Origin of the sequence: Bradyrhizobium embrapense, assembly GCF_001189235.2 — a bacterium.
Classification (GTDB): Bacteria; Pseudomonadota; Alphaproteobacteria; order Rhizobiales; family Xanthobacteraceae; genus Bradyrhizobium; species Bradyrhizobium embrapense.
The window spans coordinates 230687-456155 of sequence record NZ_LFIP02000003.1; the positions used below are offsets into that span (position 1 = coordinate 230687).

Annotated in this window: 212 protein-coding genes, 2 other RNA genes, 2 pseudogenes and 1 riboswitch (2 of these 217 cut by a window edge); of the genes and pseudogenes, 118 read left to right on the forward strand and 98 right to left on the reverse strand. The window is 65.1% G+C overall.

Annotated features, from left to right (window positions below; translation table 11 throughout):
* The 3 genes in view from AKN83_RS15125 to AKN83_RS15135 are tightly spaced (at most 35 nt apart) and all read left to right on the forward strand, a layout consistent with a single transcriptional unit that may run on beyond the window.
* Positions 1–923, forward strand: partial view of a caspase family protein gene (locus AKN83_RS15125; protein ID WP_050402097.1) — the 3' end only. Its footprint begins 1381 nt before the window's first position; the window shows 923 of its 2304 coding nt (coding positions 1382–2304); its start codon lies beyond the left edge, outside the window; it ends in the stop codon at positions 921–923.
* A gap of 35 nt (positions 924–958) precedes the next feature.
* Positions 959–2503 (forward strand): DUF1800 domain-containing protein, encoded by a 1545-nt coding sequence (locus AKN83_RS15130; protein WP_430641550.1) that lies wholly within the window; start codon positions 959–961, stop codon positions 2501–2503.
* Between the two features lie 15 nt (positions 2504–2518).
* Positions 2519–3712, forward strand: coding sequence for a DUF1501 domain-containing protein (locus tag AKN83_RS15135; protein WP_050402099.1), 1194 nt, complete (start codon positions 2519–2521; stop codon positions 3710–3712).
* Between the two features lie 173 nt (positions 3713–3885).
* Here AKN83_RS15135 and AKN83_RS15140 read toward each other — a convergent pair whose 3' ends face one another.
* The 8 genes from AKN83_RS15140 to pqqA form a co-directional block, all read right to left on the reverse strand.
* Positions 3886–5970, reverse strand: coding sequence for a hybrid sensor histidine kinase/response regulator (locus tag AKN83_RS15140; RefSeq protein WP_050402100.1), 2085 nt, complete (start codon positions 5968–5970; stop codon positions 3886–3888).
* Positions 5963–7465 carry an ATPase domain-containing protein gene (locus AKN83_RS15145; RefSeq protein WP_050402101.1) on the reverse strand — a complete coding sequence of 501 codons (1503 nt, stop codon included), beginning with the start codon at positions 7463–7465 and terminating at the stop codon, positions 5963–5965. Before AKN83_RS15145 ends, AKN83_RS15140 begins: the two co-directional genes overlap by 8 nt.
* Before the next feature lie 519 nt (positions 7466–7984).
* Positions 7985–8959, reverse strand: a complete 975-nt coding sequence (pip, locus tag AKN83_RS15150) for a prolyl aminopeptidase (protein WP_050402102.1) — start codon at positions 8957–8959, stop codon at positions 7985–7987.
* Complete coding sequence (gene pqqE / locus AKN83_RS15155; RefSeq protein WP_050402103.1) at positions 8949–10181, reverse strand: pyrroloquinoline quinone biosynthesis protein PqqE; 1233 nt, start codon at positions 10179–10181, stop codon at positions 8949–8951. The genes pip and pqqE overlap by 11 nt, the downstream gene beginning before the upstream one ends.
* Entirely contained in the window at positions 10178–10486 is a 309-nt protein-coding gene (pqqD, locus tag AKN83_RS15160) for a pyrroloquinoline quinone biosynthesis peptide chaperone PqqD (RefSeq protein WP_050402104.1), read from the reverse strand. The genes pqqE and pqqD overlap by 4 nt, the downstream gene beginning before the upstream one ends.
* 10 nt (positions 10487–10496) lie before the next feature.
* A complete protein-coding gene (gene pqqC, locus AKN83_RS15165) occupies positions 10497–11252 on the reverse strand; it encodes a pyrroloquinoline-quinone synthase PqqC (RefSeq protein ID WP_430641564.1) in 756 nt (251 codons plus the stop codon).
* A gap of 20 nt (positions 11253–11272) precedes the next feature.
* Positions 11273–12202, reverse strand: coding sequence for a pyrroloquinoline quinone biosynthesis protein PqqB (gene pqqB, locus AKN83_RS15170; RefSeq protein WP_050402106.1), 930 nt, complete (start codon positions 12200–12202; stop codon positions 11273–11275).
* 149 nt (positions 12203–12351) lie between these two features.
* Positions 12352–12432 carry a pyrroloquinoline quinone precursor peptide PqqA gene (pqqA, locus tag AKN83_RS38295; RefSeq protein WP_035635412.1) on the reverse strand — a complete coding sequence of 27 codons (81 nt, stop codon included), beginning with the start codon at positions 12430–12432 and terminating at the stop codon, positions 12352–12354.
* Positions 12433–12757: 325 nt separating this feature from the next.
* Between pqqA and AKN83_RS15175 the strand changes: the two genes are divergently transcribed.
* The 8 genes from AKN83_RS15175 (at position 12758) to AKN83_RS15210 (ending at position 19853) form a co-directional block, all read left to right on the forward strand.
* On the forward strand, positions 12758–13015 hold the full coding sequence (locus AKN83_RS15175; protein WP_050402107.1) for a DUF6894 family protein: 258 nt from the start codon (positions 12758–12760) through the stop codon (positions 13013–13015).
* A gap of 167 nt (positions 13016–13182) precedes the next feature.
* Positions 13183–14439: a PQQ-dependent sugar dehydrogenase gene (locus AKN83_RS15180; protein ID WP_157113398.1), complete on the forward strand. Its 1257-nt coding sequence runs from the start codon at positions 13183–13185 to the stop codon at positions 14437–14439.
* A gap of 115 nt (positions 14440–14554) precedes the next feature.
* Positions 14555–15124, forward strand: a complete 570-nt coding sequence (locus AKN83_RS15185) for a c-type cytochrome (RefSeq protein WP_050403136.1) — start codon at positions 14555–14557, stop codon at positions 15122–15124.
* 72 nt (positions 15125–15196) lie between these two features.
* Positions 15197–16588, forward strand: coding sequence for an amidase family protein (locus AKN83_RS15190; protein ID WP_050403137.1), 1392 nt, complete (start codon positions 15197–15199; stop codon positions 16586–16588).
* Position 16589: 1 nt separating this feature from the next.
* Positions 16590–17066, forward strand: coding sequence for a glutathione peroxidase (locus AKN83_RS15195; RefSeq protein ID WP_050403138.1), 477 nt, complete (start codon positions 16590–16592; stop codon positions 17064–17066).
* Complete coding sequence (locus AKN83_RS15200; RefSeq protein ID WP_050403139.1) at positions 17063–17323, forward strand: DUF3297 family protein; 261 nt, start codon at positions 17063–17065, stop codon at positions 17321–17323. The genes AKN83_RS15195 and AKN83_RS15200 overlap by 4 nt, the downstream gene beginning before the upstream one ends.
* Positions 17324–17453: 130 nt before the next feature.
* Positions 17454–18623: a mandelate racemase/muconate lactonizing enzyme family protein gene (locus AKN83_RS15205; RefSeq protein WP_050403140.1), complete on the forward strand. Its 1170-nt coding sequence runs from the start codon at positions 17454–17456 to the stop codon at positions 18621–18623.
* 168 nt (positions 18624–18791) lie between these two features.
* Complete coding sequence (locus AKN83_RS15210; protein ID WP_050403240.1) at positions 18792–19853, forward strand: hypothetical protein; 1062 nt, start codon at positions 18792–18794, stop codon at positions 19851–19853.
* Positions 19854–19889: 36 nt separating this feature from the next.
* Here AKN83_RS15210 and AKN83_RS15215 read toward each other — a convergent pair whose 3' ends face one another.
* A complete protein-coding gene (locus AKN83_RS15215) occupies positions 19890–21242 on the reverse strand; it encodes a malonyl-CoA decarboxylase (RefSeq protein ID WP_050403141.1) in 1353 nt (450 codons plus the stop codon).
* Between the two features lie 158 nt (positions 21243–21400).
* Positions 21401–22201, reverse strand: a complete 801-nt coding sequence (locus tag AKN83_RS15220) for an AraC family transcriptional regulator (RefSeq protein ID WP_050403241.1) — start codon at positions 22199–22201, stop codon at positions 21401–21403.
* A gap of 75 nt (positions 22202–22276) precedes the next feature.
* On the opposite strand from AKN83_RS15220, the gene AKN83_RS15225 reads away from it, so the two are divergent.
* From AKN83_RS15225 to AKN83_RS15250, 6 genes are all read left to right on the forward strand, one after another.
* Entirely contained in the window at positions 22277–23467 is a 1191-nt protein-coding gene (locus tag AKN83_RS15225) for an MFS transporter (RefSeq protein ID WP_050403142.1), read from the forward strand.
* Positions 23468–23674: 207 nt separating this feature from the next.
* Positions 23675–25213 carry an SUMF1/EgtB/PvdO family nonheme iron enzyme gene (locus AKN83_RS15230; protein ID WP_050403143.1) on the forward strand — a complete coding sequence of 513 codons (1539 nt, stop codon included), beginning with the start codon at positions 23675–23677 and terminating at the stop codon, positions 25211–25213.
* Positions 25214–25249: 36 nt separating this feature from the next.
* Positions 25250–25675, forward strand: a complete 426-nt coding sequence (locus tag AKN83_RS15235; protein WP_050403144.1) for a DUF4399 domain-containing protein — start codon at positions 25250–25252, stop codon at positions 25673–25675.
* Positions 25676–25827: 152 nt separating this feature from the next.
* Positions 25828–26574 carry a transporter substrate-binding domain-containing protein gene (locus AKN83_RS15240; protein WP_083992076.1) on the forward strand — a complete coding sequence of 249 codons (747 nt, stop codon included), beginning with the start codon at positions 25828–25830 and terminating at the stop codon, positions 26572–26574.
* Between the two features lie 358 nt (positions 26575–26932).
* Positions 26933–27751: a formate/nitrite transporter family protein gene (locus AKN83_RS15245; RefSeq protein ID WP_050403146.1), complete on the forward strand. Its 819-nt coding sequence runs from the start codon at positions 26933–26935 to the stop codon at positions 27749–27751.
* A gap of 59 nt (positions 27752–27810) precedes the next feature.
* Positions 27811–29547, forward strand: coding sequence for a bifunctional protein-serine/threonine kinase/phosphatase (locus AKN83_RS15250; RefSeq protein WP_050403147.1), 1737 nt, complete (start codon positions 27811–27813; stop codon positions 29545–29547).
* A 28-nt stretch (positions 29548–29575) separates the two neighbouring features.
* On the opposite strand, the gene AKN83_RS15255 is transcribed toward AKN83_RS15250, so the two are convergent.
* Positions 29576–30364: a substrate-binding domain-containing protein gene (locus AKN83_RS15255; protein ID WP_050403148.1), complete on the reverse strand. Its 789-nt coding sequence runs from the start codon at positions 30362–30364 to the stop codon at positions 29576–29578.
* 142 nt (positions 30365–30506) lie between these two features.
* Complete coding sequence (locus AKN83_RS15260; RefSeq protein WP_157113400.1) at positions 30507–31730, reverse strand: polyhydroxyalkanoate depolymerase; 1224 nt, start codon at positions 31728–31730, stop codon at positions 30507–30509.
* A 174-nt stretch (positions 31731–31904) separates the two neighbouring features.
* Here AKN83_RS15260 and AKN83_RS15265 point away from each other — a divergent pair, with 174 nt between their 5' ends.
* Both AKN83_RS15265 and AKN83_RS15270 read left to right on the forward strand, forming a co-directional pair.
* A complete protein-coding gene (locus AKN83_RS15265) occupies positions 31905–32561 on the forward strand; it encodes a glutathione S-transferase (protein ID WP_050403149.1) in 657 nt (218 codons plus the stop codon).
* Between the two features lie 319 nt (positions 32562–32880).
* Complete coding sequence (locus AKN83_RS15270; protein WP_050403150.1) at positions 32881–33315, forward strand: cupin domain-containing protein; 435 nt, start codon at positions 32881–32883, stop codon at positions 33313–33315.
* A gap of 257 nt (positions 33316–33572) precedes the next feature.
* Here AKN83_RS15270 and AKN83_RS15275 read toward each other — a convergent pair whose 3' ends face one another.
* Positions 33573–33797 carry a hypothetical protein gene (locus tag AKN83_RS15275; RefSeq protein ID WP_050403151.1) on the reverse strand — a complete coding sequence of 75 codons (225 nt, stop codon included), beginning with the start codon at positions 33795–33797 and terminating at the stop codon, positions 33573–33575.
* Between the two features lie 192 nt (positions 33798–33989).
* Between AKN83_RS15275 and AKN83_RS15280 the strand changes: the two genes are divergently transcribed.
* Complete coding sequence (locus AKN83_RS15280) at positions 33990–34361, forward strand: hypothetical protein (protein WP_050403243.1); 372 nt, start codon at positions 33990–33992, stop codon at positions 34359–34361.
* Between the two features lie 114 nt (positions 34362–34475).
* On the opposite strand, the gene AKN83_RS15285 is transcribed toward AKN83_RS15280, so the two are convergent.
* On the reverse strand, positions 34476–35579 hold the full coding sequence (locus tag AKN83_RS15285; RefSeq protein ID WP_050403152.1) for a mandelate racemase/muconate lactonizing enzyme family protein: 1104 nt from the start codon (positions 35577–35579) through the stop codon (positions 34476–34478).
* A gap of 130 nt (positions 35580–35709) precedes the next feature.
* Positions 35710–36948 carry an ABC transporter substrate-binding protein gene (locus tag AKN83_RS15290; protein ID WP_050403153.1) on the reverse strand — a complete coding sequence of 413 codons (1239 nt, stop codon included), beginning with the start codon at positions 36946–36948 and terminating at the stop codon, positions 35710–35712.
* 240 nt (positions 36949–37188) lie between these two features.
* Here AKN83_RS15290 and AKN83_RS15295 point away from each other — a divergent pair, with 240 nt between their 5' ends.
* Entirely contained in the window at positions 37189–38028 is an 840-nt protein-coding gene (locus AKN83_RS15295) for an AraC family transcriptional regulator (protein ID WP_050403154.1), read from the forward strand.
* A gap of 154 nt (positions 38029–38182) precedes the next feature.
* Here AKN83_RS15295 and AKN83_RS15300 read toward each other — a convergent pair whose 3' ends face one another.
* A complete protein-coding gene (locus tag AKN83_RS15300) occupies positions 38183–39193 on the reverse strand; it encodes a polyprenyl synthetase family protein (protein ID WP_050403244.1) in 1011 nt (336 codons plus the stop codon).
* Positions 39194–39326: 133 nt separating this feature from the next.
* On the opposite strand from AKN83_RS15300, the gene AKN83_RS15305 reads away from it, so the two are divergent.
* From AKN83_RS15305 to AKN83_RS15340, 8 genes are all read left to right on the forward strand, one after another.
* A complete protein-coding gene (locus AKN83_RS15305; RefSeq protein WP_050403155.1) occupies positions 39327–39554 on the forward strand; it encodes a putative signal transducing protein in 228 nt (75 codons plus the stop codon).
* 61 nt (positions 39555–39615) lie between these two features.
* Entirely contained in the window at positions 39616–40374 is a 759-nt protein-coding gene (locus AKN83_RS15310; RefSeq protein WP_050403156.1) for a tRNA1(Val) (adenine(37)-N6)-methyltransferase, read from the forward strand.
* A 246-nt stretch (positions 40375–40620) separates the two neighbouring features.
* The gene (locus AKN83_RS15315) at positions 40621–41544 is read left to right on the forward strand and encodes a S49 family peptidase (RefSeq protein ID WP_050403157.1); all 924 of its coding nucleotides are present in this window, start codon (positions 40621–40623) and stop codon (positions 41542–41544) included.
* Positions 41545–41660: 116 nt separating this feature from the next.
* Positions 41661–41852: a hypothetical protein gene (locus tag AKN83_RS15320; protein WP_050403245.1), complete on the forward strand. Its 192-nt coding sequence runs from the start codon at positions 41661–41663 to the stop codon at positions 41850–41852.
* 119 nt (positions 41853–41971) lie between these two features.
* The gene (locus tag AKN83_RS15325; protein WP_050403158.1) at positions 41972–42907 is read left to right on the forward strand and encodes a glycine--tRNA ligase subunit alpha; all 936 of its coding nucleotides are present in this window, start codon (positions 41972–41974) and stop codon (positions 42905–42907) included.
* Positions 42907–45018, forward strand: a complete 2112-nt coding sequence (gene glyS / locus AKN83_RS15330; RefSeq protein ID WP_050403159.1) for a glycine--tRNA ligase subunit beta — start codon at positions 42907–42909, stop codon at positions 45016–45018. The genes AKN83_RS15325 and glyS overlap by 1 nt, the downstream gene beginning before the upstream one ends.
* Before the next feature lie 3 nt (positions 45019–45021).
* A complete protein-coding gene (locus AKN83_RS15335; RefSeq protein WP_050403160.1) occupies positions 45022–45615 on the forward strand; it encodes a class I SAM-dependent methyltransferase in 594 nt (197 codons plus the stop codon).
* A gap of 119 nt (positions 45616–45734) precedes the next feature.
* On the forward strand, positions 45735–46841 hold the full coding sequence (locus tag AKN83_RS15340) for a hypothetical protein (protein ID WP_050403161.1): 1107 nt from the start codon (positions 45735–45737) through the stop codon (positions 46839–46841).
* A gap of 137 nt (positions 46842–46978) precedes the next feature.
* On the opposite strand, the gene AKN83_RS15345 is transcribed toward AKN83_RS15340, so the two are convergent.
* The gene (locus tag AKN83_RS15345; RefSeq protein ID WP_050403162.1) at positions 46979–47338 is read right to left on the reverse strand and encodes a DUF1236 domain-containing protein; all 360 of its coding nucleotides are present in this window, start codon (positions 47336–47338) and stop codon (positions 46979–46981) included.
* 233 nt (positions 47339–47571) lie between these two features.
* Here AKN83_RS15345 and AKN83_RS38300 point away from each other — a divergent pair, with 233 nt between their 5' ends.
* The 8 genes from AKN83_RS38300 to AKN83_RS15375 all read left to right on the forward strand — a co-directional run bounded on the left by AKN83_RS38300 (position 47572) and on the right by AKN83_RS15375 (position 56343).
* Positions 47572–47727 (forward strand): DUF3096 domain-containing protein, encoded by a 156-nt coding sequence (locus AKN83_RS38300; RefSeq protein WP_083992077.1) that lies wholly within the window; start codon positions 47572–47574, stop codon positions 47725–47727.
* A 91-nt stretch (positions 47728–47818) separates the two neighbouring features.
* Positions 47819–50722: a pyruvate, phosphate dikinase gene (gene ppdK, locus AKN83_RS15350; RefSeq protein WP_050403163.1), complete on the forward strand. Its 2904-nt coding sequence runs from the start codon at positions 47819–47821 to the stop codon at positions 50720–50722.
* A 25-nt stretch (positions 50723–50747) separates the two neighbouring features.
* On the forward strand, positions 50748–51008 hold the full coding sequence (locus AKN83_RS39650) for a hypothetical protein (RefSeq protein WP_157113401.1): 261 nt from the start codon (positions 50748–50750) through the stop codon (positions 51006–51008).
* Positions 51009–51131: 123 nt separating this feature from the next.
* A complete protein-coding gene (locus tag AKN83_RS15355) occupies positions 51132–52610 on the forward strand; it encodes a cell wall hydrolase (protein WP_050403164.1) in 1479 nt (492 codons plus the stop codon).
* 319 nt (positions 52611–52929) lie between these two features.
* Entirely contained in the window at positions 52930–54174 is a 1245-nt protein-coding gene (locus AKN83_RS15360) for an MFS transporter (RefSeq protein ID WP_050403165.1), read from the forward strand.
* A 44-nt stretch (positions 54175–54218) separates the two neighbouring features.
* On the forward strand, positions 54219–55205 hold the full coding sequence (gene acuI / locus AKN83_RS15365) for an acrylyl-CoA reductase (NADPH) (RefSeq protein WP_050403246.1): 987 nt from the start codon (positions 54219–54221) through the stop codon (positions 55203–55205).
* Between the two features lie 188 nt (positions 55206–55393).
* On the forward strand, positions 55394–55972 hold the full coding sequence (locus AKN83_RS15370; protein ID WP_050403166.1) for a hypothetical protein: 579 nt from the start codon (positions 55394–55396) through the stop codon (positions 55970–55972).
* Positions 55973–56109: 137 nt separating this feature from the next.
* Entirely contained in the window at positions 56110–56343 is a 234-nt protein-coding gene (locus AKN83_RS15375) for a DUF6894 family protein (RefSeq protein ID WP_050403167.1), read from the forward strand.
* Between the two features lie 27 nt (positions 56344–56370).
* Here the strand turns inward: AKN83_RS15375 and AKN83_RS15380 are convergent, their stop codons facing one another.
* The 5 genes from AKN83_RS15380 to ygfZ all read right to left on the reverse strand — a co-directional run bounded on the left by AKN83_RS15380 (position 56371) and on the right by ygfZ (position 61928).
* Positions 56371–59076, reverse strand: coding sequence for a DUF2339 domain-containing protein (locus AKN83_RS15380; RefSeq protein WP_050403168.1), 2706 nt, complete (start codon positions 59074–59076; stop codon positions 56371–56373).
* 110 nt (positions 59077–59186) lie between these two features.
* Positions 59187–59693 (reverse strand): tyrosine phosphatase family protein, encoded by a 507-nt coding sequence (locus tag AKN83_RS15385; RefSeq protein WP_050403169.1) that lies wholly within the window; start codon positions 59691–59693, stop codon positions 59187–59189.
* Between the two features lie 122 nt (positions 59694–59815).
* Positions 59816–60427: a YfbR-like 5'-deoxynucleotidase gene (locus AKN83_RS15390; protein WP_050403170.1), complete on the reverse strand. Its 612-nt coding sequence runs from the start codon at positions 60425–60427 to the stop codon at positions 59816–59818.
* The gene (locus AKN83_RS15395; protein ID WP_050403171.1) at positions 60424–61050 is read right to left on the reverse strand and encodes a DNA-3-methyladenine glycosylase I; all 627 of its coding nucleotides are present in this window, start codon (positions 61048–61050) and stop codon (positions 60424–60426) included. Before AKN83_RS15395 ends, AKN83_RS15390 begins: the two co-directional genes overlap by 4 nt.
* Complete coding sequence (ygfZ, locus tag AKN83_RS15400; protein WP_050403172.1) at positions 61047–61928, reverse strand: CAF17-like 4Fe-4S cluster assembly/insertion protein YgfZ; 882 nt, start codon at positions 61926–61928, stop codon at positions 61047–61049. The genes AKN83_RS15395 and ygfZ overlap by 4 nt, the downstream gene beginning before the upstream one ends.
* A 128-nt stretch (positions 61929–62056) precedes the next feature.
* On the opposite strand from ygfZ, the gene AKN83_RS15405 reads away from it, so the two are divergent.
* On the forward strand, positions 62057–63391 hold the full coding sequence (locus tag AKN83_RS15405) for a dihydroorotase (RefSeq protein WP_050403173.1): 1335 nt from the start codon (positions 62057–62059) through the stop codon (positions 63389–63391).
* 9 nt (positions 63392–63400) lie between these two features.
* On the opposite strand, the gene AKN83_RS15410 is transcribed toward AKN83_RS15405, so the two are convergent.
* The 5 genes from AKN83_RS15410 to AKN83_RS15430 form a co-directional block, all read right to left on the reverse strand.
* Entirely contained in the window at positions 63401–63667 is a 267-nt protein-coding gene (locus AKN83_RS15410) for a hypothetical protein (protein ID WP_028332620.1), read from the reverse strand.
* A 155-nt stretch (positions 63668–63822) separates the two neighbouring features.
* Complete coding sequence (locus AKN83_RS15415; protein WP_050403174.1) at positions 63823–64479, reverse strand: HAD family hydrolase; 657 nt, start codon at positions 64477–64479, stop codon at positions 63823–63825.
* On the reverse strand, positions 64469–64846 hold the full coding sequence (locus tag AKN83_RS15420; protein WP_050403175.1) for a TIGR02301 family protein: 378 nt from the start codon (positions 64844–64846) through the stop codon (positions 64469–64471). Before AKN83_RS15420 ends, AKN83_RS15415 begins: the two co-directional genes overlap by 11 nt.
* An 85-nt stretch (positions 64847–64931) precedes the next feature.
* Positions 64932–65351: an NUDIX hydrolase gene (locus AKN83_RS15425; protein WP_050403176.1), complete on the reverse strand. Its 420-nt coding sequence runs from the start codon at positions 65349–65351 to the stop codon at positions 64932–64934.
* A 38-nt stretch (positions 65352–65389) separates the two neighbouring features.
* Entirely contained in the window at positions 65390–65890 is a 501-nt protein-coding gene (locus AKN83_RS15430; protein ID WP_050403177.1) for a hypothetical protein, read from the reverse strand.
* Between the two features lie 62 nt (positions 65891–65952).
* Between AKN83_RS15430 and AKN83_RS15435 the strand changes: the two genes are divergently transcribed.
* On the forward strand, positions 65953–66714 hold the full coding sequence (locus AKN83_RS15435) for an SOS response-associated peptidase (protein WP_050403178.1): 762 nt from the start codon (positions 65953–65955) through the stop codon (positions 66712–66714).
* 92 nt (positions 66715–66806) lie between these two features.
* Here the strand turns inward: AKN83_RS15435 and AKN83_RS15440 are convergent, their stop codons facing one another.
* The 3 genes from AKN83_RS15440 to AKN83_RS15450 are packed head-to-tail and all read right to left on the reverse strand — an operon-like array spanning position 66807 to position 68114.
* Positions 66807–67202, reverse strand: coding sequence for a RidA family protein (locus tag AKN83_RS15440; RefSeq protein WP_050403179.1), 396 nt, complete (start codon positions 67200–67202; stop codon positions 66807–66809).
* A gap of 4 nt (positions 67203–67206) precedes the next feature.
* Positions 67207–67686 carry a DUF6691 family protein gene (locus AKN83_RS15445; protein WP_050403180.1) on the reverse strand — a complete coding sequence of 160 codons (480 nt, stop codon included), beginning with the start codon at positions 67684–67686 and terminating at the stop codon, positions 67207–67209.
* Positions 67687–67688: 2 nt separating this feature from the next.
* Positions 67689–68114 carry a YeeE/YedE family protein gene (locus tag AKN83_RS15450; protein WP_050403181.1) on the reverse strand — a complete coding sequence of 142 codons (426 nt, stop codon included), beginning with the start codon at positions 68112–68114 and terminating at the stop codon, positions 67689–67691.
* A gap of 197 nt (positions 68115–68311) precedes the next feature.
* On the opposite strand from AKN83_RS15450, the gene AKN83_RS15455 reads away from it, so the two are divergent.
* Positions 68312–68746 (forward strand): hypothetical protein, encoded by a 435-nt coding sequence (locus tag AKN83_RS15455; RefSeq protein ID WP_050403182.1) that lies wholly within the window; start codon positions 68312–68314, stop codon positions 68744–68746.
* 74 nt (positions 68747–68820) lie between these two features.
* Here AKN83_RS15455 and AKN83_RS15460 read toward each other — a convergent pair whose 3' ends face one another.
* Both AKN83_RS15460 and AKN83_RS15465 read right to left on the reverse strand, forming a co-directional pair.
* Complete coding sequence (locus AKN83_RS15460; RefSeq protein ID WP_157113402.1) at positions 68821–69339, reverse strand: mismatch-specific DNA-glycosylase; 519 nt, start codon at positions 69337–69339, stop codon at positions 68821–68823.
* A 243-nt stretch (positions 69340–69582) separates the two neighbouring features.
* Complete coding sequence (locus tag AKN83_RS15465) at positions 69583–69978, reverse strand: hypothetical protein (protein ID WP_050403183.1); 396 nt, start codon at positions 69976–69978, stop codon at positions 69583–69585.
* 157 nt (positions 69979–70135) lie between these two features.
* Between AKN83_RS15465 and AKN83_RS15470 the strand changes: the two genes are divergently transcribed.
* Both AKN83_RS15470 and AKN83_RS15475 read left to right on the forward strand, forming a co-directional pair.
* The gene (locus AKN83_RS15470; protein WP_050403184.1) at positions 70136–71815 is read left to right on the forward strand and encodes a flavin-containing monooxygenase; all 1680 of its coding nucleotides are present in this window, start codon (positions 70136–70138) and stop codon (positions 71813–71815) included.
* A 36-nt stretch (positions 71816–71851) separates the two neighbouring features.
* Entirely contained in the window at positions 71852–72277 is a 426-nt protein-coding gene (locus tag AKN83_RS15475) for a VOC family protein (protein WP_050403185.1), read from the forward strand.
* 384 nt (positions 72278–72661) lie between these two features.
* Here AKN83_RS15475 and AKN83_RS15480 read toward each other — a convergent pair whose 3' ends face one another.
* From AKN83_RS15480 to AKN83_RS15510, 7 genes are all read right to left on the reverse strand, one after another.
* Positions 72662–73057, reverse strand: a complete 396-nt coding sequence (locus AKN83_RS15480) for a hypothetical protein (protein WP_050403186.1) — start codon at positions 73055–73057, stop codon at positions 72662–72664.
* 283 nt (positions 73058–73340) lie between these two features.
* Positions 73341–75239, reverse strand: a complete 1899-nt coding sequence (gene thiC / locus AKN83_RS15485; protein WP_050403187.1) for a phosphomethylpyrimidine synthase ThiC — start codon at positions 75237–75239, stop codon at positions 73341–73343.
* 140 nt (positions 75240–75379) lie between these two features.
* Positions 75380–75988, reverse strand: coding sequence for a thiamine phosphate synthase (locus AKN83_RS15490; RefSeq protein WP_050403188.1), 609 nt, complete (start codon positions 75986–75988; stop codon positions 75380–75382).
* Positions 75975–76757: a thiazole synthase gene (locus AKN83_RS15495; RefSeq protein ID WP_050403189.1), complete on the reverse strand. Its 783-nt coding sequence runs from the start codon at positions 76755–76757 to the stop codon at positions 75975–75977. Before AKN83_RS15495 ends, AKN83_RS15490 begins: the two co-directional genes overlap by 14 nt.
* A 169-nt stretch (positions 76758–76926) precedes the next feature.
* Positions 76927–77124: a sulfur carrier protein ThiS gene (thiS, locus tag AKN83_RS15500; protein WP_050403190.1), complete on the reverse strand. Its 198-nt coding sequence runs from the start codon at positions 77122–77124 to the stop codon at positions 76927–76929.
* Positions 77115–78128, reverse strand: a complete 1014-nt coding sequence (locus AKN83_RS15505) for an FAD-dependent oxidoreductase (RefSeq protein WP_050403191.1) — start codon at positions 78126–78128, stop codon at positions 77115–77117. Before AKN83_RS15505 ends, thiS begins: the two co-directional genes overlap by 10 nt.
* Positions 78116–78258: riboswitch (TPP riboswitch) on the reverse strand. (Overlaps the previous gene by 13 nt.)
* Before the next feature lie 166 nt (positions 78259–78424).
* Positions 78425–78952 (reverse strand): lytic transglycosylase domain-containing protein, encoded by a 528-nt coding sequence (locus AKN83_RS15510; protein WP_050403192.1) that lies wholly within the window; start codon positions 78950–78952, stop codon positions 78425–78427.
* A gap of 373 nt (positions 78953–79325) precedes the next feature.
* On the opposite strand from AKN83_RS15510, the gene AKN83_RS15515 reads away from it, so the two are divergent.
* Positions 79326–79520 (forward strand): hypothetical protein, encoded by a 195-nt coding sequence (locus AKN83_RS15515; protein WP_050403193.1) that lies wholly within the window; start codon positions 79326–79328, stop codon positions 79518–79520.
* Positions 79521–79564: 44 nt separating this feature from the next.
* Here AKN83_RS15515 and AKN83_RS15520 read toward each other — a convergent pair whose 3' ends face one another.
* Positions 79565–80923 carry an ATP-binding protein gene (locus AKN83_RS15520; protein ID WP_050403194.1) on the reverse strand — a complete coding sequence of 453 codons (1359 nt, stop codon included), beginning with the start codon at positions 80921–80923 and terminating at the stop codon, positions 79565–79567.
* 2 nt (positions 80924–80925) lie between these two features.
* Positions 80926–81663 carry a response regulator gene (locus AKN83_RS15525; RefSeq protein WP_021079973.1) on the reverse strand — a complete coding sequence of 246 codons (738 nt, stop codon included), beginning with the start codon at positions 81661–81663 and terminating at the stop codon, positions 80926–80928.
* Between the two features lie 288 nt (positions 81664–81951).
* Here AKN83_RS15525 and AKN83_RS15530 point away from each other — a divergent pair, with 288 nt between their 5' ends.
* The gene (locus tag AKN83_RS15530; RefSeq protein WP_050403195.1) at positions 81952–82329 is read left to right on the forward strand and encodes a PRC-barrel domain-containing protein; all 378 of its coding nucleotides are present in this window, start codon (positions 81952–81954) and stop codon (positions 82327–82329) included.
* 327 nt (positions 82330–82656) lie between these two features.
* Positions 82657–83172: a PRC-barrel domain-containing protein gene (locus AKN83_RS15535; protein ID WP_050403248.1), complete on the forward strand. Its 516-nt coding sequence runs from the start codon at positions 82657–82659 to the stop codon at positions 83170–83172.
* A gap of 87 nt (positions 83173–83259) precedes the next feature.
* Here AKN83_RS15535 and AKN83_RS15540 read toward each other — a convergent pair whose 3' ends face one another.
* From AKN83_RS15540 to AKN83_RS15555, 4 genes are all read right to left on the reverse strand, one after another.
* A complete protein-coding gene (locus tag AKN83_RS15540; RefSeq protein WP_244521991.1) occupies positions 83260–84657 on the reverse strand; it encodes a glycerophosphodiester phosphodiesterase family protein in 1398 nt (465 codons plus the stop codon).
* 172 nt (positions 84658–84829) lie between these two features.
* Positions 84830–85801 carry an HlyD family secretion protein gene (locus tag AKN83_RS15545; RefSeq protein WP_050403196.1) on the reverse strand — a complete coding sequence of 324 codons (972 nt, stop codon included), beginning with the start codon at positions 85799–85801 and terminating at the stop codon, positions 84830–84832.
* Positions 85788–88118: an ABC transporter permease gene (locus AKN83_RS15550; RefSeq protein WP_063695357.1), complete on the reverse strand. Its 2331-nt coding sequence runs from the start codon at positions 88116–88118 to the stop codon at positions 85788–85790. The genes AKN83_RS15545 and AKN83_RS15550 overlap by 14 nt, the downstream gene beginning before the upstream one ends.
* The gene (locus AKN83_RS15555; RefSeq protein WP_063695358.1) at positions 88115–89086 is read right to left on the reverse strand and encodes an HlyD family secretion protein; all 972 of its coding nucleotides are present in this window, start codon (positions 89084–89086) and stop codon (positions 88115–88117) included. Before AKN83_RS15555 ends, AKN83_RS15550 begins: the two co-directional genes overlap by 4 nt.
* Positions 89087–89683: 597 nt before the next feature.
* Here AKN83_RS15555 and AKN83_RS15560 point away from each other — a divergent pair.
* Positions 89684–89986: a hypothetical protein gene (locus AKN83_RS15560; RefSeq protein WP_050403198.1), complete on the forward strand. Its 303-nt coding sequence runs from the start codon at positions 89684–89686 to the stop codon at positions 89984–89986.
* Between the two features lie 113 nt (positions 89987–90099).
* Positions 90100–90252: a hypothetical protein gene (locus AKN83_RS40560; RefSeq protein WP_172803558.1), complete on the forward strand. Its 153-nt coding sequence runs from the start codon at positions 90100–90102 to the stop codon at positions 90250–90252.
* A gap of 248 nt (positions 90253–90500) precedes the next feature.
* Here the strand turns inward: AKN83_RS40560 and AKN83_RS15565 are convergent, their stop codons facing one another.
* The 3 genes from AKN83_RS15565 to AKN83_RS15575 all read right to left on the reverse strand — a co-directional run bounded on the left by AKN83_RS15565 (position 90501) and on the right by AKN83_RS15575 (position 94343).
* Positions 90501–91715, reverse strand: coding sequence for an ABC transporter substrate-binding protein (locus tag AKN83_RS15565; protein WP_050403199.1), 1215 nt, complete (start codon positions 91713–91715; stop codon positions 90501–90503).
* Positions 91716–91891: 176 nt separating this feature from the next.
* Positions 91892–93460 carry a DUF4403 family protein gene (locus AKN83_RS15570; protein ID WP_050403250.1) on the reverse strand — a complete coding sequence of 523 codons (1569 nt, stop codon included), beginning with the start codon at positions 93458–93460 and terminating at the stop codon, positions 91892–91894.
* A gap of 193 nt (positions 93461–93653) precedes the next feature.
* The gene (locus AKN83_RS15575; protein ID WP_050403200.1) at positions 93654–94343 is read right to left on the reverse strand and encodes a L,D-transpeptidase; all 690 of its coding nucleotides are present in this window, start codon (positions 94341–94343) and stop codon (positions 93654–93656) included.
* Positions 94344–94593: 250 nt separating this feature from the next.
* Between AKN83_RS15575 and AKN83_RS15580 the strand changes: the two genes are divergently transcribed.
* The gene (locus tag AKN83_RS15580) at positions 94594–95814 is read left to right on the forward strand and encodes an acyltransferase family protein (RefSeq protein WP_063695414.1); all 1221 of its coding nucleotides are present in this window, start codon (positions 94594–94596) and stop codon (positions 95812–95814) included.
* A 51-nt stretch (positions 95815–95865) separates the two neighbouring features.
* Here the strand turns inward: AKN83_RS15580 and AKN83_RS15585 are convergent, their stop codons facing one another.
* Together AKN83_RS15585 and AKN83_RS15590 are read right to left on the reverse strand one after the other, a co-directional pair.
* Positions 95866–96648, reverse strand: a complete 783-nt coding sequence (locus AKN83_RS15585) for a sulfite exporter TauE/SafE family protein (protein WP_050403201.1) — start codon at positions 96646–96648, stop codon at positions 95866–95868.
* Between the two features lie 110 nt (positions 96649–96758).
* Positions 96759–98144 carry a TAXI family TRAP transporter solute-binding subunit gene (locus AKN83_RS15590; RefSeq protein ID WP_050403202.1) on the reverse strand — a complete coding sequence of 462 codons (1386 nt, stop codon included), beginning with the start codon at positions 98142–98144 and terminating at the stop codon, positions 96759–96761.
* Between the two features lie 138 nt (positions 98145–98282).
* Between AKN83_RS15590 and AKN83_RS15595 the strand changes: the two genes are divergently transcribed.
* The 3 genes from AKN83_RS15595 to AKN83_RS15605 all read left to right on the forward strand — a co-directional run bounded on the left by AKN83_RS15595 (position 98283) and on the right by AKN83_RS15605 (position 100937).
* Positions 98283–99338 carry a glycosyltransferase family 4 protein gene (locus AKN83_RS15595; RefSeq protein ID WP_050403203.1) on the forward strand — a complete coding sequence of 352 codons (1056 nt, stop codon included), beginning with the start codon at positions 98283–98285 and terminating at the stop codon, positions 99336–99338.
* A gap of 35 nt (positions 99339–99373) precedes the next feature.
* A complete protein-coding gene (locus tag AKN83_RS15600; protein WP_050403204.1) occupies positions 99374–100063 on the forward strand; it encodes a class I SAM-dependent methyltransferase in 690 nt (229 codons plus the stop codon).
* 256 nt (positions 100064–100319) lie between these two features.
* Positions 100320–100937, forward strand: a complete 618-nt coding sequence (locus AKN83_RS15605; RefSeq protein ID WP_050403205.1) for a hypothetical protein — start codon at positions 100320–100322, stop codon at positions 100935–100937.
* 284 nt (positions 100938–101221) lie between these two features.
* On the opposite strand, the gene AKN83_RS15610 is transcribed toward AKN83_RS15605, so the two are convergent.
* A complete protein-coding gene (locus tag AKN83_RS15610; RefSeq protein ID WP_050403206.1) occupies positions 101222–102886 on the reverse strand; it encodes an aminotransferase class III-fold pyridoxal phosphate-dependent enzyme in 1665 nt (554 codons plus the stop codon).
* A gap of 34 nt (positions 102887–102920) precedes the next feature.
* Between AKN83_RS15610 and asd the strand changes: the two genes are divergently transcribed.
* Both asd and AKN83_RS15620 read left to right on the forward strand, forming a co-directional pair.
* Positions 102921–103790 (forward strand): archaetidylserine decarboxylase, encoded by an 870-nt coding sequence (asd, locus tag AKN83_RS15615; protein WP_050403207.1) that lies wholly within the window; start codon positions 102921–102923, stop codon positions 103788–103790.
* A 134-nt stretch (positions 103791–103924) separates the two neighbouring features.
* Positions 103925–104821, forward strand: coding sequence for an NUDIX hydrolase (locus tag AKN83_RS15620; protein WP_063695359.1), 897 nt, complete (start codon positions 103925–103927; stop codon positions 104819–104821).
* Positions 104822–104836: 15 nt separating this feature from the next.
* Here AKN83_RS15620 and AKN83_RS15625 read toward each other — a convergent pair whose 3' ends face one another.
* From AKN83_RS15625 to AKN83_RS15645, 5 genes are all read right to left on the reverse strand, one after another.
* Positions 104837–106381: a FecR domain-containing protein gene (locus AKN83_RS15625; RefSeq protein ID WP_347336827.1), complete on the reverse strand. Its 1545-nt coding sequence runs from the start codon at positions 106379–106381 to the stop codon at positions 104837–104839.
* 157 nt (positions 106382–106538) lie between these two features.
* Positions 106539–106865, reverse strand: coding sequence for a hypothetical protein (locus AKN83_RS15630; protein WP_063695360.1), 327 nt, complete (start codon positions 106863–106865; stop codon positions 106539–106541).
* A gap of 155 nt (positions 106866–107020) precedes the next feature.
* Entirely contained in the window at positions 107021–107635 is a 615-nt protein-coding gene (locus AKN83_RS15635; RefSeq protein WP_050403210.1) for an inner membrane-spanning protein YciB, read from the reverse strand.
* Between the two features lie 118 nt (positions 107636–107753).
* On the reverse strand, positions 107754–108866 hold the full coding sequence (locus AKN83_RS15640) for an AraC family transcriptional regulator (protein WP_050403211.1): 1113 nt from the start codon (positions 108864–108866) through the stop codon (positions 107754–107756).
* Between the two features lie 158 nt (positions 108867–109024).
* Positions 109025–109762: a DUF2147 domain-containing protein gene (locus AKN83_RS15645; RefSeq protein ID WP_050403212.1), complete on the reverse strand. Its 738-nt coding sequence runs from the start codon at positions 109760–109762 to the stop codon at positions 109025–109027.
* Between the two features lie 181 nt (positions 109763–109943).
* Between AKN83_RS15645 and AKN83_RS15650 the strand changes: the two genes are divergently transcribed.
* From AKN83_RS15650 to AKN83_RS15675, 6 genes are all read left to right on the forward strand, one after another.
* Positions 109944–110741 carry a DUF2147 domain-containing protein gene (locus tag AKN83_RS15650; RefSeq protein ID WP_063695361.1) on the forward strand — a complete coding sequence of 266 codons (798 nt, stop codon included), beginning with the start codon at positions 109944–109946 and terminating at the stop codon, positions 110739–110741.
* A 716-nt stretch (positions 110742–111457) separates the two neighbouring features.
* The gene (locus AKN83_RS15655; protein WP_050403214.1) at positions 111458–112675 is read left to right on the forward strand and encodes an extensin-like domain-containing protein; all 1218 of its coding nucleotides are present in this window, start codon (positions 111458–111460) and stop codon (positions 112673–112675) included.
* 110 nt (positions 112676–112785) lie between these two features.
* Entirely contained in the window at positions 112786–113169 is a 384-nt protein-coding gene (locus AKN83_RS15660) for a response regulator (protein ID WP_050403215.1), read from the forward strand.
* Between the two features lie 140 nt (positions 113170–113309).
* The gene (locus AKN83_RS15665) at positions 113310–113504 is read left to right on the forward strand and encodes a hypothetical protein (protein WP_050403216.1); all 195 of its coding nucleotides are present in this window, start codon (positions 113310–113312) and stop codon (positions 113502–113504) included.
* A 90-nt stretch (positions 113505–113594) separates the two neighbouring features.
* Positions 113595–114299, forward strand: a complete 705-nt coding sequence (locus tag AKN83_RS15670; RefSeq protein WP_050403217.1) for an SDR family oxidoreductase — start codon at positions 113595–113597, stop codon at positions 114297–114299.
* A 230-nt stretch (positions 114300–114529) separates the two neighbouring features.
* The gene (locus tag AKN83_RS15675; protein WP_050403218.1) at positions 114530–117202 is read left to right on the forward strand and encodes a flavin-containing monooxygenase; all 2673 of its coding nucleotides are present in this window, start codon (positions 114530–114532) and stop codon (positions 117200–117202) included.
* 81 nt (positions 117203–117283) lie between these two features.
* Here AKN83_RS15675 and AKN83_RS15680 read toward each other — a convergent pair whose 3' ends face one another.
* The 3 genes from AKN83_RS15680 to AKN83_RS15690 all read right to left on the reverse strand — a co-directional run bounded on the left by AKN83_RS15680 (position 117284) and on the right by AKN83_RS15690 (position 119382).
* The gene (locus AKN83_RS15680; RefSeq protein WP_050403219.1) at positions 117284–117577 is read right to left on the reverse strand and encodes a hypothetical protein; all 294 of its coding nucleotides are present in this window, start codon (positions 117575–117577) and stop codon (positions 117284–117286) included.
* Between the two features lie 155 nt (positions 117578–117732).
* Positions 117733–118575, reverse strand: coding sequence for a GNAT family N-acetyltransferase (locus AKN83_RS15685; RefSeq protein WP_050403220.1), 843 nt, complete (start codon positions 118573–118575; stop codon positions 117733–117735).
* A 159-nt stretch (positions 118576–118734) separates the two neighbouring features.
* A complete protein-coding gene (locus AKN83_RS15690; protein WP_050403221.1) occupies positions 118735–119382 on the reverse strand; it encodes a TetR/AcrR family transcriptional regulator in 648 nt (215 codons plus the stop codon).
* Positions 119383–119620: 238 nt separating this feature from the next.
* On the opposite strand from AKN83_RS15690, the gene AKN83_RS15695 reads away from it, so the two are divergent.
* The 3 genes from AKN83_RS15695 to AKN83_RS15705 all read left to right on the forward strand — a co-directional run bounded on the left by AKN83_RS15695 (position 119621) and on the right by AKN83_RS15705 (position 124688).
* Positions 119621–120898: an HlyD family secretion protein gene (locus tag AKN83_RS15695; protein WP_157113404.1), complete on the forward strand. Its 1278-nt coding sequence runs from the start codon at positions 119621–119623 to the stop codon at positions 120896–120898.
* Between the two features lie 48 nt (positions 120899–120946).
* Positions 120947–122539, forward strand: coding sequence for a DHA2 family efflux MFS transporter permease subunit (locus tag AKN83_RS15700; RefSeq protein WP_050403223.1), 1593 nt, complete (start codon positions 120947–120949; stop codon positions 122537–122539).
* A gap of 349 nt (positions 122540–122888) precedes the next feature.
* On the forward strand, positions 122889–124688 hold the full coding sequence (locus AKN83_RS15705; RefSeq protein WP_050403252.1) for an ABC transporter ATP-binding protein: 1800 nt from the start codon (positions 122889–122891) through the stop codon (positions 124686–124688).
* A gap of 56 nt (positions 124689–124744) precedes the next feature.
* Here AKN83_RS15705 and AKN83_RS15710 read toward each other — a convergent pair whose 3' ends face one another.
* On the reverse strand, positions 124745–125488 hold the full coding sequence (locus AKN83_RS15710) for a sulfite exporter TauE/SafE family protein (protein ID WP_050403224.1): 744 nt from the start codon (positions 125486–125488) through the stop codon (positions 124745–124747).
* Between the two features lie 106 nt (positions 125489–125594).
* Between AKN83_RS15710 and AKN83_RS15715 the strand changes: the two genes are divergently transcribed.
* Entirely contained in the window at positions 125595–126311 is a 717-nt protein-coding gene (locus AKN83_RS15715; RefSeq protein WP_050403225.1) for an alpha/beta fold hydrolase, read from the forward strand.
* Between the two features lie 66 nt (positions 126312–126377).
* Here AKN83_RS15715 and AKN83_RS15720 read toward each other — a convergent pair whose 3' ends face one another.
* From AKN83_RS15720 to rnpB, 5 genes are all read right to left on the reverse strand, one after another.
* The gene (locus tag AKN83_RS15720; protein WP_050403226.1) at positions 126378–126905 is read right to left on the reverse strand and encodes a hypothetical protein; all 528 of its coding nucleotides are present in this window, start codon (positions 126903–126905) and stop codon (positions 126378–126380) included.
* Between the two features lie 95 nt (positions 126906–127000).
* Positions 127001–127447 carry a DUF2721 domain-containing protein gene (locus tag AKN83_RS15725; protein ID WP_083992080.1) on the reverse strand — a complete coding sequence of 149 codons (447 nt, stop codon included), beginning with the start codon at positions 127445–127447 and terminating at the stop codon, positions 127001–127003.
* A gap of 144 nt (positions 127448–127591) precedes the next feature.
* Positions 127592–129031 carry a DUF1254 domain-containing protein gene (locus AKN83_RS15730; protein ID WP_050403227.1) on the reverse strand — a complete coding sequence of 480 codons (1440 nt, stop codon included), beginning with the start codon at positions 129029–129031 and terminating at the stop codon, positions 127592–127594.
* Positions 129032–129208: 177 nt separating this feature from the next.
* A complete protein-coding gene (locus AKN83_RS15735; RefSeq protein WP_050403228.1) occupies positions 129209–129388 on the reverse strand; it encodes a hypothetical protein in 180 nt (59 codons plus the stop codon).
* A 102-nt stretch (positions 129389–129490) separates the two neighbouring features.
* An RNA gene (rnpB, locus tag AKN83_RS15740) (RNase P RNA component class A) lies at positions 129491–129915 on the reverse strand.
* Positions 129916–130062: 147 nt separating this feature from the next.
* Here rnpB and AKN83_RS15745 point away from each other — a divergent pair.
* A complete protein-coding gene (locus tag AKN83_RS15745; protein WP_050403254.1) occupies positions 130063–130419 on the forward strand; it encodes a YciI family protein in 357 nt (118 codons plus the stop codon).
* 72 nt (positions 130420–130491) lie between these two features.
* Positions 130492–131748 carry an RNA polymerase sigma factor gene (locus AKN83_RS15750; protein WP_050403229.1) on the forward strand — a complete coding sequence of 419 codons (1257 nt, stop codon included), beginning with the start codon at positions 130492–130494 and terminating at the stop codon, positions 131746–131748.
* Positions 131749–131809: 61 nt separating this feature from the next.
* On the opposite strand, the gene AKN83_RS15755 is transcribed toward AKN83_RS15750, so the two are convergent.
* Positions 131810–132034: a hypothetical protein gene (locus AKN83_RS15755; protein WP_050403230.1), complete on the reverse strand. Its 225-nt coding sequence runs from the start codon at positions 132032–132034 to the stop codon at positions 131810–131812.
* Positions 132035–132141: 107 nt separating this feature from the next.
* Positions 132142–133014: an N-acetylmuramoyl-L-alanine amidase gene (locus AKN83_RS15760; protein ID WP_050403231.1), complete on the reverse strand. Its 873-nt coding sequence runs from the start codon at positions 133012–133014 to the stop codon at positions 132142–132144.
* A 473-nt stretch (positions 133015–133487) separates the two neighbouring features.
* Between AKN83_RS15760 and rsmH the strand changes: the two genes are divergently transcribed.
* From rsmH to recN, 19 genes and pseudogenes are all read left to right on the forward strand, one after another.
* Positions 133488–134483 carry a 16S rRNA (cytosine(1402)-N(4))-methyltransferase RsmH gene (gene rsmH, locus AKN83_RS15765; RefSeq protein WP_050403232.1) on the forward strand — a complete coding sequence of 332 codons (996 nt, stop codon included), beginning with the start codon at positions 133488–133490 and terminating at the stop codon, positions 134481–134483.
* Positions 134484–134485: 2 nt separating this feature from the next.
* Positions 134486–134935 carry a cell division protein FtsL gene (gene ftsL / locus AKN83_RS15770; protein ID WP_050403233.1) on the forward strand — a complete coding sequence of 150 codons (450 nt, stop codon included), beginning with the start codon at positions 134486–134488 and terminating at the stop codon, positions 134933–134935.
* Positions 134932–136704 carry a peptidoglycan D,D-transpeptidase FtsI family protein gene (locus AKN83_RS15775; protein ID WP_430641553.1) on the forward strand — a complete coding sequence of 591 codons (1773 nt, stop codon included), beginning with the start codon at positions 134932–134934 and terminating at the stop codon, positions 136702–136704. The genes ftsL and AKN83_RS15775 overlap by 4 nt, the downstream gene beginning before the upstream one ends.
* 124 nt (positions 136705–136828) lie before the next feature.
* Positions 136829–138310, forward strand: a complete 1482-nt coding sequence (locus tag AKN83_RS15780) for a UDP-N-acetylmuramoyl-L-alanyl-D-glutamate--2,6-diaminopimelate ligase (RefSeq protein ID WP_050403235.1) — start codon at positions 136829–136831, stop codon at positions 138308–138310.
* Entirely contained in the window at positions 138307–139740 is a 1434-nt protein-coding gene (locus AKN83_RS15785) for a UDP-N-acetylmuramoylalanyl-D-glutamyl-2,6-diaminopimelate--D-alanyl-D-alanine ligase (protein ID WP_050403236.1), read from the forward strand. The genes AKN83_RS15780 and AKN83_RS15785 overlap by 4 nt, the downstream gene beginning before the upstream one ends.
* Positions 139741–139750: 10 nt before the next feature.
* The gene (mraY, locus tag AKN83_RS15790) at positions 139751–140857 is read left to right on the forward strand and encodes a phospho-N-acetylmuramoyl-pentapeptide-transferase (RefSeq protein ID WP_050403237.1); all 1107 of its coding nucleotides are present in this window, start codon (positions 139751–139753) and stop codon (positions 140855–140857) included.
* Positions 140858–140865: 8 nt separating this feature from the next.
* Positions 140866–142266: a UDP-N-acetylmuramoyl-L-alanine--D-glutamate ligase gene (gene murD / locus AKN83_RS15795; RefSeq protein WP_050403238.1), complete on the forward strand. Its 1401-nt coding sequence runs from the start codon at positions 140866–140868 to the stop codon at positions 142264–142266.
* A 319-nt stretch (positions 142267–142585) separates the two neighbouring features.
* Entirely contained in the window at positions 142586–143737 is a 1152-nt protein-coding gene (gene ftsW / locus AKN83_RS15800) for a putative lipid II flippase FtsW (protein WP_063695362.1), read from the forward strand.
* A 35-nt stretch (positions 143738–143772) separates the two neighbouring features.
* Complete coding sequence (gene murG / locus AKN83_RS15805; protein WP_063695363.1) at positions 143773–144873, forward strand: undecaprenyldiphospho-muramoylpentapeptide beta-N-acetylglucosaminyltransferase; 1101 nt, start codon at positions 143773–143775, stop codon at positions 144871–144873.
* A 102-nt stretch (positions 144874–144975) separates the two neighbouring features.
* On the forward strand, positions 144976–146379 hold the full coding sequence (murC, locus tag AKN83_RS15810; protein ID WP_050401727.1) for a UDP-N-acetylmuramate--L-alanine ligase: 1404 nt from the start codon (positions 144976–144978) through the stop codon (positions 146377–146379).
* 2 nt (positions 146380–146381) lie between these two features.
* Complete coding sequence (murB, locus tag AKN83_RS15815; protein WP_063695415.1) at positions 146382–147299, forward strand: UDP-N-acetylmuramate dehydrogenase; 918 nt, start codon at positions 146382–146384, stop codon at positions 147297–147299.
* On the forward strand, positions 147299–148285 hold the full coding sequence (locus AKN83_RS15820; protein WP_050401728.1) for a D-alanine--D-alanine ligase family protein: 987 nt from the start codon (positions 147299–147301) through the stop codon (positions 148283–148285). Before murB ends, AKN83_RS15820 begins: the two co-directional genes overlap by 1 nt.
* A 125-nt stretch (positions 148286–148410) precedes the next feature.
* Positions 148411–148680, forward strand: a pseudogene (locus AKN83_RS41205) (hypothetical protein); the annotation flags it as partial.
* On the forward strand, positions 148620–149630 hold the full coding sequence (locus AKN83_RS15825; RefSeq protein WP_050401729.1) for a cell division protein FtsQ/DivIB: 1011 nt from the start codon (positions 148620–148622) through the stop codon (positions 149628–149630). The pseudogene AKN83_RS41205 and the gene AKN83_RS15825, both read left to right, overlap by 61 nt.
* Entirely contained in the window at positions 149627–150943 is a 1317-nt protein-coding gene (gene ftsA / locus AKN83_RS15830; protein ID WP_050401730.1) for a cell division protein FtsA, read from the forward strand. Before AKN83_RS15825 ends, ftsA begins: the two co-directional genes overlap by 4 nt.
* Positions 150944–151032: 89 nt before the next feature.
* A complete protein-coding gene (ftsZ, locus tag AKN83_RS15835; protein ID WP_063695364.1) occupies positions 151033–152817 on the forward strand; it encodes a cell division protein FtsZ in 1785 nt (594 codons plus the stop codon).
* Between the two features lie 348 nt (positions 152818–153165).
* Positions 153166–154128 (forward strand): UDP-3-O-acyl-N-acetylglucosamine deacetylase, encoded by a 963-nt coding sequence (gene lpxC / locus AKN83_RS15840; RefSeq protein ID WP_050401941.1) that lies wholly within the window; start codon positions 153166–153168, stop codon positions 154126–154128.
* 253 nt (positions 154129–154381) lie between these two features.
* Complete coding sequence (locus AKN83_RS15845; protein WP_050401940.1) at positions 154382–155290, forward strand: outer membrane protein assembly factor BamD; 909 nt, start codon at positions 154382–154384, stop codon at positions 155288–155290.
* Positions 155291–155303: 13 nt separating this feature from the next.
* Positions 155304–156974, forward strand: a complete 1671-nt coding sequence (gene recN, locus AKN83_RS15850) for a DNA repair protein RecN (RefSeq protein WP_050401939.1) — start codon at positions 155304–155306, stop codon at positions 156972–156974.
* A gap of 93 nt (positions 156975–157067) precedes the next feature.
* On the opposite strand, the gene AKN83_RS15855 is transcribed toward recN, so the two are convergent.
* Positions 157068–157355, reverse strand: a complete 288-nt coding sequence (locus AKN83_RS15855; RefSeq protein WP_050401954.1) for a GIY-YIG nuclease family protein — start codon at positions 157353–157355, stop codon at positions 157068–157070.
* Between the two features lie 84 nt (positions 157356–157439).
* On the opposite strand from AKN83_RS15855, the gene ligA reads away from it, so the two are divergent.
* On the forward strand, positions 157440–159590 hold the full coding sequence (ligA, locus tag AKN83_RS15860; protein ID WP_050401938.1) for an NAD-dependent DNA ligase LigA: 2151 nt from the start codon (positions 157440–157442) through the stop codon (positions 159588–159590).
* 164 nt (positions 159591–159754) lie between these two features.
* Here the strand turns inward: ligA and AKN83_RS15865 are convergent, their stop codons facing one another.
* Both AKN83_RS15865 and AKN83_RS15870 read right to left on the reverse strand, forming a co-directional pair.
* A complete protein-coding gene (locus AKN83_RS15865; RefSeq protein WP_050401937.1) occupies positions 159755–161032 on the reverse strand; it encodes a multidrug effflux MFS transporter in 1278 nt (425 codons plus the stop codon).
* A gap of 267 nt (positions 161033–161299) precedes the next feature.
* Complete coding sequence (locus AKN83_RS15870; RefSeq protein ID WP_050401936.1) at positions 161300–163129, reverse strand: aminopeptidase P family protein; 1830 nt, start codon at positions 163127–163129, stop codon at positions 161300–161302.
* Between the two features lie 188 nt (positions 163130–163317).
* Here AKN83_RS15870 and AKN83_RS15875 point away from each other — a divergent pair, with 188 nt between their 5' ends.
* A complete protein-coding gene (locus AKN83_RS15875; RefSeq protein ID WP_050401935.1) occupies positions 163318–163503 on the forward strand; it encodes a hypothetical protein in 186 nt (61 codons plus the stop codon).
* Positions 163504–163521: 18 nt separating this feature from the next.
* Here AKN83_RS15875 and AKN83_RS15880 read toward each other — a convergent pair whose 3' ends face one another.
* From AKN83_RS15880 to AKN83_RS15890, 3 genes are all read right to left on the reverse strand, one after another.
* Positions 163522–164028, reverse strand: a complete 507-nt coding sequence (locus AKN83_RS15880) for a hypothetical protein (RefSeq protein WP_050401934.1) — start codon at positions 164026–164028, stop codon at positions 163522–163524.
* A 6-nt stretch (positions 164029–164034) separates the two neighbouring features.
* Positions 164035–164922, reverse strand: coding sequence for a 50S ribosomal protein L11 methyltransferase (locus tag AKN83_RS15885; RefSeq protein WP_050401933.1), 888 nt, complete (start codon positions 164920–164922; stop codon positions 164035–164037).
* Between the two features lie 542 nt (positions 164923–165464).
* A complete protein-coding gene (locus tag AKN83_RS15890) occupies positions 165465–167066 on the reverse strand; it encodes a phytoene desaturase family protein (protein WP_050401932.1) in 1602 nt (533 codons plus the stop codon).
* A 180-nt stretch (positions 167067–167246) separates the two neighbouring features.
* On the opposite strand from AKN83_RS15890, the gene AKN83_RS15895 reads away from it, so the two are divergent.
* Positions 167247–169511 carry a spermidine synthase gene (locus AKN83_RS15895; RefSeq protein ID WP_050401931.1) on the forward strand — a complete coding sequence of 755 codons (2265 nt, stop codon included), beginning with the start codon at positions 167247–167249 and terminating at the stop codon, positions 169509–169511.
* A 25-nt stretch (positions 169512–169536) separates the two neighbouring features.
* Here AKN83_RS15895 and AKN83_RS15900 read toward each other — a convergent pair whose 3' ends face one another.
* The 3 genes from AKN83_RS15900 to AKN83_RS15910 form a co-directional block, all read right to left on the reverse strand.
* Complete coding sequence (locus AKN83_RS15900) at positions 169537–170334, reverse strand: M23 family metallopeptidase (protein ID WP_050401930.1); 798 nt, start codon at positions 170332–170334, stop codon at positions 169537–169539.
* A gap of 75 nt (positions 170335–170409) precedes the next feature.
* Positions 170410–171669, reverse strand: a complete 1260-nt coding sequence (locus AKN83_RS15905) for a hypothetical protein (protein ID WP_157113406.1) — start codon at positions 171667–171669, stop codon at positions 170410–170412.
* A 126-nt stretch (positions 171670–171795) separates the two neighbouring features.
* Positions 171796–172383: a TetR/AcrR family transcriptional regulator gene (locus tag AKN83_RS15910; protein WP_050401928.1), complete on the reverse strand. Its 588-nt coding sequence runs from the start codon at positions 172381–172383 to the stop codon at positions 171796–171798.
* Between the two features lie 141 nt (positions 172384–172524).
* On the opposite strand from AKN83_RS15910, the gene AKN83_RS15915 reads away from it, so the two are divergent.
* Positions 172525–173082 carry a DUF308 domain-containing protein gene (locus AKN83_RS15915; RefSeq protein WP_050401927.1) on the forward strand — a complete coding sequence of 186 codons (558 nt, stop codon included), beginning with the start codon at positions 172525–172527 and terminating at the stop codon, positions 173080–173082.
* A 48-nt stretch (positions 173083–173130) separates the two neighbouring features.
* Here the strand turns inward: AKN83_RS15915 and AKN83_RS15920 are convergent, their stop codons facing one another.
* Positions 173131–173979 carry an alpha/beta hydrolase gene (locus AKN83_RS15920; RefSeq protein ID WP_244521992.1) on the reverse strand — a complete coding sequence of 283 codons (849 nt, stop codon included), beginning with the start codon at positions 173977–173979 and terminating at the stop codon, positions 173131–173133.
* Between the two features lie 256 nt (positions 173980–174235).
* Positions 174236–175027 (reverse strand): L,D-transpeptidase, encoded by a 792-nt coding sequence (locus tag AKN83_RS15925; protein ID WP_050401926.1) that lies wholly within the window; start codon positions 175025–175027, stop codon positions 174236–174238.
* Between the two features lie 288 nt (positions 175028–175315).
* Here AKN83_RS15925 and AKN83_RS15930 point away from each other — a divergent pair, with 288 nt between their 5' ends.
* Positions 175316–175645 (forward strand): hypothetical protein, encoded by a 330-nt coding sequence (locus AKN83_RS15930; RefSeq protein WP_050401925.1) that lies wholly within the window; start codon positions 175316–175318, stop codon positions 175643–175645.
* A gap of 121 nt (positions 175646–175766) precedes the next feature.
* Here AKN83_RS15930 and AKN83_RS15935 read toward each other — a convergent pair whose 3' ends face one another.
* The 5 genes from AKN83_RS15935 to AKN83_RS15955 all read right to left on the reverse strand — a co-directional run bounded on the left by AKN83_RS15935 (position 175767) and on the right by AKN83_RS15955 (position 181447).
* Positions 175767–176528 carry an ABC transporter permease gene (locus tag AKN83_RS15935; RefSeq protein WP_050401924.1) on the reverse strand — a complete coding sequence of 254 codons (762 nt, stop codon included), beginning with the start codon at positions 176526–176528 and terminating at the stop codon, positions 175767–175769.
* Entirely contained in the window at positions 176525–177448 is a 924-nt protein-coding gene (locus AKN83_RS15940; RefSeq protein WP_050401923.1) for an ABC transporter ATP-binding protein, read from the reverse strand. Before AKN83_RS15940 ends, AKN83_RS15935 begins: the two co-directional genes overlap by 4 nt.
* A 316-nt stretch (positions 177449–177764) precedes the next feature.
* On the reverse strand, positions 177765–178457 hold the full coding sequence (locus tag AKN83_RS15945; protein ID WP_050401922.1) for an OmpA family protein: 693 nt from the start codon (positions 178455–178457) through the stop codon (positions 177765–177767).
* Positions 178454–178867, reverse strand: a complete 414-nt coding sequence (locus tag AKN83_RS15950; protein ID WP_050401921.1) for a hypothetical protein — start codon at positions 178865–178867, stop codon at positions 178454–178456. The genes AKN83_RS15945 and AKN83_RS15950 overlap by 4 nt, the downstream gene beginning before the upstream one ends.
* Before the next feature lie 63 nt (positions 178868–178930).
* Positions 178931–181447, reverse strand: coding sequence for an ATP-dependent helicase (locus tag AKN83_RS15955; RefSeq protein ID WP_050401920.1), 2517 nt, complete (start codon positions 181445–181447; stop codon positions 178931–178933).
* Positions 181448–181738: 291 nt separating this feature from the next.
* Between AKN83_RS15955 and AKN83_RS38310 the strand changes: the two genes are divergently transcribed.
* On the forward strand, positions 181739–181912 hold the full coding sequence (locus tag AKN83_RS38310) for a DUF1328 domain-containing protein (protein WP_021077209.1): 174 nt from the start codon (positions 181739–181741) through the stop codon (positions 181910–181912).
* A 27-nt stretch (positions 181913–181939) separates the two neighbouring features.
* On the opposite strand, the gene AKN83_RS15960 is transcribed toward AKN83_RS38310, so the two are convergent.
* Positions 181940–182428: a thioesterase family protein gene (locus tag AKN83_RS15960; RefSeq protein ID WP_050401952.1), complete on the reverse strand. Its 489-nt coding sequence runs from the start codon at positions 182426–182428 to the stop codon at positions 181940–181942.
* 161 nt (positions 182429–182589) lie between these two features.
* Between AKN83_RS15960 and AKN83_RS15965 the strand changes: the two genes are divergently transcribed.
* Together AKN83_RS15965 and AKN83_RS15970 are read left to right on the forward strand one after the other, a co-directional pair.
* Complete coding sequence (locus tag AKN83_RS15965; protein WP_050401919.1) at positions 182590–184014, forward strand: FAD-binding oxidoreductase; 1425 nt, start codon at positions 182590–182592, stop codon at positions 184012–184014.
* Positions 184015–184241: 227 nt separating this feature from the next.
* A complete protein-coding gene (locus AKN83_RS15970; protein ID WP_050401951.1) occupies positions 184242–184667 on the forward strand; it encodes a hypothetical protein in 426 nt (141 codons plus the stop codon).
* Between the two features lie 10 nt (positions 184668–184677).
* Here AKN83_RS15970 and AKN83_RS15975 read toward each other — a convergent pair whose 3' ends face one another.
* The 3 genes from AKN83_RS15975 to AKN83_RS15985 form a co-directional block, all read right to left on the reverse strand.
* A complete protein-coding gene (locus tag AKN83_RS15975) occupies positions 184678–185013 on the reverse strand; it encodes a hypothetical protein (RefSeq protein WP_050401918.1) in 336 nt (111 codons plus the stop codon).
* 71 nt (positions 185014–185084) lie between these two features.
* Positions 185085–186791 carry a SulP family inorganic anion transporter gene (locus AKN83_RS15980; RefSeq protein WP_050401917.1) on the reverse strand — a complete coding sequence of 569 codons (1707 nt, stop codon included), beginning with the start codon at positions 186789–186791 and terminating at the stop codon, positions 185085–185087.
* A gap of 112 nt (positions 186792–186903) precedes the next feature.
* Positions 186904–187635 carry a cytochrome c biogenesis CcdA family protein gene (locus AKN83_RS15985; RefSeq protein WP_157113407.1) on the reverse strand — a complete coding sequence of 244 codons (732 nt, stop codon included), beginning with the start codon at positions 187633–187635 and terminating at the stop codon, positions 186904–186906.
* 137 nt (positions 187636–187772) lie between these two features.
* Here AKN83_RS15985 and AKN83_RS15990 point away from each other — a divergent pair.
* The 5 genes and pseudogenes from AKN83_RS15990 to AKN83_RS16010 form a co-directional block, all read left to right on the forward strand.
* Positions 187773–187946 (forward strand): annotated as a pseudogene (locus AKN83_RS15990) (hydroxyacid dehydrogenase); the annotation flags it as partial.
* Positions 187947–188109: 163 nt separating this feature from the next.
* Entirely contained in the window at positions 188110–189306 is a 1197-nt protein-coding gene (locus AKN83_RS15995) for an ABC transporter substrate-binding protein (protein WP_244521993.1), read from the forward strand.
* Between the two features lie 19 nt (positions 189307–189325).
* A complete protein-coding gene (locus AKN83_RS16000) occupies positions 189326–190195 on the forward strand; it encodes a branched-chain amino acid ABC transporter permease (protein ID WP_050401914.1) in 870 nt (289 codons plus the stop codon).
* Complete coding sequence (locus tag AKN83_RS16005) at positions 190195–191997, forward strand: branched-chain amino acid ABC transporter ATP-binding protein/permease (protein WP_050401913.1); 1803 nt, start codon at positions 190195–190197, stop codon at positions 191995–191997. Before AKN83_RS16000 ends, AKN83_RS16005 begins: the two co-directional genes overlap by 1 nt.
* Complete coding sequence (locus tag AKN83_RS16010; RefSeq protein ID WP_050401912.1) at positions 191978–192721, forward strand: ABC transporter ATP-binding protein; 744 nt, start codon at positions 191978–191980, stop codon at positions 192719–192721. The genes AKN83_RS16005 and AKN83_RS16010 overlap by 20 nt, the downstream gene beginning before the upstream one ends.
* A 58-nt stretch (positions 192722–192779) precedes the next feature.
* Here AKN83_RS16010 and AKN83_RS16015 read toward each other — a convergent pair whose 3' ends face one another.
* From AKN83_RS16015 to AKN83_RS16025, 3 genes are all read right to left on the reverse strand, one after another.
* Positions 192780–193712, reverse strand: a complete 933-nt coding sequence (locus AKN83_RS16015) for an A4/G1 family peptidase (RefSeq protein ID WP_063695368.1) — start codon at positions 193710–193712, stop codon at positions 192780–192782.
* A gap of 101 nt (positions 193713–193813) precedes the next feature.
* Positions 193814–194704: a phosphatase PAP2 family protein gene (locus AKN83_RS16020; RefSeq protein ID WP_050401910.1), complete on the reverse strand. Its 891-nt coding sequence runs from the start codon at positions 194702–194704 to the stop codon at positions 193814–193816.
* Positions 194705–194747: 43 nt separating this feature from the next.
* Complete coding sequence (locus AKN83_RS16025; RefSeq protein ID WP_172803559.1) at positions 194748–196517, reverse strand: adenylate/guanylate cyclase domain-containing protein; 1770 nt, start codon at positions 196515–196517, stop codon at positions 194748–194750.
* Between the two features lie 641 nt (positions 196518–197158).
* Between AKN83_RS16025 and AKN83_RS16030 the strand changes: the two genes are divergently transcribed.
* Positions 197159–198451, forward strand: coding sequence for an MFS transporter (locus AKN83_RS16030; protein WP_157113408.1), 1293 nt, complete (start codon positions 197159–197161; stop codon positions 198449–198451).
* Positions 198452–198455: 4 nt separating this feature from the next.
* Here the strand turns inward: AKN83_RS16030 and AKN83_RS16035 are convergent, their stop codons facing one another.
* A complete protein-coding gene (locus tag AKN83_RS16035; RefSeq protein ID WP_050401907.1) occupies positions 198456–199067 on the reverse strand; it encodes a TetR/AcrR family transcriptional regulator in 612 nt (203 codons plus the stop codon).
* 156 nt (positions 199068–199223) lie between these two features.
* Here AKN83_RS16035 and AKN83_RS16040 point away from each other — a divergent pair, with 156 nt between their 5' ends.
* Both AKN83_RS16040 and AKN83_RS16045 read left to right on the forward strand, forming a co-directional pair.
* Positions 199224–200456, forward strand: coding sequence for a cytochrome P450 (locus tag AKN83_RS16040; RefSeq protein ID WP_050401906.1), 1233 nt, complete (start codon positions 199224–199226; stop codon positions 200454–200456).
* Positions 200457–200665: 209 nt separating this feature from the next.
* The gene (locus AKN83_RS16045; protein WP_050401905.1) at positions 200666–204388 is read left to right on the forward strand and encodes an AsmA family protein; all 3723 of its coding nucleotides are present in this window, start codon (positions 200666–200668) and stop codon (positions 204386–204388) included.
* 68 nt (positions 204389–204456) lie between these two features.
* Here AKN83_RS16045 and AKN83_RS16050 read toward each other — a convergent pair whose 3' ends face one another.
* The 6 genes from AKN83_RS16050 to ssrA all read right to left on the reverse strand — a co-directional run bounded on the left by AKN83_RS16050 (position 204457) and on the right by ssrA (position 208244).
* A complete protein-coding gene (locus AKN83_RS16050) occupies positions 204457–204810 on the reverse strand; it encodes a VOC family protein (protein WP_050401949.1) in 354 nt (117 codons plus the stop codon).
* Positions 204811–204865: 55 nt separating this feature from the next.
* Complete coding sequence (locus tag AKN83_RS16055; RefSeq protein WP_050401904.1) at positions 204866–205141, reverse strand: ribbon-helix-helix domain-containing protein; 276 nt, start codon at positions 205139–205141, stop codon at positions 204866–204868.
* Positions 205138–205341 (reverse strand): DUF4169 family protein, encoded by a 204-nt coding sequence (locus tag AKN83_RS38315; protein WP_083992083.1) that lies wholly within the window; start codon positions 205339–205341, stop codon positions 205138–205140. Before AKN83_RS38315 ends, AKN83_RS16055 begins: the two co-directional genes overlap by 4 nt.
* 276 nt (positions 205342–205617) lie before the next feature.
* A complete protein-coding gene (gene fumC / locus AKN83_RS16060; protein ID WP_050401903.1) occupies positions 205618–207033 on the reverse strand; it encodes a class II fumarate hydratase in 1416 nt (471 codons plus the stop codon).
* 177 nt (positions 207034–207210) lie between these two features.
* Entirely contained in the window at positions 207211–207732 is a 522-nt protein-coding gene (locus tag AKN83_RS16065) for an SspB family protein (protein ID WP_050401902.1), read from the reverse strand.
* Positions 207733–207877: 145 nt separating this feature from the next.
* Positions 207878–208244, reverse strand: a transfer-messenger RNA (tmRNA) gene (gene ssrA, locus AKN83_RS16070).
* A gap of 76 nt (positions 208245–208320) precedes the next feature.
* On the opposite strand from ssrA, the gene AKN83_RS16075 reads away from it, so the two are divergent.
* From AKN83_RS16075 to AKN83_RS16130, 12 genes are all read left to right on the forward strand, one after another.
* The gene (locus AKN83_RS16075) at positions 208321–208932 is read left to right on the forward strand and encodes a chromate transporter (protein WP_050401901.1); all 612 of its coding nucleotides are present in this window, start codon (positions 208321–208323) and stop codon (positions 208930–208932) included.
* Complete coding sequence (locus tag AKN83_RS16080) at positions 208929–209462, forward strand: chromate transporter (protein WP_050401900.1); 534 nt, start codon at positions 208929–208931, stop codon at positions 209460–209462. The genes AKN83_RS16075 and AKN83_RS16080 overlap by 4 nt, the downstream gene beginning before the upstream one ends.
* Before the next feature lie 93 nt (positions 209463–209555).
* Positions 209556–210056, forward strand: a complete 501-nt coding sequence (locus AKN83_RS16085) for a tripartite tricarboxylate transporter TctB family protein (protein ID WP_050401899.1) — start codon at positions 209556–209558, stop codon at positions 210054–210056.
* Between the two features lie 7 nt (positions 210057–210063).
* Complete coding sequence (locus tag AKN83_RS16090) at positions 210064–211578, forward strand: tripartite tricarboxylate transporter permease (RefSeq protein WP_063695371.1); 1515 nt, start codon at positions 210064–210066, stop codon at positions 211576–211578.
* A 133-nt stretch (positions 211579–211711) separates the two neighbouring features.
* Positions 211712–212692: a tripartite tricarboxylate transporter substrate binding protein BugD gene (locus tag AKN83_RS16095; RefSeq protein WP_050401898.1), complete on the forward strand. Its 981-nt coding sequence runs from the start codon at positions 211712–211714 to the stop codon at positions 212690–212692.
* A gap of 175 nt (positions 212693–212867) precedes the next feature.
* Positions 212868–213662 (forward strand): thymidylate synthase, encoded by a 795-nt coding sequence (locus tag AKN83_RS16100; RefSeq protein WP_050401897.1) that lies wholly within the window; start codon positions 212868–212870, stop codon positions 213660–213662.
* Positions 213662–214147, forward strand: coding sequence for a GNAT family N-acetyltransferase (locus AKN83_RS16105; RefSeq protein WP_050401896.1), 486 nt, complete (start codon positions 213662–213664; stop codon positions 214145–214147). Before AKN83_RS16100 ends, AKN83_RS16105 begins: the two co-directional genes overlap by 1 nt.
* On the forward strand, positions 214147–214659 hold the full coding sequence (locus tag AKN83_RS16110; protein ID WP_050401895.1) for a dihydrofolate reductase: 513 nt from the start codon (positions 214147–214149) through the stop codon (positions 214657–214659). The genes AKN83_RS16105 and AKN83_RS16110 overlap by 1 nt, the downstream gene beginning before the upstream one ends.
* Before the next feature lie 144 nt (positions 214660–214803).
* The gene (gene hflK / locus AKN83_RS16115; RefSeq protein WP_050401894.1) at positions 214804–215946 is read left to right on the forward strand and encodes an FtsH protease activity modulator HflK; all 1143 of its coding nucleotides are present in this window, start codon (positions 214804–214806) and stop codon (positions 215944–215946) included.
* Positions 215943–216842 (forward strand): protease modulator HflC, encoded by a 900-nt coding sequence (hflC, locus tag AKN83_RS16120; RefSeq protein ID WP_050401893.1) that lies wholly within the window; start codon positions 215943–215945, stop codon positions 216840–216842. The genes hflK and hflC overlap by 4 nt, the downstream gene beginning before the upstream one ends.
* A gap of 87 nt (positions 216843–216929) precedes the next feature.
* Complete coding sequence (locus AKN83_RS16125; RefSeq protein WP_016841063.1) at positions 216930–217130, forward strand: DUF2065 domain-containing protein; 201 nt, start codon at positions 216930–216932, stop codon at positions 217128–217130.
* Positions 217131–217316: 186 nt separating this feature from the next.
* Positions 217317–218813, forward strand: a complete 1497-nt coding sequence (locus tag AKN83_RS16130; protein ID WP_050401892.1) for a Do family serine endopeptidase — start codon at positions 217317–217319, stop codon at positions 218811–218813.
* Positions 218814–218936: 123 nt separating this feature from the next.
* Here the strand turns inward: AKN83_RS16130 and serB are convergent, their stop codons facing one another.
* Positions 218937–219839 carry a phosphoserine phosphatase SerB gene (gene serB / locus AKN83_RS16135; RefSeq protein WP_050401891.1) on the reverse strand — a complete coding sequence of 301 codons (903 nt, stop codon included), beginning with the start codon at positions 219837–219839 and terminating at the stop codon, positions 218937–218939.
* Here serB and miaA point away from each other — a divergent pair.
* From miaA to AKN83_RS16165, 6 genes are all read left to right on the forward strand, one after another.
* Positions 219838–220767 carry a tRNA (adenosine(37)-N6)-dimethylallyltransferase MiaA gene (gene miaA, locus AKN83_RS16140; protein ID WP_050401890.1) on the forward strand — a complete coding sequence of 310 codons (930 nt, stop codon included), beginning with the start codon at positions 219838–219840 and terminating at the stop codon, positions 220765–220767. The two genes, serB and miaA, sit on opposite strands and share 2 nt — an antisense overlap.
* Positions 220768–221120: 353 nt before the next feature.
* A complete protein-coding gene (locus tag AKN83_RS16145; protein WP_050401889.1) occupies positions 221121–222896 on the forward strand; it encodes an acetolactate synthase 3 large subunit in 1776 nt (591 codons plus the stop codon).
* A gap of 14 nt (positions 222897–222910) precedes the next feature.
* Complete coding sequence (locus AKN83_RS16150) at positions 222911–223897, forward strand: threonine dehydratase (protein ID WP_050401888.1); 987 nt, start codon at positions 222911–222913, stop codon at positions 223895–223897.
* Between the two features lie 22 nt (positions 223898–223919).
* Entirely contained in the window at positions 223920–224462 is a 543-nt protein-coding gene (gene ilvN, locus AKN83_RS16155) for an acetolactate synthase small subunit (RefSeq protein WP_016841057.1), read from the forward strand.
* Between the two features lie 3 nt (positions 224463–224465).
* Entirely contained in the window at positions 224466–225161 is a 696-nt protein-coding gene (locus AKN83_RS16160) for a class I SAM-dependent methyltransferase (protein WP_050401887.1), read from the forward strand.
* A gap of 43 nt (positions 225162–225204) precedes the next feature.
* A protein-coding gene (locus AKN83_RS16165; protein ID WP_050401886.1) for an EamA family transporter crosses the window boundary here: on the forward strand, positions 225205–225469 show its 5' end (the start). The gene runs 614 nt beyond the window's last position; only the first 265 of its 879 coding nucleotides appear in the window; it begins with the start codon at positions 225205–225207; its stop codon lies beyond the right edge, outside the window.

Genomic DNA, 225469 nt, shown 5'->3' on the forward strand with positions numbered 1-225469 from the left:
ACAATACGACGGTCATCAACACCGTGATCAACAATCCCAACCCCACGCCGGCGCAACTCCAGGCGGCCGGCGTGACGGCGGCCATGGGCGGCGCGCCGGTCAGGGCGGCGCCGCAACTGCCGGCCGCGGCGATGCAGCGGGCCAATCTGGCCCAGCCGGGCGGTCCGCAAGGCGCGACACCGGCGCAGGGGGCGGCGATGGGAGCACCCGGCGCTACGCCGAACGCAACCGTCGCGCCGAATGCGACGGGCGCGCACACTTTGCCTGGCGCAAAGAATGGACCGCCGCTGCCGCAATCGGCGACCGCGCCGGCCAACCCGACGCAGCAGCATGGCGCCGCGCAGCCGGGCACCGTGCAACCTGGTGCCGCGCAACCCGGTGCCGCGCAGTCCGGAGCAAAGCCGAACGCGGTGACGCCAGGCAAGCCGGCGACAGCCATGGCGCCTGCCAATGCGCAGCCGGCTCCGCCGTCCAAGCCCGGCGTTGCCCCTGCGACCAACGCGCCGGCCTCGCCCGCGACTGCCGGCAAGCCAAACGCGCAACCGCTCTCGCATGCCGCGACCGCACCGACCGCAAACGTGAAGCCCGCGACGGCGCCGTCGCCGGCGAGCCGCACACCGCCGGCACGGCAGACGCCGGCCGCGCGTTCGGCCCCCGCGCATGCCGCGGTGTCGCCGGCACCGGTCTCCCGGCCCGCGCCGGCGCGGGTCACAGCTCCGGCCCGCGCAGCTCCCCCACCGCCTCGTGCCGCAGCCGTTGCACCGCATCCGGCACCGGCTCCACGCGCCGCGCCGCCGCCACCACGACCGGCTGTGCAGGCGCAGCGTGCAGCGCCACCGCCGCGGATGGCCGCGCCGCCGCCGAGACCCGCAGCACCACGCCCCGCCGCGCCGGCATGTCCTCCCGGCAAATGCAAACACTGAGGGCATGACACCATGAGCCGAGCAGGTCAGCCTTCATGAGCATCACGGCCACACTCGGATTGCCGACATCAGCGAAACTGATGATCGGCACGATCGCGGGGCTGGTGATTCTCCACCAGCCGGTTCGGGCAGCCGAACTCGCGAGCCAGGACATCGCGCTGCTCGATCGATTGACCTGGGGCGTCAACGCCACGAGCGCGGCGCATCTGCGCGAGGTCGGCACCGAACGCTGGCTGCAGGAGCAGCTGCATCCGGCCAACGTCGCATTGCCGGCCGCCGCACAGAAGCAGATCGAGGCGATGCCGGACGTGCATCGCTTCCCGTTCGACATTGCGGCCTCGTTCGACCAGCAAGCGAAATCCGCCAACCAGGTCGCCGATCCCGAGCAGCGCAAGGCGGCGCAGCAGGTCTATCAGCAGGCCATGAACGATCGCGCCAGGCAGGCCGCGGCGCGCACCATCCTGCACGCGCTCTACGCGCCGGATCAATTGCGCGAACGGCTGACCTGGTTCTGGTTCAACCACTTCAATGTCCACCAGTACAAGTCCAACATCCGCGTGCTGGTCGGCGACTACGAGGATCGCGCGATCCGCGCCAATGCGCTCGGCAAGTTCCGTACCCTGTTGTCGGCGACGCTGCATCACCCCGTGATGCTGCGCTATCTCGACAATGCCGACAACGCAGCCGGCCACCTCAACGAGAACTACGCCCGCGAGATCATGGAGCTGCACACCATGGGCGTCGGCTCCGGCTATACCCAGGCCGACGTCGAGGCGCTGGCGCGAATCCTCACCGGCGTCGGCATCGACTTCAAGTCGGAGGATCCGAAGCTGAAGTCCGAGCAGCAATCCCAGCTGGTCCGCGAGGGCGCCTTCGAGTTCAACCCGGCGCGCCACGATTTCGGCGACAAGACCTTCCTCGGCCATCAGATCAAGGGCCGGGGCCTTGCCGAAGTCGACGAGGCGCTCGACATCCTCTGCCATCATCCCGCGACCGCGACGCACATCGCAAAGCAGCTTGCGACCTATTTCGTGTCGGACAATCCGCCGCCCGCGCTGGTGCAGCAGATGGCGCAGACCTTCCAGAAGACCGACGGCGATATCGCGGCCGTGATGTCGACGCTGGTTCATGCCCCCGAATTCGTCGCCAGCCTGAAGGGCGGCGCCAAGTTCAAGGACCCGATGCTGTACGTGATGTCGTCGGTGCGGCTCGCCTACGACACCAAGGTCATCCTCAACACGCTGCCGATCCAGGGCTGGCTCAACCGCCTGTCGGAGGGCCTGTTCAATCACGAGACGCCCGACGGCTATTCGATGCTGTCGGCGGCCTGGAACGGTCCCGGGCAGATGATGCTGCGGTTCGAGATCGCGCGTGCGATCGGCTCGGGATCGACCGGCCTGTTCAAGCCGAACGAGCCCAACGCGGTCGACCAGCCGGCGTTTCCGCTGGTCATGAACGGGCTCTACTTCAGCAATATCAGGCAGACGCTGAGCCCGACCACGCTCGCCGCGCTCGACCAGGCGGTGTCGCCGCAGGACTGGAACACGCTGTTTCTGTCGTCACCCGAGTTCATGCACTGAAAGGGAGGTTCGCCAATGGACCGCCGTGAACTGCTCAAGGCCTTCGCCGCTTCCGCTTCGCTCACCCTTGCCGGCCGGGTCTGGGCCGCGCCCGCGACCGACGCGCGCCTGCTCGTCGTATTCCTGCGCGGCGCCTATGACGCGGCCAATGTGGTGGTGCCGGTCGGCAGCGAGTTCTATTACGCCTCGCGCCCGACGCTTGCAGTTGCGCGGCCCGACGCCGGCAATCCGAATGCGGCGCTGGCGCTCGACGCCGGATGGGGGCTGCATCCGGCATTGCGCGATTCGATCTATCCGCTGTGGGCCAAGCGCGAGATCGCGTTTGTCCCGTTCGCCGGCACCAGCGACGACCTCTCGCGCAGCCATTTCGAGACCCAGGACACGATCGAGCTCGGGCAGGCGGTCGGCGGCAGCCGCGACTACCGCTCCGGCTTCATGAGCCGGCTCGCGACCGAACTGACGCGGGTGAAGCCGATCTCCTTCACCGACCAGCTGCCGCTGATCTTCCGCGGCCAGAACCAGATCCCGAACATCGGCATCGCCAGCGTCAGCAAGCCCGGTGTCGACGATCGCCAGGCGCGGCTGATCCGGGAGATGTATGCGAAGGGCGATCTCGCCAATTCGGTGTCGGAAGGCTTTCGCGTCCGCGACGACGTCTACAAATCGGTCTCCGAGGAGATGATGGCGGCCAACCGCGGCGCGGTGTCGCCGCGCGGCTTCGAATTGTCGGCGCGGCGGATCGGCCGCCTGATGCGCGAGCAGTTCAACCTCGGCTTCGTCGACGTCGGCGGCTGGGACACCCACGTCAACCAGGGCGCGGCGACCGGCTATCTCGCCGACCGGCTCGGCGAACTCGGCAGGGGCCTTGCCGGCTTCTCCGAGGAGATCGGCCCGGCGATGTGGCGCGACACCGTGGTGGTCGTCATCTCCGAGTTCGGCCGCACCTTCCGCGAGAACGGCGACCGCGGCACCGATCACGGCCATGGCAGCGTCTATTGGGTGATGGGCGGCGGCATCAACGGCGGACGCATGGCCGGCGAGCAGGTCCAGGTCACGCAGGCGACGCTGTTCCAGAACCGCGACTACCCGGTGCTGACCGACTACAAGGCGTTCTTCGCCGGCCTGATCCAGCACGTCTACGGCCTGCAGCAGGCGAGCCTCGAGCGCATCTTCACCGGCATCAAGCCGAAGGACCTGAACCTGGTTTGAAGGGGCGCGGCAAAAATATCGAAAACAACCCCATGCACAGTAGCCGGTTGCCGGGTGGTCGACCTGGCGACTTGACACGTCGGGCAACTCAGCGGTATTTTTCCATTATTCCGAAATCATGCCGATTGCCGACATGCGCGACCGGGTCGACATGCCGAAGTTAAATCCGGTTTCTAGGACAGCATCTCACCTATCTTTGCCGCCAGTTCTTCGACCTGAAAGGGCTTGCTTATCATCGCCATGTTCGTTCCGAGGAAACCAGCTCGAATGGCGGCGTTTGCGGCATAGCCGGTGACGAACAGAATCGGCACCTTCGGGTGATGCTTGCGAGCGACTTCGGCGAGTTGCCGGCCGTTCATGCCGGGCAGTCCAACATCGGAAATCATCATGTCTATCGGACGGCCGCTTTCCAGCAGCTTGATTGCGGTTTCAGAATCAGGTGCTTCGATCGTTCCGTACCCCAGCTCCGAGAGCAGTTCGCCGATCAGAAGACGAACCGAAGGGTCGTCTTCGACAAGCAGAACGGGCTGACCGGCTCCTTGCGGAGACGCTTCATGATGGACGGTGGTCTCGATCGCCCTTTGATCCGCGGCCGGCAGGTAGATCTTCGCGGAGGTGCCTTGGCCCGGCGTCGAATGGATCCGGACCTGGCCGTTTGACTGCCGTGCGAACCCGTAGACCATCGATAGACCGAGACCGGTACCTTGCCCCACAGGCTTTGTCGTGAAGAAAGGATCAAAGACCTTTTCGATCAGGTCCGGCGTCATTCCGACACCGGTGTCCGAAACCGCCAAGACCACGTAGCGGCCGGGCGAAATGCCTGGTCGAGACTTTGTATATGTCGCGTCGAGGTCAACTACGGACGTCTCGACGGTAAGCTTGCCTCCGTGAGGCATCGCGTCTCGCGCGTTGATGGCGAGGTTTAGGATGGCGTTCTCGAGTTGATTGGCATCCACGATGGCGGCGGGCACGTCCTCGTTGGTTTCGATGGCGATCGAGATGTTCTCGTCCACAGTGTGATGCAGCAGGTCCGAGAGCGACCGGACCAGAGCATTGATGTCGGTCGGTTTGCTGTCGAGAGATTGCCGGCGCGAGAAGGCGAGAAGCCGTGATGTCAGATTGGCGGCCCGGTGCGCCGACGTACTCGCCGCATCCATGAAGCGATTCAAGTCGTCAAGCCGATTGGATGCAATGCGCCGTTTCATCAAATCGATGGCGCCGATGACGCCCGTGAGCATGTTGTTGAAGTCGTGCGCAATGCCGCCGGTGAGCTGGCCGACAGCTTCCATTTTTTGAGCCTGGATCAGCGCGGATTCCGCCCGCGACCGCTCTGCCGTCTCCTTGCGGAGATCGGACAAGGCCTTCTCAAGCTCCGCGGTGCGTTCGGCTACCTGCAACTCGAGGGTCTCGGCAGCCTTTGCCAGCCTTTGCTGCGCAAGCTTTTGCTCGTTGATGTCGACGACGACACTTATCGCCCCCATGATCGTGCCGTCGTCTCTCAAGATTGGCACGCTGCTGATGCGGGTCCATACTGGTCCCTCTGCCAAGCCCGTGTAGAGAAATTCGACTCCGGTCACGTGTTCGCCCTGCAGTGCACGCGCGCTCGGGAACCGGTCTCGCGAGAGCGGAGAGCCGTCGCTGTCCTGCGCAAGCCATTCACGCTCCGCTGCAGAGTCGAAAGCGGGGCTTTTGCCGGACTTGGAAAAACGTTTGAATGCTGGATTCGAGACCAGACCGGTTCCGGTCTTGTCAAGGAACACGACCCCGACCGGGAGATTGTCGAGAAGTGTCCTCAAGCTGGCCCGCTGCGTCTCGAGCTCCGCGAGTTGATCGCGCATCAAGAATTGTCGCTGTCGCGCCCGCATAGCCGACGTGATCGTGCTCAGCAGGGATTCGGTGCTGAGTGGCCTCTCGAGCAAGACCACATTCGTTGCGCTTGGCGGCAGTTTGCGGCGGACAGCTTCATTCGGATGCTCGCGTCCTGCTCGTCGGCCGAACAGCAGAACGAACGGAATGTCCGACCACGCCGGTTGTGCCGTCAAGGCGGATTGCAGCGCGGACGTGTCTGCGCGGAGTGCTTCCTCGGTCATCAGAACGACGCCCGCATGAGCATCCACCAGTGGCGCGAGTTCGACGAAGCTTTCGCAGATCTTCGTATCGTAACCCTGGGACACCAATAGTCCCGATACGCTCTCGGCATCGCGGCCGTAAGGCGCGATGATCAGGACGCGATGGCCTTCGGCGGCTGTTCTATGCACCTGAACCGCGATCTTCCATGAGGGGATTGGCTGCGCCCATGTATTCCGGCGTTCCGGTCAAGACGCCCTTGAACCCCGACAGCGGCTCGCCGACCCTCACGCCTCGGTCGTCGATGCGCATCTCGCGTATCGTATCTTCGTGCCTTCCGGACCTGTTCTTGACGACGGAGATAGCCTTCCGGATCCGTCCTGCAGCCTCGAAGAACCGGAGAAGGATGACCGTGTCGGCCAAATACGAAATATCCAAACCATTCGTCTGCATGTTTCCGAAGAAGCCGGTTTGGGGATTGATCATCAGTGTCAGGACGCCGGACTGGCTGAGATAGGACAGGAGTTCGTGAAGTTGCAGAATGAGTTGCTGCTCCTGCGGCATCGCGGCGACGTAGCCGCTGAGGCTGTCGATCATGAGGATCTTGATGGAGCGTTGTTGAACTTCCTTGATAACGTTGGCGGCGAACTCGCCTGGCGATATCTCGGCAGGGTCGATCTGCCGAACGACAAGCTGCCCGCTGTCGATGCACGCTCGAAGGTTGAGGCCCAATGCTTCCGCGCGTGCGAGAAGGGTGTCGGTGCGCTCGTCGAATTGATAGACCGTTGCCTTCTCTCCTCTCTCGCAAGCGGCAGCAAGGTATTGCAGCCCGAGAGTCGTCTTTCCTGCGCCGGAAGGCCCGGTGATAAGCACTCCTGTGCCGCGCGCAGGGCCGCCATTCAGCAGCGCATCAAGTTCCGGTATGCCGCTACCAACGAGTTCATGCGAGTTTGCGATCTCATGCTCGGCTGCGACCAGTCGAGGAAAAATATCCAAGCCGCCACGACGAATGACGAAATCATGAAATCCCGCGATGAAATCGACGCCGCGAAGTTTTTGAACCTGAAGCCGTCGCCGTGCTGCGCCAAAGTCCAGCGTTAGCCGCGACAGGGTAACCACGCCGTGGCAAAGGCTGTGTAAGTGATTATCCAAATTGCCGCCTGACCCGGTCAAGTCGTCCACCAGCAAGACCGTTGTACTGAGACCGGAGAAAAATTGCTTCAGAACGAGAAGCTGCCGCCGATATCGAAGTGGATCCTGGGCGAGCAGCCGCATCTCGGAAAGACTGTCGAACACGACCCTTGTCGGCTTGATCTCCTCGACCCGCGCCTTGATGAGCTTGATCGTTTCTCCAAGCTCAATCTCCCAGCTATGGAGTATCGACTGATCTCTTCCTGGACCGAGGACTTCGTCGGCAGCGCTCAGTTCAAAAATATCAATTCCGCTCAGATTCCAACCGTGCGAGGCCGCGACGACCTCGAGTTCTTCCTTCGTTTCCGACAATGTGATGTAGAGCACCCGCTCATTCTCGGATTGACCGTCCTGGAGAAATTCGAGTGCGAGCGTAGTTTTGCCGGAACCAGGCGTTCCCTCGACAAGGTATAAGCGGTTACGGGGCAAGCCTCCGCGAAGGACATAGTCCAAGCCAGCGTTGCCGGTCGAAATTCGATTGAGTGTTTGTTTCATGGCGCGTCTGGTAACAGCTTAATGTTTATCGTTCTGCACGAGACGGCAGAGGCAAAAGGCTGCCTACGGGTACGTCGCCCGCTGCCGACTAGATTGTTCACTAGTGAACTTAACGATCGCCTTTGAGTGTGTGTCAGAGAAGACGATCCTCTCAAACCCGTGCTCCTGTCCTTCATTGTTCCCGGAACAGAACGCGCGCGACGGCGATTGGCTCCCTAGGGGAGGGAACTCTATTTCGACCATTCTTTCGGCTAGCGGCGGAACTTTTCTGGATCGTTGGGCCAGCCATTTGGCAGGCGGAAAGAAGGGGCGGCTGGAATTCGGAGGTGCTGATGAAATGGCACGGCCGGATCTTGTCGATGCGCAGGCTGGCCTGTCGCAATCCTGATGGGACATACAAAGCCGCAAACGACCTTGCACCGCAAACGAAATGACCGATCGGCCAAGTTGAACTCAGATCGCCATCGAGGTCCTGTTAATACGCCGTGCCGGCGCCTCAGTTTATGAGGCGCGTCGTCGTCAGCGTCTTACCGCCAGATCCGCGATCGCCTTCATCACGGCGTTGCGGATGCCGGGATCGTAGAGGATGTGGCCGGCGCCGTCGATGATGCGGACTTCGCTGCCGGGCCAGCGCGCGGCGAGCGCGTGCGAGGTGGCGGGCGGGCACAGCAGATCATAGCGGCCCTGCACCAGGATGCCGGGAATGCCGGCGAGTTTGCCGGCCTCCTCCATCAGTTGGTTCGGCCGCATGAAGCAATCGTTGGCGAAGTAGTGCGCCTCCATGAACGGCGTCGAGGGCAGGGCGCCCGTCGTGTTCGAGAGGTTGAGCCGCGTCTGCTTTGGCGTGTGCTCCGATAGCGTGCGCTCGGTGTCGTGCCAGGCGCGCGCGGCCGGTGCATGTACGGCGGCGTCGGGATCGAGGATGCGGCGGTAATAGGCGGCGAGCGGCGCCGCACGTTCGGCCTCGGGCAGGACGTTGAGGAAGTCGTCGTAGAGGCCGGGATAGAAGCGCGGCAAAGCGCGCAGGAACACGTCCTCCAACTCCTCGGCTGTGCCGAGAAACGTCGCGCGCAGCACCAGGGCGCTGACCTTGTCAGGGTGAGCCTGTGCATAGGCCAGCGCCAGCGTCGCGCCCCAGGAGCCGCCGACCACCATCCAGCGCGCGAAGCCGAAGCGCTCGCGGATCTTCTCCAGGTCGGCGATCAGATGCTGCGTCGTGTTGTGCTCGCGGCTGCCCTTCGGCCGGCTGCGGCCGCAGCCGCGCTGGTCGAACAGCACCGCGTGAAAGCGCTCGGGATCGAACAGCCGGCGATGATCCGGCTGGCAGCCGCTGCCGGGACCGCCATGCAGATAGACCGCGGGGATGCCGCCCTCGCGCCCGACGCTCTCGACGTGCAGGTTGTGGCCGTCGCCGACATCGAGCCATTCCGATGTCAGCGGCGCAAACGGATCGGCGCGCCTGGCAGCCTTGCCGGCATCGGCGTCAGGCGCCATTGGCGTCGTCCGGGCGTCTGGCCTGATGTTCGTCCGTCTCCAGCGTGCCGCCGGCGAAGTTGCGGTAGAGGAAACGGTTCTGCGTGCCGGCGGATTCCTGCTCGGCCTGCTTGAAGATCTCCTCGTGCCGCGGCGACAGCGCGCAGGCCGGGTCGGTGTTGCCGGCATCGCCGGTCAGCGCAAAGGCCTGGCAGCGGCAGCCGCCGTAGTCGACCTCGCGGAATTCGCAGGATTTGCACGGCTCCGGCATCCAGCCGGTGCCGCGATAGCGGTTGAAGGCCTCCGAGTTCTGCCAGATCCAGGCGATCGAATGGTTCGAGCGCACCGATTCGAATTCCAGCCCGGTGATGCTTTCGGCGGCGTGGCAGGGCAGCACCTTGCCGGCCGGCGAGATGTTGAAGAACTGGCGGCCCCAGCCGCCCATGCACTTCTTCGGCCGCAGCGCGTAGTAGTCCGGCACCACATAGTCGATCGCGAGCGTGCCCTTCAGGCGCACCTGTGCGTCCTCGACGATGCGGCTGGTTTCCTCGATCTGCGCGATGGTCGGCATCAGCGCGGCGCGGTTCTTCAGCGCCCACCCGTAATACTGCACGTTGGCGACTTCGAGCCGGTCGGCGTCGAGGTCGACCGCCATCTGGATGATGTCGGGCAGTTGATGCAGGTTCTGCCGGTGCATCACCGCATTGACCGTCAGCGGCATGTCGAGCTCGCGGGTCCATTTCGCGACCTCGAGCTTCTTCTTGTGCGCGTCCTTCAGCCCTGCGACGCGGTCGGCGACGTTGGGCTCGTTGCCTTGAAAACTGATCTGCACATGGCTGAGGCCGGCATCGGCCAGCGCCGACAGCTTGTCTTTGGTCAGCAGCACCGCCGAGGTGATCAGGTTGGAATAGAGCCCGACATCGGATGCGTGCTGCACCAGCTCGACGATGTCCTTGCGCGCGGTCGGCTCGCCGCCGGAGAAATGAACCTGGAGCACGCCGAGCTCGGCGAGTTCGCTCAGCACCTTCTTCCATTCCTCGGTCGTGAGCTCGGTCGAGCCGCGGTCGAGCTCGACCGGGTTCGAGCAATAAGGGCATTGCAGCGGGCAGCGATGGGTGACCTCGAGCAGCACCGCGAGCGGGATGCCGTAGGTCTCGGCCGCGGAGCGGGCGCCTTCCAGCACCGCAAGCCCGTCGCGCGGGCCTTGCGAGGTCGTCTTGTTGCCGGCGAGCGTGTCAGTCATGCCGTGCTCTCGCGCGCTTCGGTGAGAAAGCCCTTGTCGGCCAGATCCTGCAGCATCGCGACCACGTCGGTTAAGATCGCCTCGCGTGGGGCTGCGTATTTTTCCGCGAGCTGGTCCACCATCTGGGCGACGCTGCGCACGCCGTCGCAGAGGTGCAAGACCTCGACCGCGATTTCGTCCGGCGCCAGCACGCGCTCCGGCGCCAGGATCACCCAGACCTGCCGCGTTTCGTCGAATTTCAGCTTGGCATGGCGCGGCAGTTTCGGCCGGCTGGTCTCGCTGACGCTGATGTTGCGGCTGGCCATGACGGTGTCTCTAACTTGCCTGCGGCACGAAGGCGCCGGGCGGAATGTGGTCGTCGACATAGGCGTGATACAGCGCATCGAGCTGCACCCACAGCACGTTGGTCTTGAAGATCAGCGCGTTGCACACCGCCTCGCGCTCCGCAGGCGTCCTGGCGTGCTGCTTGACGTAGTCGAGCGCGAAGCCGGCATCGCGCGGCGCCTGGGTCAGGCGGCGGCTGAAATAGCTCATGATGTCGGGATTGACGAAGTCGTAGTGCTTCAGCATCCCCGAGATGCGCTCCTCGTGCAGGTTCGGCGCGAACAATTCGGTGAGCGAGGAGGCGATCGCTTCCAGCGGCGTGCGGTCGCGGCAGAAATGCACATAGGCTTCCACGGCAAAGCGCGTCGCCGGCAGGATGCCTTCGGTGGACTCGACATAGGCGGTGTCGAGGCCGAGCCCTTCGGTCAGCTTCAGCCAGCGCTCGATGCCGCCTTCGCTGCCGAGATCGCCGTCATGATCCTCAATGCGATGGCGCCACTCGACCCGCGTCATGCGGTCGCGAAAGCGTGTCATCACCATCGCGTCCTTCAGCGGGATCGTGCTCTGGTAATAATAGCGATTCAGCGCCCAGGCCTGGACCTGGCCCTTGTTGAGCTTGCCGCCATGCAGCAGGCGGTGGAACGGATGCAGGCTGTGATAGCGCGTCGCGCCGATCGTGCGCAGCGTCGCCTCCATCGCCTCGGCGCTGTCGAGCATGATGCCCTTGCCGATCGAGAGCGCGGTCATTCCAGAGGTGGGCACGGCGTTCACAGCACGATCTCCGTTCCGTCGGCGGGAATCTGCCAACCCGCCTGTTCGGCCGCCTTGCGTTCGGCCGACGTCCCAAGCAGTGCCGGGTTGGAGTTGTTGATATGCAAAAACACTTTTCGTCCGATGTCGAGCCCGGCGAGGCTCGCAATCGCGCCCTGATCGCCGGACATCGCGATATGTCCCATGCCCTGGCCGGTCTTGTTGCCAAGCCCTGCCGCGATCAGCTCGTCGTCGCGCCACACCGTGCCGTCGAAGAACACCAGCGGGGCGCCCTTGAGCCGCGATTTCAAATCGTCGGTCACCCGGGCGCAGGCGGCCAGGAAGTAGAAATATTTGCCGCTCTGCTTGTCCGCAATACGCAGGCCGAGCGTATCGCCGACGCCGTCGGCGCCTGCCGGGTGCGCCTTGCCCTCGAGATACCAGGCGCCCTTGCCGGGAACCTCGAACGGCAGCACCTCGAGCCCGGACGGCGATCCGTCGGGCAGTGCCGGCTCGAAGGCCTGGTCGACCGCGATCGGCCGGCGGGCGACGTTCTTCTCGCTCAGCACATTGAAGATGCTGTTGGAGCGCAGGATCGCCAGCACCCGTTCATGCGCGTAGATCGCAAACGGCGAGCCCTCGCGCATCGAGAGCAGCCCGGCGACGGCATCGATCTCGCCATTGGTGAGGATGACGCCCGCGATCGGGCTGTGGCGCAGCGCGCCGTGCTTCGGATGCAGCTGCGACGTCGCGATCAATTGCTGACGGAGATCCGGGGAGGCGTTGACCAGGAACCAGTGCGCGCCATCGCTGCTGATCGCGATCGAGGCTTGCGTGCTCTGCAGTTCGGGATGCTCACCTCGCGCCGCCCTGCAGACGGCACATCCGCAGTTCCACTGGGGAACGCCGCCACCCGCCGCGGCACCCAGGACGACGACACGAAGCATGATCCGTCCCCTGGAGACGTTTGATAGGCTGGGCCCAGAAACGTTACGAGGTGGACCCCGGCTTAGGCACACACCCCCATGCTCGGGAGCGCGTCACGCCCGGATGTCCACCTGCGCTAAAACGCTAAACGTGTATAAGGCGCTGCCGCTTACTTGCGGGTGGCGCACATATACATGTTGATTTCCATGCCGACCGATACTTCGACGATCTTCGGTGCTTTCCAGGCCATTTGGCTCTCCTTGTTGCAACCGGACGAACTTTCCGCCCTGCAGAGTAAACTACTGCGGTTCGAAAAGTTCGCCACTTAAATTTTTCGCAAGCTGCCCTGCTCGAGGGCATGCTGCACTGCGAAGGGTGAACTCCGGCCAGTCACAAATTTGTGCGCGCTTTTCCCGTCAAAACCCGGTGCCATCAGACCTTTTTCCTGTTGTTCGCCACACGGCGAATGGTGATCTTGGACTAAGAGACGGAGGCCGTTCGATCCTCCGAAGGTCCTGATGACGATCCTGTGCTTCCCGGTGACGGGAAGCGACTAACCGAGCCGAGTTCAGCCGATGCCACGCTATTTCTTCAATACCCGTATCGGCGACGAGCTGATCTCCGATCCCGACGGCGAGATCCTGCGCGACCCGGATCGTGCGTGGGAGATGGCCCGGGCGATGATTCGCGAACTGCTGAAGACCGAGGGCGCCGACGGCGCGTTGCTCGGCGCGGTCATCGAGGTCACCGACGACGAGGGCGAGATCGTGCTCGAATTTCCATTTACCGAGGCGATTCTCGATCGCCCGGACCGCTCGATGACAAGGCACTGAGACAGGCCGAAAGGGACGCGCGGCCACAACCATGCGTTGGCCGATCTCGGCATGTTTCCGATTGCAATTGTCCGGACAAATTCGCAAGACTATGAACGGAAAGCCGAACCGCGCCGCTCGACGTCAATGGCGCAATCAACAACGGCTTCCACCCAGGGGAGATCATCATGAAAAAACAATCGTTCGTACCGCGCAGCCTGCTGCTCGCGGGCGTCATGCTCGGGGCGTTCACGCTCTCTGCTGCGGCGCAACAACCGGCGGCCGCGCCGGCCGCCCAGCCGCTGCCGCCGGGCTCGCCCCTGATCGGGCGTCCGGACAATGAAGCCGCCGCCAAGCTGGCGCCGGTGGCTCCCCCGCCGCTGCCCTCCGCGCCGGACAAGCTACCGCTCGCCAAGCTCAAGGTGCCGGCCGGCTTCAATGTCGAGGTCTATGCCGCCGGCATGGCCAATGCACGCTCGCTGGCGCTCGGCGACAAGGGCACCGTGTTCGTCGGCAGCCGGCTCGTCGACAAGGTCTATGCGATCGTCAACAAGGACGGCAAACGTTCGGTCAAGGTGATCGCCTCCGGCCTCTACCGCCCGAACGGCGTCGCCTTCAAGGACGGCACGCTCTACATCGCCGAGCTGTCGAAGATCTCCAAGATCGACAAGATCGAGGACAATCTCGACAACCCGCCGAAGCCCACCGTGATCTACGACAAGTTGCCGAAGGACGAGGCGCATGGCTGGAAGTTCATCGCCATCGGCCCCGACAACAAGCTCTATGTCCCGGTCGGCCAGCCCGGCAACAACGTGCTGCATGATGCCGACCACGGCCAGATCCGCCGCATGAATCTCGACGGTTCCGGCGCCGAGGTCTACGCGCTCGGCGTCCGCAACTCGGTCGGCTTCGACTGGAATCCCGAGACCAAGCAGATGTACTTCACCGACAACGGCCGCGACTGGCTGTCGGAGACGGTGCCGGAAGACGAGCTCAACCGCGTCACCAAGGCGGGCGAGGATTTCGGCGCGCCGTACTGCTACCAGGGCAACATCATCGACCAGGAGCTCGGCTGGGGTAAGTCCTGCAAGGACTATACGCCGCCGGTCGGCCTGATGGGTCCGCATACCGCTTCGCTCGGCATGCGCTTCTACACCGGCAACATGTTCCCGAAGTCCTACAAGAACGCGATCTTCGTCGCGCGTCACGGCTCCTGGAACAAGTCGCAGAAGCAGGGCGGCGATGTCGTCGTCGTCAAGCTGAACAAGGACGGCACCGTGAAGTCGGTCGAGCCGTTCATGACCGGCTTCCTCGAGGACAACAAGTATGTCGGCCGTCCGGTCGACGTGATGCTGCTGAAGGACGGCTCGCTGCTGGTCTCCGACGACTGGAACGGCGCGGTCTATCGCGTCAGCTACGGCAAGCCGAAGGTCGCGAACCAGTAAGTACCTATCGTCGTCATTGCGAGCGAAGCGAAGCAATCCATACCGCCACTTGCGGAACTATGGATTGCTTCGTCGCTTCGCTCCTCGCAATGACGCAACATGCCGGGAGCCGCCAATGCACAAAACGATCGTCGCCACCCTGGCACTTGCCTTCATCGCATTCTCCGCAAATGCCGAGACCATCCAGGAGCGTGCGGTGGCGTGCTTTGCCTGCCATGGCGAGCATGGCACGTCCGAGACCGAGAACACGCCCTCGCTCGGCGGCCAGCAGGCGCCCTATGCGCTGATCCAGCTCTTCATGTTTCGCGAGAAGCTCAGGGTGTTTGAGCCGATGAACGAGATGGCCAAACCGATGACCGACGACGATCTGCGCGCCTTCTCCGATTTCATCGCCACCTTGCCGAAGCCTGCGCCGCCCGCGGATGCCGGCGATCCGGCACGGATGGCGCGCGGCCAGGCGCTGGCGCAGCAGAACCGCTGCAACAGCTGCCACAACACCGATTTCTCGGGCAAGGACAACGTCCCGCGCATCGCCAACCAGCGCGAGGACTACCTCGCCAAGACGCTCGCCGAATACAAGGACAACAGCCGCCACGGCTACGACGCCACCATGGCTGACGTGATGCAGACGGTCACCAAGGAGCAGATCGGCGACCTTGCCTATTACATCGCGCATGTCCGCTGAAACATCGGGCGGCGGACCGCTGGCCTTGCTGTTCGTGTGGGGCTAAAACGCCTGCGTCATACGGAGTGTCTCATGCAGGATCTTTGGCGTCTGTCGGCGGCCGAGCTCGCCTCTCTCATCAAATCGAAAAAGGTATCGGCGAAGGAGGCGGCCGAGGCCGGGCTCGCCCGGCTCGATGCGGTCAACCCGAAGATCAATGCGGTGGTCGATCACCGGCCGGACGACGTGCTGGCGCAGGCCGCGAAGGTCGATGCGGCCATTGCGCGCGGTGAGGCGGTCGGGCCGCTGGCCGGCGTACCTGTCACCATCAAGGTCAATGTCGACCAGGAGGGTTACGCCACCACCAACGGGCTGAAGGCGCAGCGCGACGTCATCGCCAAGATCGACAATCCGGTGGTCGCCAATCTGCGCAAGGCCGGCGCGGTGCTGCTCGGCCGCACCAATTGTCCGGCAGTGTCCTATCGCTGGTTCACCACCAATCTCATTCACGGCGACACCAAGAACCCGCGCGATCCCGGCATCACCCCGGGCGGTTCGTCGGGCGGCGCGGGCTCCGCGGTCGCAGCCGGCATCGGCCACATTGCGCATGGCACCGACATCGCCGGTTCGATCCGCTATCCGGCCTATGCCTGCGGCGTGCACGGCCTGCGGCCGAGCCTCGGCCGTATCCCGGCCTTCAATTCGGCGCTGCCGGAGCGTCCGATCGGCCCGCAGATCAGCGCGGTGTCGGGTCCGCTGGCGCGCACCATTGGCGACCTGCGCATCTCGCTCGCGGCGATGTCGGCGCCGGACTATCGCGATCCCTGGTACGCGCCGGTGCCGCTCGAGGGGCCGCCGCGCGAGAAGCGCGTGGCGATGTGCCTCAACCCGGATGGCCTCAACCCGGTGCCCGAGGTCGTCGCCGCGGTGGCCGATGCGGGCAAGCGCCTGCAAGACGCCGGCTGGATCGTCGAGGAAATCCCCGACACGCCGTCCTTGCGCGAGGCGGCCGAGATCCAGACCCGGCTCTGGCTCGGCGACGGCTTCGAGGCCCAGTTCGCCTTCGCCGAGCGCGAGGGCGATCCCGGCGCGCTGGCCTGCCTGCGCGGCGTTCGCGCGCGGGTGCATCCGTTCGACCTGTCGCAGGCGCTGACCCGCCGCGCCACGCTGACCCGCGACTGGTTTGCCTTCCTCGACAAATATCCGGTGCTGCTGATGCCGGTGTCCGGCGAGCTGCCGTTCCCGGATCATCTCGACCGCAAGGACGAGGCCTCGTTCGCGCGGGTATGGCACGCGCAGCTGCCGCAGATCGCGATCCCGTTCATGGGGCTTCCCGGGCTCGTCGTCTCCACCGGGCTGGTGGGACGGATTCCGGTCGGCGTGCAGCTGGTCGCGGCCCGCTACCGCGAGGACCTCTGCCTTGCCGCGGGTGAGGCGGTGGAAGCCGGCGGCGTGCCGTCGTCGCCGATCGATCCGGTGACTTGAGATGGCGACGGTCTACGATTTCACCGCCAAGTCGCTCGCCGGCGAGGACATGCCGTTGCGGCAGTTCGAGGGGCAGGTGCTGCTGATCGTGAACACGGCGAGCGCCTGCGGGTTCACGCCGCAATACAAGGGCCTGCAGGAGCTGCACTCCGGCCTGTCGCCGCGCGGCTTCGCGGTGCTCGGATTCCCCTGCAACCAGTTCGGCGCGCAGGAGCCGGGCGATGCCAAGCAGATCGCCGCGTTCTGCGAGATCAACTACGCCGTGACGTTCCCGATGTTCGCCAAGATCGACGTCAACGGCTCAGGCGCGCATCCATTGTACGAACACCTGAAACGTGAGAAGTCCGGCCTGCTCGGGCCTGCGATCAAATGGAACTTCACCAAGTTCCTGGTCGATCGCGCCGGCAAGGTCGTGGCGCGGCATGCGCCGACCGCCCGGCCCGAAGGATTGAAGAAGGAAATCGAGGCGCTGCTATGAGCGACGACACCAACGACCAGTTCCCCGACCGCCTCTCGGTCGATCCGAACAGCCCGTACTACAATGCGGAGATTCTCGCGCGTGATGTCGGCATCCGCTTCAAGGGTGCGGAGAAGACCAATGTCGAGGAGTACTGCATCAGCGAAGGCTGGGTGCGGGTCACGGCCGGCAATGCCAAGGACCGCTACGGCAATCCGCTGACCATCAAGGTGCACGGGCCGGTCGAGCCGTATTTCCGGGACAAGACGAAGTCCTGACGGACACCCCCGCCGTCATTGCGAGCGAAGCGAAGCAATCCATGCCTCCGCTCGTTGAGAAATGGATTGCTTCGTCGCTTCGCTCCTCGCAATGACGATGAGGATCAAGCCTAACTCAACGAGCTCCCCAATGTCCGTCCGCATCGTCGACGTCCGCGAGGTGACGAAGCCGATCTCCTCGCCGATCCGCAACGCCTATATCGACTTCAGCAAGATGACCTCGAGCCTGGTCGCCGTGGTCACCGACGTGGTGCGCGACGGCAGGCGGGTGATCGGCTACGGCTTCAATTCCAACGGCCGCTACGGGCAGGGCGGGCTGATTCGCGAGCGCTTCGCGCCGCGTTTGCTCGAGGCTGATCCGACATCGCTGCTCGATCCCTCCGGCGCCAACCTCGATCCGGACAAGGTCTGGTCGACGCTGATGTCGAACGAGAAGCCGGGCGGCCATGGCGAGCGCTCGGTTGCCGTTGGCACCATCGACATGGCGGTGTGGGACGCGGTGGCCAAGATCGCCGGGAAGCCGCTGTTCCGGCTGCTCGCCGAGCGCCACGGCCTGACCGCCAATCCGCGCGTCTTCGTCTATGCGGCCGGCGGCTATTACTATCCGGGCAAGGACCTCGGCGCGCTCCGCAAGGAAATGCGCGGCTATCTCGACCGCGGCTACAACGTCGTCAAGATGAAGATCGGCGGCGCGCCGCTTGCCGAGGACCGCGAGCGGATCGAGGCGGTGCTGAAGGAGATCGGCAGCGAGGCGCAGCTCGCAGTCGACGCCAACGGCCGCTTCGATCTGGAGACCGCAATCGCCTATGCCAAGATGCTGCGCGAGTATCCGCTGTTCTGGTACGAGGAGGCCGGCGACCCGCTCGACTATGCGTTGCAGGCCGCGCTGGCCGAATTCTATCCGGGGGCGATGGCGACCGGCGAGAACCTGTTCAGCCATCAGGATGCGCGCAACCTGATCCGCTACGGCGGCATGCGGCCGGACCGCGACTGGTTGCAGTTCGATTGCGCGCTGTCCTACGGGCTTTGCGAATATCAGCGCACGCTGGCCGTACTGAAGACCCATGGCTGGTCGCCGAGCCGCTGCATCCCGCATGGCGGCCACCAGATGTCGCTCAACATCGCGGCTGGGCTCGGCCTCGGCGGCAATGAGAGCTATCCCGACCTGTTCCAGCCCTATGGCGGGTTCCCGGATGGCCTGCGCGTCGAGGCTGGCCACATCGTGATGCCCGACCTCCCCGGCATCGGCTTCGAGGGCAAGTCGGATCTCTACAGGGAGATGAAGGCGCTGGCGGAGTAGGGAGCGCCTGTCCGGCCAGCCGGGAGGCCCGAGCCTGCTCGCAAAAATCTCTTGAGCGACGCTCAATAAATTATTGAACGTTGCTCACGTTTCGGTATACTCATGGAGCAGAGGCGCCTCTGCCAGGTCACCGGAGCAGGCGCCCGAACCGGCCACGAGGATAGCCGCATGCCATATTCAGCGAAGAATCTCCGGGACGCCGCCGATGCCGGGGTGATCAGCGCCGCTGATCTGGACCGGTTGCTCGCCTTCCTGGCAAGCCATGAAGGGCAGGGCCCGGCCGGCGAGGCAGCTCCGGCGGCCCGGTTCGATGCCGCCCACGTGCTCTGGTACGCTGGCGCACTGATCGTGATCGGCGCCATGGGACTGTTCTCGACCCTGGCGTTCACCCAGATGGGCGGCCGGGCGCTGACGGCCTGCGCGATCGCCTATGCCACTGCCTTCACTGTGGCCGGTCACCACCTCTGGTACGGCAAGAATCTGCGGGTTCCCGGCGGCTTGCTGATCGCGATCGCGGTTTCGATGGCGCCGCTCGCGGTCTACGGCATCCAGGACGAGCTCGGCTGGTGGGGCAAGTTCGGCAAGCCCGGAACCGTGCAGGACTTCTACATCTGGGTGAAGGGCAGCTGGATCTTCATGGAGATCGCAACCGTCGCCGCCGGCGTCGTTGCGCTGCGCTACTTCCGCTTCGCCTTCATCGTCGCCATCATCGCGTTCGCGCTGTGGTTCATGTCGATGGATCTGGCGCCGTGGTTCAGCGGCTCGAATTATGCCGACTTCGAGATGCGGCGCCGGGTGTCGGTGTGGTTCGGATTGGCCGTGCTCGCGGTGGCCTTGATCGTCGATTATCGCAGCCGCAATGGCGACTTTGCGTTCTGGCTGCATCTGTTCGGCCTGATGGCGTTCTGGGGCGGCATTACCGCGTCCTCGAGTTCAACCGAACTCTCGAAAGCGCTCTATTGCCTGCTCAATGTCGGTCTCATCGCGATCGCCGTGATCCTGATGCGGCGCGCGTATGCGGTGTTCGGCGCGTTCGGCATCTGCATCTATCTCGGACATCTCGCCGACGTCGTCTTCAAGGACTCGCTGTGGTTTCCGTTCTCGCTGTCGCTGATCGGAATTGCGGTGATCGCCGCGGGCCTGCTCTACCATCGCAACGAGCATGCGATCGCCGCCTGGCTCGCGGCGCATCTGCCGGCCGGGCTGCGGCCGCGCTCCGCGACCGCATGATCGCTGCGCGTTCATCATCGAGAACGCGGCTGTCGCCTACGACAGCCGCATGTCCAGCAGCCGCCGGCCTTCGCCCTTCAACAGCTTCTTCACCGCGCTGGAGGCGATCACCTCGCCGTTGTTGGCATAGGCCTCGTGGTTCTTCTCGATGTCGTCGAGGCGGTAGAGATAGTTGACCATGACGCCGGCGGATTCGCGCAGGCCCTTGGGCGAGAGGTCGCCGAGCCAGTTGATCCGCTCCAGCCGGGCGCCGTTGCCGAGATGGAAGCGCGCGACTGAATCGATCTGCCGTCCCTTCGGCGTACGCGCCTTGAGGAAGTAGTAGGCGGCGAGCGGCTCCAGCACGGCGCGCAGCTGCGTGGCGAGCTCGGCGTTCTCGAACCAGTCCGGCTTGCCGAGGCTTTCCAGCAGCTGACGGTCTTCATCCGTCAGCGGCACGTCGTCGGCCTGCTTCACCCACTGCATGAAGCCCGGCACCGGCGACAGCGTCACGAAATTGTCGAGCTTGGGCAATTCGCGGCGCAGTTCCTCGACCACCTGCTTGATCAGGAAGCTGCCGAACGAGATGCCGCCGAGCCCGCGCTGGGTGTTGGAGATCGAATAGAACACCGCGGTGCGGGCTCGCTCGACCGGCACCGGCTCGCGCTCTTCCGCCAGCAGCGGCGCGATCGCGCCTGGGATGGCTTCGGTCAGCGCGACCTCGACGAAGATCAGCGGCTCGTCGGCCAGCGCCGGGTGGAAGAACGCGTAGCAGCGGCGATCGACCGGATCGATGCGGCGGCGCAGATCGTCCCAGTCGCGGATCTCGTGCACGGCCTCATAGCGGATGATCTTCTCCAGAATATTGGCCGGCGACGACCAGTCTATCCTGCGCAGCACGAGGAATCCCCTGTTGAACCAGGATGAGAGCAGATGCACCACGTCGCGATCGAGCGCGGCAAGGTCCTTGTTGCCCTTCATCAGTGAAAGCAGATCCGAGCGGATCGACACCAGCTCGCCGGTGCCGCCCGGTGCGCGGTTGAGCCGCCGGATCAATTCCTGGCGACGCGGCTCGGACGCGAAATGCAGGTCGCTGGCGTCCTCGCCGTTGGCTTTGGCGCGCCAGCTCTCGATCGCTTGCGCCAGCCTGGCGTGATCGGGGCCGAAGTCGCGCGCCAGCGTCTGGAAGAACGACAGCCGCCCGGCGGCGTCGAGGTGGTGGTAGCGGTCGAGCACTTCGCGCGCCATCGCGGTGCCGGAGGCCTCGCCGCGGCCGGACAGCAGCGCCTCGCACAATTCCAGCAGTTCGGACGCATCCTGCTTGTCGTCGGCCGGGCTGGCGCGGCCGAGCAGGACGCGGCCGCGTTCGGAAATCGTCGAGAGCAGATCGGAGAAGAAGGCGTTGGCCATGGGCAGTTCGTATCCAGCGGGTCGTATCCAGTGAAGCCGGACCTTACACGGGATTTAAGGTCGGCAGGAATGCAATCAAGCGCTTGGATCGTACGGAAATATGTCGCAGCGCGACAGCGGTATAATTCGTCGTCGCTGCGTGCGGCGACAAATCCCGTTCACGTTTTCTCCGCGAACGCGGTCGGTGTCTTGCCGGTAACCTGGCGGAACGCGTGGGAGAACGCCGGCACGCTGGCATAACCGAGGTCGGAGGCGACCTGCTTGACCGAAACGTTTGCGTTGGTCGAGAGGCGTTCGATCGCGGCCGCGATACGGGCGCGCTGGCACCAGCTCTTGAAGGACAGTTGCGTCTCCGCAGCGAACAGGCGCGACAGCGTCCGTGCCGAGGTGCCGACCGTGCGCGCCAGCGCATCGATCTCGTGGTCCCTGGTCGGATCGGACAGCACGATGTCCGCGGCGCGGCGGCAGCGCGGCTCCTGCGGCAGCGGAATGAAGGTCGCGGAATCCTCGGCCTGGTGCAGTTCCAGCATCACCAGCCTGATCAGGAGGTCGGTGCGCTCGCGTCCGCATGCGGCGTCGAACAGCGCAAGGATCGCCTGGTGCACCAACGGCGACACCCGCACCACGAATTCATGGCCGAGGCTGTTGCTGCGCTTCTCGCGCGCGAGCCAGGCCTGGTCGAAATAAAGCGTGCGCATCTCGATGTCGGCGAGCACGTCGATCGCATGCGGAAGCAGCGCGGGGACCCACACCGCGCGGTCCGGCGGCACCAGCCAGCGGCCCTTCGGCGTCGTCACCTGCATGGTGCCGCTCGCGGCATAGACCAGCTGTGCCTCGCGGTGCATGTGGGCCTCGAGCCGGATGCCCTTCTCATAGGAGCGCGCCACCAGATGCACGCCGTCGCCGGTGACGCGTCGGTCCTTGTGGAGGGCTCTTATTGGCGGCTCAGCGATAGTCATTGGCGACATCCCGTCAGGGCAAGCACCTATAACCTATTTTCGAGCAATTGAAGAATCGCGTGAAAAGACGTGCCTATGAACAGTCCAAGCAATAATCCGAGCCGGGTGATCAGCTTCGTCAACGCCGGCCATTTCATCGACCATTATGCGATGCTGATCTTCGCGGCCGCCGTCATCATCATGGGCCCGGCGCTCGGCATGGCCTATTCGGAACTCTTGCCCTATGCGACGCCGGGCTTCATCGCGTTCGGCGCCGGCTCGCTGGTCACGGGCTGGCTCGGCGATCGCTGGAGCCGCCGCCACATGATGGTGATCTTCTTCGTCGGCATCGGCCTGTCGATGATCTCGGTCGGCTTCGTGCAGACGCCGCTGCAACTCGGCGCGGCACTGCTTTCGATCGGCATCTTCGCCTCGATCTACCATCCGGTCGGCACCGCGATGATCGTGTCCTATGCCGAGAAGCTCGGCGCCCAGATGGGCATCAACGGCGTCTGGGGCAATCTCGGGGTCGCCTCGTCGGCGCTGGTCACCGGCGTGATCGGCCAGTATCTCGGCTGGCGCTGGGCCTTCATCGTGCCCGGCGCGGTCACCGTGCTGATCGGCATCGCCTTTGCGATGACCGTGGTGCATGAGGACCGCAAGGGCACCAAACAGGCCGCGGCGCAGGTGCGCGTCGCCAAGGAAGACATGTGGCGGGTGGTGTTGTCGCTCTTGATCGTGGTGATCGCGATTTCGACGACGTTCAACGCGGTCACCGTGGCGCTGCCAAAGCTGTTCGCCGAACGGCTCGCCGATCTGACCAAAAGCCCGGCGCTGCTCGGCGTGATCGCGGCCGGGGTCTATGTGTTCGGTGCTATGACGCAGTACACCATCGGCAAGCTGCTCGACCGGCATTCGCTGAAGACGGTGGCGCTGCCGCTGTCGTTCATGCTGGCACCGTTCCTCTACCTGGCGGCGAGCCTGTCCAACCTGCCGCTGATCGTGGTCTCGATCGGCATCGTGATGGGCGCGTTCGGCCAGGTCACGGTGAACGACGCCATGGTCGGCAAGTACACGACGGAGGAATGGCGCTCGCGCGCCTATGCGGTGCGTTATTTCGTCGGCTTCACCGCGGCGGGCGCTTCCGTCGGCCTGGTGGCATGGCTGTACGACCAGGGCGGCTTCTCCATGATGCTGCGCGCCTTCGCGGCGCTGTGCCTGTTGGCGATTGCGGCCGCGATCATCCTGCCGCGCGAGATCCGCACCCCGGCCACGCAAGGGGGCTGATGCCGGGCGTCCCGCGCGCCGTTGCCGTCGAGGCAAAGCGCACCCGCCGGCGAGCGGGTGCGCTGATCGGCGCCTGCCGGCATTCGTGACTTGGTCACGCTTCGCGAACTTTGTTCCAACCCGCAGGTGTGGTAGCTTGAGCCGGGCCTCGGGGACGAAGGCGCCGGTTGCGCCTCCTTGCACGTATTTTGGAGCAGCCGGAGCGCCATGGGCGAAATTCGCGACTTTAAGTCAGGCCGGTCACAGTCCGACAACACACAGCCGCCCGGCACTTCGATGCCGCGGCGCCTGGCGGCGATCGTGGTCGGCGATATCGCCGGCTACAGCCGGCTGATGCAACTCGATGAGGAGGGCACGCATACCCGCGTCAAGCGGGCCGAGCGCGACCTGATCGAGCCGACCATTGCCGAGCACCATGGCAAGCTGGTCAAGACCACCGGCGACGGCTTCATCGCGATGTTCGACAGTCCGGTCGAGGCCGTCCGGTGCAGCATCGTGATTCAGCAGAACATGATCGGCCGCAACGCGGCGATCGCGAGAGATCGCTGGATCGAGTATCGGATCGGCGTCAATCTCGGCGATGTCATCATCGAGGCCGACGACATCTATGGCGACGGCGTCAACGTGGCCTCGCGTCTGGAAGGAATTGCAGCGCCCGGTGAAGTCTTCATCTCCGGCGGCATCTACGAGCAGATCAAGCACAAGATGGTCTGTGGGTATGAATCGCTCGGCGACAAGAAGGTCAAGAACATCACCGATCCGGTCAGGGTTTATCGCGTGCTGCCGGACGCCGCCGCGTACCAGAGGACCCGCCGGCGCCGTGAGTCCATCCTGCTTACGCTGCTCGGACTGGCCGTCGCGATCATCGCCGCGGGCGCGCTTTGGTATATGCTCGCGCAGCCGCGCGGCAAGCTGTCCGAGGTGGCGCGGGCGCCTTCGGCTCCGCCGGCGGCTCAGCAGCCTGCACCGAGCCCGGCTCCAGCGCAGACCGCAAGTCCGGCTCCAAGCGCAACGCCGGCCCAGCAGGCGTCACCTCAGGTCGCCCCTTCCGTCAGTCCCACAGCGTCCGTGCCGGAGCCCGAAATGGTGTCGCTTCAAGGCGGCAGCTTCTCGATGGGGAGCAATGACGATCCGTCGGAACGGCCGATCCGCAGGGTGACGGTCAAGTCCTTCGCGATGGGCAAATATCCGGTCACCGTGCGGGAATGGAACGCCTGCGCGGCGGCCAAGGCATGCGGCTTCGTCGCCACTGGCAAGGACGACGTGCCGGTCACCAATGTGAGCTGGAGCGACGCGAAGCAGTATGTGGCGTGGCTCGCCGAGCGCACCGGGAAGGCTTACCGGCTGCCGAGCGAAGCCGAATGGGAATATGCGGCGCGTGGCGGAACGCAATCGAAATACTGGTGGGGCGACCAGGTGCAATCGGGCCATGCCGGCTGCAAGGATTGCGGTGGTGATGCTGCCGCCGAACAGCCGGTCAAGGTCGGCAGCTTCAAGCCGAATCCGTTTGGTCTCTACGACATGGGCGGCAGTGTCGATCAGTGGGTCGAGGATTGCTGGCACAGGAACTACCAGGGCGCCCCTGTCGACGGTGCGGTGTGGCTTGGTGGCGACTGCGGCTCCCATGTCATTCGTTCCGGCTCCTGGAAGAACGACGCGCGCTATGTCCGTCCGGCCAATCGCGACAATTACGACACCAATGTTCGCTACCCGACCCATGGTTTCCGGGTCGCGCTGTCTCCCTGAGAGATCGTCTGCAATCGCCAGGTTCATGGAGGGGCTATGAAGAGTTCACGCTTGATCATCCTGGCTGCGGCACTGGCATTGCTCGCCAGTCCCGCCACGGCGCAAAACAAACCGGCGGGGAAAGACACCAAGCTGTATTTCATCTGGCCGCACGACGGAGCCAAGGTCAAAAGCCCGTTCTGGTGCCGCTTTGGGCTGCGCAATATGGGCGTCACCCATGCCGGCGACGAATATCCGAACAGTGGCCATCACCATCTACTGATCGATGTGAATGAGCCGCTCAATCCGAACGAGCCGATCCCGTCGGACAAGTCTCACCAGCACTTCGGTGCGGGCCAGACCGAGACGCAGCTCGATCTGGCGCCCGGCAAGCATACCTTGCAGCTGGTGCTGGGCGACGCCAAGCACTATCCATTCAACCCGCCGGTCGTCTCCGAGAAGATCACCATCCGGGTCAAATAGACCGACACGGATAGCTCCCTTGCGCGAACCGCCGCTTGCGCAAAGCGGCCTCGTGCGGTTTGTTGCGCGGCCGGGCGCAAGACCGGCGTGGAGGGCGTCCGATGTCGTCTCGACTGCTGCGTCTGGTCTGCGTCGTTCTGGGAGTGATTGTGATGGCCGTATCCGCCAACGCCGACGCCTTGAAGGATCAGATCGCGCCGACCGGAAAGCTCCGGGTCGCGATCGCGATCAGCCCGGCGGGCGGCGCGTTCTGGTCGACGCGGACCGCGAACGGCTATGCCGGCGTTCCCGTCGATCTCGGCCGCGAGATGGCGGCGCAGCTCGGCGTTCCCGTCGAATATGTCGTGCACCAGAATTCCGGACAGATCACCGACGCTGCGGCGAAGAACAGCTGGGACGTCACATTCCTGCCCAAGGATCCCGAACGCGAGACCAGGATGACGTTCGGGCCGATCTACGAGGTCGCCGACGCCACCTATATCGTCAGGCCGGGTTCCAGGATCACGAACTTCGCCACGCTCGACCAGGACGGCGTCAAGGTCGCTGCCGTCAACAACACCACGACCATGCGTGGCGCGATCGCGCATCTCAAGCATGCCAAGGTCACGGGTTATCAGACCTATGACGAGATCTTCCATCTCCTGGCGAACGGCGAGGTCGACGCCTTCGCATTGTCGCGCGATCAGCTGATGGCGATGGCCAAGAAGATTCCGGGCACCTGCGTGCTGGACGAGACCTTCAAGCAGACCGTCACCGCGGTCGCCGTGCCGCTCGACCGCCCGCTGGCCGCAGCGTTCGTCGCGAAGTTCATGACCGAGGCGATCGCCAACGGCACGCTGCGCAAGGCCTACGACGATAACGGGCTGAAGGACACGCCGGTCCGTACCGAGGTGAAGTAGCGGCGCGTATCGATCCGATCCCGATCACCGTGGGCGACATCTGGGCATGCTGCATAATTCCGCGCCATCGCGCCGGGCAGCGTTCATTCGATTAAGCCATTGTATTGCAATATGTTTTTTGCTTACCCCCGACGAGGGCGGTTGGCACATCGATTGCTTTTGATTGATCAGTCAATGACGACTGCCGTTCTCCGGATGGCCGAAGCCAGTGCAGGCCGAGGCAAGGGGACCAAGGCGCCCGGCCGGGCGTCGTGAGCAATCGTCACCCCATCTCCCCGGACGGATGAGCATTACAACCAACCCGCGTCGCTTCCGGCAGGCAGCCGGCGCGGCCGAATTGCGCAAGGGGAATTCACGAATGGCTTATCTCGCACCGTCCGAATTCGTCACCAAGATGGTGGACGCCGGCGAATCCAAGATCTTCATGTCGACGCGCGACACCGTGATCCGCGCCTACATGGCCGGTGCGATCCTGGCGCTGGCGGCCTGGTTTGCCGTGACGATCAACGTCAACACGGGCCAGCCGCTGGTCGGCGCATTGCTGTTTCCGGTCGGCTTCGTGATGCTCTATCTGCTCGGCTTCGACCTGCTGACGGGCGTGTTCGTGCTGTCGCCGCTCGCGCTGCTCGACAAGCGGCCCGGCGTCACGCTCGGCGGCGTGCTGCGCAACTGGGGCCTCGTCTTCATCGGCAACTTCGCCGGCGCGCTGACGGTGGCATTCATGATGGCGTTCGTGACCACGTTCGGTTTCACGCAGGAGCCCGACAAGGTCGGAATGACCATCGGAAACGTCGGCGAGGCGCGAACGCTGGGCTATGCGGCGCATGGCGCGGCGGGCATGGCCACGCTCTTCATCCGCGGCATGCTCTGCAACTGGATGGTGTCCACCGGCGTCGTCGGCGCCATGATCTCGACGACGGTGCCCGGCAAGGTCATCGCGATGTGGATGCCGATCCTGGTGTTCTTCTACATGGTGTTCGAGCATTCGGTGGTGAACATGTTCCTGTTCCCGTCAGGACTGATGCTGCACGCCAAGTTCTCGATCATGGACTATTTGATCTGGAACGAGATCCCGACCGTGCTCGGCAACCTCGCCGGGGGCCTCGCCTTCACCGGGCTCACGCTCTACACGACGCATGTGAAGACGGCGCCGAAGCGCCAGCGCCTCGCGGCTTGATCCCGGACGGCTTATGGGGCTCTCCTGTCGCGGAGAGCCCATTCGCATTGGGACGGTCGATGCCGCGCGCGCTGACAATATCGGTCGGGCAATTCTCTGATCAGGGCCGCAAGGACACCAATCAGGATTTCCACGGCATCCTGATCCCCGACGAGCCGCTGCTTGGGCTGAAGGGCATCGCCGTGGTGCTTGCCGACGGCGTCTCCTCGAGCAGCGTCGGCCGCATCGCCGCGGAGTCCGCGGTCAAGAGCTTCCTGACCGATTACTACTGCACCTCGGAATCCTGGTCGGTGAAGACCTCGGCGCAGCGGGTGCTGGAGGCGACCAATTCCTGGCTGCATGCGCAGACGCGGCGCAGCCTGAACCCCTACGACAAGGACAAGGGCTACGTCTGCACGCTGAGCGCGCTCGTCATCCGCTCGACCACGGCGCATCTGTTCCATGTCGGCGACTCGAGGATCTACCGCGTCGCGGGCAACAGCCTCGAGCAATTGACCAACGACCACCGCGTCGTGCTGTCGTCGCAGCAGAGCTATCTCGGCCGCGCGCTCGGCGTGAATCCGCAGCTCGAGATCGACTACCGGAATCTGTGGCTGGAGCGCGGCGACACTTTCCTGCTGGTGACCGACGGCATCTACGAGCACGTTGCCGCGCGGCAGCTGGCGAAGACGATCAGGGATGGCGCTGCCGATCTCGATGCCGCCGCGAAGTCGATCGTGGCGCAGGCCTATGACAACGGCAGCCCGGACAATCTCACCGCGCAGATCATCCGGATCGACGAATTGCCCGATGGCGAAGCCAGCGAGGTGTTCGGCCAGCCGACCGAGCTGCCGCTGCCGCCGCTGCTCGATGCACGGATGCTGTTCGACGGTTACCGGATCGTCCGCGAATTGCATGCATCGCATCGCAGCCACATCTATCTCGCGGTCGACGAGGAGAGCGGCACCACGGTCACGATCAAGATCCCCTCGATCGACCTGCGCGACGACGGCGCCTATCTGAAACGCTTCATGCTGGAGGAGTGGGTTGCGCGGCGGATCGACAGCCCGCACGTGCTGAAGCCGTTCCTGCCGCAGCGCAAGCGTAACTTCCTCTATGTCGCGATGGAGTATATCGACGGCCAGACCTTGACGCAGTGGATGATCGACAACCCGGCGCCATCGCTGGAGACGGTGCGCGACATCACCGAGCAGATCGCAAAAGGGCTGCGCGCGTTCCACCGCAAGGAGATGCTGCACCAGGACGTCAGGCCGGACAACATCATGATCGACCGGATCGGCACGGTGAAGATCATCGACTTCGGCTCGACGCGGATCTCTGGCGTCGCCGACGCGGTGGCGGCGGGCGTCGAGAACATCCTGGGCACTCAGCAATACACCGCGCCGGAGTATTTCCTGGGCGAGGGCGGTACCGCGCGCTCGGACCTGTTTTCGCTCGGCGTCGTCACCTATCAGATGCTGACCGGCCGCTTGCCCTACGGCGCGCAGATCGCGCGCGCCCGCACCTGGTCCGACTTCAACCGGCTGGTCTACCGTCCGGCCGCGCATGGCGGCCGCGACATTCCCAACTGGGTCGACGGCACGCTGGAGCATGCCGTGCAGGTCAATCCGCTGAGGCGTTACGACAGCTTCTCGGAGTTTCTGTTCGACCTGCGCAATCCCAATGCGAGATATCTGACGACGTCATCGACCCCGCTGATCGAGCGCAACCCGGTGCTGTTCTGGAAGTCGACCACGCTGGTGCTGGCGCTGGTCGTGGTGCTGCTGCTCGCTTACGGCGCGCATCATTTGCGGTAGGGGCGCCGAAAAAGTTGGCGACGTCTCGCTAATGCGTCGCGCCGGCGGCGATCGGATCAAGGCCGCTCCTGGCCAGCGCGTCGCGGGCATCTGATGAGGCGAGGAAGCTGATCAGCGCCTTGCCGGCGTCGGGCTCTTTCGAGACGGTCGCGATCCCTGCGGAGAACACCGTGATCTTCTGCAATGGCTCCGGTAGCGGACCTATGATGTCGATGCCGGCGACCGGCTTCAGCTCCGAGATCTGCTGCAAGCCGATCTCGGCCTCGCCCTTGGCGACGATCTCGCCGACCGGGGTTGCCGGGATCATCCGCGCCTTGTCCTTCATCTGGTCGGCGATGCCGAGTTTTGCGAACATCTCGGTCGAGACATAGACGCCGCTGGCGCTGTCGGAATAGGCGACCGACTTCGCCGCCAGCAGCGCCTGCTTGACGGCATCGGCCGAGCTGATGTCCGGCCTCGGTGCGCCTGATTTCACCGCAATCCCGATCGGCGACTTCACGAGGTCGACGCGGCTGTCGGCCACCACCTTGCCCTGCTTGACGAGGTCACCCAGCGCATAGCCGACCATGATCAGCACGTCGGCCGGCTCGCCGCGCGCGAGCCGCACCGGAATGGCGTTGGTCGTGGTGCCCATCGACGGCCCGAAGGCGGTTACCACCTTGTGCCCGGTCTTGCGCTCGAACTCCGGCACCAGCGCCTTGTAGGCCGCGGTCAGTCCACCCGAGATCATGACATGGACGTCGGCGGCGGATGCGGCTGACGCGAGGGCGAGGGCGCCGATCAAGGCGAGCGTGAGGGTGCGGAAGGCGGCGCGCATGGAGTTTCTCCCTGGACGATTCTTCGGGCGCGTGGGTCGTCGTGGCCGGGGAGAGTACTGCGCGAGGGGATGCGTGGCTAGCCGCTGCGTCTTTGCGAGGCGCGCACTGACTCAGATGGAGCGGTCGGGCTACCGGATCCACTCACGAATTCACGTGCACGAAATCGCGCAGCAGCGGGTAGATCTCGTTGTTCCAGCGTTTGCCGGAAAACACGCCGTAATGGCCGACGCCGGCCTGCATGTGGTGCACCTTGCGATAGGTGCGCACGCCGGTGCAGAGGTCCTGGGCGGCGAGGGTCTGGCCGATCGAGCAGATGTCGTCCTTCTCGCCTTCCACCGTCATCAGGCCCATGCGCCGGATCGCTGCCGGATTCACCGCGCGGCCGCGATGCATCAGCATGCCCTGCGGCAGCAGATGCTCCTGGAACACATCGCGCACCGTCTCGATGTAGAATTCCGCCGGCAGATCCATCACGGCGAAATACTCGTCGTAGAAGGTCTTGATCACCTCGGCCTTCGCGGTCTCGCCCTTGGCGAGATGGTCGGCGAGGTCGATGTGCTGCTTGATGTGACGCTCGAGGTTCATCGAGACGAACGCCGTCAGCTGCACGAAGCCGGGATAGACCTGACGCAGCGCGCCCTTGCACTGCATCGGCACGTAGTTGATCAGATTGTCCTCGAACCATTTGATCGGCTTGCTCTTGGCGAATTCGTTCACCTTGGTCGGCTGGATCCTTGTGTCGATCGGCCCGGCCATCAGGGTCAGCGACGCCGGCCGCGCCGGATGATTGTCTTCGGACATGATCGCGGCCGCCGCCAGCGCCGACACCGAAGGCTGGCAGATCGCCACCATATGCGCGCGCGGGCCGAGCTGGCCGAGGAAGTCGATCAGGTGGTCGGTGTAGTCCTCGAGCCCGAAGCGGCCCTCGCTGCGCGGAATGTCGCGCGGATTGTGCCAGTCGGTGATGTAGACGTCGTGATCCTGCAGCAGCGTCTTCACGGTGCCCCGCAGCAGCGTTGCGAAATGACCGGACATCGGCGCCACCAACAGCAGCCGCGGCTGCTCCGGTCCGTCCACCTTCCTGAAATGCAGCAGCGAGCCGAACGGCGTCGCATAGGCAACCTCCTCGGTCACCTCGTATTCCCTGTTGCCGGAGGACACGCTGCCGATGGCGTAGTCGGGACGGGCGTAGGTCAGGGTGGAGCGCGAGATCAGCTCGAGCGCCGCCGCGAGCCGGCCGAACGTCCGGTCGGAGGTGCCCCGCGGCACCAGATTGAGATACCGCAATGCCGCCGCGGCGCCGGTCCGCCACGGCGCCGTGAGGTCCATGTGGTTCTGATAGGCCTGGTAAAGCATTGACATCATACGCATCCGCCCTTGCCCGGCTGGATATGCAATATCGACGCCAGAGAGGGGCGGGGTGCCCGGCAAATTGGCACGTGGCTTGCTGCAAAAATGAACGGCTTCGGGGGGCGCGGCGGTTTGGACCGGCGCGCGGTGTCCGGGGGTAAGGACGCGTTCAGGGCGTGAGGGACCGATATGGCGAAGGCGACACTCACCATCAGCAGCAAGAATTACTCGTCCTGGTCGCTGCGCGGCTGGCTGCTGGCCAAATTCGCTGGGCTGGAGTTCGAGGAGGTGGTCACCGCGCCCGATGACCCCTCGGCGCGGGCCGAGCTGCTGCTGTTGTCGTCGTCGATCCTGGTGCCCTGCCTGCGCCACGAGGGCGCGACGGTCTGGGATACGCTGGCGATCGGCGAGTACCTCAACGAGATCATGCCGCATGCCGGGCTGCTGCCGGCGGACCGGATCCAGCGCGCGCATTGCCGCTCGATCTCGGGCGAAATCCATTCCGGCTTCACCACGCTGCGGTCGTCGCTGCCGGTCAACCTGAAGGGGCATTTTCCCGGCTTCAAGATCTGGTCGCGGGCGCAGGCCGATATCGATCGCGTCTGCACCATCTGGGGCGATTGCCTCGGCAAATCAGGCGGACCGTTCCTGTTCGGCGAACGCCGCACCATGGCGGACGCGATGTATGCCCCCGTGGTGACCCGCTTCATGACCTATGACGTGAAACTCGACCCGGTTCTGGCGGCGTATGCCCGCACCATCATGGCGATGCCCGAGATGCAGGAGTGGATCGAGGCGGCGAAGGCCGAGCCGGCCGATGTCGAGGAGCTCGAGGTCGAATATTAGGCAGCGCGCGTCCGGCCTGCCTGCGCCGGCGGCTCAAGCTCCGGGCAAGCTTTGCTCAATGGACGTGCCGTCGCCGCCCGGCATCGGCGTCGCGCGGCGATCGGGCGCAGCGCGCGCCGAACTCAAATTCGCGCCTCACGCCAAATGCTTCCGCTGCGATGCCAGCGCATGGCGAGGCCGATCGCCGCGGCACGACCGGGCTGGCAAGGATTTCGCATAGCAACAAGCGAGCTGTGACCGCGACGATGCGACGCTGCCGAAAATTTGGACGCTGAGCCGCGCCGCGATCTCGCGAATACGAGAACCGTGGAGGCTTGAAATGAACCAGCACGCCATCGTCAGCAAATTCTCCCACGTCAAACCCGGTGACACCGAGTTCAAGGGCGGAGGTCTGCGCGACTTCTTCCTGTATCGCGATCTCGGTATCGCCGATGCCACCGGCGGGCAGGTGATCTGCCATCTGGTCAAGGCCAATCCCGACCTGCCGCCGGAACAAGGCACCGGCTGGCACAAGCATCTGTGCGATTTCCAGATCGTGATCATGACCAAGGGTTGGGCGCGCTTCATGTACGAGGACAAGGAGACGCTGGTCGAGGCCGGCGACGTGATCCATCAGCGGCCCGGCATCACGCACTATCTGTTCGATTACTCGAAGGACATGGAATACCTCGAGATCGTCAGCCCCGCCGATTTCAAGACCGTGGATGTGCCGCCGGCAACCGAGACGGTACCGCCGGTCACGCCGTGGAAATGATCGCCAAGAAGGATCAGAGAGGGGATCACAAATGTCGTCTGCGGAAGAGTTAACCTTTGTCGTCGGCCGCTGGCTGCGGCCGATCGTCATGCTTCTGTATGTGGTGCGCCGCCTCGGGCTGATGACCACATCTAGCCGTGAACAACGGAGTACGTAGCTCAATCAGCGATTCGGACGCGGTTCGTTCCGTCCGCGTTCCAAATCTTAAGGCGCGTGTGCGCGCGCGTCGCGTTTTGAAACAGCGCGCCATGCGTCCCTCAGGCCATGCCCGCCTGCTTCACGCGCGGCATCCGCCAGGCAATGACGTTGACTTCCAGCGCGCCACCGGTTGCGTCATTGCGCCACTGGCCGTCGATGAAACGGCAGGCGAACGGCAGCTGATACGTTCCGCTGTGATCCTCACACAGCACTTCCACGCGTTGTTCCGGCGAGGGTTCGCCATTGCCATCGAATTGCGCCAGACGTTTTTCGCGCGTTGCCATGCGATATCTCCACTGCCCAAGGTCGAGCCAAAGGGGTCGAACCAAACAAGTTCCGAAGGCCCCCGTCCCCACGAGTAGTCCCCGTAATGAGTGAAGCACACCGCTCGAATGCGGTTTCAGTGTGGTATGTCTGCCCCGCTTTCAGCGTCGCAAGCACAAATCTGTGAATGACGCCTGTGATTGGGGATGCCGATGATCGCTCGTTTCGTTCTTGTCCTGCTCATGCCGATTGTATTCTACATTACTACAACCGCGCATGCGCAGGACGTTCCCGGCATCGAGATATGCACCGTCGAGAAAACGATGGAGCGGCGCACCAGCTGCCTGCAGAGCAACGTCGATTTCCTGCAGAAGACGATCGGCAAGCTCACATCGGATCATCAGCAGAAGCTCGATGCCGCCAACCGGCAGATCGCGAGCTTGCAGAATGCGCTGGCAAGCTTGCAGAAGCTCGTCACCGATTTGCAGGCGGCGCAGGTCAAGCTGACCGAGGATATGAAGAAGAAGGTCGACGCGCCGCCGGCCAAGGATGCAACGCCGGCCGCAAAGGACGGGACGAAGTAGCCTGCGGCCGTCATTGCGAGCGCAGCGAAGCAATCCATTTTCACCGCGCACGCGGAGCGATGGATTGCTTCGTCGCTTCGCTCCTCGCAATGACGGGTCCGGCGTGGTCGCAGCTCACGCCACCCGATACTTCTCCATCACATCGCGATCCGGTTCGTAGCCGAGCCCGGGGCCTTGCGGCACGGCGACGTGGCCAGTGGCGTCGACATCGATGCGGTCGCCCCACAGGCAGGCGGGGCGCTTCATGAAGAAGACCTCGATCAGGCCCGCGTCGCGGATCGCCATCAGGTGCAGCGTGGCGAGGAAGCCCGGTCCGAAATAGGGCGAGTGCGGAATCACCTGGACGCCGAACTCGTCGGCGAGCACGGCCACGCGCAGGAATTCGGTGACGCCGCCGACCTTGATCACCGACGGTTGCGCGTGACTGACCGCCCCCGCGGTCATCATCTGGCGGAATTGATGCACGGTGCAGGCGTTCTCGCCGGCCGCGATGTCGAGCCGGCCTTCTCTGCGCACCTCCGCGAGCGTCGCGAAATCCTCCGGCGGCCAGACCGGCTCCTCCAGGAACATCGGCGCGACCTGCTTGCAATCGCGGGCGAACTGGATCGCGGCCGGTCCGTCCAGCGGGCAATTCATGTCGACCATCAGCGGCACGTCGGGGCCGATCGCCTCGCGCGCGGCGGTCACCGCGGGCACGGTGGTCTCGTGCAGCTTGATCGCGGCGTAGCCGAGCTTGATCGCCTTCCTGCATTCGGCGGCGATGTGCGCGGGGTTGCCGATCCGCATCAGGCTTGCATAGGCCGGGATCGTGCTGCGCTTGGCGCCGCCGATCAATTGATGCAGCGGCACGCCCTTCACCTTGCCGGCGAGATCCCACAGCGCGATGTCGAGCGCGGAGATCGCAAACATCGTGATGCCGTAGCGGCCGAACAGATGCAGATTTCGCTGGATCTGCTCCATCGCGGCGGGAATTTGGGCGGCGTCGGGTACCTCGAGGCCGCGGGCCTGCGGCGCGATCATCTCGGTCACCGCCGTGCAGCTCGTTTTCGGGCAGACATAGGCAAAAGCATCGCCCCAGCCGGTCAGGCCGGCATCGGTCGATACCTCGACCAGCACCATGTCGAGCGCGGAGATCGCGGATGCGCCCTGGCGGAAGCTCGCGGGGCCTGCGTCATAGGGAATGCGGATATGGTGGGCGCGGACGTCGGTGATTTTCATTGTTGTTGTCCTCTTCCCTTGTTCGTCATTGCGAGGAGCGCGAGCGACGAAGCAATCCACCCCTCCGCGTACTCGGACACGATGGATTGCTTCGCTTCGCTCGCAATGACGGCGGTTATTTGGCCGGAACTTACGAGCTCTTCTCGCCGCTCATCACGGGGCCGAACCGCTCCCAGCTCTCGCCCTTGAAGCGCATCATCTGCAACTGCTCGATCGGAGCGTAGTCGTCCGGCCCGGTCTTGATCTTGGTTCCGGGCAGATAGATGCCGATCTCGAAGTTGAGGCTGGCCGCCTGCTTCATCAGGTTCTCGCGGGTGAGGTTGTCGCCGCATTGCCGCAGCACCTGCTCGAGCCCCTTGGCGACGCCGTAACCGAACACGGTCGAGGCGTCGTTCTGGTCGCCCTCGGGATACCACTTGGTCATGAAAGCGCGCCACTCGTTCATGGCCGGATCGTTCTTCCACTCGTGATCGGCGGGATCCTTCAGATACTGGGTCGACAGGATGTCCTGGCTCGCCTCGTAGCCGGCCGGCTTCATCACGCCGCCGATCGAGACCGAGACGTTGGTCAGGAACTGGACCGGATGCCAATCCAGCTCGGCGGCCTTCTTGATCGCCTGCGCCGCGAATTTCGGCGTCGCGATGTTGATGAAGATATCCGGATTGGCGCCCTTGATCTGTACGATCTGCGAATCCACCGTCGGCGACGAGGTCTCGTAGGAGGATTCGACGACGATCAGTTTCTTGGCCGCATCGCCGAGTCCCTCATGCAGGCCGATCAGATAGTCCTTGCCGAAATCGTCGTTCTGGTAGAGCACGCCGATGGTCTTGCCGGGATATTTCTGCAGGATGTACTTGGCATAGATGCGCGCCTCGACCTGGTAGCTCGGCTGCCAGCCCATGGTCCAGGGAAAATTCTTCGGGTCGTTCCACTTGGCGGCGCCGGTGGAGACGAACAGCTGCGGCACCTTCTTGGCGTTCATGTATTTCTGGATCGCGGTGTTGCCCGGCGTGCCGAGCGGATTGAAGATCAACAGCACCTCGTCGCTCTCGACCAGCTTGCGGGCCTGCTCGACCATCTTCGGCGGCGAGTAGGCGTCATCGTAGGAGATGAAGTTGACCTTGCGGCCGTTGATGCCGCCCTCGCTGTTGAGCTTGTTGAAATAGGCCGCTTCGGTCTTGCCGATCGTGGCGTAAGCGGATGCCGGGCCCGAATAGGGCATGATGTTGCCGACCTTGATCTCGGTGTCGGTCGCACCCGGATCGTACTTCTTCTGGGCGTTGGCGGCGCCGGCGGAGGCGATCGTCAAAAGCCCCGCAAGCGCCGCTGACATGACGCAGTTGGCATAGCTCAGGCGTTGGTGGTGCATCCTTGTCCTCCCTGACATGCTGGCCGCGGCTCGTGCAGTCTTGATTTTCGGGCAGCTTGGTGAGCCGTCGGATCGATGCAACTGCGAGTATGCACGATTGCAGCGGTGTTGCCAGCGACGGCTTTGCGGTAAAATTTCGCTGAGCGGAACCAGGGTTTCGCCGCCGCGCAGCAAGGACTGTCAAATGCGCGCACCGCAGCCGTGCATGATGCCGGAGCTTTGCAGGAAGGCCGTCGTCCAATGAATCCAGCCCAGAAGGCGCTCTGGTACATCGAAGGCCACCTTCACAGGTCGCTGACGCTCGACGACATCGCAGTCGTCGCCGGGGTCTCGCGCTTCCATCTGGTGCGCGCGTTCGCCGAGGCGACCGGGTTTTCGGTGATGCGCTACGTGCGGGCGCGGCGGCTGAGCGAGGCCGCGCACGCGCTCGCGGCCGGTGCGCCCGACATTCTCACGCTGGCGCTGGATGCGGATTACGGCTCCCACGAAGCATTCACCCGCGCGTTCCGCGACCATTTCGGCGTCACGCCGGAAACCGTGCGTGCGACGACGTGTCTGACACAGCTCAAGCTGCAGGAGCCGATCACCATGATCTCGACCGCCCTCGATCACATCGATCCGCCACGCATTGAGACGGGGAGAGCCCTTCTCGTCGCCGGCGTCGGCGAGCGCTACAACCACGCCAATGACAGCACGGCCGGCATTCCGAACCAGTGGAGCGGCTTCCACCAGCAATGCGCGCATATTCCCCGCCAGGTCGGCGATGTCGCCTATGGCGTCTGCTGCAACGGCGACGATGCCGGCAATTTCGACTACATCGCAGGTGTCGAGGTCGCGGATTTCTCCGACCTGCCGCGCGAGTTCGCGCGGGTCCGGATCCCGGCGCAGAAATACGTGGTGTTCACCCACGCCGACCACATCTCGACCATCCGCCGCACCGTCAACACGATCTGGAATCGCTGGCTGCCGCAATCCGGCATGAAGGTCGCAGACGCGCCGAACTTCGAGCGCTACGGCGCGACGTTCGACAAGAACAGCGGCAATGGCGGGCTGGAGATCTGGGTGCCCGTGGAAGGGTAGCTGCTTTCCTCTGGCTCGTCATTCCGGGGCTCGCCGAAGGCGAGAACCTGGAATCCGTCAAGCCGCATCGACTGTGGAGAAATGGATTCCGGGCTCTTGCTTCGCAAGCCCCGGAATGACGGCAGAGATAGCGGGGATTGACTTACACGCAAACCTAGTGCGTGCGCGCGAGGCAGAACGCCACGACCTGTTCCAGCGCCGTCTTCATCGGCGAGGACGGGAACAGCGCCAGCGCGTCGACCGCCATTGCACCGTAGTGCTGGGCGCGGCTGATGGTGTCTTCCAGCGCCCGGTGCTTGGTCATCAGCCCGATCGCGTGATCGAGATCGGCTGATCCGATCTCGCCGCGCTCCAGTGCGCGGATCCAGAACTGGCGCTCGGTGTCGTTGCCGCGGCGGAAGGCGAGCACCACGGGAAGCGTAATCTTGCCCTCGCGGAAATCGTCGCCGACGTTCTTGCCGAGTTTGGCGGATTTGCCGCCATAATCGAGCACGTCGTCGACCAGCTGGAAGGCGATGCCGAGATTCATGCCGACCGAGCGGCACGCGGTCTGCTCGGCCTTCGGCCGGCCTGCGATCACGGGACCGACCTCGCAGGCGGCGGCGAACAGCTCGGCGGTCTTGCCGCGGATCACGGCGAGATATTCGTCCTCGGTGGTCGCGGTGTTCTTGGCGGCGGCAAGCTGCATCACCTCGCCCTCGGCGATGGTGGCGGCGGCGGCTGAGAGAATGTCGAGCGCGCGCAGCGAGCCGACCTCGACCATCATCCGGAACGCCTGGCCGAGCAGGAAGTCGCCGACCAGCACGCTGGCCTCGTTGCCCCACAGCATCCGCGCCGACAATTTGCCACGGCGCAGCTCGCTCTCGTCGACCACGTCGTCGTGCAGCAGGGTCGCGGTGTGCATGAACTCGACCGCGGCGGCGAGCTTGATATGGCCGTCGCCGGTGTAGTCGGCGAGCTGGGCCATCGCCAGGGTCAGCATCGGGCGCAGCCGTTTTCCCCCGGAGGAGATCAGATGATTGGCGACCTCGGGGATCATGGTGACCTCGGAGCCGGTCCGCGAAATGATCGTCGCGTTGACGCGCTCCATGTCGGCGGCGACAAGTCCCACCAGCCCGTCGATCGAAGCATTGGACGGGCTTTCGAAGGGTACAATAACCGCCACGCTGGTCTCCAATTTTGCCGAATTCGCTCTAGCTCAGCTATAACAATAGAAACTGCGAAGGTATGCGGCAAGGCCACGAAGTTGTTGACATGTGACGCATTGGCCGCACAGCCGGGCCAAGAGGAGAGTGGGTTTGCGGGAATTGGTACGGACCAATGACGCGGTGCTGGTCTCCGCCATCGGGGCGTTGCTCGACAGCGCTAACATCCATCATCTGGTGCTGGACCAGAACATGAGCATCATCGAGGGCTCGCTCGGCGTGCTGCCGCGGCGGATCCTGGTGCACGAGGACGACAACCACGAGGCCCGCCAGCTCCTGACCGATGCCGGCCTGGGCCACGAATTGCGGGCCGATGACTAAAGCGTTTTCAGGCGAAAGGGGCGCCGGTTCGCGGGAGGAAAGCGCGTCAAGAAAGCAGTCTGTGGCCGCCGAGATCACCGAGGACGGATTCCTTGGCGGACAATTGCGGCTGCGGCAGCCGCGCAGCGGTCACCGCGCCGGCCACGACGCGATCCTGCTGGCTGCGGCGACGCCGGCAAGGTCGGGCGACCGGGTCGTGGATCTCGGCTCCGGCGTCGGCGCAGCCGGGCTTGCGGTGGCGCGGCGGGTCGGCGGGATCGATCTGGTCCTGGTCGAGATCGACCCTGCATTGGCCGAGCTTGCGCGGAATAACGCCACCGCCAACGCGATCATGGCCGACGTGATCGTGCTCGATGTCGAGGCCGCCGCCTCAGCATTCGATGCAGCCGGCCTGACACCCGACAGCGCCGACGTCGTGCTGATGAACCCGCCATTCAACGATCCCGGAAGACACCGCGCCTCGCCGGACGGCTTGCGGCAGCGCGCCCATGTCGCGACCGTGACCACGCTTGCGGCCTGGGTTCATGCGGCGCGGCGGATTTTGAAGTCGAACGGGCAGCTTGCGCTGATCTGGCGGGCCGACGGAATTGCCGAGGTGCTGGCCGCGCTGGACCGCGGCTTCGGCAGCCTCGAGATCCTGCCGGTTCATGGCGAGGCGGCGTCACCGGCGATCCGAATCCTGGTGCGGGCCATCAAGGGCGGCCGGGCGCCGACGCGGCTGCATGCCGCGCTGTTGCTCAATGAAGAGTCAGGTGTGCCCAATAAATGGGTGCAGGAGATTTTGGCTGGAAAGGGAGAATTGCCGCTGGCGCGGCGCTAGCGGGCAGGCGCGCTGCCCGCGTCGTCATTGGCACAAAGCTACTGCGAGGCCGTTTCCGACTGGCGATCCGGCCTGGACGTGAAGTGGATCGCCGTGAGGAGCGTACCGATCAGCAAAATCAGCAGGTAGATCTTCATGGGTCCCTCTTTGCCCGCGCGTTGCATCCCCAATGACAAAATGCAAAACGCGTTCCATGAAATCCAATGACACTGGCGTGATAAAAAGTGGTTAATCCGAGGTAGCGGCATGAATGAACAATTAAGTGATCGCCAAGGACATTCTGGAGGACGTTCGGGACTGCTCGATCGCGTGCAGGAAATGCTGCCGGCGCGGTTCAGGCGCGGCACGGCCGTCGTGCCGGTGGTGCGGCTGTCAGGCGTGATCGGCGCGGTGACGCCGCTGCGGCCCGGCATGACGCTCTCCGGTGTTGCCAAGATGCTGGAGCGCGCGTTTGGTACTCGGAATGCCAAGGCGGTGGCGCTGGTGATCAACTCGCCGGGCGGCTCGCCGGTGCAGTCGCGCCAAATCTATCTGCGCATCCGGCAATTGGCGGCCGAGAAGAAGCTGCCGGTGCTGGTGTTCGCGGAGGATGTCGCGGCCTCCGGCGGCTACATGATCGCCTGCGCCGGCGACGAGATCTATTGCGACCCGTCCTCGATCCTGGGTTCGATCGGCGTGGTCGGCGGCAGCTTCGGCCTCGAGGGGCTGATCAAGAAGATCGGGGTCGAGCGGCGCCTGTACACGGCCGGCAGCCACAAGGCGATGCTCGATCCGTTCCTCCCGGAGAACCCCGACGACGTCGCCCGGCTGAAGACGATCCAGCGAGAGATCCATGCGACCTTCATCAACCTCGTGAAGCAGAGCCGCGGCAGTCGCCTGAAGGCCGCCGACGACGTGCTGTTCACCGGTGAATACTGGGCCGGCGAGACCGCGATCGGCCTCGGTCTCGCCGACAGCATCGGCGATCTCCGCTCCGTTTTGCGCGCCCGCTATGGCGAGAAGGTGCTGACCCCGGTGATCGCGCCCGCCAGTGGCATGCTGTCCGGCCTGCTCGGCCGGCGGGCGCCGGGGGCGGGATCGATGGCGGCGCTGGATGGGCTGGCGAGCTTGCCGGACGATTTGATCTCAGCGGTCGAAACGAGGGCGATCTGGGCCAGATTCGGGCTCTGAACACGGGGATTTGAGCGCGCCATTTAGCCCCAAAAGCGCGATTGCGGCGCAGGCCGCCTTGGGCGAGAATGGCTGCCATTGGGGGCCTGACAGACGTGAACGACAAGGATCGACCGATGCCGCCGCTGATTGCATTCGCAGGCGTCCTGGGTGGCCTGGCCGTGGTCCGCTGGGCATACAAGACGGCCGTCCGGATCAACCAGGAACTGGAAGAGGCGCGATTGTCCCGCGTGGCCGAGACCACGCGTGCGAGCGAAATCAAGACCCTGCGCCGCGACCCCGTGACCGGGGCCTATCGCCCGGGCTAATAGCCGTCGGATTCCGCAAGATGGCGGTGCCGGATTTTCCCGCATCGCCTTGATTCCATTGGCCGCCGCCGATACGGTCCCGCGCGCTTCACAACCCCCTCGCGAGACCTGTCAAGACGATGGACGCCCTGCCTGATCACATGCGCCCGGAACGTTCGTTCCAGGGCTTCATCCTGGCTCTCCAGCGATTCTGGGCCGAGCAGGGTTGCGTCATCCTGCAGCCCTACGACATGGAAATGGGCGCCGGCACCTTCCATCCCGCGACCACGCTGCGCGCGCTGGGGCCAAAGCCCTGGAATGCGGCCTATGTGCAGCCCTCGCGGCGGCCCAAGGACGGCCGCTATGGCGAAAACCCCAACCGCCTGCAGCACTATTACCAGTTCCAGGTGATCATGAAGCCGTCGCCGCCGAACCTTCAGGAGCTGTACCTGAAGTCGCTGGCCGCGATCGGGATCGATTCGGCGGTTCATGACATCCGCTTCGTCGAGGACGACTGGGAGAGCCCGACCCTGGGCGCCTGGGGTCTTGGTTGGGAATGCTGGTGCGACGGCATGGAGGTCAGCCAGTTCACCTACTTCCAGCAGGTCGCCGGCGTCGAATGCGCGCCGGTCGCGGGCGAACTCACCTACGGGCTCGAGCGGCTCGCGATGTATGTGCAGGGTGTCGACCGCGTCTACGACCTCAACTTCAACGGCCGCGAGGGCGCCGAGAAGGTCACCTATGGCGACGTCTTCCTACAGGCCGAGCAGGAATATTCGCGGCACAATTTCGAATATGCCGACACCGCGATGCTGTTCGAGCAGTTCAAAATGGCAGAAGAGGCCTGCCGCAAATATCTCGCCGCCGGCTGGCGCGAGGGGAGCAACCACAAGGAACATCTGATGGCCTTGCCGGCCTACGACCAGTGCATCAAGGCGAGCCACGTGTTCAATCTGCTCGACGCCCGCGGCGTCATCTCGGTGACCGAGCGGCAGAGCTACATCGGCCGGGTGCGCGATCTGGCGAAGGCCTGCGGCGAGGCTTGGATCCACACTGAAACGGGCAGGGCGGTCTGATGCCCGATCTTCTCCTCGAACTGTTCTCCGAAGAAATTCCCGCGCGCATGCAGGCCAAGGCGGCGGATGACCTGCGTCGCATGGTGACTGACAAGCTCGTCGCCGAGGGCCTCGTCTACGAGGGCGCCAAGGCATTCGCGACCCCGCGCCGCCTCGCGCTCACCGTGCACGGCATTCCCGCGCGCCAGCCCGATTTGAAGACCGAGCGTCGCGGTCCGAAGATCGGTGCCCCGGATGCGGCGGTGCAGGGCTTTCTGAAGGCGACCGGTCTCAAGTCGCTGGACGAAGCGAAGATCCAGAAGGACGCGAAAGGCGACTTCTACATCGCGCTGATCGAGAAGCCAGGCCGCGCCGCGATCGATGTCATCGCCGAAATTCTGCCGGTGATCATCCGCACCTTCCCCTGGCCGAAATCGATGCGCTGGGGCGCGCGCTCGGCGAAGTCAGGCTCGCTCACCTGGGTGCGGCCGCTGCACGCGATCACCGCGACTTTCGGGCTCGAGACCGAAGAGCCGGACATTGTGAAATTCTCGGTCGACGGCATCGAGGCCGGGCAGACCACCTATGGCCACCGCTTCATGGCGCCGGGTGCGATCTCGGTGCGCCGCTTCGAGGATTACGAGGCCAAGCTGAAGGCCGCCAAGGTGATCCTCGATCCGCAGGCGCGCAAGGACATTATCCTCGAGGACGCCAAGGAGCTGGCGTTCGCGCAGGGCCTCGAACTGGTCGAGGATCAGGTGCTGCTCGATGAGGTTTCGGGCCTTGTCGAATGGCCGGTCGTGATGATGGGATCGTTCGAGAAGGAATTCCTGTCGATCCCGGACGAAGTGATCCGCGCCACCATCCGCAACAACCAGAAGTGCTTCGTGGTCAAAGACCCCAAGACGGGCAAGCTGACCAACAAGTTCGTGCTGACCGCCAACATCGAGGCGCCCGACGGCGGCAAGACCATCGTTGCCGGCAATGAGCGCGTGATCCGCCCGCGGCTGTCGGATGCGAAGTTCTTCTACGAGACCGACCTGAAGACAAGGCTCGAAGACCGGCTGCCGAAGTTCGAGCAGATCGTGTTCCATGAGAAGCTCGGGACGCAGGCGGAGCGAATCAAGCGGATCGAGCGGCTCGCTGCCGAGATCGCCCCGCTGGTCGGCGCCGATGTCGAGAAGACCAGGCGCGCCGCGCGCCTTGCGAAGGCGGATTTGCTGACCGAAGTGGTCGGCGAGTTCCCTGAATTGCAGGGCTTGATGGGCAAGTACTACGCGCTGGCCCAGGGTGAGGATGCCTCGGTCGCCGCCGCAAGCGAGGAGCACTGGAAGCCGCAGGGCCCGACCGATCGCGTGCCGACCGATCCGCTCAGCGTCGCCGTGGCGCTGGCGGACAAGCTCGACACGCTGGCGGGGTTCTGGCTAATCGACGAAAAGCCAACTGGATCGAAGGACCCGTTTGCGCTGCGGCGTGCCGCCCTGGGAGTGATTCGCATCGTACTTGAAAATCGGACCCGAATTGGGTTCCGAAACTTGGTCGAATTCCATCTGAAGAACTCGTTCGGCAAAGACTATTTGGATGTGGCCGACATCATCGACCATCTGATGATCTTCTTCGAAGAGCGACTCAAGGTTCAACTTCGAGACCAGAAGGCGCGTCACGATTTGGTGGATGCGGTACTTGCCACCGGCTCTTTGCTGCAAGGTCATCCGTTGATGCCGATTGTCGATCGTGTCGACGCACTCGGAAGATTCCTTGATACGGATGATGGTAAAAACCTGCTCGCGGGTACGAAGCGTGCGAGTAACATTCTCACCATCGAGGAAAAGAAAGATAAACGCGAGTTCGACCATGAGCCTGATGCCGCGCTCTACAAGCTCGATGAAGAGAAGACGCTGGCGAAGGCGATCGACCAGGTGAAGGCTGAGGCCTCCGCCGCTGTTGCAAAGGAAGACTTTGCCGCTGCAATGAGCGCGATGGCCAAGCTGCGTCCGGCGGTCGACGCGTTCTTCGACAAGGTCAAGGTCAACGACGGGGATCCGAAGGTGCGCGAGAACCGCCTGAAGCTGCTTAACGAGATCCGCGCCGCGACCCGTGCGGTGGCGGATTTCTCCCGGATCGAGGGCTGATCGATGGACCGCGCAACGCTCGCCGCTTACGACAAGGAGGCGGCGGCGTTTGCGCAGGACTGGCACGACCAGCCGGCACCTCGCGATCTGCAGGAGATCGTCGGGCAATTCTTCATCAAGGGCGGCGCGACCGCCGATATCGGCTGCGGCAGCGGCCGCGAGGTGGCCTGGCTCAATGCCAACGGCTTTCCGGCCGAAGGATTTGATGCCTCCGAGGGGCTGCTCGCGGAAGCTCGTGCGCGCTACCCGGCGTTGCGCTTCACGCGCGCCGAATTGCCTGATCTATCAGGCATCGCCTCCGGCAGCTTCGACAATGTGCTGTGCGAGACCGTGATCATGCATCTCGTCCCCACACTGATCGGGCCATCGGTGCGCCGCATGTTCGACATCGTGAAGCCCGGCGGCATCTTCTATCTGAGCTGGCGCGTCACTGCCGGCGACGACGCACGCGATGCGCACGGCCGGCTCTACGCGGCGTTCGATGCTGCGCTGGTGCGGACTGAACTTGCGGCGGCCGAGTTGCTGCTCGACACGGAGGTCGTCAGCGCCTCGTCCGGCAAGGTCGTTCACCGCATCGTGGCGCGCCAGCGCGGCTGAAGCGGTCTCGGAAATATCTAGACACAATTTGCAATTTGTTAACCATGCCCTGCGAAGGTCCTGGCGGATCAACGATTTCTTAAGAAATCGCCCCTCGCGCCAATGCAGGGATCGCCCCGATGACCTCGATCGGCACCACCCCCAATCCCTATGCCCAATACGGTTCGGCCTACGCGCGCGCAGCGGCGACGCCCTCGCTGGCGGCGACGTTGTCGGACGACGGCACGGCCGGTGACCTGTCCGCGACACCTGGCGCTGCAACCAACCTCACGCTGTCGGACGCCGCCCGCGCGCAGCTCGCCAAGACATCGGTCAAGGCGCCGCTGCCGGATTTCGCGACCGTCACCAATGACGCGCGCGTCACGCTCGACCGGCTCTACACCGTCGCGGGCGTGAAGAAGCCGATCGTCGACGGCAAGACCACGATCGATCTCTCGACACTGGACCGCCGCGCGCTGTTTGCGATCTCGACCAACAATGGCGGCAAGTTCACCCCGGACGAGCAGGCGGTCGCCGCCACCGAGCTGAAGCAGCGCTTCGACGAGGCGATGGCGCCGTCGCTTGCGACCACACGGCTGACCGGCGACTACAGCGTCAGCTACAAGGCCGCGCTCGACTATCTCGACGGCGCCAGCGACGAGGAGAAGGCCACCGCAACCTGGGCCAGCGAGCGCGCCGCGGTGCTGAAAGGGGTTCAGGCGACGCAGCAGGATCCGAACAAGGCGCCGACGGGAATTACGGGAGACCCGATCGCGGCCGCGCTGGCGGGGACGACGCCGCCCACGACCAGCAAGCCGCGCGATTTCAGCAGCGTGGCAAGCGATGTACGCGCCTTCCTCGATCGGCAGAAGAGCGAGGCGGCGAAGAGCGGCAAGGAACTGGTCTACGATTCCAGACGCAAGACCGGCCAACTCGCCGACCTGTCCTCGCTCGACAACCGTTCGCTGTCGGCGATCACGCTCAACCAGGACAAGAAGTTTTCCGGCGAGGAGATCTTCGCGGCCAAGCAGGAACTCAACACGCGAACGCGTCTTGCGGTGCTCGATGCGTTGAAGCAGAGCCAGTCCGCCGGCGATCCGCGCCAGTTCTCACTCGGCATCCTCAAGCAATACTCCTCGATGAGCGCAGAGGAGCGCCAGGCGGCCAACTGGACGCAGGATTTCCAGGACGCCGCAATCAAGAGCTACAAGTCGACCTCGACGCTGCTCTCGATCTTGAAGTCGTAATTGGGTGCGCAGGACAACCGAAGAGCCCCGCCCGGAGGGGAGGTCCGGGCGGGGCTTTCTGGTCCGGTCGATCCTCGCGCACATCCGCTTGCGCGGCGCCCGGACGGCTCCGTTCAGGCTATCGCGTTGGCATTGCGCTAGTCGACCACCTGAACGATTCGCCGCGAACGCGGCTCGACCAGAACGGTCTCGCCATTCACGACGGTGTAGCGATACGGCGTCGCGCCGAACCGTTGCGGCACGTCGTAAGTGGTCACGCCGGCGTCCGGCAGTATGGTGCCGACCACGACGCGATCCGGAACGGTGTAGTTCGGCACGCGCTCGCGCACGATGTACTCGCGGAACGCCGGGCGCTGCTCGATCGCAATGCCCTCGTCATCCTCGACCGCAACCGGCGGGCCACCGCGGACGACGCCAACGGTCTGGGCCTGTGCGGCAACAGCCGGCACCGTGATCGCAGCAGCAACCGCCGCAACGGCAAGTATTCTGTTTCGCATGGCTCGCTCCATTCTTTTCACGCGCGCGCCAGCCTTGGCCGATGCGCACGGCGAGCCAATGCATCGGCAGCGGCGATGTTCCGGAAATCCGCCGCCATATACGCGGCAATTTGGAGCAATTTTCGTGAGTTGCGGGAACTCTCAGGCCGTGCAGGCGTCTTGATGTGGGAACCCCCGCAGCGGATAAACTGCCGCTCGATTCGCTCTTCCAAAAATCGCCGGAGAACACGTCAATGGTCATCACCGCTGCGCATCTGCCTGCCATCGTCGCTCTGATCGCAGGCATCTTGATCCTGATCATGCCGCGGCTGCTCAATTACATCGTCGCGATCTACCTGATCTTCGTCGGGCTCGTCGGGATGGGCCTGCTGCGCTGGCTGCACCTGTAGCGGGAAAGCGGGGTTTCGCGGCTTGCGCGGAACCCCTCAAAATGGTGTAAGGCGCGCATCTTCGACCCCTCTTTTCGGATTGTTGTCTGACATGGCCAAAGCCGTCGCGAAGTCCAAGAAAAATGCCGAGAAAACCGCAGCGAAATCAAAGTCCTCGGCGCCGGCCCGGAAGGCCGCTCCAGCGCGCAAGGCGCTGAAGAAGAGCGCCCCGAAGCCTGCCGCCAAATCGGTTGCGAAGCCGGCCGCAAAGCCCGCCAGCAAGGCGCCGGTAAAGGCCGTCACCGCTGCGAAAAAGGCGGCTCCGCCCGCGATCAAGGCCGGCAAGTGGGTCTATACGTTCGGTGACGGCAAGGCCGAGGGCCAGGCGACCTTGCGCAATCTGCTCGGCGGCAAGGGTGCCAACCTCGCGGAAATGGCCAATCTCGGCCTTCCGGTGCCCCCCGGCTTCACCATTCCGACCTCGGTCTGCACCTATTTCTACGACCACGACAAGACGTATCCGAAGGAATTGAAAGCTCAGGTTGAGAAGGCGCTCGACTATGTCGGCAAGCTGACCGGCAAGACCTTCGGCGACGCCAGGAACCCGCTGCTGGTCTCGGTCCGCTCGGGCGCGCGCGCCTCGATGCCGGGCATGATGGACACCGTGCTCAATCTCGGCCTCAACGACCGCACGGTCGAAGCGCTTGCCGAACTCTCCGGCGACCGCCGCTTCGCCTATGACAGCTATCGCCGCTTCATCACGATGTATTCCGACGTGGTGCTCGGCTTCGAGCATCATCATTTCGAGGACATCCTCGACACCTTCAAGGATGGCCAGGGCTACTCGCTCGACACCGACCTCACCGGCGACGATTGGGTCGAGCTGGTCGGCAAGTACAAGGAAGCGGTCGCCAAGGAGACCGGCCACGAATTCCCGCAGGATCCGCACGATCAGCTGTGGGGCGCCATCGGTGCGGTGTTCTCATCCTGGATGAACGCGCGCGCGGTGACCTACCGCAAGCTGCACGACATCCCGGAATCCTGGGGCACCGCGGTCAACGTGCAGGCGATGGTGTTCGGCAACATGGGCGAGACGTCGGCGACCGGCGTTGCCTTCACCCGCAACCCCTCGACCGGCGAGAGCAAGCTGTACGGCGAGTTCCTGATCAACGCGCAGGGCGAGGACGTCGTTGCCGGCATCCGCACCCCGCAGGACATCACCGAAGAGGCGCGCCAGGAATCCGGCTCCGACAAGCTGTCGATGGAAGCCGCGATGCCGGCCGCGTTCAAGGAGCTGACGCGGATCTACACGCTGCTCGAGAAGCACTACCGCGACATGCAGGACATGGAATTCACGGTCGAGCAGGGCAAGCTGTGGATGCTGCAGACCCGCGGCGGCAAGCGCACCGCCAAGGCGGCGCTGCGCATCGCGGTCGAGCTCGCCAATGAGGGCCTGATCTCGCGCAAGGACGCGGTGACGCGGATCGATCCGGCGTCGCTGGACCAGCTGCTGCACCCGACCATCGATCCCGCCGCCAAGCGCGACGTGATCGCGACCGGCCTGCCGGCTTCGCCTGGTGCTGCCTCCGGCGAGATCGTGTTCTCGTCGGACGAAGCGGCCAAGCTGCAGGCCGACGGACGCAAGGTGATTCTGGTCCGCATCGAGACCAGCCCGGAAGACATCCACGGCATGCACGCCGCGGAAGGCATCCTGACCACCCGCGGCGGCATGACGTCGCATGCGGCGGTGGTCGCGCGCGGCATGGGCAAGCCCTGCGTCTCCGGCTGCGGCACCATCCGCGTCGATTACGGCCGCGGCACCATGAGCGTCGGCTCGCGCACCTTCAAGACCGGCGACGTCATCACCATCGACGGCTCGGTCGGGCAGGTGCTGGCCGGCCGCATGCCGATGATCGAGCCGGAACTGTCCGGCGAGTTCGGCACGCTGATGGGCTGGGCCGACGAGGTCCGCAAGCTCGGCGTCCGCGTCAACGGCGACACGCCGGATGACGCGCGCACCGCGGTGAAGTTCGGCGCCGAGGGCATCGGCCTCTGCCGCACCGAGCACATGTTCTTCGAGGAGACCCGCATCCGCACCGTGCGCGAGATGATCCTCTCCGAGGACGAGCAGTCGCGCCGCGCCGCGCTGTCGAAGCTGCTGCCGATGCAGCGCGCCGACTTCGTCGAGCTGTTCGAGATCATGAAGGGCCTGCCGGTCACCATCCGCTTGCTCGATCCGCCGCTGCACGAGTTCCTGCCGCACACCCAGGCCGAGATCGAGGAAGTGGCGCGCGCCATGAACACCGATCCGCGCAAGCTCGCCGATCGGGCCCGCGAACTGTCCGAGTTCAATCCGATGCTCGGCTTCCGCGGCTGCCGTCTCGCGATCGCCTACCCTGAGATCGCCGAGATGCAGGCGCGCGCGATCTTCGAGGCCGCTGTCGAAGCCGGCAAGCGCACCGGCAAGCCGGTCGGACTCGAGGTGATGGTGCCGCTGATCGCGACCAAGGCCGAGTTCGATCTGGTCAAGGCGCGGATCGATGCGACCGCCAACGCTGTCATGAAGGAGACAGGTGTCAAGCTGACCTACCAGGTCGGCACCATGATCGAGCTGCCGCGCGCCTGCCTGATGGCCGGCCAGGTGGCGGAGACCGCGGAGTTCTTCTCCTTCGGCACCAATGACCTGACGCAGACCACCTACGGCATCAGCCGCGACGACGCCGCGAGCTTCCTCGGCACCTACGTCGCCAAGGGCATCCTGGAGATCGATCCGTTCATCTCGGTCGATCGCGACGGCGTCGGCGAGCTGGTCAGGATCGGCGTGACGCGCGGCCGCAAGACGCGGCCGAGCCTCAAGGTCGGCATCTGCGGCGAGCACGGCGGCGATCCGGCCTCGGTCGCGTTCTGCCACGAGGTCGGGCTCGATTACGTCTCCTGCTCGCCCTATCGCGTGCCGATCGCGCGGCTTGCCGCAGCCCAGGCCGCGCTCGGCAAGGAGATCGCCAGCCAGGCGTGAGCGATCAAGCAATTCGGAAAGTGAAATGGCCGGGACCAAGTCCCGGCCATTTTGTTTGGTTAGGCTGCCAACGAGCACCGTCATTGCGAGCGAAGCGAAGCAATCCATGTCTCCACCTGCCGAGACATGGATTGCTCCGTCGCTTGTCGCTCCTCGCAATGCCAGTGGAAGGACGGCGCGTAACGCCTTGTTCACCATCCTTGTTGACCTGCTGTTTACGACCATCATGCGCCGCGCGTTTACCAAGGCGCGCGATGCAGCGCGCATCATGTGTGCGACCGCTTGAGTGTAGCGCGCGGGCAACGCCGATTAACTCCGCGGCAACCTAAACAAGTTAGCAACGGGAAAGGTCGAATTGCGCGGATGTACCGCGTTCGATTGCACTCAGTAAGCGTTGCGTGAGCGTACGATGTTTGTGTCGCGTAACCGGCCGAAGGGCGCACGTCTTGCGCTCTTCGGTCTCGGTCTTGGCATCTTCGCACTGATGCCGACCGAGCTCGGATATCAGGATATTGCCTCGCTCCTGGCCCGGCAGCCCGGCGTCGCCGAGCGCTGGCAGAAGCGCGTCTTCGCCTCCGCGGTCGGCTCGATCCAGGTCGCGACCTACAGCTTCGGCCGTCCGATCGGAACTTCCGCGCCGCAGGATCCGCAAATCCTGCTCGCAAGGCTCGACAGTCCGAGCGCCGACATCACCGGCGCGGTGACGCACAATCCGATCACAGCGCCGCCGCCGCGCTACCAGGCATCCGATTTCCCCAAGGTCGATCGCACGCTGAAGGGCGATCGTCTCATCGTCGGGCGGCCGGACCAGGCCGCTCCCGCGCAGCCGACGAACACGGCTCCGGCGAACGAGGATCCCGCGACATCGAATGCGTCGGTCAAGGGCATGAAGACCGCGACGGCGCCGGCCGAAAACACCCCACTTGATCCCGAATTGCAGGAGGCGCTGCGAGCACCGCCGTTGCCGCAATATGCCAAGCCGTCGCCGCAGCAATACGACGTGTCGATGTCGCTCGAGGCCAATCCGCTCGATGATCTGAAGCCTGCGCCCGCCAAGCCTGCTGCTGCGCCTGCGGATGCAACGCACGAGCGCGACCCGTTCGCATTCAAGACCGCCAGCCTGTTCTTCGGCTCGTCGCTCGGCACGCCCGAGAATCTCGAGCGCTGGCAGCCGGGCGAGGCGCCGGTCGTCGTCGCGCCCGCAGCGCAGCCCGATCCCGACATGAAGGTGATGGCGTCACTGCCGGTCGATGCCGACGGCCCGGTCAAGGCCGGCGAGATCGGCGAGAGCATCGCGCCGAAGGGCGAAGTCAACGCCGACGACCAGCACACCAAGACGCCGGCGGAACGGCTCCGCCTGTTCGACGCGAAATCGCGCGCCAAGTCGGAGAAGTGCCTTGCCGAGGCGGTCTATTTCGAAGCGCGCGGCGAAGCGGTGCGCGGCCAGATCGCAGTCGCCCAGGTGGTGCTGAACCGCGCCTTCTCCGGCAAATATCCGGAGACGGTGTGCGGCGTGGTCTACCAGAACAAGAACCGCCACTACGCCTGCCAGTTCACCTTCGCCTGCGACAACATCCCCGACGTCGTGCGCGAGCCCGACATGTGGGATCGCGCCAAGAAGATCTCGAAGGCGATCCTCGACGGCAAATTGTGGCTGCCGGAGGTCGATCGCTCGACCCATTACCACGCCTATTGGGTGCGGCCGTCCTGGGTCAGTGAAATGAAGAAGATGTACAAGTTCGGCGTCCACACCTTCTATCGCCCGCGCGCCTGGGGCGACGGCAGTGACGCGCCGAGCTGGGGCAGCGCAGCCGAGACAGCCAAGATCTCCGCGCAACTCGCCGAAGCGGCCCAGAGCTCGGCCGAGCAGGCCGGCGCCAAGCGGTAGGGCCGCTAACCCACCCGCCCCTTGAAAAGGGGAGGTCGCTTTGCTCATCAGAGCAAAGCGGGTGGGGATCTGGTCTCTCCACGAGCAGCGGTGCGTCTGGCTGACTCCCATCCCGACCTTCCCCCTTTCAGAGGGAAGGAGAAGACGGGCCCGCAGGCCGTGCCCCGGAATGACGCTCGTCATCCTCTCGGATTCTGCAGAGCTGCCTTGCGAGCGAATATTTTTCTCCTTCGCCTCTTGGGCTTTTCATGCAGATGCATTAACTCCTGGCAATGTTTCGCGGGGCGGTTCCCCCGCAGCGTTTGCGGGGGGAGACAAGATGGCCGCTACTACCGGGAATCTGCGACCGACGTCCGGCACCTGGCGCACGCCGCTCGTCATCATCGTCTGCGGCTGTGCGATCGCGCTGTTGAGTTTCGGCCCGCGCTCCAGCCTCGGCTTCTTCGTGCAGCCGATGGGCCGCGAATTCGCCTGGGGCCGCGACGTGTTCGGCCTTGCCATCGCGCTGCAGAACCTGTTGTGGGGTCTCGGCCAGCCGATCGCAGGGGCCATCGCCGACCGCTTCGGCCTGCTGCGCGTCATGATCGTCGGCGCCTTGCTGTATGCCGCCGGCCTGCTGCTGATGCGTTACTCGACCACCTCGTTGTCGCTCGACATCAGCGCCGGCGTGCTGATCGGTTTCGGTTTGTCGGGCTCATCGTTCAATCTGGTACTGGCGGCGTTCAGCAAGCTGTTGCCGCCGGAGAAGCGCGGCATTGCGCTCGGCGCCGGCACCGCCGCCGGCTCGTTCGGCCAGTTCCTGTTCGCGCCGTTCGGCGTTGCGATGATCGACAATTTCGGCTGGCAGACTGCGCTCGTGGTGTTCAGCGCGCTGATGCTGCTGATCCTGCCGCTCTCGCTCGCGCTTGCGACCCCGCCCGCCGCGACCAGCAAGGTGCCGGCCGCCGACCAGCAATCGTTCAAGACCGCGCTGGCCGAGGCCTTCGGCCATCGCTCCTACGTGCTGCTGGTGCTCGGCTTCTTCACCTGCGGCTTCCAGCTCGCCTTCATCACCATCCATCTGCCGGCCTATCTCGCCGATCGCGGCATTTCGGCCTCGACCGGCGGTTGGGTGGTCGCGGCGATCGGCCTGTTCAACATCGTGGGCTCGCTCAGCGTCGGCTGGCTGCAGAACTTCTTTCCGAAGCGCTATTTGCTCTCGGTGATCTACTTTTCGCGCGCGCTGGCGACCGTCGCCTTCATCTCGTTCCCGGTGACGCCGTTCTCAGCAATCGCCTTCGGCGCGGTCTCGGGACTGCTGTGGCTGTCGAGCGTGCCGCCGACCTCGGCGCTGGTGGCGCTGATGTTCGGCACCCGCTGGTTCTCCACGCTCTACGGCTTCGCCTTCGTCAGCCATCAGGTGGGCGGCTTCCTCGGGGTCTGGCTCGGCGGCGTCGTGTTCGAGCAGTATGGCTCCTACACGCCGATCTGGTGGCTGTCGGTGCTGTTCGGCGTGCTGTCGGCGCTGATCAACCTGCCGATCGTCGAAAAGCCCGTCGTGCGCCCGGTTGCGCAGCCTGCCTGATGGGTTAAACACTCCCCGAAACCAAGATTACGGGAGTGCTCATCGTGGCAACGTTCAAGGCAATCAGGATCGACAAGGCGGACAAGGGTACCACCGCCGCACTGACCCAATTCGACGACGCGGAATTGATGGACGGCGACGTCACCGTCCGCGTCGAATGGTCGACGCTGAACTACAAGGACGGCCTGGCGCTGACCGGCAAGGCGCCGGTGGTGCGCCGCTTCCCGATGATCGCCGGCATCGATTTCGCCGGGACCGTCGAGCAATCCAGCCATCCCGACTGGAAGGCGGGCGACAAGGTCGTCTGCAACGGCTGGGGCATGGGCGAGACCCATCTCGGCGCCTATGCGGAAAAGGCCCGCGTCAAGGGCGATTGGCTGGTACGGCTGCCGGACGGCATCTCGGCCCGTGACGCGATGGCGGTCGGCACCGCCGGCTATACCGCGATGCTGTCGGTGCTGGCGCTGGAGAAGCACGGTCTTACGCCGAAGAGCGGTCCGGTGGTGGTGACCGGCGCCGCCGGCGGCGTCGGCTCGGTCGCGATCGCCGTGCTGTCGAAGCTCGGCTACCACGTCATCGCCTCGACCGGGCGGATGTCAGAGGCCGACTACCTCAAGGGGCTCGGCGCCGCCGAGGTGATCGACCGCGCCGAGCTGTCGGGTGCCCCCAAGGCGCTTGCCAAGGAGCGCTGGGCCGGCGGCGTCGACAGCGTCGGGTCGACCACGCTCGCCAATCTGCTTTCGATGACCAAATACGGCGGCGCCATCGCGGCTTGCGGCCTGGCGGCCGGCATGGACCTGCCGTCGTCGGTCGCGCCCTTCATTTTGCGCGGCGTGTGCCTTCTCGGCATCGATTCCGTGATGTGCCCGATCGAGCTCAGAAGGATCGCCTGGCGGCGCCTTGCCAGCGATCTCGATAAGGCAAAACTGGCTGATATCACTCATGAAATCGCCCTGGACGACGTCATGTCGTATGGTACGAAAATCCTCGATGGCCAGGTCCGCGGCCGGATCGTGGTAAAAATAGTCTGAGGACGTTCAGACTTTACCAACCAAGCTGCTCCAATGTTGCCACGGTTGGTATGGTAAGCAGCGGGTAAAGAGACTTGCGGCATGATCCCGGGGGGCCGGGTTTCCTCGCGCAGACGTCCGAGTCGCGTCGGTAGCGGGGGTCATGCTCAACAAGGAGCGGGTGCCCGCGCTCGTAAGTGGAGTAGCTCATGCTTGCGCGTTTGGTGTTGGGGGCCGTCACGGCCGGAGCAATGGTCGTGCCGGCATTCGCAGGCATGATGAACGCCGATGAAGCGCGCAGGTTCGTCGCCGGCAAGGTGTTCGCCTTCACCTGTTTCGACGGTACCCGCGGAGCCGGCCGGATCCTCGACGATCTGGGCGCCACGGGCTCGATCCAGTTCTCCGGCTCCGGACCGATCCGCCACGTGAGACTGCCCGGCAATACGCTGCAAATCCGCGGCCAGAGCGTTTGCGCGTCGCTGAAGGGCATTCCGTTCGAACCGTGCTTCAATCTCGACAAGCAGGACGACCGCACGTTCCGCGGCTCGGTCTCCGGCATGGGCTTCGCCTATTGCGATTTCCATCACCAGGGCGGTCAGCAGATGCTGATGGCCCGCGCGGCGGCGCGGCCGCGTTCGCTGCACCCGCGCACCCGGTCCGCGGATGCTTCGCCGACCGAGGTGTCACGCGTCGAGACGCCGCAGGTCGAAAGGGCGAAGCTCGAGCCGGTCAAGGCCGAGCCAGCGAAGGTCGAGAGCGCGCCGGAATTGCGCCGCTCCACCGACTAATTTCTCATCTGCGCGCTAGCGGGAATAGCTGCCGAGCCGTAGTCATACGGATGGCGGTCGCCACGCGTTGATAGCTACTCAATAGCCTAGCGTTCGCCGACAGGCGGGATGCCGAGGATACCGATTTGAGTAGTCATATGGCGCAGTATTTTTTCCGTATCAGTGATGGCGATTACGCTGGTGCATCCGACCACGCGACGGAGTTCGAGAGCCGTGACGTGGCCTGGGCCGAGATGACCAAGGTGTGCGGTAATTTCCTTGGCAGCATTTCGCGCAACATGAAGCAAGACAGCGAATGGCACATGGAGCTGCTCGACGAGAGCCGCAAGCCCGTGTTCAGGATTCGGCTGGTTGCCGAATCCGTCGACTGAGGCGCTCGCCGTTCAGGACGACTAACTTCAACCCTCAGCCTGCGGGAGAGGCGGAGCGGCCTGCCTGCGGAACAGGATCCGCTGATAAAGCCAGCCGATCGCGACCAGCACGATGCCGAGGCACATGAATGACAGCGCCCGGTAGGCGCCCGTGAGCGTCGACATGTCGACCAGGAACGCCTTCAGGATCGTCAGCCCGATCACCGCAGCGGAGGCGAGCCGCGCCCGCTGCGAGTTGACGACGATGCCGATACCGAGCAGCGCGACGCCGAACATCAGCCAGGCGATCGAATAGGTGTATTGCTCGGCGCCTGTGGTCTCGCCGCGCGTCAACACCGGTCCATGATAGAGCCTGCGGATTTCGAACGTGACGTAAGCGAGCGCTAGCACCAGCGCGCCGGCTGCGATCGTGTTGGCGTAGCCCGCGGGACGATGGCCCGCCACCGCATAGGACAGCAGCAGCGCCAGCACGGCCGGCAATGCGTAGCCGAGCAGCAAGAGATTGATGAAGCTGCCGCCGACGTCCTGCCACCACAGCATCGGGTTCTCGAGCCCCAGCAGCCCGAACAGGCTGGCAAGCCCGGCGAACGCGGTGAGCAGGATCGCACCGACGTTGTGGACGATGCTGCCGCTGCGCAGCCGCAGCCGCTCCAGCCCGATCGCCATCGCGAGCGTTACGCCGACCTGCAATGCGACCTCGGTCAGCCCGGCACTGGCGTAATAGACATCGCCGGCATTGACCGCATGGCGGATCTCCATGAAGGCGAGCAGCACCGTGAACAGGATCGCGGCGGACTCGACCATCCGCAGCGGGACGTCGTCGCCATTGCGGCGCAGGAAATGGCTTGCCGCCCAGAATGACAGCGCCGGAACGCCATAGCCCCACAGCAGCCAGTTGAAGATCGGCGTGGCGCCGACGGCATCGCCCGCGATCCGCGGCTCGTAGCCGATGCGTAGCACCACGATGCTGGCCAGGATCGCGGCAAGCCAGCGCAGGAACGGGATCGGCCGCTGTACTGACAGCCATGCCGTGCCCATCGACACCAGCGCCAGCGCGATGGTGAGCCAGCCCTTGTCGAGCGCGAAGGTCAGCGCCAGCGCCAGCGAAGCGAGGGCGCCGGTGGCTGACAGCGCAATCGAAGGCGACAGTTCCGGCCGCTCGCGGCGCCGGGTCAGCGCTTCGGTCGCGGCGGCATAGGCCGCAGCGAGCAGCACGGCAAGGATTGCAAACGGGATCGAGCGATCGAGATGCGCGATGCGTGCATAGAGTGCGACCAGCAGTGCGACCGGCGTGAACACGGCTGCCGCGGCCCAGGTCACCATGACCTTCGTGGTGACAAACCGGAATTGCGCGAGGAAGCCGGCGATGCCGAAGGCAGCCGCGAACAGCGCCGCGGTGACGAGATGCAGCGAGACCGACCCATCGGTCGCGGACGGGCCGATGCCCGGGATCGCACCGCCCGGCAGCACCAGCATGTCGACGTTGCGGCGCACGGCCCACTCGCCGAACACGATGAAGACGAATACCGACGCGGCGGCGATGGCGCCGGCAGCGGCCGGCGCGCGCCCGGCGACGAAAAGGCTGCCCGCCGTCAGCAGCGCAAAGCCAATCATCGCGCTGTCGGCATGGGCGCTGTTGAGCACGATCAGCGTCGCGCCGAACAGATAGGCCGCGAGCGAGCCGGACGAGATCGGCTCGATCTCCTCGCCATCGCCGTCGGGGCCGAACATGAAACCGCAGACCACCAGCAGCGCCGCCAGCACGAAGCCCGCGACGACGTGGAAGACGTGCGGCGCGATCATCTCCGGCCCGCATTGCAGGCATGGCAAGGTCCATAGCAGCGCGAAGGCGATCGTCGTGACGGCGAGCCAGCGCCACAGTCGGATCCGCGCGAGGCCGAACGCCGCCGCGGTGACGATCGCAAGATAAATGTAGAGCGACCAGAAGTCCGGCTTGTCGGATGAAACCAGGATCGGAGTGACGAAGGCACCAACGATGCCGAGCCCGGCCAGTGCTGGCCCGTGCAGCAGCGCGGCCGCGAGCGTGCCGAGTGCGACCATGCCGAGCAGGATGAAGGCGGTTGCCGGCGCGAGGAAGTCGTACAGCGCGTAGGCGGCATAGACCGTGGCGAACGCCACCGCGGTGCCGGCCGCGGTGAGGATCGCCGGAATGTTGGCGACCGGCAGTGCCGCGATGCTGGAGATGCTTTCCCTGCGCCGCGTCCACTCGCTGGCGCCGAGCAAAGCGAGCGCAAACAGCGCGGCGAGCATCGTGCGTACGCCGGGGCCGAGCAGCCCGGCCTCGATCGAATAGCGCACCATGAAGAAGCCGCCGAGCGCCAGCGTCAGGCCGCCGATCCACACCACCCAGCGCGTGCCGAGCGTCTCCTCGAAGCCGGGCGCCGCTTGCTGTGGGGCGGGCGGCTCTGGCAGCGGCGGCGGGGCGGCGCTTGCCGCGTCTGCGGCTGCCTCTGCATGCGCGGCCGGCTCGCGAGCAGCCATCTCGGGGAGCGGCGGCGGCGCGATGGGAGGCGCTGCCGGCAGCGTCTGCTCGAACGCCTCGAGCGGCGCCAGTGGCGGCGGCGCGGCCGTCCGCGCGGCGGATACGCCTGCGGCCTCGATCGCATCCAGCCGACGCTGCAGCACCGCAATCTGGCCCAGCGCCTTGCGCGCGAAAATGATCGCGACAATGGCGATGACAAGCGTGAGGAAATCGAACGGCGAATCGAACATCGGGCCTCCGGCGGGACGCGCCGGACCATCGGCCAGCCGGCCGCCCGTCGCAACCTAGTAGTGCAGTTGAGAGGACTGGAAGTTCAAGCCACCGGCCTGGCAGGCTCTGGCTATTCCAGATCGATGTGGAAGGGTCGGCCCTCGACGCTCATGCTGCCGGGGCCCATCGCATCGAGTGCGCGCAGCATCCGGCCCTCGCGCCCCAGCGCCTTGTCGGCGAGGCTGACGATCAGCCGGTTGGGCGCTGCGATCGGCGAGGCCGCGCGGATCAGCCGGGCGATGGACATTTCGTCGCGGTGCGGATTGAGCGCGCAGACCGTGGCGAAGGCGCTGGCGGTCGAGCGGCTGATGCCGGCGTAGCAATGCACCACCATCGGCGCGCGGCGATCCCAGCCGCGCACGAAGGCGAGCACCCGCTCGATATGCGTCTCGTTCGGCGCAACGAATCCGTCCATCTGTTCGACGATGTCGTCCATCGACACCTTCAGGTGGTTGGCCGGAAGCACGGAGGGCGGCCGCTGCACCTGGTCGACATTGGCCATCACGGTCAGCACGTGGCTGGCGCCGGTGGCACGAACCGTGTCGGAGAGCGCGGCAAGCGAGCAGACGTGAAGCATGATGGTCCTTGGCTATCGGTACGCCCGATTATAACGGCTGCTCCCCGGCGGGCAAAGGTACGCGGCGCGATGCCCGCGCTGCGTTTTGCGGCGCAACCGGCAGCACGCTACGCGCCGCACGCCTACGATGCGTGCAATGCCTTGAAGCGTTCGAGGAACTGCTTTTCGGCCCTCGCTGCGGTCCAGGGCGTCAGATAGTCGCGCTCGGTCGCTTCCGGCAATTCCGGGTCGCGGCCGAACAACCGCTTGGCTTCGGCCTGCGAAAAGCCCGCCAGATGCGTCGCCTCCAGATAGGCTGCGCCACGATCGGCGGCCTTGATCTGCAGGGTGATCTCGTCCGCCAGCACCGCCGGCAGGCCGAAGCGGATATGGATCGCCGACAGCAGCCGCTTTTCCACCACCTTGTATTCACCGGCCAGCACCGCTTTGAACGGCGAGATCATGTCGCCGATGACGTATTCGGGCGCGTCGTGCAGCAGTGCGGCGAGCCGATGGCTGATATCGACGCGCGGCGTCTGCTGGCGCATCACGGCTTCGACCAGCAGCGTGTGCTGGGCTACTGAGAAGATGTGCGCGCCGGAGGTCTGTCCATTCCAGCGCGCGACTCGCGCCAGGCCGTGCGCGATGTCGACGATCTCGATATCGAGCGGCGACGGGTCGAGCAGGTCCAGCCGGCGCCCCGACAACATCCGCTGCCAGGCGCGGGTCGTCTCCGTCGATCTGCGTGCCGTCATTTCTTCTTGAGCCGCGGCATGCGGAGCTTGCCGCTGCAGGCCTCGTGGCAGAAGCAGGTCACGAGGTGATCGTTGACCATGCCGGTTGCCTGCATGAAGGCATAGACGATGGTGGGGCCGACGAACTTGAAGCCGCGCGCGCCGAGCTCCTTGGAGACCTTGATCGAGACCGGCGTCGAGGCCGGCACGCTCGCGGTGGTCTTGAACTGATTGACCTTCGGCTTGCCGTCGACGAAGTCCCACAGGAATTTCGAGAAGCCGGGACCCTTCTCCATGATCTCCAGATAGCCCTTCGCGCTCGCGATCGTGCCTTCGATCTTGGCGCGGTTACGAACGATGCCGGCGTCGTTCATCAGCGCATGCACCTTCTTGTCGGTGTAGCGCGCGATCTTCTCGGGCTGGAAATCGTCGAAGGCTTTGCGGAAGTTGTCGCGCTTGCGCAGGATCGTGATCCAGGACAGGCCGGCCTGGAAGCCGTCGAGGATCAGCTTTTCGTAGAGCGCACGGTCGTCATATTCCGGCACGCCCCATTCATTGTCGTGATAGGCGACGTAGAACGCGTCCTCGCCCGGCCAAGGGCAGCGCGTCTTGCCGTCAGGATGCAGCTGTGCGGTACGACTCATGCAACGGTCTTCTTAGGGGTGATGCGGACAGCATCAGGATCGGCGAGATGAAGCGCGAGCCCTCCCGCGGTCAGCGGCAGGCCGGCGTCGAGCGCATCGGCAACGCGGTCGATACGCACCAGCGCGAGGCCTTTCTCGCCGGCGGTCGAGCCCATGGTGCCGACCTGCTTGTTGCCGGCCTGGATCGTCGCGCCGGTCTCGGGGGCGGGGCCGTCGAGAATGATCTTCACCGTGCGCGTGCGCGCCGTGCCGCGATGCTGCATGCGCGACACGACTTCCTGGCCGACATAGCAGCCCTTGTCGAAATCGACGCCGTTGAGGCGGTCCATATTGGTCTCGTGCGGGAAGGCGTCGCCATAGATGAAGTCGAGCCCGCCGCGCGGCACGCCGGTCGCGATCCGATGCGCTTCATATGCGCCGCTGTCGACGAGATCGGCGCCGATCAGGTCAGCGAGTTTCTGCTTGAGATCTTCCGGGATCAGGACGCGCCAGCCGAGCGCCGCGTTGCGCGGATCGGCGAAGGCGAGATCGGGAATCGCCGCGGGCTCGCCATCCCAGGCGGCCAGCACGCCAAGGCTGTCGGAGAGGTTCTCGACCACGACCTTGGCGCGCAGCTTGTAGAAGCCGAGCTTGTCGGCAAGCCCCTTGGCGAGCGCGCGCGGCGCATCGATCAGGAAGCCGCCGCCATGACCTGTGGGTATCTCGGTGATCAGGAAGTCGACGATGATCTTGCCCTGCGGCGTCAGCAGCGCGCCGAACCGGGCCTGTCCCGGGGCCAGTTGCTCGACATCGGTCGTGATGAGGCCGTTGAGGAAGTTGCGGGCGTCCTCGCCAGAGACCTTGATCACGCCCCGATCTGGAAGAAACGCTGCTTTCATTAGCAAAATTCGCTCTTTTCCAAGTTCCTTGGGAAACGCGGTCCGCGCGGATATCCCCAGCCTAGCTAAGGCGCTACAATGCGCCGAACAAGGCCCGCGCGACACCCGAAAGCGGGCGCCGAGGACCGATGAATCAGCATTTTGACACCATTCTAAAATCCGGCACCGTGGTCAATCAGGACGGCGAGGGCGTGCGCGATGTCGGCGTCACGAACGGCCGCATCGCCGCGATCGGCTCGCTCAGCCAGGCCTCGGCCGGCGAGGTGATCGACTGCAAGGGCCTGCACATCCTGCCCGGCGTGATGGACACCCAGGTGCATTTCCGTGAGCCCGGGCTGACGCAGAAGGAAGATCTCGAGACCGGCTCGCGCAGTGCCGTAATGGGCGGCGTCACCGCGGTGTTCGAGATGCCGAATACCAACCCGCTGACGGTCACCGAAGAAGCGTTCACCGACAAGATCAAGCGCGGTCACCATCGCATGCATTGCGATTTCGCCTTCTTCATCGGCGGCACCCGCGAGAACGTGCAGGACCTGCCGGAGCTCGAGCGGGCGCCGGGCTGCGCCGGCGTCAAGGTGTTCATCGGCTCGTCCACCGGTGCGCTCTTGGTCGAGGACGACGAGAGCCTGCGGCGGATCTTCCAGGTGATCCGGCGCCGCGCCGCGTTCCACGCCGAGGACGAGTATCGGTTGAACGAGCGCAAGCCGCTGCGGATCGAGGGCGATCCGCGCTCGCATCCGGTGTGGCGCGACGAGACCGCGGCGCTGATGGCGACCGAGCGTCTGGTCAATCTCGCGCGCGAGACCGGCAAGCGCATCCATGTGCTGCACATCTCGACCAAGGAAGAGATCCTGTATCTGCGCGACCACAAGGATGTCGCCTCCTGCGAGGCAACGCCGCACCACCTCACCATGGCCGCGCCGGAATGCTACGAGCGGCTCGGCACGCTGGCGCAGATGAACCCGCCGGTGCGCTCGGCCGATCATCGCGCCGGCATCTGGTACGGCATCGAGCAGGGCATCATCGACGTGCTCGGCTCGGACCACGCGCCGCATACGCTGGAGGAGAAGGAGAAGACCTATCCGGCCTCGCCGTCGGGCATGACCGGCGTGCAGACGCTGGTGCCCTTGATGCTCGATCACGTCAACGCCGGGCGGCTGTCGCTGGCGCGCTTCGTCGATCTCACCAGTGCGGGTCCGGCGCGGTTGTTCAACATCGCCCGCAAGGGCCGCATCGCGGCGGGCTATGATGCCGACTTCACCGTGGTCGATCTGAAGCGCAGCGAGACCATCACCAACAAATGGATCGCCTCGCGCGCCGCCTGGACGCCGTATGACGGCGTGCGCGTGCAGGGCTGGCCGGTCGGCACCTTCGTGCGCGGCAAGCGGGTGATGTGGCAGGGCGAAGTCACGACGCCGTCGACTGGCGAGCCGGTCCGCTTCCTGGAGACTCTCAAGCCGTAGCGGATTGGATTACTGCCGGGCCAATGCCAGCGAGAACTCGCCGTTGCGCACCCGCGCGGCGAGGCCCTCGGCGAACTTCGCCACCGCATCCTCGCCATAGGTGCCGACCAGCTCGGCGAGCGCCGCAAACAGGCTCGCCTGCGCGAGGCAGTCGCCATCGACACCGTCGTGACGCGCTTCCGCCCAGGCCTCGTTCAGGTAGCCCAGCGCGGCTTGCTTCTGTTCGTGATCGGGACGCGGGTCTTGGTGATGGGGAAAGGACGCTGGATGGCGCATGAAACTCTGCAAAATGGATGCGCGCGGTCCGGGGAGCGAACCACTGCGACGCGCGAGATGTACCACGCATGCGGGTACCGCCTAGCCCACATCTTTCGAAAAGGTTAACGCCCACCACGGCATTTAAAGGGGAATTTCGGACGTCGCCGCCGCGATCAGCCAAATGAGCTGTGGATATGATCCAGCACCGCGCGCGGCGAGGCGCACAGGTGGCTGGCGCCGGCCGAGGTCAGCTCCTCCGGCGTGCCGTAGCCATAGGTGACGCCGACCGCGCGGATGCCGTTGCTGACGGCCCCGATCACGTCGTGGCTGCGGTCGCCGATCATCACGGCATGCGCCGGATCGGTCCCGGTCTGCGCCAGCGCATAGGCCAGCAGGTCGACCTTGTTGACCCGCGTTCCGTCGAGCTCGGAGCCGAACACGTGGTCGAAATAGCTGCTCAAGCCGAAATGCGCGACGATCCGGGTCGCGAACACGTGCGGCTTCGAGGTCGCGACGAAGATGCGCCCCGGCGCCTGCCGCAGCGCCGCCAGCACGTCGGCGATATCGGGATAGACGCTGTTCTCGAACAGCCCGACGTCGCCGAATCGCTCGCGGTACAGTTCGACGGCGCGGTCGGCGAGTTCCTCGCCGCCGAGCAGCATCGCAAAGCTCGCCCGCAGCGGCGGCCCGATGCACCAGGTCAGTTCGTCCTGCGAGGGAACCGGGCGGCCGAGCTTGCCCAGCGCATACTGGATCGAGCCGGTGATGCCGGGCTTCGGGTCGGTCAGGGTGCCGTCGAGGTCGAAGAAGATCGCGCGGTCAGTTGGCATAGCGAGCCGTCAGGTCGCGCGAGATTTTTGAGCCTTCCTCGATGTAGCGGCGGATCGCCACGGAGGCCGCGGGGGTGCAGGTCCGGTAGGTCTGCTGGAAGCTGTTATAGCCGCGGTTGAAGCCCGCAACCATGCGGGCGCGGCGGTCGCCGGAGGGGGTTTCGGCATCGATCAGGGCCTGCATCTCGTTGCGCCATTTGGCGCCCTCGTTGGAGCCGCAGATGCCGCGCAGATAGTGCAGGGCGCCGAGGATCTCAGCCAGCCGCTGCAGGTCGCCGTCGAACGGCGCAGCCGCGTCCTGCGCCCGGGCGGGCGTCGCGAGGCATGCCGACATCAGGATCACAACGGCGAGAAAGGCTCTGATCATCAGGGGTTCCGGAATCGCCGTGGTATGCCCCCTCAATGCGCCCGAGGCAAGGCGGCAGGACGGGTCCAAAGCGCCGACACGGCCCTCAAACCAGCCGCCAGGCGGCCGCAATGACCTCGTGCAGCCCCCCGGTGACCTTGAGATCGCCGATCTGTTCCGGCGCCAGCCATTTGAAATCGTCGTGCTCGTCGTTCAGCACGGGCTCGCGGAAGGCCCAGCGCGCCGCGAACGTCATGATCAGATAGTGCCCGGTGGCGGGGCCGGTCGGCAGCACCTCGCGCCAGCCGGCCAACCCCACTATCTCGACCCTGAGGCCCGTCTCCTCGTCGATCTCCCGGTGCAGGGCGGTGTGCAGGGTCTCGCCGAACTCGACCCGGCCGCCGGGCAGCGAATAGAAGCCCTTGCCCGGCGAGCGGGCGCGGCGCACCAGCAGCACCTTGCCGTCGCGGAAAATCACGCCGGAGACGGCGAGCTGCGGGCGGATCGGAGGTTCGGGAGGGCTCAAGACGACAACCAGTTTTGACGGCCATCATGCCCGATAAATCAGGCGCCCGCCATGATGCTCTCGACATCGGCCTCTGCGGCGCCGTTGATGACACCGGCCGTCTGCATCACCAGCGGCTTGACCCAGACGATCGCCTGCTCGGCGAGCGCGACCCGGCTCTTGTCCTGGTGCAATTGCCGCATCGCGGCGCCGACCTCGGTCAGGATCCTGGTCATGCTGTCGGTGAGCTGATCGAATTCGGCCCGGATACTGGCGTTCGCCATCTCATAGGCCTCGATCGCGAGGTCGCGTGCCTTGAAATTGGACGCGGTGAAATGCTCGGCATAGGACAGCGGCTGCCATTCCAGGAAATCGTCGGCGCATTCCGGCAGGTCCGGGACCATCTCCAGCAACATGATGGCTTCGTTGAAGTGATTGAGGTAGTCGGTCGCAAGCCCGGTGCGGGGATTGATGTTGGCGGCGCGCAACTGCGCCGCCCGCGCCTCGTCGGGGTACGTCGGTCGCGGGGAAGAGCCCGCTATGGCGGCCGTTGAGGTCATTGGTCGCAGTCTTTAACGGTCCAAGTTAAGGCGGAATAAACGGATACCACCCGGGACAGGATATGTGCGGACGCTTTGTCATTACCTCGCCGCCGGCGGCCTTGCGAGAGATGTTCGGCTACATCGAGCAGCCGAATTTTCCGCCGCGGTATAATGTTGCGCCGACCCAGCCGATCCCCGTCGTGCTGCTGCAGAATGGCGGCCGGCATTTTCAATTGATGCGCTGGGGCCTGATCCCGTCCTGGGTCAAGGATCCCCGCACGTTCTCGCTTTTGATCAACGCCCGCTCCGAAACGGTGCGAGAGAAGCCGGCCTTCAAGAACGCGATCAAGCGGCGCCGCGCGCTGATCCCGGCCGACGGCTATTACGAATGGCAGGATGCCGGCGGCCGCAAGCGGCCGTTCTTCATCCATCGCCGCGACGGCCATCCGCTCGCCTTCGCCGCGCTGGCCGAGACCTGGATGGGACCGAACGGCGAGGAGCAGGACACGGTCGCGATCGTCACCGCACCCGCGAGTCCCGACCTCGCGCAACTGCATCACCGCGTGCCGGTCACGATCCGGCCCGAGCAATTCGCGCGCTGGCTCGACTGCCTGCCCAACGATGTCGACGACGTGATGCCGATGCTGAAGGGGCCCGACGTCGGCGAGTTCGCCTGGCACCAGGTGACGATGCGCGTCAACGCCGTCGCCAACGACGACGCACAATTGCTGCTGCCGATGACCGCCGAGGAGATCGCAGCGGAGGATGCGCCGGCGCCGAAGAAGGCCGCGCCGCGCAAGACGCCGGTGCGCGAGGACGACGGGCAGGGCTCGTTATTCTAGCGGCAGGAGCGCGATGCGCGAGGAGGATCACGCGCCGCTCTTCCCACATCGTCGTCCCGGCCTTCGCCGGGGCGACACTGAGCGTGCGGAGATCACCCCTTCACCGACGCGACGCCCTCGATCTCGATCAGCATCTTCGGATTGGGCAGCGCCACCACGACGCAGGTGGTGCGGGCGGGATAGGGCGCGGGGCCAAACGCGCCGGCATAGAGCGCGTTCATCGTGGCGACGTCGCTGGCGCGGGTCAGCAGCACGTTGACCTTGACGAGATCGCGCATCGTCGCGCCCGCTTCATTCAGCACGCGTTTGAAATTGGTCACGACATTGGCGAACTGCGCCTCGAAACCGTCGGGCAGCTCGCGGTTGGCGTCGAAGCCGGGAATGCCCGAGATGAACAGGAGATCGCCGACGCGGGCGCCGAACGAGAGCGGCGGCGCCTGGATGCCGGGCGGAGGAGGGAAGTGCTTGATCGCTGTGTTTTCTGTCATGAGGTCACCCGTCTGCGCGAGATGGAAGGGGAGAAGGTTCGATGGCGCGCGGCGAAGCGGCACGCCGGCGCCAGAGATTCTTGCCGAGCAGATTCTGGCCGATCATGCCGGCCAGCATCGCGATGACGAACACCACGATCGGCAGCGAGAGCCCGGCAAGATTGACCAATGCGGGGCCGGGGCAGATGCCGGCGAGGCCCCAGCCGATGCCGAACAGGATTGCGCCCCCGACCAGCGGCGCATCGATGTCGTTGCGGTCAGGCCAGAGGAAGCGCGCCGAGAAGGCGGGCGCGGTGCGCCGCCGCGCGATCGCAAAGCCGGTTGCTGCGACCGCGACCGCACCCGCCATCACGAAGGCGAGCGTCGCATCCCAGGCGCCGAACAGATCGAGGAAGCCGAGCACCTTCTGCGGATCGGTCATGCCCGAGATCAGCAGGCCCGCGCCGAAGATCAGCCCGCACACGAAGCTTGCAAGAACCGGCATGGCTAGCCTCCGATCCCGTGCCTGACGATGGCGACCGTGATGATCGCCGCCGTCATGAAGATGAACGTCGCCACGATCGAGCGGCCGGACAGCCGTGCGAAGCCGCAGACGCCGTGGCCCGAGGTGCAGCCATTGCCCATCCTTGTGCCGAATCCGACCAGCAGGCCTGCGATCGCGGTCACCACGAGGCTCGCATTCATCGCCGGCCGCGGCAGCGGCGCGCCGAATAGCGCCGCGATCAGGGGCGCCGCGATCAGTCCCGCGATGAACGCGATGCGCCAGAAGCGGTCGGCGGTACCGGGCTGGAGCAGGCCGCCGACGATGCCGGTGACCCCTGCGATCCGCCCGGTCAACAGCATCAGGAGCGCGGCGGCGAGGCCGATCAGTGCGCCGCCGGCGAAGCCGGAAACTGGGGTGAAATCGTGCATCGGTGCGGGTCCCTGTTGCGCAAACTCCTCAGCGATGGCGCAAAGCGGTGGGCGCACATGCGCCGATGGTCGCGTGGCTGCGTGGCCGATGATAGACTCCGCGACAACATGAACAAGCGCAATCCCGCGTGTTTTGCCGGCATTTCGAGGTGCCGCCGCCCGGTCGGATTGCCGCGATTCGATCTGGAGAATTCCCCATGAGACTGTCATCCGCCGCCCGCGCCGTGCTGTTTGCGCTGGCGCTGCTCACCGGATCGTCCGCCGCGCTGGCCGACGAGGGCGCGGTGACGCTCGTCATCTTCAAGGGCGGCTGGATCTTCGGCGGCTCCGCCGGCAAGGGCGTCCTGACCTTCCACGGCCAGACCTATGGGCTCACGGCGGGCGGACTGGATTACGGCCTCGTGTTCGGCGGCTCGCAGACCACGTTGCAGGGGCGGGTGCGCAATATCCGCCGCGCCCAGGATATCGCCGGCGTCTACGCCGCGGCGGGCATGGGCGTTGCGCTCGGCGCCGGCGTGCGCGGCATCCTGTTGACCAACCAGAACGGTGCCGTGCTCGAACTGAGCGGCAAGCAGATCGGGCTGATGGCCAATGTCGATCTCAGCGGGCTTGCGATCACGTTGAAGGAATAGCGCTTCGTCATTCCGGGGGCTCGCGCTAAGAAGCACGCCCCGGAATGACGGAGAAAGTCGCTCCATCCGGAGGTCTATGCGATCGTCTCGGCGAGGTCACGCCACGGCTGCAACGTCCAGTGCCCGGACGCTGCACCTGACGGCGACGGCAATACGAACACATCAGGAAAGCCGCTTGTTGCCGGCTGCCGCCCGAGCACAAGCGCGCTGGTCGGCTTGTTGTAGAACAGGCTCGCGGCCTTCCTGCTGGTGAAGGCGATGGTCTTCGGCCGGAACGTCTCGATCTTCGCCCTGAAGCCCACGACATCGAACGAGTCCCGTGCAATCTCGTGATCCATCCCGGCGCCGGTCTTGCAGAGATCGGTGAAGCCGATGCCGAGTTCCAGCAGCGCGGTGAACTCATCCGGCAGATAGAGCCGCGGCGTGATGCCGGCCTCATGCAGCGCGCGCCAGAATCGATTGCCGGGATGCGCGTAGTAGTGCCCGACCGCGGCAGACCGCGTGCTGGCCGCGGTGCCGACGAACACCAGGCGCAGATCGGCGCGGAGCTGGTCGGGAAGGCGGTGGAGGTTGGTGTCGGGCAGGTCGCTCATCCGGGCTCCTGCCTACCGCATGGCCAAAATATCGAAAACAACCCCATGCACAGTAGCCGGCGGCGTGTCGGCGCTCGATACGGCCACTTGACATGTCGGGCAACTCAGCGGCACTATTCTATTATTCCGAAAGTTGTGCAGGCGCGCCCCACCCCGCGCCAGGGACATGGCCGTAACTATATGCGACCGCCTGCCATCCGCCGAGCGAGGCCGCCGCTCGATTCGCCCTGATCTCATCGGGCACTAGCGCACCGGCTCCTTGATCTCGTCTTCGGCCGTCGCCGCCTGCGCCGGCGCCGTCGCACGCACCATCAGGAACCGTCCCGAGAACGCCGTGCCGCGGATGCTCCAGCGGCCGTCGATCTCGGTCGCGTCGGCATTGACGGCGCCTTCATAGTGCACGGTGTCGTAGCCGTAGCCCGATGGCTCGTAGCGCTTGACGAACGTCACCGCGTTGCCGGAACGGTGACCCGCGAGCGAGGCATTGTGGGTGCTGATCGGGCAGCCCGGCGCGACGCAGGGTTCGGTCACGCTGCCGCCGAGCGCGCCGCCGGCGTCGATCAGCGTCGCCAGGAACGTGACCATGCCGCTCGGCTGCATGTAGCTGCCGTCCCAGACGCCGGTGAGATTGTCGTCCATGTCGCTGGCCCGGATGTCCGCGCGTTGAGCTGCTGGGATCGATGTGGTGCAGGCAGCGCCTCAACGCAAGTCGCACGCGCGGCGGCGCGGTTGCCTGATCCGGCAAAACGGTCTGTAATCCGGCGCAACAGATCAAGAAGAATTTTGGGAGCTGACAATGACGGGAGAGCCGAAAACCCATTTCGAGGTGATCGTGGTCGGCGCCGGCGTCGCCGGCATCTACCAGATCAAGCGGCTCGCCGATCTCGGCATCGACGCCACCGTGCTGGAAGCCGCGCCCGATCTCGGCGGCACCTGGTACTGGAACCGGTATCCCGGCTGCCGTTTTGACTCGGAGAGCTACACCTACGGCTTCTCGTTCTCGCGCGAGCTGCTCGACGAATGGCACTGGAAGGAGCGCTTCTCCGGCCAGCCCGAGAACCTGCGCTACCTCAACTACGTCGCCGACAAGTTCGACCTGCGCAAATACATGCAGTTTGGCTGCAAGGTCGAGGCGATGCGGTTCGACGCGGCGCGCGATCTCTGGCAGTTGAAGATCAGCGACGGCCGCACGCTCACCTGCCACTTCGTCGTGCTGGGGATCGGTCTCTTGTCGGCGCCGACCATGCCGCGCGTGCCCGGCATCGATGACTTCAATGGGCTTTCTTTCCACACCTACTATTGGCCGCACGAGCCGGTCGATCTCTCCGGCAAGAAGGTCGCCGTGATCGGCACCGGCGCGACAGGCATTCAGGTGATCGGAGAGATCGCCGACAAGGTCGGCGAGCTCACCGTGTTCCAGCGCCGGCCCAACTGGAGCGCGCCGCTCAACAACAGCGAAATCTCGGAAGCCGAAATGGCCGACATCCGCGCGCGCTATGACGAGATCTTCGCCGCCTGCGCGCTGACGCCGGGCAGCTTCGTCCACGGCCCCGACAAGCGCGGCTTCCACGAGGTGAGCCGCGAGGAGCGGCTTGCGCTGTGGGACAGGCTCTACGACGAGCCCGGCTTCGGCATCTGGCTGGCAAACTTCCGCGAGATCTTCATGGATGAAGCCGCCAATGCGGAGCTGTCGGAATACATCGCAGGCCGCATCCGCCAACGCGTGAAGGATCCTGATGTCGCCGAAAAGCTGATCCCGAAAGATCACGGCTTCGGCGTGCAGCGCCTGCCGTTGGAGACCAACTATTTCGAGGCCTACAACCGCGACAACGTCCATCTCGTCGATCTCAGCGAGACGCCGCTGCTCCGCGTCACCGAGACGGGCCTGCGTACCACCGCGCGCGACTACGCGTTCGACATCATCGTCTACGCCACCGGCTTCGACGCTATCACCGGCGCCTACGACCTGATCGACATCGTAGGCATCGGCGGCGAAAAGCTCGCCGACAAATGGAAGCACGCGCCCTCGACCTTCCTCGGCATGATGGTCCACGGCTTCCCGAACCTGTTGATGCCCACGGGCCCGCAAAGCGCCTCCGCCTCGACGAACTTTCCGCGCGGCATCGAGAACGGCGTCAACTGGTGCACCAATTTGCTGCAATACATGTGGGACCGCGGCCTGACCCGCGCCGACGCGACGCTCGAGGCGCAGCAGCGCTGGACCGCTCATGTCGTCAAGATGTACGAGATCATGCTGATGCGCAAAGCCAAGGGCTGGTTCACCGGCTACAACTCCAACGTCCCGGGCCATGAGGAGGGGACGGTGAGGTATTTCGTCTACAACGGCGGCACGCCGAAGTTTCTGGGGATCATCAACCGCGTCGCGGCGGAGGGGTATCGGGAGATTGAGTTTAGGGCTGGGGCGCGGAGTGCCTTGCATGCAGCGGCCACTGGCTTGTCGGGCTCAGTGGCGTAAAATGCAAGCGATACCATCCAGCTGGAAGGCGGGCGAATGATCGATCACGTTTACATCTCCGTCACCAATATCGAGAAGTCGCTGGCCTTCTACTCTGAGGCGCTGAAGCCACTCGGCTGGAGGGTCTTCGGCAACTACGACTCCGCCTCGGGTCCCGAAGGCGTCCCTGATCTCTACGGCATCGTTGACGATGTCTACGGCAGCGGCAAGGCGGTCGGATCAAGCATCTGGCTGCGCCAACGCATGCCCGGCGAGACCGGGCTGTATCTCGGAATTGTCTGCAACACCAATGAGCTCGTCGACGCCGCCTACGCCGCCGCAATCAAGGCCGGCGGCACCGACGAGGGGCGACCAGCCGACCGCACCTACTTCGCCCCCGGCTACTACGCCGCCAACGTCGCCGACTTCGACGGCAATCGTTTCGAGTTCGTGCACAAGGCGTGGAACCCCAAGCGGACGTAGCAGCAAGCCTGTAGCCCGCATGAGTGAAGCGATATGCGGGACCGGTGCAAACCCGGATATCGCTTTGCTCATTCGGGCTACCTGCTGCTTGCGGTTCGTCAATCAAGGCGACTGCACGTAGGCCGATTGACTGAACTCCGGAGGCGGACCAGCCGACCGTATCGTGAAGCTGTTGTGGCCCATGGCGGTTCTGTGAGGGACGACTACCGATCCAACCATGGACACGCTGGAGCCGGCAGGCCGCACATCGAACGGAAATGCGCAACCTTGCGGAGCTGCCCAGCGGGGTCGCCGTTGCCCGGATGTCGCCGTCGCTTCGCTCGTCCGAGCTGCTTGCTTCGAGAGCCGGATCATCAACGTTGATCTCAAGCCGTCGCCGCCGTCTCACATCGAGCAGCGAACATAAGGCGTTTCCACCGGCACCGGTTCCTTGGAGCTGAGCGTGATCGTGTTCTCTCCGGAGAGTTTCACGTCGAATGTGACGTCCGAAATCGCGATGCCGTCCGAGCAGGCCGCGACCATTCGTACATTCTGTCCATCATCGTGCATCGATTTGACCGTGCACTTTTGAAAAGTGCCGGTGATTTGCTTTCCCTGCACGATCAAGCCGCCTGCATGGAGATCGGCATTCTGCTTGAACGCGAGCTTGTTGTTCACCTTGGTGAATATGTCGTTGCATGTCGAGGCGTCCATCGCCCAGGCCCCGTCCAAATTCCCGGCCTGTGTCGATCCCGATGGCGCAACGAGAAGGACGAATAACGCCGCAAGGTAGGCTTTCATGAAACTCTCCAGTTGATGAGGCAATGTACAGCAGCATTCACTGTGGACCGGACGTGGGAATTATCGTCGTCTGCAAGGCAACCGGGATGGCACCTCCGACGGAGCCCCCGACTTTGAGCCTCATAGAAAGTGATGAGATCGCGGATCTTTCGTTGATCCAGATCAAATCTGTGCGGCTCCCGGACGGGCGTGCCTTCAAAGCAAAAAAGACCGGGCTTTCGCCCGGCCTCTTCGCTTTTGACGGATGCCCGGCTCAGGGGCCGGGCATGACGAGCGGTGAATCTCACAACACCCGATTGCTCTCCTTCACCTTGTCGGCGTCGAGATACAGGTTCTCGCCCATCTCCTTGAACTTGGCGCTCATCGTCGCCATGCCGTCCTCGATGGTGCCTGAGATCGACGCCCCGACGCCGGTCGGGTCATTGAGCGTCGCGGCGTAGTCGCGGACGTCCTGGGTGATCTTCATCGAGCAGAATTTCGGGCCGCACATCGAGCAGAAATGCGCGACCTTGTGGGCTTCCTTCGGCAGGGTCTCGTCGTGGAAGTTCTTCGCGGTCTCGGGATCGAGGCCGAGGTTGAACTGGTCCTGCCAGCGGAAGTCGAAGCGGGCACGGCTGAGCGCGTCGTCGCGGAGCTGGGCTGCGGGGTGGCCCTTGGCGAGATCGGCGGCGTGGGCGGCGATCTTGTAGGTGATGACGCCGACCTTGACGTCGTTGCGGTCGGGCAGGCCGAGATGCTCCTTCGGCGTGACGTAGCACAGCATCGCGCAGCCGAACCAGCCGATCATCGCAGCGCCGATGCCCGAGGTGATGTGGTCGTAGCCCGGTGCGATGTCGGTCGTCAGCGGTCCGAGGGTGTAGAACGGCGCCTCGCCGCATTCCTTGAGCTGCTTGTCCATGTTGATCTTGATCTTGTGCATCGGCACATGGCCGGGGCCCTCGATCATGACCTGGCAGCCCTTGTCCCACGCGATCTTGGTCAGCTCGCCAAGCGTCTCAAGCTCGGCGAACTGGGCGCGGTCGTTGGCGTCGGCGATCGAGCCGGGGCGCAAGCCGTCGCCGAGCGAGAACGAGACGTCGTACTTGCGCATGAGGTCGCAGATCTCGTCGAAATGGGTGTAGAGGAAGCTCTCCTTGTGATGCGCGAGGCACCACTTCGCCATGATCGAGCCGCCGCGCGAGACGATGCCGGTGACGCGGTTGGCGGTGAGGTGGATATAGGCGAGGCGCACGCCGGCATGGATCGTGAAATAGTCGACGCCCTGTTCGCACTGCTCGATCAGGGTGTCCTTGTAGAGCTCCCAGGTCAGCTTGACGGGATCGCCGTCGCACTTCTCCAGCGCCTGGTAGATCGGCACGGTGCCGATCGGCACCGGCGAGTTGCGCAAAATCCATTCGCGGGTGGTGTGGATGTTGCGCCCGGTGGAGAGGTCCATCACGGTGTCGGCGCCCCAGCGGATCGCCCACACCATTTTGTCGACCTCTTCCTCGACCGACGAGGTCACCGCCGAGTTGCCGATATTGGCGTTGATCTTGGTCAGGAAGTTGCGGCCGATGATCATCGGCTCGAGCTCGGCGTGGTTGATGTTCGAGGGGATGATGGCGCGGCCGCGCGCGATCTCGTCGCGGACGAATTCCGGCGTGATGAAGGCCGGCACCGACGCGCCGAAGCTCTCGCCGTCGGCAAGCGCCGCTTCCGCGCGCTCGAGCTGTTGCTTGCGGCCGAGATTCTCGCGCTCGGCGACGTAGATCATCTCCTTGGTGATGATGCCGGCGCGGGCAAATTCAAGTTGCGTGATCTTGTGGCCGTCGAGGCCGCGCAGCGGCTTGTGATGCGCGGTGAAGGCCTTGGCGGCGTGGGATGCGCCGACATTGCCGTTGTCCTCGGGCTTGATGGTGCGGCCCTCATATTCCTCGACACCGCCGCGCTCCTTGACCCAGGCGAGCCGATTGCGGGGCAGGCCGGCGTTGACGTCGATCGTGACAGTCGGATCGGTGTAGGGGCCCGAGGTATCGTAGACCGGCAGGTTCGGCTCGCCGGCGCCCTCCGACAGGATGATCTCGCGCAGCGGCACGCGGATGTCGGGTGCGCTTGCGGGCGTCGCGAAGATCTTGCGCGAGGCGGGCAGTGAGCCTGTGGTGACGGCGGGGAGCGTGGTGTCGGGGTTGGAGCGGATGTTCATGAGGGATCCTCCGTTTTAATTCGTGTCAGTTGAATTCGTCATTGCGAGCGCAGCGAAGCAATCCATGGACCCGCAAGCGGAGGAATGGATTGCTTCGTCGCTTGCGCTCCTCGCAATGACGGTGGTGAGAGCTGTGTGCATCACGCGGCCTCCGCACGGATGCCGAGCCATTGCCGGACCCGCGCGTCGGGGTCTGCGTTCTGGGTGACGTCGCTGACGACGGCGATCGAATCGGCGCCGGCGGCGAAGATCTCGGCGGCGTGCTCGAACTTGATGCCGCCGATCGCGACAAGCGGGATCGCGCCGATCCGCTTCTTCCACTCGGTGACCTTCGGGATGCCCTGCGGCGCGAACCGCATCGATTTGAGCGTGGTGAAGAAGATCGGGCCGAGCGCGACGTAATCGGGCTTCGCGGCCAGCGCGGTGGCGAGCTCGGCATCGTCATGGGTGGAGACGCCGAGCGTCAGCTTTGCCTTGCGGATTTCCGCCAGGTCCGCATCGGCGAGGTCTTCCTGGCCGAGATGCAGATGCTCGGCGCCGGCAACGATCGCGGCACGCCAATAGTCGTTGACGACGAGCCTCGTGCCCGTGCCCTTGGTCACAGCCAGCGCGTCGGTGACGATCTGCAGCGCCTCGGCATCGTCGAGCTCCTTGGCGCGGAGCTGGATGGTGCCGACGCCGAGCTTGGTCAGTCGTTCGACCCAGGCCACGCTGTCGACGACGGGATAGAAAGGATCAGGATACGGCATGCCAGAACGGGGTCCCAACGACAGGGGTGGAGGGGGAGGCGAAGTCGCGGGCTTCCATCAGCCCGGCTTCATAAGCGGTGCGGCCGGCCTCGACGCCGAGCCGGAAGGCATTGGCCATCGCAACCGGATCGGCGGCTTTCGCCACCGCGGTGTTGAGCAGCACGGCGTCATAGCCGAGTTCGAGCGCCTGCGCCGCATGCGACGGCGCACCCAAGCCGGCGTCGACCACCAGCGTGATGTCGGGCAGGCGGTCGCGCAGCAGCTTCAGCGCGTCGCGGTTGGTGATGCCCTTGGCGCTGCCGATAGGAGCTGCCCACGGCATCACCACCTTGCAGCCGGCTTCGACCAGCCGCGAAGCGACCGAGAAATCCTCGGTGCAATAGGGAAACACCTCGAAGCCGTCCTTGATCAGGATGGCGGCGGCCTCGACCAGGCCGACCACGTCGGGCTGCAGCGTGTCGTTGTCGGCGATCACCTCGAGCTTGATCCAGGGCGTGCCGAACAATTCGCGCGCGAGCTTTGCCGTGGTCACCGCCTCCTTGACGCTGCGGCAGCCCGCGGTGTTCGGCAGCACGGTGACGCCGAGCTCGCGGATCAAGGACCAGAACGCATCGCCGGTCTTGCCGCCCGCGGCTTCTCGGCGGAGTGATACGGTAACGATGCTGGCGCCTGAGGCGCGGATCGCGTTCTGCATGATTGCAGGCGAAGGATATAGCGCCGTGCCGATCAGGAGGCGGGAGGGAAAGGATTTGCCGTAGAAGGTGACCATGTGTCTCCTCAAATCAATCTGTCGTCCCTGCGAAAGCAGGGACCGATACGCCGCGGCCCTTCGATGAGGCACACGGGGAGGCGTTCGTTCCGCCAATAGCCGGTCGTGGTTATGGGTCCCTGCTTTCGCAGGGACGACGGGAGCAGGGAGCGTGCGAACAAACTCACCATCACCCTCCCTGCCGCGGCGTGATGATCTCGATCTCGTCGCCGGCTTTGAGAGGGGTCTCGGCCCAGCGGCTCTTCGGCACCACGTCGTAATTCAGTGCGATCGCGAAATGGGTGCCCTCGTAGTCGAGCTCGGCCAAGAGCGCATCGACGCTGCCGGCGTTGATCTCCCGCTGCTCGCCGTTCACGATCACGCGCATTGCATCACCTCATTGTCGATTTCGCCGCGCGAAAGATAGGCGAGCGTCAGCTCGGCCAGCGCCGGCGCCAGCAGGAAGCCGTGACGGTAGAGTCCGTTCACCGTGATGCGTTCCTGCTCGATCCTGATCTTCGGCAGATTGTCGGGGAAGGCCGGACGGAGCCCGGCGCCGAATTCGACGATGCGCGCCTCGCCGAACGCCGGATGCACCACATAGGCGGCTCCGAGCAGCTCCAGCGCCGAGCGCACGCTGACGCCGCTGTCCTCGGCCTCGATCGAGGTCGCGCCCAGCATGAAGCGGCCGTCGCCGCGCGGGATCACGTACAGCGGCCAGCGCGGATGGATCAGCCGCACCGGACGCGACAATTCGACCTCGGTGGTCTCGATGACGATCATCTCGCCCTTGACGCCGCGCAGGCTCGGCTCGCGGTCGCGCCCGGCAAGACCGCGGCAGTCGATCACGAGGCCGTCGAGATCATCAACCTCGGCCTCGCTGCCGAACTTGATGGCGCCGCCGGCCTTCGCGATCGCGGCATGCAGCCGCGGCAGCACGCGGCGCGGCTCGACATGGCCCTCCTCGGGATAGAACAGGCCGTCACGGAAGCGGCCCTCGAGCGCCGGCTCGAGCGCGCGGACGCCCTCGGCGTCTAGCCTTTGATGGCCCGACGTGAGACGGGCGAAGCGCTCAAAATCGGCGCGGTCGCGCGGATGCGTCACCACCAGCGAGCCGTTGAACGCGGTTTCCGGAACATGCTGCCGCCATAGCGCGAGCGAGCGGATGCCGAGCCGGGTGATGACGGGCTCGGCGGCCTCCTCCTCGCACCACGGCGCCAGCATGCCGCCCGCCCAGTGGCTTGTGGATTGCGTCATCGCCGCGTCACTGCGCTCGTGCAGGGTGACGGCACGTCCGGCCTCTGCGAGCAACAACGCATGCCAGGCGCCGGTTATGCCTGCGCCGATGATGGAGACGGGGGAATCCCCCCGCAGTCTTGATGTCTGATACATCCCTGTCCCTTCGCCGGCATGACCCGGATCAGGTTCAAAGGGTCACCGCGGTCCCGAACTGATCGCCTGACGGCGAAGTCCAAGCTTGCGGTATCTCAGCTCCTCCTTCGGAGCACCCCTCGGAACGCCCCTAATGTAGGCGGATGGGCGGACGTGTCAACTTGTATGCCAGGCGCGGCCGCGCTGCAGTGCCGCACCTCTGCGCGCGAGGTGCCGGCCGAACGATCGCGTGATTTGCAGCGAGAAGGACAGCCGGCCGTGGCGTGGACGTGAGGATGGCGTGGCCGCGATCAGCCTTATTTTTCTGTCTGTTCCGGCTTCGGCTCGGCATTATCCGCCGACATCTGGTCCTGCCTGGCGAGCTCTTTCAGTGGCGCGCCTGCGCCGCCATGCATCGCCTCCTTGAGGTGACCGCCGCGCTGCCGCTTTGCGACGTAGTAATACCCGCCCGCGAAATAACGCACGGCTCGATCGAAATCGCCATTGGCGGCGCGATAGGCGCCGGCGAGGTATTTGACGCCGTATTTGAGGTTGGTCGCGGCGTCGCGCAGCCCTTCGGCGGTACCGGTGTAGCCGACCCCGCGGGCGGTCGCGAGCTTGATCTGCATCATCCCGATGGCGCCGCCGCGCCCGATCAGCTGCGGATGGTATTTGCTCTCGCGCACAATGACGCGATGCACCAGCTCTTCCGGCACCAGATTGGCCTGGGCCTCCGCCGCCACCATCGCCTCATATTGCGCCCGCGATTGTGCATGCGCACCGACGCAGGACGCCAGTACCGCGATCGCGGCGGCAAGGTAGCTAAGGCTCTGAAGGGTCTTCATCTCGGGTCGCCCGGGGTGATCAAACGCGCGTCGGTTCTGCGGTCTCAATGGTACGGCGAGCGGGCAGGAATGTGGCAAAACCTTCGCATCGGCGAACGTTCTGCCTCCGTGACTGTCCGGGCGCGGGCGAAGCGGACGACGCGATTGCGCAGACGGATGCTTCAAATTGTTTGCTTCGATCAGCCGAAAATTGTTCTGGCCCCTGATTTCTTCTCCGATTCTCGCGCCCGCTTTTTGCCGCACGCTATCCACAGCGGATTGTCGTGCAAACGACTCGATCAAGGTCTACACTCGTGGATGACAGCGCGCGTGTTGAGTCAGCACGTCTGTCCATTCCAAAGCACGCAAGAAAACAACATTCGGGAGATGCGCCATGGTCCGTCAGGACACCGGCTATATGCCTCGCGAAAATCCCTGCGCGCAATGCGGCAAGCCGATCGCCCGGCCCGATTGGGTGGAACACAGCGAGGGGCGCACGTCGTTCCTGTGGAATTGCCGCGCCTGCAATTACCGCTTCGAGGCGATCGCGATCTACGACACCGCGCAACTCACGCCGCTCGCCGCCTGATGTCTTGATGATCGGTCCGCTTCGCGCCGATCAGCTCCGGCTGATCAGGCTGCGGATTTCCGCGGCGGGTGCAGCAGCTGCTGCCGCGTCGGCAATTCGATCCGGACCACCAGCCCATGCGGCTTGCGATCGTGCAGCGACAACGTGCCGCCATGCGCGAGCACGATGGCGTTGGCGATCGACAGGCCAAGGCCGAAGCCCTCGGCCTCGTCCATGTTGCGCGCCTGGTCGCCGCGCACGAACGGCTCCAGCACGCTTGCCTTGTGCGCGTCCGAAATGCCGGGACCGTCATCCTCGATGTCGATGACGAGGCGATCCGGCTGGACGTCGAGGCGAACCGCGACTTCGCCGCCGAAGCGCACGGCATTGTCGACCAGGTTGGTGATGCTGCGATGCAGGTCGGCCGGCCGCGCGGTCGCCATCGCGTGCTGCGGACCCTCATAGCTGACCTTGTGTCCCATGTCGGCGAACTGGTCGGTGACGAGGTGCAGCGTACTCGCGATGTCGACCAGCGTCATCTCCTCGAGCTTGCGGTCGTTGCGCAGGAACGACAGCACCGATTCCAGCATCGAGCGCATCTGGTCGAGGTCGCGCAGCATGCGGTGGCGATGGGCCTCGTCCTCGATGAATTCGGCGCGCAGCCGCATCCGCGTGATCGGCGTGCGCAGGTCGTGGCTGATGGCGGCCAGCATCTTGGTGCGGTCGTCGATCAATGCCGTGATGCGCTCGCGCATCCGGTTCAGCGCCTTGGCCAGCGAGCGGATCTCCTCGGGACCGCGTTCGGGCAGCGGCGCCGCCGCGCCGTTCAGGCTGAAGGTCTCCGCGGCCTTGACGAAGGACGACAGCGGCGCCGTCAGCGCCCAGGCCGCCCACAGGCCGAGCAGGGTGACGCTGATGACGGCGAACAGCACCGTCATCATCCACGGCCCGCCCCAGAATGGCCTGATGTGCTGGTCCGGCATCAGGTTCGCGGCGAACATGCCGCCGTCAGGCAGGCGGATGGCGACGCGGCGGATCTCGTTGTCATGCGGCGTGCCGCCCGCCTCGCGCGGCAGCTGGAAGACGCGATAGCCGGCGCCGAGCCGGCGCAGCGCATGGAGGTTCGGCGTGTCGGTCTCGGTGAGGCCGCTGGCATCGGACGTGAAGTCACCGATCGCGAGCTGCGGGAACGCTCTGATGATGTCGGCCTGCAGCCGCGGCCGCTCCGATGCCGGGGCATGCCCGAGCAGCTGCGCGGTGGCGGCGAGCTGGGTGTGCCACCGGTCGGACGGCTCCGGCCGGTCCGGGCGATGGATCAGGAAGGTAGCGGTGATGATCAGGTGCAGCGCGACGATCGAGACGACGACCAGCGCCGCCATCTGGGCGCCGATCCCCCGCAGACTCAGCACGCGCAGCAGCTTCATGGTCAGTTGCTCGTGGCGGCAACCGCCTCCACCCTCGGAGTGAACACATAGCCGCCGGACCGCACCGTCTTGATCATGGTGGCTTCCTGCGGATCGGGCTCGATCTTGCGTCTGATACGGCTGACCAAGACGTCGATCGATCGCTCGAATGAGCCGGCGCTGCGGCCCTGCGTCAGGTCGAGCAGGCTGTCGCGCGACAGCACGCGGCCGGGCCGCTCGCAGAAGGTGCGCAGCAGGTCGAACTCGGCGCTGGTCATGGCGACGCGCGCCCCTTCGGGATTGCGCAGCTCGCGCAGACGGATGTCGATGCGCCAGCCGAGGAAGGTCAGCGTGGTCGCACCCTCGATCGCGCTGGCGTTGCGCGCGGCGGCCTGCCGGCGCAGCACCGCGTTGATCCGCGCCAGCAGCTCGCGCGGGTTGAACGGCTTGGCGAGGTAATCGTCGGCGCCCATCTCGAGGCCGAGGATGCGGTCGACGTCCTCGCCGCGCGCGGTCAGCATGATGATCGGCGTCTGCGACTCCGCGCGCACCTTGCGGCACAGGCTGAGGCCGTCCTCGCCCGGCAACATGACGTCGAGCACCAGGAGATCCACGCGGTGGTCGGTCATGGCCTTGGCCATTTCACGGCCGTCGGAAGCGGTCGTGACATGGCAGGAATTGGTGCGGAGATATTTTGCGATGAGAGACCGCGTTTCGCGGTCGTCCTCGACGACGAGGATATTGGGCGCAGCCTGGGTCATACCGATCTTTTTGTCCGTGATTCGGGGGAAGGCGGCTCAGGAATTTTGTTTCAGTGTATGTCTGAAATCTTGCCCGGCATAACGAGTTAACAGGTTGGCACCGTGGAGAAAAGTTAGCGTTCTGTCATCAAGCCTAATCGGTTGAAATCCGGGTAGAACTGTCCCATGGCGCGCGTCGGTCCCGCGGCGCCATGGCGGCCCGGAAAAGGGAAGGGCGGCTGTCATATCCAGTGCCGGAACCCGTTACCCGGGCGCCGCGTTGTTTCTCTTTCAGGCCAGGAGGGTGAGATGGCTGTCGAGGTCAGGACAAGGCCGCATCAGCTCATTGCAAGCGATCGCGTCGAGGGGACGGCGGTGCGCCGGACCAATGGCGACATGATCGGCCATATCGAACGGCTGATGATCGACAAGATCTCGGGCAAGGTGTCGTACGCGGTGCTGAGCTTCGGCGGCTTCCTCGGTATCGGATCCAATCTGATTCCGCTGCCTTGGGGCCGGCTGCACTACAACCCCAAATTCGAGGCTTACGAGCTCGACATCGAGGACGACGAATTGAAGCGTGCGCCCTCGTTCCGTGCCGACAAGGACTTCGATTGGGGCGACCGCTCGCAGGAAGTCGAGCTGCATCGCTTCTACGGCGTGCCGCCCTATTGGGGCGGCTTCTGAGCGAGGCACGTCACGCTCGATCAGCTTTCGTAGCGCGGGGTTCGCCGGGACGGTTGGTGAGCCAAACATCGTCACATCAGGGACTGCGCGCCCGGTGCAGCGGTGAGGCTCAACCGCAGCTTGCTCGAGAGATCGCGATCGCTGTCGTCAAGGACCGCAACGTCCATGCGTTGCAATATGCGCAGCTTTCGGGCGTATCGTCTCGACGGCGTTCCAGGGCATGCGTTCCCAAACCTCGGGCGGCGTTTGGGCGCAGGCCGATTAGGAACGGTCGCGCACATCACGAGTTTTCCCAGCATCGATTTTGCGAACTGAGGAGAGCGCATGATGTTGATCAAATCCATCGTTGCCGGCGTGGCCGGCTCCGCACTGCTTGCGACCGTTGCGTTTGCGCAGGCACCCGCTGACAAAGGCGACAAGATGGCTCCTGCGGCAACGACAACGGCCACGTCGCCGAGCTCGTACAAGGGCGACTGGCGCGCCTCGAAGGTCGTCGGCCTCAGCGTGTATAACGACAGCAACGAGAGCGTCGGCTCGATCAATGACCTTCTGATGGACAAGGGTGGTGCCATCAAGGCGGTCGTGATCGGCGTCGGCGGCTTCCTTGGCGTCGGCGAGCATCTGGTCGCCGTGCCGCTCGACAAGGTGAAGTTCGTCAACGAGCCCGTCGCCTCGACCAGCGCGGCAAACACTGGCAGCACCAACAAGTCGACGACCACCACGGGCGCGGCGCCCGCGGCCACCACGTCGAAGACGAATCCCTGGTATCCGGATCACGCGGTGTTCAGCGCGACCAAGGATGAGCTGAAGGCGATGCCCGAGTTCAAATACACGACCGAGTAACCCGGATCGCGTTGCCTGAAAGTCGAATGCGCCCGGCGATGCCGGGCGCATTTGTCAATGGGGTGAACGACAGCTCCCTTGTGGGCGTCACCAGCCGAGCTCACGCAAATACGCAGCGCGGGCGGCGACGCCGGTGTGGGTGAAATCGGTGAACACTCCGTCGACGCCGAGACGGAAGAACTTCAGATATTCCTGGCTCGGATCGCCGCGGTAGTCGGCAGCCAGATATTTCTTCTCGTTCCGGAACGTGAAGACATGCACGAACAGGCCGAGCTTGTGCGCGTCGGCGATGACGCTGGTTGGCTCCTGCGTCGAAGCTTCCGCCGTCGATCCCTTGGTGGGCTTGCCGTCGGCGCCGCTGTCCTTCCACGGTGAGATCTTGTAGGGCACGATATAGGCCTTCCACGGACCGATGCCGTCGGCATAGGTCTTGATATCGGCGAGGCCCTCGGGCGTCAGCATCGCATCGAAGGTGCGGCCGTCACCCGCAACCGTCCAGTCATACGGACGGGAATTGGCGATGTTGTTGAGCAGCACCTTGCCGGTCTTGAAGTCGACGCCGTTGCCGTCGATCAGCTGGACCTGCCGGGTTTCCAGTCCGTGACCGCGCATGTATTTCAGGCTGCCGGGCTCGAAGCTCTGCACGATGATCGGCGCGTCTTTCGCGTTGAGGCCGTTCTCCTTGATGATCTTGATCAGGGCGTCCTCGAGCGGGCGGCTGCCGGGCGCGCCGCAACCATTGGCGATGGCCTGGGCATTGTTCCAGGTCGGGTTCTTGGTTTCCGGATAGACCGAGATCGTGCGCCCCGTCGCCTTGCTCTTGGCCTTGGCGATGTCGATGATGTCCTGGAAACTGATGATCGGAAACTTGCCGTTGAACAGTTTCGGCCGTTCGTTGGCCGCATCATAGGTGGTGCCGGCGATCCATTCTCTCAGCTCAGCCATGGTGAAATCGGTGATCGACCAGTCATTGGTATGGTCGTCGCCATCGACGATCAGCGCCTTCAGCACCGATTTCGGATCGGCCGGGTCGACGAGATCGGTGGGATATTCAACGGGGCCGCTGGTCGAGGTTTGCGCCCATTTCACCTTGACCGGAACGCCCGGCACGGTGCGCTTGCGCTTAGCGACTTCCGGATTGGTCTTCGCCACCTCGGCGACGTTGGTGTTGTCGCCGAGCCATGGATTGTGGCGCGCCACCAGCACGCAATCCTTGGTCAGATGCAGGTCCTCCTCGAGCGAGTCGGTGCCGAGGTCGGCGGCAAGTTCATACGATGCCTCGGTCTCCTCGGGCACCAGGCCCGGCACGCCGCGATGCCCGATCACGAGCGGCAGCTTGCCGTCGACGGTCAGGAATGGTTTCGCGCCTGATGGCGCCGCGCCGGTTTGCGCCGATGCCATCGACGGCGGCAGAACGGCCAGGGCCGCCACACCCAGCAGCATCGCGCCAACATGCACCTTCCGTCGCGAACGAATCTGCTTCACGGCCAAGTCTCCATCTTTTCTGCGGCTCGATGCCACAAGGTCCGGGCTGCTGTCTTGTCTCAATCTTCTGACAGTCCGATGACTGTTGGCCGGGGCGGGCCGTCAAAAGCATTGAGATGCGCCCGGGGCAGCACGCTGGTCATCGTGGCACGCAGCCAGACGCCGCGCATTGTCAACGCTCGATCCGGACGCTCATGCCGGGCTCGAGACCTTCCGCGGCGCCTGCGGGATCGAGACGCAGGCGCAACGTGTTGCGGTCGTGATCGCCGATCACGCGCTCGGCCTGCCAGGTGGCGAACACCCCGAGCGGCCGCAATTCAGTGATGGCAGCCTTGGTGGTGGCGCCGGAACCGTTCGGTATCACGCTCACGGTCTTGCCCATCGCAAGGCCGTCCAGATGGTCCTCGCGCACATTGAACGACAGCCATTGCTTGCCGGCCGCCGCAATCATCAGGATCGGCTGACCCGCACGCACGTTCTCGCCGACTTCGGCCGCGATCACGCTGACCACGCCGTCGACCGGTGCGCGCAGCACCATCTTGTCGAGACGGCGCTCGAGCACCGCGACGGCGGCCGCGGCCGCCTGCACTTGTGCGTCGGCGATGGCGCGTTCCTCCTTGGTCGGTCCCGCGACGGCGGCATCGTAATTGGCCTGGGCCGCGGCCACGCCGGCGCGCGCGGCGGCAACGTCGTTCCCGGACTGGTCGAGCGCCTGCTGGGTTTCAAAACTTTGGCTCGCCAGCGTGGTGATCCGCTTGAGCTGCGTCTCAACATAGTCGAGGCGCGAATTGGCCTTGGAGATCGCGGCTTTCAGCGCATCGATCTGCTCGCGCCGGACGCCGGCATAGACGTTGTTGCGGCTCGCCACCGCGGCGGCGAGCGCGGCCCGCGCCTGGTCCGCCTGTGCGGTCAGCTCGACGGCGGAAAGCTTGGCGAGGACGTCGCCGGCGTGCACCTGCGCGCCTTTCTCGACCGCGATCGACACCAGCTGGCCGTTCACTTCCGGTTCGATCCTGACCTCGGTCGAGCGGACCACGCCGACGATTGCGAGCGCCGGCGTCGCGTGGCTCTCGGCATAGACCAGCGCACCCGCGACGAGCACGAGCGGGATCGCAACAATGGCGACGCGCCTAGCGTTGGGCATGTTGCTGTCCTCTCTTGAACACCAGCGCGGAGATCACGGCGAGCACGAAATAGCCGAGCGCCAGGCACCATAGCCTGAGCCAGTCGTGCGAGACCTCCCAGAGGCTGGCGCCGAGCTGGTTGATGCGCACGAGGCCGTCGATCGCCGAGTCCGCGGGGAACAGCCGGCCGAGCGCCGTCGCCGCAGGGGGGATGGCCTCGCGCGGCCATGCGAAGCCGGCGGTGAAGAATTGCGGCAGGCTGGTTGCCAGCAGCAGGATGGTGGCGTTCTCCGGCCGTGTGAACCAGGCGCCGATCGCCTGCCCCAGGAAGCTCGTCGCCAGCAGGAAGACGGTCGCCAGCGCGAAGATCTGCGGCAGATGGCCCAGCGTCGAAAAGCCATAGATCCGCGGCAGCACGATCAGATACAGCGCGAGCGCCGGCAGATAGAGGGTCAGATGGGCCACGCTGCGACCGAGCACGCCCGCGACCGTGCTGCGGGAGTTCGCCAGCGCCGTGCCGGTCAGCATCGCCGCGCCGATCAGCAGCGTCTGTTGCAGGATCAGGATGAACGCCGCCGGGACGATGTAGCTCGCATAGCCGCCGACCGGGTTGAAGATCGGTTGCAGCAGGACGTTGGCCGGGCTGAGGCTTGCGAGCTTCGCCTTGACCAGGCTTGCGTCGGCGCGGGCGCCGCGCGACACCAGCTCGGATGTCAGCGTGCCGATCGCGGTGGCGACGGCGCCTGCGGTCGACCGGAAGATGAACAGATAGGTGGCGTCCGCGTAGACCGGGATGTGCGCGGTGAGGCCCTTGAGCACATCGCGCTCGGTGCCAGGGGGGATCTGCACGGCGGCAAATGCATAGCCGCGATCGATCGCGCTGCTTGCCTCCGCAAGGGTGCGGGCGCGCACCGTCACGCTCAACGTGCCGCTGGCGTCGAGCGTCTCGACGATCTGGCGCGAGAGATCGCTGAGATCGTTGTCGACGACTGCAATCGGCAGCTTGCGCAGGATCTGGCTCAGATAAGGCTGCGGATAATAGATGCCGTAGACCAGCGGCGCGAGGAACAGCAGGCTGAAGGCGCTGCGCGTTCCGAGCACGCGCCGCCACTCCGCCACGAAGGCGCCGCCGACGCCGGGTGCGACCTGCTCGCTGACCGCCGGTTCGCTTGGCCGCGCCGCCGCGAACCAGCCCCTGCGCGTCAGGCTCGCCATGCGCAGCAAGGCGAGCGCGGCAAACAGCAGCGTGAGGCCCGCGAGCGCCGCGAAGGGGATTGCCGATTCCGATGCCGGCAATCCGCGCGCCGCCTGTCCCATCAGGACTGCCATGTACCAGCGCAGCGGCAGGATCGCGCTCCAGACCTGTGCGAACGTATTCATGCCGATGATGGGAAAGCCGACACCGGCATATCCGAAGGCAGGGGAGGCGATCAGGCCGGCAAGGCCGAGCCCGGTCGCGAGGTCGCCGACCAAAAGCTGCAGCAGGGCGCCGAGCGACAGATAAGCGATGATCAGCAGCAGGCCCGCGGCGATCATCAGCAGCACGTCGCCCTTGAACGGAATCTGCAGCACGCCCTCGAGGATCAGCGGCTGGGCCAGCATGATCAGGATGAAGATCACGAACAGCGGCGCCAGCTTGCCGGCGAGTGCGGCGATCGGATCGCCGCCGGCGCTTTCCAGCCACTCGCGCGCATTGCGGCGGCGGAATTCGGAGCCAACCGAATAGCCCGCGGCGAGCGTGATCACGACGTGGATGATCGTCGGCAGCAGCGCGCGCAGCAGGAATTGCGCATAGTTCTTCTGCGGATTGACCAGCGCGATGGTCTCCGCGGATAGCGTTCCCATCGATGCCGGGCCGGGCGCGGCGCGGTTGGCCGGAGCTGCCGCGCTCGCAGCTGCGGACAACACATCGTTCAGGCCCGACGAGGCGATGCCGGCCGCGGTCAGGAATTGCTGGTTGTAGAAGCCGACCACCTGCGGGCGGCGATCGGCCTTCAGGTCGCGTTCGAAATTCGGCGGGATGAAGATCGCCGAGATCGCCTTGCCGGACCGGATGTCCTGCACCGCGGTCGCCAGCGAACCGGAATCGTCGACGATCCGCAGACTCGGCGACGCTGCGACGTGCTGCGTCAGCGCGCGCGAAGTATCCGACTTGTCGGTGTCGACGACGGTGACGCCGAGGCCGCGGATCACCGGTTGGCTGAACACCGTGGTCAGCACCACGAAGGCGAACAGCGGCACGCCGAAGATCAAGAGCAATGCCACGCGGTCACCGAGCAGCCACCGCCACTCGCGCTGCGCGACCCGCCAGAATCCGGGCTGCGATGCGAGCCTCATTGCCGCGACCGCCAGTCGAGATAGGCGCTCATGCCGGGCCGCAGCTCGGGCACCGGCTGCACCGGATAGGCGCGGATCGAGAATGTCCGCAGATCGAAATCGCCGGTGGCGCGGGTCGCGCGCCAGCTCGCATATTCGCCCTTGGTCGCGATCAGCTTGACCTCGACCGTGACATGACGGTCGTCGAGCGCCGGAATCCGGACGTCGAACTTGTCGCCGACCTTCAGGCCCTTGACGAGGTCCTCGCGCAGATCGAAGTGGATCCAGAGATCGCCGAGATTGATCAGCGTCACCAGCGGCGCGCCCGGCGAGACGAACTCGCCCGGCTCGACGTTGCGCTGATAAACCTGCGCCGCGACCGGCGCGTAGACCGCGAGCTGATCGATGACCGATTGCACACTCTGAATGTCCGCTTCGGCCTTCTCGACATTGGCTTTCGCGATCGCGCGTTCTTCCTTGGTGTAGCCGTTGACCGCCTGCTCATAGGCCGATTTCGCCTGATCGAGCCCGCGCTCGGCCTCGTGCAGCGCATCGGTGGTCTGGTCGAGGCGGGCCTGCGGCGCGTTGCCTTGCTCGGTCAACGTCTTGGCGCGATCGAAGGTCTTCTGCGCCAGCACCTGCGCGGCCTCCGCGCGCTGCATTTCCGCCTTCCGCGCGGCGATGGTCTCGACCCGCGTTCCAACCATGACGTTGGCGAGTTGCGCGTCGGCGACCGCCTTGGCGGCGCGCATCTGATCCTGCTTTGCCAGCGTTTCCGGATTGTCGATCTTCACCAGGACGGCGCCCGCCGCCACGTTCTGGCCGCGCTCGACCGGGATCTCCTTGACGCGTCCGTCGACGCGCGCGGCGATATCGAGCCGCGTTGCATCGACTTCGCCCTGCACGAGCAGCGGCTCGGGCCGCAGCAGATAATAGACGGACAGCGCAATGATGATCGCGGCAATGACGCCGACGATGATGGCCGGCATGCGCGTTGACGCGTGTGCGTTGGCCTCGTGCGCTGCTTGTGGTGGCTCCGACGTGCTTCGGCTCTCGCTACCAGAAGGTGACACGTCCATAGCTGACCCCACATTGGCTCACGACCAGGATAGTCATTCACTATGGCGTGGATGTTAAATCCTGCCAACCTCGGCAGCCTGTCCGATCCGGCTCGAATTTGACCGAAGTAACCGCGTCCGGTGTAGCCGAAGCGAACTCGTTTCGATGTGTGCCGCATCGACGCGCGGTTGGGTGCACGATTCCAGCGGCGGATTAGTGCCGCGCATCGGCTGGACGCCTTGAAGCGCGCGCAGCTCGCGTGCTCGGTGCAAATGACGAGCCATCCTGTCGTGACGTCGAAGTCGGATTCCGCCCAGATCCGTGCCTGAAGCCGCACCAGTCGCGTGGCCCGAGCAGGCCGCCATTGCGGGCTGCGCATGGCATCGCCGGTGACACGGATATTTGAAGCCGCGCGCCCGAATAAATCGCATCCGATTAAATCGAGATACTTGAAGACCGATTGCGTCAGGCCTTGATCAGGCGGGAACGAATTAATCGTATGCGATGTAAATCGCGGGAGCGTTACCATGACTACCAGGATTTCTCACCTCGCCAGGACGTTCAGAACAAGGACGTTCAAATCCATCGCGCTGGCAGCAGCGCTGTCGGCCATCACGGCGACGGCGGCCTCGGCCCAGGCTGCAATCTCCGAGCCGGCAGCCTACCAGGCGCTGTATCCCTATCGTGACGTGCTCAATAACGGCGCGCCGACCCGCGCGGCCGCGCTGGTGCTGCAACCGCCGGCGGTGTTGCAGGCGATCCAGCAGCGGGAGGCCGGCATCGGCGTTGCGGATGTGCCGCGCCACGTTTCGCATCGCGCCAGGCGCTGACGGTGCGGGCCGCTCGCGCGGCTGTGATTGAATGATACATGTCATTCTATTGACGCCGGGCGTGCCGGGACTAACTCGAACTACAGGACCTTCCCTCACGACGGAGACGTTCCATGACCAAGCAGACCAACGACCTCTCGAATTACTATCGCTACGAACTGGTGCACGGCGACCATGCCGATTTCATCGCTTATCAGCGCAATCTCGGCGCCGGCGTCTGGCAGACGTTCTCGACCTGGATGATCCCGCGCGGCAATGCCGATTGAAGCGATGAAATAACGGTGAGACCGCTTCAACGCTGACTGACCAGACGGTCGATCGGAATTGCTCGCACGAAGAAAAGCGCCCGGTTGGTAGCCGGGCGCTTTCTTGTTTGCTGTGGCCGGGCGGCCCGGCCGCCCGTTAAAGCATGATCCGGAAAAGTGCGAAGCGGTTTTCCGAAAAGATCATGCTCAAACAACGAGCTAAAGCGCGAAGGTGATTCAACCTAATCTCATCGCGAGGGACGCGTCCGTCAGTTCGACTTCACCAGCGGGCAGCCGCCCTTGTCGAGCGGACGGAAGGCTTCGTCGCCGGGCACGGTGGCGATCAGCTTGTAGAGATCCCACTCGCCCTTGGATTCCTCGGGCTTCTTGGTTTCGAACAGGTACATGTCGTGCACCATGCGGCCGTCGATCCGGATATGGCCGTTCTTGGCGAAGAAGTCGTTGACCGGCGTCTTGCGCATCTGCTCCATCACCTTCGGCGCCTCGTCGGTGCCGATCGCTTCGATCGCCTTCAGGTAATGCATGGTCGCCGAGTAGAGGCCGGCCTGGATCATGGTCGGCATATGGCCGACCTTCTCGTTGAAGCGCTTCGAGAAGGCGCGGGTCTCGTCGTTCATGTCCCAGTAGAATGCGTCGGTGACGATCAGGCCCTGTGTCGCCTTCAGCCCCAGTGCATGGGTGTCGGTGATTTCCATCAGCAGCGCGATCAGTTTCTGGCCGCCCTGGGTCAGGCCGAACTCGGCGGCCTGCTTCAGCGCGGTGGTGGTGTCGCCGCCGGCATTCGCCAGCGCCACGACCTTGGCCTTGGAGGCCTGCGCCTGCAGCAGGAAGGACGAGAAGTCCGACGAGTTGAGCGGATGGCGGACTTCGCCGAGCACCTTGCCGCCGGTCTCCTTGACGACGTTGGCGGCGTCGCGCTGCAGCGCCATGCCGAAGGCGTAGTCCGCGGTGACGAAGAACCAGGTGTCCTCGCCGCGCTTGACCATCGCCTTGCCGGCGACGTTCGACAGCGCGTAGGTGTCGTAGGTCCAGTGCACGGTGTTGGGCGAGCAGGCGCTGCCGGTGATATCGGAGGAGCCGCCGCCGGAGTTGATGTGGATCTTGTTCTTCTCGCGCGTCAGCGCCGAGATCGGCAGCGCGACCGAGGAGGTCGGCACGTCGAGGATCGCATCGACCTTCTCGTTGTCGTACCAGTTGCGCGCGATGCTGACACCGACGTCGGGCTTGTTCTGATGATCGGCCACGACGACCTGGATCGGCTTGCCCTTGACCTTGCCGCCGTAATCGGCGACCGCCATCTCGACCGCCGCGACCGAGCCCTTGCCGGTGGCGTCCGCATAAAGGCTCGACATGTCAGTGAGCACGCCGAGCTTGACGACATCGTCGGAGATCTGGGCGTGAGCCGCCGTGCCGGAGGCCGCAAGCGCGAGGCTGGCCGCCGCTGCGGCCAAGAGCGATTTCATCGTGTTTCTCTCCCTGATGTTTCGTTCGAGGTGGCTTCCACGAGGCACCTTCTATCCGGTGCGGCAACCTGTCGCAAAGACGACTTTTTGGGCATGCGCAGGGCGCGGCGGATCCAGACTTCTCCCTCTCCCCGCAAGTGGGGAGAGGTAAAAGAGCAATCCGATCGAGCTGCGGCCTACAGCGCCGGTAGCGCGGTGACGGCGGCCTTGATGGTGCCGTCGGTTTCCACGATCACCCGGAGCGTCTTCGAATCGAACGCAATGCCGGCAAGGCGGATGCTGGTGACGTCGGCGTCGACGCGGATGCCTTCCTCGTTCTTCTGCAGGTCGGCGATCGCGGCGGTGATCTTCCGCTGCGCGTTGGTCGCGAAAGGCTTCAGATCGACCACCAGGCGGTCGGCGAGCGCCTGCTGCAGATGCGGGACTGCCGCGCGCGCGGCGGCGCCGAGCAGGCCGAACGCGGCTTCGGACTCCACCGCCAGCTCGACGTCGGCCAGCCGCAGCGTCTGCGCCGCCTGATCGAGCCGCGGCCGGCCCCAGATGTGCACGGTCGCCTCGGCGCCGAGGCCGAAGAAGCTCTTCTTCTCCTTGGCGTGCACCAGGAGCGAGATCAACAGCCGGTCGCCGGAGGCGGCGATGCTCGCGCTCTTGACCGTCACGTCGACCGGGCCGGAGCCGTCCTCGGGGAAGGTCTTGCCCTTCAACTGCGCCTCGACCAGCTGCGTCAGGGTGGTGAAGGACATGTCGACCGGCAGGCCGACCGAGACCTGGCTCGGCATCGGCGGCACGATCGAGAGCTTGTCGGGGAACGGGCAGTTCGGCGTGGTCTGCGTCTCCGTGATCCGCGTCTCGGCCTCGATCCCCATGGTCAGGATCAGCGAGGACGCATCGACCTTCGGCTGCGCGGCGATCGCGCGGGTCGGCCGCAACTCGAGCCACATCGGCGGCATCGATGCGGTGCCGCCGGTGCCCTGCAGCGGGATCGAGCGGCAGGCCTTGGCCCATTGCGCGCGGGCGGCGTTCTGGAACACCGGATTGTTCTGCAACCGGGCCTCGACCACGGAAATCTGGTCGGCGACCGCCTTGTCGATGACAGGCTTGACCTGGGCCGGCACGCTGATGCGGACGCCGGCCGCCGACAGGCTGGTGTCGCCGAGATTGACCTGCGCCTGCAGGTTCGGCTCGATCCGCCAGGACGCGCCGAGCTTCGGCCGCGCGGTCAGCGTGACGCTGCCCTTGATGTCCGCATTGGCGTTGATGTTCTTGATGTTCACCGCGCCGATCTGCTTGGCGACGTTGCCGCCGAGCAGGCTGCCAAGCGCGTTGCTGACCGCGCCGGTCGCCTGTGCCGACAACGAGCCGGTGACCTTGAGCGTTCCGTTGATCGGGGTCGTCAGCGTCAGCACGTCCTGCGCGCCGGTGGCTGCGATCGGGCCGCGCGAGGCGGTCCAGCCGATGTCGGCATTTTGCAGGATTTGCTGGACCGGGTTGTCGGCCTTGCCGCCGAAGGTCTTCGGCGCACCGCGTTCGGCGGCATCGCGGATCGCCGACAGCGCGACCGAGACCTGCGCCACGACCGTCGACGAGCGCGGCGCCGCCGGCAGCAGCGGCAGTTGCACCAGCGGCGGCGCCTGCACCGTGACGCTCGGCGCCAGCCAGTCCATGGCCTTGAGGCTGATCGCGAACGAGACCAGCACCACCGTGAGCCCGAGCGCGATTGTTCTTGGATGCATCGGTAGACGCATCATTCCCCCGGATCAAATCAACTTGACGGGTTGTACAGGCCCGCCGACGAGGGCGCCAGTGTGGCGGGATCAAGCTGCTTCGGGGGCGGAGGCGGGCGGGTCGCCCGAGATCACCGGGACGTTAATGATTATGAACGCGACGACGGCCCCGGCATGGTGCCGGAGCCGCCCTCAATGTCTTGACGTGTCGGGCTCAGCGGACGGCCGAGCCGAGATCGGCGCGGCGATCGGTCATCGGCAGCACGATCACCTTGGTCCCGACGTTGACCCGCGAATAGAGGTCGGTGACGTCCTCATTGGTGAGGCGCAGGCAGCCGGAGGAGACGTGGGTGCCGATCGTCTCCGGCGCGTTGGTGCCGTGGATGCGGTACACGGTGCCGCCGAGATACATGGCGCGGGCGCCGAGCGGGTTGCCGGGGCCGCCGGCCATGTGGCGCGGCAGATAGGGCTGGCGGGCGATCATTTCCGGCGGCGGGGTCCAATCCGGCCATTCCGCCTTCTTGGTGATGGTCTGGGTGCCGGACCAGGTGAAGCCGTCGCGGCCGACGCCGATGCCGTAGCGCATGGCCTGGCCGCCTCCGAGCACGAGATAGAGATAGGTGTGCGGGGTATCGATGATGACGGTGCCGGGCGCCTCGCGGGTCGGATAGGCGACGACCTGGCGGCGCAGGCGGGCGGGCAATTCGACGGAGCGGTCTTGGTCCTGCGCCTGCGGCATCGACTGCGCCGGCGGCTGCACCGCCTCGGTCGGCGGCATCAGGATGAAGGGGAATATCGGCAGCGGCGCGGCCGCGGCGGAATTCGAGACAGCGACGGTGCCGATCGCCAGCGCACCGAAGGCGGCGGCAGCGAGACGTGCGTTCAGCTTGATGGAATTGAACATTGTCGACCCCTGTTGTTTGCGCCTTGCGCGCCAGTTCCGGCGCGTCGTTGGGTCAAACCAGTACAGGTGAGGCGTTTCCGGACGTTTGCACGAAATCGCCAAAATGGTTTCGTGCCGTTAGGGATTTGTTTCGTGGGTGTTTCGTCGAACGGTCAAGGGCCGGTTGCCGGGTAGGTTGTACCGCATCAGGACATCTATCCTGGCACGAGGCTTGCTGCCCAAAGGCGTGGTTTGGAATGGAGTGGAAATCATGCCAGCGCCTTCGATCGGCAGCATGCTGGATCAGCAGGAAGGCTTTGGTCCCGGGTTCGATTTTCTCCGCGTTGCGCTCGCGATCTCGGTGGTCGCCGGTCATACGTCCTATGTCGCCACCGGTCGCGGCGACGCCGATCCGTCGTGGATCCTCTGGTTCCCGCAATTTGCCATCCTCGTGATGTTCTTCGCATTGAGCGGCTTCCTGATCGCCGCAAGCGGGCTGCGGCTCAGCCTGAAGGAATTCCTGATCAATCGCGGCATGCGGATCATTCCGGCGCTTGCGGTCGAGATCGTGCTGTCGGCGCTGATCCTCGGGCCGATCTTCACCACGCTGCCGCTCTGGGACTATTTCACCAGCGCCGGCACCTGGAAATATTTCACCAATGTCGTCGGGCTTGTGAACTACACCCTGCCGGGCGTGTTCACCGGCAATCCCGCGCCGGAGGTCAACAGCTCGCTGTGGACCGTGCCGTTCGAATATGGCTGCTACGCCGTGATGGCGGTCATCATGACGCTGGGGCTGCTGCGCAGGCCGGCGCTGATCGTGCTCGGCGCGGTCGTGCTGGTCGGAATCGGTTTTGCCGTGCAGATCACCGGACATGTCGCAACGCCGTCGCAACTGCCTCCCGGCGTCGCCGGCACTCTGTACGACAAGATCTTCAGCACGGCGCTGTTCCTCGGGCGCGGCGCGAAGCTGCCGGTTGCCTGCCTGCTCGGGATCGCGATCTACCTTTACCGCGACCGCATTCCCTATGACGGGCGCATCCTCGCCGTCTGCTGCGCGCTCTGCGTCGGAGCCGCACTACTTGGACCGGCTGCCTGGATCACCCAGCCCCTCCTCAACGCCGTCGTTGCTCCGGCGCTGGTCTATATCACCGTGTTCCTCGGTCTCTCGAAGCTGCCGCGGCTGCCGCTGTTTTCAAGGGGCGACTATTCCTACGGGATCTATCTGTACGGTTTTCCGATGCAGCAGGTGGTGAAGGTCTGGCTGCCGAACGCATCGCCGATTGTCCAGTTCACCGTCGCGCTGGTGCTGATCACGGCGTTCGCGGCGTTCTCCTGGCACTGGATCGAGAAGCCGGTCCTGAAGCTGCGCCGCCGTTTCTCGTTCGTGGCCCGCAGGCGGCTCGAGCCGGACGATATGGCCCGGACGCTCGAGGGGATCGGGCCACTCGCCGTCAGTGTGAGCGGCAGCCGGAGCGCACGATCTTCCTGACGGGCACCACAACGCCGCCCGTGCCCAGAGCTGCAGGAGCGCCGCCGACGCTCAGAAACGAACGTATCCGGCCAGTCCGTCCCACAGCAGCTTGGCCGCGGTGACGACGAGAATGGCATAGCAGAGGCGGTAGAGCGCGCGCTGGTCGAGGCGTTCGTGCAGCCGCCAGCCGGCCCAGACGCCGACCGGCACGGCCGGCACGCAAAGCGCCATCAGCATCCACAGGCTGCGCGAGGGCGTCGCGAGCACCAGCCACGGTCCGGCCTTCAGCAAATTGCCGACCGTGAAGAACAGGCTGGTGGTGCCGGCGTAGAGCGCCTTCGGCATGCCGAGCGGGAGCAGGTACATCGCAAGCGGTGGTCCGCCCGAATGGGCAACCATGGTTGTGACGCCGGAAGAGAGCCCCGCGAGCGTCGCCTTGACCGTCGAGCGCGGCCGCGGCTTGATCTCGCCGCCGCCGATGAACCACAGCGCGGCGAACACCAGCGTCACCAGGCCCATCACGATCTCGACGGCGTGCCGGTCGAGGTCGCGCAGCAGGAAATAGCCGAGGCCGATGCCGACGACGAGCGCCGGCAGCAGCATCGCGAGGTCGGCGCGCGACCACGTATTGGGGCGCCAGAACCGCAGCGCCGTGATGTCCATGACGACGAACAGCGGCGCGAGCAGCGCGCCGGCCGCGATCGGGTCCATCGCCAGCGAGAGCAGCGGAATGCCGACGATGGCAAAGCCGCCGCCGAACGCGCCCTTCATGAAGGAGATCAGGAGCACGCCGGCGAGGGCGACCGCGAGTACGAACGGCGCGGGCATGTCGGCGATGAGGGATGTGGTCATAATGTCGTGCAGAGCGTTGTGGTCGTACTGATATGGCCACGCGCGGATGCACGCGCAATCCAAACATTGCTCTCGGTGCACATTGCTCTCGGTGCAATCGCCGTGCGCGCCTAGCCGGCCCGTGTCCTCGGCAGGGCCGGCTTCTCGCCGTTGATCACCGCGCGGCGGTCGGAGACCGCGTGATGGAATTGCTCGAGCGTCAGCCCGATCGCTGAGAGATCGCCTTCCTCGATCGCGCCGTCGTCGTAGCAATCGAGCGCCTCGCGCAGCAGCGCGTCTGCGTCGCCCTGCATCGCGGCGAGTTCATCCGCCGTCTCGGCGCCGCGTACCCGCGAGATCAGCTTCAGCAGATTGTCGCGGTGGGTGACGTACTGCTCGCGCTCGTCGCGCTTCGCATAGTGGCGCAGCCATGCGCCCGCCGAGCCGAGGCCGGAGACCAGCAGGATGCCGCCCCAGATGTAGTCGGAGTATTTTTCGAGGAAAGTGCGCTCGGTGCCGTCGATATAGGCGGCCGCGCCCTGATGCGCCGGCAGCGCGGCATCCTTGTCGGTGTCCGGCTTCTCGATCTTGGCTGCCGCCGGCAGATCGCGCGCGACCTGGAGCCGCTGCGTGAACAATTGCCGATCGAGCGTGCCGACGGTTGCTTCGTGAAGGGCATGTTGCGCGATGATGAGGTGATTGACGCCGACGGTCTCGACCTTGTCCTCGGGACGCGCCGGAGAGGAGGAGAAGATGCTGCCGGCGATCTCCTCGGACTCATAGAGCGGATGTTTCTGCGCGATCGCTTCCGAGACATCGATGGGGAGGAATTTCGGTTCGCCGCGCGCGGCCGCCGTCGCCGCGATCGCCTCCGCCGTCACCTTGCTGTCGAGCGGCCCGACGGTCATGTAGGCGTCGAGCGAGGGATCGCGCGCCAGATCGGCGACCTTGTTGACTGCGAATTGAGTGATCGTGACCTTGTCGGGGTTGACGCCGGACTCGGTCAGGATCACGCGCAATAGCGTGACGTTGGCCGGGGTGCTTCCGACGACGCCGACCTTGCGGCCGGCGAGGTCGTCGATGCTCTTGATCTTCGCGGACCGCGGCTTGCCCTTGCCGCCCGACGGTGCCCACAGCACAACGACATTCTTGCGCAGGATCGCAACCGCCTCGGCGCTCGCCGGCAGGCTGAGATCGCCGCGCACCACCGCGAGGTCGACCTTGTTCGCGGCGAACAGCGCAATGCTTTCGGCGGCGCCCTGTGTCGTGACCGGTTTCAGCCGCACCGCGCTGCCGTCGCGCGCAAAGGCCTGCGCGAACCCCTGGATGAGCTTGACGTCTTCACTGCCGGTCGGGCCGACCGCGATCGAGAGGGTTGTCGAACGCAGACCGTAGAACAGCGCCGCGGCGGCGGCGGCAAACACGAAGATGCCGACCGCGAGGATCAGGAGCGAGGAGTTTCGCCGTTTGAGCCTGCGGCGCGTGGTGCCGGGATGTTCACTCTGCTGCTCTGACATCTGGCTGTCATGTTACACGAAAAACCGGCAGTTCGCCGTGAAAAACAACCTAACATTTCGATGACGTCATACGTTTGAAACATCCATGTCAGAACGTCGTGCGAGCAGAATCAAGATTAACGATTTGGGTCTCCTGCGATGCGCATACTCGTTGCGACCGATGCCTGGCATCCGCAAGTCAACGGCGTGGTCCGGACGCTGACCTCGCTTGCGCGTAGCGCAGCGACGCTCGGCGCCGAGATCGAATTCCTCACCCCCGACGGTTTCCGTTCGGTGGGCGTGCCGACCTATCCGGGCCTGCGCATGGCGCTGCCGAACCGCCGCGAGATCGCGCGCCGGATCGAGGAGGCCGCGCCCGAGGCGATCCACATCGCGACCGAGGGGCCGATCGGCTGGGCAGTGCGCGGCTATTGCCAGCGCAACAAGCTCGCCTTCACCACGTCCTACACGACGCGCTTTCCGGAATATGTTTCGGTGCGCACCGGAATTCCGGACAGCGTCGGCTATGCCGTGCTGCGCCACTTCCACGCCGCCGGATCGATGACGATGGTCGCGACCGACTCGCTGCGCACGGAGCTTGCCGGGCGCGGCTTCCGCAAGCTCGGCTTCTGGACCCGCGGCGTCGACACCAAGATCTTCAATCCGGACCAGCCGGCGGTGCTCGACCTGCCGCGGCCGATCTTCATGACCATGGGCCGCGTCGCGGTTGAGAAGAATCTCGACGCCTTCCTGTCGCTGGACCTGCCGGGCTCCAAGGTCGTGGTCGGCGACGGCCCGCAGCGTGCGGCGCTGCAACAGAAGTATCCCGACGCGATTTTCCTCGGCGAGAAGAAGGGCCAGGATCTGACCTCGCATCTCGCCGCCGCCGACGTGTTCGTATTCCCGAGCCTGACCGACACTTTCGGCGTCGTGCAGCTCGAGGCGCTGGCCTGCGGCACGCCGGTCGCGGCGTTCCCGGTCACCGGCCCGAAGGACGTCATCGCGGATCATCCGGTCGGCGCGATCGACAACGATCTGCGCAGCGCCTGCCTGCGCGCGCTGAACATGTCGCGCGCGGACTGCCGCAATTTTGCGTTGGAGCGTTCCTGGGAAAACAGTGCGCGTCAGTTCATCGGCAATCTGGCCACGTTGCAGCCGAGCCGCGCGCCGCGGCCCGCCCGCCGCGTCGCCGGCCGCAGTGCGGTTCCGAATTAACAGCTCAATCGAACGAAAGACGAGAGACTCTGACTATGGCTGAAATCATCAAGCTGGGCGCCGACCGTTCCATGGACTTCGACCGCGAAACGGTCGAGCAGGCCTATGACCGCTGGGCCCCGATCTACGACCTCGTATTCGGCGGCGTGTTCAGCAAGGGCCGCCAGGCCGCGATCCAGGCCACCAACAAGATCGGCGGCCGCGTGCTCGAGGTCGGCGTCGGCACCGGCATCTCGCTGCCGCTTTACAGCCAGAATGTGCGCATCTTCGGCACCGACATCTCCGAGGCGATGCTGGAGAAGGCCAAGAAGCGGGTTGCCGAGCAGGGCCTGAAGAATGTCGAGGGGCTCGCGGTGATGGACGCCGAGAAGCTCGAATTCCCCGACAATTCGTTCGACGTCGTGATGGCGCAGTACGTGTTGTCGGCGGTGCCGAACCCGGAAGCTGCCATGGACGAGTTCGCCCGGGTGCTGAAGCCCGGCGGCGAGATGATCGTCCTGACCCGCGTCAGCGCCGATGCCGGCGTGCGCCGCTTCATCGAGCAGAAGCTGCAGCCGGTGGTGCGCCCGCTCGGGTTCCGCACCGCCGAATTCGCCTGGTCGCGCTACACCAAATGGTTGGCCGGCGCGCGCGGCATGGAGCTCGCGGAGCGCCGCCTGATCCCGCCGCTCGGCCACTTCTCGCTGGTCCGCTTCCGCAAGGCTGATGTCGCCAAGGCCGCCTAAGCAGGCAGCCTGAGGCGGCCTGACCAAGGCGGCCCAGAGCCGCCGGTCCTCCCGGGTGAGGTGGCGCGCAGCGCTCCCAAGCCAGGATGCTACGATCTCCTCAGCTTCATCCCCGCAAACCTCGCCGGGATGAGGCAAAACCCTTCTCCGGTTGCGTCAAGGCGTCGCTCCGCATTGTCATATGTCATTATGATGATGTCACACGCGATACATCGAATCCCTGTAAATCCTGTCCCGAAAGATGTTGGGGGAACCAATGATCAAGAACTTTCTGCAAGAGCTGCGTACCCAGCGTTGGGATGACCATCGCTTCTACCACCACAGCCGGATCAACCAGAGCCTGCACTTCGTCAGCGCGCTGAGCTTCCTGTTCGCCTATGTGATGCTGTTCTTCGATCCGGTGGTGTCGGCGCTGGTCGGCTGGCTGGTCTCGATGACCTCGCGCCAGGCCGGCCACTTCTTCTTCGAGCCGAAGGGCTACGATCACGTCAACCAGGCGACCCACGAGCACAAGGAAGACATCAAGGTCGGCTACAATCTGCAGCGCAAGGTCGTGCTGATGGCGATCTGGGCGCTGTCGCCGATGGTGCTGTATTTCGACCCGACCCTGTTCGGCCTGTTCAAGCCCTGGGTCACGATGGGTGACTTCACCCGTCAGGTCGCCAAGATCTGGCTCGCGGTCGGCATCGGCGGCCTTCTGTTCCGCACCATCCACCTGTTCTTCATCCGCGACGTCGAGACCGGCCTCGTCTGGATGACCAAGATCGTCACCGACCCCTTCCATGACCTCAAGCTCTATCACAAGGCGCCGCTGTTCCTGATGAAGGGCGAGCTGATCGATCCGGGTCTCGAGAAGCACGTCAGGCACGCCTGATCGTTGCTCCAACGTCTTTGAACTGCGTCATGCCCGGGCTCGTCCCGGGCATCTACGTTCTTGGGAACAGAGCGGATAGCTTCGCGTTGAATATTCTTGACCGCACGCTCACTTCGCCTCTCCCCGCTTGCGGGGAGAGGCCGGATTGCATCGCAGATGCAATCCGGGTGATGGGGACTCTCCGCGAGTCCGTTTGTCAGCGAGTATGTGGAGACTCCCCCTCACCCCAACCCTCTCCCCGCAAGCGGGGCGAGGGGGGGAGACAGCGGTGCTTGGGACTAGCCTCAGCGCCCGAACCTCACGGCGACCATCTCTTTCAGGATCTGCCGCTTGATGTTCTTGTTGGTGAGGCCTTCTTTGTGCCACCACCAGCCGTCGCGCTTCATCTTCTCGGCGGCCGTGACGAAGCGGTCGGCGACCTCGGCGAAGTCGGCGTCGGTGTAGTTCAGGGTGAAGATCAGGCGGCCGGTGCCGACCCAGCTCAGCGCCAGGCCCTCGGCGCGCAGATAGTATTGCAGCATCCAGTTGTAGCGGGACGGCTCGGTGTAATAGACCGTCCAGATCGACGAGATGTTGCCGACGCGAACCGGCAGGCCCTGTTCGGTGAGGCGGTCGTTGAGCGCCTTGGCGCGGCCGTTCCAGGTCTCCTCCAGCCCGTTGTAGATCGAGCGGAAGTTGGGGCTGGCGAGCCGGCTCAAGAACTCGTCCATCGCCGTCATCACGTAGGGATGCGAATTGAAGGTGCCGCGGGCAAAGCAGATGTCGGCCGGCCGGTCGTCGCGGAAACGCCGCATAAGGTCCTTGCGGCCGCACACCACGCCGATAGGAAGCCCGCCGGCGAGGCTCTTGCCGTAGGTCACCATGTCGGCCTTGACGCCGAAATATTCCTGGGCGCCGCCGGCGGCGAGGCGGAAGCCGACAAACACCTCGTCGAAGATCAGGACGATGCCGCGCTCGGTGCAGACCTCGCGCAGCTTCTTCAGCCATTCGGTGTAGGCGGCACGGTCATAGCGGGAGGAGCGCGACGAATCGACCAGCGCGGAATCGCCGGGCGCGTTGCCGTTCGGATGCAGCGCCTGCAGCGGATTGACCAGCACGCAGGCGATGTCCTTGCGAGTGCGCAGCACGTGCAGCGTCTTCTCCGACATGTCGGCAAGCGTGTAGGTCTCGTGCGGCGACACCGGATTGCCGACGCCGGGCTGCACCTCGCCCCACCAGCCGTGATAGGCGCCGGCGAACCGCACCAGATGCGTCCGCTTGGTGTGGTAGCGTGCGAGCCGCACCGCCTGCATCACGGCCTCGGTGCCGGACATGTGGAACGAGACCTCGTCGAGGCCGGAGATCTCGCAGAGCCGCTTGACGTTGTCGGCAATGATCGGGTGGTAGGGGCCGAGCACGGGACCGAGCGCGTGCGCCCGCTTCTCACCCTCGGCGATGCACTCCTTGTAGAAGTCGTTGCCGAAGATGTTGACGCCGTAGGAGCCGGTCAGGTCGTAGGACACATTGCCGTCGAGGTCGGTAACGGTGACGCCGCTGGACGCCTCGACGAAGGCCGAGGTGCCGAGATGCTCGCGCACCAGGCGGCTGTACTGGAACGGCACGCGGTAGGTTTCGGTGAACTGCAGGTCGGATATCCGCTCCGTCACCTCGGCGGTGAGCGCGCGGCCCTTGGGGTAGCGATCCGCGTAGAGGCCGGCGAGGCGGAAGAAGCCGTCCTGGCGCTGCATCGCGACGTCCTTCGGGGCTCCGTCGGAGCAAAAGAACGCGTCGATGTCGAATTCGTAGTGCGGCACCATGCGCGCGACCATCTTGGACATCTTGGAGTGTCCGGTCAGCGAGCGGTGCTTGGCCCGCGACAGCGCGAGGCGGGCCTGAATTTTGGGGAAAGCTGCGGCGGCGCCGGCAAGCGCGGCGGCGGACAGCGAGAGAATCGGAAGGGATGTTTCCATGACAGAAGCGCTAGCCTCGGCACCTAACAAATTCATGACAGTCAAGGGCCTGATCTCGGCATTCACCCAGCAGGAGGACCTCAATTTCCTGCTAACCAACCGGATTCCGCGGGCGGCGATCACCCGATTCATGGGCTGGTTCTCCAAGGTCGAGAACCCCCTGGTGCGCGATGCCTCGATCGCCTGCTGGAAGCTGTTCTCCGACCTCGATCTGTCCGAGGCGAAGAAGACCGAGTTCAAGAGTTTGCACGATTGCTTTACGCGCGAGCTGAAGCCCGGCCTGCGCCCGGCGGCGGCCGATCCCGCCATCATCGCGAGCCCGTCGGATGCGATCATCGGCGCGCATGGGCGGATCGAGGATGGGCAGCTTTTCCAGGTCAAGGGCGCGCCGTATTCGCTGCTCGACCTGCTCGGCGATCCCGCGCTGGTGGAGCAGCACAAAAACGGCCGCTTCGTGACGCTGCGGCTGACCTCGAGCATGTATCACCGCTTCCATGCGCCGTACGATCTTGCGATCGACAAGGTGACGTTCATCCATGGCGACGTCTGGAACGTCAATCCGATCGCGCTAAAGCGGGTCGAGCGGCTGTTCTGCAAGAACGAGCGCGCGGTGCTGCGGGCGAAGCTTCCGACCGGCGAGGCGCTGACGCTGGTTCCGGTCGCCGCGATCCTTGTCGCCAGCCTCCGCCTGCATTTCCTCGACGTCACGCTGAACGCGCAATCGCGCGGTCCGGTGGATTTCCCCTGTGACGCACATGTGAAGAAGGGCGACGAGCTCGGCTGGTTCGAGCACGGCTCGACCATCATCCTGCTGGCGCCCGGCGATTTCGAATTCTGCGACAATGTCGCGGAGGGAACACGGATCAAATGCGGCGAACCGTTGTTGAAAAAGCCTGCAAACTGATCTCGTTGTTTGCTGCGCGTCATTCTTTGAGCATGATCTGCCCGGAAAACCGGTTTCCACTTTTCCGGATCATGCTTTAAGATAGGCGAGATCGTCGCGCGACGATCCTAAATCGCAAACCCGATGGACACGTGATGGCGCGGACGCCTGTTCTGGCGGCGGGAGGCATTGTGCTGCGGCGGGAGGCTCTGCCGCGCTTTGCCGTCGTGCGCCTGCGCAAGCGCAATGAATGGGTGTTGCCGAAGGGCAAGCTCGACGATGGCGAGACGCCGCGCGAGGCCGCCGAGCGCGAGGTGCTGGAGGAAACCGGCCACGATGTCGTGGTACACGAATTCCTCGGCACGCTGGTCTATGATTCAGGCGGCCGCTCGAAGGTGGTGCATTACTGGCGCATGGATGCCGGCGGCGAGCCGGTGCGCGCGTTGATGAGCGACATCAGGGAAGTGGACTGGCTGCCGCTCGATGAAGCGCTCGATCGCCTGTCGCGCGGCTATGAGCGCGCGTTCCTGGAGAATGTCGGCCCGATCGCGATGCAGGCCGCGGCGAACGCCGAGCGGGAGCGGCGTGCACAGTTGCGGAACGTGGCTGCGGCGCGACGGCGCGCGCGGCTTGCCGAGGAAGAGCCGGTCGTTGACGCAGCTGCGATCGCTGAAGCGCCCGTTACGGCGGAGGTCCCCGTGGTCGCGAATGCGCCCGTGGTCGCGAATGCGCCCGTGGTCGCGAATGCGCCCGAGGAAGCCGAGACGCCGATCGTTGTCGATACGCCGGCGCCTGTAGAGTTGCCGGTCACAGCCGATACGTCCGATATTGCGGTGATGGATACCGAACCGGATCAGCCGGCGAAGGTGCCGGAGTATAGTGCCGCGGATAGCGGCGAAGCGATCGAGACCGCGCATGTTGTGGAAGCAACTGCATCCGAACCGCCGCCGTCATCTGCGCGCGAGATCGAACCGGTTGCCACCACAGTCCAACCGATCCCGCGCAAGAATTTGATTGAGCGCGTGCGCGACTGGCTGCGCCGCGCGGCCTGACGCCGCGCGCTCTCATCAATTGCGGCGCTTGTCCCGGGGCGGCGGCTTCGCTGCGCGCGGCGGCGGTGCGCGCCGTTGCGTGAAGCCGGGGCGGGCCTGAACTGCGGGCCGCTGCATGCCCGGACGCACGCCGGGTGTGGCCTGCTGAATGCCGGGCCGCACCTCGCCGGGTGCCTGCGGCGCAGGTTGCGCCGCGCCCTGTCGCGGCACGCCCGGTTGACCTGGTTGTCCGGGCTGGCGGACGCCGCCTGGCACCTGCGTACGGCCGGGCTGCAGACCGCCTTGACGCGCGGGTTGCTGTTGTCCGCCGGGTTGCGTCGCGCCTCCCTGACGTGTGGGCTCTTGGCGCGTGGGCTGTTGTCCCGCAGGCCGTTGTCCGGCTGGCGTCTGGACGCCGGGCGCGTGCGGCAGCGTCGTGCCGCCGGGTTGGCCGGGCAACGCGTGCTGCGCGCCGCCTTGCTGCTGTGTGCCCGGCTGCTGCTGCGAGCCCTGCCGGCCGGGCGTGCTGGGTTGCGTGCCCGGTTGCTGCGGCTGGCCCGGACGGTTTTGCTGACCCGGCTGCTGCGGCGCGTTGCGGTTCTGGCCCGGCAGGCCGTTCTGGCGCTGCGGGTTCGGCTGCACCGGCTGGCCGCGATTCGGATAGGGCGCGGCCGGATTGGCCCTGCGGAAGTCGGGATTGGCACGGCGGAAGTCACGCTGCTCGGTCACGACCTGACGGCCCAGCGTCTGCGCCGAATGCACCGCGCGCACGAAGCCCTGGTCGCGCGTCATCTGTTGCGGCGAGATCGTCAGCGGCACCGCGGCGAAACGGGCACCGCCGGCGCCTGGACGAATCGCAAACCCGCTCGCGCCGCGTGTCAGCACGCCGAGCGAGGCGCCGCTGCGGTCGTTGACCTCGATGCGGCCGACATGTCCGTCGGCATCGGGATAGAGCTTGATGCCGACATTGTTGCTGGTCGCGGTCGCGCCTTCGGGCACCTCGACGAGGCCGGTGGTGCCGCGGATGCCGAGCGTCGCGGTCGGCGTAGAGATCTTCATGTCGCCGGTTTTTGCCACCGCGGCGGCGACGAACGCCGCCGTGCCCTTGGCGACGTTGAACAGCGCGCTGTTTTGCTGGCCGCCGTCCTCGTAGACGTAATTGTCGATCGTGATCCTGGCATTGGCCCGCAGGTTGAAGGTGGTGCCGTCGTTGAAGGTGATGCCGAGCGAGGAGGTCGCTGATGTCGCGACGTCGTCATTGGCAAAGATATCGTCGCGGATCTGCAGCGGCGTCGTGGTGTTGTTGCGCGTGACTGTGGCGGTGCCGGTCAGCGTTGCGACGTTGCCGATCGGCTCGGGCGCCGTGGCCTGCGGCGCGGCAGCCGGGGCGGGCGTGGCAGGCGCTGGCGTGGCAGGCGCTGGCGTTGACGGTGTCGCACTCGGTGCGGGGGCGGGCAAGGGTGCCGGTGCAGGCTGCGCTTGCGCGAGCTGCGTCAGCTTCGGCGCGGCATTGGCCGTTGTATGCCAACCCATCGTGACGCCGGCACCAAGCAGAAGCGCATAAAGGAAGGCGCGGCGCATCACCATCGATTCCCGGGAGGCATTGGGGACTGGCAATTGAGCCGCGTCAGGCTGAATGCCGAATGAACGGTCCTGCCTTGTTGTCATGGCGGACCAGAACGATAAGCACCGCGCTCCCGAGCGGAAGCACGGTGCCTGGTCGTTGCCAGGGTTTTGCTTAGCCGCGCTTGTGAGGAGTGATCTTGAGTGGCTTCGCCGGCCTGGCCGCGGGGGCGTAGCTTGCGGGCTGCGCGGCGGTTGCGGGCGGCACGTAGTGGAACACCGCCTTGCAGCCGTCGCTGAGCAGCGCGCGCTGCCGCACCATGCAGGCGGTGACGCGATCGACGTCGGGGATTTCCGAGCTGCACAACCGCATCGCGTCGCCGGTGCACAGCTGTTGCTGCTCGTCGGTGTAGGCATAGGAGGCCGAAGTCAACAGACCGAGCGCGAACGCGGTTGCCGCCAGCAGTTTGCCGTGACGCAGCGTGGAAGCAGTGAAAGCCATGATGTCCCCCTTGTGATGATCGCGCCGTTGCAGCGTGTCGCGGAGGCCATCACTAGGCAGGTTTGGTTTCGGCAATTCTTCGTGCGCACGGCAAAATGGTTTCGTCGCGCGCCGGTTTGTTTCGTCAACCACACGCCGACGGGCAACGTCAGCGCCTATGGTGTCGCCGCCGCCGGAGCCCCCTCGAGCGCGAGCACGGCCTCGCGCTGGGCTTCGGGCATGGCGCGGATGCGGCGCCTGGCGGTGAGGCGGATCGCGGCAAAGCCGCCGAGGAACACCACGATCTTGCTGACGATGCCGAAGACCGGCATCACGACGGCCCATGTCGTGATCTCGCAGGTGAGCGCGACGAAGGCGTTCACCGCGGCGGAGACGAACATCAGCCCCGACCAGACGTAACCGACCTTGATGGCGACATCGGGCACGACCGTCTGCGCGATCTCGGGCAGATAGCGGTTCAGCCAGCCGGGCTTCAGCATCACGACGCCGACGATGGCGTAGATCACGCTCGGCTTGAACAGCACGAAGCGCGGGTCATTCGTGAGCAGTGTCGCGGTGCCGGCGGTGACCACCAGGACCAGGCTCAGCCATTCCATGGTGTCGATCCGCTTGCCGCGTATGATCTGGATACCGATCTGCGTGACGCCGAACGCGATGCCGAGGCCGACCGAGAGCGCGGTGTTGTGGGTCAGCAGGAACAGAACGAGAAAGACGAGGGTCGACGCCAGGTCGAGGGCCAGCAACCTTGCCGCGGTGAAGAAATGCTTCATCGGCCGTTGAACTCCGCTTGTCATCTCACGCATTGGCGCGACCCGCGCCCGCGTCGGCACAGCTAGGCAGATTGTGGGCCTGTCGGCCTATCGATTTCTGAATTCGAGGAGCGAATTGTCAGTTTGAACCGGCGATTTCCACCTCATCCGTTGCGGTCTTGCCGGCGATAGCTTGCCGGCGAAACTCGGTCGGCGTCAGCCCGGTGTCCGCCTTGAAGGCGCGGTTGAACGGCGCCAGCGACTGGAACCCGGCGTCGAGCGCAATCGTCAGCACCGGTACCTCGGCCTGGCCGGCATCGGCGAGCGCCGCCTTGGCCTCGTCGAGCCGATAGCGGTTGAGGAAGGCGTTGAAGTTGCGGTGGCCGAGCCCGTCATTGATCAGCGTCCGCAGCCGGTATTCCGGCATGCCGAGCCTGACCGCGAGCACGCCGATGGTCAGCCCTTCCTGCCGATAGGTCCGCTCGGTCGCCATCAGATGCTTGAGGTGGTTCAGCGCGGCCTGGCTCGAGGCCGACGGACCGGCATTGGCGAGCGAACGCGCGAGCCGTGCGGCCTGACCAGTTCCGCCGTGGGCGCGGGCAACCGCCGGCTGGCTCGCGGGCGGATCGAACAGTATCATCCAGATCGCGATCAGCGCGAATGCACCAAGCGCCAGCGCGGCGCTGCGGCTGATGGAGAGGTCCGGCATTGCGGCGAGCCCGGCCGCGGCGGCGAACATCATCTGAAGGCCGATGCCGATCAGCAGCGCGATCAGGATCCGGCCGCGCGCCGTGGTCACGGCGCTGCGCCATCCCTTCGGGATTTGCGCGATCCCGAGCACGGAAAACCCGATCGTCGCCAGCGCCAGGACGCGACCGCACGGCCCGGCGAGATCGGGCCAGATCGTCCAGCAATTGTGGCTCACGACGCCAAGGCCGGCGAGCAGCGTCCACACCGCCGCATGCCAGGGCCGCAGCGCAAACCGCTCGTCGAACATCGCGCGCGCCCACAGCCAGAAGATCACCGGCGAGCCCATCGCGAGCGCGATGAAGGGAGAGCTCCAGCCGAATGACGATGCGGGAAAGAACGGTGCGGTGGTGATCGCGTAGGCCGCGCCGGCCACGCCCATCGCGGCACCGAGATGCGCGGCGCGATGCACCGCCGCGTAGCGCAGCAGCAGCACTGCGCAAACCACCAGGAACAGCGCGACCACCGCGCCCCGCAGACCGAGTTCAAGAGCCGTCATCGCCATCGCAAGCCGCCCGCAGGTTCGATTCAACCTCGACATTGCGACGCTTATAGCGCGTCCGGCGATCGACATGAAGCGACCGTCGGACCAGTCAGAATGATGTCCGCTCGCCGCTTGCGCGGCCGCGGACATCAGGGCGATCCGGAAAGGAAATGTGACGCCTAGCTGACCCGCTTCCAGGTCTGGCCGCCGCAGAACATGCCGCCGAAGGCGCAGCCCTGCACGCGCATCGCATTCGGGCCCTTCATCGCGATCGTCGAGTCGTAGTTGCGGCCGGAGTCGGGATCGTGGATGCGGCCGCTCCACTTGCTGCCGTCGGGCTTCATGTTGATCAGGATGCGTTCGTTGCTCGTCGCCGAATAGCCGCACAGATTGGCGCCGCAGGCTTCGACGCGGACATTGCCCTTGTTCTCCTCGGTGGCCCAGACGCCGATCGGTCCGGTCGGCGCCGGTGCGGCAGCGGTGACTGGAGCGGCTTGCGGCTGCGGCGCAGGTTGTGTGGCGACCGGTGCAGGCGCGGCGTCGACGGGCGCAGGGGCCGCCGTCGCAACCGTTGCCGGCGGCGCAGGGGGCGGGACAGCGGGGGCGGTCGGCGCGGCCGGTTCCGGCGCGGCGGCCTGAACCGGAGCAGGTGCGGGCGGTGGCGCGGGTGGCGGAGAGCTCGTCGACGAGGCGACATCGTCATCGTCGTTGGACTTCGAGCCGAGATTCTTGCCGATGCCGCCGATCGTGCCGTTATAGCCGGGCGCCGAGATGCGGATGCAGGACAGCGCGCTGCAATTGCGCGGCGCCTCGACATGGATGCGCTGGCCGTCGATCTGGAAGGTGATGCCGGTGCCGCCGGCATGCGCTGACGTGGTGGCCATCAGCAGCGCGGCGATCGCAACGAGCTTCTGCATCGTGAGTCTCCATGGCGTTGAGCGGGGGCGGTGATTGGTCCGGACGCTACGCGCCGCCGGCTTCCGATTCCGTGATGCACATCACGTTGCCGGGCAGAGCCGAACGGCTCGCCACGGTGACGGAGATCACTGCGCCGCGAGCACGGCGCCCCTAGCGTCATCGGACGTTTTGGAGGTTTCGATGAAGCGCCTCTGCCTGCCCGTCGCGCTGATGCTGTTCATGCCGCTCGCCAACGCCGGCGAGGGCATCTCGTTCTCGATCGGCGGCCACCGCGTCCATCTCGATAAGACGCGCTGCCGCGCGCTGTCCTGTGTCTCGGTATCGGGTCCATCGAGGCGCGATGACGGCGCTGACAACGGTCGTGCGATCAAGCCGGTGCCTGCGCCCGCGGCGACGGCAGCAGTCCCGGCCACGCCGGCCGCAAGCGCGCAGCCCGCGCCCGTGCCCGTGCCCGCAGCGCCTCCCGCGCCGCCCCCGATCATCGTGTACAAGCCCGCGCCAGCCGTGCCGGCTGCCGCGTCGCCACCGTCAGCACCGTCGCCGCCGCGCGTGATGACCCCGCAGCCGCCGCCGGTCGTCGCAGCTCAGCCGCCGGCTGCGGTGCTCGCAGCGTCTGCGCGTCCGGCGCCGGTGCTGCAGGTTTCGCGCGAGGCCGACGAGGCGGACGACAGTCCGATCGGCGACTGGCAGACCGAAGCCAACGATCTGGTGCGCATCCGTCACTGCGGCACGGCGCTGTGCGGCTATGCGCTCGACAGGACGACGCGCGATCTCGGCGAAGCCGTGCTGATCAACATGAAGCCGAAGCAGTACGCGCGCTGGGATGGCGGCGTCTCCAGCCAGGACAGCGGCACGATCCATTACGGCACGATCGAGTTGAAGGGGCCGACAAACTGCGGGTGTTGTCCTGTGCGCTCGGCCGCGTCTACTGCACCGGTGCCGACTGGGTCCGCGTCTCGCGCGCACGGCACCGCGTGATCACGCAGGGGCAACTCCGGGCCGAGCCGCGCTCGTGACTACGCAGCTGTCCAACCTGTAACCGGACGCCGTCGAACTGTTTGCCACCTCGCGCGCGATGCGCGCTCCTCAGGGTGACGGGATGGTGGTGTCGACCAGAAAAACAAAAACGCCCGGCGGGGCGGCCGCCGGGCGCTGAACTCTATGCCTAGCGAACTTCAGAACACGCCGAGAATGATGGCGCCGACGAAGGCGAACGCGATGTACGCGGCCACAATGCTCAGCTTGCTCAGCAGAGGACTCGCGAAATCCATGGGGACGCTCCCTTGGTTCACAACGCTGCCCGCATTAACGCAAAAGCTAGCAACTGGTTCCTGGCCGAAAAAGTCAGCCTTGCTGCCAAGCCCGATGTTCCTACCCGATACCGCATTGCGATGCGCGGCTCAAACAGGCGGCGAATCAAGGCGTTGAAGCGCCCGCAAATAAATTCCGCGGCGTTGCGGGTTGCGCATTGGCCGCCCGCCCCGGATACCGTCCGTCAGATTTCGACAAGATTGTAGCGTTTGCAAATACAATTTAAAGACGAATAGCGCGGAGCATCCGCGATGGTCGGTGACACAACGAGAGATCGATGCGATCGCGCGGCCAGGGTTCCACTGCATGGTTAAAGACAGCTGAAATCAAACAGTCGAAATGCGTTGAAGAGTCTTTAATCAAATTCGCAGAACCTCCGCGCCATGACGCGTGGAGTTCGTTTGTATCTCGTCGGCTCCCTTGTCCTTGTGTCGCTTGCTGGTTGCGGTCGCGGTCTGTTCCAGACTGCCGAGCGCGAACCGTGGCGGGCCGAGGCCGAGGCCGCTTGCCTGAAATCCGGCGCGGTCAAGGAAGGCCCGGACCTCGTCCGCATCGATCCGATTTCCGGCCCCGGTGTCTGCGGCGCCGAGTTTCCGCTCAAGGTCGCCGCGCTCGGCGAAGCCAGTTCAGCTTACGGATTTGCCGACGACAGCCTGCGTCCGCCGGCGTCGGTCGGCAACCAGCCGCGTTGGCCGATCAATCGTCAGCCGAGCCCGCCGCCCGCGCAGGCGCCATATTCCGAACAAGCCGTCGGCCAGCCGAACTATGGCAGCCAGCCGAACGGACCGGTGTCGCTGTCGGCGCCCGGCGTCCCGCCGCAGCAGGGTGAGATCGACCTGCCGCCGGATGGCTCGCCCGATGCGAGCCGCGAGCGACCTTATTATCCGGGCCTGCCCGGCAATCCGCAGCGCGAGGGCGCGGCCGCGCCTTACTCACCTGCGCCTTATTCACAGCAGCCGTCCGGTGCGGCGGCGGCACCGCGGCTCGGCCCGTCGAGCGGCAACCCCGTGATGACGGTCGGCCCGGTCGCAGTGAAGCCTGCCGCAACGCTGGCGTGTCCGATCGTCTCGGTGCTGGAGCGCTGGCTCGCCGATTCCGTGCAGCCGGCGGCGCAGCGCTGGTTCGGCGCCCGCGTCGTCGAGATCAAGCAGATCTCGGCCTATTCCTGTCGGGGCATGAACGGCAATTCGCATGCGCATATTTCCGAGCATGCCTTTGGCAATGCGCTCGATATTGCGGCCTTCACGCTCGCCGATGGCCGACGCATCTCGGTGAAGGATGGCTGGAAGGGCCTGCCGGAGGAGCAGGGCTTTCTGCGCGATATCCAGGCCGCCGCCTGCCAGCAATTCACCACGGTGCTCGCGCCAGGCTCTAACGTCTATCACTACGACCACATCCATGTGGATCTGATGCGCCGGGCCAGCCGGCGCCTGATCTGCCAGCCCGCTGCCGTCTCCGGCGAAGAGGTCGCGGCGCGTGCCGGCGGCCGTAGCCCCTATGCAGCGCGCGAACCTTATGTCACAGGATCGCTTGGCGGCAGAATGCCGGCTCCGCGGGGTAGAGCGGGGGTCAACGAAGAAGACGAATTTGCCGACGAATAGGACGCGTCTGACACCCGTATTTTTACTGGGGGTGCCGTGCAAACGGTAGCCACTATTTGCTGCATATGCTCGCGGAGCCGGCGCACCCGGCTGATTTCTGGGGGATAGCTTTGCAAGACGTGCCGATCATTCTCGTCATCGAAGACGATCGTGATCTTCAGATGATGGTAGAGGACGCCCTGAGGGACGGCGGCTATGAGCCGGCGATCGCAGGCTCGGGTGAGGAAGCCCTGACGTTGCTGAAGGCCTTCCGAACCAAATACAGCGCGCTGGTCACCGACATCCGCCTGCTCGGCCGGCTCGATGGCTGGCGCGTGGCGCGCGGAGCGCGTGAGATCGACCCGTCTTTTCCGGTGCTCTACATCACCGGCGGTGGCGGCGACGAGTGGCCGACCCGGGGCGTGCCGGACAGCGTGCTGCTCAACAAGCCGTTCTCGCCCGACGAACTGGTCGCGGCCGTGACCAAGCTGCTCAAGAACGGCGCGCCGGCCTGACGGCGATTTCGAGCGGCCCACCGCGCCTGGTAGGCCGCTCGCGGCAGGCGTTTATTCCGTCTTTATAAGATCTCGTCGCGGTCCTTCTCGAATTCATACATGCTCGCGCTCATCTTCGCCGCAACAGCCGGAGAACGAAGATGACGACCTATCGCGCCTATATCGTCGGACCGCACAGCCGCTCCATCGGCGTGGTCAACATGGATTGCAGCGACGACGATGCGGCCGTGACATCGGCCAGCCGTCTTGTCGATCGCCATGACATCGAACTGTGGCAGATGGATCGGCCGGTGGCGAGGTTCGACGCCGGTTCGAAGCAGGTGTTCCGGAAGTAGTGCGACACCGCGCGGCGGGCCGCCTGTCGCGCGGCGCGATCCCTGATGATAGACCTTGCGTCAGTTTCGTCATCAACGGGATATCAAGTCATGACAACACAGAAGGTCGCACTCGTCACCGCAGGCGGCAGCGGTATGGGAGCGGCGGCGGCGCGGCGACTCGCCGCAGATGGATTTCGCGTTGCGATCCTGTCGTCGTCGGGCAAGGGCGAGGCGCTCGCCGCCGAGCTCGGCGGCATCGGCTTCACCGGCTCGAACCGTTCGAACGACGACCTGAAGCGCGCGGTCGACGGCGTGATGGCGCGCTGGGGCCGCATCGACGCGCTGGTCAACAGCGCCGGCCACGGGCCGCGCGCCGGCGTGCTGGAACTGACCGACGAGCAGTGGCACACCGGCCTCGACGTCTACCTGATGAACGTGATCCGCCCGACACGTCTCGTTGCGCCTCACATGCAGGCGCAGAAGTCGGGCGCGATCGTCAACATCTCCACCGCTTGGGCATTCGAGCCGAGCGCGATGTTTCCGACCTCAGCGGTGTTCCGCGCCGGGCTCGCCGCGTTCACAAAGCTGTTCACCGACAGCTACGCCGCCGACAACGTCCGCATGAACAATGTGCTGCCGGGCTGGATCGACAGCCTGCCGGCAACCGACGCGCGCCGCGACAGCGTGCCGATGAAGCGCTACGGCAAGGCGGAGGAGATCGCCGCGACCATCGCCTTCCTCGTCTCCGACGGCGCGGGCTACATCACCGGCCAGAACATCCGGGTCGATGGCGGTTTGATGCGGTCGGTTTGACGAAGCGATAGCCCCGTCATCCTGAGGATACGGGGCTGAGTTATCGTGCGCGGGTCTTTTGATCCTGACCGACGCAACATATAACGACGCACTTGCGTCCACACGCTACGCATCTTGCTCCAGAGCGTACGCGTCACAATTGCGGCGACCTCAGATTGCGTTTGTCGTGATGACAAACTGAAAGCGCAGGGCTAGCCTTCCGTCAAATCAAAACATACGGGAGGAATGGCATGCCAGACGCAGCAGTTGCAGCACGCGCTTCGGACTCCACGCACAGCGGAACCACGCAGCAGGTCGACGTCGCGGTCGTCGGCGCCGGTTTCGCCGGTCTCTATCTGCTGCATCGGCTGCGCAAGGCGGGCTTCTCGGCGGTTGCGCTGGAAGAGGGCGCCGATGTCGGCGGCACCTGGTACTGGAACCGGTATCCCGGCGCGCGCTGCGACATCCAGACCATCGATTACAGCTACACCTTCGATCCCGAGCTCGATCAGGCGTGGACCTGGTCGGAGAAATACGCGACGCAGCCGGAAATCCTGCGCTATCTCGGTTTCGTCGCCGACCGCTACGATCTTCGCCGCGATATCAGGTTCGGCACCAAGGTGACGCAGGCGACCTGGGATGATGCGACGTCGCGCTGGCTGATTGCGACCAACAACGGCGCCAATGTCTCGTGCCGGTACTACATCATGGCGACCGGCTGCCTGTCGTCGCCGAAGCCGCCGGAGATCGACGGCGTCAAGGACTTCAAGGGCGAAATCTATTTCACCGGCCGCTGGCCGCATCAGGGCGTCGATCTGAAGGGCAAGCGCGTTGCCGTGATCGGCACCGGATCGTCGGGCATTCAGTCGATCCCGCTGATCGCCGAGCAGGCCGCGCAGCTCACCGTGTTCCAGCGCACGCCGAACTTCGCGCTGCCGGCCGGCAATGGTCCGACGCCGGAGGATCGCAAGACCTTCTTCGAGAGCGACCGCGCGGCCTATCGCGAGCAGGCGCGCTGGTCGATGGCCGGCGTGCCGTATCCGCAGCAGACCGTGGTGAGCTGGCAATTGAGCGACGCCGAACGCCGCGAGCGCTTCGAGAAGGCGTGGGCGGCGGGCGACCTCGTCCACATCCTGACCCAGCTCTGGGCCGATCAGGCGGTCGATGTCGACGGCAACCGGCTGGTCGCCGATCTGATCCGCGAGAAGATCGGCGCCGTGGTCAAGGATCCGGAGACGGCGGCGGCGCTCACCCCGCACGACCATCCGTTCGGCGCCAAGCGTCCCTGCCTCGATACCAACTACTATGCGACCTACAACCGCCCGAACGTGACGCTGGTCAATCTGCGGCAGGAGCCGATCAAGGCGATCACGGCCGGCGGCATCTCGACCGACAAACGCAGCTTCGATGTCGACGTCATCGTGTTCGCCACCGGCTTCGACGCGATGACCGGCGCGATCATGGCCGTGCACCCGATCTCCGGCCGGGGCGGCAAGTCGCTGTCGGATGTCTGGGCGCACGGACCGCAGACCTATCTCGGCGTCACCGTCGCGGGCTTCCCCAATCTGTTCATGATCACCGGTCCCGGCAGCCCGTCGGTGCTGTCGAACATGGCGGTCTCGATCGAGCAGCATGTCGACTGGGTGGTCGACCGCATCGCCGCGCTGCGCGATGCCGGATTCACCACGATGGAAGCAACCGAGACCGCGCAGGCCGGCTGGGAACGCCACATGGCCGATTGTGCGACGCTGACGCTGCATCGGCTGGCCAACACCTGGTACACGGGCGCCAACGTGCCCGGCAAGCCGCAGGGCGTGATGCCCTACACCGGCGGTGTCGGTCCGTATCGCAGTATCTGCAACGAGGTGGTCGCGCGCGGCATGCTCGGCTTCAGGCTCTCGGGGCCCGGCGTTGCCGAGCAGTGCAATGACGGCGAGGTGGTGCGCTTGCAGCCGGATGTGCGGCTGGTGCTCAATATGCTCGGCGAGATGAACCTGCCGCCGATCGAGACGATGGGCGCGCAAGGTGCGCGCGACTTCCTCACCGAGTTCAACAAAGGCCGTCCCGCCGGCCGCCCGGTCGGCGAGGTCGGCACCGGCATGCTGCAAGGTGCGGAGGGCCCACTGCCGTACAAGCTCTACCGGCCGGCGACGCCGGGGCCGCATCCGATCGTGGTGTATTTCCACGGCGGCGGCTGGGTGCTCGGCGACGAATTGTCGGACGATCCGTTCTGCCGCGATCTGTGCCGGCGCACTGGCATGATCATCGTCAGCGTCGGTTATCGCCACGCGCCCGAGCATCGCTTCCCGGCTGCGGCCGAGGACGGCTATGCGGCGACGCGCTGGATCGCAGCCCACACCGCCGAGCTCGGCGGCAAAGCGGGCCCGGTGCTGGTCGCAGGCTGGAGCGCCGGCGGCAACATCGCGGCCGTCACTTGCCAGCTTGCCCGCGATCGCGGCGGGCCCGAGATCGCAGGCCAGCTCCTGATCTGCCCGGTCACCGACTCGAGCTTCGACCGGCCGTCCTATGTCGACAACGCGGCCGGCTACTTCCTGACCCGCGGGCTGATGTTCTGGTTCTGGGACCTGTACTGCTCGCCGGCCGACCGCACCGATCCGCGCGTCGCGCCCTTGCGCGGCAAGCTCGAGGGCCTGCCGCCGGCGTTCATTGCGACCGCCGAGTTCGATCCGCTGCGCGACGAGGGCAATGCCTATGGCGACGCGCTCGCGAAAGCCGGCGTCAAGGTCGAGCAGCTCAAGGGGAATGGCCACTTCCACTCGTCGTTCGTGATGGTCGACGTCATCATCACGGGCGTCGCCGCGCGCGTGAAGATGGCGAAGGCGCTACGCCGTTTCGCCGGGCTGCCCGAAGAGCTGGAGCAGGACAACGTCGCCGCGCCGAAGGTCAACGCGGCGGCGAACTAGACCAGCGCATCCCCGCGGCTTGTCCGCGGGATTTCGCACGACTCCGGAGCTCCGGTTCTGTTTCGGTCAGAGCCGGAAGCTCTAGAGGAAGGCGAGATGCTCCACCTTGTTCACGACGTCGTCGAGCGTCTGCTTGGTGGCCGCGGTATCGCCGCCGGCCATGAACACCTGCCAGAACTGCCGATCGACATTGTGCAGATGCAGGATCGACACGCGGACGCCGTTCTTGTTGCCGGCGACCTCCGACTGGGTATTGACGACATCGGTGAAGCCGTTCTGCTTCAGCGTGTTGGCGATGACGCCTTTGAGCTCGCCGATATTGGCGAGAGCCTCGCTGAGGCCCATGCTGCGGAAATTGAAGAACAGGAACGCCATGTGACACCTCCTTGTGCTGCGGACGAGCGCAGAAGTGAGCCGAACTGGCTCTTTCGCTCAACCAGAAGTGTATTCCTTCATTGAATAATCGCGCTATGAGCCGCTTCACACGAGCCGCGTCCGCAATCATGCGTCATTTGAACGCATGGGCTTCGCTAGCCGAGTTCGAACGTCGTGACGCCGAACACGCGATCGATCCGCAATGGCGGGATCGCGCCGGTGTACATCCGCGCGGTCTTGAACACCGGCGACAACCCGAGGTCTTGCGCCAGCGCCACGGCGTTGCGGTTGACCGCCGGGACATCGAGGAAGATCTCGCCGCCGCCTGCGCTGGCGAGCAATGCCGAAAGAACGGTTTCAGCGCCGGCGCGGTCGTCGGCGACGAGAGGACCGATCTTGCGGCCGGTGCGGCACGGACGGATCACACCCCAGCCGGCCAGCCGGCCGCCGCGCATCAGCGCGCGTCCGACATGTCCCGGCGTGGTGATCCAGGCGCGCAGGAAGGCCGGGCGCGATGCGGGAAACACCGTGGCGTCATCGGCCTCGACCAGCGCCATGGGCACCTCGGTCAGCGCAACGATGCCGGAGTTCGGCGCGGACGGTGCGGTGACCGTGCCGCCGTAGCGCACATTGGCGTAAGCGAGCGCGAAGCCGGACTTTTGGTAGTTCGCCTGCTGCGCCACCACGCCATCCAGCCCGATCACGCGCGGATGCTCATGCGCGATGGCCGCATTCCAGATCTTCAGACCATAGCCGCGGCCGCGCAGATCCGGACGCACGATGTAGAAGCCGAGGAAGGAGAATTGCGCGCCATAATTGACGCAGGAGATCACCGCGGCCGGCACTCCGTCGAGCTCGCCGATGAAAAATCCTTGCGGATCTTCGGCGGCAAAGCAGGACGCATCGGCGAGACCGGGATTCCATCCCTCCGCCGCGGCCCAGTCCACTGCGATCGCGATCTCGCTTGGTCGCATATGTCGGATGTTGAGGTCGTTCATGGATGGCAATCCTCGAATTGACGCCACATGCTAGCGCGCCAATGTCTCCCCGTCATTGCGAGGAGCGATAGCGACGAAGCAATCCATCGCGCCTCAAGCGGAGAAATGGATTGCTTCGCTTCGCTCGCAATGACGGGGCGGAGGGTTGCGTATTCTATGTTATCGATCAGCCTTCGGCCGATATGCCGCGAAGAACACGTGCGTCGCGCTGTCGACGACATCGGCGATCCGTTCCGGCGAGGGCGACGGATTGGCCTGGAAGATGAACGCCTGGAACAGCGTCGCCTGGCACATCTGCATGAATTGCCAGGCCGCGAGCTGATAGTCGTCGATCACGAGCTCGCCGAGCGCGGCGCGCGCCTCGAGATAGGCGGCGAAGCGGTCGACGGTGTGGGCAATCACATGCGTGTAGAACCGGCTGCCGAGCTCGGGCATCCGCTCGGCAATCGCCATCACGGTGCGGATCGCCGAGCCGCCGCCGGGGCGACACAGCACTGCGATATAGGCGCGGCCGAATTCGGGGAGGGTGGTGTCGACGTCGCGTGCCGGATCGAAGTTGAATGCGACCTTGCCCTGCTCGCGCTTCTCCTCCTCGACGATCGCAGCGAACAGCCCGGCCTTGTCGGGGAAATACACGTACAGGGTGCCCTTGGAGACGCCCGCCGCGCGGGCGATCTCGCCCATGCTGGCGCCGTCAAAGCCAAGCTCCAGGAATACCTTGCGGGCGCCGTCCAGGATCTGGCGGCGCTTCGAGGACTCCTCGTCGCCGCCGACGAGGTGGAGGGGTTTTGGAGGCGCTGCAACCATTGATTTAGTTTCTCGCGTAACAACTCAACCCGGAATGGGAAATGGGAGAATCGAAGCCTTATAATCCACCATGTGGAATCTACATTGACCGAACCGTTCGGTCAATGTATTGATGACAGTGACGATGCGCCGCACGGCCCTTTTTCCGCCATTGCGGCATTGAGATTTTTTCTGGGGAGCCTTGGTTATGGCCGCCGCACGGGATCAGGCTGCACGCATTGTTCGTTCCGAGCCAGAGATGGCCGAGGACGCGATTGCGCGCGACGCATCCGTCGATCTCGGCGAGCAGGGCGGTGGCGATGAAGCCAAGCGTCCTGGTGACAAGGGTCCTGGTGACAAGGGTCCTGGCGACAAGCGTCCCGCTGAGGCGCCGACCAAGGTTACGCCCGAGCAGCCGGCAATGTCCGCCGCCGCCGCGGCGCCGAAATCCGGCAAGCGCAAATTCGTGATGATGGGGGTGGTCGGGCTGCTCGCGCTCGCCGCCGCAAGCTATGCCGCCTATTACCTGATGGTCGGGCGCTTCTACATCTCGACCGACGACGCCTATGTCCGCGCCAACAACACCATGCTCGGTGCGCGCGTCGCGGGCCATATCGCGGCGATCCTGCCCGGCGACAACGCGCTGGTGCGCGCAGGCGATGTGATCTTCCGGATCGATGACGGCGACTATCGTATCGCGGTCGATGCTGCCCGCACCAGGATCGGCACCCAGCAGGCGACGATCGAGCGCATCGGTCGCCAGGTTGCCGCCGCGGCGAGCGCGGTCGAGCAGGCGCAGGCGCAGCTCGTGTCCGCCCAGGCCGGCCTGAAGCGCGCCGATCTCGATTACGATCGCCAGCAGGCGCTGAGCACCAAGGGATTTGCCTCGCGCGCCACCTTCGAAGTGTCCGAAGCCGGCCGCGACCAGGGGGCGGCTGCGGTGCGCTCGGCGCAGGCGGCCTACGATGCGGCCAAGGACAACGTCGAGGTGATCAAGGCGCAGCAGGCCGAAGCCCGCGCCCAGCTCGCCGAGTTGCAGACCCAGCTCGCCAGGGCCGAGCGCGATCTCGATTTCACCAAGGTGCGCGCGCCGGTTGACGGCACCTTCTCCAACCGCCTGGTCAACACCGGCGACTACATCAATGTCGGCCAGCGGCTCGGCAATGTGGTGCCGCTCGACGGCGTCTTCATCGACGCCAACTACAAAGAGACGCAGCTCAAGCGCATCCGCACCGGACAGCGGGTGACGATCAAGGTCGACGCCTACGGCTTCCGCAAGTTCACCGGCATCGTCGACAGCATCTCGCCGGCGGCAGGCTCGGTGTTCACGCTGCTGCCGCCCGACAACGCCACCGGCAACTTCACCAAAATCGTGCAGCGCTTGCCGGTCCGCATCCGGGTGCCTGATAGCGTCGCGAAGCAGGGTATGCTGCGCGCCGGCATGTCGGTCTACACCACGGTCGACACGCGAGAGGGCGCGGCCGATGCCGACGCCGATACCGACCTCGACTCGCCGATGATGATCCATCCGCAGTGATGTCTTGACGCTTCGGACGCAGTCCGAGGCGCGGAGCCTGATGAGCCCATGGCCGACGCGACCACTGCTTCGCCTTCGATGATGACCGGCGCCTCGGAGACCGAGCGGCTCCAGCCCAAGCGGGTGGTCGCCTTCATCATCATGGTGTTCGGCATGTTCATGTCGATCCTGGACATCCAGATCGTCTCGGCCTCCCTCACCGAGATCCAGGCCGGCCTGTCGGCATCGTCGACCGAAGTGTCGTGGGTGCAGACCGCCTATCTGATCGCCGAGGTGATCGCGATCCCGCTGTCCGGTTTCCTGTCGCGCGCGCTCGGCACCCGGCTGTTGTTTGCGATCTCGGCGTTCGGCTTTACGGTGTCGAGCCTGTTGTGCGGCTTCGCCTCGTCGATCGAGCAGATGATCCTGTGGCGCGCGCTGCAGGGCTTCCTCGGCGCCGGCATGATCCCGACGGTGTTCGCCTCCGCCTACACCATCTTCCCGCGCTCCAAGTTCTATATCGTGGCGCCGATCATCGGCCTCGTCGCGACGCTGGCGCCGACCGTGGGGCCGACGGTCGGCGGCTACATCACCGATCTGATGTCGTGGCACTGGCTGTTCTTCATCAACATCGTGCCCGGCGTGATCATCACGACCGGCGTGCTGATCCTGGTCGATTTCGACCAGCCGAACTTCGCGCTGCTCGAGCGCTTCGACTGGTGGGGCCTGATCTTCATGGGCGGTTTCCTCGGCTCGCTCGAATATGTGCTCGAGGAAGGTCCGCAATATGAGTGGCTGCAGGACACGTCGGTCGCGATCTGCGCCGCGGTCTGCTTCGTCTCGGCGATCGCCTTCTTCTGGCGGGTGCTGACCGCCGAGGAGCCGATCGTCGATCTCTACGCCTTCAACAACCGCAACTTCGCGGTCGGCTGCGTACTGCAGTTCTGCATCGGCATCGGGCTCTACGGCCTGACCTACGTCTATCCGCGCTATCTCGCCGAGGTTCGCGGCTACAGTGCGCTGATGATCGGCGAGACCATGTTCGTCTCCGGCGTCACCATGTTCTTCATGGCGCCGGTCGTCGGCCGGCTGATGCAGAAGGTCGACCTGCGCTACATCATCGCCTTCGGCCTCGTCACCTTCGCGCTCGGCTCCTGGCAGATGACCTGGATCACCCGCGACTATGATTTCTACGAACTGTTGCTGCCGCAGATCCTGCGCGGCATCGGCATGATGTGCGCGATGGTGCCGACCAACAACATCGCGCTCGCGACCCTGCCGCAGGACCGCGTCAAGAACGCCTCCGGCCTGTTCAACTTGATGCGCAATCTCGGCGGCGCGGTCGGGCTCGCCGTGATCAACGAGGTGCTCAACGACCGCACCGACCTGCACATCTCGCGGCTGCAGGACCGCGTGACCTGGGGCAATGCCACCGCGGTCGAGACCCTCAACACCTTCACCCAGCGCATGCAGGGCATGGGCGATGCGGCGCTGATGGCGATGAAGCAGCTGTCGCAGATTGTGCACCGGCAGGCCGCGGTGATGGGCTATGGCGACGCCTTCTTCATGCTGTCGCTGTTCTACGTTGCGCTCAGTCTCCTGGTGCTGTTCGTCAACAAGCCGCCGTCGATGACCGCAGCAGGCGGCGGCGACGCACATTGATGCGATGCTGCGCCCGGTCGCGTGAATAGCGTTGCGCGATCGACAGATTGACGCACTCACGCGGATGTCATCTTGCCAATCGCGCGTGATGCATTTATAAGCAGCGCATCGTTTCACGAACCGGGGAGATGCACATGATGTCGTTTGTTTCGCAGACCGTGCGCCCGCGTTCGATGGTGCTGGGCGCGCTCGCGCACTAGGTCCCAGCGCTGATCGGGGCTCTGCCCCGATCATCCAAACTTCCCAACACGTTATCGACAATTTCAAGCGACGTTCGTGGTCGGATTCCGTCCGCGCGTCGCTCCAGATGGAGCCGGCCGGCGCGACAGGCGCGTGGCCGGAATGTGCCATGACCTCTCTGACGTCAAAGCGGCCGGCCGCGATCCGGATCGTCTTGCCATTCGTGTTCCGGCATTGGCTGGAGCAACCATACCGCGCCACCGCGGTGACAACGGGATTCCTCGGCGCGACCGCGGCCGACCTGTTCATGCCGGTTTTCTCCGGCCATCTGGTCGACGCGCTGACCGCGGGCGCGGCGGACGCGGCCGCGCGCCATGCGGCGATGCTGGCATTCGGCGCCATCGTCGGCCTCGGCGCGCTGTCGCTGCTGCTTCGGCTGGTCGGTATCCAGACCATCGTGCCGTTCACGTTGAAGACGATGTCCGACGTCGGGCAGCAGGCCTTCATGCGCGTGCAGCGCTTCTCGACCGATTGGCACGCCAACTCGTTCGCGGGCTCTACCGTGCGCAAGATCACGCGTGGCATGTGGGCGCTCGACCTGCTGAACGACACCATCCTGATGGCGCTGTTGCCCTCGGTCGTGGTGCTGGTCGGCTCGATGATCCTGCTCGGCGTGCATTGGCCATCGCTCGGCGCAGTGATCGCGGTCGGCTCGGTGATCTATGTCGCGATGACCATGGTGTTCCAGGTGCGCTACGTCGCGCCGGCCGCGCGCGTCTCTAATGCGTGGGACACCAAGGTCGGCGGCACGCTGGCCGATGCCTTGACCTGCAACGCGGTGGTGAAGTCGTTCGGTGCGGAAACGCGCGAAGACATGCGGCTGGACGGCGTCATCAGCCGCTGGCGCCGGCGGGTGCGGCGGACCTGGTTCCGCTACAACCACACCTCGACGGCGCAGCTGCTGGTCCTGCTGTGCTTCCGCGCTTCGGTGATCGGCGGCGCGATCCTGCTGTGGGCAGCCGGCCGCGCCACGCCGGGCGACGTCACCTATGTGCTGACCAGCTACTACATCATCCACGCCTACTTGCGGGATGTCGGCATGCACATCAACAACCTGCAGCGCTCAGTCAACGACATGGAGGAACTGGTGCAGATCCATGGCGAGCCGCTCGGCATTGTCGATGCGGTCGATGCGAAGCCGATCGACATCCAGGGCGGCCGCATCGTGTTCGACGACGTCACGTTCCACTATGGCGGCCATCGCCGGCCGCTCTATGACGGACTGTCGGTCGACATCGATGCCGGCGAACGCGTCGGCCTGGTCGGGCGCTCCGGCTCCGGCAAGACGACCTTCGTCAAACTGGTGCAGCGGCTCTACGATGTCTCCGGTGGCAAGATCCTGATCGACGGTCAGGACATCGCCAGGGCGACGCAGCAATCGCTGCGCAGCCAGATCGCGATCGTGCAGCAGGAGCCGATCCTGTTTCACCGCACGCTGGCGGAGAACATTGCCTATGGCCGGCCGGGCGCCAGCATGGAGGCGATCGAGCAGGCGGCGCGGCTTGCCAATGCGCACGACTTCATCATGCGGCTGCCGAAGGATTACGGCACGCTGGTGGGCGAGCGCGGCGTCAAGCTGTCGGGCGGCGAGCGGCAGCGCGTGGCGCTAGCGCGCGCGTTCCTGGCGGATGCGCCGATCCTGATCCTGGATGAGGCGACCTCGAGCCTCGATTCGGAATCCGAGGCGCTGATCCAGCAGGCGATGGAGCGGCTGATGAAGGGCCGCACCTCGATCGTGATCGCTCACCGGCTGTCGACCGTGCGCAGCATGGATCGCATCCTGGTGTTCGATCGCGGCGAGATCGTCGAGCAGGGCACGCATGAGGTGCTTGCTGCGCGGCAGGGCGGTATCTACCGCGGCCTGTTCGAGCGGCAGGCCACCGAGTTCGGCCAGGCGGCGGCGGAGTAATGCAATGGCGCGTGGCTGATGGGTGTGGTCCCGTCAGCCACGCGCCGACGCATTGTCTATCGCGGCGCCAGCCCGTTCCACACCAGCGCGACGCCGGACAGGAACAGCAGCACCAGCACGACGTCGGAGAAATTCCGGTCGCTAAGCGCGTGATAAAGGCGCGAGCCGAGCCAGGCGCCGAGCAGCGTTCCCGGAAACGCACAGGCCGTCAGCCAGATCAATTCCGTTGTCACTAGGCCGCTTGCGATCTGGACCAGAAGCGCGGCCGCCAGGATCGTGAAGTTGAAGATCTGAAACACGCCGCGGCGCTGCTGCTTGCCCCAGCCGCGCACGCTCGCCCACAGGATCGGCAGCGGCCCGGACAGTCCGGCGAGGCCGCCGAGGATGCCGCCGGCAAATCCGATCGCGCCGTCGGCCCATTTGCCGCCGAAGCCGATCGACATCGGCTTGCGCTGCAGGAACAGCAGGGTCGGGAACACCAAAAGGAAGACGCCGATCGTCAGCTTGAAGACCGCGGGGTCGGCGCGGGCGATCAGCAGGATGCCGATCGGCACGCCGGCGAGGCCTGCGATGACGAACGGCCAGACCAGGCGGAAGTCGATGGTCTTCCAGATCGACGGCAGCGTCGACACCTGTGCGATCACCGAGCACACAAGCACCAGCGGCACCGCAAGCGTCGGCGGCAGCACATAGAGCCAAATGCCGAGCGCCATCAGCGCGGTGCCGAAGCCGGCGAGGCCGGAGACGAAACCGCCAGCAAGCGCGCCGAAGAACAGGACCGCGTAGCTTGCCGGGTTCATCCTCGTCTCGTTGTTTTGTACATTGCCGCGACGTTTACACGACGCAGGCGGCGGGTACACTTCGAAATCACGGCTCATCAACGACAATCGGAATGGAAGCTTCCCCATGACTGCGAACTCGTCGAAAACCTTTCTGGTCTGTCACGGCGCCTGGTCAGCCGGATGGGCGTGGAAGAAGATGCATCCCCTGATGCAGGCCGCCGGGCACCGGCTCGTCACGCCCAGCTACACCGGGCTCGGCGAGCGCGCGCACCTTGCGCACCAAGGGCTCGACCTGGAGGCGCATATCCAGGACGTGCTCAGCGTCATTTCATATGAAGATTTGCACGACATCGTGCTGATCGGCCATTCCTATGGCGGCATGGTCGCGACCGGCGTCGCCGACCGGATGCGCGAGCGCATCGCGCAGATGATCTATATCGACGCCTTCGTGCCGCGCGACGGCCAGTCGCTGTTCGACCTCAACGAGCCGGCCATCGAGACCATGCGCGAGCTCGCAAGCGACGGCGACGGCTGGCGCATCCCGCCGATGCCGACGCCGCCGGATACGTCTGCCGCAGATGTCGAATGGCTGACCGCGCGCCGCGTCGACATGCCGATCAAATGCTTCGAGCAGAAGCTGAAGCTGCAACACGGCGAGACGAACTTGCCGCGCAGCTATATCTACGCCACCCGCGCCACCCAGGCCGATACGTTCGGCCAGTTCGCAAAGCGCATCAAGAACGAAGCCGGCTGGCGCTATTTCGAGATCGACGCCAGCCACTCGCCGAACGTCACCGCGCCGGAGACGTTGATGGCGCTGCTCATGGAGATCGTTTCCTGACGAGCCGTTATTTCGGGACGGTGCGAATCGTCCCGGAATCGATCGGGCGCGCTTGTTGGCCCGGGGTCATGCGCCGCGCGCGTCGCGCACGGCCTGAGCGACTTTCGTAGCCTGCGATATTCGTCCGATTTTTGCACCTGCAATGATCTTTCTTCGGAGCTCGCTTGGCTTCGGCGCCATGCCTTCGCCTGCGGTCGCTCCGGCCGAGGGACGGGTGGTGAAGTTCGCGGCCCGGTGCAGCGCGAGGGCCTTTCGAGCTGCTTCGACATGTGCCGTCCGGGCTGCCAAATTGTGCTGACGCCTGAGCTCGGTGTTCACCCGCTTCAGTGCCGCTGCGAACACCTGCTTTCGCTCTGACGCATGCTTGGCGGTTCCCGGAAAGCTCGTCCCGCGAGCCTCGGCCTTTCCGCGGCTCTCTCGTTGCTTCTGCCGGCCGACGGTCCGCTCCTTGTCGCGCATCTTGCGCAAGCGGGGTCGCATGGCCTCGAGCTCAGCCACCTCGACGTCATAGATGGCGGGATGATGGGTCAGGCGGATTGCTTCATATTCTTCGTGGCTGAGGATGCTGCGCTCGAACTTGCAGGCGACTGACATGACCACTCCTCCTCTTATTTTTTCAATTTAGCAGAGGGAGACGTTCAGCTCCTGGTGATCATAGCGCGAATGCCACCGAATTGCCAATCGATCAGCTACGGCGCTAACGATCCGGATTCGTACTCGTGCACGGAAATCCAGGTTTCGCGGACGAGATTCACGAGCCCCGCGGTGAAAAATGCGAGGGCAATGACAAACAGTACAGCGACACCGTATTCGTGCCGCAGCTGATAGTATGCGCTGACGAACGCCACGATCACGAGCAGGCATGTCAAGATTGCGCTTGTCGTGGAGAACAGGATCGCACGATTCAGCAATTCGGCACGGCGCCTCAGTTGCGGCATGTCCCTCTTGAGCCTTGCCCTGGCGTGATCGCCATCCGGGACAGCTTCGGCGGCCTGTATCCGGTCGGTCACCCGATTCATGCGGGAGATCAGCAGGGAAACGAACCCGGCAACCGCCCCTAGGAGGAACGACGGTGCGGTGACCTGCACGATCACTTGCGACAGCTGTTCGACGGACGGCGTATCGGGAACCAGCATCACACCTGCCTCTCTGCACAGATGCGGGACTAACGAAGATGTCGCTAGAACTTCGGCTCTGAGTGAAACAGAACTGAAGTTCTGGCTTTTTGTTTTGACGCGTTTTCTTCACGCGAGCCGGAATCCACTTCGCTCGAAAGCGCTCTAGCTGCTTGTCACCTTGCGGACGGGTGGCGGCTTCCAGCTGCCGTTGATGATCGATGGCGACTTCTCGTTCGGCCAGTACATGCGCAGCATCAGGATGAACTTGCCCGCAGGCGCGGGCAGCCAGTTGCTCTCCTTGTCGGGGCCTGGGCTGTCCTTCTGGATATAGAGTTCGACCGAACCGTCCGGGTTGGACTTGAGGTTCTGGCGGGCGCTGATCGACTGCCGATTGATCGGATTGGCGACGAAGAAATAGTTCTCGTCATACATCGTGAGCGACCAGAAGCCTGCGACCGGAGGAAGCTGCCCCTTCGGAAAGCGCATGACGTACTTGTTGCTGCCAAGGTAGTCCTTGTCGTCGGCATCCTTCTGCGATGTGGGATAGCATGCATCCTGAATTCGGTTTGCGCCGAGGCCGATTGCCGTGACAAGGGCGCGGTTGAGATAATTGGTGCCATAGGTGCCGGCTTCGCCGTCGAAAGCCCAACCGTTCACGTTCCGGATTGCGTTGTTGACCTTGTACTGCAACATGATCCGGTCGAACGCCACCTGCGGGACCCGCTTGGCAAATGCGGCATCGAATTTGCTCGTATCAAAGTCCTTGCCGGGAACGAGACCGATCTTCGCAAACTTCGCAACCTCAGCCGCGTCGGCGGGCGCCGGCGGATTGCGCTTCATCAGTTGCGCGAGAAGCGTGAAGTACGCAGCTGCGTCCATCCGATTGACCTGGTCCCGAACCGCCGTCTTCATGTCGATCGACGCATCGACCTTGCCTGACGCAGGTGCATACGACTTGCCGTAGGCGCCAAGCGGCACGAGCCTGAACTCGTCCTGGGCGGCGTGCACGGCTGCATAGTCTTCCGCCGTGCCGGTGCAGTAAATGCGGCCCAGGATCCAGACGATGCTTGTGGGAGACTTGTACTCCTTGACCCCTGCTGGGAGTGTCCCCTTCCAGCCCGGTCCGGTGATCGCGTAGGTCTGCGCCTTGGTGCCGGTGGTGCGTTTGCCCGGCACCTGGAAGACATTGGTCCAGCCATCCAACATCGGGAACAGGAAGTAGCGCTCCTTCATGTCCGGCATGCTCAGGACCCAGGGCTCATCCCCGACGTCGATCCAGGCCGTGGTGTAGAGGGTGTCGGCATTGGGCGCGGTTACATCCTTGAAGCTCGCATCCGGGTACTTGCGGAGCTTGACGAATTGCCCCATCGGCCCGCGTGTGCCTTCCAGCTTGGCGACGTTTGTCATGACCCTGCGGGTCATCTCCATCGTCACCAGCGGATATCCGTAGATATAGGCGTCCTGGGCGAGCCAGAAATCCTCACCGCCCTCCAGTGCCCGGACAACCGGGCCATCAAAATCGGCGCGTGCAGCGTGTGAAATCGCGAGTGGCGAAACCCCGGCGCACAGCAGCGCAAGTGCCTGACGACGCGTGATCGACATGGTAGGCCTCCTGGTCTGATCCGGAGGGTCAGCGAAACGAGTTCCAGGCACCTTGATCTGCATCAATGTCGGTCGCGCGCACGTCGTCGTTGCATCTGGAGCCCGACGTCGTGCTGCATGTGCAATCACGCTTGCGCCGCACCAACTCGGCGAGAGCCCTTGCCCAGGCAATCGCCTCTATGGTTCTGCTTCGTCGTCCTTGAGATGAATTCCCTCGGCGTTGAGAGCCTTAAAGAGAGCCGTGATGTCCTCGGACTCCATGTTGTTGGGGCACAAGCCGTTGAGTTGTTCGGTGGTGATCGTGCCGCTGCTCCTGGCGATGTCTCGTGCCTTCGCCATGATCTTCTGAAGGTCCATCTGCGATCCTCCGCGAGGCAGACATCCTAGCAAATGGAATGCATGCGTGGCGGCCAAAATGGCGAGGGGCCCGGCGTGTCGCGCCGAGCCCCTCATGGTCCAAATATCAGCCGGCCTGTAAGCCGGGTTCTGTAGGGCACCATTCTCGCGAATGGTACGCGACGGCCATTCCTCTGGGACAAGGTTTGCACCTTGCCTCGAGCAACCTACCCGGACAGCGGGCCTGACATCGCCCTGCGGTGTTATCGCGCGTGCGCGAACTAACCGCGTTGCCGTCCCTATTCGGTTTTGCTCCCGGTGTGGTTTGCCATGCCGTCTCCGTTGCCGGAAACGCGGTGCGCTCTTACCGCACCTTTTCACCCTTACTCGTCCCTCCCTTTCGGAAAGGGGGAGCGGTTCGTTCTCTGTGGCACTTTCCCTGGGGTCGCCCCCGCCGGACGTTATCCGGCACCGCATGTCGATGGAGCCCGGACTTTCCTCCCCCGCGGCCTTTCGGCACCAGCGGGAGCGGCCGTCCGGCCGACTGACCCCCACGGCATGGGCGTTTCCGCCCGATCCGTCAAGCGGATAACCGCCGCCAAAGCCGCCAAAATAATTTATCCTGAAGATGTCGTTTGACCTGTCGCCCGTTCGACTGGGTGTCGGCGATCCAGCCGATCAAGAGGAGAGACGAGATGCAATATTTGCTGCTGATCTACCGGAGCGACGAGCAATACGCCCACATGACCGCTGACGAGCGCAAGGCAGTGACGGCGGAGTACGGCGCTTACACCCAGTCCATCATCCAGAGCGGGCACTTCAAGGCGGGTGACGGGCTGCAACCCGTGTCGACCGCAACCACCGTGCGGGTCCGCGACGGCAAGACGCTGACGACCGACGGGCCGTTCGCGGAGACCCGCGAACAGCTCGGCGGCTATTATCTGGTCGAGGCCAAGGATCTCGACACCGCGCTCGGCCTTGCGGCGCGGATTCCCGGCGCCAAGACCGGCTCGATCGAGGTCAGGCCGGTGATGATCTACGACAAACCGTGATGACGGCATTATCGCATCATGAATGCAGCGGCCGCGTGCTCTGGCGCGGCCGTTGAGCACCGATCGATGGCCATGACCCCGAGCCAGATCGAGAAAATCTTCCGTGACGAAGCGGGCCGGGCGCTCGCAACGCTGATCCGCCTCGTCGGCGATTTCGATCTGGCGGAGGATGCGCTTCAGGATGCCTTCGCGGCCGCGCTGCAGCGCTGGCCGATCGGTGAATTCCCCGCCAATCCGCGCGCCTGGCTGGTCAATGTCGGCCGCAACAAGGCGATCGACCGCGTCCGCCGCGCGGTTTCGTTTCGCGGCAAGCAGCAGGAGCTGACGCATCAATTGCTGCTGGACGCGGAGCCGTCGCCGGAACCGGCCGAGGCGACGCTCGACGATGACATGCTGCGGCTGATCTTCACCTGCTGCCATCCGTCGTTTGCCGCCGAGGTCCAGGTTGCGCTGACCCTGCGCACGGTGTGCGGGCTGACGACCGCGCAGGTCGCGCGCGCGTTCCTGGTGAGCGAGGACGCGATGGCGCAGCGGCTGTTGCGCGCCAAGCAGAAGATCAAACTCGCCGGCATTCCCTATGAGGTGCCGGAGCGCGAGGCGCTGGAGCCGCGCCTCACCGGCGTGCTCGCGGTGATCTATCTCGTCTTCACCGAGGGCTATGCTGCGACCGCGGGCGAGGATCTGATGCGGCCCGATCTTGCCCGCGAGGCGATCCGGCTGGCGCGGCTGCTCGATGGCTTGATTCCGGCACGCGGCGAGATCAAGGGCCTGTTGGCGCTGATGCTGCTGCACGACGCGCGCCGAGCTGGCCGCCAGACCGCAGGCGGCGACATCGTGCTGCTCGAGGAGCAGGACCGTTCGCTGTGGGATTTCCGGCAGATCGCCGAGGGCGTGAGGCTGGTCGAGGAGGCGCTGCAGATGCCGGGCCGGCCGCAATCCTACGCGGTGCAGGCCGCGATCGCCGCGCTGCACGCCCGGGCGCCGAGCTATGAGGATACCGACTGGCCGCAGATCGCCGGTCTCTATGAGGTGCTGCTCCGCATCAGCCCGTCGCCGGTGATCGAGCTCAACCACGCCGCCGCGGTATCGATGGTCGACGGCCCGGCGCGCGCGCTCGATCTGATCGACGCGCTGGACGCGCGCGGCAGCCTGAAGGGATACGACCAGCTGCCCGCGGTGCGCGCCGACCTGCTGCGCCGCCTCGGCCGCAAGGAGGAAGCGCGGCAGGCCTATCTTGCCGCCACCGCGGCGACGCAACTCGAGCCGCTGCGGCGGCTTTACGCGCGAAGGATCGCCGAGATGGGTGACGTCACCCGATCTCGTGCGTGACTTGCGAAGGCACTGCTTTGATATCAATGATCGTCAGCGTGCCGCGCGGCGTCGGATCTGTTCAGTATCCTGTCTTGGCCTTGGCGCCGGCCGATTGCCCGGTCGTCGTTCCACTCGACATGCCGGTCGTGGTGCCGGGCGCCATCATCTTCTTCTGCGCATGATGGACCTTGTGGGTCTTGTGATGGGTCGACATGGACTTGTCCTGGGTCGACATCGCACCTGCGGCGACTGGAGCTGCGATGAGGCCGATGGCTGCAGCTCCGGTGATGAGTGCTTTGAACATGGACGAATCTCCACTCAGACCGCCCCAATGAAGAAGACGCCGGATGGCGAAAAGTTCCGTCTTGCGCGTGCGGATTTGGCTCGCAATGACGGAGGGGAGACGGAGCCTTACTTCGCCTTCGCCGCGACCTGCGCCGCAGCATCCGGCGGCAGCGTCTCGAGCAGCGCGTGTAGCGTCGCCATGGTGGAGCGGTCGGCGATCCCGTCGACGCGCTCGGGGCGGAAGTGACGCTGGAAGGCGGTGACGACCTCCATGGTCGGGCCGTCGAACTTGCCGTTGGTCGGGATGTTGTAGCCGTAGCGCCGGAACGCGGCCTGCATGCTGGAGACGGCATCGCTGATCGCACCGAGCTGCAGCGCGTCGCCGCGCACGATCGGCGCCGGCTGCACCCAATGCCCGACGCCGGAATTGGCCAGCGAGTGCCAGGGAAATTTCTCGCCGGGATCCTTCTTGCGCCCCGGAGCCACGTCGGAATGGCCGAGCACGCGATGCGAGACCACCTTGCGCCGAAGCATGATGCCGCGGCACAGTGCGATGACGGCCGCGATCTGGCGCAGCGGGAAGTCGGGATAGCCCCAATCGTGGCCACGATTGACGATCTCGACGCCGATCGAGCAGGAATTGATATCGTCCTCGCCGGCCCAGGCGGAGACGCCGGCGTGCCAGGCGCGCTTGCTCTCCGGCACGCATTGCACGATGCGGCCGTCCTCGAGCACGATGTAATGCGCCGAGACCTCGGTGCCGGCGGTGCAGAGCTGGGCGATCGCGCCCTCGACGTCGGGCATGCCGGTGTAGTGCAGCACGATCATGTCGGGCTGCCGGTTGTTGGCGCGGTCGCCGAAATTCACCGACGGGATCACGTCCGAGGCGATCGAGGAATCCGGGGTGAACGTCTGCACGTCGGCCACGCCCTTCGGAACAGGAAGGACGCGCTGACGCTTCGGATCAGCGTTGCCGGACGAGGACGAACCAGAAGCCATACGAATCACTCAAACCCGAACCAGGAGAACGCATTTTGACATATGGATAAGCAAATAGGCGTTTACTATTCCTTTACCGTGAGGGCCGCGCAGTCAGCCTGTGAGTTCCAGGGTTCTGCGCGCCGCACAACGATGTCCGGAGCAGGCGCCGAGGCTATCATTCGAATCCGCCTCAAAGGCGAGCGATTCCGCTAACCGATCATCAACGTTTTCTTAACGTTAAGTGCCGTTACTGAGAGGTGAAGTGCCGAACCGGTTTCGGGGGACGGCCAAGGTCCGCTGTTGCGCGAAATCCCATGGAAACCCACCCAATTCCGGTCGGATATCAGGATTTGCGGCCGAGGACGGGAGTTGGCGCTGACATCACGCAGCGGCCGTTTTGCCGGAACAACCAGCGCGAGGATTCGAGACGCAATGAGTCGGCGCGCAGCCAGCTTGCATGCCAGCAACGCGGCCCTCTCCGGGGGTGGCGCATGAGCGAGCGTGCGCCCCGTCACATTTCCGTGCTGGGCCGCGAGGCGGTCGCCTATCTCGATCCGCGCGCCGGCGGCATCTATGTCGACGCGACCTTCGGCGCCGGCGGCTACAGCCGCATGATCCTCGATGTCGCCGATACGCGCGTCATCGGCATCGACCGCGACCGCACCGCGATAACAGGCGGCTTCGATCTGGTCGACGGCTCGGACGGCCGGCTGACGCTGGTCGAGGATCGCTTCTCCAATCTCGCGGAGGTCTGCGCATCGCAGGGGGTGGATCAGGTCGACGGCGTCGTGATGGATGTCGGCGTCTCCTCGATGCAACTCGACCAGGCCGAGCGCGGATTCTCGTTCCGCCTCGGTGGCCCGCTCGACATGCGCATGGCGCGGAGCGGTCCGACCGCGGCCGATGTGATCGCCACCGCTTCCGAGAAGCAGCTCGCCGACATCATCTATATCTTCGGCGAGGAGCGCCATTCGCGCGCCGTCGCGCGCGCCATCGCCGCCGCGCGCAAGGACGCGCCGATCGCGACGACCGAGGCGCTCGCCGACATCGTCGGCAAGGTGGTGCGCGCCAAGCCGAACGAGATCCATCCGGCGACACGGACCTTTCAGGCGCTACGCATCTTCGTCAATGAGGAGCTCGATGAGCTCTACCTCGCGCTGGCTGCGGCCGAGCGCGTGCTGAAGCCGGGCGGCCGGCTCGCCGTGGTCTCGTTCCATTCGCTGGAAGACCGCATCGTCAAGAATTTCCTCAGTGAGCGCGGCAAGGTCTCCGGCGGCTCGCGGCATCTGCCCGAAGTGGCGCAATCGGCACCGAGCTTTCAGATCCTGACCAAGCGGCCGGTGACACCCAGTGACGCCGAGATATCAGCCAATCCACGCGCCCGCTCGGCCAAGCTGCGCGCGGCCGAACGCACCGCGGCGCCGGCGCATCCGGATGACGACCTGCCGTCATGGCCGCGCCTTGCCGACCTGAAACGGGGAGGGTGACGATGCGTCTCCTCCATCTCCTCGTCATCGGCATGCTAATCTTCGCGGCGTCCTATGTCTACCGCATCAAGATGGAATCGACTGCGCGGGTCGAGCGCGTGCTGCAGCTCAACGCCGAGATCCGCGAGCAGCGCAACGCGATCGCCGCCTTGCGTGCCGAATGGGCCAAGCTCGACGCGCCGCTCAGGCTGCAAGGGCTTGCCGAACGCCACTTGCCGCTGAAGCCGGTCAACGCCAACCAGTACGATTCCCTGAAGAACCTGCCCGAGCGGCCGCCGAGCTTCACGCGGCCCGGTTCGCGCGATCCGATCGGCGCGATGATCGACACCATCGAGGCCGCCGCCGCGCCCGACAGCACCACCGGATCGATTGGCAAGCCGGCGACCGATCAGCCGGCCGCCGACCAGCCCGCGCCCGACGAAACCGAGCAGGGCGGGGGAGATCAGCAATGACGGGACCTGCCATGACCGATCCGGCACCCGCCAACCAACCGGCCGGGAAATCCGCCGAACCCTGGCGCGCGCGGCTGGTCCGCTCGCTGCTGTACGGCAGCAATGTCGACCGTGCCGCGAAAGCGCGCGCGCGCGTCGGCCTTGCGATCCTTGCCTTCGCCGCCGTCTATTGCGTGCTGGCCGGACGTCTCGTGCTGTTCGCCGTGGGCGCCGACAGTCATGGTGCGCGACGCGCCGCCTCGCAGGATGCGATCGCAACCGCGAGGCCGGACATCACCGACCGCAACGGCGCGATTCTTGCGACCGACGTCAAGGCGCCGAGCTTGTTCGCCGAGCCGCGCCGCTTGATCGACAAGGACGAGGCGATCGAGCTCTTGACCGGAGCCTTGCCCGATCTCGACACCAGCGAGGTGCGCGACCGCCTGTCGTCGCGCAAGGGCTTCGTCTGGCTGAAGCGCGAGATCACGCCGAAGCAACAGAACGACATCCATCGCCTCGGCCTTCCCGGCGTCGGCTTCCTGCGCGAGAACAAGCGCGTCTATCCGACCGGCAACGAGGTCGCCCATCTGATCGGCCTCGTCAACATCGACAACCAGGGCATCGCCGGCATGGAAAAGTGGCTGGACAATAACGGTCTGGCCGACCTGCACCGCGCGGGCTTTGCCACCGACCGGCTGCAGAAGCCGGTGGAACTGTCGATCGACCTGCGGGTCGAGCACGCGCTGCGCGACGAGTTGATCAAGGCGAAGGAGAAGTTCAAGGCCAAGGCCGCCTCCGGCCTCGTCTCCAACGTGCGCACCGGCGAGATCGTGGCGATGGTGTCGCTGCCGGATTTCGATCCGAACAATCCGAAGGAGGCGCACGATCCTGATCGCATCAACCGCCTGACCACCGGCGTCTACGAGATGGGCTCGACCTTCAAGGCGTTCACGCTGGCGATGGCGCTGGATAGCGGCCGGTTCGATCTCAACTCGATGTGGGATGCGCGCGGCCCGCTGCACTACGGCAAGTTCGCGATCCATGACGATCACAACATGGGCCGCATGATCAACATGAAGGAGGTGTTCTACTATTCCTCCAACATCGGCGCCGGGCGCATTGCGCTGGCGATGGGCGTCGACGCGCACAAGGCCTTCCTGCGCAAGATGGGGCAGCTCGAGCGGCTGCGCACCGAATTGCCGGAGAGCGCCTCGCCGATCGTGCCGAAGAAGTGGGGCGAACTGAACACCGTCACCATCTCGTTCGGTCACGGCATCGCGGTGGCGCCGCTGCAGGCGGTGATGGGCATCGACGCGCTGGTCAACGGCGGCTACCTGATCCCGCCGACCTTCCTGAAACGCTCCGAGCAGGAGGCGATGGCGCTGGCCAAGCGCGTCATCAAGCCCGAGACCTCGGACAAGATGCGCTATCTGATGCGGCTCAATGCCGAGGTCGGCACCGCCAAGAAGGCCGACGTCAAGGGCTACTATATCGGCGGCAAGACCGGCACCGCGGAAAAGGTGATCAACGGCCGCTACGCCAAGAAGCGCGTGCTGAACGCCTTCACGGCGATCCTGCCCGCTGACAATCCGAAATACCAGCTGCTGATCATGCTCGACGAGCCGCAGCCCCTGAAGGAGACCTACGGTTTCATCACCTCGGGCTGGAATGCGGTGCCGACCGGCGGCAACGTGATCGCCCGAATTGCGCCGCTTTTGGGCGTTGAACCGCGCTTCGACCTGCCGCCGTCCGACCGCCTTATTCTTGCGGCATCCAGAACAACCCAGTAAGGCGTATATTCACAGCATGATCCGGACCGGAACGGCCGCGGTAGCGAAAAATGCGAAGCGGTTTTCCGGACCAGACCATGCTCAGACAACGGCGCCAGAACGGCGCCGGCCGGACTGGAAGATCATGAGACTTCGCGACCTCTTCAGCGCCGATGCCACGATCGATCCAGGAATCGACCCAAGGATCGATCCGAGTGCCGACGAGATCGTCGTCGGTGGCCTTGCGGTCGACAGCCGCGCGGTGAAGCCTGGCGACCTGTTCTTCGCGGTGGCCGGCAGCAAGACTGACGGTGCACGCTTCGTCGACGCGGCGATCGCCGCGGGCGCCGTCGCGGTCGCCGGCGACCATCGGCCCCAGCGCGCGCTTGGCGTGCCGTTCGTGATGACACCGAATCCGCGCCGCGCGCTGGCGCTCGCCGCGGCCATATTCTATCCGCGCCAGCCCGCAACGATTGCGGCGGTGACCGGCACCAGCGGCAAGACCTCGGTCGCGGCCTTTACGCGCCAGATCTGGCAACGGCTCGGTCACTCCTCCGCTAGCATCGGCACCATCGGCCTCGTCTCGGACAAGCGCACCGTCTATGGCTCGCTGACCACGCCCGACCCGATCGCGCTGCATCGCCAACTCGACGAGATCGCGCGTGACGGCGTCACCCATCTCGCCTTCGAGGCTTCCTCGCACGGTCTCGACCAGTATCGGCTCGACGGCGTGCGCATCGCAGCCGGCGGCTTCACCAATCTGTCGCGCGACCACATGGATTATCATCCCGACGTCGCACACTACCTCAATGCGAAGCTCCGCCTGTTCCGCGATCTCGTTGCGCCCGGCGGCGCGGCGGTGATCTCGGCCGATCACGACTGCTCGGCGCAAGTGATCGACGCGGCGCGGGCGAGGCGCCTGCGCATCATCGCGGTCGGCCGCAATGCCGACGCCGCCGAGGGCATCAAGCTCACCGATGCTGCAATCGAAGGCTTTGCCCAGAAGCTCGTGATCGAGCACCGCGGGCGTAAGCACGCGATCCGGCTGCCGCTGGTCGGCGAATTCCAGATCGAGAACGCGCTGGTCGCGGCTGGCCTTGCGATCGGCACCGGCAGCGCGACGGAAGACGTGTTCGGCTGCCTCGAACATCTCGAGGGCGCCAAGGGCCGGCTTGAATTCGTCGGCGAGCATAATGGTGCGCCGATCTTCGTCGACTACGCCCACAAGCCCGATGCGCTCGCCAAGGCTCTGCAGGCGCTGCGGCCCTATGCCAAGCGCAGGCTGGTCGTGATCTTCGGCGCCGGTGGCGACCGTGACGCCGGCAAGCGTCCGATCATGGGCGCGATCGCGGCCGAGAACGCCGATCACATCATCGTCACCGACGACAATCCGCGCAGCGAGAAGCCGGAGGCGATCCGCGCCGCGATCATGGCCACTGCAAAGGGCGCGCGCGAGATCGGCGACCGCGCTGCTGCGATTCGCGCCGGGATTGCCGGGCTCGAGCCCGGCGACGCGCTGGTCGTCGCCGGCAAGGGCCATGAAATCGGGCAGATCGTCGGCGGCACGACGCTGCCGTTCAGCGATCATGAGGCGGTTGCTGCCGCGCTAGCAGCGGAGGGCGCATGAGCACGATGTTGTGGACCTCGGATGCGATGGCGCAAGCGATGCGCGCGGCAACGCAAGGCGCATTGCCAAACGGCGTCACCGGTCTCTCGATCGACAGTCGCACCATCGCGCCGGGCGATGCCTATTTTGCCATCAAGGGCGACGTCCATGACGGCCATGCCTTCGTCGAGGCAGCGCTGAAGGCCGGCGCCGGGCTCGCCGTGGTCGAGACCGCGCAACGGGCAAAATTTCCCGCCGATGTGCCGTTGCTCGTGGTCGACGACGTGCTCGCCGGCCTCGTCGAACTTGCGCACGCCTCGCGCGCGCGGCTCAACGCGCGCATCATCGCGGTGACCGGCTCGGTCGGCAAGACCTCGACCAAGGAGGCGCTGCGCCGCGTGCTGTCGGCGCAAGGCGAGACCCATGCCTCGGTTGCCTCGTTCAACAATCACTGGGGCGTGCCGCTGTCGCTGGCGCGCTGCCCGGCGAGCGCGCGCTTTGCGGTGTTCGAGATCGGCATGAACCATGCCGGCGAGATCACGCCGCTGGTCAAGATGGTGCGGCCGCACGTCGCCGTCATCACCACGATCGAGCCGGTGCATCTGGAGTTCTTCGCCGGGATCGAGGCGATCGCTGACGCCAAGGCGGAGATATTCGCAGGGCTGGAGCCCAATGGCGCGGTGGTGCTCAACCGCGACAACGGGCAGTTCGCGCGGCTGCAGAAGCAGGCCAAGAAAGCCGGCATCTCGCGCATCGTCTCGTTCGGCGCCGACAAGCGTGCCGAGGCGCGGCTGATCGATCTCTCGCTGCATGCGACCTGTTCGGCGGTGCACGCCGACATTCTGGATCATGACATCACCTACAAGATCGGGATGCCCGGCCGGCACATGGCGATGAACTCGCTCGCGGTGCTCGCGGGCGCGTCGCTGCTCGGCGCCGATATCGCGCGCGCGGCGCTGTCGCTGTCGCAGCTCGAAGCGCCGTCCGGTCGCGGTCTTCGCCGCGCGCTCGAGGTCGGCCATGGCGAGGCGACGCTGATCGACGAGAGCTACAACGCCAACCCGGCCTCGATGGGCGCCGCGCTCAACGTGCTCGGCCAGGCCCAGACCGGGCCGCATGGCCGCCGCATCGCCGTGCTCGGCGACATGCTTGAGCTCGGGCCGACCGGGCCCGACCTGCACCGCGACCTGAACGAGGCCGTGACCGCCAACCGCATCGACCTCGTATATTGTTGTGGTCCGCTGATGCGGAATCTGTGGGATGCCCTTTCCCCGGGCAAGCGGGGAGGCTATGCCGAGAGTTCGGCGGCGCTCGAAGCGCAGGTGGTCGCCGCGGTCCGTGCCGGTGACGTGATCATGGTGAAGGGCTCGCTGGGATCGAAGATGAAGCTCATTGTCAGCGCGCTGGAAAAACGCTTCCCCGACAAGGCCGCGCACGAAGAAGCGGTATAGGACTTTTTGAATGTTCTACTGGTTGATCGAACTGTCCAACACCGTTCCGGGGTTTGGGCCATTCCGCAGCGCTCTGAACGTGTTCCGTTACATCACCTTCCGCACCGGCGGCGCGATGGTGACCGGTGCGCTGTTCGTGTTCCTGTTCGGGCCCTGGATCATCGATCATTTGCGGCTGCGGCAGGGCAAGGGCCAGCCGATCCGCACCGATGGCCCGCAATCGCACCTGATTTCCAAGAAGGGCACGCCCACCATGGGCGGGCTGATGATCCTGTCCGGGCTCGTGGTGTCGACGCTGCTCTGGGCCAATCCGCTCAATCCCTATGTCTGGATCGTGCTCGCGGTGACGCTCGGCTTTGGTTTCGTCGGCTTCTATGACGATTATCTCAAGGTCACAAAGCAGTCGCACAGCGGCTTCGCCGGCAAGCTGCGGCTTCTGATCGAGGCAGCGATCGGGCTCGCCGCCACCTACGCGCTGGTCCGGCTCGGCCGCGACGTGTCCTCGACCTCGCTTGTGATACCGTTCTTCAAGGACCTCGTGATCAATTTCGGCTGGTTCTTCGTGATCTTCGGCGCCTTCGTGATGGTCGGCGCCGGCAACGCGGTGAACCTGACTGACGGCCTCGACGGCCTCGCGATCGTGCCTGTCATGATCGCGGCCGCGAGCTTCGGCATGATCTCGTACCTGACCGGCAACGCGGTGTTCTCGGACTACCTGCAGATCAACTACGTCGCCGGCACCGGCGAACTGGCGGTGCTATGCGGCGCGGTGCTGGGCGCAGGTCTCGGCTTCCTCTGGTTCAACGCGCCGCCGGCCTCGATCTTCATGGGCGACACCGGCTCGCTCGCGCTCGGCGGCATGCTGGGTGCCACCGCCGTTGCGGTCAAGCACGAGATCGTGCTGGCCGTGATCGGCGGCCTGTTCGTGCTGGAGGCGGTCTCGGTCATCGTCCAGGTCACCTCGTTCAAGCTCACCGGCAAGCGCGTGTTTCGGATGGCGCCGCTGCACCATCATTTCGAGCAGAAGGGCTGGACCGAGCCGCAGATCGTGATCCGGTTCTGGATCATCTCGGTGATGCTGGCGCTCGCCGGCCTCTCGACCCTCAAGCTGCGCTGAGCGTCACCATGATCCCGGTCACCTCCTTCTCGGGCAAGACGGTCGCGGTGTTCGGGCTCGGCGGCTCCGGGCTCGCGAGCTGCCACGCGCTGAAGGCCGGTGGCGCGGAGGTGATCGCGGCCGACGACAGTGCCGACAACGTCGCCAAGGCGGCGCAGGCCGGCTTCACCACTGCCGATCTGCGCACCGTGTCGTGGGCGAATTTCGCCGCCCTGATCCTGACCCCCGGTGCGCCGCTGACGCATCCGGCGCCGCACTGGAGCGTGCTGAAGGCGCGCGAGGCCGGTGTCGAGGTGATCGGCGACGTCGAACTGTTCTGCCGCGAGCGGCGCCGTCATGCACCGAACGCGCCGTTCGTCGCCATCACCGGCACCAACGGCAAGTCGACCACGACGGCGTTGATCGCGCATCTGATGAAGGTCGCCGGCTACGACACCCAGATGGGCGGCAATATCGGCACCGCGATCCTGTCGCTGGAGCCGCCGCGGATGGGCCGCGTCCATGTCATCGAGATGTCGTCCTACCAGATCGACCTTGCGCCATCGCTCGATCCTTCGGTCGGTATCCTGATCAACATCAGTGAGGACCACATCGATCGCCACGGCACGCTGGAGCATTACGCGGCGGTCAAGGAGCGGCTGGTCGTTGGCGTGCAACAGGGCGGCACCGCGATCGTCGGCGTCGACGATGGCTGGTGCCGCGACATCGCCGACCGGCTCGATCGCGCCGGCAAGCGCGTGGTGCGCATCTCGGTAAAGAACCCGCTGCCCGACGGCCTCTATGTCGAGCACGAGACCATCGTGCGTGCCCAGGGTGCGGCGCGCAGCGAGGTCGCGCGTCTCGGCGGCATAGGCTCGCTGCGCGGCCTGCATAATGCGCAGAACGCGGCCTGCGCCTCGGCCTGTGCGCTGGCGATGGGGATTGCGACCGATGTGCTGCAGAACGCCCTGCGCAGCTTCCCGGGTCTGGCACATCGCATGGAGCAGGTCGGCCGTCGCGGCGACGTGCTGTTCGTCAACGACTCCAAGGGCACCAACGCGGATGCCGCCGCGCATGCGCTGTCGTCGTTCGCCGATATCTACTGGATCGCCGGCGGCAAGCCGAAGGCCGGTGGCATCACCGGTCTCACCGAATATTTCCCACGCATCCGCAAGGCCTATCTGATCGGCGAGGCGGCGGCCGAATTCTCCGGTACGCTCGGCGACCGCGTCCCGCATGAGATGTCCGGCACGCTCGACGTCGCGATCGCCAGCGCCGCGCGCGATGCCGAGGCGTCGGGACTGAGCGAAGCCGTCGTGCTGCTGTCGCCGGCCTGCGCCTCGTTCGACCAGTACCGCAATTTCGAAATCCGCGGCACCGCCTTCCGCGACATCGTCCAGGCGCTGCCCGGCATCAAGCCGGTGGTGTAGACACAAGTTCTCCGTCATTCGCCGGCGGGTGAAGACGCCGCATAAGCTGTCTGACGGTTGAATCAGAACTTGCACCGTCATGCTGAGGTGCGAGCGAAGCGAGCCTCGAAGCACGGCGGCACGGCTGGTGGCCGCGCATCCTTCGAGGCTCGCTGCGCTCGCGCCCTCAGGATGACTGGGTTGGCAGGGGGCAGGCGGCGGCGTTGAGCTTCAAAGCGACTTCCCAAAGCCCCTCCCTCAAAAGTTACCCAACCCGTTAACCCCTTGGAAACCATCCTGCGCCACGAATGAACGTTATCTCTGCCATCTGGGGACGCCCATGCTCGCCCGTGACCAACGCACCCCGTTCTCGGACTGGTGGTGGACCGTCGACAAGCTGCTGCTTGTGGCGATCGCCGCGTTGATGCTGGCCGGGGTCATCCTGTCGTTGGCGGCGAGCCCGCCGGTCGCGACCCGGATCGGGCTCGATCCGTTCCACTTCTTCAACCGCCACGTCATGTTCCTGGTGCCCTCGCTGATCGTGCTGATCGGCGTATCGTTCATGACGCCGCGGCAGATCCGACGCACTGCACTTGTGGTGTTCGTGCTGTCGATCGCGCTGATCGTGCTGACGCTGCTGGTCGGGCCCGAGGTCAAGGGCTCGCGGCGCTGGATCACGCTGCTCGGCGTCAACATCCAGGCCTCCGAAGCCGCCAAGCCCGCCTTCGTGATCGTCGCGGCCTGGCTGTTTGCGGAATCCACCAAACGGCCGGAGATGCCGGCGACGTCGATGGCGCTGGTGCTGCTGATGACGCTGGTGTCGCTCCTGGTGATGGAGCCCGACTTCGGACAGACCATGCTGATCACGACAGTCTGGGGCGCGCTGTTCTTCATCGCGGGCATGCGGATGATCTGGGTGTTCGGGCTCGCGGGCGCCGCCGGCGCCGGCCTGTTCGGCGCCTATCTCCTGGTGCCGCACGTCGCCGGCCGCATCAAGCGCTTCATGAATCCCGCTTCCGGCGATACCTTCCAGGTCGACACCGCGATGGAGGCGTTCTGGAACGGCGGCTGGTTCGGTCTCGGACCCGGTGAGGGAATTGCAAAACGCAGCCTGCCGGACAGCCACACCGACTTCGTGTTCGCGGTCGCGGCGGAAGAGTTCGGCATTATCCTCTGCTTGATGCTGGTCGCGCTGTTCGGCTTCATCGTGATCCGCACGCTGACGCGCGCCTACGCCACCGAGGACATGTTCTCGCGCTTCGCCGCGTCGGGGCTTGCGATCCTGTTCGGCGTGCAGGCGACCATCAACATGGCGGTCAATCTGCAACTGATCCCGGCCAAGGGCATGACGCTGCCGTTCATCTCCTATGGCGGCTCATCATTCGTGTCGCTCGCCTATGGCGTCGGCATGATGCTTGCGCTGACACGGCAGCGGCCGCGCACCGAGATCGAATCGATGGAAGGCGCCAGTGCCCGGCGCGCCTACGCGTAGGTGACTGTGACGGCGGCGTCGGTTAACTGGGAACCATGGACAACGCGCCCCTGATTCTGCTGGCGGCCGGCGGCACCGGCGGCCATTTATTCCCGGCCGAAGCGCTCGCCGTGGAACTGATCAGGCGTGGCCTGCGGGTGCGGCTGGCGACCGACGGCCGCGCGCTGCGCTATTCCGGCCTGTTCGGCCGGGAGAGTATCGAGCTGGTGCCGAGCGCGACCGTGCGCAGCCGCAACCCGGTCTCGCTCGCGCAAACCGTGCTGATGCTCGGCTACGGCACGCTGGTGGCCGCCAATGTGGTGCGCCGGCTGAAGCCCGCGGCCGTCGTCGGCTTCGGCGGTTACCCGACCCTGCCGCCGCTGATGGCCGCGCGGCTGCTCGGCGTGCCCGGCGTCATCCACGACGCCAATGCGGTGCTCGGCCGTGCCAATCGCTTCCTCTCCAGCCGCGTCAACGCGATCGCGACCTCGCTGCCGGGCGTGCTCGATCGCGATCCCGCGCTCGCCGGCAAGGCGACCACCGTCGGCACGCCGATGCGGCCGGCGATCCTCGCCGCCGCCGCGGTGAAATACACGCCGCCGGAGGTGAACGGGCCACTGCGCCTGCTCGTCGTCGGCGGCAGCCAGGGCGCGCGGGTGATGAGCGATATCGTGCCGCCGGCGATCGAGCAGCTCGATCCCGCGCTGTGGAGCCGCCTGATCATCACCCAGCAGGTGCGCGAAGAGGACATGGCGCGGGTGCGCGCGATCTACGACCGGCTCAAGATCAATGCCGAGCTGGCGCCGTTCTTCACGGATTTGCCGGCGCGGCTCGCCTCGAGCCAACTGGTGATCTCGCGTTCCGGCGCCGGCACCGTCGCCGAGCTTGCCGCGATCGGCCGGCCCTCGATCCTGGTGCCGCTGCCGGGCGCGATCGATCAGGACCAGTTCGCCAATGCCGGCGTGCTGTCGCAGGCCGGCGGCGCGCTGCGCATCGCGCAGAACGACTTCACGCCGGCGCGGCTCGCCGCCGAAATCTCGGCCTTCGCCGCCGAGCCCGCGAGATTGACTGCGATGGCGGAGGCCGCGCGCGGGGTCGGCCGGCTCGATGCCGCCGAGCGGCTGGCCGATCTGGTGGCAAAAGTGGCAGGAATTTAGGCGTTCGCGAGGAATTTTCGGCCATGGGGCGTTATGGCCGGGCTTGTCTCGGCTACCCGCGTCTTTCATAAGTCGATTGGACACAATGAGGCTAGCACCAGCATGAGACTGCCGCGCGAGATCGGACCCATTCACTTCGTCGGGATCGGCGGCATCGGCATGAGCGGCATTGCCGAGGTGCTGATCAATCTCGGCTACACCGTGCAAGGCTCGGACGCGTCGGACAATTACAACCTCGACCGGCTGCGCAAGAAGGGCGCCAAGATCTCGGTCGGCCACGCCGCCGAGAATGTCGATGGCGCCGATGTCGTCGTGGTCTCGACCGCGATCAAGCGCGACAATCCCGAATTGATGGCGGCCCGCGCGCGGCGCATTCCCGTGGTGCGGCGGGCTGAGATGCTGGCCGAACTGATGCGGCTGAAGAGCTGCGTCGCGATCGCCGGCACCCATGGCAAGACCACCACGACCACGATGGTGGCGACCTTGCTGGACGCCGGCGGGCTCGATCCGACCGTGATCAATGGCGGGATCATCAATGCCTACGGCTCCAACGCGCGGCTCGGGGCCGGCGACTGGATGGTGGTGGAAGCCGACGAGAGCGACGGCACCTTCCTGAAGCTGCCGTCCGACGTCGTCATCGTCACCAATATCGATCCCGAGCATCTCGATCATTTCAAGACGTTCGAAGCGATCCAGGACGCGTTCCGCAATTTCGTCGAGAACGTTCCGTTCTACGGCTTTGCCGTGATGTGCACCGATCATCCGGTGGTGCAGACCCTGGTCGGCAAGATCGAGGATCGCCGCATCATCACCTACGGGCAGAATCCGCAGGCCGACGCGCAGCTGCTGGACCTGACGCCGATGGGCGGCGGCTCGAAATTCAGGGTCGCGATCCGCGATCGCAAGTCGGGCGCGACGCACGAGATCGCCGACATCATGCTGCCGATGCCGGGACGCCATAACGCGTCGAACGCGACGGCGGCGATCGCAGTCGCGCATCAGCTCGGCGTGTCCGACGATGTGATCCGCCAGGCGATGGCCGGCTTCGGCGGCGTGAAGCGACGCTTCACCAAGACCGGCGAGACCAACGGCATCACCGTGATCGACGATTACGGTCATCATCCGGTCGAGATCGCGGCCGTGCTGAAGGCGGCGCGCGAATCCACCAACGGCAAGATCGTCGCCGTCGTGCAGCCGCATCGCTACACCCGCCTGCAGTCGCTGTTCGAGGAGTTCTGCACCTGCTTCAACGACGCCGATGCGGTCGTGGTTGCGGAGGTCTATCCGGCCGGCGAGACGCCGATCGCAGGCATCGACCGCGACCATTTTGCCGCCGGCCTGCGCGCCCACGGCCATCGCAACGTTGTGCCGCTGCCTGACGCCGGTGAGCTCGCGAAGATCGTGCACGGCCTCACCAAGTCCGGCGATCTCGTGGTCTGTCTCGGCGCCGGCAACATCACGCAATGGGCCTACGCACTGCCCGGCGAATTGAAGGCGCTGGGGTGATCGTGACCTTCCCGGACATCACGCCCGACCTGAAAGCCGCGATGCCGGAGTTGCGCGGGCGGCTGCTGGCGAACCAGTCGATGGCGGAGCTGACCTGGTTTCGCGTCGGCGGTCCGGCGCAGGTGCTGTTCACGCCGGCCGATGAGGATGATCTCGCCTATTTCCTGAAGCGCCTGCCGCAGGAATTGCCGGTCTATGTCGTCGGCGTCGGCTCCAACCTGATCGTGCGCGATGGCGGCATGCCTGGCGTCGTGATCCGGCTCGCGCCGCGCGCATTCGGCGAGACCAGTGCGGCTGGCGATGTCGTCACCGCCGGTGCCGCAGCGCTAGACAAGCGCGTCGCCGAGACGGCGGCGGCGGCTGATATCGGCGGCATGGAATTCTTGTTCGGGATTCCCGGCACGGTCGGCGGCGCGCTGCGCATGAATGCCGGCGCCAATGGCGGAGAGACCAAGGACGTGCTGATCGAGGCCACCGGCATCGGCCGTGACGGCACGAAGCACATGTTCGGCAATGCGGATATGAAGTTCGTCTATCGCAACTCCGGCGTCGATCCGTCGATCGTGTTCACATCGGCGCGCTTCCGCGGCAGGATCACCGATGCGGATGCGATCCGCACCCGCATGAACGAGGTGCAGACCCATCGCGAGACCGCGCAGCCGATCCGCGAAAAGACTGGCGGTTCGACGTTCAAGAACCCGCCGGGCAACAGCGCCTGGAAACTGATCGACGCTGCCGGCTGCCGTGGCCTCAAGGTCGGCGGCGCGCAGGTGTCGGAGATGCACTGCAATTTCCTGATCAACACCGGTAACGCCACCGGGCATGACATCGAGACGCTCGGCGAGACGGTGCGGGAACGGGTCAAGCAGGCCAGCGGAATTGAGCTGCACTGGGAAATCAAGCGGATCGGGAAGAGCTGATGCAGGTGACCATTCTGTTCGGCGGCACCAACAAGGAGCGGCTGGTCTCGGTGGCGAGCGCGCAGGCGCTGCATCGCGCGCTGCCCGATGCGGAACTCTGGTTCTGGGACGTCGACGATACCGTGCATGCGGTGACGTCCGAACAGCTGCTCGGCCACACGCGGCCCTTCGAGCTCGACTTCAAGCCCGATGGTCGCGGCATCGCGCTGGACCAGGCGCTCGACAAAGCCAGCGTCGAGCAGCGCGTGCTGGTGCTCGGCCTGCACGGTGGCCGCGCGGAGAACGGCGAGTTGCAGGCGATGTGCGAGATGCGCGGCGTCGCGTTCACCGGCTCCGGCTCGGCGTCGTCGCATCTGGCGTTCGACAAGCCTTCGGCGAAGCGCTTCGCCGCGATCGCGGGCCTCAACGCGCCGCAGGGCATCACCGTCGACGAGATCGACGATGCCTTCGCGAAGCACGGCAGACTGATCGCAAAGCCCGCCAAGGACGGTTCGAGCTACGGGCTGATCTTCGTCAACGCGAAACAGGACCTCGTCGCAGTCCGCAATGCGGCGAAGCATGAAGACTATCTGATCGAGCCGTTCGTATCGGGCGTCGAGGCGACCTGCGGCGTGCTCGAGCAATCCGACGGCACGGTGTTCGCGCTGCCGCCGATCGAGATCGTGCCGGCGGAGGGGGGCTTCGACTACACAGCCAAATATCTCCTGAAGTCGACCCAGGAGATCTGTCCCGGCCGCTTCGCGCCCGAGGTCAGCGCTGCGATCATGGATCATGCGTTGCGGGCGCACCGCGCATTGTCCTGCACCGGCTACTCGCGCAGCGATTTCATCGTGTCGGCCACTGGCCCGGTCTACCTCGAGACCAACACGCTGCCCGGCCTCACCGCGGCATCCCTTTACCCTAAGGCCTTGAAAGCACAGGGCATCGGCTTTGGCCACTTCCTGGCCGACCAGATCGAGCTCGGCCGCCGCCGCGCCAGGCGTTAAGGCCGATCGGGTGGGGAACCTGCACGAGTCGGCCGCATGGAACCCGGCGCTGTTGCCAAAATGCTAACGGGTTCGCGGCAAAGTACTCAAAGCGTTGATCAAAATACACCTTAGGCTGAACTCCTTTACCATTTGTTTACCAGGAAGCCCGAAGGTTAACGCTGGCGGCGCATGTAGCGCTTGGCTGCCGGGGCGTGAGCTGTCGCGGATTACCGCTTCGAGGATCGCAACCAGGGAACAGGGGGCCACTCTAATCCCACCGGTCTAGCCGAGACGACACGTGTGCCGGGACCCCGCAGGGTTTGCGGGCGCAAACATGTGACGAGCTCGTGCAATGGATGGTGCAGGACGCCTCACCCGATCGCTGCGATCGCTGGGGCCTCAAGCTGACCTGAGAGCAGCCGCTATTGGAGCGGCGGTGCTGCTGCGCGAGTATGTCGGCGCCCATCTCGCGCGCCGCCGCCGGCGTCCCGCCGGGCGGCCGCAGGTCATCATCGATCGCGAGCCGCCGAACCGCTACATCCTGCTGCTCGAACGCTATCTGCCGCGCCGCATCGGCCTGGTCGCGACGCTCGCGATCCTGTTCGGCAGCCTGGGCTTCGGCATCGTCAGGGGCGGCCATCTCGAGGAGTTCACCACCGCGCTCAGCGATACCCGCAATGCGCTGGCCAATTCCGCGGGCTTCCGGATCACCACTGTCGGTATCAACGGCCGCAAGCAGCTGAGCCAGGACGAGGTGCTTGCGATCGGCGGCGTCAACGGCCGCTCCTCGCTGCTGTTCCTCGACGCCGATACCGTGCGCGCCAAGCTGAAGGCCAATCCCTGGATCGCCGACGCCACGATCCTGAAACTCTATCCGGGCCGGCTGCAGATCGACATCGTCGAGCGCACCGCCTTCGCGTTGTGGCAGCAGAACGGCCGCCTGTCGGTGATCGCCTCCGACGGCGCGGTGCTCGAGCCCTATGTCACGCGCCGCTTCCTCAATCTGCCGCTGGTGGTAGGCAAGGGTGCCGATGTCAGGGCGCAGGACTTCCTGGCACTGCTCGATCGTTACCCGCAGGTGCGTTCGGTGACCAAGGCCGCGATCTTCGTCGGCGAGCGGCGCTGGAACCTGCGCCTCAAGGACGGCCTCGACGTCCGCCTGCCCGAGAACGACGTCGGCAACGCGCTGGCCGCGCTCTCCAAGCTCGACAAGGACGAAAAGCTGTTCTCGCGCGACATCGTCGCCGTCGACATGCGTCTGCCCGATCGGCTGGTCGTGCAACTGTCCGAGGAAGCCGGCAAGGCGCGGGACGAATTGTTCAAGGACAAGAAGTCCAAGAAGAAGCCGGGTGACTCCGCATGACCGGCCTCGACCGCAATCTGACCCCGAAGACCCGGCCGATGCCGAAGCGCACCGCGATGGTGGCTTCGCTCGACATCGGCTCCAGCAAGATCGCCTGCATGATCGCGCGGCTCAAGCCGTCGCCGCCGAACGAGGCGCTGCGCGGCCGCACCCATGCGGTCGAATTGATCGGCTACAGCCAGATCCAGTCGCGCGGCGTCAAGGCCGGCGCAGTGGTCGATCTCGCCGAATGCGAGAAGGCAGTGCGCCATGCCGTGGCGCTGGCCGAGCGCATGGCCAAGGTCCGCGTCGAATCCGTCCTGCTGTCGGTCTCCGGCGGCCGGCTGCATGGCCAGTTGGTTGAAGCCGCGGCCGATATCCACGGCGGCTCGGTGACCGCGGACGATATCAGCCGCGTCACCTCGGCCGGCATGCGCCACGCCGCCGGCGCCGGCCGCACCGTGCTGCACGCGCTGCCGGTCGGTTACGCGCTCGACGGCGTCAAGGGCATCCGCGATCCCAGAGGCATGGTGGCGCGCCAGTTCGGCGTCGACATGAATGTGGTGACGTCGGACGCGACGGTCGCCAAGAACCTGATGCTGGTGGTCGAGCGCTGCCATCTCAACGTCGAAGCCATGGCGTCGAGCCCGTATGTCGCGGGCCTGTCGGTGCTGACTGATGACGAGGCCGATCTCGGCGCCGCCGTCGTCGAGATGGGCGCGGGCTCGACGACGATCGCGACCTACTCCGGCGGCCGCCTCGTGCACGCATCCGGATTTGCGCTCGGCGGGCAACACATCACCATGGATCTTGCGCGCGGCATCGGCGCGTGCATTGCGGATGCCGAGCGAATCAAGACTTTATACGGCACGGTGCTGACCGGCGGTTCGGACTCGCGCGAGCTGATGTCCGTTCCCACTGCAGGCGACGATCGGGACACTCCGCAAATCGTGTCCCGCGCCACGATCGCCAACATCGTCCGGCATCGCGCCGAGGAGATTTTTGAAATGGTCCGTGACCGGCTCGCGGATTCTCCCTTTGCGGCAGAGCCGAGGGCGCGCGTCGTATTGAGCGGCGGCGCCTCGCAGCTCACCGGCACCGTCGAGCTTGCCACCCGTATCCTGAACCGTCAGGTCCGCATCGGCCGCCCGCTCGGCTTCGGCCGGCTGCCGAACGAGGCCAAGGGCGCCTCGTTCTCGGTGCCGACGGGTCTCTTGGTCTATCCGCAATACGCACATCTTGAACATGTCGAACCGCGGCGCACGCGGCAGCTCAGGACAGGGACAGACGGTTACTTCGGAAAGGTCGGACGATGGCTTCGCGAGGGCTTCTGATGACCGCACCCCGGCTCATTGCATTTTCACCAGCTCCTGCGGCCAGCGGCCGGGACGAACCAACGCGCGCATAATCGAGAGAGGCAACCATGGCACTCAATCTGACACCCCCTGACATCAGCGAGCTGAAACCGCGGATCACCGTCTTCGGCGTCGGCGGCGCGGGTGGTAATGCCGTCAACAACATGATCACCGCCGGGTTGCAGGGCGTCGATTTCGTCGTCGCCAACACCGACGCGCAGGCGCTGACCATGTCGAAGGCGCAGCGCATCATCCAGATGGGCACCCAGGTCACCCAGGGGCTCGGCGCCGGATCGCAGCCCGATGTCGGCGCTGCGGCCGCGCAGGAGGTCATGGACGAGCTGCGCGATCACCTGACCGGCGCCAACATGGTGTTCGTTACCGCCGGCATGGGCGGCGGCACCGGCACGGGTGCTGCGCCCGTGATCGCCAAGGCCGCTCGCGAGATGGGGATCCTCACCGTCGGCGTGGTGACGAAGCCGTTCCACTTCGAGGGTCAGCGCCGCATGCGTACCGCCGAGCACGGCATCTCCGAGCTCCACAAGGTGGTCGACACGCTGCTGATCATCCCGAACCAGAACCTGTTCCGGGTCGCCAACGAGAAGACCACCTTCGCCGACGCGTTCGCGATGGCCGACCAGGTGCTGTACTCGGGCGTCGCCTGCATCACCGACCTGATGGTCAAGGAAGGCCTGATCAACCTCGACTTCGCCGACGTCCGCGCCGTGATGCGGGAAATGGGCAAGGCGATGATGGGCACCGGCGAGGCCACCGGCGAGAAGCGTGCGCTGACCGCCGCCGAAGCTGCGATCGCCAACCCGCTGATCGACGACAGCTCGATGAAGGGTGCCCGCGGCCTGTTGATCTCGATCACGGGCGGCAAGGACCTCACGCTGTTCGAGGTCGACGAAGCGGCAACCCGCATCCGCGAAGAAGTCGATGCCGACGCCAACATCATCGTCGGCGCCACCTTCGACGAATCGCTCGACGGCATCATTCGCGTCTCGGTGGTCGCAACCGGTATCGAGCAGGCCGCGATCGCTTCCCGCGCCCAGGCGCCGGCGCAGCAGTCGGGCGGCTCGCCCGAGAGCCGGCTGGCCGATCTGACCGCCCGCCTGCGTGCCGACAACCAGCGCATGGCCGAGCGTGCCCAGAAGGTCGAGCCGCCGACGGGCGTGACGGTTGCTCCGATTGCCGCTTCCGCCGCACCCCAGCAGCGTCCGGCCGTCGAGCGCGCAGCGCTCGCGGCAATCGCTGCCGCGGTCGCCCCGGACAGCGCACCGGCGCAGGCGCCGATGCAGCCGGCCTCCTACGGTGACGTCACCGTGCGGCCGATCGCCCAGAAGCCGACGTTGTTCCCGGACCACGAGGCGGCCCGTGCCGAGCAGCACGAGCCGATGCCGCCCGAGACCTTCATCCCGCAGGCGGCGGAGCGGTCGCCGGTCCGTGCCCCGCGGATGCCGAAGTTCGAGGATCTACCGATGCCAGCACAGGCGGAGATCCGCCAGGCCAGCGGCGACGGCGAGGCAGAGCACCCGCAGAAGACCCGGCTGTCGCTGCTGCAGCGGCTGGCCAATGTCGGCCTCGGGCGCCGCGACGAAGAGACCGAGCCGCCGATCGCGGCCCGTGCCTCGGGTCCGGCGATGCCGACGATGCCGCCGCTGCCCGAGCGCAAGCCGGCCCGCAGCGTTGCCCAGCAGATATCTGCGAACGAATCGCCGGTATCGGAGTATGCGAAGCGCCCGGCGCCGCAGGGACTGGACGCCCATGGCCGCCAGGCGCCTGTTGCCCCGGCGCCACAGGGTGACGACCATCTTGATATCCCGGCCTTCCTGCGCCGGCAGGCAAACTGAAGTTTGTTACAACTTTGACGACGAACAAGGCCCCGGCGGGGAACCGCCGGGGCCTCTTTCTTTTCGCGGGCAGGGGCTGCGCTTCGCAAACAAGCAACTGATTTTAAATGATTAATTATTCTTTCGGTGATCAGATGATCGCTCGCCGAGGCCGTTTTCGCTGCTGCAATTTGGTTAACCTTGGGCGCGAATGCGGCAGAGGTGGGGTAACAATCGGTAAACAAGCGTGAGTTGGCGCGGTTTAGGGCAATCACTATGGTCTGCCGGGACTTGGGGAGCTCAAGCGAGTCGGCCTTGGGGAAGTTTGGCCACTTGAATTGAGTGAAGTCGGGTAGTGGGCATTATCGAATGAAGTTCAGCCGTCAGACAACGCTTCGGTCGCAAGCCACCGTGACTGGCGTAGGCGTTCATTCCGGTCTTCCTGTTAGTCTCACGCTGGGACCTGCACCTGTTGATGCGGGTTTTATTTTTGTCCGCACCGGTCTCGACGGTGCCGACCGCGAAATTACCGCCACCGCCGACGCCGTTATCGCAACTGAGTTTGCGACGGTGCTGGGTGACCGTGAAGGGCCGCTGGTTTCGACCGCGGAGCATGTTCTCGCCGCGCTGCGCGGCATGGGCGTCGACAACGCCACGATCGAGGTCGACGGAGCCGAAGTTCCGATCATGGACGGTAGCGCTGCGGCGTTCGTCGCGGCCATCGACCAGGCCGGCATAGTGACCCAGCCCGCGGTCCGCCGCTTTATCCAGGTGCTGAAGCCGGTGCAGGTCAAGATCGGCGATGCGATGGGCGAGCTGCGTCCGTTCGCCGGCGGGTTCCGGGCCGAAGTCGAAATCAATTTCGCCAACAAGGTGATCGGTCATCAGACCTACGCCTTCGATCTGTCGCCGGAAGGCTTCCGCCGCGAAGTCGCGCGAGCCCGTACCTTCGGCTGCATGAATGACGTGGCGCGGCTGTGGGGCGCTGGCTTCGCGCTCGGCGCCTCCTTCGACAACACGGTGGTGTTCGACGAGGCCCGTCTGCTCAACGCCGAGGGCCTGCGCTACGCCGACGAGTGCGCTCGCCACAAGGTGCTCGACGTGATTGGCGATCTCGCGCTGGCCGGCCTGCCGCTGCTCGGCAGCTACCGTTCGGTCCGTGGCGGCCACAAGCTCAACAACGCAGTGCTGAAGGCGCTGCTCGCCGACCGCGGCGCCTGGCGCGTGGTCGAATCGGAGACCGCCCGGCGCCCGGTCCGCGGCCATGTCGAAGCCGGTGCCAGCGCGGTGGGGGGCCTCGTCGCCCCGGCCTACGGTCCGGACGTGTCCTGATCGCCGCAGGCGGTCAGCCCGATTTCCGTAATAGCCACAGCAGGCTGTAAGCTTCCCTGGGTCGCCTTATTCCCGGCGGATTGGCTCCCTATTCGGTTGGTCGACGGTCATTTTTCGGTTAAAGAGGCCCGCGGCTGCCTTGGTACGGGCGCCAACGGCGCGAGAGATCGAGAGATATTGCATCCATGATTGCGGTTCATGGGTGGAGTGGGGTCGCCGTTAACCGCATCAAAGGCGTCAGGTTTTACAATCCATGTCGGCAATGCGTATGGCGCTCGAACAACGCAATTCTTCTGACGTCTCCGGCCTGACCAAGGCCGTGCGCACGCTGCGTTTCGCCGCGGGCCTGATCGTGCTGGCATTGCCGCTCTCGGGCTGCGGCACCGGCGCGCTGTGGGACAAGTTCATGGCCAAGGACGATACCTTCGTCGATGAGCCCGCGGACAAGCTCTACAATGAGGGCTTGTACATGATGAACGAGAAGAAGGATCTGAAGGCCGCTTCGAAGAAGTTCGAGGAAGTCGACCGTCAGCATCCCTATTCGGACTGGGCGCGCAAGTCGCTCCTGATGTCGGCCTATTCGTATTACCAGGCGGGCGACTACGATAGTTGCATCGGGTCGGCCACCCGCTACGTCACGCTGCATCCCGGCAGCCCGGACGCCGCTTACGCCCAATACCTGATCGCGGCATCGCATTTCGACCAGATCCCGGACATCTCGCGCGACCAGAGCCGCACCGAGAAGGCCATCGCAGCGCTCGAAGAGGTGGTGCGCAAATATCCGACCTCGGAATACGCCACCCAGGCCAAGGTCAAGATTCAGGCTGCGCGCGACCAACTCGCCGGCAAGGAAATGGCGGTCGGGCGCTATTACATCGAGAAGCGCGACTTCACCGCCGCGATCAACCGCTTCAAGACCGTGGTCACGCAGTACCAGACCACCCGCCACGTCGAAGAGGCGCTCTACCGGCTCACCGAGGCCTATATGGCGATCGGCATCGCCGGCGAGGCGCAGACCGCCGCCGCGGTGCTTGGCCACAATTTTCCGGACAGCCGCTGGTACAAGGACGCGTATAATCTAGTAAAGTCCGGCGGTCTCGAGCCGAGCGAGAATCAGGGATCCTGGATCAGCAGGACCTTCAAGAAGATAGGTCTCGGCTAGGAATTGTCCTCGCATGCTGGCCCGTCTGTCGATCCGTGACATCGTCCTGATCGAACGGCTCGATATCGAATTTTCCCGTGGTCTGGCGGTGCTGACCGGCGAAACCGGTGCCGGCAAATCCATCCTGCTCGATGCCTTTGCGCTGGCGCTCGGCGGCCGCGGCGATGCCGGACTGGTGCGCCATGGCGCCGAGCAGGGCCAGGTCACCGCCACGTTCGATGTCCCCAAGGGGCACCCGGCCGCAAAAATCCTCGCCGAAAACGGCCTCGACGACACCGGTGAGATGATCCTGCGCCGCGTGCAACTCGCCGACGGCCGCACCCGCGCCTTCATTAACGACCAGGCGATCAGCGTGCAGACCCTGAAGGCGGTCGGCGCGGTCCTGGTCGAGATCCACGGCCAGCACGATGAGCGTGCTCTGGTCGACGCCTCCACCCATCGCCAGCTGCTCGACGCCTTCGCCGGACACGAGAAGGACGTCGCGGCGCTGGAGGCGCTGTGGGAGATCAGGCGGACCGCGAGCACCGCGCTCGAAGAACATCGCGCAGGCATGGAGCGCGCCGCGCGCGAGGCCGACTATCTGCGCCATGCCTCGCAGGAGCTGAAGACGCTGGCGCCGAAGGAGGGCGAGGAGACCGAGCTCGCCAACCGCCGCACCACCATGATGCAGGGCGAGAAGGTCGCGACCGATCTGCGCGAGGCGCAGGAGGCGATCGGCGGCTCGCATTCGCCGGTGTCGGCCCTGTCGGCTGCGGTACGGCGGCTGGAGCGGCGCGCCGCCAATGCACCCAGCCTGATCGAGCCGGCCGTGAAGGCGATCGATGTCGCGATCAACGCGCTGGAAGAGGCAGACCAGCATCTCCACGCGGCGCTGGCGGCGACCGATTTCGATCCGGCCGAGCTCGAGCGAATCGAGGAGCGGCTGTTCGCGCTGCGCGCCGCCTCGCGCAAATATTCGACGCCGGTCGATCTGCTGGCGGCGCTGGCGGCGCAATATGCCGGTGACGTCGCGCTGATCGATGCCGGCGCCGATCAGCTGAAGAAGCTGGAAGCGGCCGCCGCTGAGGCCGACAAGCGCTATGCTGCCGCGGCGGCAAAGCTGTCGGCAGCGCGCACCAAGGCGGCCGAGAAGCTCAACAAGGCCGTCAATGCCGAACTCGCGCCGCTCAAGCTCGAGCGTGCGAAATTCATGACCCAGGTCGAGCCCAATGCCGCCGCGCCGGGACCGCAGGGCATCGACCGCGTCGAGTTTTGGGTCCAGACCAATCCGGGCACCAAGCCGGGGCCGATGATGAAGGTCGCCTCCGGCGGCGAGTTGTCGCGCTTCCTCCTGGCGCTGAAGGTGGTGCTGGCCGATCGCGGCTCGGCGCCCACCTTGGTGTTCGACGAAATCGACACTGGCGTCGGCGGCGCCGTGGCGGACGCGATCGGCTCGCGGCTGGCGCGTCTCGCCGGCAAGGTCCAGGTGATGGCGGTGACGCATGCGCCGCAGGTCGCAGCCCGGGCCAGCCAGCATCTTTTGATCTCCAAGGATGCGCTCGACAAGGGCAAGCGGGTCGCCACCCGCGTCAACGCGCTCGCCGCCGACCACCGCCGCGAGGAGATCGCGCGCATGCTGGCCGGCGCCGAGATCACCGCGGAGGCGAGGGCTGCGGCGGAACGGCTGCTCAGGGCGGCGAGTTAGTTGTTCACTGTCATTCCGGGGCGATGCGAAGCATCGAACCCGGAATCTCGAGATTCCGGGTTCATCGCTGCGCGATGCCCCGGAATGACGACCTCAGATACAGATCGACTCGTACAAGTCATTCCACTGCGGGTTGGTCGCTTCGATCAGCTCGATTTTCCAGGCCCGCTTCCACTTCTTCAGCTCTTTCTCACGCGTTATGGCTGAGATCGGATCATCGTAGATTTCGAACCATACGAGCTGCGTGATGTTGCATTTGGATGTGAAGCTTGGGACGGCCTTCACTCGATGTTCGTAGATCCGCCGCACGAGATCGTTGGTGATCCCAACATAGATTGCCCCGTCTCGTCGACTTGCTAGAATGTACACGTAGTACGACATGAGCCTCATTTCCCACACTGTCATTCCGGGTTCGGCCCTGACGGACCGCCCTGGAATGACGGAAAACTATAGCGCCCCCGTCGCATGGCCAAAGCAGCAATAAAGAAAACACCCCCCGACGTCGACAAGCTCACCAAGGCCCAGGCCAAGGTCGAGTTGATGCGCCTTGCGCTCGAGCTCGAAGGCCACGACAAGCGCTACTACCAGGACGACGCACCCAGCGTCACCGATGCCGAATACGATGCGCTGCGGCAGCGCTACAACGCGATCGAGAAGCGCTTCCCCGAATTCGTCACCGCGGAATCGCCGTCGCAGAAGGTCGGCGCCGCGCCGTCAGGGCGCTTCAAGAAGGTCCGCCATTCCGTCCCGATGCTGTCGCTCGACAATGCATTCGCGGAAGCCGACGTAGTCGACTTCGTCGGACGCATCACGCGCTTTCTCAAGCTGCCGGATGACAGGATCGATTTCTCGGCCGAGCCGAAGATCGATGGCCTCTCGATGTCGCTGCGCTACGAGGGCGGCGAACTCCTTACCGCAGCGACGCGCGGCGACGGCGCTGAAGGCGAGGACGTCACCGCCAACATCCGTACGCTGCAGGATGTCCCGCAGAAGCTGAAGGGCCGCAACGTGCCCGATATCTGCGAGGTGCGCGGCGAGGTCTACATGACCAAGAAGGCGTTCCTCGCGCTCAACGAGAGGCAGAAAGCCGCCGGGGACACCATCTTCGCCAATCCGCGCAATTCGGCGGCCGGCTCGCTGCGGCAGAAGGATCCCGGCATCACCGCCTCGCGGCCGCTCGGCTTCTTTGCCTATGCCTGGGGCGAGATGAGCGGGATGCCGGAGGATACGCAGACCGGCATGATCCACTGGTTCGAGCGCTGCGGCTTCAAGACCAATCCGCTGACCAAGCTGTGCCACTCGGTCGAGGAATTGATCGCGTTCCACCGCAAGATCGAGGAGCAGCGCGCCGAGCTCGATTACGACATCGATGGCGTCGTCTACAAGGTCGATCGCATCGACTGGCAGGAGCGGCTCGGCTTCGTGTCGCGCACGCCGCGCTGGGCGATCGCGCACAAATTCCCGGCCGAGCGCGCCATGACCGTGTTGCGCGACATCGAGATCCAGGTCGGACGCACCGGCTCGTTCACGCCGGTTGGCAAGCTCGAGCCGGTCGGCGTCGGCGGCGTGATCGTGCAGAACGTCACGCTGCACAATGAGGACTACATCAAGGGCATCGGCAACAAAGGCGAGGTGCTGCGCGAGGGGCGCGACATCAGGATCGGCGACACCGTTGTGATCCAGCGCGCCGGCGACGTGATCCCGCAGGTCGTCGACGTCGTGATCGACAAGCGGCCGAAGAGCGCGAAGGAATTCCACTTCCCGAAGAAGTGCCCGTGCCCGCTGCACACCGACGTGGTGCGCGAGGAGACCGCGACCGGCGAGGAGGGCTCGCGGCTGCGCTGCAGCGGCGAGTTCGCCTGTCCGTTCCAGAAGGTCGAGCACCTGATTCTGTTCGTGTCGCGCCGTGCCTTCGACATCGACGGCCTCGGCGTCAAGCAGCTGCAATATTTCTTCGACCAGGGTTGGGTCAGGGAGCCGGCCGACATCTTCACGCTGCCGAAGCGCAACGCCAAGCTGAAGCTCGAGGAGATCGAAGGCTATGGCGAGACCTCGGTGCGCAACCTGTTCGCCGCGATCGACAGCCGCCGCAAGATCGGGCTGGAGCGCTTCATCTACGCGCTCGGCATGCGCCATGTCGGCGAGACCACCGCGCTGGCGCTGGCGCGCGGCTACGGCTCATGGAACGCGTTCCACGACGCCTGCCTCAGGGTCGCCAAGGGCGACGAGGAGGCGATCGCGGAGATGGATGCGCTCGACCAGATCGGCGACACCGTGATCAAGAGCATCGCTGACTATTTCGGCGAGAGCCACAACCGCGGCATCGTCGAGCGGCTGACCGGGGAGCTCGACGAGATCGTCGACGCCGAGAAGCCGAAGAGCAATTCGGTGGTGGCCGGCAAGACCGTGGTGTTCACCGGCTCGCTCGAAAAGATGACCCGCGACGAGGCCAAGGCAACCGCCGAGCGGTTAGGGGCCAAGGCTGCGGGCTCGGTGTCGAAGAAGACCGACTATGTCGTCGCCGGGCCGGGCGCCGGCTCGAAGCTCGCTGAGGCGCAGAAGCACGGCGTGCAGGTGCTGACCGAGGACGAGTGGCTGAAGCTGATCGGGGAGTAGGCGCGGCCGCGCCGCATTCTCCACTGTCGTCCTCCGCGAAAGCGGGGACCAGGATTCCAGAGGCAGTTATTGTTGAGCCGATAGGTCGCGGCGTACTGGATCCCCCGCATGCGCGGGGGATGACGACAGGAGAGTGGAGCGCAGCGCTCCTCACGCCATACGCCTCACATCATCCCTTGTTCATCCTCTTCGGCCTGCGCGATCAGCTCTTCGCTCACCACCAAGTTCCGCCGCGGCACCACGAAGATCATGGTGCAGGCGCAGGCGATCGAGATCGCGAAGAGAGCCGATGTCAGCGGCAGCGTCGTGGTCGAGTGGCCGCCGAGATAGGCACCGAATTGCGAGATCAGCGCGCCGATGCCCTGCTGCAGGAAGCCCATGGCGCCGGACGCGGTGCCGGCGGCCTCGGGGCGGATGCTGATGGCACCTGCGGCGGAGTTGGCCATCACGAAGGCATTGGCGACCATCACGATCATCTGGGTTCCGAACAGCCAGAGCGGCGCCTGGTTTGCTCCAGTGAAACTCCAGATCAGGTTCAAGAGACTGCCGCCGACCTGCAGCGCGAGGCCGAACCAGATCAGTTTCTCCAGCGAGTGCCGCGGCGCGAACCGCACGCACAACAGATTGCCGACGAAGTAGCCGAACCCGGTCATCGCGAACCACGCGCCGTATTCGGCGCTGCTGCGACCCATCTGGGTGACGACGATATAGGGACCGCCGCCGGCGAAGGCGAAGATGATCTGCGACGCCAGCACCTGGCACAGCAGGTAGCCGACGAAGGCGCGGCTGCGCATCAGCTTGCCGAGGTCGCCGCGGAAGCTGGAGCTGTCGGCGCGGTCGCGGCGGGTTTCGGGTAGCGCCAGCGCGATGAAGATCGTCACGGCCAGCGACGCCGCGGTGATGAAATAGAGGATCGCGCGCCAGCCGAATGTGGTCTCCAAAAGGCCGCCGGTGAGCGGGCTCACCATTTGCGCGATCATCAGCGCGGCGACGACGAGGCTGATCATGGCGCCGACCCGCTCGCGCGGGTAGAGATCGCGGATGATGGCGCGGCTAATCACCATGCCGCTGGCGCCGCCAAGCGCCTGGAAGAAGCGCGCGGCGATCAGCTGCGGCAGGGTCTCGGCGAACACGGAGCCGATGCCGGCCACCACCATCAGGCCGAGGCCCGACAGCAGCACCGGGCGGCGGCCGAATTTGTCGGACAGCGGCCCCATGATCAGCTGCGACAGCGCGATGCCGACCATGTAGAGCGACACGGTCATCTGCGCGATGGAAATGTCGCGGCCGAACGTGGTCGCCAGCACCGGCAGCGCCGGGACCAGCATGTAGAGCGAGATCGGCGCGACGCCCGTCATCACGACCAGCATCAGCAGCATGCCCTTCGATGTCGCGATGTTATTTGTAGCCGCGCCTGGCGGCTTGCCCATCACGCCGTGCATTCAGGTCTGATCCAGCATTGTGCAATGACTGTAGCGTGCCCGTTCGCGCGGAATACGCGTGTTTCGGCATACGCCCATGCATTCGGGCGACGTTTCGCCTCACGCAACAACAATCACCGCTGTCCTCCTCCGCGAAAGCGGGGGACCCAGTATTCCAGAGACAGACGTGTTTGAACCGATGGGCGCCGGCGTACTGGATCCCCCGCTTTCGCGGAGGACGACACCGAGTGCGGCGGTGACCCCGATTGTGCGGATGCTTGCGCGGCGCTACGTCAGCGTCGCCGTCGCCTCGTCGAGCCAGAGCTTGGTGGCGTTGTCGTCGAGATGCGGGCGCACCACGCGCGCGACGCGGGCGTGGTAGTCGTTGAGCCAGCTCAATTCGCCGTCGCTCAGCATGCCGACCTCGATCAGGCGGCGGTCGATCGGCGCCAGGGTCAGGGTCTCGAATGCGTTGACCGGCTTCTCGGCGCCGGCAATGTCGGTGCCGATCACGAGCTCGAGGTTCTCGATCCTTATGCCGTAGGCGTCGGTCTTGTAGTAGCCCGGCTCGTTGGACAGGATCATGCCGCGCTTCAGCGGCGTGGTGCCGAGCTTGGAAATCCGCGCCGGGCCCTCATGGACGCTGAGATAGCTGCCGACGCCGTGGCCGGTGCCGTGTTCGAAATCGATCCCGGCCTGCCAGAGATATTGCCGCGCGAAGCTGTCGAGCTGCGCGCCGGTGGTGCCGTCGGGGAAGATCGCGCGGGCGATCGCGATATGGCCGCGCAGCACGCGGGTGAAGCGGTCGCGCATCTCGTCGGTCGGCTTGCCGATCGCGATGGTGCGGGTGACGTCGGTGGTGCCGTCCTCATATTGCGCGCCGGAATCGATCAGCAGGAGGTCGCCGGGCGCGATGCGGCGGTTGCTCTTGCGCGTCACGCGATAATGCACGATGGCGCCGTTGGGCCCGGTGCCGGCGATGGTCGGGAATGAGACGTCCTTCAGCGCGCCGGTCTGGCGGCGGAAGGTCTCCAAAGCCTCGACGGTGTCGATCTCGGTGAGGTGGCCGGAGGGCGCCTCGCGGTCGATCCAGGCGAGGAAGCGCGTCAGCGCCACCGCGTCGCGCCGATGCGCCGTCCGCGTGCCGTCGATCTCGGTGAGGTTCTTGACCGCCTTCAGCAGGCTGACCGGATCGTTGCCGCGCACCGGCTTGCCGCCAGCGCCGGAGATCAGGCGGCTCAACGCGTCGGCCGCGGTCGCGCTGTCGAGTGCGATCGAGGCGCCGCGTTTGGCGAGCTCGGTCAGTTTTGGCGTCAGCGCGGCCGGCTCCTCGACATCGGCGGACTGTTCGAGATGGTCGCGGGTCGCATTGGACAGCTTGCGGTGATCGATGAACACCAGCGGCCGGCCTTCCTTCGGCACCAGCGCGTAGGACAGCGGCAGCGGCGTGTGCGAGACGTCGGCGCCGCGGATGTTGAAGGTCCAGGCCACCGCGTGGCTGTCGGAGAGCACCAGCGCATCGACTCCGAGCTTGCTGATCTCGAGCCGGATGCGCTTCAGCTTCTCGGCCTCGATCTCACCGGAAAACTGCGTGCCGTGGATCGCAACCGGGCCGAGCGGCGGGGCCGGCCGTTCGTGCCAGACCGTATCGATCGGGTTGCCGTCGACGGCGATCAGCTCGGCGCCGGCCTTGGCGCAGGCCGCGGCCAGCCGTTCGGCTGCCGCAGAAGTGTGCAGCCAGGGGTCAAATCCTAGGCGGTCGCCGGCCGCCAGGTGCCGGGTCAGCCAGTGCTCCGGTGGCGGCTCGACCAGCGGCTCGACCTGCCAGGCCTTGCGATCGACCTGCTTGCCGGCCTGCAGCGTGTAGCGCCCGTCGACGAACAGGGCGGCTTCCTTGCTCAGCACGACCGCGAGCCCGGCCGATCCGGTGAAGCCGGTCAGCCAGGCGAGCCGCTCCTCGGACGCCGCAACATACTCATTCTGCTGCTGATCGGCACGCGGAACCACAAACCCGGTCAGCTTGCGCCGCGCCAGTTCCTCGCGCAGCGCGCTCAAGCGTGCGGTCAGCGCCACGCCGCCTTCGGGCTCTTCGAACGTTTGGAAATGGGCTTCGAACATCGCCGTCGCACTCTCTTCGGATGCAGCATGAGCTTGTTGCCAACGCACGCAAGGCATGACCACATTTTTGGCATTACTTGTGCTTGAAACATGGCATAGTAGAAATGACCTGACGATGTCCACCGTCGTTGGTCAAGCGTACGGGGAGTGTCCAGGAGTGTCTCAACTCAACGGTGAGGAGAAGCACGATGCCTGCATTCACGTTTGAGAAGATCTCGCCGCCGGTCCCCCGCGGCCCGATCCCTCCGATCGAGCAGAAGCAACGTGGCGTCATCGTGCAGATGCTCGACCGTTTGGTCGAGGCACGGGCCAGGCGTGCAGCCGGTCAGGACAAGGTCGAGACGCCCGGCCGCGATTCCCTCGCGCCGAAATAGCCAACCCGCAGATTCCGCTTACCGCGCGAGGTCCGATGCCTTCGCCACGGTCACGTTGACGACTTTGGTGCCTTCGAGCTCGCGCACGATCCGCTCGTCAGGGCCGACGATGCCCAGATCGAATTCGCGCTCCGCCGTCAGCAGCGTCATGCGCTGGCCGGCGATGACGACGACGGTCATGTCGAGTGTCTCGCCGGATTTTGCCCATTCCCTGAGGTCGTTGCGAAACGGTTGCCTGCGCCAGGCATCGGGGAAGCCCGGATCGCATCTGACCTCGAGGCCGTCGTCCGACGTGGTCAGGACGAGCTTCGATCGGGAGGGCTTCCAGTGCTCCTCCAAGAGTTCGTTGACCAGCCAGACGCAGCTGAACGAGCGGCATTCCGCCGGCCGGCCTGGATAGATCTGGCAGCCGCGTCCGGGCCTGCAATGCGGGCACCATTTGTCGGCGGGCTTCGCCAGCTCCTCGATCGCCATCACCTTGCAGCAGAGCGTGCAGTCGCCGCACTGTCTGCCGGTCGCGGTCATTTCATCTCACCTTACCGAGTGCAGCAGCAGGCTGCTCCAGCCCTCGATCTTCAGATGCCGCAGCGGCACCAGCCCTCGGGCGCGATAGGCGGCAATGACCGCCGGCGCCTGATGGGTCAGCAAGCCCGAGAGGATGACCTGCGCGGACGGAGCGAGGTGCAGCGCCATCGGTCCCGCCAGCTGACGCAGCGGATTGGCGAGGATGTTGGCGAGCACCAGATCGAACGGCCCGTCCTCGGCAAACCGCGGCGACGCAAAGCCGGTGGCACGGATCACATCCACCAGATGTCCTGCCCCGTTCAGCCGGGCGTTCTCCTCGGCGACCTTGACCGACGGCGGGTCGATATCGCTCGCCAGCACCTTGCGATGCTGCGCCTTGGCGGCGGCAATCCCCAGCACGCCGGTCCCGGTGCCGAGATCGAGCACCCGGCGTGGCTGATAGGCTTTCAGCACATGGTCGAGCAGCAGCAGGCAGCCGCGCGTGGTGCCGTGATGGCCGGTCCCGAAGGCGAGCGCCGCCTCGATCTCGATCCCTAGCTTGTTTGGCGGTAACCTGTACCGGTCATGCTGGCCGTGGACGATGAACCGGCCGGCCGCGACCGGGACCAGATCCTCCAGGCTGGCCTTGACCCAGTCCTTTGCCTCGACCGTATCAAATACCAAAGTCGATGCGACGTCCTGCCGCGACACCACCTGACCAATGAGCTCGCGCAGCGAGGCCTGGTCCGGCGCCTCGGCAAAGTGGACGGTGACGTCCCAGCGGCCGTCTGGCCGCTCGAAGGCCGCAAAAGCCGCCTGATCCTCGAAATACAGCTCGGAAAGCGCGTCGACCACGCGCTTTGCGGTCGATTCGTCCGGAAGGGTGATGCTGGCGCGGTGTGTGGACGGGGTCATTGGAGGCCGGTAGCGCGGTTTTTGTTAAAATTTCAAGCCGCATTCAGTCGAATATCGCGAGAATTGATAGGTTCCCGGTTCAAGCAACTTTAGATTTCACCATAGTAGTACCGGTTCCGGAACCGGGAACTCCCTGTTCCAAGAGATCACAACCAAGGGCAGGGCAGCCATTGCGACCGGTATCGCCATCGCGATCATCGCTGCGGTGAACGGCGTCGGCTCGAACCTGAGCGGGACGTTCAACACGGTCGCCAGCTCGCTCAAGTAATTTCGCAGACGGCGTTCTCGAGCAAGCACCGGGCAATGAGGCCCGGTGTTTTCTTTTTGACAGATTGTCCACAGCTCCTCACGTAGCCTGTCCACAAGACATCCAGCGCGTCGTCCTGGGGTTGTCGGCCTCCGTTCCACAGGTAGTCCACCGCGAGATTCACTGATTGTCCCCGCCAAGGGACACCAGGTCTGCCTCCAGTCGACCACAGCTTCTCAACAGATCTGTCCACAGCTTGCCACGTCATCGGCGCGCGCCCGATGCGCCGTCCGTTCTATGCGAACAGCGCGCGATGGTCGGCGAGCACGGCTCGCGCGGCGTTGTGGCCGGGGGCGCCGGTGACCCCGCCGCCGGGATGGGCGCCGGAACCGCAATGGTAGAGACCGCGGAGCGGTCCGCGGTAGTCGGCGTGGCCGAGCATCGGACGCGCCGAGAACAGCTGGTTCAGCGTCAGCGCGCCGTGAAAGATGTCGCCGCCGAGCAGGCCGAACTGCCGCTCAAGGTCGAGCGGCGACAGGATCTGGCGGCCGACCACACTGCCTGCGAAGCCGGGGGCGTAGCGATCGACGGTCGCGATCATGAGGTCAGCGACCTCTTCGCGATGGTCGTCCCATGATTTGCCATCGGGCAATTGCGGCGCGACGTGCTGGCAGAACAGGCTCGCGACGTGCTGGCCCGGCGGGCTCAAACCGTCGTCGAGCGTCGAGGGGATCAGCACCTCGACGACGGGCGCGCGGCTCCAGCCGAGCTCGCGCGCATCGCGCCAGGCGCGATCCATGTAGCCGAGACCGGGCGCGATGATGATGCCGGCGGTGAGGTGATCGCCCGGGCCGGGCAGCGCCGTGAACGAGGGCAGGGAATCAAGTGCCACATTCATCCTGAACGTGCCGGAGCCGTTCTGCCATCGCGCGATGCGCGTGCGGAATTCGCTCGCCAGTGCGCCCGCCGGCACCAGGCGCGTGTAGAGCAGCTTCGGGTTGACGTTGGAGACGACATATTTGGCGCGTACCGTCTCGCCATTGTCGAGGATGACGCCGGTGGCGCGATCCTTCTCGACGATCACCTCGCGGACACCGGCATCGGTTCCGATCTCGACGCCATGGCTGCGCGCGGCGTGCGCCATCGCCAGGGTGATCGCGCCCATGCCCCCGATCGCGTGGCCCCAGACACCCTTCTTGCCGTTCACCTCGCCGAACGCATGGTGCAGCATCACATAGGCCGAGCCGGCCGCGTAGGGGCTGGCGTAATTGCCGACGATGGCGTCGAAGCCGAACAGCGCCTTGACGAGGTCGTTCTCGAAGCGCTCGTCGAGCATCTCGCCCGCCGAGCGTGTGAACAGGTCGAGCAGATTGCGCTGCTGCTCGAGCGACAGCCGCCGCAGGATGTTGGCGGTGCCGAGCGCGTTGAAGGCTTCACTCATCGCGCCGAGGCCAAAACCCTCGACCAGGTTCGGCGGCGCGCGCAGCACGAATTGGCGTAGCACATCGGCGATGGCTTCGAGTTCGCCCGAGAACACGCCGATTGTGTTTGCATCCCGCTGGCTGAGTTTCGCCACCGACCGCCGGGTGCGGCCTTCGCCGGTCAGCAGATAACTGCCGTCGGGTGCGGGGAGGAAGTTCTGCGCGCGACGCTCGACGATCCTGAGGCCGTGATCGGCAAGCTTCAGGTCGGAGATGATCTGCGGGTTGAGCAGGCTCACCGTGTAGGCGGCGACCGAATTGCGGAAGCCCGGACAAAACTCTTCGGTGACGGCGGCGCCGCCGACCACCTTGCGGCGCTCCACGACCCTGACCTTGAGCCCGGCCATCGCGAGATAGGCCGCGCAGGTGAGGCCGTTGTGCCCCGCACCGATGATGACGACGTCTGTTTCGTTCATGTCCGCTTCAAGAAGCAGTGATTAGAGCATGTGCTGTGGCGCCGCAGCGCCGCGTCGTCAAGTCCGCGTGACCGCGGTTTCTTGTCCGCGATACTGCCGTATGATCAAATTCAAATCCTCCGGTGCGGTGCCGCCGGACCGTCCGCCTCCGGCGCCCGCCGGGACCATGCCGGAGCTTTCATGACATCTGAGCCGTCCGCCTCGCGAAACCGGCTGGTGCTGGTTGTCTACACCGCGGCGATCTTCGTCAGCGCGTTGTTGCTGTTCTCGGTGCAGCCGCTGTTTACCAAGATGGTGCTGCCGCGGCTCGGCGGCTCGCCGGCAGTGTGGTCGGTGGCGATGGTGTTCTTTCAGTCGCTGCTGCTCGCCGGCTACGCCTATGCGCATCTCCTGATGAAGCTGAACGGCCGTGTGGTGCCGGTCGTGGTGCATCTGGTGCTGCTCGTCGTCGCGCTGCTGACATTGCCGCTGTCGATCAAAAGCGGCTGGGGCGAGCCGCCGACCTCGGGCTACGCGGTCTGGCTGCTCGGCCTGTTCGCGGTCTCGATCGGCCTGCCGTTCTTCGCGCTCGCCGCCAACAATCCGCTGCTGCAGGCCTGGTTCGTGCGCACCGGACACCCCAACGGCCCCGACCCGTATTTTCTCTATGCGTCCTCGAACATCGGCAGCTTCCTGGCGCTATTGTCCTATCCGGTGCTGCTCGAGCCGATGTTCACATTGCGCACCCAGAATCTCATCTGGACCGGCGGCTATGGGCTGCTGATCGTTCTGATCGCAGGGTGCGGCGTGCTGCTGTTGCGCTCGCCGGCCTATGCCGCCGCGCTCAATATGCAGGTCGATGATGTCGATGCGCCGGCGCCGTCCTGGCCGCGACGGGCGCGCTGGATCTTCCTGGCTGCCGTGCCGTCGGGCCTCCTGATCGCGGTGACGGCGCACATCTCGACCGACGTCGCGGCCGCGCCCTTGCTCTGGGTGCTGCCGCTGTCGCTGTATCTGTTGACCTGGGTACTGGTGTTCCAGTCGCGGCCGCTGCTGCCGCACAAATGGATGCTGCTGGCGCAGCCGCTGGCGATCGCCGGCGTCGTGATCCTGCTCGCGGTCGGCGGCGAGCAGAACCTGCTGCTCACGCTCGGTGGTCATCAGCTCTGCTTCTTCATCATTGCGATGGCCTGCCATGGCGAGCTCGCGCGTACCCGCCCTGCGGCGAAATATCTCACCGGCTTCTATGTCGCGCTGTCGTTCGGCGGCATGGTCGGCGGCCTGTTCGCAGGGCTGATCGCACCGTTCACCTTCTCATGGATCGCCGAATATCCGATCCTGCTGGCGCTCGCGGCGTTGTGCCGTCCGCCCGGCGGCGCGGAGCGGCTGCCGCGCTGGAGCGCCTGGTACTGGCCGTTCCTCGCGGTGCTCGCGGTGGCGCTGATCGCGCCGAGCTATTCGGCTGGCGACATCTTCAACTGGCTCGACGACCACCGGGTGTGGGTGATAGGCGCAGTCGGCGTGCTCTCGGCGCTGCTCGCGCTCGCACTGAACGCCAATCGCTGGAAGATCTTCGCCACCGTGGTCGTCGCGCTGGTGGTGCTGCGCGCCTATCCATCCGACGACGGCCGCGTCGAGACCGTGCGCAGCTTCTTCGGCGTGCACAAGATCGTGGTGACGCCGAACGGGCAGTACCACGTGCTGATGCACGGCACCACGATCCATGGTGCCGAAAAGTTCAAGAACGATGACGGCACGCCGGTCAGCGGAAGGCCGGAGCCGATCAGCTATTATCACAAGGATGGCGGCATCGGCCGGGCGATATCAGCGATCCGCGAGCGCAAGGGCGCGCCGCTGAAAGTGGCTGTCATCGGTCTCGGCTCGGGGACGCTGACTTGTGCATCGGCCCCCGGCGAGGACTGGCGCTTCTTCGAGATCGACCAGTCGATGGTCGATACCGCGCGCGACCCGAAATACTTCACCTACATCCAGAACTGCGAGCCGGACCTCAAGCCCGTCATCGGTGATGCGCGGCTGACCTTCGCCAAGGAGCCGAACGGCGTCTACGATCTCATCATCGTCGACGCCTATTCGTCGGATGCGATCCCGATCCACCTCGCAACCGAGGAGGCGATGGCGATCTACAAGGAGAAGCTGGCGCCGCAGGGCGCGGTCGTGATGCACGTCTCCAACCGGCATCTCGAACTCGCCAGCGTCGTGGTCGGCATTGCCGACGCCAACGACATGAAGAGCTGGGTCTACAGCGAGGATTCCGGCCGCGACAACGAGTACATCTTCTCGACCTCGGTCGTGGTCTCAGCGCGCGAGGAGGCCGATGTCGGCAAGCTCGCATCGTCAGATGTCTGGACCGAGACCGACGCCGACGAGAAGCAGCGGGTCTGGACCGACGACTATTCGAACGTGCTGGGCGCGGTCTACCGCCGCCTGCGCGACGGGGAGCAATAGACGTGAGCAGTCGCCCGACGAACTTCTAGTCCCACCGGGACGACAATCGCCGAATCGCTGGCCTGTCGCCGAAGCGATCGGCGAACGAGCCGGCCTCGTCATCGGGTACATAGGAGGCGGGCGGTGTACCGGGCGTCGCGCTTTGGGGCAAACCGGGTCCTCGCACGCCTTGCTGCTGCAAGTATTCCTCGAGCATGCCGGCCAATCCACGGGGCGCGCTCACCTGACCATCCGACGATGCCGGTCGCCAGTCGCCGAAGCGTTCGGCGAACGACGTCCCGCGATCCAGTTGAGACAATCCGAACTGATGAAGCGGAGAGGCTGAGATCAGCGGACCGCGGCGGCTTCCGAACGCCAGCGCGTCGTTCGTATCGTTTGGTCCGACCATGGCGCGGCCCGCCGCCAGTGTCTCGTTCGGGTAATGGATGGCCGTGTCGAACGTGTCCGGATTGTCCGTATGCGGTTCGTCAACATTGAACCCGATGCTCCCGGTGCCCTTGGCGTTCAGCCTGTCCGGCTTCTCGAGCGGCTTAATGACAGAATAGTGCAAATGGTTCCCTTTCGAGAACTTGCCAGTGCCGCCGACGCGACCGACAATGTCACCGGGCCAGACGCGATCGCCCATGCGTACCTGAGGGGGCTCATCCATATGTGCATAGAGTCCGTAGCCGTTCGTCGTCTTCACGATGACCGTGTTTCCGTAACCCTCGTTGAAGCCCGAATAAACGACCTCGCCGGGGGTTTGAGCCGGAATTGGGGTTCCATGGGGCGCAGCGTAATCGACGCCAGCGTGGAATTTCTCCACGTGCAATACGGGGTGCATCCGCGGCGCATAATCGGAGTTTCCGCTTGAACGGTCGCGGCGGCCTTGGAGGAACGTAGGGACGATATCGATCAGTCATTTAATCACCTTGGTTAAATCAACGAGCATGCCCTGCCTGCATTTGTAAACGCCGGCGCTGCCCTCTCCGTATACGCATCCCGGTTGATTATCGTCGTTCCACGTCAGGATCGACTGCCTTTCGGAAGGGGACACCGCAATTCGAAACGACCAGCGGCCGGTCTTGATCGGAAACACCTGGCGCACGAGAAGTCTGGAATTGGCGTTTCTGATCTCGGCGGCGTATTCCTTCGAGAGGAGGATCGAGTCGTCGACCCGCACCGGCGGCTTTCCCAGTGGGATGATCGTGCCCACAATTCCTCGCCCACCGATCGAGATGGACTCAATTCGCGGCCTGGCGAGACACTTTTTTTCAGCGACGCTACACTTGAGAATGGATCCTGGAGGTTGCTCTGTTTCCATGAAGAGTGTCACCACTCGTTGATCGTCTTCGAACCAACCGTCCTTGACCCATCCTGCGGGTGATTTCGTCATCGAGGCGATACTCACGCCATTGCGGTCCAGAATGTCGACGGACGTCGGATAGACGACGACGATCCTCGAGCCATTCGCGCTCCATTTGATCCACTCAGGCCGCTGCGTCTGGCCTACCGTCCGCTTGTCCTTGACTTGAACAACCCTCAGCTCGGGTGCCTGCGGCTTTAGTTCGAGCGGACCGGAGCTCGCGACGCTCTTAAAATCCGGCGAGAACGCTATCGCGCGATCATACGACGCAATCCATTGACTGCCGCCGCTTGCAATATCAACCATGAACACATGCTGTCCATGGATGTTGATCAACTGCCGGCCGTCGCTGCTACATTGGTATGGATTACCGGGCGAAATCGCTACTGCCGCGATCTTGTTGCCGGCCTCATAGGCATTCACCGCTCCGTTTTCGTCGAGAAGGTATCGGTCATGCTGGCCGCACCAGCCATAGAAACGCGCCGTCGGCAATGCGGTGTGAGGCAGTGATTCAAATGTAGGAACGGGTGTGGGGCGCGGCGACTGACCGCTCTCTTGGGCAATCGCAGGACCGGCTGAAGCCGGCGGCACAAACAATATTGCGCAAACGAAGAGAAACACAGCGCGCAGCGCTTGAGGAAACGAACCGAGCATTGACAGCAGCACCAACGAAAAGGAGATAATGTTGGAACAAATAGAGAACATTGTCAAGTGCTCGCCGGGAGATTGTACGCGCGCGCTGAGCGCAACGCATGTTCGGCTTGCCTTCGTTTGCGCCGTGACGCTCACGCGCCGTGAGAAAACGAGGCGCATGTCCCGCGCGGACTCCGGACTTGCGATGATCAAGCTGTGTCGGCGAGAGCGGCCGGATTCCGAGCGCTTCACTCCAGTCGAGCGATGTATCGCCGCCTGCGTGATCAGCAGCGGGCCGGCACTTTGCTAGCGGTCCGCCGTCAGCAGTCGGCCGATCTGGGCGTCGACGATGGTGGCGAACAACTCGGGATCGCCGAACGCCCGGGCCGAGAGCATCGCGCCGTGAACCGAGGCCATCAGCATCTGCGCTTCCTCGTCCGGCCGCTTGTCCAGGCGAAACAGATGTTGCTCCGCTCCGGCCTGCAGCACCGTCGCAAGCCATCGCGCGAGACCTTGAAAGTAGCCGCGGACGCGCGAGGCGACCTCGTCCGGCAGCATCGGCATCTCGCCGGCAAGCATCGCGCAGAGACAGAAGGGCAGCGACGCATCCCGAATGCAGGCCTGCCAGAAGTTCAGGTAGGCCTGGAGTTGTTCGACCGGGCTCGAGAACTGCTCTTGCAGGGAGTTCAGGCCAAGCTCTGTCTGCTGCCGGTAGCGGTCGACCAGCGCCGAAACCAGCTCGGCCTTGGTCGGGAAGTGATGGTGGATGCTCGCCTTCCTGATGCCGACCGCATCCGAAATGTCGGCGTAGCTGAACCCGTTATAGCCTCCCGTGACGACGAGAGACTGCGCGACATCGAGAATTCGGTCTGAAGTCGAGATCATTGAGCTCATGGCAGCGCCTACCTTCCGATAGGTAAGTTGTCAAGGCCGGGCGGTGCTCCCGTTCGACACAAGAAGGTGTCTCGCCGCCGGGTTGACCCGAACTGTCGGTCTACCTACTAGAAGGTAGCTATAACATACAGGAGTCAATCAATGCAAAGCCGACTTCAAGCCCCATCCAGCTGGCTGCAATCCTACTATTTCGGGCGCGCGATCTTCTCGATCGCCTGGGTTGCCGCTGCCGTTCTTTTCAGCGGGCAAGCGGGCCCCACCGCGTTCCTGCTCGTGATCTACCCGGCCTGGGACGCTACCGCCAATCTGGCTGACGCCCGGGTCAATGGCGGGCTGATAGCCAATCCGTCACAAGCATTGAATGTGGTGGTCAGCACAATTACGGCGATCGCCGTGATCGTGGCGCTCAGCCACAGCAGCTATGCCGTTCTGGCAGTGTTCGGGGTTTGGGCGATACTCGCGGGTGTGCTGCAATTGTCCACCGGCGTCGGGCGCTGGCGTCATGTTGGCGCGCAATGGGCGATGATCCTGAGCGGAGCGCAGTCGGCCTTGGCCGGCGGCTACATGATCAGCCGGTCGATCGGCACCGTGGCGCCGACAATTCTGGACGTCGCGCCCTATGCGGGATTCGGCGCGTTCTATTTCCTGCTCTCTGCAATCTGGCTCGTCGCCAAAGGCTATCGCAGCGTACGTGCGTGAACGCTCCCTGGCGCGTCGGGCAGCGCCAGTTCGGCGTCAACGCGCCAGCTATTTCTTCTCCGGCGGTGCCGTCGTCGCGGAGGCGGGTGTCGAAGCGGCGAGCAGCGGCATCGTCGGCGAGGTCTCACCGGCGTCCTCGTCGAGGAATTGCTCGACGCCGGCCTGGATCGACGATTTCGCCCTGTCGGGGCCGCGGTCGCTGAGGTCGTTGTGGTGGAATTCGGTCCTGACCACCTTGATGCCGAGTCTCGCGCAGGTCTCGTCGTCGGGCACGACGCCGGGATCGGCCTTGAACACCGGGTCCCGGGAGCGGAACGACAGGATCTTGATCTTGCTGTCGGTGATGAAGGGGACGCGCAGATTGTCCAGCGTCACGACCTTCTTGACGAGGTCAGGATGTTGCTTGGCGAAGAACATCGAGATGTCGCCGCCGTTGGAGTGACCGATCAGCGTCAGCTGGCGATAGTTTGCGTTCGGATAGCGCTTCTTCAGCTCGTCGATCGCATACATGATGTTGAAGACGCCGCGATTATATTGCATGCGGCGGCCGACATATTCCTCGCCGACCTTGGTCACCATCGGCGCATCGCTGTCGAGGTCGTGCTGGACGCTGACCACGAGATAGCCGCGTGATGCGAACACATTGGTGAGGAACGAGTACTCGGTGTTCCTGACGGTGTTGCCGTGGCTCAGGATCGCGACCGGCAACTCGATCATCTCGGCCATCGCCTGCATTTCCCGGTCGCGCCGGACCGCGACCTCGACCGTGACGTTGCGATCGTCACGCAGAACGTCGTGGAACGTCAGCGTCGTGTGACGGATGGCCCATCTGTCCGTCGTGAAATAGCCGGCCATCGCCACGATGCACAGGCAAAGGACAATGATGCCCCGTTTCATGTCGACCTCTGATATTGCCTACGCGACCCGCGCTTCTCGCCCTGGCTTCATGGGCATTCCGCGTGAATCGGCCTCCAGGGGCTAGGCGGGCGCTCTTGCCGCCGAATATCGAGCTAATTTTACAATCGGATGACAGTGCGGCGACCGGCTACGGCGCACGACGACGCCGGCCCTTTGCGACGGTCACAAGCGGGTGAGGGGAGCGCGAACTGACGGCGCGCTCCCTGCGGCGCCGTCAGCGGATCAGGAGAGCTACTCAGTCCTGATAGTTGTTGCCGTAGAAGCCGCGCTGCTGCTGGTAGTACGACCGCGGCTGATAGTAGCCTTGCGGCGCCGCCGCGTAGCCCGGGTTGGCGTAGTATTGCTGCTGGCCATAGGCCTGCGCGTCGTAGCCGCGGCGGCTTGACGGCGGCGCCGGGTAGCGCTGCGCAGTCGAGCTACCGTCCGCCGGATAGATGTAGCCGTCATCGGCGCGGGCCTGCGCCGGATATTCGCGCGGCTGCGGTGTCAGGACGACCGGGTCGCCGGCGGCGGCGGTGCCATACTGCTCGGCTTGCTGCGGCGCGCGGCGGGCGACGGCGGTGCCGTTGCGCCCGCGCGGATTGCGTGCCAGCGCGACTTGTGCGGAGCCGGTGAGCGTCACCGTGGTGTTGAGCACGCCTTCCTTCTGGACCAGGGCGTAGAGCGTCGATGCGTTGTCGCGCGACAGCCGCACGCAGCCATGCGAGGCCGGTGTGCCGAGGCGGCCGACCGAGTCGGTGCCGTGGATCGCGTGCCCGATCTTGGTGAAGAAGATCGAGTGCGGCATCGGCGCGTCATCGAATTCCTTGGAGTAGTGATCCTCTTCCATGCGGAAGGCGCGGAAGGTGCCGTTCGGGGTTTCGCGGGAGGGGATGCCGGTTGAGACCGGCCAGTGATAGCGCGCGACGCCGTCGACCGCGACCGTCATCTGCTGGTTGTCCTTGTCGATGGTGATGTCGACCTTGGCCTGCGCGGCGCTGGCGGTGAAAAGCATCACGGACGTGAACGCAATGAGGAACGAACGCATTCTATTACCCTTGGCCTCCAGGCCTGCAAAGCCGTGGCTCTCCGTCCCCGGCAACCAATATGCCCGGAATCCGAACTTGGTTCCAGTGGCGGACCTCGCGCATCGTTAATCCCGCCCGCGGCGCAAACAAGGCCGAAGCCGGGCCCTCCTGTCACGGCGGACTGACATTTTCGCGAGCAGGCCGCGACTACTGCCCTGGTCGGTCACCGAGACGCAACCATTTGGCCGCATGCGCGTTTCACAATCCCGCCCCGGCGGCGCATTCGCGCCGCGCATCAAGGAACCAAGATGAACAACACCAAGGTCAAGACCGCGGCCGTCGTCCCAGCCGGCCTCTCCGCGCGGCTCCCGCTTGCGGCCGCAGCCCTCGCTTTGGCGCTGGTGACTGTCCCCCATGCCGGCCATGCACAGGGCATCGTCCGCGGGGCGCATGAAGGCGCCTATGAGGGCAACAGGGTCGCAGGTCCAGTGGGCGGTGTGGTTGGCGGAGCCGTCGGTGCCGGCGTCGGCGGCGCCATGGGCGCGGTCAAGGGCGTGTTCGGTATCCCGGATCGCGGCTACCGCCGCGGTCATCGCTGCCGCGGCTATTACCGCCACGGCCATTTCCATTGCTATTGATTGGGGAAGAACCGTAGCCCGGATGGAGCGCAGCGAAATCCGGCGGCCGGTCTCGCCAGATTGCGAGGCTGTCCGGATTACGCTGCGCTTCATCCGGGCTACGAGACCTTCTGAAGCTTGGTCAGTTCTTCAGCCGGTAGCCGGTCCGGAATATCCATGCCACGATCACCATGCAGGCCATCAGGAAGCCCGCGGTCATGCCGAGGCTGAGCCCGACGCTGACATCGGCGATCTCATAGAAGCTCCAGCGGAAGCCGGAGATCAGATAGACCACCGGATTGAACAGCGTGAGGGTGCGCCAGCCCGACGGCAGCATGTTCACCGAATAGAAGCTGCCGCCGAGGAAGGTGAGCGGCGTCACCACCAGCATCGGGATCATCTGCAGCTTCTCGAAGCCGTCAGCCCAGATGCCGATGATGAAGCCGAACAGGCTGAAGGTGACCGCCGTCAGCACCAGGAAGGTCAGCATCCACACCGGATGCTGGATATGCAGAGGTACGAAAAGTCCGGCGGTGGCCAGGATGATCAGGCCGAGAATGATCGACTTGGTGGCGGCCGCGCCGACGTAACCGATGACGATCTCGAAATAGGAGATCGGCGCCGACAGGATCTCGTAGATCGTGCCGGCGAATTTCGGGAAGTAGATTCCGAACGAGGCGTTCGAGATGCTCTGGGTGAGCACCGACAGCATCACGAGCCCCGGCACGATGAAAGTGCCGTAGCTGACGCCCTCGACCTCAGTGATGCGCGAGCCGATCGCAGCGCCGAACACCACGAAATACAGCGAGGTCGAGACCACGGGCGAGACGATGCTCTGCAGCAGCGTGCGCCAGGTGCGCGCCATTTCGAACAGATAGATCGCCCGGATTGCGCGGTAGTTCATGGCGCCCTCACGAGGCTGACGAAGATGTCTTCAAGCGAGGACTGCCTGGTATCGAGATCGGATATCCGGACGCCGGCATTGCGCAGATCGTTGAGCAGGCTGGTGATGCCGGTGCGATCGCCCTTGGTGTCGTAGTCGTAGGTCACCGCGTGACCGTCCTCGGAGAGTTCGAGATTGTAGGCGGCGAGCGCAGCCGGAATGGCATCGAGCTTGTTCTGCAATTGCAGCGTCAGTTCCTTCTTGCCGAGCTTCTGCATCAGGGTCGCCTTGTCCTCGATCAGGATGATCTCGCCCTTGTTGATGACGCCGATGCGGTCGGCCATCTCCTCGGCTTCCTCGATGTAATGCGTGGTCAGGATGATGGTGACGCCGGACGCCTGCAGTTTGCGCACCACTTCCCACATCCCCTTGCGCAATTCGACGTCGACGCCGGCGGTGGGCTCGTCGAGGAACAGGATTTGCGGCTCGTGCGACAGCGCTTTCGCGATCATCACGCGGCGCTTCATGCCGCCGGACAGCGTGATGATCTTGCTGTCCTTCTTGTCCCACAGCGACAGGTCGCGCAGCACCTTCTCGATATGGTCGGGGTTCTTAGGCTTGCCGAACAGGCCGCGGCTGAAGCTAACCGTTGCCCAGACCGACTCGAAGGCGTCGGTGTGCAGTTCCTGCGGAACCAGTCCGATCATCGAGCGCGCCGCGCGATAGTCCCTGATGATGTCGTGTCCGCCGATCGAAATGCGGCCTTCGCTCGGATTGGCGATGCCGCAGATGATACTGATCAGCGTGGTCTTGCCGGCGCCGTTCGGTCCGAGCAGCGCGAAGATCTCGCCCTTGACGATATCGAGATTGACGCCATTCAGCGCCTTGAAGCCGGAGCCATAGCTCTTCGACAGATTGGATACGGAAATGATCGGCGACATGGAGGATCGGCAGCGTGAGGGAAGGGCGCGCGCGGATTGGGGCCCGGGCGGGGCGTGATGCGGGTTCAGCCCAGATAAGAACGCATATTCCGTTCTGCAATCACCCGTCGGGGCAGAAATTTATTCCGCAGCGCGCCTTAGGGGCGCCCGGACAAAATATCGAAAACAACCCCATGCAAAGGAGCCGGCGGCTGGCGGCGGACATTGCAGCTTGACCAGTCGGGAGTTGCCCCTCGTCCCGGGGACGTCGCGTATGGGCGGGAGGGGACGCAGTTCCGACTCCCCGCTATTCAATCCAATTAGTGCCTCTTGCGGATCAATGCCGCTTCGCCGGTTTCGCCGGCTTCTTGGCGGCCGCCGCCGGGGCCGGGTGCGCGACCGGCGCGGCGTCGGCGAGCTTGCCGACCAGCATGATCTGCACTTGGTTGTTGACCGGCGCGTTGGGTTTGGCCGGGTCGAGCAATTGCTCTTCGCCTAGCCCGACCGACTGCAGGCGCTTCGGCGCGATCTCGAAGGTGTTGACCAGGATGTCGCGGATCGCGTCGGCACGCCGCTGGCTCAGCAGCACGTTGTTGTCGCGGCGCCCGCCCGATTCGATATGACCGACGATCAGGAAGGTGTAGGGCAGCAGGGTGGAATGCGTCAGCGCGTCGGCGATGCGTCCGACGGTTACGTAGGAGTCCGGCAGCACGATCGGCGTATCGACGTCGAACCGGATATCGGCGTTGAACGTCGGCAGCTTGGTCAGGTCGGGGGCGATCGGCGGCCGACTTGAGGGCGGCGGCTCGTTCCTCGATCGCGACCGCGATCGTTCGAGCGCCTGCTGGCGCAGCGCCGGCACATCGATCTCGGCGTCGGTCTCGAAATGATCCAGCTTGGCGATAACGTCGTCGCGCGTGACGGCGGTCTGCGCATGCGTCGGGCCGAGCGGCGTCGCCAGCAAGACCAGCATGCCGAGCACGCCCAAGAGATCAGGATCGCGCAAGCCTCGCGTCGTCAGGCGCATCATTGATACCCCGCGTCGTTGATCGCCTGGGCGCAATTGCGGCTGAGGCCCTTGGCGCCGACGAGGCAGGGCACCGATTTGCTGGTCTCCTTGGTCGAGCCGCCGCAGACCTTGACGATCTCGCGGGTGCACGCGTTGGCAACGGTCACGCGCGCCGCGATCCGCTTCTGGATCGCATCGAGGGTGGAGAAGTAGCTCTCCTTGCACTGCGACGAGATCACGTCGCGGTTGCGCGACAGGCACTCCTTGAGGCGGTTGGAGTCGAGATTGACGCCGCGGCAATTGGCAGTGATGTCTGCGCCGCAAGCCTTGGCGAGTTGCGCTGCGGAATCGCCAAAGCTGATCGTCTCCGCGACCGCCAGCGACGGCGCAGTGAGCGCGATGACAAAAAGGAAAAACCCACCCCGGACCATGGGTCCATCTCAACCCGTGAAATCAGCGATGGTCAAGGGCTACGAACAGGGAAGGTGGTTCTGTCACGCCCGTTCCACAAAGCTGTCGACCACCTTCTTCTCGCCGGCCTTTTCGAAGGCGATGGTCAGCTTGTTGCCGTCGATCTTCACGACATGGCCGTAGCCGAATTTCTGGTGAAACACCCGGTCGTCCAGCGAAAATTCCGATGTCGTGCCGGTGGATTTCGCCACCAGCTCGCCCTCGATGACCATCGGGCCGCGCTTGCTGCGGCTGAAGCTATCGGATGAAAAGGAGGACTGCCGCTCCTCGAAGCCGCCGCTGCGTCCCCCGCCGCCGCGATTGCGGTTGGCCTGGGCGCGCTGCCAGCCCGGCGTCGAATAGCTCGAGCCGAATGATTCGAGGTTGTCGAAGCGCGAGGCGCCGTAGCCGCCGCTGCCGCCCCAGCCCGATCCGCCCTTGGATTCGGTGATCTCGACATTGTGCGCCGGCAGCTCGTCGAGGAAGCGCGAGGGGATCGTGGTCGACCAGGTGCCATGGATGCGGCGGTTGGTCGCGAAATAGATCTTTGCGCGGCGGCGGGCACGGGTCAGCCCGACATGGGCGAGGCGGCGCTCCTCTTCGAGCCCGGCGCGGCCCTGTTCGTCCAGCGTGCGCTGGCTCGGGAACAGGCCTTCCTCCCAGCCCGGCAGGAACACGTTGTCGAATTCGAGGCCCTTGGCCGAATGCAGCGTCATCAGCGACACGGCTTCGTCGCCGGCCTCGCCGTCGCGGTCCATCACCAGCGAGATATGTTCGAGAAACCCTTGCAGGTTCTCAAATTCCTCCATCGACCGCACCAGCTCCTTAAGGTTGTCAAGCCGGCCCGCGGCATCCGCCGAGCGGTCCTTCTGCCACATCTCGGTATAGCCGCTCTCGTCGAGCACGATCTCGGCGAGCTCCGTATGCGAGGTGACCTCGCGTTGGGCGCGCCAGCGGTCGAACTGCATCACGAGATCCCGTAAGGAGCCGCGTGCCTTCGGCTTCAGCTCGTCGGTCTCGACCACGGCCCGCGCCGCCTCGAACAGCGGAATGCGGCGCTTGCGGGCATGGTCGTGCAGCAGCTGCACGGTGGCATCGCCGAGCCCGCGTTTCGGCACGTTGACGATGCGCTCGAAAGCGAGATCGTCGGCCGGCGAATTGATGGTGCGCAGATAGGCGAGCGCATCGCGGATTTCGGCGCGCTCGTAGAATCTGGGGCCGCCGATCACGCGATAGGGCAGGCCGAGCGTGACGAAGCGGTCCTCGAACTCGCGCATCTGGAACGAGGCGCGGACCAGGATGGCGACGTCGTTGAGGTTTTCGCCCGCGCGCTGCAGCTCCTCGAGCTCCTCGCCGATTGCGCGCGCTTCCTCCTCCGAATCCCAGGAGCCGGTGACGGTGACCTTCTCGCCATCGACATCCTCGGTGCGCAGCGTCTTGCCGAGCCGGCCTTCGTTGTGCGCGATCAGATGCGAGGCGGCGGCGAGGATGTGGCCGGTCGAGCGGTAGTTGCGCTCGAGGCGGATCACCTTGGCGCCGGGAAAATCGTGCTCGAAGCGCAGGATGTTGTCGACCTCGGCGCCGCGCCAGCCATAGATCGACTGGTCATCGTCGCCGACGCAGCAGATGTTTCGCGGCGGCGCGGACGGCGGAGCCAGCACCGGTTGCGCGGCGGCGTCTTCCTTCGCCGGTTCAGCGTCGGTCGCGCCGGGAATGATCGCCGAGATGGGAAGACCCGGCCGCGCCGGCGCCTGCGACAGCAGCCGCAGCCACAGATATTGTGCGACGTTGGTGTCTTGATATTCGTCGACCAGGATGAACTTGAAGCGGTTCTGGTACTGCCGCAGCACGTCGGGGTTCTCGCGGAACAGCCTGATGTTCTCGAGCAGAAGGTCGCCGAAATCGGCGGCGTTGAGGATCTTCAGCCGCTCCTGATAGGTCGCGTAGATCTTGCCGCCCTTGCCGTTGCCGAACGAGGCGGCTTCGCCCGCCGGCACCTGCGACGGCGACAGCCCGCGGTTCTTCCAGCTGTCGATCAGGCCGGCCAGCATCCGCGCCGGCCAGCGTTTGTCATCGATGTTCTCGGCCTGCAGCAATTGCTTCAAGAGCCGCACCTGATCGTCGACGTCGAGCACCGTGAAGTTGGATTTGAGCTGCACCAGCTCGGCATGGATGCGCAGGATGCGGCCGCCGATCGAGTGGAAGGTGCCGAGCCACGGCATGCCTTCGACCGCCTGGCCGAGCATCTGGCCGAGCCGCAGCTTCATCTCGCGCGCCGCCTTGTTGGTGAAGGTCACCGACAGGATCTCTTGCGGGCGCGCGCGGCCCTGGCTCAGGATATGTGCGATGCGCGTGGTCAGGACGCGCGTCTTGCCGGTGCCGGCACCGGCCAGCACCAGCACGGGCCCGTCGAGCGTTTCGACCGCCTCACGCTGCTCCGGATTGAGGCCGCTCAGATATTGCGGAACGCCCGCCGCCGCCCGCGCACGCGCGGCGATGCCGCCAGCCACCGGCTGGTGCTCGGGAACGCCGTGATGGGGCAGTTTGCTCGGCTCGGTCATTGGCGAATCGTCTCGGCCCCACGATGGCACCGCGGGACGGTGAAGGGGAGCCTTCTTAACAGGGATTGAGGGGCATATAGGGCCTGATCGGCCGTTTCGACAGGTTTTATCGCCGGCGCCTGGAACGGTTTTGGCAGCAGCGCACAATCGGCCTGGTTCCAGAAATCGGCGAAAATTTCGCGGTTTCGCACTCAGGAACCAGCGTTTTCTCGCCGAATTGTTTCGACAGCTGCGGCGCCGGGCCGATGCCTGCGCCAGGAAACGCACAAGGATACGAGCGGAGGTTTGATCATGTTGAGCTGGGTCGTCACATTCCTGGTCATCGCCCTGATCGCAGGCATTCTGGGCTTCGGCGGCATCGCCGGTGCCTCGATCGAAATCGCCAAGGCGATCTTCTTCATCGCCATCATCCTGTTCCTGGTGTCGGCGGTGGTCGGATTGGCGCGCGGCCGCACCAGAGTCTAGCGAAAGGCTGGTCCAGCGAAGGGCTGGCTATTTCTTCGAGGGCATCGCCACGTTGCGGCCGATGCCCTCAGGTCGCGACACGTCTGCATAGCTATCCAGGATCTTCTGAGTGCGGGCGCGGATGTCCGGTGGAAACGGCGCCACCTTGCGCGCTTCCATGTCGATGTGGAGCGTGAGGTTCTCCGAGGTCGCGGAAAGCCAACCCTCGGTGGCGTGGCGCAGCTCCTCGAACGTGTGCAGCCGCTTTTCGTCGGCGCCGAGCAGGAAGACCGAGACCTGCACGGGATCGCCGAGATGGATTTCCCGCAAGTACCGGACGTGACACTCGGCGGTGAAGGTCGAGCAGTGCCGTTGCTTCATGTAGGCCGGCCCGATGCCCAGTTGCAGCCACATCTCGTCGATGGCGCGGTCGAACATCACATTGTAGTAGGCCATGTTGAGATGGCCGTTATAGTCGATCCATTGCGGCTCGATCTGCATCACGGAAGATTTGAACGGGGCCGGCGGCAGCGGCATCTCGCTGGTGACAGTCACTGGGGTGATCTCTCCCATCTCGGTTCGTTGGCGTTCGAGCATGAACTTTTCTGTGGCTCCGGCGTCCACTTTTTCAAGTCAGGCTCTCTTGACCCCTTATACAAGCTTTGCCACGGTCGGCTAAATCCGGGAGGAAATTCGACGTGGCGACAACGATTTCGAGCAATCTGACGCGACCTGAGCCGGAGGCCCTGAAGCGCGTGATCGACGCGCTGGCGGCGCGGTTCGGCAACCGGCTCGTGACGTCGCAGGCGGTGCGCGAACAGCACGCCCATACCACCACCTGGCTGCCGAACCAGCCGCCGGATGCCGTGGTGATGGCCCAGGAGACCGCCGACATCCAGGACGTGGTGCGGATCTGCGCCGCAAACCGCGTGCCCGTCATCGCGTTCGGCACCGGAACCTCGCTCGAGGGCCAGGTCAACGCGCCCGCGGGCGGCGTCTGCATCGATCTGCGCGACATGAACAAGGTGCTCGCGGTGCATGCCGAGGACCTCGACTGCGTGATTCAGCCCGGCGTGACGCGCAAGGCACTGAACGAGCATCTGCGCGACCAGGGCCTGTTCTTCCCGATCGATCCCGGCGCCGATGCCTCGCTCGGCGGCATGACCTCGACCCGCGCCTCCGGCACCAATGCCGTGCGCTACGGCACCATGCGCGAGAACGTGCTGGCGCTGAAGGTGGTGCGCGGCGACGGCGAGATCATCACGACCGGCACGCGCGCCAAGAAGTCGTCGGCCGGCTACGACCTGACGCATCTGTTCGTCGGCGCTGAAGGCACGCTCGGCATCATCTCCGAGCTGACCATCCGCCTGCGCGGCATTCCCGACACCATCGCGGCTGCCGCCTGTTCGTTCGACACCGTGCGCGGCGCCTGCCAGGCCACCATCCTCGCGATTCAGACCGGCATCCCGGTCGCCCGGATCGAGCTGCTCAATGCCGCGCAGGTCAAGGCCTGCAACAATTATTCGAAGCTGTCGCTGCCGGAGACGCCGCTGCTGCTGCTGGAATTCCACGGCAGCGAGGTCGAGGTCGCCGAGCAGTCGAAGAATTTCCGCGACATCGCCGCCGAGTGCGGCGGCGGCGAGTTCACCTGGACCACCAAGCCGGAGGACCGCACCAAGCTGTGGCAGGCTCGGCATGATGCCTACTGGTCGGTGAAGGCGATCCGTCCCGGCGACAGCATCGGCGTGGTCGCGACCGACGTCTGTGTGCCGATCTCGCGGCTTGCCGACTGCGTCACCGAGACCGAGGACGATCTGAAGCGGCTCAATTTGCTGTCGCCGATCGTCGGCCATGTCGGCGACGGCAATTTCCACTGCTCGCTGGTCTGCGACGTCAACGACAAGGACGAGATGGCGCGCGGCGAGGAGTTCATGCATCGGCTGGTCGAACGGGCGCAGGCGATGGACGGCACCTGCACCGGCGAGCACGGCATCGGCCAGGGCAAGCAGAAATATCTGAAGGCCGAGCTCGGGGTGGAGGCGCTCGACGCGATGCGGGCGCTGAAGCAGGCGCTCGATCCGCAGAATATTTTCAATCCCGGCAAGATCGTTCCCGCCATCTGAGGCGTCGTCACACAGCGGAGGATTCATCTGCGTCCGCGGGCACTTTCTTGCCCACCGTGTGTGACCGGCTGTGATCACGGCCTCCAGCTCCAGGCGCGCATCGCGCGAAGCACCTGGTTGGTGTGGCCCCGGTGCCATAGTTCGCCGCTTGCTCGGCGTCGCGCAGACTCTGCCATTCACAGGTTGCACCGGGGACAGCTATGTTTGCCGCGCTTCGAGGTGCGGCGATGTGGTTGTTCAACAAGGCCAAGCTCAAGGACATCTGGGACGATCCGGTCGCGCAGCCGCTCGGCGACATCGAGGCTGCACACAGAATCCGTGCGATCTGCCGTGATGCGGCCGGCTGTGCCGAGGCAGTCGGCTCGCCCGGCAGGCGCTCGCCGAAGCAGCAGCAGATCGAGCGCGATCGCTACGAGCGTGCCGCCAAGGCGGCGATGGAGACCGCGATGAAGATCTCCGACGCGCTGGTGCGCGATTCTGCGGTGCGCGAGATCGTCGGTCTTTGCTTGAAAGCCAACAACATCAAGACCGGGCGGGCGCTGTTCCGCGCCATCCACGCGGGCTCGATCAAGGCGGAGGTGCTGAGGGAGCATCCGATGCTGGAGGAAGAGGGGGCTTGCGCTGATCCTGCAGGTTCAGCGCGCCAGGCCTGACCTGCTGCCATCACGAGGCACCGTCGCCACGTACCTCCTCCTTGGCCAGCGCCCGGTGCAATTCGGCAACCGCTCGTGCGAGCTGATCACGATGCAGAATATCATCGTTCGGAACACGGCTCACCGACGCCGCCAGGTCGCTCAGAATGCTGGCGAACAGACCAAAGTTGATATGCATGTGAACCGATTTGCGCGTGGCCTCGTCACCCGGGCGCTCGAGGATCAAGGTGAAGCCATTCGGATCGAGGTGCGCCTCAAATCGCGACGAGCGCTCGAAGGTCCCGACAAAGAACTTGTCAGGATATTCAAGCGCAATTTCCGCTCGATCCGGCACAGGTCTCGTCATCGCACCAGCATCGTGTCGTTGCCGCTCGCAACAGGATTACAAGCAGGGACGTCGACGGTTGTTGACCTGTATCAAGTGTTCCCGAGGCGGTGGTTCTCTCCGTCCAGCGCCCGCACCGCCTCGTCGACGCTGTGGAAGACGTGGTCCCGCTGCAGCACGTCGTAGAGATCGAATCGCTCGAACGCCTCCTGCGCGCGGGTGGATTCGAGCCGCGCCACCGCCACCGTCACACCGTCATCCCGGCATTCGCGAAACAGGTCGCGCAGCGCCTGCGCCGCCGTGAAATCGATCTCGACCATGCCGCTGGCCTCGATCACCAGCAGCCTCGGCTTCGACGTCGCGCCGCCGATGGCCTTGAGCACGCCGCTGCTGAAGCTTTCCGCGTTGAGGAACGACAACGGGGCCTGCAGGCCGACCACCGCGATGCCGGGCTTGCGTTCGCCGGTGACGTGCGGTCCCGTTGGCCACCAGATCGTGGTGCCGGGCACATGGAGGAATTCCACCAGCCGGCCCTGTGTCGTGGTCCAGATGCCGTGCAGCAGCGACAGCGCGATGCCGACCGCGACGCCTTGCTCGATCGGCAGCACGATGATCGCGGCGGCTGTCGCCGCCACCAGCAGGAATTCGTAGAACGACTGGCGGTAGATCGTGACGATCTGCTTGAGGCGGATGATGCGCAGCGCCACGAACAGCAGGACGCCGCCGAGCGCCGCATCGGGCACGTGCTGCAGCAGCGTCGCACCGAATGCCAGCAGGGCGAGCACGATGGCCGCGGCGAACAGCCCGGCGAGCTGCGTGCGGCCGCCGGTCTCCGACACGATGCCGGTGCGCGGCGGGCTTGCGTTGACGGGGAAGGCGCCGAACAGGCCGGCGAGCAGACTGCCGGCACCGGCGCCGAGGAAGTCGCGATCGACGTCGGCCGGCTTGTCCGGATCTGAGAGAAACGAGCGCGTCGTCGCTGCGGTTTGCACCATCACCACGATCGCGATCAGGATCGCCAGCGACAACAATTTGATCCATCGCTCCGGCGCGATGTCCGGAAGCGACGGCGTTGGCAGCGACGCGGGCACGGTGCCGACCACCTTGACGCCCTTGCTTTCGAGATGGCCCGCGATCACGGCGATGGTCGCCACCACAAGCCCGATCAGCGCGCCCGGAATCCGCGCGCTGATCTTCTCCGATCCGGCAACCAGAGCCAGCACGCCGAGGCCGATCGCCAGCGTGTAGGTATTGGTCTGGCCGATCTTTTCGATGAGAATCCCGAGCTTGTAGAGCGTCGCGCCGTCCGGCGTGGTTACGCCGAGCACGCCGGGCAGCTGCGAGACCAGGATGTGGACGGAAATGCCGGCGAGGAAGCCGACCGTCACCGGCGTCGACAGCAAATTGGCGATCCAGCCGAGCCTGAACAGGCCGCCGGCGACCATGATCGCGCCGACCATCAGCGCCAGTGCCATCGCCAACGACTGATAGTCAGGTGTGCCGGCGGTCGCCATCAGTGCAAGGCCGGCCGCGAAGATCGGTGTGATCGTGGAATCGGCGCCGCAGGACAGGAAGCGGTTGGCGCCGAGCATAGCAAAGCCGAGCGAGCCGGCCATGAAGGCGAAGAAGCCGATCTGCGGCGAGAAGCCGCCGAGTCGGGCGGTCGCCATCTGCTCGGGGATCGCGATTGCGGCGAGCGTCAGCCCGGCGATCAGGTCGCCCGGCAAGTCGCTCGGCTGAAAGTCGGCCAACGAGCGGAAGATCGGCCAGCGGGCGCGTGTCGCGGGGGTTTGGGCCATCGGTCTCCGACTCATCTGGCGGCGAAGGGACGGAATAGTCCGCCATCGCGGCGCCAAAAGCCAGCTGACGCGCGCGTGCAGGCGCGAAGAGCTTCAGGCTGCGCGGAACGCTCTAGCCGATGTTTTGCAGTGCCGGGAAGGTTTCCAGCAGCCAGACGCTGACACTGGAGACCGCGCCGGTCAGGAAGCCGATGCCGGTGACCACCATCAGCACGCCCATCACGCGCTCGACGGTGTCGAGATGGCGCTTCATCCGCGCGAACAGCGAGGAGAACTGCTCGACCAGGAAGGCGGCGAGAAGGAAGGGGATGCCGAGGCCGGCGGAATACACCGCGAGCAGGCCGGCGCCCTTGGTTACGGTGGCTTGTGAGGCTGCGATCGACAGGATTGCCGCGAGGATCGGACCGATGCAGGGGGTCCAGCCGAAGGCGAATGCGAGGCCCATGACATAGGCGCCCCAAAGCCCGACCGGCTTGGGTGCGGTCAGCCGTCCCTCGCGCATCAGCAGGCCGATCCGGGTCACGCCGAGGAAATGCAGGCCCATGATGATGATGACGATGCCGGCCAGGATCGAGAGCTCGGCCGACCAGGCGCGCACCAGGCCGCCGATGATCGAGGCGCTGGCGCCGAGCGCGACGAACACGGTGGAGAAGCCGAGCACGAACATCAGCGCCGCCGTCATCACCGCGCGCTTGGAGGCCGCGGTGGCGCCGTCCTGGTTGACCTGCTCGATGGTCGCGCCGGTCAAATAGATCAGATAGGGCGGCACCAGCGGCAGCACGCAGGGCGACAGGAAGCTGACTAGACCGGCGATCAAGGCGGCCGGGATCGTGACGTCGTGCATCAAGGAACCTTCGAAACTAGCTGTCCTGTCTTGGCGTGTACGCGGGCAACAATCCAGAAGTTTCGTCGCAGATGCATTCAACTATGGTCACAGGCCCGTGTCCGGAGGCTGCGCAGTGTCCCGGGCTGACGCTGGGGCTTGCGAAGCTGCACAATGTCATTGCAACCCCGCATGTCGGTGGTGGCCTGACGCCGCAAGCCATCGAGCACCAGTCATCGGAGACGGTGCGCCAGGTCGCGAAGATCGTTGCCGGAGAAATCCCGGTCGGCGCGGTCAATGCCGAGCACTGGATGCGGCGCCCGCGGCCATGAAAGTTCGGCTGATCCCAATGTCGGCCGAGGGGCTGGACAAGAGCTTCGCATCCAGCCCAAACTTGAGCCTGTCAAACCGCGGCCCCAGAGCGCGCGGACAATCAATCGACGGACGTCCCGCAACAAACGACGGGCGCCGAGAGGGAAGCAGGGAGTGCATCACATGGCCGTTTCACGCCGTGACGTTTTGTTGGGCAGCGCCGGCGCACTGGGTGCCGCATCATTCTCCTTCCCGGCGCCAGCGATCGCACAATCGGAACCGATCAAGATCGGTTGTCTCGCGGCGATCACCGGGCCGAGCTCGGCGCCGACCGTCGGCTTCAACCGCGGCGTCAATTTCGCAGTCGATGCCATCAACGGCGCAGGCGGCGTCAAGGGGCGCAAGATCGAGCTCGTGATGCGCGACACCCAGGGTGACCCGACCAAGGCTGTCAACGCCACGCAGGAGCTGATCAGCCAGGCCAAGGTTCACGCAATCTGGGGGCCGCTGAACTCAGGCGAGGCGCTGGCGACGACGCCGATCATGGCGCGCGCCAAGATGCCCGATCTGCACCCTTGCGTGGTCGAGACCCTGATCGACCCGGTCAAGTTCCCCAACGCATTCCGCATCGCACCCTCGAACAGTCAATGGGACGATGCCGTGCGCAATTATTGCCTGAAGATCCTTAAGGTGAAGAAGGTCGCGGTGATCGGCGACACCACCGGTTATGGCGTCACCGCGGTCGGCGCCTCCGTTGCGGCGTTCAAGAAGGACGGCGCCGAGGTGGTCTATCAGGCCAATATCGACGCCACGCAGCCCGACATGACGCCGGACATGCTGCGCGCCAAGAACGCCGGCGCCGAGGCGATCGTGGTGTGGAGCGTTTCCACCGGCATGGAGGCGCGGATGTTCAACACCCGCGCGGCGATGAACTGGGACGTTCCTTTCGTCGGCCACCCCTCGATGGCGTCGGGTGAGCTCGCGAGCCTCGTTGCAAAGCCGGAGAACTGGAAGAAGGTCTATGCGATCGGTTACAAGAGCTGCAGCTATGACAGCGCCGGCAAGCTGCCGCCGAAGAGCGAGGATCTGGTCGCGCGCCTGACCAAGGCCAACATCGCGCTGAACGATACGCTGCTGTGGTGGGTCGCGGGCGGCATCGATTGCATCGAGCTGATCGCCAAGGCGGTTGCGGAAAGCGGCTCGACCGACAGTGCCGGGATCATCAAGTACTGGAATTCGCTGTCGACCTATCCCGGCTATTTCGGCAATTACCGCTTCTCGCCGACCGAGCATAACGGCTATTTGACCGAAGAGATCGTGATGTCGGAATCCTCGACCGCCAGGAACGGCACCTTCGCGCTGGCGCCGGGATACACGTAAGCGGGCGAGGGCGCAGCCAATGCTGGCTTCGATGCTCACCTCGATCCTTGCATCCGGTCTCGCGGCGGGCGCGATCTACGCGCTGGTCGGCGTCACCTACAACACGATGTTCTCGACCTCGCGGGTGATGAGCTTCACAGCCGGCCAGCTTGCGATGCTCGGCGGCGTGTTCGGCTCGATGTTCACGCTGAAGCTCGGCCTGCCGATCGCGGCCGGCTTCGTGCTGACGCTGTTGTGCTGCGCGGTGATCGGGATCATCACCGAATTCGTCGCGGTGCGCCCGGTGCTCAAGAGCCTCGACCAGCATCTCTACGTGCTGTCGACCCTGGCGGTCGCGCTGATGATCCAGCAGGTCACCGCGATCAAATGGGGCACCGAGCCGCAGCCATTCCCGCGCATAGTGGGAATAGGTGAGGGCGTGCTGGACGAAAAGTTCTGGCTGCCGATCGCAGCCTGCGCGATCACCATCATCGGCCTCGAATATCTCTACCGCCGCACCTTGGTCGGCCGCGCGTTCCTGGCCATCGCGGAAGACAATTTCGCGGCGCGGGCGCTTGGCCTGCCGGAGCGCAATCTGCGCGTCGCGAGCTACGCGCTGGCCGGCGTGGTCGGCGGGATCGCCGGATTCTCCGGCGGACAGTTGCTGCTCGCCTTCTTCGCCAATGGCGCGCTGCTCAATTTCTACGGCTTCGTGCCGGTGGCGCTGGGCGGGCTCGGCAATAACCGAGGTGCGATCATCGGCGGGCTGGCGCTCGGCCTGTTCCAGCAGGCGGCGAACTTCCTGGTCGGCGGCATCTTCTCCTCGGTCGCGGTGTTCACGCTGTTCATCGTGGTGCTGCTCGCAGCGCCGCAAGGGCTGTTCGGCGCCTCGACCGCGCGGAGGGTGTGATGACCTCGGTCGCCGCCGCTCCGTCCCGGACCGACGCCGCCGCCGCCTGGCGCGCCGCGCTGCCGCACATCCTGCCGTTCCTCGGCATCCTGGCGGCGGCGGTGCTGCTGCCCTTCGTCGGCAATGATTACTGGGTGCTGATCGGCACGCGCGCCGCGATCTACTGGGTGCTGGTGTCGGGTCTCAACCTCGTGGTCGGCTTCGCCGGTCACCTTGCGATCGGCTATGTCGCGCTGCTGACGCTCGGCGCCTACACGACCAGCGTACTGGTCGCCGGCAATGTGCTGCCGGCCATTCCGGTCTTCGCCGCCTTGCCGATCGCGGGCCTCGTCGGCGCGATCTTCGGCGTCATCGTCGGCCTGCCGGCCTTGCGGCTGCGCACCTTTTACTTCGCGATGTCGACCTTGGGCTTTGCGACCATCGTGACGCAAATCGCGCTGGCCTGGCAGAGCGTGACCGGCGGCGGCATCGGCATCGCTGGTCCCGAATTCCCGGCGCCGTTCAACACGCCATGGGGCTTCTACGGCCTCTGCGTCGGGTTCGCCGCATTCACAACGTGGATGAGCGCCAACGTCGCGCGCAGCCGGTTTGGCCGTGCGTTGATCGCGGTGCGCGACGCCGAGGTTGCCGCCGAGGCCAGCGGCATCTCGAAGCCGAAGATGCTGATCGCCATCTTCCTGTTCGCCGGCGCGCTGGCGGCGATCGCCGGCGGGTTGTTCGCGACCTTGCAGACCTACATCACGCCCGACGCATTCACCTTCGACCTCTCGGTGCTGTTCTTCATCGCGATCCTGATCGGCGGCCGCGGCTCGATCCTCGGGCCGATGCTCGGCACCGTCATCCTGACCATCCTGCCGGAGATCGCGGCGCCGCTGGCGGCGTGGTCGACCTTCCTCTACGCGGTGCTGCTGCTCTTGATCGTGCTGGTCATGCCCGGCGGCATCGCGGCGCTGCTCGATTTCCGCAACCGCCGTCCGCTCGCCAGCAACCGCGCCATCGTGCCGCGCCCGGCCGCGCTTGCCGACATCGTGCGTCGGCGCGACGGCGGCAAGCCGCTGCGGCTGCGCGGCATCGCGCTCAGCTTCGGCAATGTGAAGGCGATCGACGGGCTCGACCTCGATGTCTCACCCGGCCAGATTCATGGCCTGATCGGGCCGAACGGCAGCGGCAAGACCACCACGCTGAACGTGATCTCGGGCTACTACGCCGCGAAGGCCGGCACCATGACGCTCGGCGACGCGTCGTTGCCGGCGGGCCAGCCGGTCAAGCGCGCAGCCAGCGGCATCGCGCGCACCTTTCAGACCCCGCGCGTGATCGGTGAAGCCTCGGTGCTGGAGAACGTCATGATCGGCGGCTCGATCGAAGGCCGGGCCAACTTCGTCGAGGCGATGCTGGCGTTGCCGCGCAACGGCGGGGACGAACGCATGCTCGCCGAGAAGGCGCGTGCGCTGCTGGGCGTCGTTGGCCTCGAGGCACTCGCCGACGTGCGCGCCGATCGCCTGCAGCACAGCGAGCTGCGCTTCATCGAGATCGCACGCGCGCTGATGCTCGATCCCGACTTTTTGCTGCTCGACGAACCCGCGGCGGGCCTCTCCAATGACGAGATCGAACGGCTCGCCAGCCTGATCAAGGCAGTCTGCGCCCGCGGCGCCGGCGTACTGCTGGTCGAGCATCATGCCGACCTGATCTTCGACATCTGTCACGAGGTCACCGTGCTCAATCTCGGCCGCACGCTGGCGGCTGGAACGCCGGCGCAGATTCGCGTCCACAAGGAGGTCGTCAGTGCTTACCTCGGAGGCTGAACCTCTGCTTGCCGTGCGCGCGCTGGAGTCCGGCTACGGCAAGATCCGCGTGCTGCACGGCATCGACATGAGCATCGCCGCCGGCGAGGTCGTCGCATTGCTCGGTCCGAACGGCGCCGGCAAGACCACGCTGCTGCGCGCAATGTCGGGATTGTTGCCCGTCAATGCCGGGCAGGTCCGGTTCGGCGGACGCGACATGACCAACGCCACGCCGCGCGATGCGGCGCGGGCCGGGCTCGTGCATGTGATCGAGGGCCATCGCGTGTTCACTCAGATCTCCGTCACCGACAATCTGCTGCTTGCCGGCTACGACCTGCCGCGCGCGGAACGCGCCGTGCGCATCGAGGAGGCGCTGTCATTCTTTCCCGAGATCGCCGAGAAGCGGCATGAGCGCGGCGGCGCGCTTTCTGGCGGGCAGCAGCAGATGCTGACGGTGGCGCAGGGCCTGGTCCGTCGGCCGCGACTGTTGATGCTTGACGAGCCCTCCGCCGGACTGTCGCCGGTGCTGGTCGATCGCGTCCTTAACGTCATCGGCCGGCTGCGCGGGCAGGGCACCTCCGTGCTGCTGGTCGAGCAACTGCTGGAGAAGGCGCTGGCGTGCGCCGATCGGGTCTACGCGCTGGTGCAGGGGACGATTGCGTTGGAGGCTGTGACCGGCGAGAGCGACCTCGTGCATCGGCTCGAGCGCGCCTATTTCGGCCATGAAAGCCACGCCCTGGCGTAGGGTGCCGTTCCAACCTCGTCGGTGCCGAGTCTCGCCGCGGAGCGCTGTCGAATGCGCGCTAGCGGAAGTGGGTGAGGAATTCCGTCGAATCGATCGGTTTCGCAATGGAGGGCTTCTCGGTCCTTTCCGGGCCCTCCTTCACGACGTACATGTCGATGAGCTTCGCGCCGGAGAGATTGCGCTCCACCGTCGCTCCGGTATTCATGTTGATTGCGGACGCGCCGCAGTCGTGGAAGACCACGGTGCCGTAGTCCGGGAGCTGCAGCGGGGCTGGATTTCCAGGGAGGGCCGACCGCTCCATCACCCATTCCGCCGTTGCGCCGGGAATCTTGAAGGGTTGCCCCAGCTGGGTCAGGGGTGCGGTTTGAAAGAACTGCACGGAGCGACTGGTCGTGAGGTTCGTGATCACGAACGACACGCCGGTGCGATCCGGTGCCACCTGCATGAGGCACATGATCAGATCGCCGGCATGAATCTTCGGCGACACGAGCGTGATGGGATGCGCCTGGGCCGGGTCGCCCCTGACCCACCATTGCCACCATGCGAAGAACGAGGTCGTCGGGCTGCCCGCGCCGACGGCAGGGTCGATGTTCTGCGCGGTGCCGATCTGCGGCAGCGTCGATCTGTAGTACCGGCGTTGTCCATCAAAGCCGATCCATGTCGAGCTGTGATAGATCTCGCTGGCCCGGCCGCTCGCCGGCTGGGTCGGCGTCGGCACCTGAAACTTCCCCCAAACCGACGAGAATATGGTGCCGTCCCTCGGCGTGATGTAGGCGCCGGACCAGTTGAGGCTGCTCTCGCGCCGCGGCGATTGGTCGAAGGATCGGCGCAGGCCCGCCGTGACGGGAGGAAGCAGGGCGATATCGAAGGCCTCGAACGCCACCGTCGGACCAAACATCTTCTGCCAGAATGCATACTCGGCCGGCTGCAGCACCGGGTCCGGCCGTCTCGGAAAGCCGAGCGCCTTCAGCTCGTCCTGCGAGGCGACCATCGTGCGAAATCCGGTGGGAGGAAGCGCGCTGGTCGTCGAATCCCTGACGACCTTCTTCAGGGCTTCGGTGTCGTATGTGGGGCTCCGCCCGTTTCGGGTGCTCATTGCCATTCGCCTGCGGCAGCCGTGATTGCGGCGTCGAACATCGGCACGACGGTTGCTGTCAGAATGGCGGTATCCAGCAGATCGGCGATCCTGGCGCCGCCTTCCGAATCCTTCGGATAATGCACGCCGGCGATCTCGCGGTTTCGCGCGATCGAATCCGCCAGGATCGACAGGTCGGACTTCCAGACGGCCTGGTCAGCCGCGGACATCGGCGTCGCGGCGAACACCCGCAGCATGCAGTTTTTCATGAAATGTGCCTGGGTGGAATGCCCGCTCGGCCAGGATGAGTGGCCGGGGACCTGGATCGGCGGCAGCAATGCGGGACAAATCTGCGACGGCCGGGGCAAATCGTACTTGTCCTTGAAATACAATGCCGCAAAGGACCCGATCAAACTCGCGATATTCAGCAGGCGCCAGGTCTGCGTATGCGAGCTGGGCCTCGCGGTCAGCACAGCCAGAAAATCCGTGAAAAATTCGACGTCCTGCGAGAGGATCAGGCCCATGGCATCGGGCCGTTCGTCCCGCGCGGCGAGCACGAGGTTGTCGATCTGGGCGGAATAGTTGGCAACCAGGTCGGTCCGGATCTGCGTGAAGGTGGCGTCGGCGTCGACGGTCGCTGCCCAGCCGGGGACATTGGCGATGAACTGATGCAGGACACGCCACGCATACCAGTTTGCCGACCATTGCCGGCTGCCGAAATGCGCCGGCGGCGTCCGCCGCAGGGTGCCAAGCTCGTCCGTCCCCGCAGGGTCGAGCCTCGTGACGAACGGCAAATCAACCCGGTCTGAAATCAGCCAGCCGCCCCCTCCGAGGTTGCCGGTATTTCCTGTATTTCCGGTATTGCCGGTGTTTCCGGTATTGCCCGTGTTACCTGTGTTGCCTGTCATTGACGTCTCTCCCTCTCTCGGCAGTTGTCGTCAGCAATACCGGTCAATCAGGAAGCCCCGCCGATCTGAGGTGGCCGAGCCAGGTTTCCAATGCATCGCCCCGAAACGGGCAGCGTGGCGCGTAGGACGAAATGCGGAATCCGGGTTGGATTTCCAGGTAGCGGCGTGCCGCCTCCGCTGCTTCTTCACGACGGCCCAAGGCACCGAGCGTGACGATGAGCAGGCGATGATTGAAGCGAATGAGCCCGTTGCGGTTCAATGCGCCACGCACCCACTCCAATGCCTGCTCATAATCGCCATTGACGTAGTGAGCCTGGCCGAACAATCCCTCGTGCCAGAACGAGCGCGCGTCGAGCGGCGAGAGCCGGACGCCCTGCTCACCCTGGTGCACGGCGGTAGGGCCATCGCCAAGAAAGCCGGACGTTGCGCTCGCCATCGTCCAGGCCATGGCTGAATTCGGGCCGGCGGCGATAGCGCGGTCGAGGGCTATCCTTGCGCTTTGAAAGTCATGCAGCAGGAATGACTGGACGTGACCATACACCGCCAGCGCGAATGCATCGTCGCCGCCTCGATCGATCGCCTCCTTGGCGTATCTGGCGCCGGCGATGATATCACCTTCGGGATCCGGCGATCCGATTTCCCCGATCCGGAACACGTACCACAGCGCGACGTAGGAATAGGCCAACGAAAAATTTGGATCGTATGAAATGGCTTGCTCGAGCAGGCCACGCGCCTTGGAAAAGGAATCGTAGTCCATCCGGTACAACAGATCGAGCGCCTGCAACACGAGGTCGTAGGCGGTCAGGTTCTGCGGGTGTTTCCGCATCGATCGCATCAGCTCACGCTCGCGAACCTGCGGGGCGATTTGTCTTACGACATTGACGGCAATCCGGTCCTGGAGCGCAAACAGTTCGCGAAGGTCGCCTTCGTGCAAATCCGAACGAATGACCTCGCCGGACTCGGCGTCGCTGAGCTCTGTCACGATGCGGACCGAGGTCATCGTCCGCTGAATGCCGCCATAGAGGACATAGCGAACCCCGAGCCGACGCCCGATCTCGCGCACATCGACGTTGCGGCCGCTGAAGCCGAGGCTGGAGCCGCGCGATACGACAAAAAGCTCCTTTAATCCGGCAAGGCCGCGAATGATGTCGTCAACGACACCGTCGGCGAAATACCCCTCTTCCGGAGTGGCGAGGTTCATCCGAAACGGCAGTACGGCAATCGAGGGACGAGGTTCCGAGCCCACCGGTGCTTCGCCAACCAGCTTCGCGGGCTGCATGGAGCGGTGGAGCGCATACACGCGGACAGGCCGGCCCATATTGCGCAGATGCAGATCGCCAAGATCAATCACGCTCACGTCCAGGTCCTGGCCGATCTGCTCCGCAACGGCCCCCGAGACCACGACGCCGCCCGCCTGCGCATAGCTCTGAAGCCGCGCCGCGATGTTCACGCCCTCGCCATAGACGTCATCTTCTTCAACGATGATGTCGGCGGCATTCAGCCCGATGCGAAAGCTGATGCGCTCGTCAGCCGGCATCGCGGCCGTATTGACGGCCAGAGCTTCCTGCAGCGAAAGCGCGCACCGCGTTGCGTCGCGCGCGGTATCGAATGTCGCAAGGAAGCCATCGCCGGTATTCTTGACGATCCTTCCGTTCTGCGCCGTGACGCCCGGGTCGAGGATTTCCGAGCGCAGTCGCATCAGGCAGGTGTGGGTGTTTTCCTCGTGCGCCTCCATCAAGCGCGTATACCCGACCACGTCTGCCGCAAGAATTGCCGCAAGGCGTCGCCGAACTTCCGGGACCGATGGGGTCATCATATTATTGATACTTCTGCAAAATTTACTGATACGCGACTGAAATCTGGCACGACGAACGCGACATCAACGCGAAAAAGAATATCTTCATCAAGATCATAAAGGAAGGCTTCATCCGGCAGGGTGGGCCAGCCGGGTGCGCTGGTACAGTATATTGTTTGCAACCTTTGAGGAGGCGTTCGTGCTTTGCCCACGCAACGCAACTGCGCCCCTTGACTGCATGGCTGGGTCATCGTTGCGACGAAATGCGTCACCATTGATCTGCGTCAATGCAGGAAATGGAATTGTCCGTTCTGGCCGCCGATCGTGAGCGAGTTCGGCCGGGAGCGCGGCGTTACCGTGGGCGATCCTCATCAATGCATCCGGTGCGGCCCGCCGTCCGATCGAGCGTGCTCGCAATTTCCGCAGGCAACGGAAGGTCAGCTGGCATGGCCGAGGGCTTCGACATCGCGCGCGAGTTTGCCGTGCCGAGCCTATCTGTCTATGAATTGCTTCACACAATTCGGGCTGTTGATCGAGCGAATCGACGCGGGCTGGTGGAATACCGGCCCGTGAAGCCAACCTTGTCCATGGGACTTGACCGTCAGCGGGCGTAGGCTGAAACAGGTAGTCGTCCCCTGACCCTGGCAATGAAGACCTCCATGCGACTTCCCTTCTTTTACGGCTGGATCATCGTCGCGGTGACGTTCGTCACCATGGCGATCGGCGTCAATGCGCGAACGGCGTTCTCGCTGTTCTATCCGCCGATCATCTCCGAATTCGGCTGGGAGCGCGGCGTTACCGCAGGCGCATTCTCGTTCGGCTTCGTCGCTTCCGCGATCGCGAGCCCGCTGATCGGGCGGCTGATGGACCGCAGCGGTCCGCGCGCGGTGATGGAGCTTGGTGTCCTCTTGATGGGCTCCGGCCTGCTGCTGGCGCCGCTCACCACGCAGCCCTGGCATCTCTATCTCACCATCGGCGTGCTGGTTGGTTCCGGCAGCGTGTGCCTCGGCTATTCCGGGCAATCGCTGTTCGTGCCGAACTGGTTCATCCGCCGCCGCGGGCTGGCGATCGGGCTCGCATTTGCCGGCGTCGGCATCGGCTCGGTGACATTGCTGCCATGGGTACAGCACATGATCGAGCAGACCGGCTGGCGCACCGCCTGCACCGCGATGGGGATCCTGGTGCTGGTCGCGCTGGCGCCGATCAACCTGTTGCTGCACAAGAAGCCGGAGGACATCGGCCTGCAGCCGGACGGCGATGCCGCGCCGACGGCGACGTCGGCCAGACCGGCATCGAACATCGTCGATCCGGTGTGGGCCGGCACCGATTGGACGCTGCCGCGCGCGCTGCGCACCGCGCGATTCTGGTGGATCGCGATCGGTTATTTCTGCGGCCTGTACATCTGGTATGCGGTGCAGGTGCACCAGACCAAATTCTTGCTCGACATCGGCTTCAGCTCCAATGTCGGCGTCTGGGCGCTCGGCGTCGTCAGCCTGCTCGGCATTCCCGGCCAGATCTGGCTCGGGCATCTCTCCGATCGCATCGGCCGCGAATGGGTGTGGGCCATCTCCTGCTTCGGCTTCGTGATCTGCTTTGCCGCGCTCGCCGCCTTGAAATACTGGCCGAGCATGGCGCTGATCTATCTCATGGTGTTCACGCAAGGTGCGCTCGGCTATGGATTGACATCCGTGATGGGACCGGTGGTGCTGGAGATATTCCAGGGCAGGCACTACGGGAGCATCTTCGGCACCGTGATGCTGGCCGCGCTCGCCGGCGGAGCCGCCGGCCCCTGGATCACCGGCCAGCTCTATGATCTCTCGGGCAGCTATACCAGCGCGTTCCTGCTCGGGATCGCCGTCAGCCTGCTGTCGGCATTCGCGATCTGGCAGGCCTCGCCGCGCAAGGTCCGTGCCGTCGCCGGACAAATGCACAAGGCCGCCAGCGCCGCCTGACGCATCAGGCGGATGAAACGCCGATCGCCCGCTGCAGGTCGGTGATCGCGCGCAGGCAACTGTCGGCTGGCGTGGTCTCCGGATCGATCAGGCGGTGCAGACGGAAGCCGTCTTCCAGCGCCAGCACGATCGCGCCGGTCCAGTCCGGATTGAGCCTGGCGTTCCTGCCGCTGTTCTTCTGTGCAGTCTCGACGATGTCGGCAATCAGTTTGCGTCGTGCACGCAGGCGTTTGGCGAGTTCGGGCCGGCGCTTCTCGGCGCGTGCCACGAACAGGATCATCTCCATATGCAGGAGAGGCGAGCGGCCGAGCGGATCCTGCCGGCTGCGGTCCACGGTGCGCAATGCCGCCAGGAAGTCCGCGAGGTCACTGTGCCTGGCGAGCAAATCGAGATTGCGCCGGATCGATTGCTCGACGTGATCCTCGAGCATCGCGAAGATCAGCTCGTCCTTGCTCTTGAAGTTCGAATAGAACGCGCCGCGGGTGAAGCCCGCGGCGGCCGCGATCGCTTCGATGCTGGCGCCGCCGATGCCCTGTTCCTCGAACACCCGCGCCGCCGCCTCGAACAGCTTCTCGCAGGTGTCGTCCCGTGTCGGCCTGGTTCGAACCCTTGACATCGGCGCAGTTTAGGGCACAATGCAACTCGATACAAGAGTGTATCGAGTTGCATTCGACAGAAACAGAACAGCCGCCCCCGCGATGGTGCGGTCTTGAGGATGACACCAAGGCGCGCCAGAGTGTAGGCACCGGCGTAGCGCACGAACGAGGTCACCATGAACGAGCAAGTTCAGCCGGCCAGCGGCGAGCCGCTTTTCAATCCACTGGCGCCCGAATTCATTCGCAATCCCTATCCGTACTATGAGCGGCTGCGCCGGCTCGATCCGATGCATGTCAACGCGCACGGCGCCTTCGTCGCCAGCCGGCACGCCGAGGCGAGCCTCGTGCTGCGCGACAAGCGGTTCGGCAAGGACTATGTCGAGCGCAGCATTCGCCGCTACGGCCCGAAGATCATGGACGAGCCGGTCATCCGCAGCATGAGCCACTGGATGCTGCAGCAGGACCCGCCCGACCATACCCGCCTGCGCGGCCTCGTCGTCAAGGCGTTCACCGCGCGCCGGGTCGAGGACATGCGGCCGCGAATCCAGCACGTCGTCGACGAAACGCTCGACCGCATCATTCCGCAAGGCAAGATGGACCTGATCGAGGATTTCGCGTTCCGCCTGCCGGTAACGATCATCTGCGACATGCTCGGTATCCCCGAGGAGCATCGCGATGCCTTCTACAACGGCTCGCGCGACGGCGGCCGCCTGCTCGAGCCGGTGCCGCTATCGGCAGAGGAGATCAAGCAGGGCAACGCCGGCAACGCGATGGCTGCGATGTATTTCCACCAGCTGTTCGAGCTGCGCCGCAAGCAGCCCGGCGACGACCTGACCACGCAACTGGTGCAGGCCGAGGAGAACGGCCAGAAGCTGACCAACGAGGAACTGACCGCCAACATCATCCTGCTGTTCGGCGCCGGCCACGAGACCACCGTGAACCTGATCGGCAACGGCCTGCTGGCGCTGTTCCGCAACCCGGACCAGCTCGCGCTGCTGAAGGCCAATCCCGGCCTGATCACCAATGCGATCGAGGAGTTCCTGCGCTACGATTCCTCGGTGCAGCTGACCGGCCGCGTCGCGCTGGAAGACATCGAGGATCTCGGCGGCAAGCGCATCCCGAAGGGCGAGAGCGTGCTGTGCCTGCTCGGTTCGGCCAACCACGACGAGGCGGTCTATCCCGACCATCCCGAGAAGCTCGACATCCAGCGGCCGAACGTGAAGCCGCTGTCGTTCGGCGGCGGCATCCATTTCTGCCTCGGCGCCCAGCTGGCGCGGATCGAGGCCGAGATCGCGATCTCGACGCTGCTGCGCCGGATCCCCGACCTGCGGCTCGATGACGCGGAAAACCCGGAGTGGCGGCCGACCTTCGTGCTGCGCGGGTTGAAGCGGCTCCCTGCGAGCTGGTGACATCCGGGACGTGGTCACACATCCGGGATGTGCGGCAGGGCGGCAACCCTGCCGGGCTGCCAGCGTGTGCGCGCATGCTTGAGCGGAAAACCCACATCCGACTGACGTCGCAGCGGTAAAGCCGCTGTGACTTCGCCATACTTGTCCCTATATTTGGGTTGCTCCGGCCGAGGGTTCAGCACCGCGGAGCCGGCTCAAAGGGAGACACCGTGCAGACGACGCTGCTCGGCCTGGCAATCGCCTTCATTCTTGCACTGGTCGCTGCGCTGGTCGGTCCGTATTTCGTTGACTGGAACCAGTTCAGGCCGCAGTTCGAGGCGGAGGCGTCCAAGATCATCGGCGCGCCGGTTCGTGTCGCCGGCAATCTCGACGCGCGCCTGCTGCCGGCGCCCTCGCTGCGGTTGAAAACCGTCACCATCGGCGGAGCCAACGACCTCGGCAAGGTCCGCGCCGCCGATCTCGACGTCGAGTTCAGCCTGAGCTCGCTGATGCGCGGCGAGTGGCGCGCGAACGAACTCACCGTCAATGGCCTGTCGCTGGATATCGGGCTCGATCCGAAAGGGCGGATCGACTGGTCGCCGTCGAGCGGGAGCTTCAACCTGGCTTCGCTGGCGATCGACCGTCTCAATCTGACTGGCCGCATCGCACTGCACGATGCCGGGAGCCGCAGCACGCTCGAGCTGAACGACGTTGCCTTCAGCGGCGATGTCCGCTCGCTTGCCGGCGCGGTCCGCGGCGACGGCAATTTCATGTTCGACGGCAACCGCTACCCGTTTCGGATCTCCTCCGGGCAAAGCGCCGACGGCAGCGGCACCCGCCTGCACTTCAACATCGATCCCGGGCAGCGGCCGGTGTCGGCCGATCTCGACGGCATCCTGACCTTCGAGGCCCGCGCGCCGCGGTTCGAGGGCAGCGTGACGCTGGCGGGCGCGCCCGGCCAGCGCGGCGGCAGCGACATGCCGGCCTGGCGGATCGCGGCCAGGGTCAAATCGGATTATTCGGCGGCACGTCTCGACCAGGTCGAGGTCAGCTATGGCGGCGAGGACCGCGCGCTGAAGCTCGCCGGAAACGGCGATCTGAAGTTCGGCGCGTCGCCGCTGCTGCGCGCCTCGCTTGCCGCACGACAGCTCGATGGCGACAAGTTCGCCGCCAAAGATAGCGTCAAGGACGGCAATAGCGGCAATGTCGAGCCGGTGCGGGTGCTGCCGGCGATGCGCGCGGTGTTGTCGGGCCTTCCGCAAAGCCCGATACCGGCACAGGTCGAGCTGACATCCGAGCAGATCATGCTCGGCGGCCGCCCGTTGCAGGACGTCTCCGCAGAGCTGCAATCGGATGCGAAATCGTGGACTGTGCGCCGGCTGGAGTTTCGCGCACCCGGATCCACGCGGGTCTCGATGAGCGGCGCCAGCGCGCAAGGAGGAGCCTCGAACAGCTTTAAGACCGCGCTCAACATCGAATCGTCCGATCCCGATACGCTGATGAGCTGGCTGCAGGGGCGGGGCGACATCGCCTATCGCAGCCAGAAGCCGCTGCGGTTGCGCGGCGACGTCACGGTGTCGCCATCAGGCTTTTCGATCGACGCGATGAAGGCGGAAACCGAGGGCGGCGTTGTCGAGGGCCGCGTCGCGGTCGCACATCGCGAGGCGACGAGCGACTCCAAGGTCGAGGCGCAGTTGAAGGCGGAGCGGCTCGATCTCGATGCGACCGCGGCCTTCATCCGCTCGCTGGCCGGTCCGCAAGCGGAATGGCCGGACGAGGCGCAACTGTCGCTCGACGTCGGTCGCGCGATTTCTTCGGGACAGGAATTGCGGCCGCTGCTCGCGAAGATCGCCTACAGCCCGAAGAACATCGTGCTCGAGCGCGTCAAGATCGGTCAGCCCGACAATGTCACGCTCGACGGCAGCGGCAATTTCGATCGCGCCAATTCGACCGGCAAGCTCGCAGTCGATGCGACCGCCGCGTCGCTTGGCCGGCTGACGGCCGTGGTTCAGCCGTTCGCGCCGGCGCTTGCCGCGCGGCTCGGCGTGCTGCGCGCGGATGCCGGTCCGGTTCGTGCCAGGTTTGCGCTCGACCTCGGCAAGGGCAAGGCCGCCGACCGCGCCACCGCGCGCGCGACGGTCGATCTCGATACCCCGCAGCTCAAGGGCAATACGGTGATCTCGGCGACGCCGCCGGTGGCTGCGATCCATGCGCTCGATGTCGACACACTTCGCAACAGCGAGGTGACCGCCGAGGCGAAGTTCTCTGCGAGCGAGGGCAGTGCGCTGCTGGCGCTGCTTGGGCTTGACCGCGCGGTCGCAGCCGGTGCGGGCACGACGCAGTTCGAGGGGACCGCGAGCGGCGCGTGGCACGCGCCGTTGCGGCTGAAGGCGAGGCTCTGGGGCGCCGGGCTCGACGCGGATGCGGAAGGGACCGCGGAGCCATGGCCTAAGAACGGGGCAGGCGAGAGCAAATCGAGCGTCAGCCTCCGTGTCCGCAGCGCCGACATCAGTCCGCTGCTCAATCTGAAATCATCCGATCCGGCGGCAAACATCCGTCTGTCGTCGCGGGTCACGCTTGCGGGTGACAGGCTGACCTTCGACGATCTCGACAGCATCGTCGCCGGTTCGCGGCTGCGCGGCCGGCTGGCGCTGGCGCTCGCCGATCAGAAGAGCATCGACGGCGAAGTCGGCCTCGATCAGATCACGCTGGCGCCGATTTTCGCGGCGGCGATCGGCGCGGCCGGTCACGATGGGACCGAGCCGCTCGGCCAGGGGCTGACGAGCGCCTGGCGCGGCAAGGTTACGTTCGAAGCGCTGCACGGCCTGCTGCCGGGCGGGGCCGAGCTGCAGCCGGTCAGCGGCACCATCAGGTCGGACGGGCAGTCGCTCACCTTCGACGGCATCAAGGGCAAGATCGGCGGCGGCGAGGCGACCGCATCGATCGATGCGCGGCAGGGCGTCAACGGCCTCGCGTTGAATGCAAATGTGCAGCTGTCGGGCGTCGACGGATCGGCCTTGCGCTATCGCAGCCTCGCGATGCCCAAGGCACGCACTTCGATGCAGATGACGTTGTTGACGCAGGGCCGCAGCGCCTCGGCGCTGATCGGTGCGCTGTCCGGCAGCGGCGCCGTGACGCTGGAGGGGCTGAACCTCCCAGGGCTCGATCCGCGCGCGTTCGACGTTGCGATCCGCGCCAGCGATTCCGGGCAGGCGACCGACGACGCACGGCTGAGGCAGATCGTCGAACCGGCGCTCGCCGCCGGCGGGCTTTCGGTCGGTTCGGCGCAAATCCCGTTCAACATCCGTGACGGCCGCGTCCGGTTCGGCACCACCACGCTCGCGGCGAGCGGTGCCAACGTCATGGTGTCCGGCGGCTACGACATTCCGGCCGACCAGGCCGACATCCGCGCCGCGCTGGCATCGACGCAGTTCGGCACCGTGAGCAGCCGCCCGGAAATCCAGCTGCTCGCGGTGGGTACACCCGACGGATTGTCACGCAGCGTCGACATTGCGGCGTTGTCGTCGTGGCTGGCGGTGCGCGCAATCGACCGGGAGACCAAGCGGCTCGACGCGATCGAGCGCGGTGAACCGGCACCGCCCCCGATCCCGGCAGCCCTTCCGCCGCCGGCCGCTGCAGTGCCCGATGCGCCCGGTGCAAGTTCGGCGGCAGTGCCTTCTGCCAACTTGCCGGTGCCCGGCCCGGATCCGCGCCGCGTGCCGGCGAAGCCGAAGATCGTTGCGCCACGCCCGCCGACTGTCCCGCCGGTCGCCACCGCGCCCGCCGTTGCGGTGCCTGGGCCGGTCGCGAGCCCGCCGCAGCTGGCGCCGCTGCCGCCGCCGATCGAGGTCAAGCCGGTGCCCGGCGCGGCAAGGTCGAGGCCGCTGCGGCCGCCGCTCTCGCTGACGCCGCAGGTCGCCAATCCGCCACCGCGGCCGGCGATGCAGAACTAGAATGCATCTTCAAGTGAAGTGGGTGCCGGTTCGCGAGATGAAAACGCGTCGGAACAGCAATCCAGCGCTTACGATCGGTGCTGGAGAATATTGATCAGCCGGCCGAAGGGATCGCGGACGAAGAAGCGCCGCACGCCCCATGGCTCGTCCGCCGGTCCGTATTCGATCGCAATGCCTGCGCCCTTCATCCGGTGCAGTGCTTCGTCGAGGTCGTCGACCTCGATCGAGAGATCGGGCACCGGCGTGCCGGAACCGCCTTCGGAAGCGAAGCTGATTTGAACCTGCATCGTTTCGGATGAGCCGTAGGTCGCAACCCAACCGAAATCCATCAGCGGCTCGAGGCCGAGCATGTCGCGATAGAAGGACTTCGCTGCCGCGACATCCGATGCGGCAACGTTCGCGACGATGCGATTGACCTTCATGCTGAAGTCCGTGCGGCGAAACGACAGTCTGCCGAAGCGGCGGTCGGCAAGGCAATCAGGCTTGCTGGCGCGTGTCGACCTGTTGCGGCCTGACATCCGTCGGTACCGCCGGGTTGGCGCGCGAGCGGAAATAGTCGAGCACGAAAAGCCGGATCGCCGAGGATAGATTGCCCTGCTGGCGATTGCTGTCGATCTCGCCGACCAATTCCGACAGCGTCATGTTCCGCAGACCGGAAATCTCCTTCATGCCGTTCCAGAAGGCTTCTTCGAGGCTGACGCTGGTCTTGTGACCGGCGACGACGATCGAACGCTTGACGACGGGAGACTTCATGATGCGTCTCCACTTTCGATACGCTGCTGGTTTAGGAGGTGCTGATCGAGCACACGCTCACTGCGCTCGCCGAGAAATTCGTCACGCGCTCGTTCGGATTTGGTGCGACCGAATAGCGCACGATTGGCTTCGGCCTGCTTTGCTGCTTGTTCGCGCTCACCGCGCTTCTTGAATCGTTTCAAGTTGACCACGTCGCCCATGCTCGTCGTCCTTATCGTCCCCAGAGCGGAATTGGTGATGCATCGTGACGAAAGCAAGAGCGATCGCGCTAGGCGCCCGGCTCGATATCCATCCCGAATCCCCATCTGATGCTCGTGATAGCATCAAAGAATCCGTTTCGCTCTGCGAAAACTAGACGTCTGTACCATGCGCCAACGCAGAGCTGATAGGTAACTCGCCTTAGTCTTTAGGAGTTATGGTCCATAATTATATCACGCGCAGTGACCGTAATTATCCGGACATTGCGCGTCGTTCGCTCAGCCGGGGTGTGTCATTTTGTCCGGCTGCACGAGGCGATCAAATTCGTCGGCTGACACGAATCCAAGGCGCAAAGCCTCTTCCTTCAACGTCGTTCCGTTTGCGTGCGCCGACTTGGCGACCTTGGCTGCGTTGTCGTAACCGATCTTCGGCGCGAGGGCGGTCACCAGCATCAGCGAGCGCTGCATCAATTCGTTGATGCGCTTTTCGTCGGCGCGTATGCCGACAACGCAATGCTCAGTAAACGAGCGGACAACGTCGGACAGCAACTGAATGGAATTTATCATACAATATGCCAATACGGGCTTGTACACGTTGAGCTCGAAATGGCCCTGGCTGCCGGCGACGGTGATCGTGGTCTGATTGCCGAACACCTGGCAGCAGACCATGGTCATGGCTTCGCACTGGGTCGGATTGACCTTGCCCGGCATGATCGACGAGCCCGGCTCGTTCTCCGGCAGGATCAATTCGCCGAGGCCCGAGCGCGGGCCCGAGCCGAGGAAGCGGATGTCGTTGGCGATCTTGAACAGGCCGGTCGCCACCGAATTGATCGCGCCATGCACCAGCACATAGGCGTCGTTGGAGGCCAGCGCCTCGAACTTGTTCGCCGCGCTGGTGAACGGCAGCTTGGTGATCTCGGCGACATGCCTGGCGAAGGCGTTGGCGAATTCCGGCTTCGAGTTGAGCCCGGTGCCGACGGCGGTACCGCCCTGCGCGAGCGGAAACAGCTCCTTCACCGCGGTATGCAGCCGCGCGATGCCGCTCTCGACCTGCGCGGCGTAGCCGGAGAATTCCTGGCCGAGCGTCAGCGGCGTTGCGTCCTGGGTATGCGTGCGGCCGATCTTCACGATCCTGGCAAACGCTTCCTGTTTCTGGTGCAACGCCTGATGCAGCTCGGTGAGGGCAGGGATCAGGTCGGCGATGATGCGCTCGGCGGCTGCGATATGCATCGCGGTCGGAAACGAGTCGTTCGACGATTGGCTCATGTTGACGTGATCGTTCGGATGGATCGGCTGCTTGGCGCCGAGCTCGCCGCCGAGCATCTGGTTGGCGCGGTTGGCGATCACCTCGTTCACGTTCATGTTGGTTTGCGTGCCCGAGCCGGTCTGCCAGACCACCAGCGGAAAATGATCGTCGAGCCTGCCCTCGATCACTTCCCTGGCGGCGCCGATGATGGCGTCGGCGCGGCGTGCATCGAGCTGGCCGAGTTCGCGATTGGTCTCGGCTGCGGCGAGCTTGACGATGGCGAGTGCATGAATGATCGCGATCGGCATCCGGTCGTGGCCGATCTTGAAGTTCTGGCGCGAGCGCTCGGTCTGCGCGCCCCAGTAGCGATCGGCGGCGACGTCGATCGGACCGAAGCTGTCGGTCTCGCTGCGGGTGGCGGCGTTGGATGGTGTCGTCGATTGAGCCATGCATGCTCTCCGTTGCGTCATCGGAACGTGGTCCGGCGGTACGCCGGCTTTCCGCCGCGACAATGCGAAAGGCGTCCGCGCGGAAGCACGTTCAAGCAGAAGATAGTCCGGGATGACGATCTGTCATCCCGGCCGTCGAGAGCATCCTACAAGGTCGAGGATCGACCAGCGTTTAGATTATTTCTTGCGGAAGCGGTCCAGCCGTACGACCTCGGCGCCTTCGCCGGGCTTTGTGGGCTCCGGCTCGGTCTCGGCCGTCTCGGTCTCGGCTGCCGCCCGGGCGGCCGGTGCGGGAAGGGGAGCGGCAGGCGCCGTGGCGGGAGGGGCCTCCTCGGACAACGCATCCGAGACGTCGAACCGCAGATCGAACGGTGCGGACGGATCGAGGAAACGGGTCACCGCGGCGAACGGCACGCTGAGCCGCTCGGGAATCCCGCCGAACGACAGCCCGACCTCGAACCGGTCCTCGGTCACCACCAGATCCCAGAACTGGTGCTGCAGGATGATGGTCATCTCCTCCGGATACTGCGCGAGCAGCCGCGGTGACAGCTTCACGCCGTCGCCGTGCGAGAGGAAGGTGATGTAGAAATGGTGCTCACCCGGCAGGCCATGTTCAGCCGCGTCCGACAAGACCCGGCGCAGCACCCCGCGCAGCGCGTCGCGCGCCAGCACGTCATATCGGATGTGATCGGTCGCCATGGTGATCCTGTCGCTTCGAAAATGGCCGGTGAGGCGCCGCCGGACCCTCCCGACTCGCCCTTTTGGCCAGATGTTACCCCGCCGGGAGCCGGAAATCAGCAGGGCCGGCACCTCATAATGCGGGCGGACGCCCGATCGGAAATAAAGTGGAGGCTTCTGTTGCCAGGTGCCTCCGAACCCCGCCTAACGGAGCTTAACCCGTTAGGACTTTAAGTTGGTCTTTCAAACTGCGTTACGCAGCCTGAGCAACCGGAGCAAAGTTGTCGTTGGCAACTATTGCATTAGCCCGATAACGGCGGAACCATACCGAGAAAAAACACGCCCTTTACGCCCTCGTCGATCCTATTTCGCCCCCGCCGAAAGCCACCAGAGCAAGGCGCTCGGGATGGGTTTTGGTGGAGGCGCCGGGTACCGCCCCCGGGTCCGAATGGTTTATTGCGACGGTCATTTATTTCCATAGCCGGCGAACCGGCACCCCCAATATAGGCGGCCCGAACGGAGAAAAACAGAGCCGATTCAGGCTTGTTCAGGTGTGAAAACACGCCGATTTGGTTTGGCCGGCGTCCTGACGCCGTTCTAGATTTGGCCATGCCCCCGGAATCCCCGCCGGCTGCCGCCCCGGCGCCGGATGCCTCCGCACCATCCCCGGCCCATCAGCCTGGCCTGCTCGAGCTGTTCCTGGCCTTTGCCAGGATGTCGCTGGCCGGTTTTGGCGGGGTCCTGGTCTGGGCACGGCGGTCGATCGTCGAGCAGCACGGCTGGATGACCGCTGAGGAGTTCAACGAGACCTTCGCGCTGTGCCATTTCCTGCCAGGCCCGAACATCGTCAACCTGTCGGTTGTATTCGGCTCGCGCTTTCGCGGCATCGCCGGCGGGCTTGCGGCCTTCGCCGGGCTGGTCGGGCCGCCGATGGTGATCGCGACAATCCTTGCCGCACTCTATGCCCGCTACGGCGATATCGACGTGTTGCGCCGGACGCTCGCCGGCGTCGCCTGTGCCGCGGTCGGGCTGCTGTTCGCGGTCGTCCTCAAGATGATGATGCCGCTGCTGAAGCGACGCGATGTCACAGGGCTGGTTATTTTGTCCGCGGTTTTCGTCGCGATCGGTCTGATCCGGTGGCCGCTCCAGATCGTGCTGCTGGTCGCGGTCCCGCTCAGCATTGCGACGACAGTTTTGGCGCGACGCATGGTGAAGGCATGAGCTCGGAGTCCAATCCGATCGCCGCGCTGGTCTGGACCTTCGGTCTGATGTCGCTGTTTGCGGTCGGCGGGGCCAATTCGGCGATCCCCGAAATGCACCGCGCCGCCGTCGAGGTGCATCACTGGCTGACCGAGAAGCAATTCGCCGACATGTTCGCGATCTCGCAGCTCTCGCCGGGACCGAACGTGCTGATCGTGACGCTGATAGGCTATTCTGTCGCAGGCGTCGCCGGGGCATTGGTCGCGACGGTCGCGATGTGCGGACCGACCGCGCTGCTTGCCTATTATGTGAGCCGTTTCCTTGATCGCTCGCGCGACGCGCGCTGGCCGGCAATCATTCAGGCTGCATTGGTTCCGCTTTCGATCGGCCTGATGGCCGCTTCCGGCCTGATCGTGGCGCAGACGTCAGACCAAAGTTGGATCGCCGTCCTGATCACCATTGTCGCAGCTGCGCTTGCTTTTGCGACACGGATCAATCCCTTATGGATGTTGCTTGCCGGAGGTCTCTTGGGTTTTGCTGGCGTTGTCTGACGAAAATCGCTAGCAAGGCTTTCGGTCAACGCACCACAAGCCAAGCCATTCAATCACAACGGGCGGGACAGCCCTGACGGGGGAAGCGAAGTCATGAGCGATACGCCAAGCGAGGCGCCGGTCAAATCGATCTTGCCGGAATGGGTGCGCGGTCCGCAGGACTTCGTCGGCGGGCTCGCCATGATGGCGGTTGCGCTGTTTGCCTTGTGGGCTTCGAGCGATCTGCAGGGCATGCACGGATTTTCGTTCGGCGCGGGAACCGCGCCGCGCATGTTCGCCGTGCTGCTACTGTTGCTCGGCGGCGCCGTGGCGCTGATGGGAATTCTGAAGGACGGCCCGCACATCGCGGCCTATTCCTGGCGCGGCCCGCTGTTCGTATCGGCCGCGATCGTGTTCTTCGCGGTCGCGATCCGTCCGCTCGGGCTCGTCGTCTCCGCCTTTGCCGCCTTCCTGATCGCAGCGCTTGGCTCGCATGAGACACGATGGCTCGAGGCCATCATTGTCGGCGCCTGCCTGACGCTCGGCTGCGCGCTTCTGTTTCCTTATGTGCTGGGACTTCCGATGCCGATGTTCCCGCGTTTCCTGATCCAGTGAGGGCGTGATGGAACTGTTTGCCAATCTCGCCCACGGTTTCGCGGTCGCGTTCTCGCCGATCAACCTTCTGATGTGCCTGATCGGTGCGCTGGTCGGCACGCTGGTCGGCGTGCTGCCGGGCATCGGCACCATCGCTACCGTCGCGATGCTGCTGCCGATCACCTTCGGCCTGCCGCCGGTGGGCGCGCTGATCATGCTCGCCGGCATCTACTACGGTGCGCAATATGGCGGCTCGACCACCTCGATCCTGGTCAATATTCCGGGTGAGGCGACCTCCGTGGTCACCGCGCTCGACGGCCACCAGATGGCCAAGCAGGGCCGCGCCGGTCCGGCGCTGGCGATCGCCGCGATCGGCTCGTTCTTCGCCGGCTGCGTCGCAACCGTGCTGATCGCCGTGCTCGGCGCGCCGCTGACCAAGCTCGCGCTGGCGTTCGGCCCGGCCGAGTATTTCTCGCTGATGGTGCTCGGCCTGATCTTCGCGGTGGTGCTCGCCAAGGGCTCGGTGCTGAAGGCGATCGCGATGATCGTGTTCGGCCTGCTGCTGTCGATGGTCGGCTCCGACATCGAGACCGGCGCCTCGCGCATGGCCTTCAACATCCCCGAGCTCGCCGACGGCCTCGGCTTTGCCACGGTGGCGATGGGCGTGTTCGGCTTCGCCGAGATCATCCGCAATCTCGACCACGGTGCGGAAATGGACCGCAACCTAGTGCAGCAGAAGATCACCGGCCTGATGCCGACCAAAAAGGATCTGGCGGATTCCACGCCCGCGATTCTGCGCGGCACGGTGCTCGGCTCGATCCTCGGCATCCTGCCGGGCGGCGGCGCCGTGATCGCCTCGTTCGCGGCCTATACGCTGGAGAAGAAGCTGGCGAGGAATCCGTCGCGGTTCGGCCGCGGCGCGATCGAGGGCGTGGCGGCGCCGGAAAGCGCCAACAACGCCGCGGCGCAGACCTCGTTCATTCCGCTGCTCACGCTCGGCATTCCGCCGAATGCGGTGATGGCGCTGATGGTCGGCGCGATGACCATTCATGGCATCGTGCCGGGCCCGCAGGTGATGCAGAAGCAGCCCGATTTGGTCTGGGGCATGATCGCCTCGATGTGGATCGGCAACCTGATGCTGATCATCATCAACCTGCCGCTGGTCGGCATCTGGGTCCGTCTGCTGCGCGTGCCGTACCGGCTGATGTTCCCTTCGATCGTGGTGTTCTGCGCGATCGGCATCTACTCGGTGAACAACGCGCCGGTCGACGTCGTCCTGGCGGGCGCATTCGGTCTGGTCGGCTACTGGCTGATCAAGCACGATTTCGAGCCGGCGCCGCTGCTGCTCGGCATGGTGCTGGGCCCGCTGATGGAGGAGAACCTTCGTCGCGCACTCCTGATCTCGCGCGGCGACTGGAGCGTGTTCCTGTCGCGGCCGCTGTCGGCGGTGCTGCTGGCGATCGCTGCGGGCCTGCTGGTGCTCGCCGTGCTGCCGACCTTGCGTGCGAAGCGCGACGAAGTGTTTGTGGAGTCCGAGGGATAATCATTGCTGCGCGCCTGCGTCGGCGCGCCGCAGGCGGAAGTCGAATCGACACTCGATGTCGTCTCATGAAATGAAAATGCCGGCCGATTTGGCCGGCATTTTTATTGGTCAAATGTTCCCGGGAGGAATTGAGATGATGTCCATTCGCTCGCTTGCGGGCGCATGCCTATCGGCATTTGCCGCGCTGAGCGCATTCGCCGTGCCGGCGTCCGCGCAGAACTATCCGACGCGCACCATCACCATGATCGTGCCGTTCGCAGCCGGCGGTCCGACCGACGTCATCTCGCGCATCGTCACCGCGCACATGGCGCAGACACTCGGACAGAGCATCGTCATCGAGAACGTGGTCGGCGCCGGTGGCACCACGGCGACGACACGTGCCGCACGCGCCGCCAACGACGGCTACACGCTCGTCACCGGACATATGGGCACGCACGCTGCATCCGTGCCGCTCTATCCGAAGCTCGCCTATCACCCGGAAAAGGATTTCGAGCCGGTTGCGCTGCTCGCGGGCACGCCGATCCTGATCCTTGCGCGCAAGGATTTCCCGCCGAAGGATCTGAAGGAATTCGTCGCCTACGTGAAGACCAATGCCGAGAAGGTCAACGCCGCGCATGCCGGCATCGGCTCGGTCTCGCATGCCTCCTGCGAGCTGTTGAATTCGATCCTCGACGTCAAGCCGGTCGGCGTGCCGTTCAACGGCACCGGCCCCGCCATGAATGCGCTGGTCGCCGGCCAGGTCGATTACATGTGCGATCAGATCGTCAACGCGGTGCCGCAGATCAACGCCGGCACCATCAAGGCCTATGCGGTCGCCACCCCGGAGCGCAATCCGTCGCTGCCCAATGTCCCGACCACGGCAGAGGCCGGCCTGCCGGCCTTCCAGGCCCAGGCCTGGAACGCGATCTTCGCGCCGAAGGGAACTTCGCCCGCCATCATCGCCACGCTGAATGCCGCGGCGATCAAGGCGCTCGACGAGGACAATGTGCGCAAGCGCCTGCTCGAGCTCGGCAGCGTGATTCCGGCGCCCGCCAACCGTACGCCGGAGGCGCTGGCCACCCTCGTCAAGAACGAGATCGCGAAGTGGACCCCGGTGCTGAAGCCGGCGACTTAACTCAACGTGATCAGGCGGATAGGGCAGGGGCGGAACGCGAGTTCCGCCCCTTGTCGTTTGACGCAGGAGTGTTCATTTTTCGGGGTATAATCGCTGTATCCAGCCGAATCAGCGTGTCGGCCGGCCGCCTCCGCCGCTAAATTCGCCGCTCTCTCGAAGGCCTGAAACAGACGCCATGAACCAGTATCACGACTTGCTCGAACGCATCCTCGCCGATGGCGCGGAGAAGCACGACCGCACCGGCACCGGCACGCTATCGATCTTCGGCCACCAGATGCGCTTCAACCTGTCGGCCGGGTTCCCGATGCTGACCACCAAGCGGTTGCCGCTGAAGGCGATCGTGCACGAGCTGCTCTGGTTCCTCGCCGGCGACACCAACATCAAATATCTCAACGACAACGGCGTCACGATCTGGGACGAATGGGCCGACGCCAACGGCGATCTCGGCCCGGTCTACGGCTCGCAATGGCGCTCGTGGCCCGCGCCTGATGGCCGCAGCATCGACCAGATCACGAACGTGATCGAGATGATCAAGCGCAATCCGGACTCGCGGCGGCTGATCGTCAGCGCCTGGAATCCGGCCGAGGTCGACAAGATGGCGCTGCCGCCGTGCCATTGCCTGTTCCAGTTCTATGTCGCGAACGGCAAATTGTCCTGCCAGCTCTATCAGCGTTCCGGCGACGTCTTCCTCGGCGTGCCCTTCAACATCGCCTCCTATGCGCTGCTGACCATGATGGTCGCGCAGGTGACAGGTCTCAAGCCCGGCGATTTCGTGCATTCGCTCGGCGACGCGCATCTCTACTCGAACCATCTCGAGCAGGCGCGCCTGCAACTCACGCGGCCGACGCGGCCGCTGCCGACGATGGCGATCAACCCCGATGTGAAGGATATCTTCGCGTTCCGCTACGAGGACTTCAAACTCGAGGGCTACGACCCGCATCCGCACATCAAGGCCGAAGTCGCGGTCTGATGTCGCTCACCATCCGCCGCGCGCGGCCCGATGAGGCCGGACTGGTGTTCTCGCTGGTCCGCGAACTCGCCGACTACGAAAAGCTGCTGCACGAGGTCCACGCCAGCGAGGCCGATATCGCCGAGGCGCTGTTCGGCGCGAGCCCGCGGCTCACTTGCGACATCGCGGAATGGAACGGCGAGCCGGCCGGCTTCGCGGTCTGGTTCGTCAACTTCTCGACCTTCGCCGGCCGCCACGGCATCTATCTCGAAGACCTGTTCGTGCGCCCGGCGCTGCGCGGCAAGGGCATCGGCAAGGCGCTGCTGGTGCATCTGGCGAAGCAATGCCTCGCCAATGGCTGGTCGCGCCTGCAATGGGCGGTGCTCGACTGGAATGCGCCGTCGATCGCGTTCTACAAGTCGTTGGGTGCCGAGCTGATGGACGAATGGACGATCTGCCGCGTCTCCGGTCCGGCGCTGTCGGCGCTCGCGGAAGGAGCGCGCTGATGGAGATCGTGCTCGTCGTCGCGGTCGCCGAAAACGGCGTGATCGGGAAGGAGAACGCCATTCCGTGGCGGCTCAAATCGGATCTGCGCCGCCTCAAGGCGATCACGCTGAACAAGCCTGTCGTGATGGGACGCAAGACCTTCGAATCCCTGCCCAGGCCGCTGCCGGGACGCACCAACATCGTTGTGACGCGCGATGCGAACTACCGTGCGCGCGGCGCCGTCGTCACCAATTCGTTCGAGAACGCCCACGCAATTGCGCTTGGTGACGCGCTGCGGCGTTTCGCCACTGAAATTGCAATCATCGGTGGCGCTGAAATCTATGCGCAGTGGATGGGCATCGCCGACCGGCTTGAGATCACCGAGGTTCACGCCAGCCCGGACGGCGATACACGGTTCGACAAAATCGATACCAAGGCGTGGGAAGAGGTCGCGCGTGTGCGAAATCCGGCAGGTCCGGATGACAGCGTCGACTTCTCCTATGTGACATATCGTCGGCGCGGCCGGGGTTAACCAATGTTTGCATTGACAATTATGCCCCGGCGCATAGCTCGTCGGGCCAGGAAGCTTGCGTTGTAAGGGCCCTGACGGTCCCCTATAACCGGGCCGGACATTCGAGCCCGGGCGTCCCGCCCGGACTTGCCGAGGAGATGTTTGATGCCGTGGAAAAATCAGGGCGGAGGGCCGTGGGGCTCGGGTCCGAAAGGGCCGTGGGGCACGGGTCCGCAGTCAGCCGGGCCGAGGCCGCCGGATCTTGAGGATCTGCTGCGGCGCGGCCAGGACCGGCTGCAGCAGTGGCTGCCCGGCGGTCATCTCAGCGGCATGGGTATCGCGCTGGTGTTGGTCGCCGCGCTGGCGATCTGGTTCGCGACCGGCATCTTCCGCGTCCAGTCCGAGGAGCTCGGCGTCGTGCTGCGGTTCGGCAAGTACGTCCGCGATGCGCAGCCGGGCCTGCGCTATCACCTGCCGTATCCGATCGAGACGGTGCTGCTGCCGAAGGCGCTGCGCGTCAACACGATCTCGATCGGCATGACCCTGATCGACGATCCCGCCCGCCGCGGCCGCAGCATGCGCGACGTGCCGGAAGAGAGCCTGATGCTGACCGGCGACGAAAACATCGTCGACGTCGACTTCACCGTGCTGTGGCGCATCAAGCCGGGCGGAGCAGGCGCCTATCTGTTCAACATCCAGAATCCGGAAGGCACCGTGAAGGCGGTTGCCGAGAGCGCGATGCGCGAGGTGATCGGCCGCTCGCAGATCCAGCCGATCCTGACCGGGGCGCGCAATGTCACCGAGCAGAGCGTGCAGGAGCTGATGCAGAAGACGCTCGACAGCTACAACGCCGGCATCCAGATCACGCAGGTGCAGATGCAGAAGGTCGATCCGCCGGCGCAGGTGATCGACGCATTCCGCGACGTCCAGGCTGCTCGAGCCGACCTCGAGCGCAAGCAGAACGAGGCACAGACCTACGCCAACAGCATCGTGCCGGGAGCACGCGGCCGTGCGGCGCAGATCCAGCAGGCCGCCGAGGGCTACAAGGAGCAGGCGGTCGCCGAGGCCAAGGGCCAGAGCGCGCGCTTCCTGAAAGTCTATGAAGAGTACAAGAAAGCACCCGACGTGACGCGCGAGCGCATTTATCTGGAGACCATGGAAAAAGTGCTCGGCAGCTCCGAGAAGCTGGTTTACGACGGCGGCCAGGGCCAGAACATCGTGCCCTATCTCCCGCTCGGCGAACTGACCACGCGGCGTCCGCCGGCGGCGCCGGCCACGACCGGCCAGCAGCAGGGAGCCACCCGATGAGGTCCCCCGTCACCGGCATCGTGTCCCTGATCGTTCTCTTCGTCGTGCTCGCCGTCGGCTACAGCTCGGTGTTCACCGTGCAGCAGACCGAGCAGACCATCGTCCTGCGGTTCGGCGAGCCGGTCGATGTCGTCACCGAGCCCGGCCTGCACTTCAAGGCGCCGTGGAATTCGGTGATCAACGTCGACAAGCGCATCCTCGATCTGGAGAACCCGTCGCAGGAAGTGATCGCCTCGGACCAGAAGCGGCTCGTGGTCGATGCCTTCGCGCGCTATCGCATCAAGAATGCGCTGCGCTACTACACCAGCGTCGGTTCGATCCAGGCCGCCAATCTGCAGCTGACCACGCTGCTCAACGCAGCGCTGCGCCGCGTGCTCGGTGAGGTCACCTTCATCACGGTGGTGCGCGACGATCGTGAGAAACTGATGCAGCGCATCCGCGAACAGCTCGACAAGGAGGCTGACGGCTACGGCATCGAGGTCGTCGACGTCAGGATTCGCCGCGCCGACCTGCCGGAGCAGAACAGCCAGGCGGTCTACAACCGGATGAAGACCGAGCGCGAGCGCGAAGCCGCCGAGTTCCGTGCCCAGGGCGACCAGAAGGCGCAGGAAATCCGCTCGAAGGCCGATCGCGAAGCGACCGTGATCGTCGCCGAGGCGAACTCGGCCGCGGATCAGACCCGCGGTGCGGGCGATGCCGAGCGCAACCGCCTGTTCGCCGAAGCCTACGGCAAGGACAAGGACTTCTTCGCGTTCTATCGCTCGATGACGGCGTATGAGAACGGCCTCAAGCCGAACGACACGCGTTTCCTGTTGCGGCCGGACTCGGAATTCTTCAGATACTTCGGCAGTGCCAGCGGCAGGCCGTCCGAGGCGGCCGCGGCGCCGAAACAGTAACGTCACGATCACGATACGGCGGCGACGCGAACGACGCGTCGCCGCGTTCAATAGAACAACAAGCATCAATTGGGAGGCTGCGATCCGATGAAGTCCATAGCGTTCGGCGACTTCCTCATCGGGTTGGGAATCCTGTTCGTGCTCGAAGGCATCCTGTTTGCGGCAAGCCCCGCCTGGATGCGCCGGGCGATGAAGAGCGCGCTGGCCACGCCCGACAACATCCTGCGCATCGTCGGCATCGGGTCGGCGGTCGCGGGACTTGTTCTGATCTGGGCGGTGCGACGCTGAGCATTGCCTGTTCCACCGCGCTGATCGCGCCGGAATGAACATAATCGTGAGCCTCGCGCGGCCGGTTTTTCGCCGAAATGCCCGGCTGAGATGCTTGCGCCATATGCCCGTTCGGGCGCACTCTGTAACCACGGGCGCATACTGCGACCAGCTCATTTGAACCCGTTTGCCTGGAGAAACTCCGACATGATCGCTGCCAGACCAGCCCTGAGCCGCCGCCTCCGCATGATGGGAGCTGCGATCTCGATCGGTGCTGCGAGCATGCTGAGCTCCGTGCCGGCGTTCGCACGCGGCCCCGATGGCATCGCCGACATCGCCGAGAAGGTGATCGACGCCGTTGTCAACATCTCGACGTCGCAGACGATCGAGGCCAAGGACCGGACGATGCCGCAGCTGCCGCCGGGCTCGCCGTTCGAGGAATTCTTCGACGACTTCTTCAAGAACCGCCGCGGCCCGCCCGGCAAGGGCGGCGACAAGAGCGGCGAGTTCCAGCCGCGCAAGACCAACTCGCTCGGCTCGGGCTTCATCGTGGATACCGCGGGCATCGTCGTCACCAACAACCACGTGATCGCCGATGCCGACGAGATCAACGTCATCCTCAACGACGGCACCAAGATCAAGGCCGAGCTGGTCGGCGTCGACAAGAAGACCGACCTCGCGGTGCTGAAGTTCAAGCCGCCGAAGCCGCTCACCGCGGTCAAGTTCGGCGACAGCGATAAGATCCGTCTCGGCGACTGGGTGGTCGCGATCGGCAACCCGTTCAGCCTCGGCGGCACCGTGACTGCGGGCATTGTCTCGGCCAAGAACCGCGACATCAGCCAGGGCCCGTATGACAGCTACATCCAGACCGACGCCGCGATCAATCGCGGCAATTCCGGCGGTCCGCTGTTCAACCTCGACGGCGAGGTGATCGGCGTCAACACGCTGATCATCTCCCCGACCGGCGGTTCGATCGGCCTCGGCTTCGCCGTGCCGTCGAAGACGGTGGCCGGTGTCGTCGACCAGTTGCAGAAGTTCGGCGAGTTGCGCCGCGGCTGGCTCGGCGTGCGGATCCAGCAGGTCACCGACGAGATCGCCGACAGTCTCAACATCAAGCCGGCGCGCGGCGCGCTGGTTGCCGGCGTCGACGACAAGGGCCCGGCCAAGCCGGCCGGCATCGAGCCCGGCGACGTCGTCGTCAAGTTCGACGGCAAGGACGTCAAGGATCCCAAGGATCTGTCACGCGTCGTCGCCGACACCGCGGTCGGCAAGGAAGTCGACGTCGTCATCATCCGCAAGGGCAATGAAGAGACCCGCAAGGTCACGCTCGGCCGGCTCGAGGACAACGAAAAGGTTCAGCAGGCCAATGCCAAACCCAAGGACGACACCGCCGAGAAGGCGGTGACCCAGAAGGCGCTCGGTCTCGACCTCGCGGCACTGAGCAAGGATCTGCGTACCAAGTACAAGATCAAGGACAGCGTGAAGGGCGTCGTCGTCACCGGCGTCGACAATGCCTCCGACGCTGCCGAGAAGCGGCTGTCGGCCGGCGACGTCATCGTCGAGGTGGCGCAGGAGGCGGTGTCCAGCGCCGCCGACATCAAGAAGCGCGTCGATCAGCTGAAGAAGGACGGCAAGAAGTCCGTGCTGCTATTGGTCTCCAATGGCGACGGCGAACTGCGCTTCGTCGCGCTCGGCGTGCAGTAGAATTTTCTGTTGTCATTCCGGGGCGGTCCGCAGGACCGAACTTCAGAGGCGCAATTGCGCCCCCGGGGAATCTCGAGATTCCGGGTTCGATGCTTCGCATCGTCCCGGAATGACGGCCTGTGGTTACGCCACGAATTCGTCGCGCCGATAACCCTGCGCATACAGCAGTGCGGTGAGATCGCCATGGTCGATCCGGACCGCGGCGGCGGCGGCGACCGCGGGCTTGGCGTGATAGGCGACGCCGAGGCCTGCGGCCTGGATCATGCCGAGATCGTTGGCGCCGTCGCCCACCACCAGCGTGTCGATGTCGTCGAGATCGAAGGATTCAGTCAGCTCGACCACGGTGGCGAGCTTGGTGGCACGGCCGAGGATCGGCGCGACCACTTCGCCGGTCAGCTTCCCGTCAGCGACTTGCAGCTGGTTGGCGCGGTTCTCCTGGAAGCCGATCTTCTCCGCGACCACCTTGGTGAACAAAGTGAAGCCGCCGGAGATCAGGCAGGTATAGGCGCCGTGCGCGCGCATCGTCATGACCAGCTCGCGGCCGCCCGGCGTCAGCGTGATGCGCTTGTCCAGCACCTCGTCGACCACGCCGACCGGCAGGCCCTTGAGCAGCGCAACGCGCTCGCGCAGTGCCGATTCAAACTCGATCTCGCCGCGCATCGCGCGCTCGGTGATCGCGGCGACATGGGCCTTCAGCCCGGCGAAATCGGCGAGTTCGTCGATGCACTCCTGGCCGATCATGGTCGAATCCATGTCGGCCAGAAAAAGCTTCTTGCGCCGACCAATCCGAGGCTGCACCACAACGTCGATCGGCAGGTCGCCGCGGGCCTGGCGCAGGCCTAGTTCGATGGCCTTGATGCTATCCCTGCCGATGTCCGGGCTCTCGAAGGGAATGTCGACGGCGACCTCGTCGAACAGCCACTGCGCCGGGCCCGGTGCAGGCAGCACGGCCCGCGCACCGTCGACGATGGTGGAATCGAGCGCAGGGCTTGCAGGATTGCAGATCAGCGTGGCAACGAGGGACATGCAGGCGCATTCAGGATTGTTGGACAGGGCAGTGCTTATCGCAGGGCCGACCGCCAGCGGCAAGTCGGCCCTGGCGCTCAAGCTTGCGCAGCGGACCGGCGGCGTCGTGATCAACACCGACTCCATGCAGGTGTATCGCGACCTCAAGGTCATCACGGCGCGGCCGACCGCCAATGAGGAGGCGCAGGTTCCGCACCGGCTCTATGGCCATGTCGACGCCGGCGTGAATTTCTCCGCGGGGGCCTGGGTGACTGACGCGGCAAAAGTGCTGGGCGAGGCGCGTGAGCAGGGACGGCTGCCGATCTTCATCGGCGGCTCAGGCCTCTATTTCAGCGCACTGACGCGTGGCCTGTCGGCGGTGCCACCGATCCCGGCCGATGTGCGCGACGGGGTGCGCGCAAGGCTGGAACAGCATGGCGTCGAGGCGCTGCATGCCGAGCTTGCGGCGCGCGATCCGGTGTCGGCCGAACGGCTGAAGCCGCGCGACCGCACCCGCATCGCACGGGCGCTCGAGGTCGTGGAGGCCACCGGCCGGCCGCTGCCGGACTGGCATCGCGACGGCCTGCCGCCACTGCTGCCGCCGGGCCAATTCCACGCGCTGTTTCTGGCGCCCGAGCGCGAGTGGCTCTATGCGCGGATCGACGCCCGGTTCGGTGCGATGCTCGATACCGGCGCGCTCGACGAGGTCGCGGCGCTGGCCGCGCGCGGGCTCGATCCGCTGTTGCCGGCCATGAAGGCCCATGGCGTCCCGGCGCTGATCCGTCACCTCAAGGGCGAGATCAGCCGGGAGCAGGCCGCCGAGATCGGTCGCGCCGACACTCGCCACTACGCCAAGCGCCAGTTCACCTGGTTTCGCCATAAGCTCCCGGAATTCGAGTGGGTCGCGCCAGAGGCGGCGAGGGAGCGGCTGGAGAGCCTCATCCCATAGCCCGGCGCCGCCGCGCGCCCGGCTGCCATGCGCGTTGCGCCGCGCAAAAACACTCGCCGAACGGTCGGAACCCCGTTACACTTCAAAAATCGCGAAACTGCGGGCCTTGCCTTGACATTCGGGCTTTGGCCGCTATGTTCGCGCAACCTTTGGGAAGACTGGGTCGTCTCGTGCGCAACATTATTACCAAACTGCTTATCGCCGTCGTACCCAGGCACACCGCCGGGGATGGCTAGCTGCCATCCAAATTCGGGCGGTGTGCATGGGGCCTCTGGGGCCCCTTTTTATTGTCCGAAGCAGACCTGACAGAACTGACAAAAGCCGCGCAAAAACAAGCGCATCCGGAGCGAACCATGACCGACAAGAGCCACGATCCCAATCAGATGACCGGCGCCGCGATGATCGTGCGCGCACTCATCGATCACGGCGTGCAGCATGTCTTCGGCTATCCCGGCGGTGCGGTGCTTCCGATCTACGACGAGATTTTCCAGCAGAGCGAAGTCGAGCACATCCTAGTCCGCCATGAGCAGGGCGCCGGCCATGCCGCCGAAGGCTATGCCCGCTCGACCGGCAAGCCCGGCGTGGTGCTGGTGACGTCGGGGCCCGGTGCGACCAACATGGTGACGCCGCTGACCGACGCGCTGATGGATTCGATCCCGCTGGTCTGCATCACCGGCCAGGTGCCGACCCACCTGATCGGCAACGACGCCTTCCAGGAATGCGACACGGTCGGCATCACGCGGCCCGCCACCAAGCACAACTGGCTGGTGCGCGACGTCAACGACCTCGCCAGGGTGCTGCATGAGGCGTTCTATGTCGCCACCACCGGCCGGCCCGGTCCGGTGCTGGTCGACGTGCCGAAGGACGTGCAGTTCGCGACCGGCACCTATCATCCGCCGCGCAAGTCTGACGTGCACGTCTCCTACACGCCGCGCGTGAAGGGCGATGCGACCCAGATCCGCAAGGCGGTGGCGATGCTCGCCAACGCCAAACGTCCCGTGATCTATTCCGGGGGCGGCGTGATTAATTCGGGTCCCGAGGCCTCGAAGCTGCTGCGTCAGCTGGTGGAGGCGACCGGCTTCCCGATCACCTCGACCCTGATGGGGCTGGGCGCCTATCCGGCGTCGGGTCCGAACTGGCTCGGCATGCTGGGCATGCACGGCACCTACGAGGCCAACATGACGATGCATGATTGCGACGTCATGCTGTGCGTGGGCGCGCGCTTCGACGACCGCATCACCGGCCGCGTCGATGCGTTCTCGCCAGGCTCGAAGAAGATCCACATCGACATCGACCCGTCCTCGATCAACAAGAACATCCGCGTCGACGTGCCGATCATCGGCGATGCCGGCAACGTGCTCGGCGACCTGCTGCAGGTGTTCAAGGCGGAAGCCAGGAAGCCGGACATCAAGGCGTGGTGGCAGCAGATCGCGCAATGGCGCGCGCGCAACTCGCTGTCCTACCGCAAGAACAACGATATCATCCTGCCGCAATACGCGATCCAGCGCCTGTTCGAGCTGACCCGCGGCAAGGACACCTACATCACGACCGAAGTCGGTCAGCACCAGATGTGGGCGGCGCAGTTCTTCGGCTTCGAGGAGCCGCACCGCTGGATGACCTCGGGCGGTCTCGGCACCATGGGCTACGGCCTGCCGGCCGCGGTCGGCGTGCAGGTTGCGCATCCGGACAGCCTGGTGATCGACATCGCCGGCGACGCCTCGGTGCAGATGACGATCCAGGAGATGTCGACCGCGGTTCAGTTCGAGCTGCCGATCAAGATCTTCATCCTGAACAACCAGTACATGGGCATGGTGCGGCAGTGGCAGCAACTGCTGCACGGCAACCGGCTGTCGCATTCGTACTCCGAAGCGCTGCCGGACTTCGTCAAGCTCGCCGACGCCTATGGCTGCGTCGGCCTGCAAGCGACCAAACCGTCCGATCTCGACGGCGCGATCAAGGAGATGATCTCGATCAAGCGCCCGGTGCTGTTCGACTGCCGCGTCGCGGCGCTCGAGAACTGCTTCCCGATGATCCCGTCGGGCAAGGCGCACAACGAGATGCTGCTGCCGGAAGAAGCGAACGATGAAGCCACCGCGAAGGCCTTCTCCGGCGGCAAGGCGCTGGTGTGAGGTGAGGGTGGATCATGTTTGATCTCGACGAGCTCGAGCGCGCGCACAGGATCGTCGGCACCGCGGTGCCGGCGACGCCGGCCTATTCCTGGCCGTTGCTCGCCGAGCGGCTCGGCACCGAGGTCGTGGTCAAGCATGAGAATCACACGCCGATCGGCGCTTTCAAGGTGCGCGGCGGCCTGGTTTATCTCGAACGGCTGAAGCGCGAGCGGCCTGATGTGCCCGGCATCATCTCGGCGACGCGCGGCAATCACGGCCAGAGTCTGGCGTTTGCCGCGAGCCGCCACGGCGTGCCGGCGACAATCTACGTGCCGCGCGGCAACTCGGTCGAGAAGAACCGCGCGATGCACGCGTTCGGCGCCGAACTCGTCGAGCACGGCGAGGACTTTCAGGCCGCGCGGGAAGAGGCCGAGCGCCGTGCGCAGTTCGACGGCCTGCACATGGTGCCGTCGTTCCACCCGGACCTCGTGCTCGGCGTTGCGACCTACGCGCTCGAACTGTTTCGATCTGCGCCCGACTTCGACATTCTCTATGTGCCGATCGGGCAGGGCTCCGGCATCTCCGGCTGCATCATGGCGCGCGACCTGCTCGGGCTGAAGACCGAAATCGTCGGCGTGCAGTCGACCGAGGCGCCGTCCTATGCGCTGTCGTTCGCAGCCGGCAAGATCGTGACCACAGAGACCAGCAACACGCTTGCCGACGGCATGGCGACGCGGATTCCGGATGCGGATGCATTCGCTTTGATCCGCAAGGGCGCCTCGCGCATCGTGCAGGTCACCGACGACGAGGTCGGGCAGGCGATCCGTGCCTACTGGACCGACACCCACAATCTCGCCGAGGGCGCAGGCGCTGCGGCGCTCGCAGCCGCGCTGCAGGAAAAGAGCAAGCTCGCCGGCAAGCGGGTCGGCCTGATCCTGAGCGGCGGCAATATCGATTTCGATCTGTTCCGGACCTGGATCGGCACAGATGCTGCGCCGGCCGCCCAGCGGGCGGTGGCGTGAAAAGAATGCAAGGGGACGACCAATGAACCAGCCCGCATCCGCCTACTTCCTCGAAGAGCGTCACGATCCGAACGAGACGCACACGCTGTCCGTTCTCGTGCAGAACGAGCCCGGCGTGCTCGCGCGCGTGATCGGGCTGTTCTCCGGCCGCGGCTACAACATCGAGAGTCTCACGGTTTCGGAAACCGAGAGCCAGAAACATCTCTCACGGATCACCATCGTCACCACGGGCACGCCGATGGTGATCCAGCAGATCAAGCATCAGCTCGACCGCATGATCCCGGTCTACCGCGTCGTCGACATGACGCTGACCGGCAGCTCGATCGAGCGCGAGCTTGCGATGGTCAAGGTGCGGGGCGGTGGCGATCACCGCGTCGAGGCGCTGCGGCTGGCGGACGCGTTCCGCGCCCGGGTGATCGACGCCACGACCGAGAGCTTCGTGTTCGAGATCACGGGCAACTCGTCCAAGATCAGTCAGTTCATCGACCTGATGCGCCCGCTGGGCCTGGTCGAGGTGTCACGAACCGGGGTGGCCGCGATCACGCGTGGGCCGGAAGGGATGTGAATCATGTTGGCGCGCGACTGGTACTACACGCAACGGCGGCAGGTCGGTCTCGATACCGCAGTTGCCTCGATCTATGACGTTAGCGAGGACAGCGATGTCCGGGCCCGCCAGGCGCTGACCATGCTTGGCGTCAAGCCGGGCTGGCGGATCGCCGATATCGGCTGCGGCAACGGCGTGCTGGCGACCGAGGCGGCCTTGATGGGTGCCGAGGTCGACGCCATCGACATCTCGCCGGCAATGATCGGGCTTGCCGAAATCTATGCGCGCGACCGCAAGGCGAAGATCCGGACCCAGCCGGCCGGGCTGCTGTCCTTTGCCTATCAGCCGAACTCCTACGACCTCATCGTCAGCGAGTTCACGCTGCATCATCTGCCCGACTTCTGGAAGGCGGTGGCGTTGTCGCGGATCTTCAACGCGCTCAAGCCCGGCGCGAATTTCTATCTGCGCGACATGGTGTTCGTCAGCATGCCCGATGGCGTCGATCGCGATGTCGAGGGCTGGGCCGATTTCTCGATCAAGAACCACGGTTTCGAGCGCGAGAGCGTGATGACCCATATGCGCGACGAGTACTCGACCTTCGGCTGGGTGATGGAGCGCATGCTGACCGAGACCGGTTTCACCCTGGTCGCCGCCGACTATCACGCGCCGCTGCACGGCACCTATCTGCTGCGCAAGCCGAAGCCGGACGAACAGATCTAGAGCTTGCATCGACAGAGCTGAACCGAACCAAAGAAGAAGAACAATGAAGCCGGCCGATGTTGGCATCGCCGTCATGGTCGCGGTGATCTGGGGGCTCGCGTTTGTCGCAACCCGATTCGCGCTCAATGAGTTGCCGCCCGAATTGATGACGGCGCTGCGCTTCGGCATCGCGGCGGTGCCGTGCCTGTTCCTGCGCAAGCCGCGTCAGGTGTCGTGGCCGCTCTTGATCGCAATCAGCCTGACCTTGTTTCTCGGCCAGTTCCTGGCGCAGTCCATCGCCATCGCCCATGGCATGCCGGTCGGGCTCA

Bases quoted from the DNA above. Each gene is read 5' to 3' on its own strand.
- AKN83_RS15130 (WP_430641550.1), top strand. From the start codon at position 959: ATGAGCATCACGGCCACACTCGGATTGCCGACATCAGCGAAACTGATG.
- AKN83_RS15135 (WP_050402099.1), top strand. From the start codon at position 2,519: ATGGACCGCCGTGAACTGCTCAAGGCCTTCGCCGCTTCCGCTTCGCTC.
- AKN83_RS15145 (WP_050402101.1), bottom strand. From the start codon at position 7,465: ATGAAACAAACACTCAATCGAATTTCGACCGGCAACGCTGGCTTGGAC.
- pip (WP_050402102.1), bottom strand. From the start codon at position 8,959: ATGGCGCCTGACGCCGATGCCGGCAAGGCTGCCAGGCGCGCCGATCCG.
- pqqE (WP_050402103.1), bottom strand. From the start codon at position 10,181: ATGACTGACACGCTCGCCGGCAACAAGACGACCTCGCAAGGCCCGCGC.
- pqqD (WP_050402104.1), bottom strand. From the start codon at position 10,486: ATGGCCAGCCGCAACATCAGCGTCAGCGAGACCAGCCGGCCGAAACTG.
- pqqC (WP_430641564.1), bottom strand. From the start codon at position 11,252: ATGACCGCGCTCTCGATCGGCAAGGGCATCATGCTCGACAGCGCCGAG.
- pqqB (WP_050402106.1), bottom strand. From the start codon at position 12,202: ATGCTTCGTGTCGTCGTCCTGGGTGCCGCGGCGGGTGGCGGCGTTCCC.
- pqqA (WP_035635412.1), bottom strand. From the start codon at position 12,432: ATGGCCTGGAAAGCACCGAAGATCGTCGAAGTATCGGTCGGCATGGAA.
- AKN83_RS15175 (WP_050402107.1), top strand. From the start codon at position 12,758: ATGCCACGCTATTTCTTCAATACCCGTATCGGCGACGAGCTGATCTCC.
- AKN83_RS15180 (WP_157113398.1), top strand. From the start codon at position 13,183: ATGAAAAAACAATCGTTCGTACCGCGCAGCCTGCTGCTCGCGGGCGTC.
- AKN83_RS15185 (WP_050403136.1), top strand. From the start codon at position 14,555: ATGCACAAAACGATCGTCGCCACCCTGGCACTTGCCTTCATCGCATTC.
- AKN83_RS15190 (WP_050403137.1), top strand. From the start codon at position 15,197: ATGCAGGATCTTTGGCGTCTGTCGGCGGCCGAGCTCGCCTCTCTCATC.
- AKN83_RS15195 (WP_050403138.1), top strand. From the start codon at position 16,590: ATGGCGACGGTCTACGATTTCACCGCCAAGTCGCTCGCCGGCGAGGAC.
- AKN83_RS15200 (WP_050403139.1), top strand. From the start codon at position 17,063: ATGAGCGACGACACCAACGACCAGTTCCCCGACCGCCTCTCGGTCGAT.
- AKN83_RS15205 (WP_050403140.1), top strand. From the start codon at position 17,454: ATGTCCGTCCGCATCGTCGACGTCCGCGAGGTGACGAAGCCGATCTCC.
- AKN83_RS15210 (WP_050403240.1), top strand. From the start codon at position 18,792: ATGCCATATTCAGCGAAGAATCTCCGGGACGCCGCCGATGCCGGGGTG.
- AKN83_RS15215 (WP_050403141.1), bottom strand. From the start codon at position 21,242: ATGGCCAACGCCTTCTTCTCCGATCTGCTCTCGACGATTTCCGAACGC.
- AKN83_RS15220 (WP_050403241.1), bottom strand. From the start codon at position 22,201: ATGACTATCGCTGAGCCGCCAATAAGAGCCCTCCACAAGGACCGACGC.
- AKN83_RS15225 (WP_050403142.1), top strand. From the start codon at position 22,277: ATGAACAGTCCAAGCAATAATCCGAGCCGGGTGATCAGCTTCGTCAAC.
- AKN83_RS15230 (WP_050403143.1), top strand. From the start codon at position 23,675: ATGGGCGAAATTCGCGACTTTAAGTCAGGCCGGTCACAGTCCGACAAC.
- AKN83_RS15235 (WP_050403144.1), top strand. From the start codon at position 25,250: ATGAAGAGTTCACGCTTGATCATCCTGGCTGCGGCACTGGCATTGCTC.
- AKN83_RS15240 (WP_083992076.1), top strand. From the start codon at position 25,828: ATGGCCGTATCCGCCAACGCCGACGCCTTGAAGGATCAGATCGCGCCG.
- AKN83_RS15245 (WP_050403146.1), top strand. From the start codon at position 26,933: ATGGCTTATCTCGCACCGTCCGAATTCGTCACCAAGATGGTGGACGCC.
- AKN83_RS15250 (WP_050403147.1), top strand. From the start codon at position 27,811: ATGCCGCGCGCGCTGACAATATCGGTCGGGCAATTCTCTGATCAGGGC.
- AKN83_RS15255 (WP_050403148.1), bottom strand. From the start codon at position 30,364: ATGCGCGCCGCCTTCCGCACCCTCACGCTCGCCTTGATCGGCGCCCTC.
- AKN83_RS15260 (WP_157113400.1), bottom strand. From the start codon at position 31,730: ATGATGTCAATGCTTTACCAGGCCTATCAGAACCACATGGACCTCACG.
- AKN83_RS15265 (WP_050403149.1), top strand. From the start codon at position 31,905: ATGGCGAAGGCGACACTCACCATCAGCAGCAAGAATTACTCGTCCTGG.
- AKN83_RS15270 (WP_050403150.1), top strand. From the start codon at position 32,881: ATGAACCAGCACGCCATCGTCAGCAAATTCTCCCACGTCAAACCCGGT.
- AKN83_RS15275 (WP_050403151.1), bottom strand. From the start codon at position 33,797: ATGGCAACGCGCGAAAAACGTCTGGCGCAATTCGATGGCAATGGCGAA.
- AKN83_RS15280 (WP_050403243.1), top strand. From the start codon at position 33,990: ATGATCGCTCGTTTCGTTCTTGTCCTGCTCATGCCGATTGTATTCTAC.
- AKN83_RS15285 (WP_050403152.1), bottom strand. From the start codon at position 35,579: ATGAAAATCACCGACGTCCGCGCCCACCATATCCGCATTCCCTATGAC.
- AKN83_RS15290 (WP_050403153.1), bottom strand. From the start codon at position 36,948: ATGCACCACCAACGCCTGAGCTATGCCAACTGCGTCATGTCAGCGGCG.
- AKN83_RS15295 (WP_050403154.1), top strand. From the start codon at position 37,189: ATGAATCCAGCCCAGAAGGCGCTCTGGTACATCGAAGGCCACCTTCAC.
- AKN83_RS15315 (WP_050403157.1), top strand. From the start codon at position 40,621: ATGAATGAACAATTAAGTGATCGCCAAGGACATTCTGGAGGACGTTCG.
- AKN83_RS15320 (WP_050403245.1), top strand. From the start codon at position 41,661: ATGCCGCCGCTGATTGCATTCGCAGGCGTCCTGGGTGGCCTGGCCGTG.
- AKN83_RS15325 (WP_050403158.1), top strand. From the start codon at position 41,972: ATGGACGCCCTGCCTGATCACATGCGCCCGGAACGTTCGTTCCAGGGC.
- glyS (WP_050403159.1), top strand. From the start codon at position 42,907: ATGCCCGATCTTCTCCTCGAACTGTTCTCCGAAGAAATTCCCGCGCGC.
- AKN83_RS15335 (WP_050403160.1), top strand. From the start codon at position 45,022: ATGGACCGCGCAACGCTCGCCGCTTACGACAAGGAGGCGGCGGCGTTT.
- AKN83_RS15340 (WP_050403161.1), top strand. From the start codon at position 45,735: ATGACCTCGATCGGCACCACCCCCAATCCCTATGCCCAATACGGTTCG.
- AKN83_RS15345 (WP_050403162.1), bottom strand. From the start codon at position 47,338: ATGCGAAACAGAATACTTGCCGTTGCGGCGGTTGCTGCTGCGATCACG.
- AKN83_RS38300 (WP_083992077.1), top strand. From the start codon at position 47,572: ATGGTCATCACCGCTGCGCATCTGCCTGCCATCGTCGCTCTGATCGCA.
- ppdK (WP_050403163.1), top strand. From the start codon at position 47,819: ATGGCCAAAGCCGTCGCGAAGTCCAAGAAAAATGCCGAGAAAACCGCA.
- AKN83_RS39650 (WP_157113401.1), top strand. From the start codon at position 50,748: ATGGCCGGGACCAAGTCCCGGCCATTTTGTTTGGTTAGGCTGCCAACG.
- AKN83_RS15355 (WP_050403164.1), top strand. From the start codon at position 51,132: ATGTTTGTGTCGCGTAACCGGCCGAAGGGCGCACGTCTTGCGCTCTTC.
- AKN83_RS15360 (WP_050403165.1), top strand. From the start codon at position 52,930: ATGGCCGCTACTACCGGGAATCTGCGACCGACGTCCGGCACCTGGCGC.
- AKN83_RS15370 (WP_050403166.1), top strand. From the start codon at position 55,394: ATGCTTGCGCGTTTGGTGTTGGGGGCCGTCACGGCCGGAGCAATGGTC.
- AKN83_RS15375 (WP_050403167.1), top strand. From the start codon at position 56,110: ATGGCGCAGTATTTTTTCCGTATCAGTGATGGCGATTACGCTGGTGCA.
- AKN83_RS15380 (WP_050403168.1), bottom strand. From the start codon at position 59,076: ATGTTCGATTCGCCGTTCGATTTCCTCACGCTTGTCATCGCCATTGTC.
- AKN83_RS15385 (WP_050403169.1), bottom strand. From the start codon at position 59,693: ATGCTTCACGTCTGCTCGCTTGCCGCGCTCTCCGACACGGTTCGTGCC.
- AKN83_RS15390 (WP_050403170.1), bottom strand. From the start codon at position 60,427: ATGACGGCACGCAGATCGACGGAGACGACCCGCGCCTGGCAGCGGATG.
- AKN83_RS15395 (WP_050403171.1), bottom strand. From the start codon at position 61,050: ATGAGTCGTACCGCACAGCTGCATCCTGACGGCAAGACGCGCTGCCCT.
- ygfZ (WP_050403172.1), bottom strand. From the start codon at position 61,928: ATGAAAGCAGCGTTTCTTCCAGATCGGGGCGTGATCAAGGTCTCTGGC.
- AKN83_RS15405 (WP_050403173.1), top strand. From the start codon at position 62,057: ATGAATCAGCATTTTGACACCATTCTAAAATCCGGCACCGTGGTCAAT.
- AKN83_RS15410 (WP_028332620.1), bottom strand. From the start codon at position 63,667: ATGCGCCATCCAGCGTCCTTTCCCCATCACCAAGACCCGCGTCCCGAT.
- AKN83_RS15415 (WP_050403174.1), bottom strand. From the start codon at position 64,479: ATGCCAACTGACCGCGCGATCTTCTTCGACCTCGACGGCACCCTGACC.
- AKN83_RS15420 (WP_050403175.1), bottom strand. From the start codon at position 64,846: ATGATCAGAGCCTTTCTCGCCGTTGTGATCCTGATGTCGGCATGCCTC.
- AKN83_RS15430 (WP_050403177.1), bottom strand. From the start codon at position 65,890: ATGACCTCAACGGCCGCCATAGCGGGCTCTTCCCCGCGACCGACGTAC.
- AKN83_RS15435 (WP_050403178.1), top strand. From the start codon at position 65,953: ATGTGCGGACGCTTTGTCATTACCTCGCCGCCGGCGGCCTTGCGAGAG.
- AKN83_RS15440 (WP_050403179.1), bottom strand. From the start codon at position 67,202: ATGACAGAAAACACAGCGATCAAGCACTTCCCTCCTCCGCCCGGCATC.
- AKN83_RS15445 (WP_050403180.1), bottom strand. From the start codon at position 67,686: ATGCCGGTTCTTGCAAGCTTCGTGTGCGGGCTGATCTTCGGCGCGGGC.
- AKN83_RS15450 (WP_050403181.1), bottom strand. From the start codon at position 68,114: ATGCACGATTTCACCCCAGTTTCCGGCTTCGCCGGCGGCGCACTGATC.
- AKN83_RS15455 (WP_050403182.1), top strand. From the start codon at position 68,312: ATGAGACTGTCATCCGCCGCCCGCGCCGTGCTGTTTGCGCTGGCGCTG.
- AKN83_RS15460 (WP_157113402.1), bottom strand. From the start codon at position 69,339: ATGAGCGACCTGCCCGACACCAACCTCCACCGCCTTCCCGACCAGCTC.
- AKN83_RS15465 (WP_050403183.1), bottom strand. From the start codon at position 69,978: ATGGACGACAATCTCACCGGCGTCTGGGACGGCAGCTACATGCAGCCG.
- AKN83_RS15470 (WP_050403184.1), top strand. From the start codon at position 70,136: ATGACGGGAGAGCCGAAAACCCATTTCGAGGTGATCGTGGTCGGCGCC.
- AKN83_RS15475 (WP_050403185.1), top strand. From the start codon at position 71,852: ATGATCGATCACGTTTACATCTCCGTCACCAATATCGAGAAGTCGCTG.
- AKN83_RS15480 (WP_050403186.1), bottom strand. From the start codon at position 73,057: ATGAAAGCCTACCTTGCGGCGTTATTCGTCCTTCTCGTTGCGCCATCG.
- thiC (WP_050403187.1), bottom strand. From the start codon at position 75,239: ATGAACATCCGCTCCAACCCCGACACCACGCTCCCCGCCGTCACCACA.
- AKN83_RS15490 (WP_050403188.1), bottom strand. From the start codon at position 75,988: ATGCCGTATCCTGATCCTTTCTATCCCGTCGTCGACAGCGTGGCCTGG.
- AKN83_RS15495 (WP_050403189.1), bottom strand. From the start codon at position 76,757: ATGGTCACCTTCTACGGCAAATCCTTTCCCTCCCGCCTCCTGATCGGC.
- thiS (WP_050403190.1), bottom strand. From the start codon at position 77,124: ATGCGCGTGATCGTGAACGGCGAGCAGCGGGAGATCAACGCCGGCAGC.
- AKN83_RS15505 (WP_050403191.1), bottom strand. From the start codon at position 78,128: ATGTATCAGACATCAAGACTGCGGGGGGATTCCCCCGTCTCCATCATC.
- AKN83_RS15510 (WP_050403192.1), bottom strand. From the start codon at position 78,952: ATGAAGACCCTTCAGAGCCTTAGCTACCTTGCCGCCGCGATCGCGGTA.
- AKN83_RS15515 (WP_050403193.1), top strand. From the start codon at position 79,326: ATGGTCCGTCAGGACACCGGCTATATGCCTCGCGAAAATCCCTGCGCG.
- AKN83_RS15520 (WP_050403194.1), bottom strand. From the start codon at position 80,923: ATGAAGCTGCTGCGCGTGCTGAGTCTGCGGGGGATCGGCGCCCAGATG.
- AKN83_RS15525 (WP_021079973.1), bottom strand. From the start codon at position 81,663: ATGACCCAGGCTGCGCCCAATATCCTCGTCGTCGAGGACGACCGCGAA.
- AKN83_RS15530 (WP_050403195.1), top strand. From the start codon at position 81,952: ATGGCTGTCGAGGTCAGGACAAGGCCGCATCAGCTCATTGCAAGCGAT.
- AKN83_RS15535 (WP_050403248.1), top strand. From the start codon at position 82,657: ATGTTGATCAAATCCATCGTTGCCGGCGTGGCCGGCTCCGCACTGCTT.
- AKN83_RS15545 (WP_050403196.1), bottom strand. From the start codon at position 85,801: ATGCCCAACGCTAGGCGCGTCGCCATTGTTGCGATCCCGCTCGTGCTC.
- AKN83_RS15550 (WP_063695357.1), bottom strand. From the start codon at position 88,118: ATGAGGCTCGCATCGCAGCCCGGATTCTGGCGGGTCGCGCAGCGCGAG.
- AKN83_RS15555 (WP_063695358.1), bottom strand. From the start codon at position 89,086: ATGCCGGCCATCATCGTCGGCGTCATTGCCGCGATCATCATTGCGCTG.
- AKN83_RS15560 (WP_050403198.1), top strand. From the start codon at position 89,684: ATGACTACCAGGATTTCTCACCTCGCCAGGACGTTCAGAACAAGGACG.
- AKN83_RS40560 (WP_172803558.1), top strand. From the start codon at position 90,100: ATGACCAAGCAGACCAACGACCTCTCGAATTACTATCGCTACGAACTG.
- AKN83_RS15565 (WP_050403199.1), bottom strand. From the start codon at position 91,715: ATGAAATCGCTCTTGGCCGCAGCGGCGGCCAGCCTCGCGCTTGCGGCC.
- AKN83_RS15570 (WP_050403250.1), bottom strand. From the start codon at position 93,460: ATGCGTCTACCGATGCATCCAAGAACAATCGCGCTCGGGCTCACGGTG.
- AKN83_RS15575 (WP_050403200.1), bottom strand. From the start codon at position 94,343: ATGTTCAATTCCATCAAGCTGAACGCACGTCTCGCTGCCGCCGCCTTC.
- AKN83_RS15580 (WP_063695414.1), top strand. From the start codon at position 94,594: ATGCCAGCGCCTTCGATCGGCAGCATGCTGGATCAGCAGGAAGGCTTT.
- AKN83_RS15585 (WP_050403201.1), bottom strand. From the start codon at position 96,648: ATGACCACATCCCTCATCGCCGACATGCCCGCGCCGTTCGTACTCGCG.
- AKN83_RS15590 (WP_050403202.1), bottom strand. From the start codon at position 98,144: ATGTCAGAGCAGCAGAGTGAACATCCCGGCACCACGCGCCGCAGGCTC.
- AKN83_RS15595 (WP_050403203.1), top strand. From the start codon at position 98,283: ATGCGCATACTCGTTGCGACCGATGCCTGGCATCCGCAAGTCAACGGC.
- AKN83_RS15600 (WP_050403204.1), top strand. From the start codon at position 99,374: ATGGCTGAAATCATCAAGCTGGGCGCCGACCGTTCCATGGACTTCGAC.
- AKN83_RS15605 (WP_050403205.1), top strand. From the start codon at position 100,320: ATGATCAAGAACTTTCTGCAAGAGCTGCGTACCCAGCGTTGGGATGAC.
- AKN83_RS15610 (WP_050403206.1), bottom strand. From the start codon at position 102,886: ATGGAAACATCCCTTCCGATTCTCTCGCTGTCCGCCGCCGCGCTTGCC.
- asd (WP_050403207.1), top strand. From the start codon at position 102,921: ATGACAGTCAAGGGCCTGATCTCGGCATTCACCCAGCAGGAGGACCTC.
- AKN83_RS15620 (WP_063695359.1), top strand. From the start codon at position 103,925: ATGGCGCGGACGCCTGTTCTGGCGGCGGGAGGCATTGTGCTGCGGCGG.
- AKN83_RS15625 (WP_347336827.1), bottom strand. From the start codon at position 106,381: ATGCGCCGCGCCTTCCTTTATGCGCTTCTGCTTGGTGCCGGCGTCACG.
- AKN83_RS15630 (WP_063695360.1), bottom strand. From the start codon at position 106,865: ATGGCTTTCACTGCTTCCACGCTGCGTCACGGCAAACTGCTGGCGGCA.
- AKN83_RS15635 (WP_050403210.1), bottom strand. From the start codon at position 107,635: ATGAAGCATTTCTTCACCGCGGCAAGGTTGCTGGCCCTCGACCTGGCG.
- AKN83_RS15640 (WP_050403211.1), bottom strand. From the start codon at position 108,866: ATGGCGATGACGGCTCTTGAACTCGGTCTGCGGGGCGCGGTGGTCGCG.
- AKN83_RS15645 (WP_050403212.1), bottom strand. From the start codon at position 109,762: ATGCAGAAGCTCGTTGCGATCGCCGCGCTGCTGATGGCCACCACGTCA.
- AKN83_RS15650 (WP_063695361.1), top strand. From the start codon at position 109,944: ATGAAGCGCCTCTGCCTGCCCGTCGCGCTGATGCTGTTCATGCCGCTC.
- AKN83_RS15655 (WP_050403214.1), top strand. From the start codon at position 111,458: ATGACGCGTGGAGTTCGTTTGTATCTCGTCGGCTCCCTTGTCCTTGTG.
- AKN83_RS15665 (WP_050403216.1), top strand. From the start codon at position 113,310: ATGACGACCTATCGCGCCTATATCGTCGGACCGCACAGCCGCTCCATC.
- AKN83_RS15670 (WP_050403217.1), top strand. From the start codon at position 113,595: ATGACAACACAGAAGGTCGCACTCGTCACCGCAGGCGGCAGCGGTATG.
- AKN83_RS15675 (WP_050403218.1), top strand. From the start codon at position 114,530: ATGCCAGACGCAGCAGTTGCAGCACGCGCTTCGGACTCCACGCACAGC.
- AKN83_RS15680 (WP_050403219.1), bottom strand. From the start codon at position 117,577: ATGGCGTTCCTGTTCTTCAATTTCCGCAGCATGGGCCTCAGCGAGGCT.
- AKN83_RS15685 (WP_050403220.1), bottom strand. From the start codon at position 118,575: ATGAACGACCTCAACATCCGACATATGCGACCAAGCGAGATCGCGATC.
- AKN83_RS15690 (WP_050403221.1), bottom strand. From the start codon at position 119,382: ATGGTTGCAGCGCCTCCAAAACCCCTCCACCTCGTCGGCGGCGACGAG.
- AKN83_RS15695 (WP_157113404.1), top strand. From the start codon at position 119,621: ATGGCCGAGGACGCGATTGCGCGCGACGCATCCGTCGATCTCGGCGAG.
- AKN83_RS15700 (WP_050403223.1), top strand. From the start codon at position 120,947: ATGGCCGACGCGACCACTGCTTCGCCTTCGATGATGACCGGCGCCTCG.
- AKN83_RS15705 (WP_050403252.1), top strand. From the start codon at position 122,889: ATGACCTCTCTGACGTCAAAGCGGCCGGCCGCGATCCGGATCGTCTTG.
- AKN83_RS15710 (WP_050403224.1), bottom strand. From the start codon at position 125,488: ATGAACCCGGCAAGCTACGCGGTCCTGTTCTTCGGCGCGCTTGCTGGC.
- AKN83_RS15715 (WP_050403225.1), top strand. From the start codon at position 125,595: ATGACTGCGAACTCGTCGAAAACCTTTCTGGTCTGTCACGGCGCCTGG.
- AKN83_RS15720 (WP_050403226.1), bottom strand. From the start codon at position 126,905: ATGTCAGTCGCCTGCAAGTTCGAGCGCAGCATCCTCAGCCACGAAGAA.
- AKN83_RS15725 (WP_083992080.1), bottom strand. From the start codon at position 127,447: ATGCTGGTTCCCGATACGCCGTCCGTCGAACAGCTGTCGCAAGTGATC.
- AKN83_RS15730 (WP_050403227.1), bottom strand. From the start codon at position 129,031: ATGTCGATCACGCGTCGTCAGGCACTTGCGCTGCTGTGCGCCGGGGTT.
- AKN83_RS15735 (WP_050403228.1), bottom strand. From the start codon at position 129,388: ATGGACCTTCAGAAGATCATGGCGAAGGCACGAGACATCGCCAGGAGC.
- AKN83_RS15745 (WP_050403254.1), top strand. From the start codon at position 130,063: ATGCAATATTTGCTGCTGATCTACCGGAGCGACGAGCAATACGCCCAC.
- AKN83_RS15750 (WP_050403229.1), top strand. From the start codon at position 130,492: ATGACCCCGAGCCAGATCGAGAAAATCTTCCGTGACGAAGCGGGCCGG.
- AKN83_RS15755 (WP_050403230.1), bottom strand. From the start codon at position 132,034: ATGTTCAAAGCACTCATCACCGGAGCTGCAGCCATCGGCCTCATCGCA.
- AKN83_RS15760 (WP_050403231.1), bottom strand. From the start codon at position 133,014: ATGGCTTCTGGTTCGTCCTCGTCCGGCAACGCTGATCCGAAGCGTCAG.
- rsmH (WP_050403232.1), top strand. From the start codon at position 133,488: ATGAGCGAGCGTGCGCCCCGTCACATTTCCGTGCTGGGCCGCGAGGCG.
- ftsL (WP_050403233.1), top strand. From the start codon at position 134,486: ATGCGTCTCCTCCATCTCCTCGTCATCGGCATGCTAATCTTCGCGGCG.
- AKN83_RS15775 (WP_430641553.1), top strand. From the start codon at position 134,932: ATGACGGGACCTGCCATGACCGATCCGGCACCCGCCAACCAACCGGCC.
- AKN83_RS15780 (WP_050403235.1), top strand. From the start codon at position 136,829: ATGAGACTTCGCGACCTCTTCAGCGCCGATGCCACGATCGATCCAGGA.
- AKN83_RS15785 (WP_050403236.1), top strand. From the start codon at position 138,307: ATGAGCACGATGTTGTGGACCTCGGATGCGATGGCGCAAGCGATGCGC.
- mraY (WP_050403237.1), top strand. From the start codon at position 139,751: ATGTTCTACTGGTTGATCGAACTGTCCAACACCGTTCCGGGGTTTGGG.
- murD (WP_050403238.1), top strand. From the start codon at position 140,866: ATGATCCCGGTCACCTCCTTCTCGGGCAAGACGGTCGCGGTGTTCGGG.
- ftsW (WP_063695362.1), top strand. From the start codon at position 142,586: ATGCTCGCCCGTGACCAACGCACCCCGTTCTCGGACTGGTGGTGGACC.
- murG (WP_063695363.1), top strand. From the start codon at position 143,773: ATGGACAACGCGCCCCTGATTCTGCTGGCGGCCGGCGGCACCGGCGGC.
- murC (WP_050401727.1), top strand. From the start codon at position 144,976: ATGAGACTGCCGCGCGAGATCGGACCCATTCACTTCGTCGGGATCGGC.
- AKN83_RS15820 (WP_050401728.1), top strand. From the start codon at position 147,299: ATGCAGGTGACCATTCTGTTCGGCGGCACCAACAAGGAGCGGCTGGTC.
- AKN83_RS15825 (WP_050401729.1), top strand. From the start codon at position 148,620: ATGGATGGTGCAGGACGCCTCACCCGATCGCTGCGATCGCTGGGGCCT.
- ftsA (WP_050401730.1), top strand. From the start codon at position 149,627: ATGACCGGCCTCGACCGCAATCTGACCCCGAAGACCCGGCCGATGCCG.
- ftsZ (WP_063695364.1), top strand. From the start codon at position 151,033: ATGGCACTCAATCTGACACCCCCTGACATCAGCGAGCTGAAACCGCGG.
- lpxC (WP_050401941.1), top strand. From the start codon at position 153,166: ATGAAGTTCAGCCGTCAGACAACGCTTCGGTCGCAAGCCACCGTGACT.
- AKN83_RS15845 (WP_050401940.1), top strand. From the start codon at position 154,382: ATGTCGGCAATGCGTATGGCGCTCGAACAACGCAATTCTTCTGACGTC.
- recN (WP_050401939.1), top strand. From the start codon at position 155,304: ATGCTGGCCCGTCTGTCGATCCGTGACATCGTCCTGATCGAACGGCTC.
- AKN83_RS15855 (WP_050401954.1), bottom strand. From the start codon at position 157,355: ATGTCGTACTACGTGTACATTCTAGCAAGTCGACGAGACGGGGCAATC.
- ligA (WP_050401938.1), top strand. From the start codon at position 157,440: ATGGCCAAAGCAGCAATAAAGAAAACACCCCCCGACGTCGACAAGCTC.
- AKN83_RS15865 (WP_050401937.1), bottom strand. From the start codon at position 161,032: ATGCACGGCGTGATGGGCAAGCCGCCAGGCGCGGCTACAAATAACATC.
- AKN83_RS15870 (WP_050401936.1), bottom strand. From the start codon at position 163,129: ATGTTCGAAGCCCATTTCCAAACGTTCGAAGAGCCCGAAGGCGGCGTG.
- AKN83_RS15875 (WP_050401935.1), top strand. From the start codon at position 163,318: ATGCCTGCATTCACGTTTGAGAAGATCTCGCCGCCGGTCCCCCGCGGC.
- AKN83_RS15880 (WP_050401934.1), bottom strand. From the start codon at position 164,028: ATGACCGCGACCGGCAGACAGTGCGGCGACTGCACGCTCTGCTGCAAG.
- AKN83_RS15885 (WP_050401933.1), bottom strand. From the start codon at position 164,922: ATGACCCCGTCCACACACCGCGCCAGCATCACCCTTCCGGACGAATCG.
- AKN83_RS15890 (WP_050401932.1), bottom strand. From the start codon at position 167,066: ATGAACGAAACAGACGTCGTCATCATCGGTGCGGGGCACAACGGCCTC.
- AKN83_RS15895 (WP_050401931.1), top strand. From the start codon at position 167,247: ATGACATCTGAGCCGTCCGCCTCGCGAAACCGGCTGGTGCTGGTTGTC.
- AKN83_RS15900 (WP_050401930.1), bottom strand. From the start codon at position 170,334: ATGCACCCCGTATTGCACGTGGAGAAATTCCACGCTGGCGTCGATTAC.
- AKN83_RS15905 (WP_157113406.1), bottom strand. From the start codon at position 171,669: ATGCGCCTCGTTTTCTCACGGCGCGTGAGCGTCACGGCGCAAACGAAG.
- AKN83_RS15910 (WP_050401928.1), bottom strand. From the start codon at position 172,383: ATGAGCTCAATGATCTCGACTTCAGACCGAATTCTCGATGTCGCGCAG.
- AKN83_RS15915 (WP_050401927.1), top strand. From the start codon at position 172,525: ATGCAAAGCCGACTTCAAGCCCCATCCAGCTGGCTGCAATCCTACTAT.
- AKN83_RS15920 (WP_244521992.1), bottom strand. From the start codon at position 173,979: ATGAAACGGGGCATCATTGTCCTTTGCCTGTGCATCGTGGCGATGGCC.
- AKN83_RS15925 (WP_050401926.1), bottom strand. From the start codon at position 175,027: ATGCGTTCGTTCCTCATTGCGTTCACGTCCGTGATGCTTTTCACCGCC.
- AKN83_RS15930 (WP_050401925.1), top strand. From the start codon at position 175,316: ATGAACAACACCAAGGTCAAGACCGCGGCCGTCGTCCCAGCCGGCCTC.
- AKN83_RS15935 (WP_050401924.1), bottom strand. From the start codon at position 176,528: ATGAACTACCGCGCAATCCGGGCGATCTATCTGTTCGAAATGGCGCGC.
- AKN83_RS15940 (WP_050401923.1), bottom strand. From the start codon at position 177,448: ATGTCGCCGATCATTTCCGTATCCAATCTGTCGAAGAGCTATGGCTCC.
- AKN83_RS15945 (WP_050401922.1), bottom strand. From the start codon at position 178,457: ATGATGCGCCTGACGACGCGAGGCTTGCGCGATCCTGATCTCTTGGGC.
- AKN83_RS15950 (WP_050401921.1), bottom strand. From the start codon at position 178,867: ATGGTCCGGGGTGGGTTTTTCCTTTTTGTCATCGCGCTCACTGCGCCG.
- AKN83_RS15955 (WP_050401920.1), bottom strand. From the start codon at position 181,447: ATGACCGAGCCGAGCAAACTGCCCCATCACGGCGTTCCCGAGCACCAG.
- AKN83_RS38310 (WP_021077209.1), top strand. From the start codon at position 181,739: ATGTTGAGCTGGGTCGTCACATTCCTGGTCATCGCCCTGATCGCAGGC.
- AKN83_RS15960 (WP_050401952.1), bottom strand. From the start codon at position 182,428: ATGCCGCTGCCGCCGGCCCCGTTCAAATCTTCCGTGATGCAGATCGAG.
- AKN83_RS15970 (WP_050401951.1), top strand. From the start codon at position 184,242: ATGTGGTTGTTCAACAAGGCCAAGCTCAAGGACATCTGGGACGATCCG.
- AKN83_RS15975 (WP_050401918.1), bottom strand. From the start codon at position 185,013: ATGACGAGACCTGTGCCGGATCGAGCGGAAATTGCGCTTGAATATCCT.
- AKN83_RS15980 (WP_050401917.1), bottom strand. From the start codon at position 186,791: ATGGCCCAAACCCCCGCGACACGCGCCCGCTGGCCGATCTTCCGCTCG.
- AKN83_RS15985 (WP_157113407.1), bottom strand. From the start codon at position 187,635: ATGCACGACGTCACGATCCCGGCCGCCTTGATCGCCGGTCTAGTCAGC.
- AKN83_RS15995 (WP_244521993.1), top strand. From the start codon at position 188,110: ATGGCCGTTTCACGCCGTGACGTTTTGTTGGGCAGCGCCGGCGCACTG.
- AKN83_RS16000 (WP_050401914.1), top strand. From the start codon at position 189,326: ATGCTGGCTTCGATGCTCACCTCGATCCTTGCATCCGGTCTCGCGGCG.
- AKN83_RS16005 (WP_050401913.1), top strand. From the start codon at position 190,195: ATGACCTCGGTCGCCGCCGCTCCGTCCCGGACCGACGCCGCCGCCGCC.
- AKN83_RS16015 (WP_063695368.1), bottom strand. From the start codon at position 193,712: ATGGTCGCCTCGCAGGACGAGCTGAAGGCGCTCGGCTTTCCGAGACGG.
- AKN83_RS16020 (WP_050401910.1), bottom strand. From the start codon at position 194,704: ATGACAGGCAACACAGGTAACACGGGCAATACCGGAAACACCGGCAAT.
- AKN83_RS16025 (WP_172803559.1), bottom strand. From the start codon at position 196,517: ATGACCCCATCGGTCCCGGAAGTTCGGCGACGCCTTGCGGCAATTCTT.
- AKN83_RS16030 (WP_157113408.1), top strand. From the start codon at position 197,159: ATGCGACTTCCCTTCTTTTACGGCTGGATCATCGTCGCGGTGACGTTC.
- AKN83_RS16035 (WP_050401907.1), bottom strand. From the start codon at position 199,067: ATGTCAAGGGTTCGAACCAGGCCGACACGGGACGACACCTGCGAGAAG.
- AKN83_RS16040 (WP_050401906.1), top strand. From the start codon at position 199,224: ATGAACGAGCAAGTTCAGCCGGCCAGCGGCGAGCCGCTTTTCAATCCA.
- AKN83_RS16050 (WP_050401949.1), bottom strand. From the start codon at position 204,810: ATGAAGGTCAATCGCATCGTCGCGAACGTTGCCGCATCGGATGTCGCG.
- AKN83_RS16055 (WP_050401904.1), bottom strand. From the start codon at position 205,141: ATGAAGTCTCCCGTCGTCAAGCGTTCGATCGTCGTCGCCGGTCACAAG.
- AKN83_RS38315 (WP_083992083.1), bottom strand. From the start codon at position 205,341: ATGGGCGACGTGGTCAACTTGAAACGATTCAAGAAGCGCGGTGAGCGC.
- fumC (WP_050401903.1), bottom strand. From the start codon at position 207,033: ATGGCTCAATCGACGACACCATCCAACGCCGCCACCCGCAGCGAGACC.
- AKN83_RS16065 (WP_050401902.1), bottom strand. From the start codon at position 207,732: ATGGCGACCGATCACATCCGATATGACGTGCTGGCGCGCGACGCGCTG.
- AKN83_RS16075 (WP_050401901.1), top strand. From the start codon at position 208,321: ATGCCCCCGGAATCCCCGCCGGCTGCCGCCCCGGCGCCGGATGCCTCC.
- AKN83_RS16080 (WP_050401900.1), top strand. From the start codon at position 208,929: ATGAGCTCGGAGTCCAATCCGATCGCCGCGCTGGTCTGGACCTTCGGT.
- AKN83_RS16085 (WP_050401899.1), top strand. From the start codon at position 209,556: ATGAGCGATACGCCAAGCGAGGCGCCGGTCAAATCGATCTTGCCGGAA.
- AKN83_RS16090 (WP_063695371.1), top strand. From the start codon at position 210,064: ATGGAACTGTTTGCCAATCTCGCCCACGGTTTCGCGGTCGCGTTCTCG.
- AKN83_RS16095 (WP_050401898.1), top strand. From the start codon at position 211,712: ATGATGTCCATTCGCTCGCTTGCGGGCGCATGCCTATCGGCATTTGCC.
- AKN83_RS16100 (WP_050401897.1), top strand. From the start codon at position 212,868: ATGAACCAGTATCACGACTTGCTCGAACGCATCCTCGCCGATGGCGCG.
- AKN83_RS16105 (WP_050401896.1), top strand. From the start codon at position 213,662: ATGTCGCTCACCATCCGCCGCGCGCGGCCCGATGAGGCCGGACTGGTG.
- AKN83_RS16110 (WP_050401895.1), top strand. From the start codon at position 214,147: ATGGAGATCGTGCTCGTCGTCGCGGTCGCCGAAAACGGCGTGATCGGG.
- hflK (WP_050401894.1), top strand. From the start codon at position 214,804: ATGCCGTGGAAAAATCAGGGCGGAGGGCCGTGGGGCTCGGGTCCGAAA.
- hflC (WP_050401893.1), top strand. From the start codon at position 215,943: ATGAGGTCCCCCGTCACCGGCATCGTGTCCCTGATCGTTCTCTTCGTC.
- AKN83_RS16125 (WP_016841063.1), top strand. From the start codon at position 216,930: ATGAAGTCCATAGCGTTCGGCGACTTCCTCATCGGGTTGGGAATCCTG.
- AKN83_RS16130 (WP_050401892.1), top strand. From the start codon at position 217,317: ATGATCGCTGCCAGACCAGCCCTGAGCCGCCGCCTCCGCATGATGGGA.
- miaA (WP_050401890.1), top strand. From the start codon at position 219,838: ATGCAGGCGCATTCAGGATTGTTGGACAGGGCAGTGCTTATCGCAGGG.
- serB (WP_050401891.1), bottom strand. From the start codon at position 219,839: ATGTCCCTCGTTGCCACGCTGATCTGCAATCCTGCAAGCCCTGCGCTC.
- AKN83_RS16145 (WP_050401889.1), top strand. From the start codon at position 221,121: ATGACCGACAAGAGCCACGATCCCAATCAGATGACCGGCGCCGCGATG.
- AKN83_RS16150 (WP_050401888.1), top strand. From the start codon at position 222,911: ATGTTTGATCTCGACGAGCTCGAGCGCGCGCACAGGATCGTCGGCACC.
- ilvN (WP_016841057.1), top strand. From the start codon at position 223,920: ATGAACCAGCCCGCATCCGCCTACTTCCTCGAAGAGCGTCACGATCCG.
- AKN83_RS16160 (WP_050401887.1), top strand. From the start codon at position 224,466: ATGTTGGCGCGCGACTGGTACTACACGCAACGGCGGCAGGTCGGTCTC.